Annotated in this window: 159 protein-coding genes, 2 tRNA genes, 1 other RNA gene, 4 pseudogenes and 1 riboswitch (1 of these 167 only partly in view); of the genes and pseudogenes, 64 read left to right on the top strand and 102 right to left on the bottom strand. The window is 70.3% G+C overall.

The window, feature by feature from the left end; genetic code table 11:
- The 3 genes from AB0I54_RS09610 to AB0I54_RS09620 form a co-directional block, all read left to right on the top strand.
- Positions 1 to 411 carry the 3' portion of a FadR/GntR family transcriptional regulator gene (locus AB0I54_RS09610; protein WP_363295353.1) on the top strand. The gene continues 312 nt to the left of window position 1, outside the view, so only the last 411 of its 723 coding nucleotides appear in the window; its start codon lies beyond the left edge, outside the window; the stop codon is at positions 409 to 411.
- 306 nt (positions 412 to 717) lie between these two features.
- Positions 718 to 2,682 (top strand): glycosyltransferase family 2 protein, encoded by a 1,965-nt coding sequence (locus AB0I54_RS09615; protein WP_363295354.1) that lies wholly within the window; start codon positions 718 to 720, stop codon positions 2,680 to 2,682.
- Entirely contained in the window at positions 2,679 to 4,616 is a 1,938-nt protein-coding gene (locus AB0I54_RS09620; RefSeq protein WP_363295355.1) for a kelch motif-containing protein, read from the top strand. The genes AB0I54_RS09615 and AB0I54_RS09620 overlap by 4 nt, the downstream gene beginning before the upstream one ends.
- Positions 4,617 to 4,705: 89 nt before the next feature.
- Here the strand turns inward: AB0I54_RS09620 and AB0I54_RS09625 are convergent, their stop codons facing one another.
- The 11 genes and pseudogenes from AB0I54_RS09625 to AB0I54_RS09675 all read right to left on the bottom strand — a co-directional run bounded on the left by AB0I54_RS09625 (position 4,706) and on the right by AB0I54_RS09675 (position 13,784).
- The gene (locus AB0I54_RS09625; RefSeq protein WP_363295356.1) at positions 4,706 to 5,707 is read right to left on the bottom strand and encodes a glycoside hydrolase family 6 protein; all 1,002 of its coding nucleotides are present in this window, start codon (positions 5,705 to 5,707) and stop codon (positions 4,706 to 4,708) included.
- A gap of 374 nt (positions 5,708 to 6,081) precedes the next feature.
- Entirely contained in the window at positions 6,082 to 6,747 is a 666-nt protein-coding gene (locus AB0I54_RS09630) for a class F sortase (RefSeq protein WP_363295357.1), read from the bottom strand.
- Positions 6,748 to 6,761: 14 nt separating this feature from the next.
- Positions 6,762 to 7,307, bottom strand: coding sequence for a hypothetical protein (locus AB0I54_RS09635; RefSeq protein ID WP_363295358.1), 546 nt, complete (start codon positions 7,305 to 7,307; stop codon positions 6,762 to 6,764).
- Positions 7,308 to 7,414: 107 nt separating this feature from the next.
- Entirely contained in the window at positions 7,415 to 8,194 is a 780-nt protein-coding gene (locus AB0I54_RS09640) for an HAD-IIA family hydrolase (protein WP_363295359.1), read from the bottom strand.
- 143 nt (positions 8,195 to 8,337) lie between these two features.
- Positions 8,338 to 8,593: pseudogene (locus AB0I54_RS09645) on the bottom strand (2-aminoethylphosphonate ABC transporter substrate-binding protein); the annotation flags it as partial.
- Positions 8,593 to 8,718 (bottom strand): annotated as a pseudogene (locus AB0I54_RS09650) (2-aminoethylphosphonate ABC transport system ATP-binding subunit PhnT); the annotation flags it as partial. The pseudogenes AB0I54_RS09650 and AB0I54_RS09645, both read right to left, overlap by 1 nt.
- A complete protein-coding gene (locus AB0I54_RS09655) occupies positions 8,715 to 9,392 on the bottom strand; it encodes a phosphonatase-like hydrolase (protein ID WP_363295360.1) in 678 nt (225 codons plus the stop codon). The gene AB0I54_RS09655 and the pseudogene AB0I54_RS09650, both read right to left, overlap by 4 nt.
- An 11-nt stretch (positions 9,393 to 9,403) precedes the next feature.
- Positions 9,404 to 10,528, bottom strand: a complete 1,125-nt coding sequence (locus tag AB0I54_RS09660; protein ID WP_363295361.1) for a TIGR03364 family FAD-dependent oxidoreductase — start codon at positions 10,526 to 10,528, stop codon at positions 9,404 to 9,406.
- 132 nt (positions 10,529 to 10,660) lie between these two features.
- The gene (locus AB0I54_RS09665; protein ID WP_363295362.1) at positions 10,661 to 11,416 is read right to left on the bottom strand and encodes a GntR family transcriptional regulator; all 756 of its coding nucleotides are present in this window, start codon (positions 11,414 to 11,416) and stop codon (positions 10,661 to 10,663) included.
- Positions 11,417 to 11,477: 61 nt separating this feature from the next.
- Positions 11,478 to 12,464, bottom strand: coding sequence for a hypothetical protein (locus AB0I54_RS09670; RefSeq protein WP_363295363.1), 987 nt, complete (start codon positions 12,462 to 12,464; stop codon positions 11,478 to 11,480).
- Between the two features lie 222 nt (positions 12,465 to 12,686).
- Entirely contained in the window at positions 12,687 to 13,784 is a 1,098-nt protein-coding gene (locus AB0I54_RS09675) for an ROK family transcriptional regulator (RefSeq protein WP_363295364.1), read from the bottom strand.
- Positions 13,785 to 13,841: 57 nt separating this feature from the next.
- Between AB0I54_RS09675 and AB0I54_RS09680 the strand changes: the two genes are divergently transcribed.
- From AB0I54_RS09680 to AB0I54_RS09690, 3 genes are all read left to right on the top strand, one after another.
- Complete coding sequence (locus tag AB0I54_RS09680) at positions 13,842 to 14,912, top strand: Gfo/Idh/MocA family oxidoreductase (RefSeq protein ID WP_363295365.1); 1,071 nt, start codon at positions 13,842 to 13,844, stop codon at positions 14,910 to 14,912.
- The gene (locus tag AB0I54_RS09685; RefSeq protein WP_363295366.1) at positions 14,912 to 15,421 is read left to right on the top strand and encodes a heme-degrading domain-containing protein; all 510 of its coding nucleotides are present in this window, start codon (positions 14,912 to 14,914) and stop codon (positions 15,419 to 15,421) included. Before AB0I54_RS09680 ends, AB0I54_RS09685 begins: the two co-directional genes overlap by 1 nt.
- 76 nt (positions 15,422 to 15,497) lie before the next feature.
- On the top strand, positions 15,498 to 16,364 hold the full coding sequence (locus tag AB0I54_RS09690; protein ID WP_363295367.1) for an LLM class F420-dependent oxidoreductase: 867 nt from the start codon (positions 15,498 to 15,500) through the stop codon (positions 16,362 to 16,364).
- Between the two features lie 111 nt (positions 16,365 to 16,475).
- Here AB0I54_RS09690 and AB0I54_RS09695 read toward each other — a convergent pair whose 3' ends face one another.
- From AB0I54_RS09695 to AB0I54_RS09710, 4 genes are all read right to left on the bottom strand, one after another.
- Positions 16,476 to 17,333 (bottom strand): fumarylacetoacetate hydrolase family protein, encoded by an 858-nt coding sequence (locus tag AB0I54_RS09695; protein ID WP_363295368.1) that lies wholly within the window; start codon positions 17,331 to 17,333, stop codon positions 16,476 to 16,478.
- A gap of 146 nt (positions 17,334 to 17,479) precedes the next feature.
- A complete protein-coding gene (yidC, locus tag AB0I54_RS09700) occupies positions 17,480 to 18,202 on the bottom strand; it encodes a membrane protein insertase YidC (protein ID WP_363295369.1) in 723 nt (240 codons plus the stop codon).
- Between the two features lie 116 nt (positions 18,203 to 18,318).
- Positions 18,319 to 18,630 carry a DUF6412 domain-containing protein gene (locus AB0I54_RS09705; RefSeq protein WP_363295370.1) on the bottom strand — a complete coding sequence of 104 codons (312 nt, stop codon included), beginning with the start codon at positions 18,628 to 18,630 and terminating at the stop codon, positions 18,319 to 18,321.
- Between the two features lie 63 nt (positions 18,631 to 18,693).
- A complete protein-coding gene (locus tag AB0I54_RS09710) occupies positions 18,694 to 19,221 on the bottom strand; it encodes a helix-turn-helix domain-containing protein (protein WP_363295371.1) in 528 nt (175 codons plus the stop codon).
- A 68-nt stretch (positions 19,222 to 19,289) separates the two neighbouring features.
- Here AB0I54_RS09710 and AB0I54_RS09715 point away from each other — a divergent pair, with 68 nt between their 5' ends.
- Positions 19,290 to 20,741: an MFS transporter gene (locus AB0I54_RS09715; RefSeq protein ID WP_363295372.1), complete on the top strand. Its 1,452-nt coding sequence runs from the start codon at positions 19,290 to 19,292 to the stop codon at positions 20,739 to 20,741.
- 31 nt (positions 20,742 to 20,772) lie between these two features.
- Here AB0I54_RS09715 and AB0I54_RS09720 read toward each other — a convergent pair whose 3' ends face one another.
- Entirely contained in the window at positions 20,773 to 21,267 is a 495-nt protein-coding gene (locus tag AB0I54_RS09720) for a hypothetical protein (RefSeq protein ID WP_363295373.1), read from the bottom strand.
- Positions 21,268 to 21,282: 15 nt separating this feature from the next.
- Positions 21,283 to 22,083, bottom strand: a complete 801-nt coding sequence (locus tag AB0I54_RS09725) for a class E sortase (RefSeq protein ID WP_363295374.1) — start codon at positions 22,081 to 22,083, stop codon at positions 21,283 to 21,285.
- A gap of 272 nt (positions 22,084 to 22,355) precedes the next feature.
- Between AB0I54_RS09725 and AB0I54_RS09730 the strand changes: the two genes are divergently transcribed.
- From AB0I54_RS09730 to AB0I54_RS09740, 3 genes are all read left to right on the top strand, one after another.
- Positions 22,356 to 23,831, top strand: a complete 1,476-nt coding sequence (locus tag AB0I54_RS09730) for a glycoside hydrolase (RefSeq protein ID WP_363295375.1) — start codon at positions 22,356 to 22,358, stop codon at positions 23,829 to 23,831.
- Between the two features lie 119 nt (positions 23,832 to 23,950).
- On the top strand, positions 23,951 to 24,961 hold the full coding sequence (locus tag AB0I54_RS09735; protein WP_363295376.1) for an SEC-C domain-containing protein: 1,011 nt from the start codon (positions 23,951 to 23,953) through the stop codon (positions 24,959 to 24,961).
- A gap of 208 nt (positions 24,962 to 25,169) precedes the next feature.
- Complete coding sequence (locus AB0I54_RS09740; protein WP_363295377.1) at positions 25,170 to 25,631, top strand: very short patch repair endonuclease; 462 nt, start codon at positions 25,170 to 25,172, stop codon at positions 25,629 to 25,631.
- Here the strand turns inward: AB0I54_RS09740 and dcm are convergent.
- The 4 genes from dcm to AB0I54_RS09760 form a co-directional block, all read right to left on the bottom strand.
- Positions 25,563 to 26,912, bottom strand: a complete 1,350-nt coding sequence (gene dcm, locus AB0I54_RS09745; RefSeq protein ID WP_363295378.1) for a DNA (cytosine-5-)-methyltransferase — start codon at positions 26,910 to 26,912, stop codon at positions 25,563 to 25,565. The two genes, AB0I54_RS09740 and dcm, sit on opposite strands and share 69 nt — an antisense overlap.
- Positions 26,913 to 27,014: 102 nt before the next feature.
- Entirely contained in the window at positions 27,015 to 28,832 is a 1,818-nt protein-coding gene (locus AB0I54_RS09750) for a DEAD/DEAH box helicase (RefSeq protein WP_363295379.1), read from the bottom strand.
- Complete coding sequence (locus tag AB0I54_RS09755) at positions 28,829 to 30,265, bottom strand: hypothetical protein (RefSeq protein ID WP_363295380.1); 1,437 nt, start codon at positions 30,263 to 30,265, stop codon at positions 28,829 to 28,831. The genes AB0I54_RS09750 and AB0I54_RS09755 overlap by 4 nt, the downstream gene beginning before the upstream one ends.
- Before the next feature lie 19 nt (positions 30,266 to 30,284).
- Complete coding sequence (locus AB0I54_RS09760) at positions 30,285 to 30,983, bottom strand: hypothetical protein (RefSeq protein WP_363295381.1); 699 nt, start codon at positions 30,981 to 30,983, stop codon at positions 30,285 to 30,287.
- Positions 30,984 to 31,256: 273 nt separating this feature from the next.
- Here AB0I54_RS09760 and AB0I54_RS09765 point away from each other — a divergent pair, with 273 nt between their 5' ends.
- Positions 31,257 to 32,177, top strand: a complete 921-nt coding sequence (locus AB0I54_RS09765) for a helix-turn-helix domain-containing protein (RefSeq protein ID WP_363295382.1) — start codon at positions 31,257 to 31,259, stop codon at positions 32,175 to 32,177.
- 22 nt (positions 32,178 to 32,199) lie between these two features.
- On the opposite strand, the gene AB0I54_RS09770 is transcribed toward AB0I54_RS09765, so the two are convergent.
- Positions 32,200 to 32,892 (bottom strand): ATP-binding protein, encoded by a 693-nt coding sequence (locus AB0I54_RS09770; RefSeq protein WP_363295516.1) that lies wholly within the window; start codon positions 32,890 to 32,892, stop codon positions 32,200 to 32,202.
- A 158-nt stretch (positions 32,893 to 33,050) separates the two neighbouring features.
- Between AB0I54_RS09770 and AB0I54_RS09775 the strand changes: the two genes are divergently transcribed.
- From AB0I54_RS09775 to AB0I54_RS09815, 9 genes are all read left to right on the top strand, one after another.
- A complete protein-coding gene (locus AB0I54_RS09775) occupies positions 33,051 to 33,899 on the top strand; it encodes a helix-turn-helix transcriptional regulator (protein WP_363295383.1) in 849 nt (282 codons plus the stop codon).
- Position 33,900: 1 nt separating this feature from the next.
- On the top strand, positions 33,901 to 34,107 hold the full coding sequence (locus AB0I54_RS09780) for a DUF397 domain-containing protein (RefSeq protein WP_363295384.1): 207 nt from the start codon (positions 33,901 to 33,903) through the stop codon (positions 34,105 to 34,107).
- On the top strand, positions 34,065 to 34,355 hold the full coding sequence (locus tag AB0I54_RS09785) for a DUF397 domain-containing protein (protein ID WP_363295385.1): 291 nt from the start codon (positions 34,065 to 34,067) through the stop codon (positions 34,353 to 34,355). Before AB0I54_RS09780 ends, AB0I54_RS09785 begins: the two co-directional genes overlap by 43 nt.
- Before the next feature lie 582 nt (positions 34,356 to 34,937).
- The gene (locus AB0I54_RS09790; protein ID WP_363295386.1) at positions 34,938 to 35,075 is read left to right on the top strand and encodes a hypothetical protein; all 138 of its coding nucleotides are present in this window, start codon (positions 34,938 to 34,940) and stop codon (positions 35,073 to 35,075) included.
- Positions 35,056 to 35,592, top strand: coding sequence for a DUF6879 family protein (locus AB0I54_RS09795; protein WP_363295387.1), 537 nt, complete (start codon positions 35,056 to 35,058; stop codon positions 35,590 to 35,592). The genes AB0I54_RS09790 and AB0I54_RS09795 overlap by 20 nt, the downstream gene beginning before the upstream one ends.
- Positions 35,576 to 36,433, top strand: coding sequence for a helix-turn-helix transcriptional regulator (locus AB0I54_RS09800; RefSeq protein WP_363295388.1), 858 nt, complete (start codon positions 35,576 to 35,578; stop codon positions 36,431 to 36,433). The genes AB0I54_RS09795 and AB0I54_RS09800 overlap by 17 nt, the downstream gene beginning before the upstream one ends.
- 352 nt (positions 36,434 to 36,785) lie before the next feature.
- Positions 36,786 to 37,010, top strand: coding sequence for a DUF397 domain-containing protein (locus AB0I54_RS09805; RefSeq protein ID WP_363295389.1), 225 nt, complete (start codon positions 36,786 to 36,788; stop codon positions 37,008 to 37,010).
- Positions 37,011 to 37,288: 278 nt separating this feature from the next.
- Positions 37,289 to 37,756 (top strand): hypothetical protein, encoded by a 468-nt coding sequence (locus AB0I54_RS09810; protein WP_363295390.1) that lies wholly within the window; start codon positions 37,289 to 37,291, stop codon positions 37,754 to 37,756.
- 9 nt (positions 37,757 to 37,765) lie between these two features.
- Positions 37,766 to 38,386, top strand: coding sequence for a DUF5753 domain-containing protein (locus AB0I54_RS09815; RefSeq protein WP_363295391.1), 621 nt, complete (start codon positions 37,766 to 37,768; stop codon positions 38,384 to 38,386).
- A 31-nt stretch (positions 38,387 to 38,417) separates the two neighbouring features.
- On the opposite strand, the gene AB0I54_RS09820 is transcribed toward AB0I54_RS09815, so the two are convergent.
- Positions 38,418 to 39,257: an inositol monophosphatase gene (locus tag AB0I54_RS09820; RefSeq protein WP_363295392.1), complete on the bottom strand. Its 840-nt coding sequence runs from the start codon at positions 39,255 to 39,257 to the stop codon at positions 38,418 to 38,420.
- Positions 39,258 to 39,427: 170 nt separating this feature from the next.
- Here AB0I54_RS09820 and AB0I54_RS09825 point away from each other — a divergent pair, with 170 nt between their 5' ends.
- The 3 genes from AB0I54_RS09825 to AB0I54_RS09835 are packed head-to-tail and all read left to right on the top strand — an operon-like array spanning position 39,428 to position 41,562.
- Positions 39,428 to 40,171 (top strand): SDR family oxidoreductase, encoded by a 744-nt coding sequence (locus AB0I54_RS09825; RefSeq protein WP_363295393.1) that lies wholly within the window; start codon positions 39,428 to 39,430, stop codon positions 40,169 to 40,171.
- A gap of 44 nt (positions 40,172 to 40,215) precedes the next feature.
- On the top strand, positions 40,216 to 41,223 hold the full coding sequence (locus AB0I54_RS09830; RefSeq protein ID WP_363295394.1) for a sigma-70 family RNA polymerase sigma factor: 1,008 nt from the start codon (positions 40,216 to 40,218) through the stop codon (positions 41,221 to 41,223).
- A gap of 36 nt (positions 41,224 to 41,259) precedes the next feature.
- A complete protein-coding gene (locus AB0I54_RS09835) occupies positions 41,260 to 41,562 on the top strand; it encodes a hypothetical protein (protein ID WP_363295395.1) in 303 nt (100 codons plus the stop codon).
- A gap of 24 nt (positions 41,563 to 41,586) precedes the next feature.
- On the opposite strand, the gene AB0I54_RS09840 is transcribed toward AB0I54_RS09835, so the two are convergent.
- A complete protein-coding gene (locus AB0I54_RS09840) occupies positions 41,587 to 42,561 on the bottom strand; it encodes a helix-turn-helix domain-containing protein (RefSeq protein WP_363295396.1) in 975 nt (324 codons plus the stop codon).
- 154 nt (positions 42,562 to 42,715) lie between these two features.
- On the opposite strand from AB0I54_RS09840, the gene AB0I54_RS09845 reads away from it, so the two are divergent.
- Both AB0I54_RS09845 and AB0I54_RS09850 read left to right on the top strand, forming a co-directional pair.
- Complete coding sequence (locus AB0I54_RS09845) at positions 42,716 to 43,165, top strand: hypothetical protein (RefSeq protein WP_363295397.1); 450 nt, start codon at positions 42,716 to 42,718, stop codon at positions 43,163 to 43,165.
- A gap of 40 nt (positions 43,166 to 43,205) precedes the next feature.
- On the top strand, positions 43,206 to 44,684 hold the full coding sequence (locus tag AB0I54_RS09850; protein WP_363295398.1) for a Tat pathway signal sequence domain protein: 1,479 nt from the start codon (positions 43,206 to 43,208) through the stop codon (positions 44,682 to 44,684).
- Positions 44,685 to 44,837: 153 nt separating this feature from the next.
- On the opposite strand, the gene AB0I54_RS09855 is transcribed toward AB0I54_RS09850, so the two are convergent.
- Positions 44,838 to 46,100 (bottom strand): DUF445 domain-containing protein, encoded by a 1,263-nt coding sequence (locus tag AB0I54_RS09855; protein WP_363295399.1) that lies wholly within the window; start codon positions 46,098 to 46,100, stop codon positions 44,838 to 44,840.
- Between the two features lie 266 nt (positions 46,101 to 46,366).
- Here AB0I54_RS09855 and AB0I54_RS09860 point away from each other — a divergent pair, with 266 nt between their 5' ends.
- Positions 46,367 to 47,704, top strand: coding sequence for an SGNH/GDSL hydrolase family protein (locus tag AB0I54_RS09860; RefSeq protein ID WP_363295400.1), 1,338 nt, complete (start codon positions 46,367 to 46,369; stop codon positions 47,702 to 47,704).
- Positions 47,705 to 47,784: 80 nt separating this feature from the next.
- On the opposite strand, the gene AB0I54_RS09865 is transcribed toward AB0I54_RS09860, so the two are convergent.
- From AB0I54_RS09865 to AB0I54_RS09880, 4 genes are read right to left on the bottom strand one after another with little or no spacing between them, the layout of a single operon-like run.
- Positions 47,785 to 48,639: a DUF1707 domain-containing protein gene (locus AB0I54_RS09865; protein ID WP_363295401.1), complete on the bottom strand. Its 855-nt coding sequence runs from the start codon at positions 48,637 to 48,639 to the stop codon at positions 47,785 to 47,787.
- Positions 48,640 to 48,672: 33 nt separating this feature from the next.
- On the bottom strand, positions 48,673 to 49,674 hold the full coding sequence (locus AB0I54_RS09870; RefSeq protein WP_363295402.1) for an ATP-binding cassette domain-containing protein: 1,002 nt from the start codon (positions 49,672 to 49,674) through the stop codon (positions 48,673 to 48,675).
- A gap of 6 nt (positions 49,675 to 49,680) precedes the next feature.
- A complete protein-coding gene (locus tag AB0I54_RS09875; RefSeq protein WP_363295517.1) occupies positions 49,681 to 50,472 on the bottom strand; it encodes an ABC transporter permease in 792 nt (263 codons plus the stop codon).
- 22 nt (positions 50,473 to 50,494) lie between these two features.
- On the bottom strand, positions 50,495 to 51,295 hold the full coding sequence (locus AB0I54_RS09880; RefSeq protein ID WP_363295403.1) for an ABC-2 family transporter protein: 801 nt from the start codon (positions 51,293 to 51,295) through the stop codon (positions 50,495 to 50,497).
- 1,309 nt (positions 51,296 to 52,604) lie between these two features.
- Between AB0I54_RS09880 and AB0I54_RS09885 the strand changes: the two genes are divergently transcribed.
- Positions 52,605 to 54,863 carry a transglycosylase domain-containing protein gene (locus AB0I54_RS09885; protein WP_363295518.1) on the top strand — a complete coding sequence of 753 codons (2,259 nt, stop codon included), beginning with the start codon at positions 52,605 to 52,607 and terminating at the stop codon, positions 54,861 to 54,863.
- 51 nt (positions 54,864 to 54,914) lie between these two features.
- On the opposite strand, the gene AB0I54_RS09890 is transcribed toward AB0I54_RS09885, so the two are convergent.
- The 3 genes from AB0I54_RS09890 to AB0I54_RS09900 form a co-directional block, all read right to left on the bottom strand.
- A complete protein-coding gene (locus AB0I54_RS09890) occupies positions 54,915 to 55,235 on the bottom strand; it encodes a multidrug efflux SMR transporter (protein WP_363295404.1) in 321 nt (106 codons plus the stop codon).
- 36 nt (positions 55,236 to 55,271) lie between these two features.
- A riboswitch (guanidine-III (ykkC-III) riboswitch) is annotated at positions 55,272 to 55,346 on the bottom strand.
- Positions 55,347 to 55,393: 47 nt separating this feature from the next.
- On the bottom strand, positions 55,394 to 55,750 hold the full coding sequence (locus AB0I54_RS09895) for a co-chaperone GroES (protein WP_363295405.1): 357 nt from the start codon (positions 55,748 to 55,750) through the stop codon (positions 55,394 to 55,396).
- Between the two features lie 44 nt (positions 55,751 to 55,794).
- Complete coding sequence (locus AB0I54_RS09900; protein ID WP_263209192.1) at positions 55,795 to 56,124, bottom strand: DUF3618 domain-containing protein; 330 nt, start codon at positions 56,122 to 56,124, stop codon at positions 55,795 to 55,797.
- 92 nt (positions 56,125 to 56,216) lie between these two features.
- Here AB0I54_RS09900 and bcp point away from each other — a divergent pair, with 92 nt between their 5' ends.
- Positions 56,217 to 56,684 (top strand): thioredoxin-dependent thiol peroxidase, encoded by a 468-nt coding sequence (bcp, locus tag AB0I54_RS09905; RefSeq protein ID WP_363295406.1) that lies wholly within the window; start codon positions 56,217 to 56,219, stop codon positions 56,682 to 56,684.
- Positions 56,685 to 56,723: 39 nt separating this feature from the next.
- Positions 56,724 to 56,810 (top strand) — tRNA-Leu (locus AB0I54_RS09910).
- A 5-nt stretch (positions 56,811 to 56,815) separates the two neighbouring features.
- On the opposite strand, the gene rdgB is transcribed toward AB0I54_RS09910, so the two are convergent.
- The 4 genes from rdgB to AB0I54_RS09930 all read right to left on the bottom strand — a co-directional run bounded on the left by rdgB (position 56,816) and on the right by AB0I54_RS09930 (position 59,088).
- Positions 56,816 to 57,421 (bottom strand): RdgB/HAM1 family non-canonical purine NTP pyrophosphatase, encoded by a 606-nt coding sequence (rdgB, locus tag AB0I54_RS09915; protein WP_363295407.1) that lies wholly within the window; start codon positions 57,419 to 57,421, stop codon positions 56,816 to 56,818.
- 42 nt (positions 57,422 to 57,463) lie between these two features.
- Positions 57,464 to 57,871 carry a hypothetical protein gene (locus tag AB0I54_RS09920; RefSeq protein ID WP_363295408.1) on the bottom strand — a complete coding sequence of 136 codons (408 nt, stop codon included), beginning with the start codon at positions 57,869 to 57,871 and terminating at the stop codon, positions 57,464 to 57,466.
- Positions 57,872 to 58,035: 164 nt separating this feature from the next.
- Positions 58,036 to 58,776, bottom strand: a complete 741-nt coding sequence (rph, locus tag AB0I54_RS09925) for a ribonuclease PH (protein WP_363295409.1) — start codon at positions 58,774 to 58,776, stop codon at positions 58,036 to 58,038.
- Between the two features lie 78 nt (positions 58,777 to 58,854).
- Complete coding sequence (locus tag AB0I54_RS09930) at positions 58,855 to 59,088, bottom strand: PTS glucose/sucrose transporter subunit IIB (RefSeq protein WP_067243776.1); 234 nt, start codon at positions 59,086 to 59,088, stop codon at positions 58,855 to 58,857.
- A 186-nt stretch (positions 59,089 to 59,274) separates the two neighbouring features.
- Between AB0I54_RS09930 and AB0I54_RS09935 the strand changes: the two genes are divergently transcribed.
- Both AB0I54_RS09935 and AB0I54_RS09940 read left to right on the top strand, forming a co-directional pair.
- Positions 59,275 to 60,585 carry a PTS transporter subunit EIIC gene (locus tag AB0I54_RS09935; protein ID WP_363295410.1) on the top strand — a complete coding sequence of 437 codons (1,311 nt, stop codon included), beginning with the start codon at positions 59,275 to 59,277 and terminating at the stop codon, positions 60,583 to 60,585.
- A gap of 126 nt (positions 60,586 to 60,711) precedes the next feature.
- Positions 60,712 to 61,965, top strand: coding sequence for a PTS transporter subunit EIIC (locus AB0I54_RS09940; protein ID WP_363295411.1), 1,254 nt, complete (start codon positions 60,712 to 60,714; stop codon positions 61,963 to 61,965).
- Between the two features lie 70 nt (positions 61,966 to 62,035).
- Here the strand turns inward: AB0I54_RS09940 and AB0I54_RS09945 are convergent, their stop codons facing one another.
- Positions 62,036 to 62,788, bottom strand: coding sequence for an MBL fold metallo-hydrolase (locus tag AB0I54_RS09945; protein ID WP_363295412.1), 753 nt, complete (start codon positions 62,786 to 62,788; stop codon positions 62,036 to 62,038).
- 284 nt (positions 62,789 to 63,072) lie between these two features.
- Between AB0I54_RS09945 and AB0I54_RS09950 the strand changes: the two genes are divergently transcribed.
- Positions 63,073 to 63,531, top strand: a complete 459-nt coding sequence (locus tag AB0I54_RS09950) for a type II toxin-antitoxin system PemK/MazF family toxin (RefSeq protein WP_363295413.1) — start codon at positions 63,073 to 63,075, stop codon at positions 63,529 to 63,531.
- A gap of 8 nt (positions 63,532 to 63,539) precedes the next feature.
- On the opposite strand, the gene AB0I54_RS09955 is transcribed toward AB0I54_RS09950, so the two are convergent.
- The 9 genes from AB0I54_RS09955 to clpS form a co-directional block, all read right to left on the bottom strand.
- The gene (locus AB0I54_RS09955; RefSeq protein WP_363295414.1) at positions 63,540 to 64,058 is read right to left on the bottom strand and encodes a hypothetical protein; all 519 of its coding nucleotides are present in this window, start codon (positions 64,056 to 64,058) and stop codon (positions 63,540 to 63,542) included.
- Between the two features lie 123 nt (positions 64,059 to 64,181).
- A complete protein-coding gene (locus AB0I54_RS09960; protein WP_363295415.1) occupies positions 64,182 to 66,239 on the bottom strand; it encodes a putative Ig domain-containing protein in 2,058 nt (685 codons plus the stop codon).
- Positions 66,240 to 66,456: 217 nt separating this feature from the next.
- A complete protein-coding gene (locus AB0I54_RS09965) occupies positions 66,457 to 67,407 on the bottom strand; it encodes a cysteine synthase (RefSeq protein WP_363295416.1) in 951 nt (316 codons plus the stop codon).
- 17 nt (positions 67,408 to 67,424) lie between these two features.
- Positions 67,425 to 67,703, bottom strand: a complete 279-nt coding sequence (locus AB0I54_RS09970; protein ID WP_363295417.1) for a MoaD/ThiS family protein — start codon at positions 67,701 to 67,703, stop codon at positions 67,425 to 67,427.
- A gap of 159 nt (positions 67,704 to 67,862) precedes the next feature.
- On the bottom strand, positions 67,863 to 67,958 hold the full coding sequence (locus AB0I54_RS09975) for a putative leader peptide (protein ID WP_312025360.1): 96 nt from the start codon (positions 67,956 to 67,958) through the stop codon (positions 67,863 to 67,865).
- 114 nt (positions 67,959 to 68,072) lie between these two features.
- Positions 68,073 to 68,495, bottom strand: coding sequence for a M67 family metallopeptidase (locus AB0I54_RS09980; protein ID WP_363295418.1), 423 nt, complete (start codon positions 68,493 to 68,495; stop codon positions 68,073 to 68,075).
- Between the two features lie 132 nt (positions 68,496 to 68,627).
- Positions 68,628 to 70,052 carry an amino acid permease gene (locus tag AB0I54_RS09985; protein WP_363295419.1) on the bottom strand — a complete coding sequence of 475 codons (1,425 nt, stop codon included), beginning with the start codon at positions 70,050 to 70,052 and terminating at the stop codon, positions 68,628 to 68,630.
- A gap of 320 nt (positions 70,053 to 70,372) precedes the next feature.
- Positions 70,373 to 70,978 (bottom strand): DUF2017 domain-containing protein, encoded by a 606-nt coding sequence (locus AB0I54_RS09990; RefSeq protein WP_363295420.1) that lies wholly within the window; start codon positions 70,976 to 70,978, stop codon positions 70,373 to 70,375.
- Between the two features lie 12 nt (positions 70,979 to 70,990).
- The gene (gene clpS, locus AB0I54_RS09995) at positions 70,991 to 71,308 is read right to left on the bottom strand and encodes an ATP-dependent Clp protease adapter ClpS (RefSeq protein WP_363295421.1); all 318 of its coding nucleotides are present in this window, start codon (positions 71,306 to 71,308) and stop codon (positions 70,991 to 70,993) included.
- Between the two features lie 57 nt (positions 71,309 to 71,365).
- On the opposite strand from clpS, the gene AB0I54_RS10000 reads away from it, so the two are divergent.
- Entirely contained in the window at positions 71,366 to 72,712 is a 1,347-nt protein-coding gene (locus tag AB0I54_RS10000) for a nicotinate phosphoribosyltransferase (RefSeq protein ID WP_363295422.1), read from the top strand.
- Between the two features lie 102 nt (positions 72,713 to 72,814).
- Positions 72,815 to 73,399: an isochorismatase family protein gene (locus AB0I54_RS10005; protein ID WP_363295423.1), complete on the top strand. Its 585-nt coding sequence runs from the start codon at positions 72,815 to 72,817 to the stop codon at positions 73,397 to 73,399.
- A gap of 58 nt (positions 73,400 to 73,457) precedes the next feature.
- Here AB0I54_RS10005 and AB0I54_RS10010 read toward each other — a convergent pair whose 3' ends face one another.
- Both AB0I54_RS10010 and AB0I54_RS10015 read right to left on the bottom strand, forming a co-directional pair.
- A complete protein-coding gene (locus AB0I54_RS10010; RefSeq protein ID WP_363295424.1) occupies positions 73,458 to 73,808 on the bottom strand; it encodes a hypothetical protein in 351 nt (116 codons plus the stop codon).
- A 121-nt stretch (positions 73,809 to 73,929) separates the two neighbouring features.
- The gene (locus AB0I54_RS10015) at positions 73,930 to 76,281 is read right to left on the bottom strand and encodes an immune inhibitor A domain-containing protein (protein WP_363295425.1); all 2,352 of its coding nucleotides are present in this window, start codon (positions 76,279 to 76,281) and stop codon (positions 73,930 to 73,932) included.
- A gap of 400 nt (positions 76,282 to 76,681) precedes the next feature.
- Between AB0I54_RS10015 and AB0I54_RS10020 the strand changes: the two genes are divergently transcribed.
- Positions 76,682 to 76,966 (top strand): hypothetical protein, encoded by a 285-nt coding sequence (locus AB0I54_RS10020; protein WP_363295426.1) that lies wholly within the window; start codon positions 76,682 to 76,684, stop codon positions 76,964 to 76,966.
- 60 nt (positions 76,967 to 77,026) lie between these two features.
- On the opposite strand, the gene AB0I54_RS10025 is transcribed toward AB0I54_RS10020, so the two are convergent.
- Together AB0I54_RS10025 and AB0I54_RS10030 are read right to left on the bottom strand one after the other, a co-directional pair.
- On the bottom strand, positions 77,027 to 77,785 hold the full coding sequence (locus AB0I54_RS10025; RefSeq protein WP_363295427.1) for an RDD family protein: 759 nt from the start codon (positions 77,783 to 77,785) through the stop codon (positions 77,027 to 77,029).
- 63 nt (positions 77,786 to 77,848) lie between these two features.
- Complete coding sequence (locus AB0I54_RS10030; RefSeq protein ID WP_363295428.1) at positions 77,849 to 79,195, bottom strand: RDD family protein; 1,347 nt, start codon at positions 79,193 to 79,195, stop codon at positions 77,849 to 77,851.
- 240 nt (positions 79,196 to 79,435) lie between these two features.
- On the opposite strand from AB0I54_RS10030, the gene AB0I54_RS10035 reads away from it, so the two are divergent.
- Positions 79,436 to 79,849 carry an SsgA family sporulation/cell division regulator gene (locus AB0I54_RS10035; RefSeq protein ID WP_363295429.1) on the top strand — a complete coding sequence of 138 codons (414 nt, stop codon included), beginning with the start codon at positions 79,436 to 79,438 and terminating at the stop codon, positions 79,847 to 79,849.
- Positions 79,850 to 79,865: 16 nt separating this feature from the next.
- Here the strand turns inward: AB0I54_RS10035 and AB0I54_RS10040 are convergent, their stop codons facing one another.
- Positions 79,866 to 81,272, bottom strand: coding sequence for an FAD-linked oxidase C-terminal domain-containing protein (locus AB0I54_RS10040; protein WP_363295430.1), 1,407 nt, complete (start codon positions 81,270 to 81,272; stop codon positions 79,866 to 79,868).
- 92 nt (positions 81,273 to 81,364) lie between these two features.
- On the opposite strand from AB0I54_RS10040, the gene AB0I54_RS10045 reads away from it, so the two are divergent.
- Positions 81,365 to 82,849: a tetratricopeptide repeat protein gene (locus tag AB0I54_RS10045; protein WP_363295431.1), complete on the top strand. Its 1,485-nt coding sequence runs from the start codon at positions 81,365 to 81,367 to the stop codon at positions 82,847 to 82,849.
- 57 nt (positions 82,850 to 82,906) lie between these two features.
- Here AB0I54_RS10045 and hppD read toward each other — a convergent pair whose 3' ends face one another.
- Complete coding sequence (hppD, locus tag AB0I54_RS10050; RefSeq protein ID WP_363295432.1) at positions 82,907 to 84,052, bottom strand: 4-hydroxyphenylpyruvate dioxygenase; 1,146 nt, start codon at positions 84,050 to 84,052, stop codon at positions 82,907 to 82,909.
- Between the two features lie 122 nt (positions 84,053 to 84,174).
- Here hppD and AB0I54_RS10055 point away from each other — a divergent pair, with 122 nt between their 5' ends.
- The 7 genes and pseudogenes from AB0I54_RS10055 (at position 84,175) to AB0I54_RS10085 (ending at position 89,046) form a co-directional block, all read left to right on the top strand.
- Positions 84,175 to 84,654 carry an Lrp/AsnC family transcriptional regulator gene (locus AB0I54_RS10055; protein ID WP_316754041.1) on the top strand — a complete coding sequence of 160 codons (480 nt, stop codon included), beginning with the start codon at positions 84,175 to 84,177 and terminating at the stop codon, positions 84,652 to 84,654.
- A gap of 27 nt (positions 84,655 to 84,681) precedes the next feature.
- Positions 84,682 to 85,329 (top strand): ABC transporter permease, encoded by a 648-nt coding sequence (locus AB0I54_RS10060; RefSeq protein WP_363295433.1) that lies wholly within the window; start codon positions 84,682 to 84,684, stop codon positions 85,327 to 85,329.
- Complete coding sequence (locus tag AB0I54_RS10065; protein ID WP_363295434.1) at positions 85,322 to 86,533, top strand: betaine/proline/choline family ABC transporter ATP-binding protein; 1,212 nt, start codon at positions 85,322 to 85,324, stop codon at positions 86,531 to 86,533. Before AB0I54_RS10060 ends, AB0I54_RS10065 begins: the two co-directional genes overlap by 8 nt.
- A gap of 80 nt (positions 86,534 to 86,613) precedes the next feature.
- Positions 86,614 to 87,393, top strand: a complete 780-nt coding sequence (locus AB0I54_RS10070) for an ABC transporter permease (RefSeq protein WP_363295519.1) — start codon at positions 86,614 to 86,616, stop codon at positions 87,391 to 87,393.
- A gap of 332 nt (positions 87,394 to 87,725) precedes the next feature.
- A pseudogene (locus AB0I54_RS10075) lies at positions 87,726 to 87,887 on the top strand (ABC transporter permease); the annotation flags it as partial.
- An 11-nt stretch (positions 87,888 to 87,898) separates the two neighbouring features.
- Positions 87,899 to 88,090, top strand: coding sequence for a hypothetical protein (locus AB0I54_RS10080; RefSeq protein ID WP_363295435.1), 192 nt, complete (start codon positions 87,899 to 87,901; stop codon positions 88,088 to 88,090).
- Between the two features lie 74 nt (positions 88,091 to 88,164).
- Positions 88,165 to 89,046 carry a glycine betaine ABC transporter substrate-binding protein gene (locus tag AB0I54_RS10085; RefSeq protein ID WP_363295520.1) on the top strand — a complete coding sequence of 294 codons (882 nt, stop codon included), beginning with the start codon at positions 88,165 to 88,167 and terminating at the stop codon, positions 89,044 to 89,046.
- A 4-nt stretch (positions 89,047 to 89,050) separates the two neighbouring features.
- Here AB0I54_RS10085 and AB0I54_RS10090 read toward each other — a convergent pair whose 3' ends face one another.
- From AB0I54_RS10090 to AB0I54_RS10100, 3 genes are read right to left on the bottom strand one after another with little or no spacing between them, the layout of a single operon-like run.
- Positions 89,051 to 89,842: a S16 family serine protease gene (locus tag AB0I54_RS10090; protein ID WP_363295436.1), complete on the bottom strand. Its 792-nt coding sequence runs from the start codon at positions 89,840 to 89,842 to the stop codon at positions 89,051 to 89,053.
- A 53-nt stretch (positions 89,843 to 89,895) separates the two neighbouring features.
- A complete protein-coding gene (menC, locus tag AB0I54_RS10095; protein ID WP_363295437.1) occupies positions 89,896 to 91,032 on the bottom strand; it encodes an o-succinylbenzoate synthase in 1,137 nt (378 codons plus the stop codon).
- Entirely contained in the window at positions 91,029 to 91,790 is a 762-nt protein-coding gene (locus tag AB0I54_RS10100) for a chorismate synthase (RefSeq protein ID WP_363295438.1), read from the bottom strand. The genes menC and AB0I54_RS10100 overlap by 4 nt, the downstream gene beginning before the upstream one ends.
- Before the next feature lie 192 nt (positions 91,791 to 91,982).
- Between AB0I54_RS10100 and AB0I54_RS10105 the strand changes: the two genes are divergently transcribed.
- Entirely contained in the window at positions 91,983 to 93,644 is a 1,662-nt protein-coding gene (locus tag AB0I54_RS10105) for a helix-turn-helix domain-containing protein (RefSeq protein ID WP_363295439.1), read from the top strand.
- On the opposite strand, the gene dapE is transcribed toward AB0I54_RS10105, so the two are convergent.
- The 7 genes from dapE to AB0I54_RS10140 form a co-directional block, all read right to left on the bottom strand.
- A complete protein-coding gene (gene dapE, locus AB0I54_RS10110; protein ID WP_363295440.1) occupies positions 93,625 to 94,680 on the bottom strand; it encodes a succinyl-diaminopimelate desuccinylase in 1,056 nt (351 codons plus the stop codon). The two genes, AB0I54_RS10105 and dapE, sit on opposite strands and share 20 nt — an antisense overlap.
- Positions 94,677 to 96,149 carry an amino acid permease gene (locus AB0I54_RS10115; RefSeq protein WP_363295441.1) on the bottom strand — a complete coding sequence of 491 codons (1,473 nt, stop codon included), beginning with the start codon at positions 96,147 to 96,149 and terminating at the stop codon, positions 94,677 to 94,679. The genes dapE and AB0I54_RS10115 overlap by 4 nt, the downstream gene beginning before the upstream one ends.
- A 147-nt stretch (positions 96,150 to 96,296) precedes the next feature.
- A complete protein-coding gene (locus tag AB0I54_RS10120; protein ID WP_363295442.1) occupies positions 96,297 to 96,938 on the bottom strand; it encodes a helix-turn-helix domain-containing protein in 642 nt (213 codons plus the stop codon).
- A 330-nt stretch (positions 96,939 to 97,268) separates the two neighbouring features.
- The gene (locus AB0I54_RS10125; RefSeq protein WP_363295443.1) at positions 97,269 to 99,062 is read right to left on the bottom strand and encodes a DEAD/DEAH box helicase; all 1,794 of its coding nucleotides are present in this window, start codon (positions 99,060 to 99,062) and stop codon (positions 97,269 to 97,271) included.
- Positions 99,063 to 99,177: 115 nt separating this feature from the next.
- Complete coding sequence (locus AB0I54_RS10130; RefSeq protein WP_363295444.1) at positions 99,178 to 99,552, bottom strand: type II toxin-antitoxin system death-on-curing family toxin; 375 nt, start codon at positions 99,550 to 99,552, stop codon at positions 99,178 to 99,180.
- Positions 99,549 to 99,755: a hypothetical protein gene (locus tag AB0I54_RS10135; protein ID WP_363295445.1), complete on the bottom strand. Its 207-nt coding sequence runs from the start codon at positions 99,753 to 99,755 to the stop codon at positions 99,549 to 99,551. Before AB0I54_RS10135 ends, AB0I54_RS10130 begins: the two co-directional genes overlap by 4 nt.
- Positions 99,756 to 99,902: 147 nt before the next feature.
- Entirely contained in the window at positions 99,903 to 101,360 is a 1,458-nt protein-coding gene (locus AB0I54_RS10140; RefSeq protein ID WP_363295446.1) for an MFS transporter, read from the bottom strand.
- Between the two features lie 173 nt (positions 101,361 to 101,533).
- Here AB0I54_RS10140 and AB0I54_RS10145 point away from each other — a divergent pair.
- Positions 101,534 to 101,605 (top strand) — tRNA-Cys (locus tag AB0I54_RS10145).
- Between the two features lie 110 nt (positions 101,606 to 101,715).
- On the opposite strand, the gene AB0I54_RS10150 is transcribed toward AB0I54_RS10145, so the two are convergent.
- The 8 genes from AB0I54_RS10150 to AB0I54_RS10185 form a co-directional block, all read right to left on the bottom strand.
- Positions 101,716 to 102,876 (bottom strand): SUKH-4 family immunity protein, encoded by a 1,161-nt coding sequence (locus AB0I54_RS10150; protein WP_363295447.1) that lies wholly within the window; start codon positions 102,874 to 102,876, stop codon positions 101,716 to 101,718.
- Between the two features lie 140 nt (positions 102,877 to 103,016).
- Complete coding sequence (locus AB0I54_RS10155) at positions 103,017 to 103,142, bottom strand: hypothetical protein (protein WP_363295448.1); 126 nt, start codon at positions 103,140 to 103,142, stop codon at positions 103,017 to 103,019.
- Positions 103,139 to 105,448, bottom strand: a complete 2,310-nt coding sequence (locus tag AB0I54_RS10160) for a molybdopterin cofactor-binding domain-containing protein (protein ID WP_363295449.1) — start codon at positions 105,446 to 105,448, stop codon at positions 103,139 to 103,141. The genes AB0I54_RS10155 and AB0I54_RS10160 overlap by 4 nt, the downstream gene beginning before the upstream one ends.
- Positions 105,445 to 107,154 carry a 2Fe-2S iron-sulfur cluster-binding protein gene (locus AB0I54_RS10165; protein WP_363295450.1) on the bottom strand — a complete coding sequence of 570 codons (1,710 nt, stop codon included), beginning with the start codon at positions 107,152 to 107,154 and terminating at the stop codon, positions 105,445 to 105,447. The genes AB0I54_RS10160 and AB0I54_RS10165 overlap by 4 nt, the downstream gene beginning before the upstream one ends.
- Complete coding sequence (locus AB0I54_RS10170; RefSeq protein WP_363295451.1) at positions 107,151 to 108,044, bottom strand: FAD binding domain-containing protein; 894 nt, start codon at positions 108,042 to 108,044, stop codon at positions 107,151 to 107,153. Before AB0I54_RS10170 ends, AB0I54_RS10165 begins: the two co-directional genes overlap by 4 nt.
- Positions 108,045 to 108,266: 222 nt before the next feature.
- Positions 108,267 to 109,934 (bottom strand): beta-N-acetylhexosaminidase, encoded by a 1,668-nt coding sequence (locus tag AB0I54_RS10175; RefSeq protein ID WP_363295452.1) that lies wholly within the window; start codon positions 109,932 to 109,934, stop codon positions 108,267 to 108,269.
- A gap of 158 nt (positions 109,935 to 110,092) precedes the next feature.
- Positions 110,093 to 110,374, bottom strand: coding sequence for a DUF3039 domain-containing protein (locus tag AB0I54_RS10180; protein WP_103841003.1), 282 nt, complete (start codon positions 110,372 to 110,374; stop codon positions 110,093 to 110,095).
- A 29-nt stretch (positions 110,375 to 110,403) separates the two neighbouring features.
- Positions 110,404 to 110,976: a YqgE/AlgH family protein gene (locus tag AB0I54_RS10185; protein WP_363295453.1), complete on the bottom strand. Its 573-nt coding sequence runs from the start codon at positions 110,974 to 110,976 to the stop codon at positions 110,404 to 110,406.
- Between the two features lie 251 nt (positions 110,977 to 111,227).
- Here AB0I54_RS10185 and murA point away from each other — a divergent pair, with 251 nt between their 5' ends.
- Complete coding sequence (gene murA / locus AB0I54_RS10190; protein WP_363295454.1) at positions 111,228 to 112,568, top strand: UDP-N-acetylglucosamine 1-carboxyvinyltransferase; 1,341 nt, start codon at positions 111,228 to 111,230, stop codon at positions 112,566 to 112,568.
- Between the two features lie 168 nt (positions 112,569 to 112,736).
- Here murA and AB0I54_RS10195 read toward each other — a convergent pair whose 3' ends face one another.
- From AB0I54_RS10195 to AB0I54_RS10220, 6 genes are all read right to left on the bottom strand, one after another.
- Entirely contained in the window at positions 112,737 to 113,018 is a 282-nt protein-coding gene (locus AB0I54_RS10195; RefSeq protein ID WP_263209294.1) for an HU family DNA-binding protein, read from the bottom strand.
- Between the two features lie 276 nt (positions 113,019 to 113,294).
- Positions 113,295 to 114,725: an NAD-dependent malic enzyme gene (locus tag AB0I54_RS10200; RefSeq protein ID WP_363295455.1), complete on the bottom strand. Its 1,431-nt coding sequence runs from the start codon at positions 114,723 to 114,725 to the stop codon at positions 113,295 to 113,297.
- Between the two features lie 343 nt (positions 114,726 to 115,068).
- Positions 115,069 to 117,477 (bottom strand): UvrD-helicase domain-containing protein, encoded by a 2,409-nt coding sequence (locus AB0I54_RS10205; RefSeq protein WP_363295456.1) that lies wholly within the window; start codon positions 117,475 to 117,477, stop codon positions 115,069 to 115,071.
- A gap of 60 nt (positions 117,478 to 117,537) precedes the next feature.
- Entirely contained in the window at positions 117,538 to 118,371 is an 834-nt protein-coding gene (locus tag AB0I54_RS10210; RefSeq protein ID WP_363295457.1) for a zf-HC2 domain-containing protein, read from the bottom strand.
- Entirely contained in the window at positions 118,371 to 118,892 is a 522-nt protein-coding gene (locus tag AB0I54_RS10215; protein ID WP_010039908.1) for a sigma-70 family RNA polymerase sigma factor, read from the bottom strand. The genes AB0I54_RS10210 and AB0I54_RS10215 overlap by 1 nt, the downstream gene beginning before the upstream one ends.
- Positions 118,893 to 119,221: 329 nt before the next feature.
- Entirely contained in the window at positions 119,222 to 119,818 is a 597-nt protein-coding gene (locus AB0I54_RS10220) for a CGNR zinc finger domain-containing protein (protein WP_363295458.1), read from the bottom strand.
- A gap of 157 nt (positions 119,819 to 119,975) precedes the next feature.
- On the opposite strand from AB0I54_RS10220, the gene AB0I54_RS10225 reads away from it, so the two are divergent.
- A complete protein-coding gene (locus AB0I54_RS10225) occupies positions 119,976 to 120,467 on the top strand; it encodes an anthrone oxygenase family protein (protein ID WP_363295459.1) in 492 nt (163 codons plus the stop codon).
- A gap of 54 nt (positions 120,468 to 120,521) precedes the next feature.
- Here the strand turns inward: AB0I54_RS10225 and AB0I54_RS10230 are convergent, their stop codons facing one another.
- From AB0I54_RS10230 to AB0I54_RS10240, 3 genes are all read right to left on the bottom strand, one after another.
- On the bottom strand, positions 120,522 to 121,673 hold the full coding sequence (locus AB0I54_RS10230) for a uroporphyrinogen-III synthase (protein ID WP_363295460.1): 1,152 nt from the start codon (positions 121,671 to 121,673) through the stop codon (positions 120,522 to 120,524).
- Between the two features lie 90 nt (positions 121,674 to 121,763).
- Complete coding sequence (locus tag AB0I54_RS10235; protein ID WP_363295461.1) at positions 121,764 to 123,146, bottom strand: nitrate/nitrite transporter; 1,383 nt, start codon at positions 123,144 to 123,146, stop codon at positions 121,764 to 121,766.
- Between the two features lie 168 nt (positions 123,147 to 123,314).
- On the bottom strand, positions 123,315 to 124,193 hold the full coding sequence (locus AB0I54_RS10240; RefSeq protein WP_363295462.1) for a hypothetical protein: 879 nt from the start codon (positions 124,191 to 124,193) through the stop codon (positions 123,315 to 123,317).
- Positions 124,194 to 124,375: 182 nt separating this feature from the next.
- Here AB0I54_RS10240 and AB0I54_RS10245 point away from each other — a divergent pair, with 182 nt between their 5' ends.
- Positions 124,376 to 124,690, top strand: a complete 315-nt coding sequence (locus tag AB0I54_RS10245; protein WP_363295463.1) for a hypothetical protein — start codon at positions 124,376 to 124,378, stop codon at positions 124,688 to 124,690.
- A 278-nt stretch (positions 124,691 to 124,968) separates the two neighbouring features.
- Here the strand turns inward: AB0I54_RS10245 and AB0I54_RS10250 are convergent, their stop codons facing one another.
- From AB0I54_RS10250 to AB0I54_RS10295, 10 genes are all read right to left on the bottom strand, one after another.
- Complete coding sequence (locus AB0I54_RS10250) at positions 124,969 to 125,646, bottom strand: hypothetical protein (RefSeq protein ID WP_363295464.1); 678 nt, start codon at positions 125,644 to 125,646, stop codon at positions 124,969 to 124,971.
- A complete protein-coding gene (locus AB0I54_RS10255; protein WP_363295465.1) occupies positions 125,639 to 126,250 on the bottom strand; it encodes a hypothetical protein in 612 nt (203 codons plus the stop codon). The genes AB0I54_RS10250 and AB0I54_RS10255 overlap by 8 nt, the downstream gene beginning before the upstream one ends.
- A 108-nt stretch (positions 126,251 to 126,358) precedes the next feature.
- Positions 126,359 to 127,627, bottom strand: a complete 1,269-nt coding sequence (locus AB0I54_RS10260; RefSeq protein WP_363295466.1) for a hypothetical protein — start codon at positions 127,625 to 127,627, stop codon at positions 126,359 to 126,361.
- Complete coding sequence (locus tag AB0I54_RS10265) at positions 127,624 to 127,941, bottom strand: hypothetical protein (RefSeq protein ID WP_363295467.1); 318 nt, start codon at positions 127,939 to 127,941, stop codon at positions 127,624 to 127,626. Before AB0I54_RS10265 ends, AB0I54_RS10260 begins: the two co-directional genes overlap by 4 nt.
- A gap of 95 nt (positions 127,942 to 128,036) precedes the next feature.
- Positions 128,037 to 129,032: a hypothetical protein gene (locus AB0I54_RS10270; protein WP_363295521.1), complete on the bottom strand. Its 996-nt coding sequence runs from the start codon at positions 129,030 to 129,032 to the stop codon at positions 128,037 to 128,039.
- Positions 129,033 to 129,067: 35 nt separating this feature from the next.
- Positions 129,068 to 129,613: a hypothetical protein gene (locus AB0I54_RS10275; protein WP_363295522.1), complete on the bottom strand. Its 546-nt coding sequence runs from the start codon at positions 129,611 to 129,613 to the stop codon at positions 129,068 to 129,070.
- 355 nt (positions 129,614 to 129,968) lie between these two features.
- Positions 129,969 to 131,156 (bottom strand): acyltransferase, encoded by a 1,188-nt coding sequence (locus AB0I54_RS10280; protein WP_363295468.1) that lies wholly within the window; start codon positions 131,154 to 131,156, stop codon positions 129,969 to 129,971.
- Between the two features lie 41 nt (positions 131,157 to 131,197).
- Positions 131,198 to 133,387, bottom strand: coding sequence for a glycosyltransferase (locus AB0I54_RS10285; protein ID WP_363295469.1), 2,190 nt, complete (start codon positions 133,385 to 133,387; stop codon positions 131,198 to 131,200).
- Positions 133,387 to 134,175 (bottom strand): hypothetical protein, encoded by a 789-nt coding sequence (locus AB0I54_RS10290; protein ID WP_363295470.1) that lies wholly within the window; start codon positions 134,173 to 134,175, stop codon positions 133,387 to 133,389. Before AB0I54_RS10290 ends, AB0I54_RS10285 begins: the two co-directional genes overlap by 1 nt.
- Positions 134,176 to 134,445: 270 nt before the next feature.
- Positions 134,446 to 135,417: a LysR family transcriptional regulator gene (locus tag AB0I54_RS10295; protein WP_363295471.1), complete on the bottom strand. Its 972-nt coding sequence runs from the start codon at positions 135,415 to 135,417 to the stop codon at positions 134,446 to 134,448.
- 83 nt (positions 135,418 to 135,500) lie between these two features.
- On the opposite strand from AB0I54_RS10295, the gene AB0I54_RS10300 reads away from it, so the two are divergent.
- Positions 135,501 to 136,739, top strand: a complete 1,239-nt coding sequence (locus tag AB0I54_RS10300; protein ID WP_363295472.1) for an MFS transporter — start codon at positions 135,501 to 135,503, stop codon at positions 136,737 to 136,739.
- On the opposite strand, the gene AB0I54_RS10305 is transcribed toward AB0I54_RS10300, so the two are convergent.
- The 7 genes from AB0I54_RS10305 to ftsE all read right to left on the bottom strand — a co-directional run bounded on the left by AB0I54_RS10305 (position 136,669) and on the right by ftsE (position 141,798).
- Entirely contained in the window at positions 136,669 to 136,860 is a 192-nt protein-coding gene (locus AB0I54_RS10305) for a DUF397 domain-containing protein (protein WP_363295473.1), read from the bottom strand. The genes AB0I54_RS10300 and AB0I54_RS10305 overlap by 71 nt on opposite strands.
- Positions 136,861 to 136,952: 92 nt before the next feature.
- Positions 136,953 to 137,696 (bottom strand): hypothetical protein, encoded by a 744-nt coding sequence (locus tag AB0I54_RS10310; RefSeq protein WP_363295474.1) that lies wholly within the window; start codon positions 137,694 to 137,696, stop codon positions 136,953 to 136,955.
- Between the two features lie 86 nt (positions 137,697 to 137,782).
- Positions 137,783 to 138,179: a transfer-messenger RNA gene (gene ssrA, locus AB0I54_RS10315) on the bottom strand.
- Between the two features lie 119 nt (positions 138,180 to 138,298).
- Entirely contained in the window at positions 138,299 to 138,838 is a 540-nt protein-coding gene (gene smpB / locus AB0I54_RS10320) for an SsrA-binding protein SmpB (RefSeq protein ID WP_363295523.1), read from the bottom strand.
- Between the two features lie 77 nt (positions 138,839 to 138,915).
- A complete protein-coding gene (locus AB0I54_RS10325; RefSeq protein ID WP_363295475.1) occupies positions 138,916 to 140,082 on the bottom strand; it encodes a S41 family peptidase in 1,167 nt (388 codons plus the stop codon).
- A 67-nt stretch (positions 140,083 to 140,149) separates the two neighbouring features.
- Positions 140,150 to 141,067: a permease-like cell division protein FtsX gene (gene ftsX / locus AB0I54_RS10330; protein ID WP_363295476.1), complete on the bottom strand. Its 918-nt coding sequence runs from the start codon at positions 141,065 to 141,067 to the stop codon at positions 140,150 to 140,152.
- Between the two features lie 41 nt (positions 141,068 to 141,108).
- Complete coding sequence (gene ftsE, locus AB0I54_RS10335) at positions 141,109 to 141,798, bottom strand: cell division ATP-binding protein FtsE (RefSeq protein WP_194045450.1); 690 nt, start codon at positions 141,796 to 141,798, stop codon at positions 141,109 to 141,111.
- A 225-nt stretch (positions 141,799 to 142,023) separates the two neighbouring features.
- On the opposite strand from ftsE, the gene AB0I54_RS10340 reads away from it, so the two are divergent.
- Positions 142,024 to 142,215 (top strand): hypothetical protein, encoded by a 192-nt coding sequence (locus AB0I54_RS10340; RefSeq protein WP_316753993.1) that lies wholly within the window; start codon positions 142,024 to 142,026, stop codon positions 142,213 to 142,215.
- Between the two features lie 94 nt (positions 142,216 to 142,309).
- On the opposite strand, the gene AB0I54_RS10345 is transcribed toward AB0I54_RS10340, so the two are convergent.
- The 4 genes from AB0I54_RS10345 to AB0I54_RS10360 all read right to left on the bottom strand — a co-directional run bounded on the left by AB0I54_RS10345 (position 142,310) and on the right by AB0I54_RS10360 (position 148,100).
- Positions 142,310 to 142,912 (bottom strand): hypothetical protein, encoded by a 603-nt coding sequence (locus tag AB0I54_RS10345; RefSeq protein ID WP_363295477.1) that lies wholly within the window; start codon positions 142,910 to 142,912, stop codon positions 142,310 to 142,312.
- Positions 142,913 to 143,227: 315 nt separating this feature from the next.
- Positions 143,228 to 144,334, bottom strand: coding sequence for a peptide chain release factor 2 (gene prfB / locus AB0I54_RS10350; RefSeq protein WP_263209344.1), 1,107 nt, complete (start codon positions 144,332 to 144,334; stop codon positions 143,228 to 143,230).
- A gap of 760 nt (positions 144,335 to 145,094) precedes the next feature.
- Complete coding sequence (locus AB0I54_RS10355; RefSeq protein ID WP_363295478.1) at positions 145,095 to 146,327, bottom strand: serine/threonine-protein kinase; 1,233 nt, start codon at positions 146,325 to 146,327, stop codon at positions 145,095 to 145,097.
- 111 nt (positions 146,328 to 146,438) lie between these two features.
- Positions 146,439 to 148,100: a protein kinase gene (locus tag AB0I54_RS10360; protein ID WP_363295524.1), complete on the bottom strand. Its 1,662-nt coding sequence runs from the start codon at positions 148,098 to 148,100 to the stop codon at positions 146,439 to 146,441.
- A gap of 327 nt (positions 148,101 to 148,427) precedes the next feature.
- On the opposite strand from AB0I54_RS10360, the gene AB0I54_RS10365 reads away from it, so the two are divergent.
- From AB0I54_RS10365 to AB0I54_RS10400, 8 genes are all read left to right on the top strand, one after another.
- Positions 148,428 to 151,805 (top strand): FHA domain-containing protein, encoded by a 3,378-nt coding sequence (locus tag AB0I54_RS10365; RefSeq protein ID WP_363295525.1) that lies wholly within the window; start codon positions 148,428 to 148,430, stop codon positions 151,803 to 151,805.
- A gap of 175 nt (positions 151,806 to 151,980) precedes the next feature.
- Complete coding sequence (locus tag AB0I54_RS10370; RefSeq protein WP_363295479.1) at positions 151,981 to 153,357, top strand: ABC transporter substrate-binding protein; 1,377 nt, start codon at positions 151,981 to 151,983, stop codon at positions 153,355 to 153,357.
- Between the two features lie 7 nt (positions 153,358 to 153,364).
- On the top strand, positions 153,365 to 154,708 hold the full coding sequence (locus tag AB0I54_RS10375; RefSeq protein ID WP_363295480.1) for a sugar ABC transporter permease: 1,344 nt from the start codon (positions 153,365 to 153,367) through the stop codon (positions 154,706 to 154,708).
- Positions 154,705 to 155,613 carry a carbohydrate ABC transporter permease gene (locus AB0I54_RS10380; RefSeq protein ID WP_363295481.1) on the top strand — a complete coding sequence of 303 codons (909 nt, stop codon included), beginning with the start codon at positions 154,705 to 154,707 and terminating at the stop codon, positions 155,611 to 155,613. Before AB0I54_RS10375 ends, AB0I54_RS10380 begins: the two co-directional genes overlap by 4 nt.
- Before the next feature lie 165 nt (positions 155,614 to 155,778).
- Positions 155,779 to 158,043: a bifunctional glycosyltransferase family 2 protein/CDP-glycerol:glycerophosphate glycerophosphotransferase gene (locus AB0I54_RS10385; protein WP_363295482.1), complete on the top strand. Its 2,265-nt coding sequence runs from the start codon at positions 155,779 to 155,781 to the stop codon at positions 158,041 to 158,043.
- Between the two features lie 125 nt (positions 158,044 to 158,168).
- Positions 158,169 to 160,370 (top strand): CDP-glycerol glycerophosphotransferase family protein, encoded by a 2,202-nt coding sequence (locus tag AB0I54_RS10390; protein WP_363295483.1) that lies wholly within the window; start codon positions 158,169 to 158,171, stop codon positions 160,368 to 160,370.
- A 7-nt stretch (positions 160,371 to 160,377) separates the two neighbouring features.
- Positions 160,378 to 162,594 carry a bifunctional glycosyltransferase family 2 protein/CDP-glycerol:glycerophosphate glycerophosphotransferase gene (locus AB0I54_RS10395; RefSeq protein ID WP_363295484.1) on the top strand — a complete coding sequence of 739 codons (2,217 nt, stop codon included), beginning with the start codon at positions 160,378 to 160,380 and terminating at the stop codon, positions 162,592 to 162,594.
- An 11-nt stretch (positions 162,595 to 162,605) separates the two neighbouring features.
- Positions 162,606 to 163,880 (top strand): hypothetical protein, encoded by a 1,275-nt coding sequence (locus AB0I54_RS10400; protein ID WP_363295485.1) that lies wholly within the window; start codon positions 162,606 to 162,608, stop codon positions 163,878 to 163,880.
- 670 nt (positions 163,881 to 164,550) lie between these two features.
- Here AB0I54_RS10400 and AB0I54_RS10405 read toward each other — a convergent pair.
- Complete coding sequence (locus AB0I54_RS10405) at positions 164,551 to 164,964, bottom strand: organic hydroperoxide resistance protein (RefSeq protein WP_363295486.1); 414 nt, start codon at positions 164,962 to 164,964, stop codon at positions 164,551 to 164,553.
- 123 nt (positions 164,965 to 165,087) lie between these two features.
- Here AB0I54_RS10405 and AB0I54_RS10410 point away from each other — a divergent pair, with 123 nt between their 5' ends.
- Positions 165,088 to 165,573, top strand: a complete 486-nt coding sequence (locus tag AB0I54_RS10410) for a MarR family transcriptional regulator (protein WP_363295487.1) — start codon at positions 165,088 to 165,090, stop codon at positions 165,571 to 165,573.
- Here the strand turns inward: AB0I54_RS10410 and AB0I54_RS10415 are convergent.
- A complete protein-coding gene (locus AB0I54_RS10415; protein WP_363295488.1) occupies positions 165,521 to 167,017 on the bottom strand; it encodes a glycosyltransferase family 39 protein in 1,497 nt (498 codons plus the stop codon). The two genes, AB0I54_RS10410 and AB0I54_RS10415, sit on opposite strands and share 53 nt — an antisense overlap.
- Before the next feature lie 241 nt (positions 167,018 to 167,258).
- Here AB0I54_RS10415 and AB0I54_RS10420 point away from each other — a divergent pair, with 241 nt between their 5' ends.
- The 4 genes and pseudogenes from AB0I54_RS10420 (at position 167,259) to AB0I54_RS10435 (ending at position 172,134) form a co-directional block, all read left to right on the top strand.
- A complete protein-coding gene (locus AB0I54_RS10420; RefSeq protein ID WP_363295489.1) occupies positions 167,259 to 168,521 on the top strand; it encodes a glycosyltransferase family 87 protein in 1,263 nt (420 codons plus the stop codon).
- 15 nt (positions 168,522 to 168,536) lie between these two features.
- Positions 168,537 to 170,147 carry a glycosyltransferase family A protein gene (locus tag AB0I54_RS10425; protein ID WP_363295490.1) on the top strand — a complete coding sequence of 537 codons (1,611 nt, stop codon included), beginning with the start codon at positions 168,537 to 168,539 and terminating at the stop codon, positions 170,145 to 170,147.
- Positions 170,148 to 170,184: 37 nt separating this feature from the next.
- A pseudogene (galE, locus tag AB0I54_RS10430) lies at positions 170,185 to 171,166 on the top strand (UDP-glucose 4-epimerase GalE).
- Positions 171,167 to 171,195: 29 nt separating this feature from the next.
- Positions 171,196 to 172,134: an ADP-ribosylglycohydrolase family protein gene (locus AB0I54_RS10435; RefSeq protein WP_363295491.1), complete on the top strand. Its 939-nt coding sequence runs from the start codon at positions 171,196 to 171,198 to the stop codon at positions 172,132 to 172,134.
- Positions 172,135 to 172,280: the final 146 nt, after the last annotated feature.

Raw genomic sequence — 172,280 nt, forward strand, 5'->3', positions numbered from 1 at the left:
GGACTGGTCGCCCGGCTGGCCGGACGACTGCCGGAAACCGACCTGATTGAACTGGAAGGTCTTGTCGTCCGTATGGAACAGGAGGCCGCACAGGGAGCCGGCCTCGCCGAGACCGACCGAGCGTTTCACGCCACCCTCTACCGAGGGCTGGACAACGTGTTGCTGAGCGAGGTGCTGGAGGCGTTCTGGGACGCCTTCCACCGTGTTCAGCGGGATCTGCTGGACGTGCCGCAGGACCCGAGGGTCACCTGCCGCCAGCACCGGGAGATCCTGGACGCGGTCCGGTCCGGTGATTCCATACGTGCCGAGGAGGCCATAAGGGACCACTTCGGCAACATCCGTGCCCGCCTGTCAACGACCGACACGACTGATCCACAAGATCCCCACACGCGCCACAATGAACGCGTATGACCGGTAAACACCGCGTTTCGCATCTTGCGATCATGCTGAACACCGTAGAACCCTGGTTGTTCAAGCTGCGGCGATTTCGCGGCACTTGGGGGGTAGGTAAACGGTTGCCAGGTCTGCGGGGAGAAGGGGCCCCGTTCATGAACGGATGCCGAGGGGGGCATCATGCAACCGGAGGGTCGCAGTCCATGTCTATAAGGTGTGGAGAGCCTGTGGCCCATTTGACGCGGCCGTGCGGGTCGAGGGGGACCTGACGGCCGATCGGAACCGACACAGACACGCGGTGAACTGCGTGTGGGGGGATGACTCATGACGTCGACGCCGTCCGGCGCCCGGCGGGAATTCGACCCGTCACAGACCACCCAGCTGAGGATGCCTTCGCACCGGACCGGGCAGTTCCGCCGGATAAAGAAGACCCTGCCGAGATACGACTACGAGCATTACAGCCGGCTTGCGGGCCCCCTCACCCAGCCGGACCCCGGCAAGCCGTACAAGGTGCAGTACCGCTCCCTGCTCTCACAGGAACCGCACCGGGTACGGGCCGCGCTGATGCTGGGCGCGGCGCCGCTGCTCTCGCTGGTCCTGCTCGCCTGGCTGCTCCAGCCGGAGCACTGGACCGAACGCGACTACCCGGCCTACGACTTCCTGCCGGCCCTCGACGTCGTCATGCTCGTCTCGATCGGTCTGATCGAGTTCTTCCGCTGCATGAACGTGCTGTCGAACGCGCACGCCACCCTGGTCGCCCGCGACCCGGTCCCGGTCGTGCCCGAGACCGGCACCCGTGTCGCCTTCCTCACCTCCTTCGTGCCCGGCAAGGAGCCGCTGGAGATGGTGACGAAGACCCTGGAAGCGGCCGTGAGGCTGCGTCACCGGGGCCTGCTGCACGTCTGGTTGCTGGACGAGGGCGACGACCCGGCCGTCAAGGAGGTCTGCGCCCGCCTCGGCGTGCACCACTTCACCCGCAAGGGTGTCGCGCACTGGAACCAGCCCAAGGGCCCGCACCGCGCCAAGACCAAGCACGGCAACTACAACGCCTGGCTGGAGGCGCACGGCGACGAGTACGACTTCTTCGCCTCCGTCGACACCGACCATGTGCCGCTGCCCAACTACCTGGAGCGGATGCTCGGTTACTTCCGCGACCCGGACGTCGGCTTCGTCATCGGCCCGCAGGTGTACGGCAATTACGACACGTTTGTCACCAAGGCCGCCGAGTCGCAGCAGTTCCTCTTCCACGCGCTGATCCAGCGGGCCGGCAACCGCTACGGCGCCCCGATGTTCGTCGGCACCTCCAACGCCGTGCGCATCAAGGCCATCAAGCAGATCGGCGGCCTGTACGACTCGATCACCGAGGACATGGCCACCGGCTTCGAGATGCACCGCGCCAAGAACCCTGCGACGGGCAGGAAGTGGCGCTCCGTGTACACGCCGGACGTGCTGGCCGTCGGCGAGGGCCCGAACGCCTGGACGGACTTCTTCACCCAGCAGATGCGCTGGTCGCGCGGGACGTACGAGACGATCCTCAAGCAGTACTGGAAGGGCTTCTTCTCGCTGCCGCCCGGCAAGCTGTTCAACTACACGATGATGATCATCTTCTACCCGATGTCCGCCCTCAACTGGATCCTGGCGGCGCTGAGTTGCGCGCTGTTCCTGGGCCTGGGCGCCTCGGGTGTGAACATCGACCCGACCGTGTGGCTGATGCTCTACGGCAACGCGTCCGCGCTGCAGATCGGCCTGTACATCTGGAACCGGCGCCACAACGTCTCACCGCACGAGCCGGAGGGCTCCGGCGGTGTCGCGGGCATGGTGATGTCGGCGCTGTCGGCGCCGATCTACGCCCGGTCGCTGATGGACGCCGTACTGCGCCGCAAGAGCAAGTTCGTGGTGACGCCCAAGGGCGACTCGGCCAGCCCCGACACGCTGTTCGGGACCTTCAGGATCCACTGGTTCTTCATCCTGGTCTTCGGTGGTTCGCTCGCCGCCGGCTTCGTGTACGGGCACTCCCACCCCGCGATGATCACCTGGGCGGTCTTCGCCATGCTGATCACCGCCTCTCCGATCTTCGCCTGGCGCCACGCACTGCGCCAGGACAGGAAGAAGCCCGCCGATCCTGTGGTCACCGAGCCACAGGACGCGGTTCCGCCCCCGGCCCCGGCGGCCCCGCCGCCGCACGCTCCGCACGCGCCGCAGCAACGGCCGAGCTGGGCCGCCTCGAACGGGGGCAACGACCAGAACATGCAGATCGCGCTCGGTGGACTTGGGGGACGTAAGGAATGAACGACAGTGCCGGTCGCCGCCGCGCCCGCAGACTTGCGATAGGCACGGCGGTGGTACTCGCGCTGGCCGGGATGAACGGTCCCTGGCTGTACCGCTTCGGAACCGAGCAGTACCACCAGTACAAGATCAACAGACCCGAGTACAAGGCCGAGAACGGCCACTGGGACATCATCGAGTTCCCCAAGGAGTACCGCCAGGACACCATCCACGCGGCGCTCCTGCACACGGGCAAGGTGCTGTTGATCGCGGGGTCGGGCAACAACCAGGACAACTTCGACGCGAAGAAGTTCGACACCCGCATCTGGGACCCGGTCAAGGGCACCATCAAGAAGGTGCCGACACCCGCCGACCTGTTCTGCACCGGCCACACCCAACTGGCCAACGGCAATCTGCTGATCGCCGGCGGCACCAAGCGGTACGAGAAGCTCAAGGGCGACGTCACCAAGGCCGGCGGCCTGATGGTGGTGCACAACGAGAACCCGGACAAGCCGATCACGCTGCCCGCGGGGACCAAGTTCACCGGCAAGGAGAACGGCAAGACCTTCGTGTCGAAGGATCCGGTCCTCGTGCCGCGCGCGAAGAAGGTCTTCGACCCGGGCACCGGCGCGTTCCTGCGCAACGACCCGGGTCTGGGCCGTATCTACGTCGAGGCGAGGCAGAGCGGCTCCAAGTACGAGACCGGCACCCAGGACAACTACCGGGTGCAGGGCCTGACCGGCGCCGACGCGCGCAACACGTACGGCATCGCGCAGAAGCTCGCCCTCGACAAGAAGGACTTCCAGGGGATCCGGGACGCCTACGAGTTCGACCCGGTCGCCGAGAAGTACATCAAGGTCGACCCGATGAACGAGGCCCGCTGGTACCCGACGCTCACCACTCTGAGCGACGGCAAGATCCTCAGCGTCTCCGGCCTCGACGACATCGGCCAGCTGGTCCCGGGCAAGAACGAGATCTTCGACCCGAAGACCAGGAAGTGGACGTACACGCCGAAGATCCGGCAGTTCCCGACCTACCCGGCGCTGTTCCTGATGCAGAACGGGAAGATCTTCTACTCCGGTTCCAACGCGGGCTACGGCCCCGACAACGTGGGCCGCGACCCGGGCATCTGGGACGTGACCACCAACAAGTTCAGCAAGCTGCCGGGGCTGAGCGACGCCAATGAGATGGAGACGTCCGGGACCGTGCTGCTGCCTCCGGCGCAGAACGAGAAGTACATGGTCATCGGCGGCGGTGGCGTCGGCGAGTCCAAGCTGTCCAGCAACCGGACCCGGCTGATCGATCTGAAGTCCGCCAACCCCAGGTTTGTGAACGGGCCGACGCTGGAGAAGGGCACGCGCTACCCGCAGTCCTCGATCCTGCCCGACGACAGCGTGCTGGTGTCGGGCGGCTCGGAGGACTACCGGGGCCGCGGCGACTCCAACATCCTCCAGGCGCGGCTCTACCACCCGGACAGCAACAGCTTCACCAGGGTGGCCGACCCGCTGGTGGGCCGGAACTACCACTCCGGGTCGATCCTGCTGCCCGACGGGCGGATCATGTTCTTCGGGTCCGACTCGCTGTACGGGGACAAGGCCAACACCAAGCCGGGCAAGTTCGAGCAGCGCATCGAGATCTACACGCCGCCGTATCTGTACCGGGACTCACGGCCGTCCCTGTCGGGCGGACCGCAGACGATCGCGCGCGGCGCGTCGGGGACGTTCACCTCGCAGCACGCGTCGACGATCAAGAAGGTCCGGCTGATCCGCCCGAGCGCGTCCACCCATGTGACGGACGTCGATCAGCGCTCCATCGCGCTGGACTTCAAGACGTCCGGAAACAAGATCACGGTGACGGTGCCGAAGAGCCGGAATCTGGTGCAGTCCGGTTGGTACATGCTGTTCGTCGACGACGACCAGGGCACGCCGAGCAAGGCGCAGTGGGTGAAGGTGCCGTAGCGCTCCCGCCTTTGGGTTGTCGGGCGCGGGAGCGCTGTGGCTTGTCGCGCACACGCGGCGGGGCCGCATGTTGATGCGGCCCCGCGCCCCTAAGGAGTTGACGCCTGCGCCAGTTTCAAAGCGTAGGTCGGCCACCATTGGCCCGCTTTGGGGCCGCCCTTGCATTCGCCGTCCGACTCTCCTGGGCGCTTGACCCAGAGGTAGGCGTCCACAAGGGGGTCCGAGGTCTTTGTCGTCGGCGCCTCCCCCAGCGCCCGGCCCGGCGGATTGCACCAGCGCTCGTCCGGGTTGCCCGCCGTGTAGGGGCCGTTGCCGTTGCGGCTGGTGTCGATGACGAAGTGCTTGTTGCCGACCTTCGCCGAGAGCTGCTTGCCGTAGGCGATGGAGTCCTGGGTGGAGTAGAAGTTGGAGACGTTGAGGGCGAAGCCGTCGGCCTGGTCGATGCCCGCCGACTGGAGGGGCTGGAAGATCTGGTCCGGGTGGCCCCAGCCCGCGTTCCCGGCGTCCAGGTACACCTTGGTGTTCTTCAGGGACTTCAGCTTGGCGATGGCACCCTTGAGGAGGTCGTAGCGCTCCTCGTGGAACTCGTCCGGGGTGCAGCCGTTCACCAGGTGCAATATGGCGTCCGGCTCCAGGACGACCATCGCGGAGCGGTCGCCGATGCCCTTGGCCACGCCGTCGATCCAGGCGCGGTAGGCGTTGCCGTCGGCCGCGCCGCCCTGCGAGTACTGGCCGCAGTCGCGGTGCGGGATGTTGTAGAGGACGAGCAGCGCCGTACGGTCGGACTTCTCGGCGGCCTCGGTGAAGCCCTGGGCCTCCTGCTCGGGATTCTCAGGGCCGATCCACTCCCCCGTCGGCTGCTCGGCGATCTTTCTGATCTGCTCGGCGTCGTCCTTCTTGCCGTCCTTCTCGTAGGCGGCGACCTGCCGGGCCGCGTTGCCGTCCGGGTTCACCCAGAACGGGTCCACGCCCTTGGGCTGTTGGGTGATCTTCGCACCCTGACCGGCGTCGTCCCCTCCGTCCCCGGAGGAGCATCCCGCGATCAGCAGTCCCGCCCCGAGCACCACTGCGGCCGCCCTGCTGCCGTACATCCAACTCCCCCTTGGGTGCACCGTTCCAGGGGTCAATCGTGACATACCCACCGCACCGGTCACGAGACCGCACGGCGCTTGTCGGAGACCTGTTACCTGGACGGCCGGGGCACAGTGTCACCTGCGGGGATGACGGAGAGCCACCAGGTTGGGGCTTTGCGTCAACTTCCTCTAGGCCCAGGGGTGTCATCCGTTCTAGAGTCGTTCCATCCGGTCCCGGCCACCGGCCGGATGTGCACCCACCGTGGTTTTCGGACCTCCCGCGCCGGTCGCCGGGTTACTCCCGCAGCCCGCGCGAGCGCGGTCGAGGACCTGCCCGGTCGGTGGCTTCGGGGGGAGCGAGCCGCCGGCCGGGCCAGGTGCCCCGTCAGGGTCTACGGTCCCGTGCCGGTGAGGTACGCCGACACCACCACGTTGGCCGTGTAGTGGTTGGCCGCCCGGTCGAAGCTGCCGCCGCAGGTGATCAGTCGCAGCTCGGCGCGGCCCGCCTGCCGTGGTCCGTAGGCCTGGCGGGCGTCGAAGTCGTCGCGGGGCAGGACCTGTACGTCCTCCACGGTGAAGTCGGCGACCTTGCCGTCGGCGCGGACCACCCGGACCGTCTCGCCGGGCTGCATCGTGCTGATCTTGTAGAAGACGGCGGGCCGGGTCGTGGTGTCCACGTGCCCCACCATCAGCGCGGTGCCGGCCGCCCCGGGTTTCACCCCGGCCGCGTACCAGCCCACCACTCCCGGCTGGTCGAAGGGCGGCGGTTCGATCGCCCCCTGCCGGTCCAGGCCGCGGCCGACGACCGGCGCCTGCACACCCAGCTCGGGGATGTCGATGCGCTGCGGCAGCGCATCCGCCAACGGCTCGGCCGCGGGCGGGAGTTCCGCCCCGGCCGGGCGGCCCACTCCGGCCACGTCGCCCGTCGCGGCACCGGAGGTCCCCGACGGAATGCCGGTCACCTCGCGGCCCCACAGCCACAGGCCGAACAGCAGCACGGCCCAGGCCGCACAGGTCACGAGCCGCCCGGTCCCGGTGGAACCCGCACCGTCGGACATGGTGACCGGCGCCCTCAGCCCGCCTCGCGGCTCCGGCGGGCACTGCGCAGCCCGACGGCGACCGCGGCGAGTCCGGCGAGGACGAGACCGACGACCGCGTGGGCGGTGCCGGGACCTTCCGCGTGGGCGTCCACGGAGGCGAAGTGCGCGGTGCCGCCGCCGCCCGCGTCGACGGGGGCGACGGGCGAGGCCGCGGCGGAGAGCGGATCCGGCTGGGACGCGTCCTGCGACGACGCCCCGGCGACGGTGAGCCTGCCGTTGACCACGGACCCGGAGCAGGTGACCTTCACGTCGTACGAGCCGGGCTGGGCCGCCGAGCGGACCTGTGTCTCGCCGGCCATGGCGCCGCCGACGCCGACCAGCCGTGCGTCGGACACGAACGCCGGCGAGGCGGCGGTGCCGGACGTCCCGCCGCAGCCGCTCACCCGCAGCGCCACCGCGGCGCCGGGGGCCGGGGTCGACGGGGTCACGGAGACTCCGCCCTCCGCCGCGTGGGCCGTCGGAACGAGTGCGGCGGCGGCCAGGAGTCCTGTACAGAGAGTGAGGCGTAGTGAGCCCATCGTGAAACCTCCAGATATCTGGAGACTCCCCCCACGGGCCCACCGACGCATCTCCCAGGGGCCTTCTACTACTCCGAACGGGTTGGTCCAGGTTTCGAACCCACGTCTCAGACCCGGTCGACCAGCTCCGCGATCGAGTCCACGATCTCGGACGGCCGGAACGGGAAGCGGTCGACCTCCGCCGGCTGGGTGACGCCGGTCAGCACCAGGAAGGTCCGCATCCCGGCCTCCAGGCCGGCGAGGACATCGGTGTCCATACGGTCGCCGATCATGGCGGAGGTCTCCGAGTGGGCGCCGATCGCGTTCAGCCCGGCCCGCATCATCAGCGGGTTGGGCTTGCCGACGAAGTACGGCTTCTTGCCGGTCGCCGCGGTGATCAGAGCCGCGACCGAGCCGGTGGCGGGCAGGGCGCCCTCGACGGAGGGGCCGACGTTGTCGGGGTTGGTGGCGATGAACCGGGCGCCGTCGTTGATGAGCCGCACGGCCTTCGTCATGGCCTCGAAGGAGTACGTCCGGGTCTCGCCGAGGATCACGAAGTCGGGCTCGTGGTCGGTCAGGATGTAGCCGACGTCGTGCAGAGCGGTGGTCAGACCCGCCTCGCCGATGACGTACGCACTGCCGCCGGGCCGCTGGTCGGCGAGGAACTGGGCGGTGGCCAGCGCGGACGTCCAGATGTTCCCCTCCGGTACGTCCAGACCCATGCGGCGCAGCCGGGCGTGCAGGTCGCGCGGGGTGTAGATGGAGTTGTTGGTGAGCACGAGGAACGGCCTGCCGGACTCACGCAGCTTCTTCAGGAAGGAGTCGGCGCCGGGAATGGGGACACCCTCGTGGATGAGCACCCCGTCCATGTCGGTGAGCCACGACTCGATGGGCTTGCGGTCTGCCATGTCTTGCGTCTCCTGGCGTGCGTACGGTCATGAGCTGGGGGCGCCGGAACCACGGCGTACCGACGCCCCCAGCCTAATCAGCCCTGCCTGATACGGACCCCGTCGATCACGCGGTACCAGTGAGGCAGCCGCGGTGGAGCCGGTCAGCTGCCGGTGGCCGACTTCCAGCCCTCGACGTACGACGCGAGGTTCTTGTCGATGTCGTTCCAGTCCGGGGTGAAGATGTCCACGCAGTCCATCAGCCGGGCGAGCGCGACGGCGTTGGCGTCGGCGGCCTTGACGTCCGAGCGGGCGCCGAAGCCACCGCCCGCCCTGCTTCGCCGGGAACCAGATGCCGGGGCCGGGCATGTCCTTGGACTGGGCATAGTTCATCTGCACGTCGCCGTTGGCGACCAGAAGCCGGAGCCGGACGGCCCGAGCAGGGCCATCACCTCGCCGGGCTCGACGGTGAGGTCGAGGGAGTCGAGGACGACGTTGCCGTCGTAGGCGACCGTGACGGAGTCGAAGCGGATGCCGCTGCTCATGTGAGTACTCCCGGCAATCCGCCCACGGAGTCCAGCACATGGGTCGCTCCGGCCGTGCGCAGCGCGTCCGCGTCGTGCGCCCCGGTCAGGACACCGGCGACCACGCCCGCGCCCGCGCGGACACCGCTGAGCATGTCGTACGAGGTGTCGCCCACGACGGCGATCTGCCGCACGTCGTCCGCGGCCGCCGTACGCAGGAACGCGGTGAGGACCATGTCGGGATACGGACGCCCCCGGCTCCCGGCGTCGGCGGGGCACAACGTGAGCGGCACCAGGTCCTGCCAGCCGAGCGCGGCCAGGATCGCGTCCTGCGTGGTGCGCGCGAAGCCGGTGGTCAGCACGACCGTACGGCCCTGCGACCTGAGCTCCTCGATGGTCTCGCGCGCACCGGGCAGGGCCGCGACCCGGCCCGCGTCGACGAGTGCCGCGTACGCCGCCTCGAAGGCCTTGTTGGCCTCCTGTGCCCGCGTCTCCTGCCCGAACAGATGCCGGAAGACGGAGATCTTGGACTCGCCCATGGTGGCGCGGACGTAGTCCACCATCGAGTCGGGGTCCGCGCCGAGGTGCCGCGCGGCGGCCGCGAAGGCCTCCTCGACGAGCCCGTCGTCGGCGACGGTGGTGCCGGCCATGTCCAGGACGACGAGCCGGATGTCGTTGTTGTCGGTGTTCTGCATGGTCGACTTCCTCACCAGCCCAGTTCGTTCGCGGTCGTCTCGGCTATCGCGGGCGAGCAGGTCATACCGCGCCCGCCGGGCCCGGTGACCAGCCACACCCCGTCGCTCACCTGCTGCCGGTGCACCACCCGGCTGGTGTCGGTGCACTGCGCGTACACCCCGGCCCAGCGGCGCCGGATCTTCGGGAGCGGCCGGCCGAGGAGGGATTCGACGACCTCGGTGAGGTGGTCGTAGGGGTCCTCAAGGGTGTCGAAGGCGAAGGGGTGCTCGTACTCGTGGGTGTCGCCGATGGTCAGACCGCCGTCGGCGCGCTGCACCATGAGCAGCTGCATCCCGTGCTCGGCGGCGGTGCGCGCCTGCGGCTGCCGGGCGTCGAGCTCGTCCAGGGCCGGGGAGGCGTAGGCGGGGTAGTAGCGGAAGCTGTCCGCGTCGGCGACCGAGGTGGTGAGCGGTTCGCCCAGCGGGTCGGTCTGCATCATCTGGAGCCGCACGCGGCGGACCGGCAGGTCGGGACCCGCCAGCTCACGGACGAGCCCGCCCAGCCAGGCGCCGGTGCACAGCACGACCACGTCGGCGTGGTGCACATCGCCGTGGTCGTCGCGGACGGCACCCGTGCCGACCACCTCGCGCACCTCGCGTCCCGGCAGGAAGGTGTAGTTCGGGGACTTCGACAGCTCTGCGCGCAGGGCGCGCTGAGCGGTGCGCGGCTCGACGGCGGCGTCGCGCTCGCAGTACAGGGCGGCGGTGAAGTCGCCGCGCAGCGCGCGGTTCAGGGCGCGCGCCTCGCCGGGCGTCAGCAGCTTGTAGCCACGGGCGGCGGCGTCCGCACGTGCCACGGCGGCCTCGGCGACGGCGAGTTCGAGGGGGCCGCGCACGGGGGTGAGGGATCCGATGGCCCGGAACCCGAGGCCGGGCACGCGCCCGCCGATCCCCTCCCACAACTCCCGGGCCCGGAGGGCGGTTTCGAGCTCTTCCCCGCCCGCGCGTCCACTGACCCAGATCTGCCCGAAGTTGCGCAGCGAGGCGCCGCGCGCCTCCGCTTCCCGCTCGATCTGTACGACCTGATGGCCGCGTTCCACTGCTTGCCAGGCGTGCATGGTGCCCACCACGCCTGCTCCGACGACTGTCACTCTCACGGCGGCAACGCTCCTCGCGATCGGGGAACCGGAAAGGTCCGGCTGACAAGGAGAGCGTGAACGAGCCATCGCGTTTGGGCTAGACCTGTTATCTTTTCGTGATATTCGGAGAGAGTGCCGTGCGGGTCGTTCTCAGCCCGTGAGGTGGGCCGTGAAGGAGAACCGGTCCCCTCGGTACAGGCCCCGCACCCGCTCCAGCGGGCGTCCCTCGGTGTCCCTGGAGACCCGGTGGATCAGCAGCATCGGCAGGGCGGGCGGGGTGCCGATCAGAAGGGCCTCGCGCGGGGTGGCGAGCACGGTCTCGACGCGCTCGTCGGCGTCGCCGAAGCCGATGCCCTGCTCCTGGAGGTAGAGGTAGAAGGAGGAGTCGGGCTCGAAGTCGGTGTCGAGGCGCGGGACGCGGGAGACGGCGACGTAGGTGCTCTCCAGGCCGACCCGCTCGTCGTCGGCGAGCAGCACACGCTCCAGGTGCCAGACGGGTTCGCCGCGGGTGAGGCCGATCTCGGCGGCGAGCGCCTCCGGGCAGGGGAAGCGGTCGAGGCCGACGAGGTGACGACCGGGCCTGCGCCCCTGCCGCCGTACGCCCTCCGTGTAGCTGGCGAGGGACAGCGGCTGCTCCAGCTTGGGCCCGGCGACGACGGTGCCCCGCCCCTGCCGTCTGAGCCGCCCCTCCAGCACCAGCTCGCGCACGGCCTGGCGCACGGTCTCGCGGGCGACGTCGTACCGCTCGGAGAGGTCGCGCTCGGTGGGGATGAGGCTGCCCTCCCCCAGCTCCTCCAGGAGGGCGGCGATCCGCGCCTTCACGGCGTAGTACTTGGGGATGCGCCCGTGCTCGGGGATGCCGGCGCGGACGGGGGCGCCGGGGGCCTGGTCGTTCGGGTAGTCCACGGGAGGGATCGTCGCAGACGGGGCGACCGGTGGTGATCGCGGACCCCCGCGCCCGCGCGGCTCAGCGCCGCCTGCGCGCCATCAGATACGCGCCCCCTCCGGCGACCAACAGGACGGTGGCGCCGGCGAGAGCACCGTGCCCGGCCCCGAGCCCGGTCCGCGCAAGCTCCCAGGCCCGCGAACCGGCACCTTCACGGGCACCTTCACCGGCCCAGATGTCGTCCCGGCCCTCTCTCCCTCCTCCCCCGCCTTCGTCTCCGTCGCCTCCTTCATCCGCGCCGTCCCCACCGCCTCCGCCGTCGCCCGCGCTCTCCTCGGCCACCGGGGTCTGTTCCGGCTCCTTCGTCGGCGTGGATTCCTCGGCCGTGGGGAGCGGGGTGCCCGAGCCGCTGGGTGTGGCGGACCGGGGAACCGCGGTGGGGGTGGGGACGGGGATGGGCCCGGGTTCGACGCCGATCCCGAACCGGTAGTCGTTGGACTGCCCGATCCAGTCGCCGTCCTGGTTGTGGCGCTGTACGAGGGCCGCATTGGCGGTGACCGCGTTCGTCACGGCGTCGGAGGTGAGGGAGAGCCGGACCTTGACGCTGACGGTCTTGCCGGGACCCACGGTGAACCCGGGGAAGCCGTCCGCGTCGAACACGCCGATGAGCTCGTGCGCGTCGGTGGTCTCGAAGCGGACGCCGCGGGCCGTCGCCCCGTCGTAGAACTCCAGCTTGGGCTGCGAGGCCTTGAGGGCACGTTTGTCGTCGACGAGTACGAGGACGGGGTGTACGGCGGCGCAGGTCTGGCGGGTGGTGTTGGTCAGGTCGATGTACCAGGTGCCGTAACCGCCGCCGGCCTCGTAGGAGGTGGGACCGCCATGGATCCGGCTGGTGAGCGGAAAACGCTGGTCGTCGGCGCCCGCGCAGGGCGCAGCGGAGTCCGCCCACGCGACCGCCGACGGCAGGGGGGCGAGAACGGCGGCTGCGGCGAGGCAGAGGGACAGGGGCGTGCACAGTCGCATGAACACATGACCATCCCGGGCGAGGCGGCCGACGGACGGCGCCATACCGAACGGGCACCTCGAACGGCGGCGCGAATCCGCCCGATCGGCGCAGACGCGCACGCCGCTCCAGAGGCCGCTCCGGAGGCCCGGACGCCTACGCCCCGCAGGCCCAGACGTCTACGCCCCGCGGCCACAGACCCGTACGCCGTCCCAGGGGCCCAGCCCCGTACGCCCCGCACACATCCGCACCTCCACCCCCACCCCCACCCCCACCCCAGGCAGACGTCAGCCGTCCGCCCGTCCGAACACCGGTGCAAGCATCAGCTGCGCCGCCCCCTCCGCCACCCCGCCGGAGGCGACCCGCACGGGAACCGCCCCGCCGAGCGCCCCCTCCCGCCGAGCCCGCTCCGCCAGCACCCCGGCGACGCCCCGCACGAAGACCTCCGGCGCCGCGGCGACCGTACGACCGCCGAGGAGCACCTGATCGATGTCCAGCAGCCCGACGAGATTCGCCGCCCCGGCCCCCAGCACCCGAGCCGCCTCCGCCAAGTCCCCCCGTCCCACCGCCGCCAGGCACAACGCCTCGATGCATCCGCGCCCCCCGCATCCGCACACCGGCCCGTCGAGCTGGATGACCTGGTGGCCGAACTCCCCCGCCCCGGTCCGCGCCCCCCGGTGCACGCTGCCGCCGATCACCAGACCGGCACCGAGCCCCGTACCGAGATGCAGATACGCGAACGACCCGCCCTCGCCCGCGACGGCCAGCCCGAGCGCCGCCGCGTTGGTGTCCTTGTCGACCACGACGGGAATCCCGAGCCGCCCGGCCAGCGCGTCCCGCAGCGCGAAGCCGTCCCACTCCGGGAATCCGGTGACGCGGTGCAGGACGCCGTTGGTGTGGTCGAGAGGGCCCGGAGAGGCGACGCCCATTCCCAGGAGGGACGCCCGCGCCCCGGACACCAGCACCTCCACCTCCCGTGCCGCGGCCTCGACCACCGCCTCGGCCCCGGCCCCGAAGTCCAGGCCGGCCCGGACCTCGCCGACGACCGCCCCGGTGAGATCGCAGAGCACCGCCCGCAGCTCGTCGCGGTCCAGATGCACCCCCACCGCGTGCCCCGCCTGAGGCACCAGCCGCAGCACGGTCCGCGGCTTGCCCCCGGTGGACGCCCGCCGCCCCGCCTCCGCCGCGAATCCCTGCTCCCGCAGCCGGGCGGTGATCTTGCTGACGGCCTGCGGGGTGAGCCCGGTCCGCTCGGCGAGTTCGAGCCGGCTGATGCCCTCCGCACCGGCCGTACGCAGCAGATCCAGCACCAGCGCGGTGTTGTGACTGCGTACGGCGAGCAGATTCGCTCCCGTGGGGCCGCTGCCGCTCTTCGTCCTGTTCACGCCGCCCATTCTCCCCACAACTTGCACTTTGGCAACAGCGTTGCGAAAGTGGGACGCATGACTGCTGGTACACCCCTCCGCGTGGGCCTGGTCGGCTACGGCCTCGCCGGTTCCGTCTTCCACGCCCCACTGATCGCCGCCACCGAGGGCCTCGCCCTCGACACGGTGGTCACCTCGCACCCCGAGCGGCAGGAGCAGGCCCGCGCCGAGTTCCCGGACGTCCGGCTCGCCACCGCCCCGGACGAGTTGTTCGACCGTGCCGACGAGCTGGACCTGATCGTCATCGCGTCCCCGAACAAGACGCACGTCCCGCTGGCCACCGCCGCCCTGAAGGCGGGCCTCCCGGTCGTGGTGGACAAGCCGATCGCCGGCACGGCCGCCGAGGCCCGCGGTCTCGCGGCGCTCGCCGAGGAGCGCGGACTGCTGCTGTCGGTCTTCCAGAACCGCCGCTGGGACAACGACTTCCTGACCGTCCGCAGGCTGATCAGCCATGGCGAGCTGGGTGACGTATGGCGGTTCGAGTCCCGCTTCGAGCGGTGGCGGCCGCAGCCCAAGGGCGGCTGGCGCGAGTCCGGCGACCCCGCAGAGATCGGAGGTCTGCTCTACGATCTCGGCAGCCATGTCGTCGACCAGGCCCTGGTCCTCTTCGGCCCCGCCACGCAGGTGTACGCCGAGACCGACATCCGCCGTCCGGGCGCGGAGACCGACGACGACACCTTCATCGCCGTCACCCACACGAGCGGTGTCCGCTCCCATCTCTACGTCTCCGCGACGACCGCCCAACTCGGCCCCCGCTTCCGGGTCCTCGGCTCGCGCGCGGGCTATGTGAAGTACGGCCTGGACCCGCAGGAGGCGGCGCTGCGGGAGGGGCTGCGCCCGGGCCCGCAGTGGGGCGCGGAGCCCGAGCCGCTGTGGGGCCGTCTCGGCTCCGGCCAGTCCCCGCTGACCGGCGGCGGCGATCCCGTACCGACCCTGCCCGGCGACTACCCCGCCTACTACGCCGCCGTGGCCGCGGCCCTCACCGGCGCCGGGCCCAACCCGGTGACCGCGCTGGAGGCGGCCGCCGCCCTCGACGTGCTGGAGGCGGCCCGGCGCTCCGCCCGTGACGGTGTGGCGGTGAACCTCTGATGCACCACCCGAAGATCACCCCCAAGTACACCCCCGAGATCACCCCGTCCGTGGAGGAGCTGGAGACCCAGGAACGACGCCTGGTCTTCCCGCGGTTCACCCACGACGACGCCTGGGCCCTCGGCACCCTCCTCGTCGAACTGGCCCGCGAGCGCCAGGCCCCCGTGGCCATCGACATCCACCGCTCCGGCCAGCAGCTCTTCCACGCGGCGCTGCCCGGCTCCACCCCCGACAACGACGCCTGGATCGCCCGCAAGCGCCGGGTGGTGGAGCGCTACGGCGCCTCCTCCTACCTGGTCGGCGCCCGCTTCCGGGCCAAGGGCACGACGTTCGAGGAGGCCTCCCGCCTCGATCCCGACAGGTACGCGGCGCACGGCGGGTCGTTCCCGGTCAACGTGGAGAACGTGGGCATCATCGGTGCGGTCACCGTCTCCGGTCTGCCCCAACTCCAGGACCACCGCTTCGTGGTGGAGGCGCTGGAGCAGTTCCTGGGCCGGCCGCCCCAGTAGTCACCGGCGGGATTAACCCGAGGCTCCCTCCGGTTGGCACTGTCCATACGTCTGACAGCCGGAGGGAACGGAACCGATGAGCGGCACCCTGAAGGAAACGGTCGGCCGGTACGGCATCTGGAGCGTCGGGCTCCGCGCGGAGGACCCGGCCCGCCGCGCCGAGATCGCCGAGGCGGCCGCCGAACTGGAGGAACTCGGCTACGGCGCGGCCTGGCTGGGCGGCAGCAGCGCGGCCCAGCACGCCGTACCACTACTGGCGGCCACCTCCCGGCTCGCCGTCGGCACCAGCATCCAGAGCATCTGGCAGTACGAGGCCGACGCGAGCGCCGCCGCCTTCGCCGAGGTGGAGACGGCCCACCCCGGCCGCTTCGTGCTCGGCCTCGGGGTGAGCCACGCCAAGTTCGCGGACCAGTACCGGCGCCCGTACTCGGCCCTGGTCGCCTACCTGGACGCCCTGGACGCGGCCGGGGTCCCCGCAAACCGCCGGGTCCTCGCTGCCCTCGGCCCGAAGACCCTGGAGCTGAGCCGGGACCGGGCGGCGGGCGCGGTGCCGTACCTGGTCACTCCCGAGCACACCGCCCAGGCCCGCGAGATCCTCGGTGAAGCGCCGTTGCTGGCACCGGAGTTCAAGGTCGTCCTGGAGACCGACCCGGCCCGCGCCCGAGCTCTGGCCCGCGACAGCCTCGCGATGTACCTCACCCTGCCCAACTACACCAACAGCTTCCTGCGCCTGGGCTTCACCGAGGACGACCTGGCCTCCGGCGGCAGCGACCGCCTCATCGACGCCCTGTACGCATGGGGCGACGAGGACCGGATCAGGGACCGCGTGACCGCCTTCCACGAGGCGGGCGCGGACCACGTGGCACTCCAGGTGGTCAACGGCGGCACGAGGGACGCCCTGCCGAGGGAGGCGTGGCGCAGGCTGGCGTCACTGCTGGCGTAAGCGGAAACGCCCTCAGGGGCGCGGGGCTGTATCGATATGCGGCTCCGCCGCGTGGGCGCGATCAGCCAAATGACGACCCGCACCCGCCGGATTCGCGCAGCCCCCACCCCATCAGGCGTTCTTGAACTCTTGCCTTTGCCGCCCGAGCCCATCGATCTCCAGCTCGACAACATCCCCGCCCCGCAGGAACGGCTTCGGCTCGGGCTGCCCGAGCGCAACCCCCGCCGGCGTACCGGTGTTGATGACGTCACCGGGGTAAAGCGTCATGAACTGGCTGACGTACCGCACGACTTCCGCGACCGGAAAGATCTGCTCGGCCGTGGTCCCGTCCTGCTTCAGCTCACCGTTGACCCACAGCTTCAGCGACAGACTCTGCGGATCCGGGACTTCGTCCGCCGTCACGAGCCAAGGCCCCAGCGGATTGAACGTCTCGCAGTTCTTCCCCTTGTCCCAGGTGCCGCCCCGCTCGATCTGGAACTCCCGCTCGGACACGTCGTGCGCGACCGCGTACCCCGCGACATGCGCGAGCGCCTCCTCGGCCGACTCGACGTAGCGGGCCGTACGCCCGATGACGACCGCCAGCTCCACCTCCCAGTCGGTCTTCTCGGACCCGCGCGGCACGAGCACGGTGTCGTTCGGGCCGACGACGGTGTCCGCGGCCTTGAAGAAGATGACCGGCTCGGCGGGCGGCTCGGCCCCCGTCTCCCGGGCGTGGTCGTGGTAGTTCAGCCCGATGCACACGATCTTCCCGATCCGGCCCAGCGGCGCTCCGACCCGCAGCCCGGTCGCGTCGAGCGCGGGCAGTTCCCCGGACTCGGCGGCGGCCCGGACCCGGCCGAGCGCGGCGTCGTCGGCGAGCAGCGCCCCGTCGATGTCGCCCACGATCCCCGACAGGTCCCGCAGGGTCCCCTCGGCGTCGAGCAGCGCGGGCCGCTCCGCCCCCGCCGTACCGACTCGCAGCAGCTTCATGGTCACAATCTCCCTCGATCGCGAACGCCCCGCCGATGTGTGCAGCCATCGGAGGACTGGTCGATCCTCCAAGGTCGAGGTCCAGTCCGCAATACCCGGTTCACGTACTGGACCGTAACCGGGCCCTCCCAGTGATCCAGACCCTCTCAGCGATAGAGCACCGCGCGCTCCACGGCACTCCAGGTCGTACTGGTGACGACGTACAGCGCGGCGGCCAGCGGCACCACGGCGACGGTGATGATCGTCAGGTACGACATGAACGGCATGATCCTGCCGACGGCGGCGAGCCCCGGCACCTGCTCGCCGCCGCCCTCGTCCCCCACCGGCAGCGCGCCGCCGGCGGCAGCCGTCCGCTTCGTACGGACGTAGTTGAAGGTGGCGACGGCGGCGACAACGGCGAAGAGGGCGAGGTAGACCAGCCCGGCGCCCCCGAAGACCCCGCCGTCACCGAGGGCGTCGGCCCATCGCCCGCCCAGCGGCGCCGCGTACAGCTGATGGGTCAGCAGCCCGTTGCCCTCCCCGCCGATCGTCGAGTTCGAGAACAGGTGGTAGAGGAGGAAGAAGGCGGGCAACTGGAGGAGGCTGGGCAGACACCCGGACAGCGGCGAGACCTTCTCCTCGGCATGCAGCTCCAGCACCGCCTTCTGGAGCTTCTCCGGATTCTTCGCGTGCTTCTTCCGCAGCTCGGCGACCTTCGGCTGGAGCGCGGCCCGGGCGCGCTGACCGCGGGCGGCGGCCCGGGACAGCGGATGCACGAGGAGCCGTACGAGCGCGGTGAACACAACGATCGCGGCGGCGGCCGCGGACGTGTGGAAGAGCGGCTGGAGCAACTCGGCGAGCTGCTCGACCAGGTTGGCGAAAACGGACATGGGTGAGCCCTCCGTGGGTCTCGTCGTGCCGGAGTGATGCGGGATGGCGGCATGACGACCCGCGCTGGGGTCACCTGTGTGTTGCGGTGCTTCGGTGTTTCGGGGAGGTGATCGCCCTACGCGGTGGTCGCCGGGAGGGCGCGTCCGGGCGCTCGGGGACGTGGCCGCCCCGAGGCGTCGGGATCGCGTTGCGGCAGGAAGGCCGTACGGCGGTCGCGGTCGCGGATGGCCGTACGCACCCGGGTGGGCGGCACGGCGGGCGCGCAGCGCGCGGCGATCAGGGAGCAGAGGGCGAGTGCGGACCCGGCCGCGGCGGTCGCGGCGAGCGCGACGGTGGCGGAGAGGGTGCCGGTGTCGAGGAGCGCGATGTCGAGCAGCAGGAGCAGCAGTACGGCGGCGGGACGCGGGGATGCCCAGCGGCGAACCATTGCCTGCTGCTCCTTTCGACCACCTGTTGGACGCGCGTTGTAAGCGCGTTGTACTCGCCCTGCTTATGCGTGCCCGGTCTCCAGGGGCTCCAACAACCGCTTGGGCTTGAGGAGCGCCCGGCTGACCGGATCGGCCGGGTCGGGATCGAGTCCCGGTCCCGGCGTAATGAGGACGTCCGCGGGGGGTACGAAGGTTCCACAGGCGGGGCATTCGCCGTACGGCCCGAGTTCCGTACCGCACTCCGCGTGCCGGAAGTAACGCAGCTGGGTCTCGCTGAAGTGCTCGCGCCCCCAGACCGCGAGCGCCCGCAGCGCCGGCCACAGGGCGACGGCGCGGTCGGTCACGACGTACTCGTCCCGTGGCGGCGACTCCTGGTACCGGCGCTTTTCGAGGATCCCCTCCTCGGTGAGCGTCTTCAGGCGGGCCGAGAGGACGGCGCGCGGGATGCCGAGGTGGACGAGGAAGTCGTTGTAGCGCCGGACGCCGTAGAGCGCGTCGCGGACGACCAGGAGCGTCCACCGCTCGCCGACGATCTCCAGCGCGCGGGCGATCGAGCATTCCTGCGTCGCGTAGTCCTTGCCCAGTGCCATGGCGTCCACCTTAGCCACTTTCCCAAATATTGGTTCAATGACCGAACCGACGGTGTTACGGTACACCCATGACAAGGTTCAATGAAAGAACTCTCCAGGGTGCGGAGGCAGCGGAGCCCACCGCAAAGCAGAGCGCACCGCGCACGACCCCGAACACGGGACCGAACACGGTCCCGAAGGCGGAAGCGCCCCCGCACCCCCGAGCCACGCTGGCCCTGACCAGCGCCGCGACGGCGGTGGCCCTGATGACGTACACGGCCCCGGTGGTCACGCTCCCCGGCACGGTGGCCGCCCTGCACACCCCCGTCTCGGCCCAGGCCTGGCTCCTGAACGGCACCCCGCTGGGCCTCGCCGCCCTGCTCCTGGTGGCGGGCAGCCTGGCCGACGACTACGGACGCCGCCGCATCTTCCTGCTCGGCACGCTGGCCCTGGGCGTGACGACGGCTCTCAGCGCCCTGTCCACAACGACCTGGATGTTCACCCTGACCCGCATAGCCCAGGGCGCGGCCAGCGCGGCGATCCTGGCGAGCAGCCTCGGCCTGCTGGTGGCCGCCTTCCCGAGCCCGCGGGGCAGGCTGCACGCGACGGGCGTGTGGGGAGCCTTCGTGAGCGGCGGCATCGCGATCGGCCCGCTGGTGGCCGGATCACTGCCGGACTGGCGGGTGGCGTACGGCGTCCTGGGCGCGGCGACGCTGGTCGTGGCAGGGCTGGCCGTCCGCCCCCTGACCGAATCCCGCTCACCCAGGGGCGGCCGTCCGGACCTGCTGGGCGCACTGACCTTCGGCCCGGCGCTGGTGGCACTGGTCGCGGCACTGACCCTGGGCCGGGACGGCTGGCTGCGGGCACCGGTAGAGCTGCTGTTCGCGGCGGCCGTCCTGCTGCTCGCACTGTTCGCGCTGGTGGAACGACGCGTGCGGACCCCCATGATCGACCTGGGCCTGCTGCGCCACCGCCGTTTCCTCGCGTCGTCGGCGGCCGGCCTGTTCACGGGCCTGACGGTCATCGGCCTGTTCAGCTTCCTCCCCGCGGTGCTGCAGCAGGCGCTGCACATGACGGCGATGAACACGGCCTGGCTGTTCCTCCTGTGGTCCGGCCTGTCCTTCGGGGTGGCCCTGCAGGCCAAGCGCCTGGCGGGCCGCGTGCCCCCGCGCCTGCAACTGGCCATCGGCTTCCTCCTGCACGCAGCCGGCGCCCTGACGATGCTGGGCGCGATAGCCGCGGATTCCTGGCCCCGCCTGATCCCCGGCCTGATCCTGGGCGGCATCGGCAGCGGCCTGCTGAACGCCGCGCTGCCACTGCTGGCGGTGGAGTCGGTACCGGTCGCGCGAGCGGCAATGGGCTCGGGCGCCCAGCAGACGTTCCGCTACATCGGCTCCTGCGCGGGCGTGGCCCTGACGATCGCCCTGGTGACGTCCTCCCCCGGCGGCTTCGGCCAGGGCACGAACGTGGCCATCGTGGTGTCGGCGGCGCTGGCCGTGGTGGGGGCGGGGAGTGTCTTGGCACTGCGGGAGCGGAGCTGAACGACGCTCGCCGGATTGCGCCAGGAACACCTCAGAAAGGAACGCCCGCCGCCCAGTCGCCGGCACGCACAAGGACGGGCCCACTGACCTCCTCGGCACCGGCGGCACGGGCGAGCCAGCGGAAGTCGTCGCAGCCGAAGAAGTACTCACCCCAGGAGTCCACCCACACACGAGCCGTGCGCTCACCCGACTCCCTGAGATCCCACCAGGCCCAGCCCCGAGACTCGTCCCCGGGTTCGAACTGCCAGAGCCAGCCCTGCACGTCCCACGCCTCACCCCGCCCCGTACTCGCCGCGACGAACCAGTCGGGGACGAGGTCGACGGGAATGTCTCCTCCGTCGAACGACCGGGAGAGCGCGACCCGAAGAGCGGCGCCGAGTACGGCACGCACCCGGCCCTCGAACTCCGCGACCGGAATACCCGTACGCACGTCGAAGGCGGACAGCACTGGCGGCACGTCCTGCACCGCGGGCCGCCCCACGACCCGCGACAACTCCCGCTCGATGTCCTCGACCTCGTGAATCATGCAAGCAAAGACTGACTACGACCGGGGCCGCATCGAAGTCAGCTTCCCCCACACCACCATCCGGTACTTGGAGGTGAACTCCGGGGTACAGGTGGTCAGGGTGATGTAGTAGCCGGGGTCGTCGTAGCCGTACGCGGGTCGCACAACGGAGCGCGGTACGGGCCGTATCACGCCCGAGTCCCGGGACGAAGTCTGCGGAAGGATCTTGTCGACGCTGTACGTGTACGTCGCCGACCTGGTCTCGACCTCCACGAGGTCCTTCGCCCGCAGCCGCGGCAGATACCGGAACGGCTCGCCATGGGTGTTCCGATGCCCGGCGACCGCGAAGTTGCCTGCCTGGCCCGGCTGTTGGGTGCCGGGGTAGTGACCGACGTACCCCTTGTTGAGGACGTCCGGCTTGCTCACGCCCTCGGCGACCGGCACGCGCAGGTGAAGTCTGGGGATGGTCAGGATGGCGTACGCCTGGGAGCTTCGCGGAAGCGACGAGCCGACGGTGACGTACGACGGCTGCCGCCGGGCCGCTCCCGTACCCGTTCCCGTTCCCGTTCCCGACGACGGAGCGGAGGACTCCCCGGAGGAACCAGCGGGACCGGAAGCGCCACCCCCCGCCCCCCACTCCCGCTCCAACGCCTCCACCTTCCGCTCGGCCCCCCGCCGGGCCTCCCGATTGGTCCACCACAACTGATGCACGACCAGCAGCAGGAGTACGACCCCGACGGTCACGAGGACCTCACCCCCGGCCCACACCGCCCGCCGGCGCCGCGCACGCCTCCGCCGGCTGCTGTGCTGCACCACGCGAACGACGGAAGCCCGCATAAGAACGCCTCCCTCACCGGCCCGGGACGCCGCCCGCACGATAAGGCGCACACCGTCAACTCACCAGAGCCGTAAGCCTCCCTGACGCACACCGGCTGGACACCGGCCGTACAGCTGCTTCGTACACGGGTTTTAGAAAGGGCTGTCGCAACCCTCGACAACCTCACACACCACACCTGATGCTTCCTGTTGGCATGCGGGGGGACGAGTCAACGCCGGTCCATGGGAGACCGGTGCTTGAGCCGCACGCACGGAGAGGCAGAGAAGAAGCCATGATCCGACGCAGAACACTGCTGGCGGCCGCGGGAGGCGGCCTGCTCGGCAGCGCCCTGGCCACGGGCACCGCCCGCGCCGACGCGACCATCGCCGTCAACCCGTCGACGACGTACGGCACTTGGGAAGGCTGGGGCACCTCCCTGGCCTGGTGGGCCAACGTCTTCGGCGCCCGGGACGACTTCGCCGACATCTTCTTCACCACCAAGTCGACGACGTACAACGGCACTTCGCTCCCCGGCCTCGGCCTGAACATCGCCCGCTACAACCTGGGCGCGTGCAGCGGGAACAGCGTCAACGGCGAGAGCATGGTGGCCTCGCCCAACATCCCCGCCTTCAAGCAGATCGAGGGCTACTGGCAGGACTGGAACAACGAGGACCCCACCTCCTCGGCCTGGAAGTGGACGGCGGACGCCACCCAGCGAGCGATGCTGCTGAAGGCGACGGCACGCGGCACGACGACCGAACTCTTCGCCAACTCCCCCATGTGGTGGATGTGTCTCAACCACAACCCCTCCGGCGCCTCCGGCGGCGGCAACAACCTCCAGTCCTGGAACTACCGCCAGCACGCCTCGCACCTGGCGGCGGTAGCCCTCTACGCGAAGCAGAACTGGGGCGTGAACTTCGCGACGGTGGAGCCCTTCAACGAGCCCTCCTCCAGCTGGTGGACGGCGACGGGCACGCAGGAGGGCTGCCACATGGACGCGAGCGTCCAGTCGGCCGTACTGCCGTACATGCGAAGCGAGTTGGACAAGCGCGGCCTGACGAGCACGAAGATCTCGGCATCGGACGAGACGAGCTACGACCTGGCGCGCACGACGTGGAACTCCTTCAGCTCGACCACCAAGGGGTACGTCAACCGGGTCAACGTCCACGGCTACCAGGGCTCGGGCGGCCGCCGCGACCTGCTCTACACGGATGTGGTGACGACGTCCGGCAAGGCCCTGTGGAACTCGGAGACGGGCGACATCGACGGCACCGGCATGACCTTGGCGAGCAACCTGCTCTACGACTTCCGCTGGCTGCACCCCACCGCCTGGGTCTACTGGCAGGTGATGGACCCCAGCTCGGGCTGGGCGATGATCGCGTACGACGCGAGCACGCTCCAGCCCGGCGCCGTCCAGACGAAGTACTACGTAATGGCGCAGTTCAGCCGCCACATCCGCCCCGGTATGACGATCCTCGACACGGGAGTGAGCTACGCGGCCGCCGCGCTGGACAAGTCAGCGAAGCGTCTGGTGATCGTCGCCGCGAACACCTCCTCCTCGGCCCAGACCCTGACCTTCGACCTCTCCCGCTTCACGACGGTGACGGGCGGCACGAACGGCCTGGTCCCGCGCTGGAACACCCTCACGACGGGAGGCGGCGACCTCTACACGTCCCACTCGGACATCCGCCTGTCCGGCAAGACGGTGGCCGTACCCTTCGCGGCGAAGTCGGTGCAGACGCTCCAGGTGGACGGCGTCACGATATGAGCCGCCGCCCCGGCCCCGCTCCCGACCCCACAGGAATCCGGAAATCCTGACGCCTCCGTAGCTCTGCCGACCAGCGCATACCTCTCCCTATGTCGTTGGTCGGCAGTACGGTGTCCCCCATGCGCCCCGACACGCCTGCCGAGAACGTCGACCACACCGCCGAAGCGGCACGCCTGGAGCGGACCGCCGGCCTGTACCCCGCGGACGCCGAGGCCCTGCTGCTGCAGTCCGCGGCCCACCTGGAACTGGCCGGCGACCGCCCCGCCGCGACCACGCTCTACGACCGTCTGCTGTCCACCCCGGACACGCTGGAGAACCCCCACCTGGTACGGGCCCTGAAGGCCTCGAACCTCTGGGAGTACGGCCATGAGGCCGAGGCCCGCGCGATCATCGACGGAGTCCGCGCGTCCGCCCCGAGGGACGCGGCACCCTGGGTGATCGTCGCCGAGGCACTGGAGTCCCACGACGAGCTGGAGGCGGCGCAGGCCACGTTCACGGAGGGGACGACCCTGCTCCTGACGGATGTGACGGAGCCCCCGTACTCGACCCGCCCCCTCCTGTTCGGCCGCCACCGGGTACGCCGCATGCTGGGCCTGCCCCACGACGCCTGGGACGCCCTGGCCGACACCCTGCACTCCTCCCCCGTGTCCCTGGACGAGCTGCACGACCCCAAGCGGGTGTGGTCCCTGGGCTCGGACAACCCGGCGGAACTGGAAGCGGAGATCTCCCGCCTCCGAGCGGAACTCGGCGCATACCGCGAGGCCCTGTCCCGCCCCTTCCCGGTGGCCGTCCTGCACTGGGCCCAGGGCGAGCTGGCGGAACTGCTGGAGGCGTACCCCTCCCTCGCGACGGAGTACCCGTCCCGCGACGAACACCTCACGACGATAGAAGCCTCACTGCGGGAACTGGCATCCTCCGGGACGCCGAACCTGGGGATCGTCACGGGCACGGTGCCTTCGTATGAGGCGTTCGCCGCGTCGGAGGGGTCGTCGCCGGGGGATGCGACGTTGCTACCGCAGTATGCGACGACGCTGGCGGCCCGGGGGCGAGCTGTGGCTTGGCCTCCGCAGAGGGGGACGGAGTGTTGGTGCGGCTCCGCCCAGCCCTACGGGGCATGCCACGGCGCGTAGATCAGAGCGAAGGAACACGCCCCGGAGCCGCCCGCTCTCTTCTCCCCCATGAACGGAAGCGGGCGGCCCCAACAGGCCTCAGAAACTCGGCTCGGACAGCCAAACCCCAAGCTCACGAACTAGCATCGACCGGCTGCGGTGCGAGGCGAGCAGCCGCCCAACCATCGGTCCGTGCCCATCAGCCGCACGTGCGGCTACCCTCTGCTGTGTGTCTGAAGTTCCCCCGTGGGAAGCACCAGAAGGCTCCTGGGCTTCGTCCGCAGCACGCCGCCGCAACATGCAGGCGATCCGTAGTCGTGACACAAAGCCTGAAAGGCTGATCCGACGGCTTGTCCATGCTCAGGGACTGCGCTACCGCGTGGCTGCCCGACCGTTGCCCGGTCTTCGCCGGACAGCCGACATGGTTTTCCGCCCGGCGAAAGTAGCCGTATTCATCGATGGCTGCTATTGGCACGGCTGCCCAGAACACTATGTCCCACCGAAGACCAACTCCGGATACTGGTCGGAGAAGGTCCTGCGGAACATGACACGTGACCGGGACACCGACCAACGGCTCCAGGAAGCAGGCTGGCTTGTGCTCCGATTCTGGGAGCACGAGCCATCAGACGCCTGCGCCGATAAAATCGCCGCGACGGTCATTTCCCGCCGAGGCGGTTCGCGGAAGATCTGACACGGAAAAAAGCATCTCCTCGGATTCAGCCTGAACGGAGGGGCCGTCACCGGAGTCCATAACATATCCCTTGAGCAACTTTTCTCGCTGCTCCGGTCGCAGCACTGCCGCGATGGCCCGGCCGACCGCTTCCGCAACAGGCGGAGGAAAGGCGTTACCAACCTGACGGTACTTTGCGGTCTTCCGCCCCTGGAATTTCCATTCTTCCGGGAATCCCTGGATGATGGCAGCCTGATCCACGGTCAGCATAGGCCCGGCCGCGCGGAAGAGATCTCGTTCTGGATCGCACTCGTGAGGATCATTCGCAACCCCCATGGCGTCAACCCCCAAGTCAGCCCAGGCGCGCTTGGCCCTGGTCGGCCCAAGGTCCGCGCCGCCGTGCTTCTTGGATCCGCCAACGAGCGTTGGAGCGATTCCCTTACCCGCGTTCAGGGCAGCTGTAGCATCGCGATGCCACTTTTCGTACACATCCCTTCCAGTCCGGTCCTCCGGAGCCGCCGGCTGGCCCTTGAGGTTTTTATCCCAGAACGCATGGCAGCGCTCCTTCATACTCTCTTCGAGCTTCTCAAAAACCGACGCCTTGGTGCCCTCCAGACGGACAGGCCACTGGAAATCTACGCCACTTTTCTCGGCGATGTCACTGCGGATAGCCACGAGAATCGCTCGCGGACGGAGTTGCGGAACACCAAAGTCGCTCGCATCCATCCTTCGCCAAACACTTCGCATCACTAGATCCTGCTTCTCGGGAAGCCAGTGATCCTCAATGTCCGGGACCGCGTAGCCGAATTTACGCAGTTTACCCAGAATATAGCTGCGATACTCGATAAAGACCTCAGGAGGCTCAAGAATCCCTCGGACGTTCTCAATCATGACGGCCTTAGGCCTGAGAGCGTCGACAATGTCTAGAGCGTCCGGAAAGAGATCACGCTCGTCATCCTTCCCGAGCCTCTTCCCGGCGAGGGAGAAGGGGGGGCACGGAACTCCCCCCGCTAGGAGATCGAGATCCCCCTCCTCAAGCCCGAGTTTCGTGCGCACGTCGGAGTCAAGGAAATTCTTCACATCCATTGGTTCAAGATCGTTCGCACGCTTCTCGCTCCACCCGGGCCAGCCAGCCACGTTCGCGCTGAGGGTTTGCACCGCGTGCGGGTCCCACTCCACGAGAGCCAGGTGGTCAAAGCCGGCATTGTGGAGTCCAACGGCTTGCCCGCCAGCCCCCGCACAGATCTCGATCGAGGTCAGTGGCGGGGTGAACTGCGGGCGCTTCCGGCCGCTGGCGCGCATGGGCGCTCCTCCTGGTATGACTAAGCGTGCGTCGGTTCCCGAGAGACGGTGATCAGGCCCGTCTCTCGGCACCAGGAGTCTCCCAAATTGAAACTCAGGAGGCTAGCGGCTGCCCATGTGCCTCAGCAAGGCGTCTATGTCGCCCGGCGCCAGCCCAGCCGCAACCGACGGTTCTTCTTGCAGGTCAGCGAGCTGCTGGACCGTCGGATCATCGAGGATCCTTCCCATGAACTCAAGCTTCTGATCCAAACGTGCCGCTACGACCTCATCGATCGTGTTCCGGACAGCCAGGACAGTGACCCTGGTGTCCGTTCCCGGAGCAAGCCCCAACCGATGGATCCGGTCAAGGCTCTGCAGGAAGCGCCCCGCCATGAAGTCGCGGTCGACATACACAGCGTCATGGCAGACGTGATGGAGGCTGATGCCCTCGCCGAGGGTCGCCGGGTTAGAGATCAGCACCATGCAGCTTGGGTCCTCGCGAAACCGCCTCAGCTGCTCGTCACGGTCAGGCGTTCCGCCAAAGACAACCGCGGGGCTGAACTTCTCCAGCATCTGCTCCAGCGTCGTCAAACTCCGGACAAAGGTCGTCCAGACCAGCGTCTTGCGCCCCTGTGCCGCGTTCTCCGCGATGATCGTCGCCGCTTCCTTGTACTTGGGCGACAGCTCGTAGTCCGGCAGATTCTGCATGAGTGAGTAGAGCGAGCTGCCCTCTGGGATCTCCAAGGGGGGCAGCTGGTAAGCCAGAGGCTCATACCGGCTTCCGCCTTCGAGAAGCAGTGCCGGACTAGTGGCCGCCATCAGCAGACGCAAGGCCGTCTTACCGAGCGAGCTGAGATCGTCCCTGGCGGCGCCGCTGTTCATGCCACCCACCAGAGAGCCGTAGATCTCGTCGTGCAACGGCGGCATATCGACGTACCGCATCCTCAGCCAGATCGGCGGAAGGCCGAGCTCCTGCTTCGTGGTCCGGGTGAACAGAGGCCGGAGGACCGAACTTGCGTAAGCAAGATCACCTCCCGCCACCGCTTGGACCACCGTACGCTGCCCGTGGCCAGGCCAGACGAAGCCCATCAGGTTCTCAAGGTCCTTCGAGCCATTGGGCGCCGGGGTCCCGGTGAGAATCAGCCGCCGCTCGGCAAGAGGTCCGAGAGCCATGCACGCAGCGCCGTAGGTGCCCCGGGCGCCCAGCTTCATCCTGTGCGCTTCATCAAGGATGATCATGGAGGGGCCTGCCTTCAGCCAGCTGGCCAGCGTTGGCAAGGAGCGATCCAGGCGCTCGTAGTTGGTAATCAGCACTTCCGCCCACTGGTCCATCGACCCGTCGAGGACATGAGTCCGCAGGGGATAGCTGAAACACACCGCGGTCTCGTAACGCCACGACTCGTATGCCGACTTAGGGCACACCACCAGAACTCGGCTCACGCGTCCCCGAGCCTTCTGGGCGGCATAGACAGCCAGGGCTACACGCGTCTTCCCTGCTCCAGGAACACTGAAGTTGGCGCCGTGCTGAAGCGACAGCAGTTTCGCGATGTCCCGAAGCTGGAACTCGCTCAGCTCCGCCTCCCAGGTGTCCCCAAGGAGCCCGAGCACCTCGTCCCTCGCGACCTCACCCCGAGGTTGCGTGCCGGCCAGGCGCTCCTTGACTGTATTCGCGTCCCGGACAACTCCGGCCACAAGGTTCCGCAGTTCAGGAGCCCACTCCACCCCTTCGTGGTGCGGCCATCCGCTGAGAACGCTAAGGTCCGCGAGGAGCTCATCAAGGGCAAGCGAGGCAGTCAGCGGGCCGAGCTGGCCACCCGTACGGAAACGGGCGGCCAGCCGGACGAGGTCTTGCTGGTGCTGATCGGTTGTCCTCAGGACCACTCGGGTACGCGTCTCGTCGAATCCCAGGTGAAGAGACGTCTCAGCCGGGGTACCGGTCACTGCGAACCCTCCGCTGCCGCGGCGTCAAGCAGCCAGGCCACTCCGTCACCAGGGTTGGGCAGACCCCGGCCAGCCTGCTGGGCCAGCTTGCGAAGACTGGAGCGCAGCTTCAGTACGGCCTCGTCGAAGGCCTCCTCATCCAGGCTCCGGGAGGTACGGGCCTGCACGAGGTCCATCACACACTGATCGATGCTCGCGCAGGCCTCTGCGAGACGAGCCGGGGCGAGCTGCTTGCGCTTGCGCAGGCGTGCACTGCGGCCGGCAGCTTCGATCGCCTCGTCGAAAGCCCTCTTGGCGTCGTCGAGCAGCGCCTGGTCCTTTGCTTTGTCACTGTCAGGCCGTTCCGGAGTTCCGCTCCGGACAGCAGCGCTGGCCCGCAAGATCCGGTCGCTCAGAGCCCGCGCCTCGGATACGGCGGAAGAAGCCGCCGGCACCGCGAGGCCCAAGCCGGGGATGGAGACCTCGTCCTGTCCCGCCGCACCGGAGTTGCCCGTGGAAAGCGACTGCGGCAGCGTACGGCCGAGCTGGCCTTCCTTCAGGAATTCCTCGTCGATGTGACGTACGTCCGTCTTCGAGAAGTCAAGGAGGATCGCCGCGAGCCGCCACTCCTTCAGGACCTCTGCCTGATCACGGTCAACCGACTCCAGCTTCACATACAGACGGTGGAGCTCCTTGAGACGCTCTTGCGCCCCCTCCCAGTCCACCAGCCGAAGGGCCACTCCGCCGCCGCTCTTACTGCGGTCGATGAGTTCCCTGATCGTGGCGAGAATCCAGCGCTCCTGGTGATACGTCTTGACCTGGATCCGGAATTCCTTGGCGATCTGCTCCGGCGTACGTCCGAGCGAGGCCTGCTCCTCCATAGCCAGAAGCCGGTTGATGTACGAGTAGTCGCGTCGGTGGTCCTTGCGCAACTGGAGAGACAGCTCAACGGCGTTAATGTCCGCCCAGGAGAACGACTCGGGCAGCACCCCGACACGCATCGACTGGGCACGCAGTTCACGCAGTGCCGCGGCACGCGTGTTGCCGTTCACGAGGATGCCGTGATGGGTTACGAGCCCCGGATCGTTCTGTCCGAACTGATCGAGGCTTTCCTTTAGCTTGTCGAAGTCCGTGTCTCGGATGTTCGGATCGGTCGGTGAGGCCTGCAGCAGGAACCTCAGATAGTCCTGGCTTTCGGCGCTCCACGGGTCCTTTTCCAGCAACTCATCGCGGGTCGGGTCGTGGCTGCGCTGTGCCCGGATCCGGTGCGTGCTGGGATTGAAATACAGGCCGCTGAGCGGCAGGTCGATGACCTCCACATGCGCCTGCTGCTCATTCCAGTCGACCGTGACCGTCTCCCTGGTACCGCCGGCCGCCCTGACCTCCTCGACCTTCTTCTTGATCAGTTCACTGAACTCAGCCGCACGAGGCGGCTGCGGGAGCTCCCGCAGCATCACTGTTCCCCGTCCTGTCCTAGTCGTCCTGGTCTTCCATGTCACTGAGCGCCTCGGTGACGGCCTTACGGGACCCCTCCGGCAGAGTCCGGAAAATGCCCCACATCTTCTCCATCGGGCTCAGGGGCCGCTGGTCGGCCGCGATCCACGCCAAGAAGATCTGCCGTTCCATGGAAGACAGGGCCTCGGCGAGGTCCAGGATCACTCCGAGGTCGACCTCGCGGTCCCCGCCCCCAGCCCCACAGCGCTTGCACTCCGTGACCAGTTGGTGCTCGACCTCACCGCTGGTCAAGAGCACCCTCCGACGGGCCACGTTCAAGACCGCCAGCGTGATGCCATCCTCGTACGCCTCGCCACCCGCGATCCCGCAGGACCGGCAGAGGTGGTTGTCCGCTTGAAAGATCTTCATGCGCTGCGCCGTGGTAAGGCTGTTCTTGTGCTTCGGCGCCTTCGCCTTACCCGGAATCCAGACATCGGCTCCACGGGCGACAAAGCGCTGCTCCTGCTGCTGCAACGAAACGTCGTCACGGCTGGTGTCGATCCGCCAGTCGTGATCCCGCAGGTCACGGATGCGCCTGTCAATCTGTGCCACGTCAGGAAAGGCGGCACGCAGCTGCGCCTTCGTGAAGACGTTTTCCTCCCCCACGACCTGCAGAAGCCACAGCGCAGCCCGCACCTTGCTTCCCAGCTTCTTGTCCTGCCAAGACGGCAGCGTCATCCAGCGCCTCCGGTGAAGTTGTATGACTGGCATACCGCAATAAGTCACGCATACAGGAGGAACCCCCGCATGGCTGGCTTATGCCCCCCGCTCCTCAAGCGGTTGCAGGCCTCAAGTCTGGCATCACGACCCAAACGGATGTCCAGCGAAAGAACACTTGCTCGCGAAATAGCAAGCGCCGGCTCCGAGTTACTCAGGCACAATTGCGGGACCTGGCAGAGGGGATCCGGCAGGCCGAAGGGCTGCCGCAGCGACCTGGGGAGGCTGAACGGCATGACACGAGGCGGAGTCGTCGCGCGCACGTGCGGCTGGCTTGACAAGGAGTTCCGCAGTGACGTTCCTCCGGGCAAGCGCGCCTTGGCTCTGGCCATGCAGAGGCTGTGCCATCACATCGCCGCCGCCGTTCCGGGCAAATCGGTAGAAGCCGGACCAACACAGGCAGAAGTGGCTAAGCACTTGAACTGCAGTGAAACATCACTGTCCAGGTTTCTGAGTGGGCAGTCCGTACCACGAGATCGGGACCTTGAGTACTTCTACAAGTCCGCCTGCACCGATGCAGGCGGAGAGGACATCCTCGGAATTAGCTTCGATGAGCTGGAGAAGCTCCGCGAACAGGCGTGGGCAGAGCGGTGTCAGAGCTGTGTAGCACTACGAGCTGAGCGCGATGCGTTGACCAAGCAAGCCGAAGGCGCACAGGCCGAGGTAGCGAGCCTGCGGAATGCGGCCACTCGCGACGCGGCCGAACTGGCGGCCCTCCGGCAGGAGGTGCGGTCGCTCAGGGATTCGGTAGCGGAACTGCGGGCAACCCGGGCCGGCTTGCAAGCCCGTCTCGCCGCCCAGGCTTCAGTCGCTCCGCTGCCGGTCCCTCGCCGCAAAGGGGACCGGCAGCGGAGCAGAACCGATGCGTCGGCGGCACGGCGAGTCGCGCAGCAGGCCACGGAACTGCACAGGGATGGCCGACGACAGGCCGCACTCGACCTGTTGCGCCACACCACGGACGTTCTCAGCCCACTCGAAACAGCCTCGCTGCTCCAGGCGCTCCGACATCAGCAGCAGAACGAGCTCGCCGACAACGTGATCCATATCTACGGGCGCGATCACCACGATCAAGACATCCTGCAGGTGACCTTGGAACTCCACAGGCAGGGCGCTCCCGATGACGCCGGCGCGCTGCTACGAGCAGCACTGGGATGACTGTCGGCGCACATTCACACCCTCAGGCCACGCCTGCTTCCGCCTCATAGTGCATATGGGCGCGGTCGAGGAAGTCATCCGGGTCGTAGCCCTGGGCGGCCGTCCAGTGCAGAAGGTCCGCGATCAGCTCCACCGCCGACACTTCAAGGCCGGACTCCCAACCCCTGCCACGCAGAGGAACGCCCCCACGTGCCACCTCGTACTTCTCAAGCACTTCGGCAGCTCGCTCAAGACGCTGACACGCGCTTCGCGCGCTCAAGCCGATCTCGCACCAGACCGTCTTGCCGGCAGCCGTGAGCACTGTGCCCCAGTCCACTGCCAGTGCCGCGAGTAAGTGCAGGCCTCGGCCGCACTCCTCACCGCAGCCTGACTTCTTGAGAGACGGCACCTCAGAGCTCTTGTCGTGAACTTCAAGCCGCAGCCGCTCGCCACTCCACTCAAGGATCAAGGCAGCCGGTGCGCCCTCCCCGACGTGTTTGACAACGTTCGTCACCAGTTCCGTGACGAGCAGCTCTGCCTCATCTGACGCTACGGGCGTCCCCCATCGGTTCAGCTGTTTCATGGCAGCTCTCCGGAGCAGGGGCACTTCCGCCGGTGCCGCCTCGAACGGCAGGACACAACGGAGTCGAGGTTCGGTGACTTCGCAGCCAGACACAGCCGCGCCTCCCTCCCTAGCCACGCGTGTGCTGCGCCTGCCGTATCCGTACGGCTGCACTACGTAGCGGTCTGGGAGGCGAGCATGGCACAGAGAAGTCTCGCCATGTAACTTCTCACAGAAACCTATCGAGTGAATCCGGTAGTAGGCCTGGTTCACCGCTACCTAGCCTTATGACATCTCCGGGCCCTCACCCCGGCGCACGGCGAAGGAGTCGAATGTCCGAACGGACCACAACACGTCGCCGCCAACTAGGCGCCATGATGCGTAAGTTGCGCGCTCGCAAGGGGCTGACGCTTGAGGAGGCCGGGCGACTCGTCGACGTCTCGAAGGCGACGGTCAGCCGCTACGAAACCCAGGCAGGGCCAGTCAAGTGGATCGTGGTCGATGCGCTGTGCCGTGAGTACGGAGCAACTGAAGCCGAACGGAAGACCATTGTCGGTTTAGCGAAGGATGCCAAGCAGCAAGGCTGGTGGAACTCCTTCGCAGACTCCATTCCCGAAAGCATGAACCTGCTGCTCACTCTTGAGGACGAAGCGGTACGCGAGAGCCACTTCTCCTGCGTCTACGTCCCTGGCCTCCTCCAGACACGTGCCTACAGCACTGCACTGCAGAAGGCCAACGAAGTACCGCTGGAAGAGGAGGAAATCGAGCGGCTGGTCGACATCCGCATGAAGCGGCAGGAGATCCTCACCCGCCTGAAGCCACCGCGCCTGTGGGCGATCCTCGACGAGTCCGTGATCCGCCGCGTCGTCGGGTCACCTCAGACCATGAAGGAGCAGCTCACACGGCTGCTCGAAGCGAACGGCAACTCCTCTCACATCACGCTCCAAGTGCTGCCCTTCTCCAAGGGAGCCCATGCGGCCGCGCTGGGAAGCTTCGTCATCATCGGCGGCCCGGAGCCGGCACTCGACGTGGTGTACGTCGACTTCCATGCAGGCTCCCTCTTCCTGGAGAAGGACGAGGAACTGGACCGATACAGACTTGCGTTCGAGTACCTCCAGGCACAAGCGTTGGACATGGAGGCTTCCTCCACCCTGATCCATCGCGCCCTCAAGGAGCTGTGAAATGCCCGGGAGTCCTCAGCCTTCGGCCGAGCCTAGGTGGTTCAAGTCGTCGTACAGCGGCGGCAATACGACCGAGTGCATAGAGGCAGCGGTCATCCCGTTTGGTGTGCTCGTAAGGGACTCCAAACAGCCAGAGCGGGCTCAGGTGACGATCTCAGCAAGGGCATGGGGCGACTTCCTGGCGGGCGCACGCAGGGCTTCCTGGTAACAGAGCCCGATGCGTGTCCGTGGTTCGAGTCCTCCCACAGCGCCGACGGCGGAACAGCGTGCGTCGAGTGTGCGCATGCCGGTGACTGCACACTCGTGCGTGACTCCAAGCGTGCCTATGGGCCGGTCATAGCTGTTCGAGGTAGCGCCTGGGGAGCCTTTCTAGGTGCGCTGGCTCGAGGTGAACTGGAAGGGTTCTGGTGGAGGGCGTCAGCCGCCGTAAGCCTCTGCCCGCGCCTCCAGCCCTGACCACAACAGAGGCGATCCCACGGTGGCGCAATCCGATCGCCGAAGCCAACGCGAGAGCGAGTGAAGCGGAGCGAACCAGTCAGCGATCACCGGAATATGCGCGCATCGCCCGCTCGATCACCGGGGACTGATGGCGCCAAGACTGCCGCGTTGCGCCGCCACGGAACCCGAATAGGTCTCGCGAGTCAGGACCTCGGGCCCAATGCCGAGTTCGGCGAGGACGGAGCGGATGTCGTCCAGGGCCGCACTCACCTCCTGCCGGGGCCCAGGAACAGGGGGGCGTGCGGCTTCGTCATCACCCCGTCTGTCGCAGACTCGTGCTCCGCAGCCCGCTCCATCGATCATGCGCTAGCTACGTGATCTCACTTTAATCATCCCTGTTCGGAGCACACCTGACGGTAGCTCACCCTCGTTCTATGCGACTTCGTGACTAGACGGGGGGCCGCCCTTGTCGCTCGGGTACAACGGTGCGTAGCTTGCTCATGACTGGAAGGGGTCTCAGTGGACGGACTGCGGATCATCGCTGGCGGAACGTGCAAGAGCGACGATGACGACAGGTGCGAAAACGGTGACTGTCCGACCGTGTACGCCACGCCAGAGCCCAACATGCTGGCCATCCAGGGCTACGACGTGGCCCACTCGACACCGGACGGTGAGTCGGTCGTCCTGATTCCGGAAATCATCCTGAAGGAGGCTGCCCGTGTCCGAGGCTGGCTCTAGCCCCATCTACCTGGACGGCGAGGAGTGGAAGGCGTATTTCCGCAACTTCAAGCGTTCCGCGTTCCGGCTCGAAGTGCACCAGACGTACACAATGCCCGCCGAGGCCAAGACCTTCAGCGCATTCCTGGCCGGAGAGCCGAAGCCGGAGGGCTTCAACGAGTCCTGGCACCAGACCATCCGGGATCACCTGGCGGCGGGGCGCACAATGACCCGCGCCAAGATCGTTCGCCGACCGCTCACGCCGTACAGCCGCTATCTCTTCGGTTGGGGAATTCCCGGAAACGTCGCAGCCGGAGAGAACTACCAAATCGTTGATGTGACGGATGGGTCGGATCTTGGGCTTCCTGAGCAGGACTTCTGGATGTTCGACGAGACGACCGTCGTTCACCTCAACTACCGTCCCGACGGAACACAGATCAATCGGGAGCTGATTCAGGACCCGGACATCACCAAGTATCTCTCGTGGCGGGATCTCGCTCTGGAAAGCGCCGTACCGTTCAGTGCCTATCGAGCCTGAGGCGCAAGGACGAGACCGGAGAGATCTGGCGGAGGCTCTTCGGAGTCTCCGCCGCGCTTCCGGCCTCAGCGGTGAGCGTCTGGCTCTCCGCTGCAACATGAGCCAAACAAAGATCAGCCGAATCGAAACCGGCAGGGCACTCCCGTCGGTCATTGACGTTGAACGTATCCTCAAGGCACTTTCGGTCCCGGCCGAAGTTGCCGATGAGCTGCTCAGCCTGGCGCGGCGTGCCAACGTCGACTATGCGTCTTGGCGTGCCTACGCACGCGTCGGCCTCTACCACAAGCAGGCCGAGCTGAAGGCGCTTGAGTCTTCCTCGCACATGATGCGGCACTTTCTTCCGGCGATTCCCACCGGACTCTTGCATGTCCGCGAGTACGCCATCGAGACACTGTCCCCCACGTTGGCCACCGACCCCGCTAGGGACGTCGCGCGGGCGGTGCAAGCCCGGATGGACCGGCAGGCGATCTTGGACGATAGATCACGGTCGTTCTGGTTCCTGCTGACCGAGCAGGCTGTCAGGTGGCAGCGTGCGAGCGCCCGAACCATGGCCGCCCAGTGTGCGCACATGGCTCAGGTCAACACAAAACCCAACGTCGAGATTGGGATAGTTCCGCAGGGAGTGCACGTTCCCGGCACCCCTATGAATATCTTTGTGGTCTACGACGACCGTCTAGTGACAGTCGAACTCTTCTCTGGAGAAGTCGTTTTGCGCGACCCCAGGGACATATCCCAGCATCTCAATTTGTTCGACCTGTTCTGGTCGCACGCACTCACCGGTGATGACGCTTCCGCATTCCTGGAAGAAGCATCCAACGGGTTTATGCGTCAACGTAACTAGCGCTCCACAAGCTTGAGTTGAGGCGCGATGCTGATTCCATGGAGAGCGAGCAGAGGAATTCAAGGCCTCGAATTTTTGCTGCGAGAGCGGACTACCACGAGCGCCCGCTCATGACCATGCGCGTCTCACAGGACTCCGGGAAATCGTGGGGAGCCGAGCGGGCTGTCTTCACCACGGATGATCTCCCACCCCTGATGACGACCGAATGGCCTCCGTGTGAGTGCTGGCGCTGCTCCGGGCGCTGCAGGGGCTCGGATCGCTGAGGCCTCTGCCTCTCCTCCCATGGACTCCCGCCCACCACGGGCGGCGGCGGTCAGTCTCGGCCGCGACAGCTGAGCAGGAAGGTGCAGTGATGCTGGACGGAACCAAGCTGTACGGGCTCGACATCAGCAGGGCCTCCTTCGTGAAGGCATGCGGAGGGCCCTGCACCGAGGGATGCGTGACCCTGGCGCGGATCGGCGACGACGCCTGGGCTCTGGGTGACAGCAAGCGGCCGGAGGCGGAGCCGCTGCGGTTCACCACGGAAGAACTCGACGCGGCCGGCATCGACCCGGCGAGGTTCGGGCTCTCGGTCTGAGCGCTCCCCCGGCCGGTCCCGGTTCCTGGTTGGAGCCAGGACCGGTTCCCCATCGATCTTCGACATCCAAGACACCAATCGGGGTCTTCGAAGTTGGGCGGTGGTCCACGGTCAGCAAGTGGCAGCTCTGGGCCATCAGCGGCCGCAGTGCGGCGTGGCAGACGCCATCGGTTCTGGCCCAGATCCGCCAATCGACGACCGGCATGACGGCCGCGGCTGGCTCGCCGTTGGCCCCCGCACCTCCCAACTTCGAAGGCCCACCAATCGAGGAACGACCGGTGCACCACCACGGCTATCTCTGGGTCGGGACGAAAGAGCGTTTCGATGACGAAGCCCTACGGCGACCTCCGTATCCGGAGCCACCTCCAGCCGGAAGCAGGCCTGAGCTGATCCAGCGCTACCGCGAGGTCGCGGCGGAGTTCCCGATCGTGGATCTACCACCACTGGAAACGGCGTACTGGCTCGTCAAACCGCCGTCCATGGTTCGCGGCACGTGGGATGAGGGCAAGGAGGCGGCCGTCTGGCTCGGGGAGCGCGTGACCGAATACGCGCCTCGATTCGCCTCCAGTCGGGACCGCGACACCACCGAGGTGGCGTTGCTGGTCAACTCCGCGGCTGAGAGGCTGGGTTCTGGGGTCGATGTGTCACTCGGCTTCTACCTTGAGCGGCCCTCGTATCTGTCACTGGCGGTCGTGACGTGCTCTCCGAACCGTGCGGAGCCTGCATTGGCGTGTCCCGTCGAGTAAGGAGAAGGAGTGACCAGCTTGATCCCATGGCAGCAGCGGCTGTCCACCGGCACGGAAGATATCCAGGACGAGGTGATCTCCTGGTACCAGCAGACGCGGCACGGCAGGGCTTATATCCCCACCATGATCTGGGGGACGCTTCAGACCGAGGCCTACGCGACAGTCATCCTCCGCCAGGTCGTCGATTTTCTCGGGGTTCCGGACGATGTGCCCGCGGGCGTGGCCAAGCGGATGGAGCGGCAGAAGGTGCTGTACGACGGGGCGCATCACTACGAGTTGATCCTCGGCGAGCAAGCCCTGTACACGAACATCGGAGGGCCTGAGGTCATGCGGGGCCAGTTGGAACGGCTCCTTCGCGACGGCGACCTTCCCTCGCTCTCTCTCGGCGTCCTCTCCGCCACCGCAGAGGTGGGTGTCGTTCCCATACCTGCCTTCAACATGCGTGGCGAGGACCAAGTGCACTACGAACTCGTCTCCTGCGGCGTGGACATCACCGACTTCGCCGAAATCGCCCTCCATGACAAAGCCTTCGGCGCCCTACGCGGTGCCGCGTCCTACGGGGACGAGGCGCGGAACCTGATCACCAAAGCGCTCGATTTCTGGAGCCGCGGCGGTTCTGCTTCGAAGTAGATTCAGTCGTGTCGTGAGCGTCCGTTCGCGGTCATGCCTCGGCGCCCTGGGCAGCGCGCCACAGCTCCGCCATCTCCTCCGCCACCCCAGGCGCCGACAACAGCAACGGCTCGTCGTACGCGGGTACGGGCGGGAGTGCTACCGCTCCCGCCTCCGTTCCGATCAGGTATGCCGGTAGCCCGTCCACCGCGTGGAATTCGCCGATCGCCGCGGCGGTGGCTCGGCCTGCGGCTACCTGGGACAGGGAGAGTGCCGTCGAGCCCATCACCCTTGTCGTGCAGTGGCGGTGTGACAGGGCCGCCAGAAGGGAGTCCAGGCCCGGCCAGTGGGCGTGGGCTGCCCATTCCGTGAGGAAGATGTGGCCCGTGAGGGTGGTGTGGGTGGCTGCCTGGATGGGGGTGCCGTTCAGGTGGGCGCCTCTGCCTCGGATCGCCGTGAACGTCTCTCCGCGCCAGGGGTCTGCTACCACGCCGAGCAAGGGTGTGCCGTCGGGGGCTGCCAGGCCCAGGGAGAAGGAGCACCAGCCGATGCCGTGGGCGTAGTTCGTGGTGCCGTCCACCGGGTCCACCACCCAGTACGGGGCGTTCGGGGTGGCCGGCGCGTGGGTGCCGTACTCCTCGCCCTCTATGCCGTGGGTCGGGAAGGCCGATCGTAGGACCGTGCGGACGTGGGTCTCGATCGTCTCGTCCGTCTGCGTGACGATGTCCGCCGGGCCTGCCTTCTCTCGTACTCCGCCGGCACGCGGGTGGCGGATCGTCTCCGATGCCCAGGCGGCGAGGTCCGTCGCGATCGTCAGGGCTCGGTCCAGGTCCAGGGCGTCGTCAGTCGGGTACTGAGCGGGGTCGTCGTGGTCGCAGTCGAGGTCGTTCACCGTGCCACGGTCTTGTAGAGGTGCGTCTGCTGTCCAGCCGTGGGTTGCGGTCCGGGCCGCCCAGCGGCTTGCGGGTGGGTGGCGGAGGTTTTTTTGCGTTCGGCGACGGATTTTGCGGTGGTCCCTGGTCTTGATGTGGAACGCACGCTGCTACCCACTGGGAGTGCCTGATGTCCGAGACAACCTTTGAGACCGCCGTCGTCACCGGTGCCAGCCGTGGCTTCGGGCGGGCCATTGCCGCCGCCCTCGTCGCCGGGGGGACCCGTGTCGTTGGCGTCGCCCGTGATGAAGGGGAGCTGCGTTCCGTGCGGGACGTGCTCGGTGAGGGGTTTACGGCCGTCGTCGGCGATGCCACCGATGAGGGTCTGGTGCGGGACGTGATCCGTGAGTACCGGCCCGGGCTGCTCGTGCTCAACGCCGGGGCCACCCCGCACATGGCTCCCCTGGAGGAGCAGACCTGGGAGACGTTCAGTCGGAACTGGCACGTCGATGCCCGGCACGCGTTCCTCTGGATGCGGGCCGCGCTGCTGGAGCCGCTGGCGCCGGGGAGTGTCGTCGTCGCCATGTCGAGTGGGGCCGCTCTGGCCGGGTCCCCGCTGAGTGGTGGGTACGCCAGTGCCAAGCAGGCCATCCGGTACATGCGGGGGTATGCGGCGGAGGAGTCGGAGCGGGGTGGGCTCGGTATTCGGTTCGTTGCGCTGCTTCCACAGCTGACGCCAGCCACCGGGCTCGGCTCCGTCGGGGTCGCGGGGTATGCCGCCCGGCAGGGGGTCGACCCGGACACCTTTGTGGAAGGGCTCGAGTCGATTCTCAGTCCTGAGCAGGTCGCCAAGGCCGTCGTCCACGTCGCCGGAGACTCCGGCAGCGCGGCGGAGTACCGGGTCAGCGGTGCCGGGCTGCGCCCGCTCGACTGAATCGCGTGACAATGGAATTCGCCGCACCACGGGGAGTGGCCGCGATGCCGTCCCATGCCTCCTATACCTCCCATACCGACTTCGCCGCTCTGGCCGAGCCCTATCGGCCCGAGTTGCTCGCGCACTGCTACCGGATTCTCGGGTCGATTCACGACGCCGAGGACCTGGTGCAGGAGACCTATCTGCGGGCCTGGCGGGGGTACGGGCGGTTCGAGGGGCGCTCCTCGGTGCGGCGGTGGCTATACAAGATCGCGACCATGGCCTGTCTCACCGCCCTGGAAACGCGGTCCCGGCGACCGCTCCCGTCAGGGCTGGGCGCACCCTCGGACGATCACCGGGTTGCCGTGGCCGACCGTGATCCTTCGGTGCCATGGCTCCAGCCGGCGCCCGACTCGCTGTTCGGCGCCGGAGACCCGGCTGCCGTCGTGGCCGGGCGGAGCGGAGTGCGGCTCGCCTTCATCGCCGCGCTACAGCTGCTGAGCGCGCGGCAGCGGGCCGTGCTGACCCTGCGCGACGTGCTGGCCTTCCGGACGGTCGAGGTCGCCGAGATCCTCGATACGACGACCGCCGCCGTCGACAGTGCGCTGCGTCGGGCTCGGGTCCGGCTGGCCGAGGCCGGGCCGGTCGAGGACGACTTGGGCGAGCCGGACGAGGCGGCGCTACGGGAGCTGCTCGACCGTTATGTCGACGCGTTCACCCGCGCCGATGCCGACGCGCTGGTGGAGCTGTTGCGGGCCGACGTCGAGATGGAGATGCCGCCGATCCCCACCTGGTTCACCGGGCGGCAGGCCGTCATCGGCTTCCTGAGCGGTCGGGTCCTGCGCGGGGGCCGGTGGCGGATGGTGCCCACCCGGGCCAACGGGCAGCCCGCCCTCGTCGTCCACAAGCATGTGGGTGGCGGTCTGTACGAGGCTTACGGCGTCCAGGTTCTGACCCTGATCGGGGCGCGGATCGCTCGTATCACGGCCTTCAACGATCCAAGCCTGGTGCGCGTCTTTGCCCGGTCCGGTCCGTCCGCGCCCGTGGACGGTACGGCCCCGCGTCGGCGTTAGCCTCAAGGCACCGGACAAGGACAGAAGGAGGCAGGTATGGCTAGGGTTCCCAGCTCGGTGATTGCCGCGGGCGGGCTCGTCGGGGGGTACGGCGTTGCCCGTTGGACCAAGAAGCGGCCGCTGGGCGGGGTCGTGCTGGCCGTCGCCGGGGCGGCCGCCGCTCAGCAGTGGCGGGCGCAGGCCGGTGCGAAGGCCGCGGGGGCGCTGAGCGCCGCGTATGTCGCCGCCTTCGCCGGGTCGCACCCGCTGGCCAAGAAGGTCGGCGCCTGGCCGTCCGTCCTCGGCGTCGCGAGCGCCGTCGCCGTGGCCTCCTGGGCCGTCGCCGACCGCCGGGGCTGATGGCGAGGCGTGACAGCAGGGGGCTCAGGCGGTCGGTGGCGGCTGTCCCTCCGTCCGCTTGAACGCCCGTCGGTACGCCTGCGGGCTCGTCCCCACCACCCGCCGGAACCGTTCCCGGAAGGCCGTCGGGGAGCCGAAGCCCGCCTGGGTGGCGATGCGTTCGACGGGGTGCGCGGTGTTCTCCAGCAGGTACTGCGCACGCCGTACCCGCGTCCGGTGCAGCCACTGCAAGGGCGTCGTGCCGGTCTGTTCGCGGAAGCGGCGGTTGAGGGTACGGGTGCTCATGCCCGCCCGAGCGGCGATCTCGTCCAGGGTGAAGTCCCGGTCGCAGTTGTCCTCCAGCCAGCCCAGCAGCGGCTCCAGGGTCGCGCCGGCCGGGGCCGGGGGCTGATCGTGGACGATGAACTGGGCCTGCCCGCCCTCCCGTTCGAGGGGCATGACGCACATGCGGGCGGCGTGCGCGGCGACCGCCGAACCGTGGTCCGTACGGATCATGTGCAGACACATGTCCATCGCGGCGGCCGCACCCGCCGAGGTGAGGAACTGTCCGTTGTCGACGTACAGGACGTTCGGGTCGACGGTCACCTCCGGGTGCATCGCGGCCAGGTCCCGGGCCGCGGCCCAGTGCGTCGTGGCGCGCAGCCCGTCCAGCAGGCCCGTCGCCGCGAAGACGAACGCGCCCACACAGATCGAGGCGATGCGCGTGCCGTTCGCCGCCGCGGCGCGCACCGCCTGCGCGACCTCCGGCGTCGGCGGGACCGTGGGGTCGGCGACCCCGGGCAGGATGATCGTGTCGGCCTCGGCCAGCTCCTCCAGCCCGTACGGCGCCCGCACCGTGAACGCCCCGGCCGCCACGCTCACCTCCTCCACGGGCGAGCACACCCGCACCCGGTAGGCGGGCCGGCCGTCCGGCAGCCGGGCCCAGCCGAAGGCGTCGATCGCGGCGGTGAGGTCGAACGGGATGACCTGGTCCAGCGCCAGTACGGCCACGGTGTGCATGGCAAGAAGATAGCTCTACGACGGATTGTCGCCAAGCGGGACTGCCCAGGGGTGGCCTCTGCCTGGGGCCGCGACCGTCAAGGTGGCTGGAATCCGTTGGCTCCTGGCAGTACTGCCACTTCTGCAAGATCCACATGCCGTCTAGCGTCACCCCGTGACCAAGTTCCTCCTCGCCGTGCACGTGCTCGCGGCCATCGTCGCCGTCGGACCCGTCACCGTCGCGGCCAGCATGTTCCCGCCCGCCGCCCGCCGCGCCCTGGAGTCCCCGGACGATCCGCGGGCGACGGAGACCGTCGGGCTGCTGCACCGGATATGCCGGGTGTACGGCGTCGTCGGCGTCGTCGTTCCCGTCTTCGGGTTCGCCACCGCGAGCAATATGGGTGTGCTCGGCGATGCCTGGCTGATCGTGTCGATCGCGCTGACGGCCCTCGCCGCGCTCGTACTGGTGGCGCTGGTGCTGCCCCGGCAGAGCGCGCTCGTCGAGGGCGGCGGCACCCTGGAGGCGACCGTGCGGCTCGCTATGTTCACGGGGCTGTTCAACCTGCTGTGGGCCACGGTCACGATCCTGATGATCGTGCGGCCGGGGTCGACCACGGGCGCCTGAGTTTCCGTTATCGGCTCCCGCCCCGGCCCGTCTCCCCGGCATGCACGTGACTCTAGAGATCAGCCGCCGGAACATGCTGAAGGCCATGGGAGCCGGGGCCGCCGTCGTGGGTGCCGCCGCCGGTGCGGCCGGTGTCACAGCCACCCCCGCCGCTGCCGCGAACGCCTTCGCACACCCCGGCCTGCTGCACACCCGTACCGATCTGGACCGCATGACCGCCAAGGTGAAGGCGGGAGCCGCGCCCTGCACGGCGGGCTTCGCCAAGCTGACCGCCAACCGGCATGCGCAGAGCGGCTGGCGGGCCAATCCGCAGGCGACGGTGTACCGGGGAGCGGGCAGCCCACAGAACTACGCGATCCTCTACAACGACATCCACGCCGCGTACCAGAACGCCCTCCGCCACCACGTCAGCGGAGGCAGCGGAGACAGCGGAGGCAGCGCGCACGCCGACACCGCCGTGGCGATCCTCAACGCCTGGTCGGCGAAGCTGACTTCGATCGGCGGGTCCGCGGACCGGTTCCTCGCGGCGGGGCTGTACGGCTACCAGTTCGCCAATGCCGCCGAACTCGTCCGCGACCACCCGGACTTCGACCTGGACGGGGTGAGGAGGGTGCTGCTCGATGTCTTCCATCCCCTCAGTGAGTCCTTCCTCGCCCGGCACAACGACGCCGTCGTCACCAATTACTGGCCCAACTGGGATCTCGCAGACCTCGCTTGTGTTCTGGCCGTCGGCATCTTCTGCGACGACCACGCCAAGGTGGAGCGGGCGGTGGAGTACTTCAAGCACGGTGCGGGGATGGGGTCCGTCCGCAACGCCATTCCGGTCGTGTACGACGACGGGCTCGCCGAGTGGGTGGAGGCCGGGCGTGACCAGGGGCATGCGCTGCTGGGTGTCGGGCTGATGGGCACCGTGTGCGAGATGGCCTGGAATCAGGGGATCGATCTGTACGGCTATGACGACAGCCGGTTCCTCAAGGGGGCGCAGTACGTGGCCAAGTGGAGTCTTGGTGGCGATGTGCCGTACACGCCCAACACGCGTAAGAAGGGGGCGCTGCACGGGTGGTCGGGGACGGAGAGCGCCAGCGCGGCGGCGGGTGTGGATCCGGCGATGACCCGGCCGATCTGGGCGATGATCGCCAACCATTACGCGAAGCGGCGGGGGTTGTCCGCGTCGTATGTCACCCGGATCGCGGCCAAGGCTTCGCCCGAGGGTGGGGGTGGGGACTATGGGCCCAACAGTGGGGGGTACGACCAGCTTGGGTTTGGGACGTTGGCGTTCACTCGGGATCGCGGGGTTGTGGGGGTGGGGGAGGCTTCGGGGGGTGGCTCGGGGGGCGGTACTCGGGCGCAGTCGGGGGGTACTCCGTCGGCTGCCGCGGCCGGGAACGGCGGTGGGCGTGACCTTGCCGCCACCGGGGCCGGAGGCGTCGTGGGCCTGACCGCTGCTGCGGGGGTCACTGCCGTTGCTGGAGGGCTGCTTCTGCTGCGGCGGCGAGGGCATGGGGGCTCGGCTGAGTAGGTGCCCTGTGCTGGTGCCGGGCGGGGGTGGGTCGCGCAGCCCGGCGCTATCGGGGTGCCGCTGCGCCCACCTGTGCCGCCTGGGGGTCCCCCCTGCTCGAAGAGCTTGGGGGAGGCACGACTGCCCGCAGTTAGGCAGCCCCCATCGCCGGAGTTACGCCCCCAACCCCCGCGAGATCGTGTAGATCAGCAGGCCCGCCAGTGAGCCGACCACCGTGCCGTTGATTCGGATGAACTGGAGGTCGCGGCCGATGTGGGCCTCGATCTTGCGGGTGGTGTGTTCGGGGTCCCAGCTGGCCACCGTGTCGGTGATCAGGGAGGTGATCTCCTTGCGGTAGGTCGTCACGACGTGCACCGCGGCGCCCTCGACCCAGCTGTCGACCTTGTTCTGGACCTTGGGTTCGGTGGCCATCCGGGCTCCCAGGGACAGGAGGGAGGCGCGGACTCGTAGGCGCAGCTCGCTGCGCTCGTCCTCGGCCGCGGAGACGATCATGGATCGTACGGCCGTCCAGGCGGACGCGATCAGGTCCTGGACCTCGCCACGGCCCAGCACCTCGCCCTTGAGCCGCTCGACGCGCGCGCGGGTGTCGGTGTCGGACTGGAGGTCGGAGGCGAAGTCGGTGAGGAAGCGGTCGAGGGCGCCGCGGGCGGGGTGGGAGGGCATGTCGCGCATCTCGGCGCAGAAGCGGAGCAGCTCCTTGTAGACGCGTTCGCCGACCTTCTTGTCGACGAAGCGCGGGGTCCAGCCGGGGGCGCCGCCCTGGACGGCGTCCATGACCTGGTCGTCGTGCAGGACGAGCCAGTCGTGGGCCCGGGCGACGACGAGATCGACGAACCGTTTGTGGCCGCCGTCTGCGACGACCTTCTCCAGCATCTTCCCTATGCCGGGCGCGATCTCCTGGGCGTCGGCGCGGCGGGTGATCGCCTCGCCGACCACCGCCTGGACGTCGGAGTCGCGCATGACCGTGAGGGCGCCGCGCAGGGCCGTGGCCAGCTCGGCCGTCACCCGGTCGGCGTGCTCCGGCTCCGCCAGCCAGGCGCCCAGGCGGCTGCCGATGCCGACGGCGCGCAACCGCTGCCGTACGACGTCCTCGGAGAGGAAGTTCTCGCCGACGAATTCGCCCAGGGAGACGCCCAGCTGATCCTTCTTGTTGGGGATGATCGCGGTGTGCGGAATGGGCACGCCGAGGGGGTGGCGGAAGAGCGCGGTGACCGCGAACCAGTCCGCCAGGGCGCCGACCATGCCGGCCTCGGCGGCCGCGGCCACGTAGTCCGACCAGGGGCCGGCGCCCTGGCCGGAAGCCCATTTGGCGAGGGCGTACACCACCGCCACGAACAGCAGCATCCCGGTCGCCGTGAGTTTCATGCGCCGTACTCCGCGCTGCCGCTCCTCGTCGGCGGGGGTGAAGGCGCTCATGGACTTGTAGGACGGGGCGCTGGTCCGTGGTGCCGTTGCCACTTCCGTATCAGTCGTTTCCGTACGTTCCATCTGCTCCACCCGCTCGGTGATCCCTCACACATTGTCCCTTCCTGACCGACTCCTGGAACGGAACAGGAGTTCCCGGCGTCTGTCAGAAAGGGGGTTTGGACAGGGTCCTGTCAGTTCTCCCGGACCCATGTCGCATCATGGACACAACAGATCGGAGCCCCGGGCTCCCAGTGCCCGAGGAGAACAACACCAGCATGACCAGGCGTCATGGCTATGCCCTGCTCAGTGCCGTGCTCGCGCTGGTCGTGGCCCTGTGCGCCGCCATCTTCGTCACGGTCGCGGCCGACGACGGCGTCCCGCCCGACGGCACCGGCGCGGGCCGCCCGCACCACGACGCCGCGGCCGCTCCCGCCTCGACCGGCACCTGGGTCGGCTCCTGGTCGACCTCCCCGGTGGGCGCCGAGCCGGGCACCGAGACCGACGGGCTGGTGGGGCGTTCGGTGCGCAACGTCGTGCACGCGAGCACCGGGGGTACGAGTGCCCGGATCACGCTGTCCAATCTCTACGGCCAGGCGCCGCTGACCATCAGCCACGCCTCGATCGCGGTCGCGGCCGGCGACGGCACCGCGGCGGCCGCGGCACAGACGATGCGCCGGCTCACCTTCGGCGGCCGCCCCGACGTGGTCATACCGGCGAGCGGGCAGGTGCTGAGCGACGCCGTGCGCATCGCGCTGCCGCGCGAGACGGACGTGCTGGTCACCACGTATTCCCCCGTCCCGTCGGGACCGGTCACCTACCACCCGCACGCTCGGCAGGTGTCGTACGTCGCGCAGGGCGACCACACGGAGGACCCGGCCGCCGCCGCGTACACCGAACAGACGCCGTACTGGCGCTATCTGACGGCCCTCGACGTGCTGAGCAACGAGTCCGACGGCACGGTCGTCGTGTTCGGCGACTCGATCACCGACGGGATCACCTCCACCGAGGGCGCCAACCACCGCTGGACGGACGTCCTTTCGGAGCGGCTGCGCACGGCGCTCGCCGACGGCCGCCGGGACGTGCCCCGCTACAGCGTCGTCAACCAGGGCATCAGCGGCAACCAGGTGCTCGCGAACGGACTCGGGCGGCCCGCCGACAACCAGAGCGGGCTCGGCCGCTTCGGCCGGGACGTGCTCTCCCGTACGAACGTCAAGGTCGTCGTCATCGAGCTGGGCGTCAACGACATCCTCAGGAACCCGCGCCTCGCCGACCCCGACCGGATCACCGACGGCCTGCGCACCCTCGTCCGCCAGGCCCACGCCCGCGGGCTCAAGGTCGTCGGCGCCACCCTGATGCCCTTCCAGGGCCACCGCGGGTACTCGCCCGCCCGGGAGGCGGTACGGCAGCAGGTCAACGCCCGGATCCGGGCCGGGCAGGTCTACGACGCGGTGGTCGACTTCGACCACGCACTGCGTGACCCGTACAACCCACGCAGGCTCCGCCCCGACTACGACTCGGGCGACCATCTCCACCCCAGCGACGAGGGCTTCCGGAAGATGGCGGACGTCTTCGACCTGCGGGAGCTGAAGGGCGCAGGGCAGGCGGAGCTGTAGCCGGTACGGCGGCCCCGCTCAGCGGTCCCTCAGCGGTCCCTTCGCGGCTGCGGCGCCTCAGTGGTCCCCGCGCCCGCCACTCACCAGTCCCCGCGCCTGCGCCGCCGCTCCTCCCGGCGCTCCCGCTGGCGCTCGCGGCGCTCCTCGTGCCGCTCGCGGCGCTCTTCGTGGCGCTCCCGCAGCAGGTCGCGGTGGCCTTCGAGCATCCTGCGGTGGGCATCCTGGATGTCGTCCCGGAAGGAGCTCTCCAGTTCCTTGCGCGCCGTCTTGCGGTCCAGCTTCTCCTGGCGGCGCTCCTCCTTCAGCCGCTGCCGCTCGGCCCGCGTCACCTTGCGCTCCACCCCGACCCCGCCCCAGAAGGCGAAGCCGCTCACGATCACCCGCGGGGCGCCCGGCTCGGCCCCCACGCCCTCCTCGCGATGGTCGAAGCCGCCCATGATGCCGATGCCCCGCACGACGACCTCGACCCCGGGCGGCACGATGACCTGCACCCCGCCCATGATCGCGACGCAGTTGATCTCCACCTCGCGGTCCGCGAAGTCCGCCTCCCGCAGATCGATCTCGCCGCCGCCCCAGAAGGTGAAGCAGTTGAGCCGCTTCGGCATGGTCCAGCGGCCCTTGCGCTGGAAACCGGACATGATCGCGACCGCCCAGGCGGGCGAGCCCTCGCTGCCGGTGATCCGGCCCGCCCAACTCCCGCTCTCCACGGGGTCCTTGCGCAGGGAGACGACGGGAGGGGCCGCCACGTCGGGTCCCGGCAGGTCCCGGGTGATGGGCGCCAGCTCGCGGTAGGTACGCGCCTTGTACGTCTCCTCCAGCCGCTCCTCGAACTCCTCCATGTCGAGCCGCCCTTCCGCGAGGGCGTCCCGCAGGACCTCGGCGACTCGTTCACGATCGGCGTCGGAGGCACGCAGTTCCGGGGCATCGTCGGTCATGGAGGGCAGCCTACGAGTTCCCCGCGCCGGGCACTATGCGGTGGCCTTGTCGGCGTACATCTTCGCGATCACCGCCTCGATGTCGGGCTCCCGCACCGACAGATCCACCAGCGGATACTCCGCCGCCACCCGCGCCACCAGCGGCGCCGCCGACTCGGACGCCGGGAAGGCCAGCCACTGCCGCGGGCCCTCCACCTTCACCACGCGGGCCGGCGGCACCTCCACGGGCGGCAGCTCCCGCTCCAGGTCCACCACCAGCGTCCGCTCGCTCGCCCCCACCTCGTGCAGCCCGGCGAGCGGGCCGTCGTACATCAGCCGGCCGTGGTCGATGACCATCACCCGGGAGCAGAGCTGCTCGATGTCCTGGAGGTCGTGCGTGGTCAGCAGCACCGTGGTGCCGCGCTCGGTGTTCAACTCCCGCAGGAAACCACGGACCTTGGCCTTGGAGATGACGTCCAGGCCGATCGTCGGCTCGTCGAGGTAGAGCACCTCGGGGTCGTGCAGCAGCGCCGCCGCGATGTCGCCGCGCATGCGCTGGCCGAGGGAGAGCTGGCGGACGGGGACGTCCAACAGGTCGGCGAGTTCGAGGAGTTCGACACAGCGGTCCAGGTTCTCGCGGTAACGCCGGTCCGGGATCCGGTACATGCGGTGCACCAGCCGGTAGGAGTCGATCAGCGGAAGGTCCCACCACAGCGTGGTCCGCTGCCCGAACACCACGCCGATGCGGTGTGCCAGGCGGGCGCGTTCGCGGGAGGGGTCGATGCCGGCCACGCGCAGGCGGCCGCCGCTCGGGGTCAGGATGCCCGTGAGCATCTTGATCGTCGTCGACTTGCCCGCGCCGTTGGGGCCGATGTAGCCGACCATCTCGCCGCGCGCCACGGTGAAGGAGATCGAGTCCACCGCCCGTACCTCCCGGCGCTCCCGCTTGAGGAAGCCGGTCTTCTTGCGCACGTCGAAGATCTTCTCGACGCGGTCGAGTTCGATGAAGTCCTCGGTCGCGTCCTGGGTCAATTCCTCGATGACGTCACTGTCCATGGGTCCTCAGCTCCCCGTACTCCGATACGACCGAAGTCCCGCCCGCCATGCCGCTCCCGCCAGCGCGCAGCACCCCACCGCCACGAGCGGCGGCGCGAAGGCCGTCCACTGCGGCAGGTGCAGTGGAGACGGCAGCCCCAGGACGTAGGTTGCGGGCAGCCAGTTGACGAAGGCCAGCGGCAGCACGAAGGTCACCCCGCGCACCAGGTCCTTCGCGAAGACGGTGGGCGGGTACTGCAGCAGCGTGGTGCCGCCGTAGGTGAACGCGTTCTGCACCTCGGACGCGTCCTGCGCCGCGAACTGGAAGGCCGCGCCGGCCACGAACACAGCGCTGAAGATCGCGGCACCGCTGATCACCGTCACCGGCATCAGCAGCAGCTTCAGCGGGGTCCACTCGATGTCGACGGCCGTCAGTGCGTAGCCGAGCACCAGCGAGCCCTGCGTCACCCGGCCCAGGCGGCGCAGCGCGAACCGGTCGGCGGCCAGTTGCGCCAGCACCGGCGCAGGACGGACCAGGAGGGTGTCGAAGGTGCCGTCGCGCACCCGGCGCCCCAGCCGTTCCATCGAGCCGATCACCAGATCGGCCAGCCCGAAGGCCGTACTGGACAGGCCGTACAGGAAGGCGACCTCGGGCAGCGCGTAGCCGCCGAGCGCGTCCACGCGGGAGAACATCAGCAGGATCGCCACGAAGTCGAGGGCGGTCGCGGTGAAGTTGGCGACCGTCGTCATCACGAAGGACGTCCGGTACGCCATCGTGGAGCGGATCCACATCGCGGCGATCATCCGGTAGGCGCGCATCCCGTCGGCGACCCGGTTGATCTCAGCCACCCTGCACCACCACCCGCCGCGTCGCCCTCGACTGCACGAGCCGCCCCAGCGCGAGCAGCGCCGCCGCCCAGGCCGCCTGGAAGAGGAAGACGCCCCAGGGATCGGCCTGCCCGAGCAGTACGTCGGCCGGGGCCTGCAGCAGCGAGGACCAGGGCAGGGTCCGTACGACCTCGCCGATCGCGCCCGGGAAGACGTTCAGCGGCAGCACCATCCCGGAGCAGAAGAAGCCCGTGATCCACGCCGCCTGCGCCACCCCGGTGCCGTCCAGCAGCCAGAACGCGCTCAGCCCCACCAGGAAGCGGATCCCGAAGCCGACCAGCATCGCCAGCAGGACGGCGACGAGGAAGGCGGCCCAGGTTCCCGCGTCCGAGGGCAGCGCCACCGGGAAGAACAGCGCGCCGAAGACGAAGGGGATCACTCCCCTGCCCATGAGTTGGAACAGGGCCCTGCCCAAGTCCGCGGACAGCCACCACAGTTGCAGGTCGGCGGGGCGGTACAGGTCGATCGCGATGTCACCCGTACGAATGCGTTCCATGAGCTCGTCCTCGACGCCGCCACCCCCGATCGCCAGGGTCGACAGCAGCGCTTGCCCCAACCACACGTAAGTGATCGCCTGCGCCTGGTCATAGCCTCCCAGGTGCGGTTTCTCGTCCCACAGGGCGAGATAGGTGTAGACGAGGATCAGGCCGAAGACCGTGTTGGTGAACACCCCTGCCGCCGTGGCCGCCCGATACGTCGCGTACCGTCTGAAACCCCCCGCAGCGACGGCCCCGTACAACCGTCCCGCGCCCACGCCAGTCAACCTCCCCGACCGCACGACACCGAAGCGCAGGAGCCTAGTCCGGGACCGACGCGGCGTGCCACGCATTTTCTGTCCGGGACGCGTGCCGGAATCCGGGAACGGAACGCTTGGTGCGAGAGTCTTCATCCGGGGGGCGCAGATGGCGTATGAGGGCGTACGGCAACGTACGAGGCGATAACAGGAGTCCGTGCACGACATGAGCGACGAGCCGCAGCCGCAGCCGCAACAGCCGAACGAAGGCGGTGCGACGACGCAGCCGACGGCGGCCGAAGAGCCCGCCGAGCAGGGGGGCAGACCGGCCGAGAAGGCCGGTACGGTCCCGAAGGCACGGGCCGCGGAGCCCTCCGGGCCGGGCAACGTCGACACCAGCCGCCTCGCGAGGATCAAGGAGAACGCCCCGACGGCCCAGCCCCCACTGACGGACGAGACGACCCGACTGACGCCGATCAAGGACGACCTGCCGACCGGCAAGGCCCCTGGGGCTGCGGGCAACGCGGCGCGCGCCGCGGGCTCGGCCGGCGCGGCGGGTGTTGCGGGCTCGGCGGGTGCTGCGGGCTCGGCCGACGCGGCAGGCGCAGCGCGCGGCCCGGGCGCGGCGGGCGCGGCACGCGGCGCTGGCGCGGCGGGCAGCGCTGGCGCGGCGGGCAGCGCTGGCACGGCGGGCAGCGCTGGCGCGGCGGGCAGCGCTGGCGCGGCAGGGACAGCTGGCGCGGCAGGCGCGGCGGGCGGCGCAGGTGCACCCCGCGGCCCGGGTGCCGCAGGTGCGGCCGGCGCGGCAAGCCCCGGCGCCGACGACACCACCCAGCTCGCGCGGATCAAGGAGAGCGCCCCGACGGCCAAGCCGCCGCTGACGGACGAAACCACCCGGCTCACGCCGATCAAGGACAACCCGCCGATCGGCAAGGCCCCCGGGGCTGCGGGCAACGCCGGCAACGCAGCGCGCGGCGCGGGTGCAGTCGGCGCGGTAGGCGCTGCCGGCGGGGCAGGCATCGCGGGCGCGGCAGGCGCTGCCGGCGTTGCGCGTGGTGCGGGCGCCGTCAATCCACGGACTGGCGCCAACCCCGCGACCGCCGCAGGCGCACGGACCACCGCCAACCCCGCGACCGCGGCAAACGCACGGACCACCGCCAACCCCGCGACCGCGGCAAACCCGGCGAACGCGCGGAGCGCCGTCGCCCCCGTTCGCCCCGCGGACGCCGGCACCCCCGCCGGCCCGGTGGCCCCGGGGGCCCCCGGCAAGGGCAAGAAGCCCAAGCGGCCCAAGCGCACCGGGTGGCGGCGGATCATCCCCACCTGGCGGATGGTGCTCGGTACCTTCCTCATCGGTGTGCTGCTGATCATCGGGCTGTTCTTCCTCGGCTACTCGATGGTGAAGATCCCGCCCGCCAACGCGCTCGCCACCAAGCAGAGCAACGTCTACCTGTACGCGGACGGCTCCCAACTGGCCCGTGACGGCGAGATCAACCGGGAGAACGTCACCCTCGCGCAGATCTCCAAGGACGCCCAGCACGCCGTACTGGCCGCCGAGGACCGGGACTTCTACACCGAGTCGGCCATCGACCCCAAGGCGATGATCCGCGCGGCCTGGAACACCGCGACCGGCAAGGGCAAGCAGTCCGGCTCGACGATCACCCAGCAGTACGTGAAGAACTACTACCTGGCCCAGGAACAGACGGTCACCCGTAAGGCCAAGGAGTTCTTCATCTCGATCAAGCTGGACCGCAACAAGTCGAAGGACGACATCCTGGAGGGCTACCTCAACACGAGCTACTTCGGCCGCAACGCCTACGGCATCCAGGCCGCCGCCCAGGCCTACTACGGCGTGGACGCCACCGACCTGGACCCGGCCCGCGCCGCCTACCTCGCCGCGCTGGTCAACGCGCCCAGCGAGTACGACGTCGTCGCGCACCCGGAGAACAAGTCCGCGGCCGTGGCCCGCTGGAACTACGTCCTGGACGGCATGGTCACCAAGGGCTGGCTCGGCAAGTCCGAGCGGGCCGGCATGAAGTTCCCGATGCCGAAGGAGCAGACCGTCTCCACCGGCCTGTCGGGCCAGCGCGGCTACATCGTGGACGCGATCAAGCACTACCTCACCACGAACAAGGTCATCGACGCGGACGCCCTGGAGGGCGGCGGCTACCGCATCACCACGACCCTGCAGAAGGACAAGCAGAACGCCTTCGTCAAGGCGGTCAACGACCAGCTGATGGACAAGCTGGACAAGAAGAACCGCAAGGTCGACAACTACGTCCGCGCGGGCGGCGCCTCCGTCGACCCGAAGACCGGCAAGGTCGTCGCGATGTACGGCGGCGTCGACTACGTGAAGCAGTACACGAACGGCGCGACCCGGGGCGACTTCCAGGTCGGCTCCACGTTCAAGCCCTTCGTGTTCACCTCGGCGGTGCAGAACGCCTCCACGACCCAGGACGGCCAGCCGATCTCGCCGAACACCTACTACGACGGCACCAACCAGCGGCCCGTACAGGGCTGGAGCGGTGGCGCGTACGCCCCCGAGAACGAGGACTCCAAGTCGTACGGGCAGATCACGGTGCGGCAGGCCACCAACCTCTCGGTCAACTCGGTGTACGCGCAGATGGCCGTCGACGTGGGCCCCGCCAAGGTCAAGCAGACCGCGGTCGACCTCGGCATCCCGTCCGACACCAAGGACCTGAACCCGTACCCGTCCATCGCCCTGGGCACCGCCACCGCGAGCGTGCTGGACATGGCGGAGGCGTACGCCACGCTCGCCAACCATGGCAAGCACGGCACGTACACGATGATCGAGAAGATCACCAAGGACGGCAAGGACGAGGTCGAGCTGCCCGGCGGGCAGACCGAGCAGGGCGTCAGCCGTGAGGCCGCCGACACCACGACGTCGATCCTGCAGAGCGTGGTGCAGACGGGCACCGCGACCGCCGCGCAGAACGCCGGCCGCCCCGCGGCGGGCAAGACCGGCACCGCGGAGGAGGACACGGCGGCCTGGTTCGCGGGCTACACGCCCGATCTGGCCACGGTCGTCTCCGTGATGGGCCAGGACCCGGTGACGGCCGCCCACAGGTCGCTGTACGGCGTGATGGGGCTGCCGCGCATCAACGGCGGCGGGGCGCCCACCGACATCTGGGCCCAGTACACGAAGGCCGCCCTGGAGGGGAAGCCCGCCACCGAGTTCGACCTCGAACTGCAGCAGGGCGCCGAGGTCCAGGCCCCGAGCTCGCAGGCGCCGACCCAGCCGGGCACCACCGGCAGCCAGGACAACGGCGGCACCACCGACGGCGGCCAGGACCAGGGGCAGACCCAGGGCCAGGACAACGGCGGCACGACCGCGACCCCGACGGACGGCACGGCCACCGGCGGCACCCCCACGACCGGCGGCGACACGACGGGAGGCACGACCGACGGCGGGACGACCACCGACGGCACGACCGGAGGCACGACCGACGGCGGCACCACCACCGGTGGAACCACCGGCGGCACGGACGGGGGCACGACCGGGGGCACCCCGGGAGGCACCACGGGAGGCACCGTCGCGGGCCCGCAGGCCGCGACGAGGAGGCAGTGACGAGCAGGCGGTGACCGGTCGCCGACCGGTCAGCCTCCGGTCACTGACCCGTCAGTGACCGGAGGTCGCCTTCAGCCCCACCACGGCGACCAGCAGCAGACACACGAAGAAGATCCGGGCGGCGGTCGCCGGCTCCCCCAGCACCACCATGCCGAGCACCGCCGCACCGGCGGCCCCGATGCCCACCCACACGCCGTAGGCGGTACCGATGGGCAGTGACCGGGCGGCGTAGGACAGCAGCAGCATGCTGGCGACGATGCCGGCGCCGGTGAGGACGCTGGGGACGGGCCGGGTGAAGCCGTCGGTGTACTTCATTCCGATCGACCAGCCGACCTCCAGCAGACCGGCGACGACGAGCAGGACCCAGGCCATGGGGCACCTCCGGGGCGTACGTAATGACGGACAGGGGGTGCGTCGTCTTTGCGTACATCCATCCCGGTACGGCGCGTCTCGTCGGGCTTCTTTCGACCTTAGCAAGGCAATGAGAAGAGGGCTGGTGACCATGGTCACCAGCCCTCTTCGCCGTTGATTCAGAGGTACAGGCCCGTGGAGTCCTCCGACCCTTCGAACCGGTCCGCCGCCACGGCGTGCAGATCGCGTTCCCGCATGAGCACGTACGCGGTGCCGCGGACCTCGACCTCGGCCCGGTCCTCCGGGTCGTACAGGACGCGGTCGCCCGGCTCCACCGTCCGCACGTTCTGCCCGACCGCCACCACCTCGGCCCAGGCCAGCCGCCGCCCGACCGCCGCCGTGGCGGGGATCAGGATGCCGCCGCCCGAACGCCGCTCGCCCTCACTGGTGTCCTGCCGCACGAGCACGCGGTCGTGCAGCATGCGGATGGGCAGCTTGTCGTGGTGGGTGCTGGGGTCATTTCTCTTGGCGCTCACGCCTTCGAACCTACCTGCCTTTTACGCCTGCGTACGCGACCGGGTCAGCTCTTGCGGCGCCGGGTGCCGAACGCGAGCAGCCCCACGACCCCGACGGCAAGGAGCGCGACGGGCACGATGCGCTCGACCCGGGGGGCGCCCTCCTCGTCCACGAACTGCGCCCGCACCTCGCTCACCACGCGGTTGACCTGGACGTAGGCGCGGCCGAGGGTGTGGTCGACGTTGGCGACGACCTTCGCCTTGGCGTCGCCCACGATCGTCTTCGGATGCACCCGCACCCCGATCTCGTCCAGCGTCTCCGCCAGCACCTCGCGACGGCGCTTGATGTCCGCCTCGATCTGCGCCGGGGTTCTGGTGTCCGACGTCTCCGCCACCGTACGGCCTCCGAAGTCCTCGATGCTGTTCTGGACAGTCTGTCAGCTTCACACGCCGCCGCACTGTCAGGACCCCCCGTTACTCTGGTCCGATGAGCGAGCGACTCCAGCCCGGGGACGTGGCCCCCGACTTCACCCTGCCCGACGCCGACGGCAACGAGGTGTCCCTGGCCGACCACAAGGGCCGCAAGGTCATCGTGTACTTCTACCCCGCGGCCCTCACCCCCGGCTGCACCAAGCAGGCCTGCGACTTCACGGACAACCTGGAGGTCCTGGCGGGCGCGGGTTACGACGTGATCGGCATCTCCCCCGACAAGCCGGAGAAGCTGGCCAAGTTCCGCGAGAAGGAGTCCCTGAAGGTGACCCTCCTCGCCGACCCCGACAAGCAGGTCCTGGAGACCTACGGCGCCTTCGGCGAGAAGAAGCTGTACGGCAAGACGGTCGTCGGTGTCATCCGCTCCACGGTCGTCGTCGACGAGGAGGGCAAGGTCGAACGCGCCCTCTACAACGTGAAGGCGACGGGCCACGTGGCAAAGATCATCAAGGATCTGGGCGTCTGACCACGCTGCCCGGCCGCTAGCATGGCCGGGCAGCACCGGGCGGCCGTGGTGGAATTGGCAGTCACGCTGGGTTTAGGTCCCAGTGGGGTAACTCCCGTGAGGGTTCGAGTCCCTCCGGCCGCACCAGCTCCTTACCGACCGAGCAACTCCGTCACGACGGGCACCAGGGCGCGGAACGCCTTGCCCCGGTGGCTGATCGCGTTCTTCTCCTCGGGGCTCAGCTCGGCGCACGTCCGCGACTCCCCCTCCGGCTGGAGGATCGGGTCGTATCCGAAGCCGTTGGTGCCGCTCGGAGTGTGCCGCAGGGTCCCGGTCAACCGGCCCTCGACCACCCGCTCCGTCCCGTCCGGCAGGGCGAGAGCCGCGGCGCAGGCGAAGTGGGCGCCCCGGTGTTCGTCGGCGATGTCCGAGAGCTGGGCCAGCAGGAGGTCCAGATTGGCCTTGTCGTCGCCGTGGTTGCCGGCCCAGCGGGCGGAGAAGATGCCGGGGGCGCCGCCCAGGACGTCCACGCAGAGGCCGGAGTCGTCGGCCACCGCCGGCAGACCGGTGGCCCGGGCCAGGGCGTGGGCCTTGAGGAGGGCGTTCTCGGCGAACGTCACTCCCGTTTCCGGGACATCGGGGATGTCGGGGAACGCGTCGGCTCCGACCAGCTCGTGCGGCAGGCCTGCCGCGGCGAGGATCGAGCGGAGCTCGGTGATCTTTCCGGCGTTGCGGGTGGCGAGGATCAGGCGGGTCATGGGGTTCAGTATCCCTGGCCCCACGACCTGCCCCGGCGCTCGCTACGGGGTGCAGACCTTGGTCAGTTCGCCCGCCGCGTCCGTGACCGGGCCGATGTCCGGGGTCTCGTCGCCGTTCTTGATCGCCTGACGGACGTTGTCGACCGCCTTGCGGAGGTCGTCGACCGCCTTGTTGACATCGGCGTTGTCCGTCTTGTCGCCGATCTTGTCGAGGTTCTTCTGGATCGAGTTGAGGGACTCGTCGGTCTGCGTCGGATCGTTGGCCGCGTTCTCCACCGCCTGCTGGAGGTCGGTCACGCTGTCCGCGATGGAGTCGGCGGTCTGGACGCAGTCCAGGGCCTTGTTGACGGCGTCGCAGCCGGTGGTGAGGCCCGCGGTGAGCGCTACGGCGGCCACGGTGGCGGCGATGGCGGTGATACGGCCTCGACGTCGGTGTCGGCTCGCGCCCATGGTGTTGGTCCCTCTCCCTCGTAGGCCGAGCGCACGGCGGTGTGCCGTGCGCCCGTACCCATAGGGACGCCGGGGAGGCCGACCGGGTTGCCGTCCACCGCCTCGTCTTTTGGGGCTCCCTTTACTTCTTATCCAGGGCCGCTTACTTCCTTATCCAGGGCCGCTTACTTCTTCTCCAGGGTTGCTTCCAGTGCCGCGCGCTGGAGGCGGGAGAGCTCCGTGCAGCCGGTCACGGCCAGGTCGAGCAGGGCGTCGAGCTCCTCGCGGGCGAAGGGCTCGGCCTCGGCGGTGCCCTGGACCTCGACGAAGCGGCCGTCGCCGGTGCAGACGACGTTCATGTCGGTCTCGGCCTTCACGTCCTCGTCGTAGCAGAGGTCGAGGAGGGGGATCCCGCCGACGATGCCGACCGAGACCGCGGAGACCGTGCCGGTCAGCGGCTGGCGACCGGCCTTGATCAGCTTCTTGCCCTGGGCCCAGGTGACCGCGTCGGCCAGGGCCACATAGGCGCCGGTGATGGCCGCCGTACGCGTGCCGCCGTCGGCCTGGAGGACGTCGCAGTCCAGGACGATGGTGTTCTCGCCGAGCGCCTTGTAGTCGATGACCGCCCGCAGGGAGCGGCCGATGAGGCGGGAGATCTCATGCGTACGGCCGCCGATCCGGCCCTTGACCGACTCGCGGTCGCCGCGGGTGTTCGTGGCGCGGGGCAGCATGGCGTACTCCGCGGTGACCCAGCCCTCGCCGCTGCCCTTGCGCCAGCGCGGGACGCCTTCGGTGACCGAGGCGGTGCAGAAGACCTTGGTGTCGCCGAAGGAGACGAGGACGGAGCCCTCGGCATGCTTGCTCCAGCCACGTTCGATGGTGATCGGGCGGAGCTGGTCGGGGGTGCGGCCGTCGATTCGAGACATGGCGACGAGCCTAGCCGCACATGAGGAAGGGGCCCCTCCCCCTGTCGGAAAGAGCCCCTTCGGGGTGAGCGGCGGGGCTCACATCATGTCTTCGATCTCCGCGGCGATCGGGTCGGCGTCGGTGCCGATGACGACCTGGATGGCCGTGCCCATCTTGACGACGCCATGGGCGCCGGCGGCCTTCAGGGCGGCGTCGTCGACCAGCGAGGGGTCGGAGACCTCGGTCCGCAGGCGGGTGATGCAGCCCTCGATCTCCTCGATGTTGTCGATGCCGCCGAGCCCGGCGACGATCTTCTCAGCCTTGGTGGCCATGATCCTTCTCCCTGATCCGAACCGCTTTGTCGCAGTAACCCACAGTTGGCCCATCTTCGCGAGCGGTCATGTCGTACGTCCCGAATGATGGCGTTCACGACAGCGGAACCGTCCGCCAACTGGTCTACACCACCCCGGGGACGGTCGCCAAACCCGCCTCTTCGCCGAGCGGCCCGGAGGACGCGCATGAGCGCCGACAGCAGCGCAGACAGCGGCGCCGAAGGTACGGTCAGCTCCGCCCGCGCACGCTGGAACACCCTGTTCCAGGGCCTGCAGAAGATGGGCCGCAGTCTCCAGCTGCCGATCGCCGTACTGCCGGCCGCGGGCCTCCTCATCGCGCTGAGCCAGCCCGGACTGCTGGGCAAGGACGGGCTCGGCTGGACACAGGTCGCGAAGGTGATGGGTGGCGCGGGCGGCGCGCTGCTGGACGGGTCACTCGGTCTTCCGCTGCTGTTCTGCGTGGGTGTGGCGATCGGCATGGCCAAGAAGGCGGACGGCTCGACGGCACTCGCGGCGGTGGCGGGCTTCCTCGTCTACTACGGCGTGCTGCGCCAGTTCCCGCAGGACTGCGCCGAGGGATCGAGGCCGGTGGCGACCGGCTGCCTGGTGAAGGACGGCACGGTGACGGCCTTCACGTATCAGAACCCGGGGGTCTTCGGCGGCATCGTCCTCGGTCTGATGGCGGCCTTCCTCTGGGCCCGCTTCCACCGCACCCGGCTCGTGGACTGGCTCGGCTTCTTCAACGGCCGGCGGCTCGTCCCGATCATGATGGCGTTCACCGCCGTCGTCTTCGCGGTGCTGTGCCTGTGGGTCTGGCCGCCGGTCGGCGGCGCGCTGGAGAGCTTCAGCGACTGGCTGAGCGGGCTGGGCGCATGGGGCGCGGGGGTCTTCGGGGTCGCCAACCGCGGGCTGCTGGTGATCGGGCTCCACCAGTTCCTCAACGTGCCCACCTGGTTCCAGTTCGGCAGCTACACCAAGCCCGACGGGACGGTCGTGCACGGCGACATCAACATGTTCCTGGCGGGCGACCCGAACGCGGGCCAGTTCACCTCGGGCTTCTTCCCCATCATGATGTTCGCGCTGCCGGCCGCCGCGCTGGCGATCACCCACTGCGCCAAGCCGCACCGCCGCAAGGAGATCGGCGGGCTGATGCTCTCGGTGGCGCTGACCTCGTTCGTCACCGGCATCACCGAGCCCCTCGAGTACTCGTTCCTCTTCGTGGCGCCCCTTCTGTATGTGATGCACGCGCTGCTCACCGGCGCCTCGATGGCGGTGACCTGGGGGCTCGGGGTGCACGACGGCTTCAGTTTCTCCGCGGGCCTCATCGACTACGTCCTCAACTGGCACCTCGCGACCAAGCCGTGGGCCATCATCCCGATCGGCCTGTGCTTCGCCGCGGTGTACTACGTCCTCTTCCGCTTTGCGATCACGAAGTTCGACCTGAAAACACCGGGCCGGGAGCCGGAGGAAGAACGCGAGGACGTCACCAAGGTCTAGACCTGACCTGACCCGCCCGGGCAACCCAAATCGTTACGGGAATCGCGGGTTCCTTACGCCGCCTTCATCGTGCTACAACAGGTCTACACCACTGAGTGGTGTAGACCACCACCCGATGGAGGAACCATGAGCACCGCCACCGCGTCCTCGGCGGCTCCCGCAAAGAAGCGGGGATCAGGTCTGTTCCAGGGCCTGCAGAAGGTCGGCCGCAGTCTGCAGCTTCCGATCGCCGTACTTCCGGCGGCGGGCATTCTGCTCCGGCTGGGCCAGCCCGATGTGTTCGGCAAGGACGGCCTCGGCTGGAACAAGGTCGCGGCGGTGTTCGCCACCGCCGGCGACGCCGTCTTCAGCAACCTGCCCCTGCTGTTCTGCGTGGGCATCGCCATCGGCTTCGCCAAGAAGGCCGACGGCTCCACGGCGCTGGCGGCGCTGGTCGGCTTCCTGGTCTACAAGAACGTGCTGACCGCGTTCCCGATCACCGAAGCAAAGATCACCAAGGGTGCGGACGTCGCCGCCACCTACAACGACCCCAAGGTCCTCGGCGGCATCGTGATGGGCCTGATAGCCGCGGTCACCTGGCAGCGCTTCCACCGCACCAAGCTCCCCGACTGGCTGGGCTTCTTCAACGGCCGCCGGCTGGTCCCGATCCTGATGGCCTTCATCGGCACCGGCGTCGGCGTGGTCTTCGGTCTGGTCTGGGAGCCCATCGGCAACGTCATCACCGACTTCGGCCAGTGGATGACCGGCCTCGGTGCCGTCGGCGCGGGCATCTTCGGCGCCATCAACCGTGCCCTGCTGCCGGTCGGTATGCACCAGTTCGTCAACACGGTGGCCTGGCAGGAGATCGGCTCCTTCAAGGACTCCTCCGGCACCGTCTGGCACGGTGACCTGCCGCGCTTCTTCCACGGCGACCCGACCGCCGGTCAGTTCATGACGGGCTTCTTCCCGATCATGATGTTCGCCCTCCCGGCCGCCGCGCTGGCGATCACCCACTGCGCCCGCCCCGAGCGCCGCAAGGCCGTCGGCGGCATGATGGTGTCGCTCGCGCTGACCTCGTTCGTCACCGGCATCACCGAGCCGATCGAGTTCGCGTTCATGTTCATCGCCCCGGTGCTCTACGTCATCCACGCACTGCTCACCGCCCTCTCGATGGCGGTCACCTGGTCGCTGGGCGTGCACCACGGCTTCAGCTTCTCGGCCGGCGCGATCGACTACTTCCTCAACTGGGGCATGGCCACCAAGCCCTGGATGATCATCCCGATCGGCCTGGTCTTCGCCGCCATCTACTACTCGGTCTTCCGCTTCGCCATCACCAAGTGGAACCTCCCCACCCCGGGCCGCGAGCCCGAGGAGGAGCTCGAGGACCTCACGAAGGCGTGAGTCTCCGTACGGCATGACGAAGGCCCCGGAACCGAGCAGATTCCGGGGCCTTCGTGCATGTATGGGGGGTTCAGATCTGGTACGTCACCCTGGGCACCGCCAGTTCCACCGGGCCGTCGAAGACCTCGCGGGCGTCGGCGAGGTTGACCATGGGGTCGGTCCACGGGGGGATGTGGGTGAGGACCAGGCGGCGGGCGCCGGCCCGACTCGCCGTCTCGCCCGCCTCGCGGCCGTTGAGGTGCAGATCGGGGATGTTCTCCTTGCCGTGCGTGAACGCGGCCTCGCACAGGAACAGGTCGGTGTCCCGGGCCAGCGCGTCGAGCACCTCGGTGACACCCGTGTCGCCGGAGTACGTCAGCGAAGTCCCGCCGTGCTCGATCCGGATGGCGTACGCCTCCACGGGATGGCGGACCCGCTCGGTGTGCACCGTGAACGGGCCGATGTCGAACGTCGACGGCTTGACCGTGTGGAAGTCGAAGACCTCGCTCATCGACGAAGCGGTGGGGGTGTCGGCGTAGGCGGTGGTCAGCCGGTGCTCCGTGCCCTCGGGTCCGTAGACGGGGATCGGGTCGCAGCGGCCGCCCTCGTGGCGGTAGTAGCGGGCCACGAAGTACCCGAGCATGTCGATGCAGTGATCGGCGTGCAGATGGCTCAGGAAGATCGCGTCGAGGTCGTAAAGACCGCAGTGGCGCTGCAGCTCGCCCAGGGCGCCGTTGCCCATGTCGAGGAGCAGCCGGAAGCCGTCGGCCTCGACGAGGTAGCTCGAACAGGCCGATTCCGCGGACGGGAACGACCCCGAGCAGCCGACGACGGTGAGCTTCATGAAGCAGAAACCTCCGTTGGCGGGAGATCCGGAAGTCCGGTGGATCACAACGAGTGGACCGGAAGGAAACGAGTGGACCGGAAGGAGGGGAAGGAGTCGGGAAAGGGGGCAGACGGGGGTCGTGCGGTTCGTTGAGCGTAAGGCGCAAAAGGGCCGGTCGCTCCTCCGCCAGGGGCCGTTGTGGGCGAACTCACCTGTGCTGTCACCGGTTCGGCTGGACCCGGGGTGCAATGGGCTTGGGAGAGGGCGCGCAATGGGGATCGCACGCCGGTAACGTCGTTCGTATGGACACGTCGTGGTGGCTTGCGCTGGTGGCGGTGGTGCTGCTCGCGCTGGTCGCCACGCTCGTCGACGGCTGGGGACGGGGACACCGTCCGGAGGGACGCAGGAAGCGGCCGCCGGGCCGTCCGGAAGGACCCCGGGGCCGTGCGGAGCGACCGCGGCCCGGCGACATCTGGTGGGCGAACGTGCCGTTCGAGAGCGGTCCGGGCACCAAGGACCGGCCATGTCTGGTTCTCGCCGTGCGCGGCAAGCGGGCGACGGTCGCGAAGATCACCAGCAAGTACCACGACGAGCGCTCCGGGGTCATCCCGCTGCCGCCCGGCTCCGTCGGCGACGCCCACGGCCGCCCGAGCTTCCTGGAGACCGACGAACTGCGCCAGGTCCCGGTGTGGGACTTCCGCCGCCGGGTGGGCGTGGTCGACCCGGTCCTGTGGGACCAGGTACGGCATCTGGCGGGCTGAGGCCGGCCTCAGCGCACCTGGACGGTGACCGTCCACTCCTCGATGGCCTTGCAGGACACCCGGCCCGGGCTCGGGCTCTCGGCGCACAGCGGGCGGGACGAGGAGAGCTTCGCGGTTCCGGGGGCCACCGCGTCGTAGGCGGCGACGGCGTCACCCGGCAGGATGACGATGCCCGGGTTCGCGGCCTTCAGCGTGTCACCGGTGACGGTGACCGGCTTCCAGGGCCGCTCCTTCGTTCCGTCCAGGGTGAGCCGGACCTGGCCGCCCTTCGGCATGCAGATGGTGCGGCCGTTGTCGGCGGCGGAGAGCTGGAAGTGGCGCGCGCAGCCCGCTGCGGTCGTGGTCGGGGACGGCGTACCGCTGGGGGACGGCGAGCCGCTCGGGGACGCCGTCGTGGTCGGGGACGGTGAGACCGTGCCGCCATGGCCCGCGGTCGTCCCCCCGCCCTGCGAGCCGCAGCCCATGAGGAGGAGCGTCGCTGCCGCGACGGTGGTGACCGTCGTGCGGTGGAGCGTCGTACGGCGCATGGGGGACCGCCTTTCCGCCGGGACCGGACCTGATGCAGATGTGACGTTCCACCTGCGCCCGCGGATCCCGGAAGGACCCCGGCCGACTCGCACGGCCGGGGTCCCCCGCTCAGGGGAACGTGATCAGCTGGTCGTCACGGCGGTGTCGTCCACGACGAAGCTGGTCTGCAGCGAGGAGTCCTCGACCCCGCTGAACTTGATCGTGACCGTCGAGCCCGCGAACGAGGACAGGTCGAAGGTCTTCTGGGAGTAGCCGGAGGCGGCGTTGAGGTTCGAGTACGTCGCCAGGGTCGTCGAACCGGCGGTCACCGTCAGCTTGTCGTACTGGGTGCTGCTGGTGGTCTCCGCGGTGTCGACGTGCAGATAGAAGGTGAAGGACGCCTTGCAGCCGGACGGAATCGTCACCGACTGGGAGAGCGTGTCGGTGTGCGACGAGCCGTAGCCGTCGAGCCAGGCCTTGTAGGAGCCGGCGTGCGCGGCCTCACCGGTGTCGTTGGTGATGACACCGCTGCTCGCGGTCCAGGTGGTGTTGCCCGACTCGAAGCCCGGGTTGCCGAGCAGCTGCGCGGACGAGCAGGTGCCGCCGGAGGAGCCGACGGTCCAGGTGAAGGACGCCGAGCCGGAGGCGCCGGTGGAGTCGGTCGCGGTGACGGTCACGCTGTACGTCCCCGCGGTGGACGCCGTACCGGAGATCAGGCCCGTCGAGCTGTTGACGGACAGGCCGGTCGGCAGTCCGGACGCGCTGTAGGTGAGGCTTGCGCCCGCGCTGTCGCTCGCCGATATCTGCAGGCTGACCGAGCCGCCGGTGGTGGTCGACTGGCTGCCGGGGTTGGTCACGGTCACCGTGTTGCCGCTGCTGCTGCCGGAGGTGAAGGCGGCGGTGCCGTTCGGGGTGCCCCAGCCGGTCGGACCGTCGTAGCCGGTGCCGGCGGTGCAGAAGTACGAGGTCGAGCAGGAGCCGTTGTTGCCGCTGGTCACGTCGTACAGGCTGGAGGTGTGGGAGTAGGGGTACTTCGCCGGGTAGTCGCTGGAGCCCGGGGTGCCCGCGAGGGCGTAGACGCCGGCGATGATCGGGGCGGAGGCGCTGGTGCCGCCGTAGACCGCCCAGCCGGAGCCGCCGTAGGTGTCGTAGACCGCCACGCCGGTGGCCGGGTCGGCGACCGCGGAGACGTCGGCCTCCATGCGCTTGGAGCAGCCGCTGTCGGTCTGCCAGCTGGGCTTCGGGTCGTAGGCGGAGCAGCCGGAGCCGGTGCCCTCGGTGGAGCTGGTCTTCCAGACGGACTCGGTCCAGCCGCGCGAGTTCGACGACGTGGACAGCGCGGTGCCGCCGACGGCGGTCACGTACTGGGAGGTCGCCGGGTACTCGGCGCCGTAGGCGGAGTCACCCGAGGAGACGGTGATCGCGACGCCCGGGTGCTTGAAGTACTGGGTGTCCTCGCTGGTCTGGGAGGAGGACTCGGAGCCGCCCCAGCTGTTGGAGACGAACTTGGCGCCGAGCGCGACGGCCTCGTTCTCGGCGATGCCGAGGTCGGTGTCGTTCGCGGAGGCGGCCTCGACCAGGATGATGTTGCAGTTGGGGCAGACCGCGCTGACCATGTCGATGTCGAGCGCCTCTTCACCGGCCCAGCCGGTGTCGTTCGTGGGCAGCGAGGTGGTCGAACCGGTCTGGCTGACCTGCTTGAAGCAGCCGTTGGCCTTGGTGCAGGCGGACAGGCCGTACGTCGAGCGGTAAGTGGCCAGGTCCGCCTCGGCGTTGGGGTCGTTGTAGGCGTCGACGACGGCGACGGTCAGGCCGGAACCACCGGTCGAGGGCAGGTTGTAGGCGCTGTGCAGGTTGGCCGGGCTGAGGCCGGAGGGGGCGGCGGCGAGGGCCGCGGCCAGACTCTGCTTGATGTCGGTGCGGCGCTGGGCGAAGCAGGACGCGTGGCCCGGCTTCGCGGTGGCGCACAGGTGCTTGGTCGGCACCTTCTGACCGGCCTTGCCGGTGGTGTGGAAGGTCTGGCGCTTCGGGTCGTTCAGTGCCTTCGCGTTCTGGGTGGCCCGAGTGGTGTGGGTGGGGGTCTGTGCCCCGGCCGTCGGTGCCGCGACGAGTCCGGCGACGGTGAGGGCAAGGGCGGGAACGGCAACAGCCAGGAGTCTTCGCAGACTTCGGCGATGCCTGCTCGGGCGTGAATCACGCATGGGGTACTGCCTCCATCGGTGGGGTCGAACTGGATGGGCAGGCCCGTGACGCGCGTAGCGGCGGGAACCGCGCAGCCATGAGCATGACACCAGGGGAGTGCGCGAGGACCTTAGCCCCGGCGCGGGGACCCCGGCAGTACCGCAGAAAGATCTTTGCCGCTCCATAGGCAGCGTTTAGCCCCCTCGTGAGAGGGGGCTGGCGGCTGCTTGATGAGCCCTATGCCCAGAGCTGACCCTGGAGCGCCTCGATGGCCTCCTCCGTCGTGGCGGCCGTGTAGACGCCCGTCGAGAGGTACTTCCAGCCACCGTCGGCCACGATGAAGACGATGTCGGCGCTTTCGCCCGCCTTGACGGCCTTCTTGCCGACGCCGATCGCGGCGTGCAGCGCGGCGCCCGTCGAGACGCCCGCGAAGATGCCCTCCTGCTGGAGGAGTTCACGGGTGCGGGTGACCGCGTCGGCCGAGCCGACCGAGAAGCGGGTGGTGAGGACGGAGGCGTCGTAGAGCTCCGGTACGAAGCCCTCGTCGAGGTTGCGCAGGCCGTAGACCAGGTCGTCGTAGCGCGGTTCGGCGGCGACGATCTTCACGTCCGGCTTGTGCTCGCGCAGATAGCGGCCGACGCCCATCAGGGTGCCGGTGGTGCCGAGGCCCGCCACGAAGTGGGTGATCGACGGCAGGTCGGCGAGGATCTCCGGGCCGGTCGTCGCGTAGTGGGCGCCCGCGTTGTCCGGGTTGCCGTACTGGTAGAGCATCACCCAGTCGGGGTGCTCGGCGGCCAGTTCCTTGGCCACGCGCACGGCGGTGTTGGAGCCGCCCGCGGCCGGCGAGGAGATGATCTCGGCGCCCCACATGCCGAGCAGGTCCCGGCGCTCCTGCGAGGTGTTCTCCGGCATCACGCACACCATGCGGTATCCCTTGAGCTTGGCCGCCATGGCCAGCGAGATGCCGGTGTTGCCGGAGGTGGGCTCCAGGATGGTGCACCCGGGGGTCAGACGGCCGTCCTTCTCCGCCTGCTCGATCATGTGCAGCGCGGGACGGTCCTTGACCGAGCCCGTGGGGTTGCGGTCCTCCAGCTTGGCCCAGATCCGGACCTCGGGGGACGGCGACAGCCGCGGCAGGCGCACCAGAGGGGTGTTGCCCACCGCTGCCAGCGGGGAGTCGTAGCGCATCGTTGATCAGCGGCCGATCAGGCCATGCCGCCGGCGACAGCGGGGAGGATCGTCACCGCGTCACCGTCGGACAGCTTGGTGTTGATGTTGTCGAGGAAGCGGACGTCCTCGTCGTTCAGGTAGACGTTGACGAAGCGGCGCAGCTTGCCTTCGTCGACGATGCGGGCCTGGATGCCCGCGTGCCGGGTCTCGAGGTCGGCGAGCAGCTCGGCGAGGGTCTCGCCACTGCCCTCCACCGCCTTCTGACCGTCGGTGTACGTGCGGAGGATGGTGGGGATGCGGACCTCGATGGCCATGGGTGCGGGCTCCTGTCGGAAGTAGTCAGGTCGGTGGGGCGCGCGGCGGCGCTGGGGGGCGTACTCGTACGCGGTTGAACGCTCCCCCAAGCTCTCGGCTTCGCTCGAGCAGGGAGGTGCCCCCATCGGCTCACGGCCGTACGGCGGCAGTGTTCGGCGTCAACAGATGGCGCTGGCGAGCCTGCACAGGTCGACGTGCAGCCGCGCCACGAGCAGCATGCCCGGCGTCTTTTCGCTCACGTCGTGAAGAACCATGGGCTCATCGTATCGATTCCCGTTCCGGATCCTGGAGTGTGATCTCGCATCGTGGATGAATTCTGACCGAACTGCGGGATCCTCCGAGTACGAAGGCACTCAGCACGCCTCCACTCAGTACGCCTCCACGACCTTGACCTCCTCCTCCTTGACCTCGCCGTCCTGGATGCGGAAGGAGCGGAACTGGAACTCGCCGAGGCTGTCGGTGTCGGCCGTGGAGACCAGCACGTAGTGGGCGCCGGGCTCGTTGGCGTAGGAGATGTCGGTGCGGGACGGGTACGCCTCGGTCGCCGTGTGGGAGTGGTAGATCACCACCGGCTCCTCGTCCCGGTCGTCCAGCTCCCGGTAGAGCTTGAGCAGGTCGCCCGAGTCGAACTCGTAGAAGGTGGGTGACATGGCCGCGTTCAGCATCGGGACGAAGCGCTCGGGGCGGTCCGAGCCCGCCGGGCCCGCGACGACGCCGCACGCCTCGTCGGGGTGGTCCTTGCGGGCGTGCGCGACGATCTGGTCGTGCAGGGCCTGGGTGATGGTCAGCATGTCGGTCAGGATAAGCAGAGGGCCGCCCCGTACCGAAGGCTGGTACGGGACGGCCCATATGCCGGACGCCCTGAGCGGCTGCCGCAGGGGGCGCCACGAGTGCTCCCCGCGACGGGACGTCCTTCGGTGAGGTCAGCCGACCTTTTCGAGCACCGGCTCGCGGCGCTCGGTGACCTGCGGGTTGCGGGCCTTGAGCACGACCCAGCCGACACCGAGGGCGGCGGCCCAGCCGGCCATCACGTACAGGCAGACGCGGGAGTCGGCGTCGTACGCGATCAGGCCCGTGACGAAGAGCAGGAACACGATGGCGATCCAGCTGCACACCGCGCCACCCGGCGCCGGGAAGGCGGAGGCGGGCAGCCGGCCCGCGACGACCGCGCGGCGGTACAGCACATGGCTGATCAGGATCATCAGCCAGGTCCAGATGCCGGCCGCGGTGGCGACGGAGGTGACGTAGCCGAACGCCTTCTCCGGGACGATGTAGTTGAGGACCACGCCGATGCCCATGAAGAGCACCGAGACGGTGATGCCGAAGGCGGGCGTCTTGGTGGACGACAGCTTGCTGAAGCCGCGCGGGGCCTCGCCGTTGTCGGCCAGGGTGCGCAGCATGCGGCCCGTCGAGTACATGCCGGAGTTGCAGGACGACAGGGCCGCGGTCAGCACCACGAAGTTGACGATGCCGGCGCCGGCCGGGATGCCGATCTTGGCGAAGGCCGCGACGAAGGGGCTCACACCGGGCGCGAACTCGGTCCACTTCACCACGCACAGGATGACCGTGAGGGCACCCACGTAGAACAGGGCGATGCGCCAGGGCAGGGTGTTGATCGCCTTGGGAAGGGTCTTCTCCGGGTCCTCGGACTCGCCGGCCGTGACACCGACCAGCTCGACGGCGAGGTAGGCGAACATGACGCCCTGGAGGGTCATCAGGGACGAGCCGATGCCCTTGGGGAAGAAGCCGTCGAACTGCCAGAGGTTGGACACCGCGGCCGTGTCACCTGCGGAGCTGAAGCCGAAGGTCAGCACGCCCAGGCCGATCACGATCATGCCGATCAGGGCGGTGACCTTGACCATGGAGAACCAGAACTCCAGCTCGCCGAAGAGCTTCACGGAGATCAGGTTGACCCCGAAGAGGACCACCAGGAAGACGAGGGCGGTCACCCACTGCGGGATGTGCGGGAACCAGTAGTGGACGTAGATCGCGGCGGCCGTCAGCTCGGCCATGCCGGTCACGACCCACATCAGCCAGTACGTCCAGCCGGTGAAGTAACCGAAGAAGGGGCCGAGGAACTCGCGGGAGTACTCCGCGAAGGAGCCCGAGACCGGGCGGTACAGCAGGAGCTCGCCGAGTGCCCGCATGATGAAGAAGACGATCGCGCCTGCGAGGGCGTACATCAGGATGAGGCTGGGACCGGCCTTGGCGATGTTCGCCCCGGCTCCCAGGAACAGACCGACGCCGATGGCGCCGCCGATGGCGATCATCTGGACCTGACGGCTGCCGAGTCCGCGCTCGTAACCCTCTTCGGAGGTCTTCTCCGTGTCGACCTGAGCGGAGGTCATGTGTCGTGTGCGCCTTTCTCCATGCCGACCCGGGCCTCTCGTCGGCCTCGGATCGGGTTTCGATCCCCCCGGATGATGGAGCGGTTGCCTGGCCGGCGGTCGCCGGCTCGGTGGCGCACCCGGCCGAACATGGGTGGTGTTCGCCGGGCGGTCGTGAAGATTTATCACGGCCGCAACACTGATCAACTGTGCCCACTGTGGCGCACGGCACAGGAAGAAGCGGACAAAGAGCACCCGTAGGGCGCATAACAGGCCGCAGCGGTGACGCGATCGTTATCCGGATTTGAGCGTCCTCTGAGCGAACGCGGAACCGGTGCGAATCAGGCCATAAGGGTGGCGACCAGAGTCTCCTGGAGCCCGCCCAGCCACAGATACGCCATCACCATCGGCTTGCGCGGGTCCTCGTCGGGGAGCCGGTAGAGCAGATCGGTGTCGTCCTCGTCCGTGATCTCCAGCCGGGAGCCGATCGCCAGACGCAGGTCGTTGAGCGCGCCCAGCCACTGCCGGGACTCCTCGGGGGAGAGCTTGAGGACCGCCCCCTCCTCCCCCACCGGGGCGAGCGCGTCCAGCGAGCCGATCACCGCGAGCGCGCTCTCGCGCTTGCCGGCCCGCAGGTCGTTCTCGGTGTAGCGGCGGAACTCCGCGGAGTGGGCCCGATGCTCCTCGGCGTCCTTCGGCGAGTCCGGGGCCAGCTCCGGGTCGCAGTAGGCGTCCGGGAAGAGCCGGCGCAGCACCGGGTCGGCGGGCGGCTCGCTCGGGCCCTCGGCGAACAGTTCGGCGAGCGGGTCTGCGGGGGCCTCCTCGCCGGGGCCGGGGCCGATGAGCTCCAGGAGCTGGACGGCCAGCGACCGGATGATGGAGATCTCGACGTCGTCGAGCGCGACGGCCGCGCCGCCGCCGGGGAGCGGTTCGAAGGTTCCGGGCATGGAGGAGATTCGCTACTTCCGGTCCTGCTGGAGGGTGGCCCACAGGCCGTAACCGTGCATCGCCTGCACGTCGCGTTCCATCTCCTCGCGACTGCCGCTGGAGACGACCGCCCGGCCCTTGTGGTGAACGTCGAGCATGAGCTTGGTTGCCTTGTCCTTCGTGTACCCGAAATACGCCTGGAAGACATAGGTCACGTAGCTCATGAGGTTGACCGGGTCGTTGTGGACGATCGTGACCCAGGGGACGTCGGGCTCGGGTACGGCGAAGGCCTCTTCCGCCGATTCGGTGCGTTCGATCTCTACGGGAGCGGGTGACGTCACAGGGCCCATGCTGCCACGCACACCATAAATCGTCACACTGACGAAATGGGGGTACCATCGGTTGCCATGAACACAGCGGACCTTGGGCTGCCGGTGGAAGTCCCCTCGACGGCGCTCTTCACGGACCAGTACGAGCTGACGATGCTGCGGGCCGCCCTGAAGGCGGGTACCGCCGAACGGCGCAGCGTGTTCGAGGTCTTCACCCGGCGGCTGCCCGAGGGCCGCCGCTACGGCGTCGTGGCGGGCACCGGGCGCGTCCTGGACGCGGTCGAGAACTTCCGGTTCGACGCGGGCGTCCTCGGCTTCCTGCGCGAGCGGCAGATCGTCGACGAGGAGACCTTGGAGTGGCTGGCCGGCTACCGGTTCAGCGGTGACATCTGGGGCTACCCCGAGGGCGAGGTGTACTTCCCGGGCTCGCCGGTCATGCGGGTGGAGGGCACCTTCGCCGAGTGCGTGCTCCTGGAGACCGTGATCCTGTCCATCCTCAACCACGACTCCGCGATCGCGGCCGCGGCCTCCCGTATGTCCTCGGCCGCCGGGAGCCGGCCGCTGATCGAGATGGGCGCCCGCCGCACCCACGAGCTGGCCGCCGTCGCCGCCTCACGGGCCGCCTACCTCGGCGGCTTCGCGAGCACCTCGGACCTGGCGGCCGGCTTCCGCTACGGCATTCCGACCGTCGGCACCTCCGCGCACGCCTTCACCCTGCTGCACGACCGCGAGCGGGACGCCTTCCGGGCCCAGGTCGACTCCCTGGGCCAGGGCACCACGCTGCTCGTGGACACGTACGACGTCGCGGAAGCCGTCCGCATGGCCGTCGAGGTGGCCGGACCCGAGCTGGGCGCGGTCCGCATCGACTCCGGCGACCTGCTCCTGGTCGCGCACCGGGTGCGCCAGCAGCTGGACGAGCTGGGCGCCACCGGCACGAAGATCGTCGTGACCTCGGACCTCGACGAGTACGCCATCGCCTCGCTCGCCGCCGCGCCCGTGGACGCGTACGGCGTCGGTACGCAGCTGGTGACCGGTTCCGGGCATCCGACCTGCTCGATGGTCTACAAGCTGGTCGCCCGCGCCGAGTCCGCCGACCCCGGGGCACCGCTGGTGCCGGTGGCGAAGAAGTCCACCGGCGGCAAGACCTCCATCGGCGGCCGCAAGTGGGCCGCGCGGCGGCTGGACGCGGACGGGGTGGCGGAGGCCGAGGTCGTCGGCACCGGGCCGACGCCCGCCGACCTGGTCGACCGGCAGCTGCTCGTCGAGCTCGTAAAGGGGGGCGAGGTCGTCGCCCGCGAGCCGCTGGACGTGGTCCGCGACCGGCACACGGCCGCCCGCGCCAACCTTCCGCTGTCCGCGACCCAGCTGTCCCGAGGGGAACCCGTCCTTCCGACGGAGTACGTCCACGGCGACTCGGGTAACTAGAGCAGGTGCCCCTCCCACACCGTCGCCGAAGTCTCTAGGCTCGTAAGTTCACTCTCCCCCGCGCTCCACGAGCGGGGGGACTCCAGTCGAAGGACACCGACCATGCGCCGCGCCTTGATCGTCGTTGACGTGCAGAACGACTTCTGTGAAGGGGGCAGCCTCGCGGTGGCCGGGGGTGCCGATGTGGCCGCCGCGATCACCGAGCTGATCGGGCAGGCCCCCGCCGGCTACCGGCACGTCGTGGCCACCCGCGACCACCACATCGCGCCCGGCGGCCACTTCGCCGACAACCCCGACTACGTCCGCTCCTGGCCGGCGCACTGCGTCGCGGGGACGGAGGGCGTGGGCTTCCATCCGAACTTCGCCCCCGCGGTCGCCTCCGGCGCGGTCGAGGCCGTCTTCGACAAGGGGGCGTACGCGGCCGCGTACAGCGGTTTCGAGGGCGTGGACGAGAACGGCGTCCCGCTGGCCGACTGGCTGCGGGCCCGGGAGATCGACGAGGTGGACGTGGTCGGCATCGCCACGGACCACTGCGTACGCGCCACCGCGCTGGACGCCGTGCGGGAGGGGTTCCGCACGAACGTCCTGCTCGACCTCACCGCGGGGGTGGCCGAGGACACGACCGAGCGGGCCCTGGAGGAGCTGCGGGAGGCGGGCGTGGAGCTGTCGGGCAAGCCGGTCGTCTGAGCCCTCGGGTCCGTCGTCCGAGCCCTCCCCCGGCCCGTCGTCGCCCAGGACACAGGTCCTAGGTCTGCGCCGGCGTCTGCCGTCTCAGCAGGGCTCTGATCGGGCGCCACAGCTCGGTCACCGGTTCGAGTTCGAGTGCCGGGACACCGTTGTCGGGAGCCGTGCGCCATATCAGGCCGTCCGGGTGGTGCAGGACCGCGGTGATCTCGTCCGGGGTCGGCGGGGCCGCGTTGCCCCGCAGGTAGACCGCGCGCATGCCCAGATTGCGCAGTCGTGTCAGGGCCCGGGCGCGGTTGTGGGCATGGACGAGAACGCGCACGCTGCCGGAGCCGTCGGCGGTGGGACGGGGCAGGTTCAGTGCCACGACCACCGTTCCGTTCGGCAGCTTGCAGAAACCTCCTGCGGCCATGCGGTCACACCCCCGTGTGCGTCGGTGTCAATAAGAGGGCCACAGGACGCACCTAAACACGATCGGCGGCGACCCGCCAGGGGGTCACCGCCGATACGCTTCTGACCTGCGAAAACGCGGACTACTTCACCGCGGGTCCGACCTGGAGCAAGATCGTGGAGCCGTTCTTGGCCTCCTTGACGATCTTGATCTTGGTGTTGGTGTCAGTGATCTTGACGCCACCGGTCGGGTTCGACTCGTCGTAGTAGGTGCTCATGTGGTCGTTGAAGACCGGCACGCCCTTCGACGACTTGATCTTGGTCGCGACGTCCGCCTTGTGCAGCGTGATGCCGTCCGTGCCGTACAGGCTGAACGGCGAATCGTAGGCCTGCATGCGGTTGCGCATCAGCGTGCCGTCGGCCCACTTCAGCGCCTTCGGGTGCGCGTCGATCGGCAGGACCAGGCCGACACCCGGGTGCTGGCTGGTGTTGTTGTCCGCCTGGGAGGTGTCCCACTTCCAGATCAGCAGACCGTTCTGGTACGGGTAGTGCTCCACCCAGTCCGGACGGGTCGTCGAGAAGCCGAAGTTGTACGGGCCGACCTTGAGGGTCTTGTCGTACGACACGTACTGGCGGTTCTCCGCGATGTAGTACTGCGCGTAGTCCTTGGTGAAGGACGCGCCGATGCGGGAGAAGCCGTTCGCGGTCCAAGCGGCGTCCGCGGACTCGGCGTTGTCGGAGAACACCGTCGCGCCGTCGGCGGTCAGCGTGATCTCGTCGGCCGCGAAGCCCTTCTGGGCCACGCCGCCGTCGGTCGCGTAGCGGAAGCGGACGTCGATCTTCTTGCCCGCGTAGGCGTCCAGCGAGTACGACAGCTTCTTGTAGCCGTCGACCGTGCCGGTCAGCGCCGGGGCGCCGCTGGCGTCACGCGGGATGGCCTGGCCGTCCACCGTGCCGTCGAGCGCGGTCCAGTTGGCGCCGCCGTCGGTCGACACCTCGGTGTAGAGGTAGTCGTAGTTGGCCTCGATGTCGTACCAGCCGTCCATGCTCAGCGTGGCCGAGGACTTGCCGGTGAGGTCGACGGAACGGGTCAGCGTGTTCTTGAGGTTGTCACCGCTTCCGCTCCACCACTGGGTCGAGCCCTCGGCCGGGGTCACGATGGTGGTGGTGACCGCCTTGTCGGGCAGGGAGACCACGAGGGCCTGCTTGTCCCAGGTGTTGTACTCGGCGACGCCCAGCTTGTGGGTGGACTGCTTGCCGGCCTTGGCGGTGTCGTAGTTCAGCCAGCCGAGCTGCAGCTTGTCCCAGGCGCTGAAGTCGCCCGGCAGGTCGCCGATGGAGTCCTTGCCCCGGCCGAGCCAGGAACCGGAGGACATCAGGGTCCAGAAACCGGTGGAGTTGTCGCCGCCGGCGGTGTCGTAGTGGTCCGGCAGACCGAGGTCGTGGCCGTACTCGTGGGCGAAGACGCCGAGTCCGCCGTTCTCCGGCTGGATGGTGTAGTCGCCGACCCAGATGCCGGTGCCGCCGATCTGCGCGCCGCCCAGCTTGTTGCCCGTGGGGCCGGTGGCGCCGGCGTCGGTGCCGAAGGCGTACCAGCGGTGGGCCCAGATCGCGTCCTTGCCCTGGACGCCGCCGCCCGCGGACTCGTCCTCACCGGCGTGCACGATCTGGAAGTGGTCGATGTAGCCGTCGGGCTCGTTGAAGTTGCCGTCGCCGTCGTAGTCGTAGCGGTCCCACTGGTCGAACTTCGCCACGTCCGTCTTGATCTGGGCGTCGGTGCGGCCGGCCGCCTTCTGCTGGGCGACCCAGGCGTTCAGGCCGTCGCTGACGACGTTCCACACGCTCGGGCAGTTGGTGGAGCCGCAGGCGTTGTTGCCGTAACGGGCCTCGTTGTAGGGGACCTTGACCCAGTCGGCGACCTCGCCGTCGACCGAGTAGCGGCCCGAGGACGCCTTCTCGTAGAACTTCTTCATCGACTCGGTCTTCTTGCCGGTGCCGAAGTAGAGGTCCTGGAAGTGCTTCTGGTTGTAGTCCTTCTGCCAGGCCGTCGAGTTGTCCTTGGCCCGGTCCGGCGCGGCTATCTTGTTGTGCAGCGGGCCTGCCGTGCCGCCGTACTTCGGGTCGGTCTGGTCGCCGAACTCCACCAGGATCGTGAAGATCTTGTCGGTCTTCTCGCGGCCGAGCTCGACGTACTTGCTGTCGCCCTTCTTGCTCTTGAGCTGGACGACCTGCGAACCGCCCCGGTTCTTGACCTTGGCCTCGCCGGATATGACCTGGTTCAGGGCCTCCTGGCGCTGGGCCTCCTGGGTCTTGCTGAGCGGACCGTCGAGGTTGTGCTCCTGCTGCTTCACCGGCGCCGGGTCGTGCCGGTTCGCGGCAGCGGACTTGGCCGTCGTGCCGGCCTCCGCAACGGCGAACGTCGAGAACGTGGCGGTGGCCGCCGCGAGTGCCACACCGATCGCGGCCGCTCTGAACGTCCAGGGTTTGCTGATCACTTGCTTCCTCCCCCGCGTCCGGGCACACGGAAGGGGGTCCTGGTCATGGAGGTCCGTGCGCGCCTGATCAACGCGTGTAGTCAAGTGACGACATTTGACTAGACGTTTAAAAGAAAAGACAGACCTTGACTTGAGCAGGACAAGTGCACTATGCGGAGCGGGAGTTCGCTTTACGAACGCCTCGCATACGACTTGACGGGCGCGCGAGTCCGTCCACTTGGCGGACCCCATGACTCCGTGCGCCCCCTGTGCACCGGTACCGTGGGTTAGGTCACGCTTACCGGCCGTTCCACTCGGGCATGCACGCGATTAGAGTCGAATGGTGGAACGCCCGGAAGTCGGCGGAAAGCCAGGCCGGTTACCCGTCTCACCCCCAATATCTTCCGAGGACACGATTGCCATGCCTCGTCCGACTGCCGCACAGCTCGCCTACGGTTCCTGCACCGTGATCTTCTCGACCCTCGCCATGCTGCTGCTGTCACAGACGAGTTCGGGTCTGGGGATCGCGGTCATCGCGTTCTCGGCCCTCGCCCTCGGGCTGCTGGTCGCCATGACGGTGCCACTGCCCAGGACGCGTACGGTCGCGACTCCGCAGCCCACCCCGGTCGTCCAGCAGCGGATGCCCGCGCCGCGGGAGCCCGTGGCCGCCACGGTCGAGCCGATACGGGAGCCGAGCACTCCCTGACAGCCGAGGACGGCGGGTCCGTGAGACGTACGGGCCCGCCGCCTGCTGTGTGGCGCCTGCTCAGCCGGTGCTGACCACCACGGTCTTGGCGGCCTTGTCGTGCAGGCCCTGCTTGTAGGGCTTGTCGAAGAAGCTCCAGCCGCCGGCGATCGCGGTCCAGATGCAGGCGCAGCAGAAGGCGAACGGGATCCACAGGACCAGCGCGCGGGTCAGCGACGTCTGGGTGGAGGGCGTGGAGCCGTCCTCCAGGTTGGCCACCCGCATGCCCAGCCACTTCTTGCCGAGGGTCTGTCCCGTCTTGGCGATCAGGAGCGTGTCGTAGGCCACGTAGAGCACCGCGACGATGATCGACTGCGCGAACCCCTTGCCCACCTCGATCCGGTCGCTGCTCATCTGGAGCTCGTTCACCCGGAAGACCAGGGTGACCAGCCAGACGACGATGCCCACCAGGACCATGTCGATGATGCGGGCGAGCGTGCGCTTGCCGCTGTCGGCGAGCGGGGGCATGCCGGCCAGCGGGTCGGCGGGGGTGCCGCCGCTTCCGTAGGGGCCACCGCCGTAGGGCGGGGGCTGGCCGCCGGGCGGGACGTCGTACGGCGAACCCGGACCCGGCGGTCCCTGACCTGGCGGGGTGTCATAGGGCGAACCCGAACCGGGTCCCGGACCTGGACCCGGGCCCTCGCCCTCGCCCTGGCCCTCGCCCTCGCCCGGTGGGGTGTCGTACGGCGAGCCCGCCTCCTGGCCCGGTGAGGGCCGCTTCCTGAACGGGTCGTCTTCCGGTGGCTGCTGTCCTGAGCCGGGGGGCGGTTCGGTGCTCATGGCCCGAGTGGACCGCGAAGAACCCGGCACCGCATCCGGCGGGCCGCCGTACGGGGGACCGGCTCAGCCCGCGACGAAGGTGTGCGCCGCCTTGTCGTGCCAGCACTGGCGCCACGGGCGGTCGAACACGCACCAGGCGAGGCCGACGAGTCCGATGCCGAGCAGGCCGGGGACGGTGCAGACGAGCCAGCGGCGCAGGGCGAGGCCGAAGGTGGGCGGCTCGTGCGCCTCGATGTCCCGGACCTCCAGACCGCACACCTTCTTGCCCAGGGTGCGGCCCCACTTGGCGGTGGGCAGCACCTCGTAGAGGAGTCCGGAGACGAGGAAGGCGGCGAGGACGATGCCGAGATACGTCCCTGTCGTGCCGTCGAGCAGCCAGACGGTGACGGTGCGGCCGGAGAGCCGGGCCTCGTCGATCTTCCCCTGGATGTGGTCGACCGCCTTGCCGCCGAACGGCACGGCGGCCGCGGCGGTCAGGGTGGCGACGACCAGGCTGTCGATGAGCCGGGCCGCCAGCCGTCTGCCGAGTCCCGCGGGCCGCGCCGCCGCCTGCCGCCGGACGACCGCCTGGAACGGGTCCTCCACCGGCGGCTTCCACGGCACCACGGGCTGGTCGTCCCCGGCCCCGGCGAGCCGGTGCACCTGCTGGGCCCAGGAGGACTGCCCGCCACCGGCGCCGCTGGCCATGGGAGTCGCCCCGCCCGACTGCTGGGGTACGGAGGGAGCGGTAGCGGACGCCTGGGCGACCGGCGCAGCTGCCGCCGCCCGGGCCGCCTCGGCCTGCGCCGCGGCAGCACGGTCCGCGGCGGCCTTGCCGGCACCGAACCCGGGGCGAGGGGAGCCCGGCGTGCTTCCGCCCGGCGTGCTTCCGGCCTGCGCCCCCGGCGCCCCGTCCTGCTGACCCGTGCGCGGGGAGTGCGCGCGGAACGGGGGGTTGGCGTCGGAGGAAGAAGAGGAGGAGGAAGCGGTCGGCCTGCGGAAGACGAAGGTGCCGTCGGACGGCACGTCGGACGAGTCCGCCGGAGGGATCGTCGCCGTCCCGTCGGTGTGGACGGAGGCGCCGTCCGGCTGGGACGGGGGGTCCGCGGGGACCCTGGGATCGGCGCCCCAGGACACGCGCCGGTCCTGGTCGCCGCCGAACCCGGACTGCTGGGCCCGGTCGGCTCCCCAGCCGGGCTCCGGCTGCGGATCCTCGTCGAAGAAGTGCGGGCCGGTCGCCTCCACGGCGGGAGCGGCCGGGCGCCCGCCGGACGGTGAGATGAGCGGTTCGCCGTCCTGCGGCGCCGGCCGGCTGGTGCCCGGCACCCAGGCGGCACCGTTCCAGTACCGGACATATCCAGGAATGGACGGGTCCGGGTAATACCCTTCGCGGGGCCGGTCGTCGCCGGGGGCCGGGGTTGGGGCGCTCATGTCCGTCGTCCCGTATCTGCTCGGGGGTCGTATAGGGGCTCCACATCTATCAGACGTGCGCAACTCCCACCGCCAGTCCCGCCGGACCCGCCCCTTTCCGGGCAACGACGTGCACCCGCTTCACAGAGTCGGAAAAAAATTCTCCGAACCCGCGTAATGATCGTGCCCTTGCGTCCTCTCCCCTCGTGCGAGGCCGGCCACACGGCCCCGCACACCCGACCGAGAGAGGAAACCGACGCCATGCACTCCACCGTGGTGGAACGCGAACTGGAGCTGAGGCTCGTCCTGTCGCCGGAGCGCAGCATCCCGGTCCCGGCCCGGCTCGGCTACCGCACCGCCGACCCGTACGCCGTCCACATCACCTTCCACATCAACTCCGAGCACCCGGTGCACTGGACCTTCGCCCGCGAGCTCCTCGTGGAGGGGGTGTTCCGGGCGTGCGGGCAGGGGGACGTACGGGTGTGGCCGACGAGGACGCAGGGCCGCGGCGTCGTCCTCGTCGCGCTCAGCTCGCCCGACGGCGACGCGCTCCTCGAAGCGCCCGCCGCGCAGGTGTCCGCGTGGCTGGAGCGGACGCTGCGCATGGTGCCCCCGGGGACCGAGGGCGGGCAGCTCGGGATCGACGACGCGCTCGACCAGCTGCTCGCCCGGTGACGGCGGGAGGGCGGGCTCAGAACAGCTTGCCCGGGTTGAGGATGCCCAGCGGGTCGAAGACCTGCTTCACCGCGCGCTGCATCTCGACCCCGACCGGGCCGATCTCCCGTGCCAGCCACTCCTTCTTCAGGACGCCCACGCCGTGTTCGCCGGTGATGGTCCCGCCGAGTTCCAGGCCGAGGGCCATGATCTCGTCGAAGGACTCCCGGGCCCGTCGGGACTCGTCGGGGTCCTGCGCGTCGAAGCACACGGTGGGGTGCGTGTTGCCGTCCCCGGCGTGGGCGCAGACGCCGATGGTCAGCCCGAACTTCCCGGCGATCCGCTCGATGCCTTCGAGCATCTCGCCCAGCCGCGAGCGGGGCACGCACACGTCGTCGATCATCGTCGTGCCCTTGACCGCCTCCAGGGCGGTGAGGGACAGCCGGCGCCCCTGGAGGAGGAGTTCGGACTCGGCGGCGTCCTCGGCCGGGACCACCTGCGTGGCACCGGCGGCCTCGCACAGCGCGCCGACGGCGGCGAGGTCGGCGGACGGGTCCGGGGTGTCGAAGGCGGCGAGGAGGAGGGCCTCGGTCGACTCGGGCAGGCCCATGTGGGCGAGGTCGTTGACCGCCTTCACCGTCGTACGGTCCATGAGTTCGAGCAGGGAGGGCACATGGCCGCCCGCCATGATCCGGCACACGGCGTCGCAGGCGGCGGCCGCGGAGGCGAACTCGGCGGCGAGCACCAGCTGCTGCGGCGGCTTGGGCTTCAGCGCCAGGACGGCCCGTACGACGATGCCGAGCGAGCCCTCGGAGCCGACGAACAGCCGGGTCAGGTCGTAGCCCGCGACGCCCTTCGCCGTGCGGCGGCCCGTGGACATCAGACGGCCGTCGGCCAGCACGACGTCAAGACCGAGGACGTACTCGGCCGTCACCCCGTACTTCACACAGCACAGTCCGCCGGAACCCGTCCCGATGTTGCCGCCGATGGTGCACATCTCCCAGCTGGAGGGGTCCGGCGGGTAGTACAGACCGTGCTCCTCGACCGCGCGGGAGAGGGTGGCGTTGATGACGCCCGGCTCGACCACGGCGATCCGGTCGACCGGGCTGATCTCCACGATGCGGTCCATCTTGGTGAGGGACAGCACGATGCAGCCCTCGGAGGCGTTGGCGCCGCCGGACAGACCGGAGCGGGCGCCCTGCGGAACGACCGGGACGCGCAGTTCGGTGGCGATCCGCATGACGTGCTGGACCTGTTCGACCGTGCGCGGCAGGACGACCACGGCCGGTGCGCCCGCCGGGCAGAAGCTCGCCATGTCATTGGCGTACGAGGCGGTGACGTCGGGATCGGTGAGGACCGCCTCGGCCGGCAGGCCCGCGAGGAGCCGGTCGCCGAGGTTTCCCTGGGCTTCGTCGGGTGCGGCTTGGATACGGCTCATGATCACAGCGTCGCACTCGCGGCCATCGGTGTGAACCCCGTCCGTGACGCGCCTTGAGCTGACCGAATGGCTTGTCGTATTAGCGCACAGTGAGCGGCATGGAGAACGAACAGTCCCGCCCGGGTACGTCCCTGCTGGCGGAGCAGCCGCCCCGCCGCTCCCGAAGGCTGCGGCGCGCACTGATCGTCTCGGTCGCGGCGGGCGTCGCGGCCGGTGCCGCGGTCGGCGGAGTCCTGATGCTGCTCCCCTCGTCGCCCCGGGCCAGGCCGCCGGTGCCGGGGTCCGGGCCGCAGGCGCTGACCGCGGTCAACGCGGGGGTGCCGGCCGCGCTGCCCGACCTGGCCGCGCTGATCGGGCAGCAGGAGAGGCATCTGCGGAGCCATCCACAGGACGCCCCTGCCTGGGCCGTGCTGGGCACGTCCTATGTGGAACAGGGGCGGCGGACAGCCGACGCCGCGGACTTCCCGAGGGCCGAGCGGGCGCTGCGGACCTCGCTCAGGGTGCTGGGCGAGGACAGTCCGCAGAGCGCGCCGGCGCTCGGCGGAATGGCCGCGCTGGCGAACGCGCGCCGGGACTTCGCCGAGGCCAAGCGCTGGGGTGAGCAGGCGCTGGACGTGGATTCGAAGCGGTGGTCGACGTATCCGCTGCTGATCGACGCGTACACCGGCCTCGGCGACTACAAGGCGGCCCGGGAGACCCTGGAGAAGCTGGTGGGGCTCAAGGTCGATGCCGCCCGGCGGCCGGCCGTGATGGCGCAGGCGGCCGCCGTCTACCGCGACCGGGGCTGGCGCGAGGACGCGGCGGCGCAGCTCGCGGACGCCTCGGCGGCCGCGCGGACGCCCACCGAACAGGCGGTCTATCTGGAGCAGGCGGGACAGCTGGCCTGGGAGCGCGGCGACCGCGAGGACGCGCTGCGGCACTTCGATGCGGCGCTGCGTCTCGACCCCGGCCAGGCGACCGCCCTGGCCGGGCGGGGGCGGGCGCTCGCCGCGCTGGGCCGCACACAGGAGGCCCTCAACGCCTACCAGGAGGCGCTCGCCAACCAGCCCAGTCCCCAGTACGCCCTGGAACTGGGCGAGTTGTACGAGTCGCTGGGGCAGCGGCCGGAGGCCCGGGTGCAGTACGACCTGCTGCGGGTGCGGGTGGCCCAGGACACGGCGGGCGGGGTCGACGACGAGCTGGTGCTCGGGCAGTTCGAGGCGGACCACGGCAACCCGCAGGATGCCGTGCAGCGGCTGGAGGCCGAGTGGGAGCGGCAGCCGGGGATCGAGGTGGCGGACGCGCTGGGGTGGGCGCTGTACCGGGCGGGGGACGCCGAGAAGGCGCTGGACTACGCCGAGATCGCCACGGACAAGGTCAACGGCGGCGGAGTGCGCAGCGCCCTGTACGCGTTCCACCGGGGCATGATCGAGCGGGAGCTGGAGCTGGAGGGGCCGGCCCGGCGGGACCTGGAGGAGGCGCTGCGGATCAGTCCGTACTTCTCGCCCCTGCAGGCGCCCGCGGCCAGGACGGCGTTGCGGGAACTGGGCGAGCCGTCGGCCGAGGAGCCCGTGTTCGACGACGCGAAGGCACCGCGACGGTGAGTCGGCGGGTGTCGGGTCCTGCGGGTGCCCCCGAGGCACTCGCAGGACCCGGGCGGGTCACAGGTTTCCGCGTCGCTCCTGCTCGCGCTCGATCGCCTCGAACAGGGCCTTGAAGTTGCCCTTGCCGAAGCCCATCGAGCCGTGCCGCTCGATGATCTCGAAGAAGACGGTCGGGCGGTCCTGGACCGGCTTGGTGAAGATCTGCAGGAGGTAGCCGTCCTCGTCGCGGTCGGCGAGGATCTTCAGCTCGCGCAGGGTGTCGATCGGGACACGGGTGTCGCCGACCCACTCGCCGAGGGTGTCGTAGTACGAGCCGGGGGTGTCCAGGAACTCGACTCCGGCCGCGCGCATGGTCCGTACCGTCTCGACGATGTCGTTCGTGTTGAGCGCGATGTGCTGGACGCCCGCGCCGCCGTAGAACTCCAGGTACTCGTCGATCTGGGACTTCTTCTTGGCGATGGCCGGCTCGTTGATCGGGAACTTGACCTTCAGGGTCCCGTCCGCGACGACCTTCGACATCAGCGCGCTGTACTCGGTCGCGATGTCGTCGCCCACGAACTCCTTCATGTTCGTGAAGCCCATGACCTTGTTGTAGAAGCCGACCCACTCGTTCATCCGGCCGAGTTCGACGTTGCCGACGCAGTGGTCGATGGCCTGGAAGGTGCGGCGGGCGGGCGGCTCGACGATCGGGGCGGCCGCGATGTAGCCGGGGAGGTAGGGGCCGTCGTAGCCGGAGCGGTCGACGAGGGTGTGGCGGGTCTCGCCGTAGGTGGCGATCACGGCGAGGACGACCGTGCCGTGCTCGTCCTTCAGCTCGTACGGCTCGGCCACGGAGCGGGCGCCGTGCTCGATCGCGTAGGCGTAGGCACGGCGCGCGTCCGGGACCTCGATGGCCAGGTCGATGACGCCGTCGCCGTGCTCGGCCACGTGCCGGGCGAGGAAGGCGCCCCAGTCGGTGCTCGGCTTGACGACCGAGGTGAACACGAAGCGGGCGGAGCCGTTCTCCAGGACATAGCTCGCGGTCTCGCGGCTGCCCGTCTCCGGTCCGGAGTAGGCGGCCAGCTGCATGCCGAAGGCGGTGGAGTAGTAGTGCGCCGCCTGCTTGGCGTTGCCCACGGCGAAGACGACCGCGTCCATTCCCTTGACCGGGAAGGGATCGGCCTGCCGGGCGGTGTCGGGAGTGTGGTGTGTGGTCTGCGTCATGGCGGAAGACTGGCTCCGCTCTGCAAGGTGCGCAATAGTTTCCGTATCGACTGGGCAATATGTTCAGTACTACGGCCGTATCGGCGGACCTTCTGTACAGGATGACCAACCCGGGAGACGACGTGGCGATCGATCATCTGGACGGGCGCATCATCCTGCTGCTGGCCCGGGAACCACGGCTCGGCGTCCTGGAGATGTCACGCCGGCTCGGAGTCGCCCGGGGGACCGTGCAGGCACGCCTCGACCGGCTTCAGTCGAACGGAGTCATCCGCGGATTCGGACCGCAGGTCGATCCGGCGGCCCTCGGCTATCCGGTCACCGCGTTCGCCACGCTCCAGATCCGGCAGGGACAAGGCCCCGACGTCCGGGCCCACTTGGCGACCGTGCCGGAGGTGCTGGAGCTGCACACCACCACGGGCACCGGGGACATGCTGTGCCGGCTGGTGGCCCGCTCGAACGCCGATCTCCAGCGGGTGATCGACCGGGTTGTCGGTTTTGATGGCATCGTCCGGGCCTCCACGGCGATCGTCATGGAGAACCCCGTCCCGCTGCGGATCATCCCGCTGGTGGAGCAGGCGGCGGAGGACCGGGACGGAACCTGACCCGACCGACCCGGGGGTGAGCAGGGCGTGGGCTTCTGGGAGTACCTGGGCGAGCGGCACCAACAGCTGCTCACGGACGCCTACCAGCACGCCAGTGTCGTCTTCCAGTGCATGGTCGTGGCGACCCTCCTCGGAGTGCTGATCGGGGTCCTCACCCACCGCAGCGAATGGGCCGGGAACCTCGCCACCACGACCACCGCCACCGTCCTGACCATTCCGTCCCTCGCCCTGATCGGCCTGCTGATCCCGGCCGTGGGCCTTGGCGTACCACCGACGGTGATCGCGCTGACGCTGTACGGGCTGCTGCCGATCGTGCGGAACTCGGTCGTGGGCCTGCGCGAAGTCGATCCCGTGCTGCTGGACGCGGCGCGCGGCATCGGCATGTCCCGCCGCGCCCGGCTGCTGCGGGTGGAGCTGCCGCTGGCCTGGCCGTCGATCCTGACCGGCATCCGGATCTCCACCCAGATGCTGATGGGCATCGCGGCCGTCGCCGCCTATGCCTCCGGGCCCGGTCTGGGCAACGAGATCTTCCGCGGGATCGCCTCCCTGGGCAGCAGGAACGCGCTCAACCAGGTACTCGCGGGCACGCTCGGGATCGTCGTCCTCGCGTTGCTGTTCGACGCCGCGTACGTGCTGGTCGGACGGCTGACGATTTCCAGGGGGATCCGTGGTTGAGCTTCCAGGGCGATCCGCGGCCGAACCCGGCGGCAGCACCGGCACCCACGGCGCCTCGATCGAGCTGGAGCACCTCACCAAGCGCTATCCGGGCAGCACGGACCCCTCCGTGGACGACGTGACCATGCGGATCGGGGCGGGCGAGACCGTCGTACTCGTCGGCCCGTCCGGCTGCGGAAAGTCGACCACCCTGAAGATGATCAACCGGCTGATCGAGCCGACCGGGGGCCGTGTCCGGATCGACGGCGCGGACGTCACCGCCATGGACCCGGTGCGGCTGCGCCGGAACGTCGGGTACGCGATCCAGTCGTCCGGGCTGTTCCCGCACCTGACCGCCGCCCAGAACATCGCGCTCGTACCGCGGATGCTCGGCTGGCCGAAGCCACGGATCAGGCGGCGGGTGGAGGAGATGCTCGTCCTGGTCGGTCTCGACCCCGGCGAGTTCCACGACCGCTATCCGCGCGGGCTCTCCGGTGGCCAGCAGCAGCGCGTCGGGGTGGCCCGGGCCCTGGCCGCCGATCCGCCGGTCCTGCTGATGGACGAGCCGTTCGGCGCGCTGGACCCGATCACCCGCGACCGGCTCCAGGACGAGCTGATCCGGCTCCAGCGCGAGCTGCACAAGACGATCGTCTTCGTCACCCACGACTTCGACGAGGCGATCAAACTGGGTGACCGGATCGCGGTGCTGCGCGAGCGCTCGCGCATCGCCCAGTTCGACACCCCGGAGGCGATCCTCACCGGCCCAGCGGACGACTTCGTGTCCGGGTTCGTGGGCGCGGGGGCGGCGCTCAAGCGGCTCAATCTGACCCGCGTACGGGATGTGGGGATCGCCGGCTGTCCCACGGCCACCGAGGACACCCCGCCGCACGAGATCCTCGACCGGCTGCGGGGAAGCGGTACGGACGAGATCCTCCTCCTCGACCGGCAGCGCCGCCCCGGCAGCTGGCTCAGGCGCGGCGACCTCGCGCGGTCGGGGGACTCGCCGGCGCGCACGGGCACACCGGTGCGGCGCACCGTGCCCCGGGACGCGACGCTGCGGGACGCGCTGGAGGCGCTGCTGACGGACAGCGCGGGCCGGGTCGCGGTGACCGGGGCCGACGGGGAGTACGCGGGTGTCGTCGACGTGGGCACGCTGATGCACTCCGTGCACGAACTGCTGGCGGCCGACCGGCCGGCGGACGCCGGAGGGAGGAGCACGCCGTGACGACCCCGGGGCGCCTGGATGAGCTGGAGGGGCCGACCGGACCGGAAGATCCGGCGGCCGGGGCCGGGTCCACGGATGCCATCGGCCCGAAAGGGGCCCGGACCCCGCCGCCTCGGCCACACCGCCGGCTCACCTGGCAGAAGCTGACCGTCATGCCGGCCATGCTGACGACGGTCCTGCTGGCGACCCTGGTGTGGTTCCGGCGGGCCGACCTGGACGCGGTGTCCCGGAACGCGCTGTCGGGCGGCCAGGTGTCCAAGGCCCTGTGGCAGCACGTCGAACTCACCGTGATCTCGACCTTCTTCGTGCTGGTCATCGCGATCCCGCTGGGCATCCTGCTGACCCGCGCGGCATTCCGGCGGGCCACCCCGGTCGTGATGGCGCTGGCCAACACGGGCCAGGCGACACCGGCGATCGGGCTGCTCGCCCTGCTGGTGATCTGGCTCGGCACCGGCATGAAGGCGGCCCTGATCGGCATCACCGCCTACGCCCTGCTGCCGGTGCTCGCGAACACCGTCACGGGCCTGAAGGCGAACGACCCGACCCTGCTCGAAGCAGCCCGCGGCATCGGCATGTCCTCGCCGGGCGTGCTGGCCCGCGTGGAACTCCCCCTCGCCGTCCCGCTGATCCTGGCCGGGGTACGCACGGCGCTGGTCCTCAACGTCGGCACGGCCACGCTCGCGGCCTTCGGCGGAGGCGGCGGCCTCGGCGTGCTGATCACCGCCGGAATCACCACCCGCCGCATGCCGGTACTGATCCTGGGCTCCATCCTCACGGTCACCCTCGCCCTGCTGGTCGACTGGCTGGCCTCACTGGCCGAACTGCTGCTGCGACCACGCGGACTGGCGGTGGAGACGTGAACCACGGCGCCCGCCTACGGCCGACCAGCGACACCGGCATGTCCTCACCGGGCGTGCCGACCCGCGTGGAACTCCCCCTCACGGCCTTCGGCGGAGGCGGCGGTCGGCATACTGATCACCACCAGGGTCACGGCGGTGAAGACGTGAGCCGCCGCACCCGCCTACGGCCGACCAGCGACACCGGCATGTCCTCACCGGGCGTGCCGACCCGCGTGGAACTCCCCCTCACGGCCTTCGGCGAAGGCGGCGGTCGGCATACTGATCACCACCAGGGTCACGACGGTGAAGACGTGAGCCGCCGCACCCGCCTACGGCCGACCAGCGACACCAGCATGTCCTCACCGGGCGTACCGACCCGCGTGGAACTCCCCCTCGCCACCCCGCCGATCCTGGCCGGCGTACGCACCGCGCTGGTCCTCAACGCCGGCACGGCCACCCTGGCCGCGTTCGGCGGAAGCGGCCGCCTCGGCGTGCTGAGCAGCGCCGGGAGCACGGCGGTGAAGAGGTGAACCGCCGCGCCCATCCGCCGTCGGCCCGCGACATCGCCACGTCCTCGCCCGGCGTGCCGCCCCGCGTGCAACTCCCCCTCGCCATCCCGCTGGTCCTCAACGCCGACACGGCCACCCTCACCCCATTCGGCGGAAGCGGCCGCCTCGGCGTGCTGAGCAGCGCCGGGAGCACGGCGGTGGAGACGTGAGTCGCCGCGTGCGTCTGCTGTTGGCCGGGGTGCTGGTGGTGGTGTCCGGGTGTGGGCTGAGCAGCGGGTCACCGATGGTCGACGACGTCCGGCCGGGCTCCGTCGGGCAGGGGCGGCCGCTCAAGGGTGCCCATCTGACGGTGACGTCGAAGGCGGACACCGAGAGCCTCATCCTCGGCGCGATGATGGGCATCGCCTTCCAGGCGGCGGGTGCGGACGTCCTCGACCGGACCGGTATCCAGGGCTCTATCGGGGCGCGGGAGGCGGTCAGGAGCGGGGACGCGGACGCCATGTACGACTACACGGGCACCGCCTGGATCACGTACCAGGGCAACAGCGAACCGATCCCCGACCCGCACCAGCAGTGGCAGGCGGTGCGCGACGCGGACCTCGCCAACGGGCTGACCTGGCTGGCGCCGTCGCGGCTGGACAACACCTACGCCCTCGCCGTGAACCGGGCCGCCGCCAGGCGGTACGGCACCCGGACCCTGTCGGACGTGGCCGCGCTGACCAGGTCGCGTCCCGGGGCCGTGACGCTGTGCGTGGAGGGCGAGTTCGCCAACCGGGCGGACGGGCTGCGGGGGATGCAGAAGGCGTACGGGATGAAGGTCCCGGCGTCGGACATCACACAGATGGACACCGGGATCATCTACACCGAGACGGCGAAGGGGAGTTGCACCTACGGGGAGGTCTACACGACCGACGGGCGGATCCGTGCCATGGGCCTGGAGGTGATGGCGGACGACCGGAAGTTCTTCCCCAACTACAACGCGGCCCCCGAGATCAACTCCCGCACCCTGAAGGAGTGGCCGGCCATCGCCGACGTACTCGACCCCGTCACGGCGAAGCTCGACAACGCCGTGGCACAGACGCTCAACGCGAAGGTGGACGTCGACGGGGAGGATCCGCACCAGGTGGCTCTGGACTGGATGAAGGCGCAGGGGTTCGTGAAGTAGGCGGCTAGCAGCTCGGTACCGAGCCCTGCCCCTTCTGAAGTGCCACCAGGGAGTCCACCGCCCCCTTCAGGGTGGTCACCGGAACCAGTCGCAGCCCCTTCGGGAGCTCCGACTTCGCCTCGCGGCACTCTTCCTTCGGCACCAGGAAGACGGTCGCCCCGTCCCGCCGCGCGGCCTGTGTCTTCAAGGCCACGCCACCGACCGCGCCGACGGTGCCGTTCGTGTCGATGGTCCCCGTGCCGGCGACGGTGCGGCCGCCCGTGAGGTCGCCGCCGCTGCCGTTGCCGCTCAGCTTGTCGATGATCCCGAGCGAGAACAGCAGCCCCGCGCTGGGCCCGCCGACGTCGGCCAGCTTCAGCGAGACCTTGACGTCCTTGTCGCTCAGCTTCAGGTACTTCAGCGCCGCCTGGGTCGCCGCGTCCTGGGACTGCCGCATCTGCTCGGCGTTGTGCTGCTCGATCTCCTTGACGCTGTTGCCGCTCGGGTAGACCGCGTCGCGCGGCATCACCGCCCGGTCCGTGCGGAACCAGCCGTCGACCACGTCACCGAGCGGCACCTGTGTGTCCGGGCCGGTCGCCTCGATGGTCGTCATCCGCAGCTGCCCGTTCGTGGCCCGGGTCGGCGCCCCGGAGATCGTGATCACCTCGGTGTCCCGGTTCTTGCCCAGCACGTTCGCCGTCATCCCCGGCTGCGCCACCGAGAACGGCAGCGGCGCGAACGCCGCCGTGGCGAGCAGGGCCACGACGGGCAGGGCGCAGACGGCGACGGCCTGGAGGCGCGTGAGACGAGAGAGCACGAGGTCAATCTAACGTGGCGAGCACTTCCGGCCACCGGCACGGGGCGGCCGGTTCAGCACGGGCCGGCGGGTCGGCCCGTGCCGGCCCGGTACAGGTCCCGGCGCTCCCGGGTGAAGCGGCGCAGCGCCTCCGGGAGCGGCTCGATGCCGATGCCCGGCGCGGTCGGGACGGGCAGATGGCCGTCCTGGAGCACGAAGGGCTCGGTGATGTCCTCGGCGAAGTAGCGGGAGGACGCCGAGGTGTCACCGGGGAGGGTGAAGCCGGGCAGGGCGGCCAGGGCCAGGTTCGGGGCGCGGCCGATGCCCGTCTCCAGCATGCCGCCGCACCACACCGGGACGCCGTGGGCGTGGGCCACGTCGTGGATGCGACGGGCCTCCAGATAGCCGCCGACCCGGGCGGGCTTGACGTTCACGACCCGGCAGGCGTCCAGGGAGATCGCGGAGGCGGTGTCGGCGGCGTTGTGCAGGGACTCGTCCAGGCAGACGGGGGTGCTGATGCGCTGCTGGAGGCGCGCGTGGGCGTACAGGTTGTTCTCCTCCAGCGGCTCCTCGATCAGCAGCAGCCCGAAGTCGTCGAGACGGCGCAGATGCTCGGCGTCGGCGAGGGTGTAGGCCGTGTTGGCGTCGACCTGGAGGGGCAGCGCCGTGCCGAAGCGCTCGCGCACGGCACGTACCGGCTCGACGTCCCAGCCGGGCTCTATCTTCAGCTTGATGCGGACGTACCCCTCGGCGAGATAGCGCTCGACGTCGTCCAGCAGCTCGGCCAGGGAGTCCTTGATGCCGACCGAGACACCGGCGGGGACCCGGTCCCGCACCGCGCCCAGATAGGTCGCCAGCGGCATGCCGTGCGCGCGCAGCTCCGCGTCCAGGACCGCCGTCTCCAGGGCGGCCTTCGCCAGCTCGTGCCCCTTGATCTTCGCCATCGCGGGGGCCAGGGCGGCCGTGGTGAGGTGCGGGAGGGCGGCGACGCGCGGCAGCAGGAAGTCGCGCAGGACGATCTCGGCGCCGGCGGTGAACTCCGAGCAGTACAGCGGCTCGGGGTCGGCGGCGAACTCCGACCAGCCCTCGGCCGCGTCGGTGACGACGTGCAGCAGGAAGGTGTCCTTCGTCGTCATGGTCCCGAAGGAGGTGCGGAAGGGGGTGACGAGCGGGATCGCGACGTGGACGATCTCTACGCGCTCCAGCTTCATGCCGCTTCCTCCGTCCGGGTGAGCGTGTACCAGCCGTCGCGGGACATTCCGGTGGCGGTGAATCCCTCGGCGAAGGCCTCGGTGAAGACCTCGCGCACGGCGTGCCGCCAGCGCAGCGCCAGCACGGGGTCGGCGGTGCGCAGCTTCACGATGTCGTCCGGGACGCGGCAGTGCACCTGCCGGCCGGCGAGGTCGCGGCGGGCGAGGACGTCGCCGTCGGGGGCCGTGTGCGTGGACGGTGCCGCCTCGCGGTCGTCCGCCGTGGTGTACGACGGGGTCGGCGCCGTCAGGTCCCAGGTCACCGTCAGCCGGTCGCTCTCGTCGCCGTCGTTCACGCCGTCCGCCATCGGGCCGTAGAAATCGACCAGGTACTCGGTGCCGACCGCGCCCAGCTTGGCCAGGTTGAAGCGGGCGTTGCGGCCCACCAGGGGGTCGAAGGTCCAGCGCATGGTGCGGGCGCCGAGGTCCAGTGCCCAGGCGCGCTGGGCCTGCTTCACCGCGTACCCGAGGCCCCGGTCGGCGGCCGCCACCAGCGAGTAGGTCTCCTGGCCCGGGCCGAACACGGCCACGGACGCCCCCGCCAGCCGCTCCCCGTCGTAGGCGGCGTGCACGGCACCGCCCGCGTGGACGAGGCTGTGCAGCACCTCGGCCGGATAGGGGGGCGCGCTGCGGGGTGTCTGCCAGACGTCGCTGAAGTAGTCGCTCACGGCCGCGAGCCCGATGACGTCGTGGACGGTACGGATGGTGACTCCTGTCATGGTCAGAGTCTCGGAGGCGATGCGCGGGCGCGTGTTGTGCGAGTGGACAACACATGCGTACGTTCGTTTGGAGATCGGCCAATACCGCGGCCGGTACCGTCAGCCAACCCTGTTGGCCAACCCTGTCGGCCAACCGTGTCGGCCGACGCCCTCGGCCGACGCCCTCGGCCGGTACCGGAAGGTGAGGACCCCATGGACGCCTGCACGCTCGGCGACCTCCTGGACGTCATCGGCGGTCCCTCCGTACGCCTGCACACCGCCCCCGCCGGACTGACCGTGCCGGTCACCGAGGCGGTGCTGTACGACGCCCACGCCCCGCTCCCCCAGCTGCCCTGCGCGCTGCTCCTCGCGGTCGGGGTGCGCGCGGCGGCGGCCGGGCCGCTGGTGCGGGCGGCCGCCGAGGCCGGGATGACCGGGATCGTGGTGCGGGGGACGGACGGCCCGGCCGACGAGGCGGAGGCGCGGGGCGTGGCGCTGCTGTCGGTCGACGAGGACGCGGCCTGGCACCACATCCACCTGCTGCTGGCGTCCGCGATCGGCGCCCGGCCCGCCGCTTCCGGCAGCGGGCTCGGCGATCTGTTCGCGCTGGCCGACGCGATCGCCGCGGCGGCGGGCGGGGCCACCGCCATCGAGGACACCCGGCAGCGGATCCTGGCCTACTCGACCGTCCCCGGCCAGGTCGTCGACGAGGACCGCCGGCAGGGCATCCTGGGCCTCCAGGTGCCGCCCAGCTCGGAGAACACCGAGCAGTACCGGGTGCTGTTCGCGGCCGACCGGCCGGTGCGGCTGCCCGCGCTGCGGGACGCGGACCTGCCCCGGCTGGCGATGCCCGTCCGGGCGGGCGGCGAGACGCTCGGATCGGTGTGGGTGGTCGACGACGGCACGCTCGCGCCCGACGCCGAGGAGACCCTCGCGCAGGGCGCCTCCACGGCCGCGCTGCTCCTGCTGCGCGCCCGGGCCGCGCAGGAACTGGCCCGGCACCAGAACAGCGATCTGCTGCGCAGGCTGCTGGAGGGCACCGCCGACGCGTCGACGGCAGGCCACCGGCTGGGGCTGGAGGGCGCCGTGCGGGTGGCCGCGTTCGTCCTCGACGCGACGGCGAGCGTGCCGGACTCCGAGCGGACCGCCCTGCGTCTGCTGGACGTCGTACGCCTGCAGTGCGAGGCGCGCTACGGGCGGCACGCGTGCGTGCTGGCCGACGGGGTGGTGTACGCGCTGCTTCCGGCGCCCGGCGCCCGTGAGCCGCAGGGGCGCGCCGGTGTCGAGGGGCCGAGCGCGCGCAGGCCCGAAGGGCTGAGCACGGTCGGTCACTCGACACCGGCTGGAGCGCCTCTGCGGCGAACAAATAGACACAGCCACAAGAGGCTGGCGGAGGACATCGTGCTGCGGGCCGGGCAGGCACTGCGGGTGCCGGTGCGGGCGGCGCTGGGCGAGGTGGTGCCGGATGTCGGCGGGGCGGCCGACTCGCGGGCGGACGCGGACCTGGTGCTGCGGGTGCTGGGCCCCGAACTGCCCGTGGCGACGGTGGACGAGGTGCGCCCGCGCATCACCCTGCTGCGGCTGGCGGAACTGCTCGGCGAGCGGCGGGAGTTGAGCGCGGGCGCCTGGCGGCGGGTACTGGCGTACGACGCGGAACAGGGCACGGACTACGCCCGCACCCTGGTCTGCTGGCTGGACGCGGGCTGCGACATGGCGGGCGCGGCCAAGCTGCTCGCCGTGCACCCCAACACCTGCCGCTACCGGCTGAAGCAGGCCCAGCAGCACATCGGGATCGACCTGGACGATCCCGACGAACGGCTGGTGCTGTGGCTCCAGTTGAGGGTCCTCGCGGGCCTCAGAGGAGCCACTTCCTGAGGCGGTCCTCGCACTCGCGCAGCTGCGCCACGGGGACGTACTCCCCCGCCGTGTGCGCGAGCGACGGGTCCCCGGGGCCGTAGTTGAGCGCGGGCACGCCCAGTGCGGCGAACCGGGCCACGTCGGTCCAGCCGAGCTTGGGCCGGGGCTCGGCGCCGAGCACGGCGACGAGGTCACCGACCTGCTCCAGGCCGGGCAGCGCCCCCGGCACGACCTCGGTGACCCACACCTCGTACCCGGGGAACAGCCCGCGGACGTACGCCTCCGCCTCCTCGGCCGAACGGCTCGGTGCGAAGCGGGAGTTGACCGTGACGACACACTCGTCGGGCACGACGTTCCCGGCTACCCCGGCCCGTACGGCGACCGCGCCGAGCCCCTCCCGGTACTCCAGCCCGTCGATGACGACGCGCTCCGGCGTGTGGTCGTCGAGCCGCTGGAGGACACGGGCGGCCTTGTGGGCGGCGTTGACGCCCTTCCAGGCGCGGGCGGTGTGGGCGCGTTCGCCCCGTACGACGATGTCGGCGCTGAGGATGCCCTGGCAGCCCGCCTCGACCCCGGCGTCGGAGGGCTCCATGAGGATGGCGAGGTCGGCCTGTTCGAGGAGGCCGGGCCGTTCGGCGGCGATCCGGCCGAGCCCGTTGCGCTCGCCCACGACCTCCTCGCACTCGTAGAAGACGTAGGTGAGGTCGAGCGCCGGGTCCGGGACGGTGGCCGCGAGCCGCAGCGCCACGGCCACCCCGCCCTTCATGTCGCAGGCGCCGAGTCCGTGGACGCGGTCGTCGGCGAGCCGGGAGGGGAGGTTGCCGGCGGCCGGGACGGTGTCCAGGTGCCCGGCGATCACGGCCCGTCGGGGGCGGCCGAGCGCGGTGCGGGCGACGACCGAGTTCCCGACGCGTTCCACGGTGAGGTGGGGCAGGGCGGCCAGGGCCGCCTGGACGGCATCCGCGATCGCGGCCTCCCCGCCGCTCTCGGAGGGGAGGTCGACGAGAGCCCGGGTGAGGTCGACGACGTCGGCGGTGAGGTCCAGGGAGGTCATGCGAGGTCCTGCGGGAGCTGGTCGAGACGGTCGAGCCGGTTGAGCTTGGAGTGCCGGATGCCGTAGCAGCCGTAGAGGACGAGGCCCACCGCCATCCACACCCCGAAGGCGATCCAGGTGTCGGCGCCGAGGCTGAACAGCATGTAGGCGCAGAAGCCCACGCCGAGCAGGGGCGTGACCGGGGAGAAGGGGACGCGGAAGGAGCGGGAGGCCCCGGGACTGCGCCGGCGCAGGATGACGACCGCCAGGTTGACCAGCATGAAGGCGAAGAGGGTGCCGATGCTGGTGGCGTCGGCGAGGCTGCCGAGCGGAACGAGCGCGGCGAGCACCGCGATGAAGCCGGAGACGATGACCGTGCTGGCGCGCGGCACCCCGGTGCGCGGATGCACCTTGGCGAACAGCGGCGGCACGAGACCGTCCCGGGCCATCGCGAACAGGATGCGGATCTGCCCGTACTGCACGGTCAGCACGACGCTGGTGGTGGCGACGACGGCACCGATGGAGAGCAGGATCGGCCAGACGTTCCCGCCGCCGACGGCGTGTACCAGCACCTGGCTCAGTGTGGCCTCGGTGCCCTCGAACTTCGTCCACGGCATGGCGCCGAGCGCGGCGACGGCGACGAGGACGTACAGGGCGGTGACCAGGACGAGGGACAGGATGATGGCGCGCGGCAGGTCCCGCTGCGGGTTCTTGGCCTCCTCGCCCGCGGTGGAGGCGGCGTCGAAGCCGATGTAGGAGAAGAACAGGGAGGCGGCACCGGCGCTCATGCCCGCGGCGCCGAGCGGGAACAGGGGCTGGAAGTTCCCGGCGTGAAACGCGGTGAAGGCGACGGCGCAGAACATCACCAGCGCGGCGATCTTCACCGCGACCATGATCGTGTTGGCGACTGCGCTCTCCTTAGCGCCGCGCAGCAGCACGACCATGGCGAGGACGACGATGAGGGCGGCCGGGATGTTGAGCGTGCCGCCGAGTCCGGGCGGGGCGCTGAGCGACTCGGGCAGGGTGACGCCGAGGGTGAGGTCGAGCAGTTCGTTGACGTACTGGCCCCAGCCCACCGCCACGGCGGCCACGGACACCCCGTACTCCAGGATCAGACACCAGCCGCACACCCAGGCGACGAGCTCCCCGAGGGTGGCGTAGGCGTAGCTGTACGACGAGCCCGAGCCCGGGATCATGCCGGCCAGCTCGGCGTAGGAGAGGGCCGAGAAGAGCGCGGTCACCCCGGCGAGCACGAAGGAGACGACGATGGCCGGGCCCGCTTCGGGGACGGCCTGCCCGAGCACGACGAAGATGCCCGTGCCGAGGGTCGCGCCCACGCTCAGCAGCGTGAGCTGTGCGACCCCCATGGTCCGCTTGAGCGGGCTGCCCTCGGCCTCGCCGACGAGCGAGCCGACGGCCTGCCGCCGGGTGAGGCGGCCTGCCGGCCTCGTTTCCTGTCCGGCTCCGGGCCGTGTTCCGACTGTCTCCACCGTGTCGTTCCCTCCGCCGTGGGGCTGTTATGGCCCCTGATGATGCGGAGGGACGACGAAGCCGGGGTGAGGGAATCGACCAAAGGTGGGACGGTCCGATTTACGGATCGGCCAAAGAATTCAGGCTCACGGTGCCGGGAGGATCCACTAGCGCAACGCTTCGGCGACCTCCCGGGCCGCGTCCACGACCCGCGGCCCCACCCGCTCGGGCACGGAGTCCGCCAGCATCACGACCCCGACGCTGCCCTCCACGCCCGTGACACCGAGCAGGGGCGCCGCCGCCCCGCTGGCACCCGCTTCCAGCTCACCGTGCGTCAGGGTGTATCCGGGCTCCGCCAGCGGCGACTGCCGTGCCGAGAGGATCGCCCGGCCCGCGGCTCCCCGGTCCAGTGGATGCCGGAAGCCCGCGCGGTAGGCGACGTGATAGTCCGTCCAGGTCGGTTCGACCACCGCGACGGCCAATGCCTCCGTGCCGTCGACGAGCGTGAGATGGGCCGTCGCCCCGATGTCCTCGGCCAGTGCCCGCAGTGCGGGCAGTGCCGCCTCGCGTACCAGCGGATGCACCTGCCGGCCCAGGCGCAGCACTCCCAGCCCGACCCGGGCTCGCCCGCCCAGGTCGCGCCGTACCAGCGCATGCTGTTCGAGCGTGGCCAGCAACCGGTACACGACGGTCCGGTTCACGCCCAGTTTGTTGGAAAGCTCGGTGACGGTCAGCCCGTGGTCCGTGTCGGCCAGCAGCTTGAGGACGCGCAGTCCCCGGTCGAGCGTCTGAGAGGTCTCCGCGGTCACGACGCCCACTCCTTAAGTGGTGAGGTCGGCAACCTCTTCGCGGCGGATGCGTCGCAGAGTCCCGTCGGCGACGCGCTTCAGAGGCCGCCGATCGGCATGGCGGCCCGGAGGCTCCGGGCCAAGTCGCTTCACGGCTGCGCTCCGCGGCGGCGCTGCCACGGGGCGTGTGCGTAGCGGGACATTAGCGAAGCCGGTTCGCTGAGCGGAAGCCTCCGTCCAGAATCCGGGCAAGACCAGATCCGGCCTGCCTACATTCGTCCGGATACGCACACCGCCCGCCGTAGCGGCGGGCGGACGAGCGGGAAAGAAATCGGCGAACCCTGCCGAGCGTCACCGCATACGGGTGGCCCACTCCTGCACCTTGGCGATCCGCTGCCTCAGCTGCCCGGCCGTAGCCTCGGCGCTCGGCGGCCCCCCGCACACCCGGCGCAGCTCGGTGTGGATCACCCCGTGGGGCTTGCCGCTCTGGTGGACGTAGGCGCTCACCATCGTGTTGAGCTGCTTGCGCAGCTCCATCATCTCCTTGTGGCTGACCACCGGCCGCCGCTCGGCGGGCAGTTCGAGCAGGTCGGCGTCGGCGTCGGGCTTCTTGCGGCTGTGCGCGATCTGCCGGGCCTGCCGCTTCTGGAGCAGCAGCTGCACCTGGTCGGGTTCGAGGAGCCCCGGAATGCCCAGATAGTCCTGCTCCTCCTCGCTCCCCGGGTGGGCCTGCATACCGAACTCGGCGCCGTCGTAGAGCACCCGGTCGAAGACGGCATCGGATTCGAGGGCCTCGAAGGGGAGCATGTCCTGCTCGCCGGTGTCCTCGTCCTGCTCCTTGTTCGCCTCCTCCATCTCCATCTCGGACTCGGCGTACGGGTCCTCCTCGCCCTCCTTCTTCGGCTTGTCGAGGGCGTGGTCCCGCTCCACCTCCATCTCGTTGGCGAAGGTGAGCAGGTCGGGAATGGTCGGCAGGAAGACGGAGGCGGTCTCGCCGCGCCGCCGGGACCGTACGAAACGGCCGACGGCCTGCGCGAAGAACAGCGGCGTGGAGATGGTGGTGGCGTAGACCCCGACGGCGAGCCGGGGCACGTCGACGCCCTCGGACACCATGCGGACGGCGACCATCCAGCGGTCGTCGCTCTGGCTGAACTCGTCGATCCGTTTCGAGGCGCCGGTGTCGTCGGAGAGGACCAGCGTGGCCTTCGAGCCCGTGATCTCGCGGATCAGCTTGGCGTAGGCGCGGGCCGAGTCCTGGTCGGAGGCGATGACGAGGGCGCCCGCGTCCGGGATGCCCTTTCTGACCTCGGTCAGCCGCTGGTCGGCGGCGCGCAGCACGCTGGGCATCCACTCGCCGCGCGGGTCGAGGGCGGTGCGCCAGGCCTGGCTGACGGCGTCCTTGGTCATGGGCTCGCCGAGCCGGGCGGCGATCTCGTCACCGGCCTTGGTCCGCCAGCGCATGTTGCCGCTGTAGGAGAGGAAGATCACCGGCCGGACGACATGGTCGGCGAGCGCGTTGCCGTACCCGTAGGTGTAGTCGGCCGCCGACCGCCGGATCCCGTCCGTCCCCTCCTCGTACGTCACGAAGGGGATGGGGTTGGTGTCGGACCTGAAGGGCGTACCGGTGAGCGCGAGCCGTCGCGTGGCCGGCTCGAAGGCCTCCAGACAGGCCTCGCCCCAGGACTTGGAGTCACCGGCGTGGTGGATCTCGTCGAGGATCACGAGGGTCTTGCGCTGCTCGACGCGGTTGCGGTGCAGCATCGGGCGCACGCCGACCCCGGCGTAGGTGACCGCGACCCCGTCGTAGTCCTTGCCGAGCGGTCCGGCGCTGTACTCGGGGTCGAGCTTGATCCCGATCCGCGCGGCCGCCTCCGCCCACTGCTTCTTCAGGTGCTCGGTCGGCGCGACCACGGTCACCTGCTGCACGACGTGGTGGTGCAGCAGCCAGGAGGCGAGCGTGAGGGCGAAGGTCGTCTTGCCCGCGCCCGGGGTCGCGACCGCGAGGAAGTCACGCGGCTGCTCCTGGACGTACCTCTCCATCGCCCCCTGCTGCCAGGCACGCAGCTTGCTGGCGGTGCCCCAGGGAGCGCGGCCCGGGAAGGCCGGGGAGAGGTGGTGGGAGTGGGAAGCGGCGGTGGTAGTCACGGTCTCCGTGGGAGGTCGGGCGGGTCGGCTACGTATGACAACCGGGCCACCCTACCGGCGGCCCCGCGGTGTCAACGCCCGGACGAGGCCCGGTCCCCCGTGGGTGGGATCCACGTCACAGGGCACGCAACCGCCGCGCGATCACGACGACATCGCTCTCCTCACCGGAGGCCACGTCGACGACCAGCTCGTACGCCGTGTCCTGGTCCACGTCGTCGAGGTCGACCCCGTTGACGGCGAGGAAGGTGGCCGCGGCCAGCCAGGCGGTGCGCTTGTTGCCGTCGACGAGGGGGTGGTTGGTGGCGATGGCGTGGAGCAGGGCGGCGGCCTGTTCGTACCGGTCGCGGTAGGCCGCCGTACCGAACATCCGGGCGCGGGGCCGGTGTACGGCCGAGGCGAGCAGCCCCGGCTCCCGGGCCTCGGGCGCCCGTCCCCCGAAGGCGATCTCGGCGAGCGCGGTGACCTCGGCGACGGTGAGGTGGCGGGTCATTCGCCGAGCCTCCTCAACAACTCGGCGTGCGCCCCGGCCAGCCGCTCGGCGACGGCGCGCACGGCGTTCTCCTCGTCGTGGAGATGCCTGCGTACGGCGTCCAGGGCGACATCCTCCGGCGTGCGCCCCTGGGCGTCCGCGAGGTCGTCGATGGCCTGCCGGGTGGCGGGGCCGAGGGGGAGGGTCAGCTCGGGCCGGTGCATGCGGGGAGGGTAGGCCGGGAGGCCGGGGCCGGGCGATCGGTTTACGGGTGCTTCCGGGCGATCGGTTTAGGGGTGCTGCCGGGCGATCGGATTACGGCTGCTGCCGGGCCGCTCACCGCGTAGGGCCGTAGGGCCGTAGGGCCCACCTCACCGCTCCCGCAGCCGTGTGGTCACCCACGCCCCGATCAGGGCCACCCCGGCCATGGGCAGGAACACGGCGGCGAAGGCGGCCGGATGCGACCCGGAGCCGTCGCCCGCCGCCGTGGCCGTGGCGTGTGCCGCACTGCCGCCGCCCAGCGTCGCGAAGGCCGCGCCGGCCACCGCGAGGAGGACGACGTTGGAGAGGGCGTCGGAGATCTGCAGGGCGGCGGAGTTGGCGCCGGCCTCCTCGGGGGCGGAGAGCTGCAGCAGGAGCACCCCGGCGGAGGCGATCACCAGCCCCATGCCGAAGCAGCCGAAGGCCCAGGCGACGGCGAGGGTCCACACGGGCACGGTGTGGATCAGCACACTGGGCGCCGCGACGATCGCGGCCGCGACCAGCACCATCCCCACAGCCATCAGCCGCTCCCGGTACGGCTCCACCCGCGGCCGCGACTGCACCCACGACCCGAGCGCCCAGGTCACCCCGCCCGCCGCGAGCGAGAACCCGGCCAGCGTCGGCGACAGCCCCCGCTGGGTCACCAGCATCAGCGGCACGAACGACTCCGCTGCGATGAAGGACCCCGCGGCCACCCCGCGCAGCAGCACGACGGACGGCAGCCCGCGCGCGGCCCGGTAGGTACCGCGCGGCAGAAGCCCGAGCACGGCCGGCACGAGAAGGGCGGCGCCCGCGAGCGCGGGGAGCACGGAGAGCCACCGCAGATCCTGCGCGGCGTACTGGAGCAGCCCGGCGCCGAGCGAGATCCCGAGGGCGAGCCGGATGCGCCGCCGGTCGAACGAGGGACCGCCGGCTTCCGCCGCGCCCGCATCGACCGGCCCTGCGGCCCGCTGCCGTATCTGCGGTGTGGCGAGCGCCAGCGGGAACACGACGAGCACCGGTATCCCGATGAACACCCACCGCCACCCGAGATGCTCGGTCACGGCCCCCGCCGCGAGCGGCCCGACGATGGACGGTACGACCCACCCGGCGGCGAACGCGGCCAGGATCGCGGGGCGCAGCCGCTCCGGGTAGGCACGCCCCACGACGACGTACAGCGCGACGATCACCAGCCCGCCGCCGAGCCCCTGCACGGCCCGCCCCAGGATGAACAGCCACATCGCACCGGCGGTGCCGGCCACGACCAGCCCGGCGGCGAAGGCCGCGATGCCGGTGGTCAGTGGCCCCAGCGGGCCCCGCCGGTCCGACCACTGCCCCGAGAGCACCATCCCGAACAGACTGGTGGTGAAGTACCCGGAGAAGGCGAACGCGTACAGCGCCAGCCCGTCCAGTTCCCGCGCCGCGACGGGCATCGCCGTCCCCACGGCGGTCGCCTCGAAGGCGATCAGCAGGACGACGGACACGATCCCGATACTGAGCGCACGGTACGACCGCCCCAGCACACTCTCGTCGGCTCTGTCTACGGGTTCCTCGGCGACTTCGGCGTCGCGCGGCTCAAGGGCGGTCATGGTCGCCAGGGTAAGCCGCACAGCCCCGCTTTGCCCCTGTCGCGAGCCGCCCCCGACCTCGGACCTTGGTCCTAGACCCCCCGTTCATGAACGGCGTATGGCAATCCCATTGCACCCCCGGCACTTCCCTTGAGCCGCCCACCGACCCCGCCCTACGTTCATTCCACGCACACGGCCGTGTGCCCGAGTGGTTCAGGGACTCGCCTGCAAAGCGAGTTACGCGGGTTCGATTCCCGCCACGGCCTCTGATCTCCGTTTCGTGTGGCATGCCCACGGCCAGGGCGCCAGTTGTCGTACCAAGCGCTCGCGCGTACGAGGCGCGGACAGGCGGGGTGGGACTGCGGGCGGCCGACGGTCAGAGGACGCCGCCCGCCTCGTCCTGGAACAGTTCCGTCCAGTAGTGCCAGTCGGCGTCGGACGCCGTGACCGTCGGGTCGACCACCGACAGCACCTGGATCATCGTCGCGGCCAGCTGGTCGTAGGCGTCGGTGGTCAGTTCGCCGCCCAGGTCCGCGTCGATCGCCCGCTCGCGGTGCAGCAGCCAGAGGGTGAAGGCGAGGGTGGAGACGTCCGTGTTGAGCGGGTGGAGGGTCGCCTCGGGCTCGCTGAAGTTCAGCACCGCGCCCGTCGTGCCGTCCACCACCAGGCTGTTGTCCTCGACCAGATAGCCGAGGCGTATCAAGTGGTCCGAGTGGGCGGGGAGTTCGTCGAGCGGGTACTCGTCGGCGCGCTCGTCCGTGTAGTACTCCGTCAGCGTCGGCAGCGGCACGTCCGTGTCGAGGTGGAAGAGGACCGCGGCCTCGGGCAGGCCCGTCTCGCGCAGGAAGCGGCGGGTCGGCTCGTGGGTGAGCGTGGCGGGGAAGTCGACCTCCTCGAAGCGGGCCACGCGGCCGTGGCCGAACTCCTGGTCCAGCAGACGCGCGGGGACGTCCAGGGTGAGGCCGGAGTCCTTGCCGGGGCCCGCCGCGAGCGCCAGGGGGCGGATCAGCGCGGCCGCCTTCCAGTACGGCGGTACGTCGCCGTCGGTGTCCTCCTCGAAGAGGGCGAGGAGCCGGCGGGACGCCTCGGTCGCCGTCTTGGTGCCGTAGTGGCCCGCGAAGGAGGCGAACCGGCCGCGCAGACCGGCCAGTTCCTCGGTGACCGCGGCGAACCGCAGCAGCGTCGTCAGCGAGGGCGCGAGCGGGCGGCTGTCCGACGGGTCGACGAGGTACGTGGTGGTGATCTCGCCGGTGCCGCCGTCGAGCAGGATCGACTCCGTCTCCATGCCCACCGGGCCGAGCAGTTCCCCTATCACCAGCCGGTCCCGCAGTTCCTCCGCCAGACGGGCCGGGCCGTCCGTGGCGTCGGCGAGCGTGCGCAGACCGGCCGTGCGCAGCGGCGCGAACGTCAACAGGTCCCCGTCGTACGGCAGTCCGGGACCGGTCAGCAGGCCGCGCGTCGGGACGTGCGTGACGTAAGGACCGAGCTCGTGCTCGGTCAAGGTGATCGCCGCGACACCGGCGTCGGTCGTGCTCATCGCTCCCCCGCGATTTTTGTAGTACAGCGTCGTACGGCGGTGTGTCCGCCCGACAGCCCCCACTGCCCAGAACACTACGCCGCACCACTGACAACGGCCCGCGGATAAAGGACGTAGGACGCCGCCGGCCCGTTCCACCCTCAGGTGAAGTACACGCCGCCCAGCACGACGAGCAGCGCCGCGAACACGAACAGCAGGATCCAGATCAGCAACTTGCCGACGCTGGGCGGCGGTTCGTAGCGCGGCTCGTTCTCGGGCTCGCTCACTGTCCCGTCACCACCGCGGCCTGCGGGCGGATCGGGAGGCGGTTCACGGGGCGGCCGGTCGCGGCCCGTACGGCGGAGGCGATCGCCGCCGGTGAGGTCACCACCGGCACCGCGCTGACGGCCTTCGCCCCGAAGGGGGCGACCACATCGCGCTCCTCGACCAGCTTGACGATCCGGATGTCCGGCACGTCCAGGGCGGTGGACAGGGCGTATCCGGTGAGGTCGGGATGGCGGATCAGGCCGCGCGGGGTGCGCAGGTTCTCGGTGAGGGCGATGCCGACGCCCTGGGTGACGCCCGCCTCGATACGGGCGGCGAGCTGCGCCGGATTGAGGATCCGGCCCACGTCCTGGGCGACGGCCAGCTCCACGACCCGTACCGAGCCGAGTTCGATGTCGACGTCCACCACCGCGCGGATCGCGCAGAAGGCGAGGCCGACGAAGGCGTCGCCCTGGCCCTCGGCGTTCAGCGGCTCGGTGGGGTGCGGGCGGCACTGTGCGGTTGCCCACAGTTCCTTGCCGTCCAACGCCTCGGTGACGGTGGTCGACAGCACGCCGTCGTACGAGGTGATCTTGCCGTCGGTGATCTGCAGCAGCTCGGTGGACATGCCGAACTTGTGCGCCAGGGGCTGGAGCAGCTGGGTGCGGACCATCTTGGCCGCCCGTTCCACCGCACCGCCCGAGACCCAGGTGTGCCGGCCCCGGCAGCCCGCGCCGGCCGGGGGCTGGTCGGTGTCGACGGGCGCGACGTGCACCTCGTCGATGCCCAGGGTCTCCTGGACGATCTGGCGGGCCAGCGTGGTGAAGCCCTGGCCCGTCTCCACCGCCGCGCACAGCACGGTCGCGACGCCGTCGTGGACCTTGACCGTCGCCGTGGAGACCTCGTCGGCGCCCTCCGCGCCGAGCATGTGCACCATGCCCAGGCCGTAGCCGACGCCCCGGCGCACCGCGCCCGGCTCGCCCGCGCCCTCGGGGCCGCCGGGCAGCAGCCACTCGTCCTCGGGGGTGTCCTTGGGCAGCGGCGGAAGGGGGAAGTCCCGTACCGCCTGGAGGAGTTCGGCCACGGGGGCCGGGCAGGTCACCGTCTGGCCGATCGGGAGTACGTCCCCGGTGGCGAGCGCGTTGCGCAGGCGCAGCTCCGCCGGGTCCAGGCCGAGCTTCTTGGCGAGCTTGTCCATCTGCGCCTCGTAGGCGGCGCACACCTGCATGGCGCCCTCGCCGCGCACATGGCCGGAGGGCGGGTTGTTGGTGCGGACGGCCCAGCCCTCGATGAAGGCGTTCGGGACGACGTAGGGGCCGCAGGCGAAGGAGACCGCGGCGGCCAGGGCCTCCGAGGAGGTGTCGGCGTACGCGCCCGCGTCGAGCAGGATCTGCGCCTCGACCTTGACCAGATTGCCCTCGGCGTCGGCGTGGTGGCGGTAGCGCAGGAGGGTGGGGTGCCGGTGGACGTGGCCGAGGAAGGATTCCTCCCGGGTCGCCGTCAGCTTCACCGGGCAGCCGGTCTTCAGCGCCAGCAGACCGAGCGGGAGCTGGAAGCCCTGGTCCTCGCGGTCGGCGGTGGCGCCGGGGACACCGGTGACGACGATCTTCACTCGGTCGGGGGTCAGGCCGTAGACCGCGGCGGCGGTGTTGCGGTCGGTGTGCGGGTCGGTGGAGGCCAGATAGAGCTCGACGCCGCCGTCCGGGCGGGGCACGGCGAGGCCGGCCTCGGCGCCGATGGGGGCGGGGTCCTGGCGGCCGATGCGGTACAGGCCCTCGACGACGATCTCACCGGCCGCGTCGGGGTCGCCGTGGCGCAGCGGGATGTGCCGGATCAGATTGCCGTCGGGGTGCAGCGGCTCGGCCTCGAAGGCCTGCTCCGGGTCGGTCACCGGATCGAGTACTTCGTACTCGACGATGACGGCCGCCGCGGCCATCCGCGCGGTGTCGGGGTGGTCGGCGGCGACGGCCGCGATGGGCTCGCCGTGGTGGCGTACGACCTCGGAGGCGAACACCGGGCGGTCGGGCGTGCCCCGGCCGTACCGGGGGGTGCCGGGCACGTCCTCGTGGGTGACGACGGCCCGTACGCCGGGCATCTCGCGCGCGTGGGTGGTGTCGATGGACAGGATGCGCGCGTGCGGGTGCGGGGAGCGCAGTACGGCCGCCCACAGCAGGCCCTCGGCCCACAGGTCGGCCGCGTACGGGAAGGTGCCCTCGGTCTTGGCGTGGGCGTCGGCCGGGAGCAGGGAGGCACCGAGGCCGTGCGGCAACGGCTCGGGGGCGGGGGCGGCCTCCGCGGCGCCGGCCGCGGTGGCGGCTTCGTTGCTCACGCCTGGCCTCCGTCCTGTCCGTAGGACTGGTCGTGCCCGTAGGACTGGTCGTGCGGGACCGGCGGTCCGGACGCCTCGAACGCCGACGGGTTGACCCCGCCGGCACCCGGGCCCGCCTGGTGCGGAATACGTGCCTCGTCCGCGTCCGTCTCGGCCTCCGCCGTGGCGTGCGCCTCCCGTTCGGCGACGACGTCCTGGACGGCGTCCAGGACGCCCCGGTAGCCGGAGCAGCGGCACAGGTTGCCGCACAGCGCCTGGCGCGCCTCCAGCTCGGTCGGCGCCGGGTTGCCCTCGAGGAGGTCGTGCACGGTCATGGCCATGCCGGGCACGCAGAAACCGCACTGCACCGCACCGCACTTGGCGAGCGCGCGCTGTACGTCGGAGGGCTGACCGTCGACGGCGAGCCCTTCGACCGTACGGACCTCGCTGCCGGCCGCGGTGACCGCGGGCACCAGACAGGAGGCGACGAGCCGGCCGTCCACCTGAACGTTGCACGCCCCGCACTCGCCCTGCGAGCAGCCGTCCTTGGCGCCCGCGAGGCCGAGCCGCTCCCGCAGGACGTACAGCAGGGACTCGCCGATCCAGGCGTCGGTGACCGGGCGGTCGACGCCGTTGACGCGGAGGACGAAGGAGGCGAGGGGGTGGTCGTCGTGCGCGGGCGCCCGGTTCTGCGGGGCCGCGTCGTCGTCGCCTGTGGCGGCCGTTTCCCGGGCTTCCGGGGCCGGTTCGGCATCGGCGGTGGCGTCGTGGTCCGCGGGGCTGCCGGTGGGCCCTTCAGGGGCCTCCACGGCCCCGTGGGCGTCCTCGGCCCCGATCCCCTCGGCCGGTTCGGCGTCCTCGGCCGGCTCCGACGTCCCGTCCGCCTCGTGCGCGGCGTACGCGGACGCGGGCCGGGACGCGTGGTCGGCGTCGGGTTCCTCGCCGCGTGCCGCCGGGCTGTCGGCGTCACGTCCGGCCCGGGTCCCGGTGCCGTGGTCGGTCGGCGGCTCGGGGTATCCGGCGCCGGGCGCGCCGTCTTCCGGGACGGACCGGCCCGGGGCGCCCGGGTAGCCGCCGACGGGCGCGCGGTCCGGGTGCTCCACGACGGCGTGTCCGGTGCCCGCCCGGGTCTCGCCCGCCTGCGGGTCCGCCGCCTGCTGCCCCCAGGCCTGCCCGGCGCCCTCCGTCGCCCACGGCGCGGGCGCGCCGCCAGGGAGGGTGGCCGGCGGGGTGCCGCCCCACTGCTCGACCAGGGAGGACGTGGTGAACTCGCCCGATTCGTCCGGAAGGTCGCCACCGGCGACGGGGATGGACCACTGGCCGGTCACGTCATGGCCGGCACCGGGACCGGACGCGGCAGGCGCGGCGGGGTCGTCGAAGGTCCACTGCTGCGTGGACATGGGGTTGTACGTGAACCGGTCGTCCGCGCCCGCCTCGTGGGGCACGGCGTTCGGGTCGGGCCACTGCGCGCCGTCGGCCGGCATGGACCAGGTGCCCGTCGCCCCCGGGTCGGTCACGGCGTCCGGGCCGGGGGCCACCGCTATCTGCGGCGGTACGTAGCCGTGACCGGGCGCGGCGAGCGGAGTGTCGCCGGCCAGGAGGGCTTCGATGCCCCCTTCGGGGAGTTTCACGAAGGCGGTGGCGCCGTCGTCGTAGTCGCCCTGGGGCAGCGGGTCCCAGCGGCTACGGCCCCGGGACGCGCCCTCTCCGTGCTGGTCGTCGGTCACGACAGCGCCCTCCCCAGTGCTCGTCGGGCCAGTGCGGCGACGGTGCGCCGCAGGTGCAGTACGGCGGGCGGAAGCGGTGGTACGGAGCCGTCCTCCTCCGGGGCCGGGTCGGGGATGCAGGCCGCGGCGACGTACTCCCCGAAGGCGTTCAGCGCGTCGGGGACGATCGCGCGGTCGTTGTCCCAGTCGATGAGCCGGGAGACCCACTGCTCGGCGTCCAGGGGCCGGAGCGGCATCGGCGCTATGGCCCCGACGGCGCAGCGCACCCCGCGCCGGGCGGGGTCGAGGACCAGGGCCACGGAGGCCGTCGCACGGCCCGGTCCGGTCCGTCCGGTCGCCTTCAGGAAGACCTGCGGAGCGTGCAGCAGCGGCACGCGCACGTAGCCGATCAGCTCACCGGCGCGCAGCATCTCCATGCCCGCCAGCAGGTGCGACACCGGGATCTCCCGCCGGGACCCGCCCGGACCCGCGACGATCAGCGCCGCCTCCAGGGCGGCGAGGACCGGGAGCGCGTCCCCGGTGGGCGCGGCGGAGGCGATGTTGCCGCCCAGGGTGCCCGCGTTGCGGATGTGCGGCGGGCCCGCGGCGCGCGCGGCGGCGGCGAGCGCGGGGATCAGGGCGGCGAAGTCGGGGCGGCCCATGCGCGCGTGTGTGAGGCCGGCGCCGAGCAGCGCGTGGCCGTCCTGGTACTGCCAGCCGCGGATCTCGCTGATCCGGCCGAGGCCCACCAGGGCTGCGGGCCTGAGCTGTCCGGAGTTCACGGCCGCCATGAGGTCGGTGCCGCCCGCCACGGGAACGGCCGCGGGCATGGCGGAGAGCGCCGCCACGGCCTCGTCCAGAGTCGCGGGCAGCGTGACGGCCTGCGCCGCCTGCGGTGCGTGCGTGGTCAAACCGGCTGCCCCTTCCCGCTGCCCCCTGGTCCCACCTGTGTGGCCGTACGGTACGTGCTCACAGGGCGGACGTGGCAACTCTGGCACATCATCGCAACACTCGAGCGCGGGGGTCCGCTAGGAGCCGTTCGCCCACTTCATCGGGTAGATGGTCCGTTTTCATACCTCATCGCCACCGAGGGCCGATTGACACTCTTCGGTGACGCTTGAGGCCTTTTTCCATCACTTGTTCGGAGGCGGCCCGTCGACGGGGCGGCCGGGCACACCGGGGCGCCGCTGCCAGGGCCGGGGCCCGGCGGGCGGGCGGTAGGCGACACCGAGGGCGTCAAGTCGCGGGTAGTGGGCGGCCATCCGGTGTTCGAAGGCGGCGAAGTCCCGTTCCCCGGGGGCGGGCAGACGACTCCAGGCCACCTCGGCGAAGGCGGCGAGGCGGGGAAACGTCTGGTAGTCCACGCGTGCGTGATCCTCCATCACCTCGGTCCACACATTGGCCTGGGCCCCCAGGATCCGGCCTCTGTGCTGTTCGTCCAGTTCCGGCGGAACCGGCTCGAACCGGTAGACGTCCTCCAGGGTGCGCACGTACCCGATCGGTACGGGCTCGTCCGCGCCGGCCGCCTGCCGGTGGTCCAGATAGACCTGCTGCTCGGGGCACATCACCACGTCGTGCCCGGCCCGCGCGGCGGCGACCCCGCCCTCGTAGCCGCGCCAGGACGACACGGCCGCGCCGTCCGGAAGCCCGCCCTCCAGGATCTCGTCCCAGCCGATGAGCCTGCGCCCGCGCGCGGAAAGCCACTTGGCGAAGTGGCCGATGAACCAGGACTGCAGTTCGTCCTCGTCGGCGAGACCGAGTTCCTCGATGCGGGACTGTGCCGTGGGCGACTGCTTCCACTGGTCCTTCAGGCATTCGTCACCGCCGATGTGAAAGAACGCCGAGAACTCGGCGGCATCCGCGGGGAAGAGGCCGAGGAGTTCCTCGAAGACCCCCTCGTAGAAGCGCAGGGTGTTGTCAGTGGGGGCGAGTACGTTCGGAGAGATCCCCCAGTTGTCCCAGACGGAGAGGGCGGTGGTGCCGATGACATCGGTGTTGCCGAGTTCCGGATACGCGGCGATGGCCGCCTGCGAGTGGCCCGGTACGTCGATTTCGGGGACGACGGTGATATGCCGCTCGGCGGCGTAGGCGACGATCTCCCGGATGTCGTCCTGGGTGTAGTGACCCCCGTGCGGCTTCTCCTCCCAGAGCGGCGAGGCACGGTGTCCGAATTTCGTACGAGCCCGCCAGGAGCCGGTCTCGGTCAGCTTCGGGTACCGCTCGATCTCGACGCGCCAGCCCTGGTCGTCCGTCAGATGGAAGTGGAAGACGTTCAGTTTGTGCGCGGCCATCAGGTCGAGGTACCGCAGGACGCCTTCCTTGGGCATGAAGTGCCGGGCGACGTCGAGCATCAGTCCACGCCAGCGGAATCGGGGCGAGTCCTGGACATGGGTCAGCGGCAGCCGCCAGGGGCCGGAAATCGGGGCCCGCCGGAATGCGCCGGGGCCGAGCAGTTGACGCAGCGTCTGGGCGCCCCAGAAAAGCCCGGCGGGACCGCCGCCGGCCAGATGCACGCCGGTCGGCATGACGGCGAGCCGATAGCCCTCGGCGCCGAGATCCTCGGTGACCAGCGGATCGATGGACAGCCGAATGACATCGTCCCCACTCGACTCCTTCGACGCGAGCGGCAGCCCTGTGGCCGCCCCCAACGTCGCCCGCAGCCAGCGTTCCGTCCGCTCCGCACCCTCTCCGGCCGCCAGTCCGGTTCCGGGGCCCAACGCGAACCAGTCGGCGCCGTGGGAAGTCACATGACGGGGCTCGGGAATCAGATCCACCACGCCAGTAAACACGTTCGAGGCCATTCACGAGCCCCGCACTCGTGAACCGTCGCCCCCGCCCGGCCGAGCCCTTCGCCCGCGTACGGCATCGGCCGCGGCCCCCCGGAGGGGCACCGCGGCCACGCTTCGGACCCGTGGCGCGCTAGGCGCGCCGACGCATCGTGCCGGACCGGGTCGGCACGCTACTTGTCGCCGCCCTTGCCTTCGTCGCCGCCGCTGCCCATGGAGTCGTAGATCTCCTTGCACATGGGACACACGGGGTACTTCTTCGGGTCGCGGCCCGGCACCCACACCTTGCCGCACAGCGCCACGACGGGCGTGCCGTCGAGGGCGCTCGCCATGATCTTGTCCTTCTGGACGTAGTGGGCGAAGCGCTCGTGGTCGCCGTCGCCGTGGGACACCTGCGGCGTCGGCTCTACGAGGGTTCCCGTACCAGTCCCGCGCTCGGGCTCGAGAGTGCTCATATCGCCAAGAGTACTGAAGCTCGCACGTATCAGTTGAGCGACGGGTCGTCCGGATACGTCGCCACCATCGCCAGCTCGTTCCGCTGGCGGCGCAGCACCTCGCGCCACAGTCGCTCCGGGGCCGGGGACGAGACGTCGCCCGGTTCCGATTCCACGACGTACCAGGCGCCCTCCACCAGCTCGTCCTCCAGCTGTCCCGGCCCCCAGCCGGCGTACCCGGCGAAGATCCGCAGCGACCCGAGAGCCGAGGCGAGCAGCTCCGGCGGGGCCTCCAGGTCCACCAGCCCGATCGCACCGTGCACCCGGCGCCAGCCGAGCGGGGCCCGGTCGCCCGCGGCGCCGCCGGGGATGACCGCGACGCCGAGCGCGGAGTCCAGCGACACCGGACCGCCCTGGAAGACGACACCGGGCTCATCGGCCAGCTCCGCCCAGCCCTCCAGGATGTCGCTCACGTCCACCGGGGTCGGACGATTGAGGACGACACCGAGGGAGCCCTCCTCGTCGTGGTCGAGAAGGAGCACCACCGCACGGTCGAAGTTCGGGTCCGCCAGGGCGGGCGTGGCCACGAGCAGCCGCCCTGTGAGCGAGGACACCTCGGTCATGCCAGACATGATCCCGCATCTTCCCTTCGTGTGGGGAGCCAATGCGGGTACGGGAGTGAATGCAGCTCAGGGCGCACCGGTGCGCCCCACGCGCACGCCCGCACCGGTGACCCCATGTGCCCGGGAGTGAACGGTTCGTGTTGTGACAGAGCTGTGGCGATGCTGGGTGGTACTTGGGCTTACGGCAGGGGGGCGGTGGGCGATTACCCTGTCTCTCCGGCCCCTGCCCAACTCCACGGAACGCGAGATCCATGACCGTCAACGACGATGTCCTGCTTGTCCACGGCGGAACCCCGCTGGAGGGTGAGATCCGTGTCCGCGGTGCGAAGAACCTCGTGCCGAAGGCGATGGTCGCCGCCCTGCTGGGCAGTGCGCCGAGTCGACTGCGTAACGTACCGGACATCCGTGACGTTCGTGTCGTACGCGGCCTGCTGCAGTTGCACGGGGTGACGGTCCGTCCGGGTGACGAGCCCGGTGAGCTGGTGCTCGATCCGACGCACGTGGAGAGCGCAAACGTCGCTGACATCGATGCCCACGCGGGTTCCTCGCGCATCCCGATCCTCTTCTGCGGCCCCCTGCTGCACCGCCTCGGCCACGCGTTCATCCCGGGCCTCGGCGGCTGCGACATCGGCGGCCGGCCCATCGACTTCCACTTCGACGTGCTGCGACAGTTCGGCGCGACGATCGAGAAGCGTGCCGACGGCCAGTACCTGGAGGCACCGAACCGGCTGCGCGGTACGAAGATCCGGCTGCCGTACCCGTCCGTCGGCGCGACCGAGCAGGTGCTGCTGACGGCCGTACTCGCCGAGGGCGTCACGGAGTTGTCCAACGCGGCCGTCGAGCCGGAGATCGAGGACCTGATCTGCGTTCTGCAGAAGATGGGCGCGATCATCGCGATGGACACCGACCGGACGATCCGCATCACCGGTGTGGACAAACTCGGCGGCTACACCCACCGTGCCCTCGCGGACCGTCTGGAGGCCGCGTCCTGGGCGTCGGCGGCGCTGGCGACCGAGGGCAACATCTACGTCCGCGGCGCGCAGCAGCGCTCGATGATGACGTTCCTCAACACCTACCGGAAGGTGGGCGGTGCCTTCGAGATCGACGACGAGGGCATCCGCTTCTGGCACCCCGGCGGCCAGCTGAAGTCCATCGCGCTGGAGACGGACGTGCACCCGGGCTTCCAGACCGACTGGCAGCAGCCGCTCGTCGTGGCCCTCACGCAGGCCACCGGCCTGTCGATCATCCACGAGACGGTCTACGAGTCGCGGCTGGGCTTCACCTCCGCCCTGAACCAGATGGGCGCCCACATCCAGCTCTACCGCGAGTGCCTGGGCAGCTCCGACTGCCGCTTCGGAGCGCGCAACTTCCTGCACTCCGCGGTCGTGTCGGGCCCCACCAAGCTCCAGGGCGCCGACCTGGTCATCCCGGACCTCCGGGGCGGCTTCTCGTACCTCATCGCCGCGCTGGCGGCCCAGGGCACGTCCCGGGTCCACGGCATCGACCTCATCAACCGCGGCTACGAGAACTTCATGGAGAAGCTCGTGGAACTGGGCGCGAAGGTGGAACTGCCGGGCAAGGCACTCGGCTAGTTCCGGTACGACGCAAGTTCCGGTACGACGCCGGTTCCGGTACGACGATGGGGCGGCCCCTGATGAAAGGGGGCCGCCCCGTTTGTCGTTGTCCGCACCCGCGGCGGACGCGCCCCCGAAGGGGCGCGGGATGGCCGGCGGTCACCCACCGCGCTCTGAGCGGAGCGCTTACTTGCCCTTGGCCGCTTCCTTGAGCTTCGAGCCCGCGGAGACCTTCACGCTGTAGCCGGCCGGGATGTTGATGGGCTCACCGGTCTGCGGGTTGCGCGCGGTGCGAGCGGCACGGTGGGTGCGCTCGAAGGTCAGGAAGCCGGGGATGGTGACCTTCTCATCGCCCTTGGAGACGACGTCGCCGACGACCTCGGCGAACGCGGCCAGAACGGCGTCGGCGTCCTTGCGGGTCACCTCGGCGCGGTCGGCCAGCGCGGCCACCAGCTCACTGCGGTTCATGTTGTTACTCCCGTGTTCTTCTTGCCGTTGGGGTGTGCCAGGCGGCGGTGCCGCACCCTGGCACAGCGAAGCCGATGCGCTCGCGCCCGTGGACGCATCCTGCCCCTACCTGCGGCGGGAAAGCCAATCCGGCACCCGCAGGAGTCGTGAGAACACCCTAGGGAGTCACACGAAAAGCGCCTGTCGGCCGTCACCCTAGAGGGCGCCCGGCGGTAGGGGGTTCCGCGACGCGCCGCTGTGAGGGGCCGCCGTGGCGATCCTCACAGCACTTGCACACTACGGCACGGTGGGCTGCGCCGCCGCCCCGGCCGCCTTGGCCGCGTCCCGCACCGCACCCGCCACCGCGCCCGCGACCTTGTCGTTGAAGACGCTCGGGATGATGTAGTTCGGGTTCAGCTCGTCCTCGGTCACCACGTCCGCGAGGGCCTTCGCGGCCGCGAGCATCATGTCCGTGTTGACGGTGCGGGACTGCGCGTCCAGCAGGCCGCGGAAGACACCCGGGAAGACCAGCACGTTGTTGATCTGGTTCGGGAAGTCGGAGCGGCCGGTGGCCACAACTGCGGCCGTCTGGCGGGCGATTGCCGGGTCGACCTCGGGGTCCGGGTTCGCGAGCGCGAACACGATGGCGCCCTCGGCCATGGCGGCCACGTCGTCGCCGTCGAGGACGTTCGGGGCGGAGACGCCGATGAAGACGTCGGCGCCGCGCACGGCCTCCTTGAGCGTGCCGGTCAGGCCCTCGTGGTTGGTGTTGTCGGCGATCCAGCGCAGCGGCGAGTCCGCGGCGGCGTCCACCAGGTCCTCGCGGCCGGCGTGCACGACACCGTGGATGTCGGCGACGACGGCGCTCTTGACGCCCGCCGCGAGCAGCAGCTTGAGGATGGCCGTACCGGCCGCGCCGGCGCCGGACATCACGACGCGGATGTTCTCAATTGCCTTGCCCGCGACGCGAAGTGCGTTCGTCAGGGCGGCGAGGACGACGATCGCCGTGCCGTGCTGGTCGTCGTGGAAGACGGGGATGTCGAGGGCCTCGCGCAGCCGGGCCTCGATCTCGAAGCAGCGCGGCGCGGAGATGTCCTCCAGGTTGATGCCGGCGAAGCCCGGGGCGATCGCCTTGACGATCTCGACGATCGCGTCGGTGTCCTGGGTGTCCAGGCACAGCGGCCAGGCGTCGATGCCGGCGAAGCGCTTGAAGAGGGCCGCCTTGCCCTCCATGACGGGCAGTGCGGCCTTCGGGCCGATGTTGCCGAGGCCCAGCACCGCGGAGCCGTCCGTCACGACCGCAACGGAGTTGCGCTTGATGGTGAGGCGGCGGGCGTCCTCGGGGTTCTCGGCGATCGCCATGCAGACGCGGGCCACACCCGGCGTGTAGACCATGGAGAGGTCGTCACGGTTGCGGATGGGGTGCTTGGACTGCATCTCGATCTTGCCGCCGAGGTGCATCAGGAACGTACGGTCGGAGACCTTGCCGAGCGTGACGCCCTCGATGCCGCGCAGCTCCTCGACGATCTCGTCGGCGTGCGCGGTGGAGGAGGCCGCGATGGTGACGTCGATACGGAGCTTCTCGTGGCCGGACGCGGTGACGTCGAGGCCGGTCACCGAGCCTCCGGAGGACTCCACGGCGGTGGTGAGCTGCGAGACGGCGGTTCCGCTCGCGGGCACCTCCAACCGGATGGTCATCGAGTAGGAGACGCTGGGCGCCGTTGCCATGGCCGACTTCCTCTTTCACCGTGTCGCGAAGATGTGCCGTCCGATCGTCGCACCTACCGTCGAGTAGGCGTTAGCCGGTCCTGAATTGCGAACGTATTGTTCGCGGGGCCCGCCGAAATGGCGCGGGGCACTGCCAAAAAAGGAGACCCACGTCACGGATGACGTGGGTCTCCTCACCGTTCATGACACCGACCCGCCATGCTCGCCTCGCGGCAAGTGGTCGCTCGTAGCGACAAAGGTTGGGCCCGGGGGCTTGGATCGAGCCGGTGCCACAGCCAGGCTAACAAACCGATCGCGTGGAACCATTCCCGTACGGAGAGTTCACAGGATTCACCCCGGTGATTCAGTCCCTGAGCAGATCGGGCACCCCGTCCGCGTCCGGCTCGTCCCGTTGGTCCGAGATCACCGTCAGCTGCTGCGTGGCCCGGGTCAGGGCGACGTACAGCACCCGCAGGCCCGCCGGCGACTCGTCGGCGATCTCCGCAGGTGAGACGACCACCGTGGCGTCGTACTCCAGGCCCTTGGCCTCCAGGCTGCCGAGCGCCACCACCCGGTCGCCGAGCCCGGCGAGCCAGCGCGCGGCCTCCTCGCGCCGGTTCATGGCGACGACCACGCCGACCGTGCCGTCGACCTGGTCGAGGAGCCGTTCGGCCGCCGCCCGCACGGTCTTCTCCAGCGAGCCCCGGACGACCGTGAAGCGCGGTTCGACCCCGGTGGAGCGTACGGCCGACGGGGACTTCGAGCCGGGCATGGCCAGGGCGAGCACCTTGGCGGCGAGCTCGGCGATCTCCGCCGGGTTGCGGTAGTTCACCGTGAGCTCGAAGCGGCGGCGGGGGCGGGTCCCCAGGGCCTCGTCGCGGGCCTCGGCCGCCTCGTCGGGGTCGGACCAGGAGGACTGGGCCGGGTCGCCGACGACCGTCCAGGTGGCGTGCCGGCCGCGGCGGCCCACCATGCGCCACTGCATGGGCGTGAGGTCCTGGGCCTCGTCCACGATGACGTGCGCGTACTCGGTGCGCTCCTGCGCCAGCCGCTCGGCCCGCTCCCGCTGCGACTCCTCGCGTACGGGCATCAGCTCCTCCAGGCCGGTGAGCTGGTCGAGCGGGTCCAGCTCGCGTCTCTTCCTCGGGCGGGCCGGGGAGCCGAGGACGGCCTGGAGCTCGTCGAGCATGGCGATGTCGTGCACGGAGTGGCCGTCGCGCCGCAGCGACCGGGCGACCCTGCGCACCTCGCCGGGGTTGAGGATGCGGCGGGCCCAGCGGCCGAGCCGGCGCTCGTCCGCCATGGCCGAAAGGACGGCCTTGGGGGTGAGCTCGGGCCACCAGGCGTCGAGGAACCGGATGAAGCTGTCCTCGGAGGTGACGTCCTCGTCGAAGGACGAGCGCAGCTCGGCCGCCAGCTCCGGGTCCGAGTGCCGGCCGGCCCCGCCGGACTGCGCCCACAGGGCGTCCAGGAGCAGCTTGCGGGCGCGCGGGCGGAGCAGATTGACGGGCGCGGTGCCGCCCAGGGCGTTGCGCCGGATACGTTCCAGCTCGTCCGCCGCCAGCTCCAGCCGGCGCCCGAAGGCGACGACCCGCAGCCGGGTGGGCGGCCCGGCGGGAGCGCTTTCTGCCGCGCCGGCGCCCTCGTCACCGAAGGCGAGCTGCCCGGAGCCGGCGGGACGCGGACGTGCGGCACCGGATCCGGCACCGTCCGGCCCCAGCTCCAGCGCGCCCCGGGCCGCCTTCCGCAGCACCTTCAGCATGCGGTACGACCCCTTGGCCCGGGCCACGGACGGGGAGTCGTACAAGGTGGCCCCGACGCCGTCGACCAGCGAGCCGATCGCCCGGATGGCGACCTGGCCCTCCTCGCCGAGGGAGGGCAGCACGCCCTCGGTGTACGCCACGAGCAGCGGGGTCGGCGAGACGATCAGGATGCCGCCCGAGTACCGGCGCCGGTCCTGGTAGAGGAGGTAGGCGGCCCGGTGCAGCGCCACGGCGGTCTTTCCGGTCCCGGGTCCGCCCTCGACGTAGGTCACGGAGGCGGCGGGGGCGCGGATGACCAGGTCCTGCTCGGCCTGGATGGAGGCGACGATGTCCCGCATGGTGTGGCTGCGGGCCTGGCCGAGCGCGGCCATCAGGGCGCCGTCGCCGATGGCGGGCAGTTCGTCGCCGTCGAGGAACGCCTTGAGCTCGGGGCGCATCAGGTCGTCCTCGACCCCGAGCACCCGGCGCCCCTTGGAGCGGATGACCCGGCGTCGTACGACCCGTCCCGGGTCGACCGGGGTGGAGCGGTAGAAGGGGGCGGCGGCGGGCGCCCGCCAGTCGATGACCAGCGGGGCGTAGTCCTGGTCGAGGACACCGATGCGGCCGATGTGCAGCGTCTCGGCGATGTCGGCGGTGTTGTCGGCGCGCACGGCGCCCTCGGCCGGCTCGACCGCGGTGTAGGCGCCGTCGGGCCCCTTCTTGCCGTCCTTGCCGAGCAGCAGGTCGATGCGTCCGAAGAGGAAGTCCTCGAACTCGTTGTTGAGCCGGTTGAGGTGGACGCCCGCCCTGAACACCTGGGCGTCCCGCTCGGCGAGCGCGCCGGGCGTACCGACCTGGCCGCGCTTGGCCGCGTCGTTCATCAGGAACTCGGCCTCGTGGATCTTCTCCTCGAGGCGCCGGTACACCCGGTCGAGGTGTTCCTGTTCGACGCTGATCTCTCGGTCCCGTACGGAGTCGTGTACCTCGTCGCGAACCGAGCCGACCGCAGATTGTTGAGCCTGAGCGGCCACCGGGCCCCCTTCTGACGTGCTGGGCAGCCGTCAACCGTACGCGAAGGGGGCCCGCGGAAGCTACGCAGCTACGTTCACGAGCTTCTTGCCGTCGAAGGTCATGACCTCGAAGTGGTCGATCTGGTTCGGAGTGAAGGCCGCGCCGCCGTGGACGTAGAGGGGGTTCTTGGCCTCCTCCGACTTGGCGTTCGCGATGCCGTAGCCCCAGTTCGGGACGGACCAGGACGTCACCGTCTCGCGTTCGCCGTTCTTGCCCACGGCGATGAGCGAGCACTTCTGCGGGCCGGTGACGTTCTTGAGCTGGAGGACCGCGTGGGTGCCCCAGTTCTTCTTCTCGACGGCGACGGTCGCGGTGACATGGGTCGCCGGGTCCGTGGCCGTCTTCTTGTCGGTCATGGTCTGGAAGGCCGCCTGGGCGGGTCCCATCGCCATGTTGTCGTTGCCGCCGTTGTCCGAGCCGCCGCCGGCCGCCAGCACGGCCAGCGGGCCGCCGACGATCAGCGCCGCGGATGCCGCGAGCATGAACATGGTCCGGCGGCGCTTGACCGCACGGCGCTCCGAGACCTCGACGACCAGCTTCTCCGCCAGCCGTGGGGTGGGCCTGGCGGACAGCGACTCGCCGATCGCGGGTGTGCTGCCGGAGCCCGGCAGGTCCGCGAGCGCGGCCAGCATCGGCTCCATCCCGGCGAGCTCGTCGAGCTGCTGGGCGCACCATTCGCAACCCGCGAGGTGGGCCTCGAAAGCGGTTGCTTCGGCGTCGTCCAGGATCCCGAGGGCGTAGGCGCCTACCGTCTCGTGCTCATTGGGCACCGCAGATCCCTGATTGGGGCTCATGGGTCCAGACATACCCGGACCACCCGTGCTGAATCCGCCGTGTCCCCCGTATCCACTCATCACGCCGTCACCCCCCGCTCCTCCAGTGCCAGCTTCATCGACCGAAGGGCGTAGAACACCCGAGAACGGACAGTGCCGCTGGGAATACCCAGCGTCTCGGCCGCCTCGTTGACGGTACGCCCCTTGAAGTACGTCTCGACGAGCACCTCCCGGTGGGCCGGGGTCAGGTCGTCGAGCGCGTCAGACAGCGTCATCAGCCACAGCGCCTTGTCGATCTCGTCCTCCGCGGGGATGACCTCCAGCGGCGACGGATCGACCTCCTGCGGCCGGGCCTGCCGGCTGCGGTGGCCGTCGATGACGATGCGACGTGCGACCGTCACCAGCCAGGGGCGTACCGATCCGGTCGCTCGATTGAGCTGACCGGCGTTCTTCCAGGCACGGATGAGCGTCTCTTGCACGACGTCCTCTGCTCGCTGCCGATCACCGGCGACCAGCCGAAGGACATACGCAAGGAGTGGTCCGGCGTGCTCTCGATACAGAGCACGCATCAGCTCCTCATCAGGTTCCGAGGGCTGGGACATGCGATGTCGGGCCCTCGATCCACGTTCATTGGCCACGACGGAATCCTTGCGCACGCCCACCTCCGATGTCCGGGGGTTCCCCCAGTCGGTCGCTCGCCCACACGTACGCAGGTGAGCCGTGACGTGTTCAAAGTGACGTGACACTTTTCTCAGGGGTGCCATGACGAGAGGGACATGGCCGCACATTCTCACCGCGTGATCTTTACATTTCCGACACATTGCCTGCGGCGCGCCGATTGCCCGTGCAGCACCGAAGACAAACGCGGTGTTGCCGAAATCACTTCGGCGCCGAAGCGGTCACCGACGAACACAAGCCGCCAAGCGGACACTTAGGCTCGCGCCAGGGCCGCCCTCCGGCGGTGCCGGGCCACCCGTTCACGGTTCCCGCAGACCTCACTGGAGCACCAGCGCCGCCGGCGCCCCCGGGACGTATCCAGGTACACGATGGGGCAGTTGTCCCCTTCGCACTCCCGCACGGCCGCCCACGCGACGGGATCGGTGAGCAGCTCCACGGCGTCCCGGGCGACGGCCCCGAGCAGCGCCGCGCACCCGGGCGGCCCGTCCAACTCCCGCACGAGCGTGCCGTCCTCGCCGCGCACGGCACGCGGAGCCGGGGGCGCGATGCGGGCGATCTCGTTGAGACGGCCGAGCGCCGGCCCGTACGACCGTCCGTCGGCCGCCGCGAGCTCGCCCCGCACCAACAGCTCGACGTGCCCCCGCAGTTCACGGAAGCCCACCAGCCAGCCGCTGTCGGCGTGCGCCAGCGCGGTGCCCGCCGGAACGAGTCCGCAGCCGACGATCCAGGCACACAACGGCCCGACCGAGTCCAGCCGTTCACCGGGATGGCTCGTCGCAAGGAGATCCAGGCAGATCCGCCCGGCGTCGAAGCGCAGCTCGTAGGGGGCCGTGGCCGTACCCAGTGCCATGCGCCTGTCACCGCCTAGGGCAGGGAACCATTCCCTCTCTCACAGTGCCTGCCCGCTCGCGCGTCCGGAACCCCTCGTACCGGCGCTGGACGCACGCGTATGCGGCCGCGCGTCTCGGCCATGTCCCGTCGGTGATCACGCGGGTTGACTGAAGGACATGACAGAGAGCATCAGCATGAGACGGCGGACGACCGCCGGTGCCGTCCTGGGCGCGGCCACGGTCACCATGGGTCTGATCGCCGGGGTCTTCTACGTCTTCGCGTGCGCGGTCATGCCCGCCCTGCACCGCAGCGGCGACCGCGTCTATGTCGAGGTCATGCGGAACATCAACGACGTGATCCAGAACCCCGTGTTCTTCCTGAGCTTCATGGGGGCGCTGGTACTGACGGGTGTGTCGGCGTGGCAGCTCCGGCACGCGTCCTCCGCCCGGTGGGTGTGGGCGGGGCTGGCCGCGTACGCCCTGACGTTCCTCGTCACGATCGCCTTCAACATCCCGTTGAACGACGCGCTCGCCACGTCCGGGGACGTGTCGGACCTGCGGGACCGGTTCGAGAGCGCGTGGGTGGCGTGGAACGCCGTACGGGCCCTGCTGTCGACGGTGGCGCTGGGGTGCCTGGCGAGGGCGCTCGTGCTGTACGGCCGTGACTGACGCTTACTCACACTTGCTGCCAACGCCTGCTCACGCATCTACTCACGCATCTACTCATGCATCGGCATATTTCGCATCCGCCGCCGGATCCAGCGCCAGCCGGTACCCCCGCTTGACCACGGTCTGGATCAGCTTCGGCGCCCCAAGTGCCGTACGCAACCGAGCCATCGCCGTCTCCACCGCATGCTCGTCCCGCCCGGCCCCCGGCAGCGCCCGCAGCAACTCGGCCCGCGCGACGACCCACCCCGGCCGCCGCGACAGCGCCCGCAGCAGCGACATCCCGGCCGGCGGCACCGGCTTCAGGGCCCCGTCCACCAGCACCGCATGCCCCCGGATCTCCACCCGGTGCCCGGCGATCGGCAACGACCGCGCCCGGCCGGGCAGTTCCTGGCACAGAAGCTGTACGAGGGGCCCGAGCCGGAACCGCTCCGGCTGGACCGTGTCGATGCCCCGCGCCTGCAGCGGCAGGGCGGTGACCGGTCCCACGCAGGCCGGCAGCACATCGTGGCTGAGGGCCGCGAGCAGCTCACCGACCAGCCCCCGCTCCTCGGCCCGGGACAGCAGGGACGCGGCGGCCGGGGCGCTGGTGAAGGTGATCGCGTCCAGCCCGCGCGAGACCGCCGCGTCGATCAGCCGGTCCACCGGCCCGATGTCCTCCGGCGGCATCCACCGGTACACCGGCACCGGAAGCACCTCCGCTCCCCCGACCCGCAGCGCCTCCACGAACCCCGGCAGCGGCTCGCCGTGCAGCTGTACTGCGATACGGCGCCCGTCGACCCCCTCCTCCAGCAGCCGGTCCAGCACCTCGGCCATGGACTCGCTCGACGGCGACCACTCCTCGGTGAGCCCGGCGGCCCGGATGGCGCCCTTGACCTTGGGCCCGCGGGCCAGCAGCTCCACCCCGCACAGCCGCCCGAGCAGCGCCTCGCCGAGCCCCCACCCCTCCGCGGCCTCGATCCACCCGCGGAACCCGATGGCGGTGGTGGCGACGACCACGTCCGGCACTTGGTCGATGATCTCCTTGGTCGCCGCGAGGAGTTCACCGTCGTCGGCGAGCGGCACGATGCGCAGGGCAGGCGCGTGCAGCACGGCGGCACCGCGCCGCTGGAGCAGCGCGCCCAGCTCGTCGGCCCGGCGCGCGGCGGTCACGCCCACGGTGAACCCCGCGAGGGGCCCGTGTTCTGGTCGCTGCTGTTCGTCGTACATGGCTCTCGTCCCGCTGGATACCTGGATGTCGAACGAGCCTGTCAACGGTGCGTGACAGGCTCGGTTCGACTTGATGTCACCGGTGTTACGTCACACCTCGGCGTAGCTGAGCTGCGGCTTTGCCTCGGCCGCGGCCGTGGTCTGCGTCACCGCTGCCGGGCGGCGAAGGTATACGGCCCAGGTCACCACGAAGCAGAGGCCGTAGAAGGCGAGGAAGGCGACGAAGGCACCGGTGCCGGAGCCGTAGGAGAGGTACGACTGCCGGAAGGCGAGGTTGATGCCGACGCCGCCGAGCGCGCCGACCGCCCCGATGAGCCCCATGGAGGCACCGGACAGCCGCCGCCCGTAGGAGGCCGCCTCCTCACCGGTGAGGCCCTTGGCCAGGGCCTTCGCCTGGAAGATGCCGGGGATCATCTTGTACGTCGAGCCGTTGCCGAGCCCGGTGAGCACGAACAGGACGACGAAGACGGAGACGAACAGCGGCAGCGACTTCTGCATGCTGGCGACGACGAGGCCGGCGGTTGCCGCGGCCATGGCCACGTAGTTCCAGAGGGTGATCTTCGCGCCGCCGTACCGGTCGGCGAGCCAGCCGCCCACGGGCCGGATGAGCGAGCCGAGGAGCGGGCCGATGAAGGTGAGGTACGCGGCCTGCAGCGGGGTCCGCCCGAACTGGACCTGCAGGACCTGCCCGAAGGCGAAGGCGTAGCCGATGAACGACCCGAAGGTGCCGATGTAGAGGAAGGACATGATCCAGGTGTGGGCGTCCTTGGCGGCGTCCTTGGCGGCACCGGTGTCGTTCTTCACGCTGGAGAGGTTGTCCATGAAGAGGGCGGCGAGGACGGCGGCGATCAGGATCAGCGGGACGTAGATGCCGAGCAGCACGCGCGGACCGCCACTGGCTCCGATGATGGCGAGGGCGACCAGCTGGATGACGGGCACACCGATGTTGCCGCCGCCGGCGTTCAGCCCGAGCGCCCACCCCTTCTTCCGCAGCGGGAAGAAGGCGTTGATGTTGGTCATGCTCGACGCGAAGTTCCCGCCGCCGATGCCCGCCAGCAGGCCGACCAGCAGGAAGGTGTCGAAGGAGGTCCCCGGCTTCATCACGGCGAAGGCGGCCGCGGTCGGGAGGAGCAGCAGCCCGGCCGAGATGATCGTCCAGTTCCGCCCGCCGAAGACCGCCACGGCGAAGGTGTAGGGGACGCGGACGACGGCGCCGACCAGTGTGACCATCGAGGTCAGCAGGAACTTGTCGGCCGGGGTCAGCCCGTACTCCGGGCCCATGAAGAGCACGAGTACGGACCACATGGTCCAGATCGAGAACCCGATGTGCTCGGACAGCACCGAGAAGACGAGATTCCGCCGGGCGACCTTCTCGCCGGTCGCGTTCCAGAATGCCTCGTCCTCCGGATCCCAGTGCTCGATCCAGCGGCCTCCCCTGCTGTTGGGGGCGGGGGCTGTACTAGGGGCTGTCATGACGCCTCCACGGTGCTCCGGGGCTCGGTCTTTCCACGAGTGACTGAGCCCGAAGGTAGGGAGGACGCGTTTCCGCACTGTGGCTGTGGGTGACCGGAAGGGAACGTTGCTCTCACTCGGCGGGAGGGGCGTCGGTGAGGGCGATTGCGTGGGGGCGTGGGGGTGGGATCAGCGCTGGGGAGGCTGGGGGAACTGGGGGGACTGCTGCTGCTGCCAGTTCGGGTACTGCTGGGGGCTGTACGGCCCGGGGGCGGTGGCTTGGCCGTAACCGCCGGGGTTGCCGTAGTTGCCGGGGTTGCCGTAGTTGCCGGGGTTGCCGTAGGGACCGCCGGGGTAGGCCCCTGCTTGCCCGTATTGCGGCTGGGGATGCTGCGGCGGCTGAGGCTGCTGCCATTGCTGTGGCAGGTACTGCTGCGGTTGCTGGGGCTGCTGCCATTGCTGGAGTCCCGGAACCTGGGTGCCGGGCGGCAGATAACGCAACCGCCCGCCCTCATCGGTCACCGGCATGAACCCGGCGGCCTGGAGCCGGCCGGCGAACTTGGCGTTGCGGCGCCGGGTGACGAGGAACCCGATGCCCATGATGCCCGTGAGAATGACCCAAACAACACCGGCGGCAATGAAGTTGAAGGCGCCGCCACCCTTCCGCAGCGTGTAGAGAATCAGGCCGAGGGTGATGCCACCGGCGCCGTACAGCATCCGCTTCTCGGCGTTCTTGCCGGTGAGGTCGAACTGGATGCGGGCCTTGAGGAGTTCGAGGGCGTCGGGCACGACGGGCGGCAGCGAGACGCCGTCCGCGGCGTTCGGATACTGCGCCCAGTTCTGCGCGGCGCGGGCGCGGGCCTGGGGGCTGTGGTCCGGCACGATCAGCATCTTCAGCACGTTGTTGCGCGACCCGGTGTACTGGGCGTCGGCGTACTCGTACCCGAACTGCTGGGCGATGAAGGCGAGTCGGGCGATCTTCTTCACAGAAGCCATCGAGTTGGTGAGCGCCACGGGCTCACCTCCCGCCATCAGCTGCAACATCTTCCGCACTTGCCGCTTGCTCACTGTGCCCACTCCCCCGCCGACAGCTTCACTCTCTTCACTTGCGCAACGAGGGTAGTTTTCCACGCCGTTACGGGTCGAGGCGGCCGAGGGGCCGCGGTTGACGGGAACTTGGCCGACCCTTGGAACAGTCACTGCTCACGGCACGATCACCGCATGGGAACCGACATCCACGGCCTGATCGAATGCCACGCCTGGGCCCCGGCCTCGACACCGGCGAAACGTCCTGGCACGCGGCGATCGACCTCACGATGCTCGGCACGGTGACCAGGGACTACGAGGCCTTCGCCTACCTCTTCGGCGCACGCAATTTCAGCGGCCCGTGGCACCCGATCGCGCCCGATCGCGGCCTCCCACCGGACGCGTCAACCACGCCCCACACCGAACTGTCCTCCTGGGGCACTGCGGCCTTCGGCACCACTTGGCTGACCTGGACGGAGATATCAGCCATCGACTGGAACGAGCCGGCACCCCCCGGAGCCACCCGAATAGCCCGCTAACACCGCGCCCCCGACGGACCCCTCCAGCATCCCCGACCTCTGCCCCGAGGGCACGGAATGGAACACCGGCACAACCCTCTTCCGAGCAGAACACGACTACCGCCGCGACGCGTTCCCCGAGGACGGCGATTGGCACCCGGTATGGACGGTGATGCGCACACTGGCGGAGGTACATGGCACGGAGAACGTCCGCTTGGTGGTGTGGTTCGACGAGTAGCTACCACCCACGACCGACGCGAGGGTGGTGGGAGGCGAACGGACCTCAGGCGGTTTCCTGGTCATCGAGACTTCGCGTTCTCGGCTGTGCGCGTAGACGGTTCCTCAAAGGTGACCAGTTCGGAGATGCGGCGTAGCAACGTGCGATAGCTGTCGCGGTGGAGCGTGGCGGTGGTGCTCAGGGTGAGCAGCGCCAAGCCGGTGCCATGCGGGTGTGGCAGGTGGGCGTAGAACTGGAGCAGCGGCGCTGCAGGGATCCCCGACTCCGGGATCGGTGTGCGCAATGCCTCACTGAATGCTGCTGGGCCGCAGGAAAGTTCGGCGTATGACATATGCGTGTGCCCCGGAGAGGTTGCAAGGGCCCGCGCAGCAATGACGGCTCTTGGGGCCCAGCAGGTACCCACCCAGGTGATGGTGAACAGGGAGAGCAGAACATCTGCATCACCACGCCCGCTGTCATCGCGGTGTAAGCCCAACGAGCAGTGGACCGTACCACTCACTCGCAACGCGCGAATCATCCGCTGAGCCACAGCCAGGTTTACGACAAATCGTTCACGGGTTGCCTCGTCGGGCGCCGAGGCAAGGATGGACGCCACTGCCGTATTCAACTGTTCCGCCTCAGGAGAGCCCGGGCGGGCAAGGAGGCTATCGATCGGCAGCGGGGTGAACCCGGGAGGGATGGCAAACCGGATGCCGTCTTCCTCGGACCAGGAATCCGCGAAGGTCCCGGTGCTACGCATGGGACGGCGGAACCGTCTCGACATATGCGGCCCCGGCTCGGCGAGCACGCTCAACGTCAGCGGCACTGGCAGCCCAACTCGCGGGCGCATAACGGCTATCCAAAACAGAGCGCTGGTAGAGAAGGTGAAGGCGTTTCGGTGCCTTGCCCCCTGCAGCAGGCGCGGCAACGACGGCGAGGTAGCGCGGGTCGCCTGCAAACCAGAGGGGTTCAATCTGCGCTCTGCGCTCGGGTTTGGTACGAGGTCCGTCCAGGCGCCTCAGCCACCAGTAGGATCGCTGATGCTTGATGAAGATCAAGGGAATCTTATGGTCGCAGTCGACCGGATTTCGGAACTCGAACCACATTCCATTGTCTTGGGCCCCAGGATACTTACCAAGACCACTGGGAACCTTCTCGAGTAGTTGCCAGGGGTATTCGCGCAGGACGCGGCGCATACGGAAGGCCGCAGGGAAGTAGGTGAGCTGATTGAAGAAACGATAGAAGCCATAAAGGAAGTAGGGCATGAAGATCCACACGGCCCAGTTCGGTGTGACCGTCGAGAAATCGAGCAGTACAATCCAGCCTACGGGCCAGGCGACGAGCCCGACCACGTTCATCAACATGTGCCGCATCCAGGCGCCTCGGGTCCTTGAATGGTCCCACGCCGCGGTGTGGCCGGTGGAATACATTGGCGGTTTCCTCGTTCTCGATCGGCAAATCAGAGCGGCTGATCATTGACGGAATACACGGCAGGCAAGATCGATGGTTTCTCCCACATCGACTGGCCCGAGAAAATAACCGTCCAGGGCAGTGCCGATGTTCGCTACGGTGTCGCTGTCCATCGCGTCGAACTCGCTCGTGGCCAGCCCGTAGGAGGCAGTGGCGAAGCCGGCCCACGGGGCTGCGGTCTCGGTGGCCTCGAAGGTCGACCTCAATCGGGGCACCCTCTCCACCACCCACGTCCCGATGGGGTTGTGCAGATCGGTGAACTCCCTGGCACTCGTCATTGTCTCGCCGCCGGCAGCAGCAAGTCTTTGTCCGGCCGTGAGCGCCTCGCCCGCCTCTCCAACTCCCCTCAGGAGAGCAGGCGCACCCTTCACGACGGCTCCCAACCCGGGCAGCGTGCCCAGCCCATCTGCCGCCAAGCCGACCGCGTTGCTCCAGAAGTCCGCATCGAACTCTCCACGGCGGAACCCGTCCCGCAGGGATGCGCGCACCACCGGATCAGCCAGCCTTCCTACGACGGCGCCCGTGCTCAATGCGGCGGCGGCCAGCAGTAGAGCCGCTGCGGCGGTTCCACCGGTGGACACGAACAGGGCGATGATGCCGATGAGGGCCGCGGTCCAGCTGAGGATGTCAGGCAGGTTGTCGCCCACCCAGTCCAGGAACTTGTCCCAAGCGCCAGGCTCGTGTGGTGCCAGTTTCCTGGTGGTGTCGTGGATCTTTGCGGCCCGGTATTGAGCCTTCTCGCTGTGCTCCTCGGCCAGTGTCTTCGCCTTGCCGATGATCTCGTCCAGGTCGGCCTGGGCGTTCTCTGTCGCTGTGTTCAGCTGGGTCAGGGCCTTCTGGTCCGGGTCGGGAGTGTGCTTCGCCTTCGTTGCCTGGCCCTTGGCCTTGTCCAGGGTGACCTGGGCGTGCTTCGCTTCCTCGTTCAGGCGTTTGGCGCGGCGCTGGAAGTCGTCGAGTTCGGCCTCCCAGCGGGCGAGTTGCCCGGCCGCCTTGCTGACCGAGTGCACGGCGTTCTTGAGGTTGAGGGCCAGTGGTCCGCCCTGGAGTTCCTCCCGGAAGGCCACGGCGGCGTCGCCCTTCCAGTAGCTGCCGTCCATCAGCTTGGCGACCAGGCCGTGCGTCTCGTCCAAGACCTTGGCGCAGGAGGCGAGCTTCTTGTGCAGGGCCCGTACCGTCTCGGTGCTTCCCGGGGCGGGGTTGAAGCCGAGGTGGGGGTAGGGGTTGTGGGTGTCCGAGCCGGGATCGGCCCCGACACCTGCGGTGGTCGTCACCTTCCCGACCCGCCCTTGCCGTGGCCGCCCTTCCTCAGCGCCTCTTCCAGCGCCTTGTCGACCTCTTGGTAGCTGTCCTTGCACTGACCGATGATCTTCGCAAGGTTCTCGGTCTGCTCGCCGATCTGTTCGGTGCCGTACTTCCAGTCGTCCTGGAAGTCCTCGCAGGCTGCGTCCAGGTCATCCGTGCCGAGACCGGTGACCGTCGCTTCGCTGAGCGCCTTGCGAAGGCCCTTCAGTGAGTCGCTCGACTTGTTCAGCAACTTCATGAAGTGCTTCAGCTCGTCGTCGTCGACGGTCAGTCGGTCTGCCACGTGTTCCGCTCCCCTGGGTCGTCAGCCCTTGCCCGAAAGCGGAATCACGCTATCCATGTTTTCGTCCGGCTATACCTCGGCTGTGCTGCGGGCTGTCATCGGTTGACGGCCTGGATCTCCTGCACGACCACGTTCTGAGTCGCTCCGAACGTGCCGTCAGGCAGGTCATCGCCTACCCCGCCAGTGCCCGTCCAGTGGATCTTCCAAGTGATGGTGGCTTTCAGGGGGTACGAGTCGCTCCCCGAAGAGCGCAGGTATTTCACTCCACAGGGTGGCGTCTCGTCGGCCTTGCCCTTGGCGTACGGCTCGCCGATGCTGCCGTTGTCGATCTGGCAGACGCCCGAGGCCGGGTAGGTCTCCGCATCCGACGTGCCAGGGTCGATCTTGAGGGACACCGGTTCGGCGGTGGTCGTTGCCGCGATGCCGAGCACCGGGACGGAGGCGGTGACCGAGACGGGCTTGAACGCGGCACCGTCCAGCCAGGCCCAAGTGGGCAGGTTGACCTTGGTCCCGTTGGCAGGCGCCAGGGTCACCTTCGTGGTTGGAACCCGGATCTCGTTGTAGGCGAGTTCAGCCAGGATCTTCGGCGTCACCGCGTTTTCGATGTCCGGCGGCGGGGGGTCACCCTTGTCCACCCAGAAAATGGGCTTGCCGCACTTGTCCCAGCCTGGCGGGAACGACTTGTTGACGAACGAGTCCCACCAATAGCCCTTGTCGGCCTTGTCCTTGTTGAAGTCCTTGTAAGGGTGGCCGTTGACGTAGCGATCGCGCTGCTCAGCGTCCCACTGAGGGCCTGTGGAGCCTGCCTCCCAGATGGGTTCCAGGTATGCCTTGAGTTGGTCGGGGGTGAACTTCGGGGCATACCAGCAGGCCGGTGGGGTCCAGGAGGTGGTTGAGGTGACGGGGCCGACCGAACTGCCGGAGCCGTTCTTCGACCGGTCGAAAACTATGCCTGAGGCGCTGGCCGCGATAGTGCCGTCAGGGCTGCTGTCGCCCTTCGGACCGGGCTCGGAATTCTGGGTGCCGCCGGGCAGCGTGTCGTCGGCATGGGCTACGCCGGGAAGAGAAAGCAGCGACAGGCACGTCCCCATGGTGACCAGAAGCGGGAGAGTCTTCAGTTGGCGCATCAGGGCTGACACTCGGCACTCCCACTCTGCGAAATGATCTTCTGGATCACCCAGACACCCTTGCTGTTCTTCTTGAGCGACGTGTGGTAGCTGACGTAGCTCTTTGCGGTGACCTCGGTCTTCTTGATCTTATTGGGCAGGTACTTGACGTACGCCTTGCCCTGGTCCTCGCAGTAGCTGAGGGAGGCCGTCCCGTCCTTGGAGACAGCTACCGCAGGAGAGTAGAAGCGGTATGCACCGGTGATGCTGGCCTTGTGGTCCACATAGTTCTGGATGAACTTCTGCGTGCCGGCCGCAGCTTCACCTTCGTAGTAGTAGAGGTACGGCTTGTCGAGCGCGTTCTGGTGAACGATTGCAAGGTCCACCGCCTTGATGGACTGCTCGCTGTCCGACAGGACCGCATCCTTGTCCGTGTCGCCCGTCTTGGGCCAGTCAAAGGTGTACGACAAGTCGGACGGCATCTCGATCTTCGGGCGGTCGCCGTTCGCGGAGGCCGAAGCGCTGGGAGAAGCAGACGCTTTGCCCCCCGTGTCCGCCCCCGGAATCTTGTCATTCGACTTCCCCCCGCCCCCACCCCCACCGCAACCGGCAAGCAGGAGTACGGCCGTCACACCGGCGGTGGCAGTCGTGAGCAGGCGGGGGCGGCGGGTCACGGTGGGCTCCTGGTGGGGCGGTTGGGGTCTGTGAAGCAGCGTTATACGGTATCGGGCCCGACTGGCGCTGTACCAGAGCGAATTGCTCTGCGGCCGGTGTGACGAATGGGGCAGAGAAGGGCAGAGGGTGGGTAACTTGCCCTTCAGTAAAGGGGGATGATTACCCATCTGTGACAATGCGGCAGTCCGGCGCCGCCCGGCCGTTGACCGCTGCAAAGGTTCTGTGAAGGCGCGCCACGTAAGGGCGTCACGCCCTGTGGTGTGCGCGGCTTCTCGGGCCGTTCGGCCACAGCCTCGGGCTTCGTTTTGCCGCCATGTCCTCGATCCAGCCGACTGCCGCGATCGTCAGGCCGATCAGGGGCCAGACCAGGACGAACATCCAGATCATGTACGTCGAGTCCAGGGCCGACGCCGCGCGGTCGCTCTGCAGGAACGGGAGGTTGTACGCCTGGTCGATGATCGGAACCGTCGCCATGATGAGCATGTTGTGCCACAGATAGATCGTGACCGCACGGTTGTTGGACAGGGTGACCAGTCTGTCCCAGCGGCGCAGGCGGCCCGGGAGTTCCTGCCAGGACGGGGAGTACTGGAGCAGGATGACCACGAAGCCGAACGACCAAGCCGCCTGGGCGAGCGGGATGTCGTTCAGGTCCCAGCCGTCGGGGCCCCGGTGGCCCGACGCCCACCACAGGCCGAAGGCCATCAGCAGGGCCGAGCAGGAGACCGCGGCGTAGCGGGGGATGCGGGCCAGCAGGCCGTCGTGGTGGGCGAAGCCCAGGACCCAGCAGCCGCCGTACACCGCGAAGTCGGTGACCGCGTTGCCCGTCTCGCCGGGGATCGATATCAGGCCCGTGCCGATCGTCGCCGTCAGGCACAGGGGTGCGAGCAGCGTTGGCCATGGTGCTCTGCGGAACGCCCTGAGCAGCAAGGGGGATGCCAGCACGAACCAGAGGTAGGCGCGGAGGTACCACAGCGGGCCGGCCGCCTGTACCGCCCAAGTGTCCTCCAACAGGCCCGACTTCGAGCCGATGTGCCAGGGGTACGGCGGGGCGCCGACGGGGATCACGTAGTCGATCAGCTTCAGTACGCCCCAGGTGCCGCCGTTGTCCGGGTCCTTCACCGGGTTCCAGCCGCCCGCGAACATCAGCGCCAGCGCCACCGCGCCGAACGCCCACAGCGGCGGCAGCAGACGGCGGAACCGGCTGCGGATCACGCTCGGTGCCGGGCGGTTCAGGGACCGCGCCATCAGGGAGCCGGCCAGCGCGAACATCACGCCCATGGACGGGAACAGGACCGTCAGCCAGGCCCAGCCGAACAAGTGGTAGACCACCACGCGGACCAGGGCGATCGAGCGGAGGAGGTCCAGGTAGCGGTCCCTGCCGCCCGGCTGCTTCCGCGTGGCAGGGGGGACCTCGGGGGCGTCGAGCGTGGGCATGGACGTGGGTTCCGGGGGTGTGCCCCTCGTTTGTCCGTGGGTCATGCCACGGGCCTCCGATCAGTGCTGCTGCGTGGCACCGGGCCGCCCGGGGTCTCCACGACACCGGTGCGGCGCAGCTTCTGCCAGCGCAGGCGGCCGCCGGTGAGTGCCGTGATCCAGGACTGGAGCAGCACGACGTACATGAGTTGGCGGTACAGGATCTGCTGCAGGGGCAGCGAGATGAGGTGGGTCATGCGTTCGCGGTCCAGGCGGAAGGCGTACGCCGCGCAGACGGCCTGGATCGCCAGGACGCCGAGCCAGGCCACGATCGTCTTCCGCGTCGGGCCGAAGACGACCCCGTAGAGGAGGAACACGTCGATCAGGGGGGCCAGGAGCGGGGCCACGACCATGAACAGGGAGACCAGGGGCAGGCCGACGCGGCCGAAGCGGCCCGAGGGGCCCCTCTCGACGAGCGCGCGGCGGTGCTTCCAGATCGCCTGCATCGTGCCGTACGACCAGCGGTACCGCTGGGACCAGAGCTGCTGGACGGACTCCGGGGCCTCGGTCCAGGCCCGCGCCTTCTCGGCGTAGACCACGCGCCAGCCGTCCCGGTGCATGGCCATCGTGATGTCCGTGTCCTCGGCCAGCGTGTCGTCGCTCATGCCGCCGACCCGTTCCAGGGCCGAGCGCCGGAACGCGCCCACCGCGCCGGGGATCGTGGGCATGCAGCGCAGGACGTCGTACATACGGCGGTCGAGGTTGAAGCCCATCACGTACTCGATGTGCTGCCAGGCGCCGATGAGCGAGTCGCGGTTGCCGACCTTGGCGTTGCCGGCGACCGCGCCGACCCGGGGGTCGCCGAACGGCTGCACCAGTTCGCGGACCGTGGCCGGTTCGAAGACCGTGTCGCCGTCCATCATCACGATCAGGTCGTGACGGGCGTTCGCCAGACCGCGGTTGAGCGCCGCCGGCTTGCCCGCGTTCAGCTGGCGTACGACGCGGACGTTGGGCACGCCCATCGCCTCCACGATGCGGGCCGTGCCGTCCGTCGAGCCGTCGTCGACGACGACGATCTCGATGGGGTGCTCGCTCGCCATCAGCGAACGGACCGTGTTCTCGATGCACTTCGCTTCGTTGTACGCGGGGACGAGCACCGACACCGGTTCGGTGACCGGCGGTCCCCAGCCGAAGCCGGGCCTGCGGACCCGGCGGGCGTGGGCTCCCGAAAGCACCAGCATCAGGACGAAGCGGCTGATGACCAGGAACCCGATCACCGCCAGTCCGACCACCAGCACGCCGGTGATGTGGTCCGAGGCCTGGACCAGGAAGATCCACGCCCTGCCCTGCCACAGGTCGGCTCCCTCGACCGGGGTGTGCGCGCTGGGCGCGTCCAGGGCCTCGGTGAGGTTGTCGAACTCGTAGCCCTGTTTCTGCAGCGTCGGCAGGAACGTGTCGAGGGCCTGCACGGTCTGGTGGCGGTCGCCGCCGGAGTCGTGCATCAGGACGACGGCGCCCTTGCCGCCGTGCGGGGTGGCGCGGCGGACGATCTCGTCGACGCCGGGCTTCTTCCAGTCCTCGCTGTCCGTGTTGTTGACGACGGTGATGTAGCCGCGGGTGCCGATGTACTGCGTCACCGGCCAGGACCTGTCGTCCATCGCGTCGGCGAAGGAGGAGTACGGAGGGCGGAACAGCGAAGTACGGATGCCCGCCGCGCCGGTGATCGCGAGCTGGTTCTGGGACAGCTCCCAGTCGATGCGTCTCTTGCTCTGGTACGAGAGGTCGGGGTGGCTGAAGGTGTGCAGGCCGACCTCGTGGCCCTCGGCGACCATGCGCTCGACCAGGTCCGGGTAGCGGGAGGTCATGGTCCCGGTGACGAAGAAGACCGCGTGCGCGTGGTGCTTCTTCAGCACGTCCAGGACCTTTGGGGTCCAGGTCGGGTCGGGGCCGTCGTCGAAGGTGAGGACCAGGCGGTGGTCGGGCACCTTCAGGCTGGTGGTGCGGCCGCTGCGGGTGTCGATGACCGGGCCGCCGTCGAGGATCTCCGCCGGGACCTTGCCGGTGGCTGCCTCGGGCCGGATGCGGTGGTCGGCGAGGATCTCGCTGTGGACGTAGCCGCGCAGCATCAGCATCGCCATCAGGGCGAGCAGGACGAGCAGCGGCAGCAGCAGGCGCATGGGCAGGCGGCGGCGCGGAGCGGCACCGGCACGGGCTCCGCTCGCGGCCTCGTGACGGCGGGTGCGGGATGCCATCAGAGGATGTGCTCCTGCTCCGGCGAGAGGCGGGTCGAAGAGGCCAGGGACGTCACGGAGGCCGGGGACTCCGTCGGGGTGGCGGAGCCCTCGACGGGGCTGCTCGGGGTGGACGAGGCCGGGGCCGTCGGCGTCTCGGGGCGGGTGGACGGGGCCGAGCCGCCGGCGCTGCCGCTCCCGCTCCCGCTGCCGCTGTCGCCCGCGCCGGACGTCGTCTTCGTCGCCGTCGGCTGCGGGGCGGTGGTCGTGGCCGGCTCGGCCGAGGCCTTGCCGGTGCCGGGCGCGGTGGTGCGGGCGCCGGTCGACGGGGTCGTACCGTCGCTGGGTGCCGGGCTCGCGCCGGGTGCGGCGCTGCCGTCGCCGGTCGACGGCTCGGCGGACTCGGCGGGCAGCGGGGGGCTGTCGACCTGACTGGCCGGCTTGTCCTCGTTCTGGCCGGGCACGGGCAGCCAGGGTGCGTCGGAGCTGCCGGACAGGAGCGTGGCGACGATGACGACGGCGTAGACGGCGCAGGCGATGCCGACGAGCATGCCGAGCCGTCGGAACGTACGGCCGCGGCGGCCGGACTCGTCGACGAAGACCGGCCCTTCGGAGCCGTCACCGCCACCGCGGGCGGAGTTCTCGGCCGGGCTCGGATGTACGTCCCCGCCCTGCAGGGCGTCGAGTTGGACCGTGACCTCGTGGGGGTCGTGGGCCGCGGCGGCGCCGGGTCCGGGGCGGGTCTCCCCTGTGGACTCGTCCCAGGGGTCGGGCAGTAAGAGATCTGGATCTGGCCGAAAGGTGTCCACCCTTCCGGTTTTCGGTAACCCCTGGGTCTCTCCCCGCTTCACCGGCATGTTCCGGGTCGCGAATGATAATTGAGACCATTCCGGTTGGGCGTCTTCTCGCCACTTCTTCACGCGCGTACATCCCCCCATGGGACGGTTCCGGGTGCGCCGACGACCCTGAGCACACGTCGACAGAACCAGGCCCCCACCTGGTCAGAAGCGCCCCCTCGTACCACAGCGTGCTCAGGCCGCGAATGTAGCGCACACCTGAGGACCGATGTTCGTGGTGTGTCATTTGTGGGCATTCATGAATGCCTCGTCCATGGCGTGAATCCATCCATCGGTCGGCCGTATCAGCCAGCCCTCGGACCGGGTGATCTCCGCCGCTGCCCGCCGAAGGGCGTCGAACCCGGGATGGACCAGCCCCTTTCGCCACACGAGTGACACGGGGGACAACGGGACGGGGTCGACGAGAGGCCTCAGCACCGTCCGAGGCATGGCCGGAAAGTCCACCACGGCAAGGATGGGGTTACGCGTCTTCGCCATGATCCGCTCGAACTCCTCGTCCCCGACGGCCAGCGGAAGGGGGGAGGCGACCCGGATGCCGCGTCCCTCGAAGAGGTGGTGGGCGAGGTCGGTCCACTCGGGCGTGCGCGGATTCCCGGCACCGGCGTACACGGTCTCCCCGGCCAGCGCGGCCAGCGGCACCGCCTCCAGCGGGGCCAGCGGATGGTCGTCGGGGAGGACGACGGCCATCGGCTCGTACCGCACGGGCTGGTGCGCGAGACCGGCCCGCAGCGCGGGGGCCAGGCCCGCGAACCGCCCGAAGGACGCGTCGAGGCGCCCGGCGAGCAGTTCGGTGGCCGCGCCCGTCAGTCCGCTCTCGTAGCGGGCCATCAGCTCGCAGTCGGGGGCGAGTTCCCGGGCCCGGTGCAGCACACGGCGGCCGGTGGCCAGGCCCGGGGAGTTCAGGTCCACCAGCAGGGGGCGGGCCTGTCCGAACGCGGCGAGCAGTTCGTCCTGGGCGGCGAGGACCCGGCGGGCGTACGGCAGCAGCCGCTCGCCGTCGGCGGTCAGCGTGACCTGCCGGGTGGTCCGTACGAACAGCTCGGCGGCCAGCTCCCGCTCCAGCCGCCGTACGTCCCGGCTGAGCGCCTGCTGGGCGACGTACAGGCGGGCCGCGGCGCGGGTGAAGTGGAGCTCCTCGGCGACGGTGACGAAGGCGCGCAGGAGGCGGGGGTCCAGGTGGGCGGGGGTGGGCATCCGGCGAATTTACAACGTGGGTGCGTCAATCGGCAGCGATCAGGTGTTGGACCCCTTGATCCACTCCGGGTGACGGTGGGGTCATGCCTCAGCTCACCGTGCCCCGGCTCCGCCTTGCCCCGTACCGGCGTCTCTTCGCCCGCCCCGGCACCCGTGCCTTCACCGCCGGGAATCTGATCGCCCGGCTCCCCATGGGCATGTTCGGGGTGAGCGCGGTCGTCATGATCGCCGGTGCGCGGGGCTCGTACGCGCTCGCCGGCGCCGTCACCGCGACGGGGCTGGCCGCAACCGCGGTGGCCGGGCCCTGGGTCGCCCGGCTCGTCGACCGGCACGGACAGGCGCGGGTCGCGGTACCGGCCACGGTCACCGCCGTGCTGGGCAGCCTCGCGCTGCTGCTCTGCGTCCGCCTCGGCGCCCCGGACTGGACCCTGTTCGCCGCGTACGCCGCCACCGCCACCACCCCCAACATCGGCGGCCTGTCCCGCGCCCGCTGGGCCCATGTGCTGCACGACGACCCGGACGCGCTGCACACCGCGAACTCCTTCGAACAGGCCGCGGACGAGCTGTGCTTCATGCTCGGCCCGGTTCTGGCGTCCTTCCTGACCGGGGCGCTCTTCCCGGAGGCGGGCACGCTCGTGGGCGCCGCGCTGCTGCTGGCCGGCATGCTGCTGTTCACCGCACAGCGCGCGACCGAGCCGCCGCCCCGGGGGCGCACCCGGGGCGCGTCGCCGCTGCGCACCCCTGGCATCGCGCCCCTGCTGGCCTGCTTCGTCGCCACGGGCGCGGTGTTCGGCGCGATGGAGGTCGTCACCATCGCGTACGCGGACGGGCAGGGCCACCGTTCGGCGGCGGGCGCGGTGCTGGCGCTCCAGGCGGCGGGTTCCTGCGCGGCGGGGCTGCTGTACGGGGCGCTGAAGCCGGCCGCCCCGCAGTTGTCGAGGTGTCTGCTCGCGATGACCGCGCTGATGTCGCTGCCGTTGCTGGCCGCGCGCACGAGCGGCTCCCTCTGGGCACTGGCCGCGGCCCTGCTCGTCGCGGGCATGGCCACCGCGCCGACCATGGTCACGGCGATGACGCTGGTCCAGCGCCTCACGCCCGCGGACCGTCTGAACGAGGGCATGAGCCTCGTCGTCACCGGCCTGCTGACCGGCATAGCCTGCGGTTCGGCGGCGGGCGGCTACCTGGCGGAACACACCTCCCCGACAACCGCGTACGCGGCACCGGTCACGGCGGCGGCCCTGGCCCTGCTGATCAACTCCTCGGCAGCATCTCGCGCGAGGCGTATTCGAGGAAGGCGGTCCAGGCGTCGCAACGGACGGTGAAGCGGGGGCTTCGGGTGCCCAGCTTGGAGTCTCGGATGTGGATGGTGCGGGGGCGGACGGCGACTTCGAGGCAGGCGCCGCCCTGCGAGTCGCTGTTACTCCCCCGAAGCCACGCGCTCACCCGCCTCCCGCTGCCACACCGTGCACAAGCACGCTGCGTACCCGTTCCGCTACTCCCGTGCGTCCTGGAGGCGGGTCTGCTTCAGCTCGCGCTCACAACTGCCGGTCTCCCTGCCAGCTGATCGATGTCAACGCGGCCAGACCGCCATGGGCCAGACCTTTGTAGGTGACCGTCCGGGCAGGGCCGAGCTCGTGGGCGATTCGTCTCGCCAGCTCCGTCCCTTCGCGGAACAGCCGCTGCCACTGGGCGTCGTACTTGCCTTCCTCCCGGTCCCGCAGTTCCCGGTTCAGCGTGCTGTCGATGCTCTCCGCCCATGTGTACAGATCGGCGACGAGGTCGTCGGACAGGGCCAGCCCGGCGGCGGGGTCGTCGGGGAAGAAGTCCCCGAATCCCTCGGAGCGCAACGGGCCGTACTTGAACTCGCCCTCGACCGTGAGGTCGACCGGGTGCGGCGGTATGCCGTGGCCGTCACGCTCCCAGTGCAGGCGGTCGCAGCCCCAGCACACCCATTTCGCCGTCCTGTGGCGCTCGTCCCAATAGCGCACCGACCACGACGGGCCGAGCCACCTGGCCAGTCGCCGGGCTGTCTCCAGCCCCTGCTTGACGTGCTTGCGCAGGTCGGGGCGAGAGGTGGATTCCGCGGGGGGACGGGCCGACGACCAGGAGCGCAGTACGTCCACGAGTTCTGCCGGGAGGGCCAGCCGGTCGTCGTACAGCGGGACGTTGCGGGTGAAGGCTCCGAGGTCGTCGTGGGCCTTGGGATCCACTGGCTCGTACAGCGGGGATGGCTCGCCCCGGGCATGTACGAGCACGCTCCGCGGTTCTTCGAACGTCATGCGATGTTCGCTCCGATCAAGGCCGAATCCGGGCATGACGAAGGCCTCGCCGCCCGAAAGCGACGAGGCCTCTGCCCACATGGGATGAGTGGAGATGGCGGGAATCGAACCCGCGTCCAACGGTGCGGAACCAGGGCTTCTCCGTGTGCAGTTCGCTGTGATTTTCTCGGCCCCGGCGATCACGCGAACAAGTCGCCGACGGGCCCAGTCACTGTTTGGTTTCCCTCTTCACCCCGTGACCGGGATCAAGGTTTAGTCCCCTAGCTGATGCCAGGATCCGGGTCGGGAACATCCCCGGGCTGACACTCCCATTAAGGAGAGTTTCGCTGGTCGCTACTTATCAGGCAGCGAGCGCGAAACGCTCGGGAGAATCGCTCTTAACAGTGGCGATTATTTTTTTCGGCCTGTGGTTTACGAGATCATGGCCGCTTTCTCGACACGCTTCCCCTGCCTCGACAGCCGCTGTCGAAACCGATCATCCCCATGTTGATTTTTCAAACCCTCCGGAGAGGGTCCCTCCGAAGAGGGCCTCACACCTGCTGTGCGGTGCAGATGTCATCGTACGTGAACAACGCCGGTCGGTGCCAGCGCATTCCCCGCCGCTAGGCGCCGCGCTGCTTGCGCTTCGCCGCCGCGATGGCGCGGTCGGACTCCCGGCGGTCCTGCTGCTCACGCAGCGTCTGCCGCTTGTCGTACTCCTTCTTGCCTCGCGCGAGGGCGATCTCGGCCTTGGCCCGGCCGTCCTTGAAGTACAGGGCGAGGGGCACGATCGTGTGGCCGGTCTCCCCGGACTTGGCCTCCAGCTTGTCGATCTCCTCCCGGTGCAGCAGCAGCTTGCGCTTGCGGCGCACCGAGTGGTTGGTCCACGTGCCCTGGCTGTACTCGGGGATGTGGGCGTTGTGCAGCCACGCCTCGTTCCCGTCGATCTGCACGAAGCCGTCGACCAGCGAGGCCCGCCCCTGACGCAGCGACTTCACCTCGGTGCCGGTCAGCACGAGACCCGCCTCGTAGGTGTCGATGATCGCGTAGTCGTGGCGCGCCTTCTTGTTCTGCGCGACGATCTTGCGCTTGCCGCCCTTCTCGCCGTCCCGGGACTTGGCGGCCGTCCCCTGCTTCTGCTGGGACTCCTTCGGTACGTACATTCCCTTGCTCATAGTGCCGTCCATTTTCGCACTACGCAGGGGGTGCGAGGGAAGTCGATTAACAACGTGCGACGCGTCTAGGAGGCGTCGCCCAGGCCGCCGAGGATGCTCTCCGCCCGCTGCAGCGGCTGCCGCCCGGCCTCCAGGTCGGGAGTGATGCCGCGGCCGTCGACGGAGTGCCCGGAGGGGGTGCGGTAGTGGCCCACGGTCAGCTCGGCCACGGAGCCGTCGGGCAGCCGGGTGGGCATCTGGACGGAGCCCTTGCCGAAGGTGCGGGAGCCCACGACGACCGCGCGGCCGCGGTCCTGCAGGGCGCCGGTGAGCATCTCGGCCGCGCTCATCGTGCCGCCGTCGACGAGCGCGACCAGGGGTCTGGTGGTGTCGCCGCCGGCGTCGGCGTGCAGGGCGCGCTGCTCGCCGTCGCTGTCGTAGGTGGCGACCAGGCCGCCGTCGAGGAAGGCGGAGGCGGTGGTGACGGCCTCGGTGACCAGGCCGCCGGAGTTGCCGCGCAGATCGAGGACGATCCCGGCGCCGGCCGGGGCCTGCCGTACGGCGGTGCGGACCGCGTCGCCGGAGCCCTTGGTGAAGGCGGCGATCCTGATGACCAGGACATCGCCGGGGAGCCTGCGGACGGTGACGGAGTCGGTGGACAGGCGGGCCCGGCGCAGCGTCCGGCTCCACGTGTGCGTGCCGCGTTCCAGGCCCAGGCGGACGGAGGTGCCCGCGGGGGCGTCGTGCGCGTCGCCGCGCAGTAATGAGACGACCTCGGTGACGGGCCGCCCGTCGACCTTCTCGCCGTCGACGCTGCGCAGCCGGTCGCCCTTGCGGATGCCGGCCTCGGCCGCGGGCGACCCGGACTGCACCCGGGTCACCTCGATCCGTCCGTCGGCCTCGCGCCGTGCCCACAGGCCGACACCGGTGTACTCGCCGTCGAGGGCCTCCTGGAACTCCTCGTACTCGCCCTCGGAGTAGACGGCGGCCCACCGGTCCCCGCTGCGGCTGACGGCACGCTCGGCGGCCTCCATGGGGGACGTGCCGTCGGCCAGGGCCGCGGCGGCCGCCTGCTGGACGGCGTCGTGCCGGGGGGCCGTACGGGCCGCGTCCGGTGCGGGTCCGCGGCCGCCATGGTCGAAGTCGAAGGCACCGGTCGCGGCGCCGGCGGCCAGCACGCCGGCGAAGACCAACGTCAGGGCCGCCCCGCGGCGGATACGGCGGGGCTGACAGAACAGGTCGCGGCCTGACATGCGGGTGAGTCTAGGACAACGCGGAGGGCCGCACGGTTCGTTGACCGTACGGCCCTCTTGGCATGCGTCACACCTTCAGGTACTTGCGCAGCGCGAAGAATGCGGCAAGGGCGGGCATCAGCACGCTGGTGGCGAGGATCAGCGGGAGCTTTGTCAACACGGCGTCCCAGCCCACGAAGTTGATCAGATTGAGCTTCGAGGACAGGGCCATGCCGTGGTCGATGGTGAAGTAGCGCCCCACGACCAGGAAGAAGCACGCGAGTCCGCCGCCGATCAGACCGGCGACCGCGGCCTCCATGATGAACGGCGCCTGGATGTAGAAGCCGGAGGCGCCGACCAGTCGCATGATCCCGGTCTCGCGCCTACGGCTGAACGCGGAGACACGCACCGTGTTGACGATCAGCAGCAGTGCGACGATCAGCATCAGCGCCATCACGCCGAGCGCGGCCCGGTTCATCAGGTTCAGCAGCCCGAAGAGGTTGTCCAGGATCCCCTTCTGGTCCTGCACGGACTGGACACCGTCACGTCCGTCGAAGGCGGTTGCGATCACCTGGTACTTCTGCGGGTTCTTGAGCTTGATCCGGTACGACTCCTGCATCTGGTCCGGCGTGAGCGAACTGGCCAGCGGGGAGTCGCCGAACTGCTCCTTGTAGTGCTTGTACGCCTCGTCCTGCGACTCGTAGCTGACCTTCTCGACGACCGACATCTTGTGCAGGTCGGAGAGGATCTGCTTCTTCTGGTCCTCGGTGACCGCGCCCTTGGCGCAGTTGGGATCGGAATCGGCGTCGCTCTTGTTGCAGAGGAAGATCGAGACGTTGACCTTGTCGTACCAGTAGCCCTTCATGGTGCTGACCTGGTCGCTCATCAGCAGCGAACCGCCGAACAGGGCCAGGGACAGGGCGACGGAGACGATGACGGCGAAGGTCATCGTCAGATTGCGGCGGAGACCGACACCGATCTCCGACAGAACGAACTGGGCGCGCATGGCGTCTGGTTAAGCCTTTCCGTCGTGGAGCGTCGGGGCGGTCAGTGCTGGTAGCCGTAGACGCCGCGGGCCTGGTCGCGGACGAGGCGGCCCTTTTCCAGCTCGATGACGCGCTTGCGCATCTGGTCCACGATGTTCTGGTCGTGCGTCGCCATCACCACGGTGGTGCCCGTCCGGTTGATCCGGTCGAGCAGTTTCATGATGCCGACGGAGGTCTGCGGGTCGAGGTTGCCGGTGGGCTCGTCGGCGATCAGCAGCTTGGGCCGGTTGACGAAGGCGCGGGCGATCGCCACCCGCTGCTGCTCACCGCCGGACAGCTCGCCGGGCATCCGGTCGTCCTTGCCGCCGAGCCCGACGAGATCGAGCACCTGCGGCACGGACTTGCGGATCTCGCCGCGGGACTTGCCGATCACCTCCTGCGCGAAGGCCACGTTCTCCGCGACCGTCTTGTTGGGCAGGAGCCGGAAGTCCTGGAACACCGTTCCCAGCTGGCGGCGCATCTGCGGCACCTTCCAGTTGGAGAGGCGGGCGAGGTCCTTGCCCAGGACGTGCACCTGACCGTGGCTGCACCGCTCCTCGCGGAGGATCAGCCGCAGGAAGGTGGACTTTCCGGAGCCGGAGGACCCCACGAGGAAGACGAACTCGCCCTTCTCCACTTCCAGGGACACATCCCTGAGCGCGGGGCGGGTCTGCTTGGGGTAGACCTTGGAGACATTGTCGAATCGGATCACGGATGCACCACGGGTCGCCGGGGGTAGGTGTGCGTGACCATACGCGAACCAGGTGCGTGAGTGCAGTCGCCGGTAGGGGTTGCGTGTGGGTTGTGTGCTTTTGTGCCAGGGGGCTCTCTCCGGACGACCGCGCCCTTTGCCTTGGAACCTGGCACAGTGGAGGGGGAACGTTCTCGTTCCGGGAAGCGTTGTGTAGGTGAAGGCCGGTGCAAGGAGGGCGAGCGCATGACGTACGACCGGTTGGTGTGCGCGAACTGCGCGGCGCCCGTGAACGAGGGCCGGTGCCCTGTGTGCCGTGCCAACCGCGAGCGGCTGCAGCAGGAGAACTTCCTCGCGGGACTGAACCCGATGGCGCTGATCGCGCTGCTGGCGGTGCTGATCGCCGCGGTGGCGCTGCTGGCGCACCAGACCGCGTAGAAAGCGGCGACAGGACGGCCGAAGGGCCCGGAGCGGCAAGCTCCGGGCCCTTCCGCGTACGACGCGCGTACGTTCCGTAATCGTGCGGCCACCGTCAGGCGGCCGCACCGCCCCGGCCGCCCACGAGGCGCGGCAGGATGCGGAAGCCGATACCACCGGCGATCATGGTGGCGGCGCCGACGATCAGGAACGCGGTCTGCCCGGCACCGGTCTCGGCGAGCTGCTTGCCGTTGCCCTGGGTCTGGGTGCCGGAGGACGTGTCGGTGAGGGCGGAGCTGCCCTCCTCCTGGGCGGAGGTGCCCGAGCCGCCGTCGGGGTCGGTGTTGCTGTTGCCGCCACCGTTGCCGTGGCCGTTGCCATTGCCGTTCCCGTTCCCGTTCCCGCCGCCGTTGCCGTGCGTCGGGCTGGAGGTGGGCTGCTCGGAGGGCTGGTCGGTGGGCGGCTCCTCGGTGGGCTCGGTGGGCTCCTCCGTGGGGTCCGTCGGCTCGTCGCTGGGGACCGCGGTCTCCGTCGGCAGCTGAGTCGGGACGGTCTCGGTCGGCTCCGGGCTCGGCGACTCGTCGGCGCACAGCACGCCGAGCACGCAGTCGTCCGACTCCGCGGCGGAGGCGGCGCCCGCGGCGGTCAGCGAGGCGCCCGCGGCGATCACGGCACCGGCGGCTATCCGCGCGATCCGGATCCGCGTCTTGTTGGTCATGTGTTGCTACCCCCAGTAGCTGAGTGTCAATGAGCGGCGCCTGGGGACGGCGGTGATCGACGGGGGCGGCTGACGAGATCCGCTACAACTCAAGTCCCCCGGTTCACATGCGCCCCAGAGATACGCATGCCACGCTTTACCCTTCCGATTTTTCAAAGCAACGTCAAGGCCGTTGCGCGCGTGATGTCCACTTGCGGGGCGTTTGCCGGTGGTTGGGACTTGTGACTGTGATGTAAAACCCAGACAAATGACAACTGCCGCCTCGGGGGCGGCAGTTGTCCGGGATTACCAAGTCGATAAATTGACTGGCCTCGTCTACTTCTCTTGCTGCTTGCGCCAGCGAATGCCGGCCTCCAGGAAGCCGTCGATCTCACCGTTGAACACGGCCTCGGGGTTGCCGACCTCGTGCTCCGTCCGCAGGTCCTTGACCATCTGGTACGGGTGGAGCACGTAGGAACGCATCTGGTTGCCCCAGGAGTTGCCGCCGTCGCCCTTGAGGGCGTCCATCTTGGCCTGCTCCTCCTGCCGGCGCCGCTCGAGGAGCTTGGCCTGCAGCACGTTCATGGCGGTGGCCTTGTTCTGGATCTGCGACCGCTCGTTCTGGCAGGAGACGACGATGCCGGTGGGGATGTGCGTGATGCGCACGGCGGAGTCGGTGGTGTTGACGCCCTGGCCGCCGGGGCCGGAGGACCGGTAGACGTCGATACGCAGGTCGGACTCGTCGATCTCGACGTGGTCGGACTGCTCGACGACGGGCAGGACCTCGACACCCGCGAAGGAGGTCTGGCGGCGGCCCTGGTTGTCGAAGGGCGAGATGCGCACGAGTCGGTGCGTGCCCTGCTCGACCGAGAGCGTTCCGTAGGCGTACGGCACCTGGACGGCGAAGGTGGTGGACTTGATGCCCGCCTCCTCCGCGTACGAGGTCTCGTACACCTCGGTCTTGTAGCCGCGCTGCTCGGCCCAGCGCAGATACATGCGCTGAAGCTTTTCGGCAAAGTCGGCGGCGTCGACGCCACCGGCTTCCGCCCGGATGTTGACGAGCGCCTCACGGGAGTCGTACTCACCGCTGAGCAGCGTCCGGACCTCCATCTCGTCCAGCGCCTTGCGGACGGCGGCGAGCTCGGACTCCGCCTCGGCGCGGGTGTCCGGGTCGTCCTCCTCCTCGGCCATCTCGAAGAGCACGGCGAGATCGTCGATCCGCCCCCGCAGCGCCTCGGCCTTCCTGACCTCGGCCTGCAGATGGCTCAGCTTGCTGGTGATCTTCTGCGCCTCGTCCGGGTTGTCCCACAGGGACGGCGCGGCCGCCTGCTCCTCGAGCACGGCGATGTCTGCCCTCAGCTTGTCGAGGTCCAGAACGGCCTCGATCGACTCCATGGTCGAGGAGAGGGACTTGAGCTCTTCGGAAACATCGAGGACTGCCACGCCTCCAGCGTAACGGCTCCGCCGCCCGACCCGGCCCGAGAGTGCCCCGGCACCCTCCCTGCCCACCCCGGGGGCTGCCGCCCCCGGCCCCCCGCATCGACCTGAACGACCTCACGGCCGCAAGCCGGAAGGGCGGGGACGGGAACTGGCGACGGGGGCTGACACAGGGGGTGGGGGTGACGTGCGGGGATGGGGCCGGGGATGGGGGCGAGGTTGCACTGGGGTGCAGGGGTGCCTCGGTGGGGTCTGGGGCAGGGGCTGCGCTGGGGTGCAGGGGGCAGGGCCCGCTGGGGTCCGGAGCAGGGCCCCGCGGGGGGCGCCGGGCGCGCGGGGGCACGGTCCCATACGGGGCGCAGGGGCGAAGCCCCGCTTGGGTTCGGGCATGGCTCCGCCAGGAAGTCCCCTCCAGGAGTGCAGGGGCGAAGCCGGCAGGGCCTGGGGCAGGTCCCCGGCTGAGTCAGGAGCGAAGCCCCATCGGGGGGTCTGGGGCACAGCCCAATGGGGCGTAGGGGCGAAGCCCCGCCAGGGTCAGGGGCGGAGCCCCAAGAGGGGACCTGTCAGCCCACCGAGACGGGCCGGGCGGGTGGGCAAGGGGGGTCTGGGGCGGAGCCCCAGGGCGGGACCCCTCAGCCCACCGAGACGGGCCGGGCGGGCGGGCGAACGGGGTCTGGGGCGGAGCCCCAGGGCGGGACCCCTCAGCCCACCGAGACGGGCCGGGCGGGTGGGCGAGCGGGGCGGGGTCCCGGGGAGGTGGGGTGGGTCAGGGGGTCGATGATGTGTGGGTGTCCTGCGGGGGCGTCTCCGTGTCGTCGTTCGATGTCGCCAGCCATGCGCCCACGCCCACCGCCGCCGCCAGCACCACCCCCGCCACCCCCAGGGTGATCCTGCGGCGCCGGGCGACGGCGCGATGGCGGGCGGAGCCGGGGCGGGGGGCTCCGGAGGCCCGCGGGACCCGGGCCGTACCCCGTGCTCCCCCGGCCAGCTCGTCGGGGCCCGGCACCCTCATCGACGTATGCGTGTCCCGGTTGGAGTCCGGCCGGGCGCCGGGGACGAGGGACACCGCTCCCCGCCGTCGTACCGGCTCGCCCGCCGACGCGGGGACCGGCTCCGCGGACTCCGTCTCCTCGGCCCCCTCCGCCTCCGGCTCGTCCACGTCCAGCGGCGGCATCCCGGCCAGCAGCGGCAGCTGCTCCCGCAGCCTCGCCGCCAGCTCGGACGCCCGCAGCCGCGACGCCGGCCCCTTGGCGAGGCACTGCACGATCAGCTGCCACAGCTCGTCCGGAATCCCCGGCAGCGGTACGACCGTCTCGGTCACGTGCCGCCGCAGCACCGCCCCGGGGTGCCCGCCGCCGAACGGCGTGAAGCCGGCCAGCAGCTCGTAGAGCACGGTCGCCAGGGCGTAGATGTCCACCGCCGCGCGCGGGGGCAGCCCCTCCACGATCTCCGGGGCCAGATAGTCAGGCGTGCCGATGATCTTCGTGGCCCGGGTCCGCTTCGGGGAGTCGATCAGCTTGGCGACGCCGAAGTCCGTCAGCAGGGCGGGGTGCGCGCCGCCGGGGCCCAGCGGCCCCTGCATATCCAGCAGCACGTTCTCCGGCTTCACGTCCCGGTGCACGACCCCCGCCGCGTGCGCCGCGGCCAGCCCGTCCGCGACGTCCGCGACGATCGCCACCGCTGCCTCGGGCGCCAGCCGCCGTTCCCGCTCCAGGCGGGTGCGCAGGTCCGTGCCCCGGACCAGGTCCATGACGAGCGCCAGGTCGTTGCCGTCCACGACCAGGTCGCGCACCGACACGACGTTCGGGTGCTCCAGTCCGAGCAGCGCCGTGCGCTCCTGCACGAAGCGTCCGACGAGCTCCTGGTCGGACGCGAGATCCTCGCGCAGCAGCTTGATGGCGACGGGACCCTCCGGTCCCTCGCCCAGCCACACCGTGCCGGCGCTGCCCCGCCCCAGGATCTGGTTGGCGGTGTACCGGCTGCCGATCTTCCGTGCCAAGACTGCTCCTACAGACGCGTGTTGTCGTTAAAAGTACGCGTCCGACGTGCCGACCTTCACCACGGAGACAGAAATCACCCGCCAGATGTCGACAAATCCACAGACTGGCGATCAGTTGCCGCTGGTGGCGTTGCCCAGATCCTTGACCCAGCCGCCCACCGTGCTCACCAGGTCACGCAGCTGGTGCCAGTAGCCCTTGCCCTCCCCGATCCAGGTGTGCAGCGGGGTCAGGTCCCAGATGAGCCAGCCCGCGACGACCAGGATGACGATCACGAACAGGCAGCCCTTCAGACAGCCGAGCCCGGGGATCTTCATCGGGTTGGCGCTGCGCTGCCGGGGCTCGCGCGCCGGGCGCCGGGGCTCCGCCGGTGCGGCCGGCGGCGCGTACCGCTGGGGCTGCTGCTGCGGGGCGTACTGCTGCGGCCGGCCGTAACCGGGCGGCGGGCCCTGCTGCTGCCGCGGCTGCGGACGCTGCTGGGGCTGTTGCCTCGGCTGCTGCTGGGGGCGGGCCACCTGCCGCTGGGGCCGGCGGCGCAGCGGGTCCTCGTTCGGGTCGAGGTACTGGATCTGCGTCTGCTCGTTGCGGTCGCGGGCCGCGCGCAGCTGGGTCTGCCAGGGGTGCGGCTGCTCGGGCTGTTGCCCGCCGCCCGCCTGGTGCTGCGGCACCGGCGGCATGACGGCGGTCGGGTCCGCCGCCCCGGTGTTCGGCAGTACGGCGGTGGGGTCGGCCGCGCCCGCCGGGCCACCGGTGTGCGGCAGGAAGCTGGTCGCCGCGTTCGGGTCGTACGTGCCCGGCGCCGAGCCCGTCGGCAGCACCTGGGTCGGGTCGGCGGCCCCGGGCACACCAGGTACGGCGGTCGGCGCCGGGTCGGGGGCCAGCAGGGCGCCCACGCCCTCCGCGGCGGCGATCTGCGCCGAGTTCGCGTGCACCCCGATGCCCTCGGCGACGACACGCAGCCCGCGCGCGAGGTTCTCGGCGCTGGGCCTGTCGTCCGGGTTCTTGCGCAGGCAGCGCTCTATGACCGTCCACAGCGGGTCGGGCACAGTGGACGGGCGGCGCGGCTCGGCGCTGAGGTGCTGGTGGAGCACCTCCAGGGCGCTTCCGCCGCCGAACGGCGGACGGCCCGTGACCAGCTCGTACAGCAGGATGCCGGCGCCGTAGATGTCGACCGCGGAGGTCTGCGGGCGGCCCTCGGCGGACTCCGGCGCGACGTACGCGGGCGTGCCGACGAACTCGTGGGTGCGGGTGAGGCCCGGGGAGTCGGCGAGGCGCGCGATGCCGAAGTCGGTCAGCAGCGGGTGCATCTGGCCGTCGCGCTGCTGGAGCAGCACGTTGGCGGGCTTCAGGTCGCGGTGGACGACGCCGTCGGCGTGGCTGGCGGCGAGCGCGTCGGCGATCTGAGCGGTCATCAGGGCCGCGGCGACGGGTGTGAAGGGGCCGTTCTCGCGCAGGTAGCGATGGAGGTCGGGGCCCTCGACGAGGTCCATGACCAGGGCCAGCAGTTCGCCCTCGACCACCAGGTCGCGGACCCGGACGATGTTGGGGTGGGTCAGCCGGAGCAGGACGGACCGTTCCCGCAGGAACCGCATCACGATGTCCGCGTCGCTCGCGAGCTCCTCCTTGAGGACCTTGATCGCGACGGTCTCACCGGGCTGTCCGGGCACGGCCGCCTCGGCGCCCGCGGTCTCTCGCTGGCGGGCTCGCCAGACGGTCCCGGTGGCGCCGCGTCCGAGCGGCTCCTCCAGGAGGTACTTGCTGCCTACCGGCCGCACGTCATGCGCTCCCTGCTGATGGCTGGTGTTCCGGTCCACTCTAGTGCCGCTCCATAGGGCACTACGTAAGCCTTCCCCTGCATGTTCGATGGAAAGACGCTCGCCTCGGCCGCCCGGTTGCCGGGCCCGGACGTGACCGATCTCAAGTGATCGTCGGCGAGGTACTGGTCAGGCACTTTTAGGGGCAGAGCTGACCAATCAAGATCACTTGATACCGGGTCGCGGGCGGATTGTCAGTGACAGGTGCGAGGATGCCTGCAGTACTGGCCGACGTGCTCGTGGGGTGGGGGGTAGTCCGCGCCCGTGCAGAAGGGACCGCTGACGGCGATGCAGATCCGGCTGACCGTCGTAGACCCGCTGGGCCCGGCCCCGGGGCGGGGCCGCGTCGCGAGCCGCGACGTGCTGGTCACGGCGCCCGCCGGCACGGACCTGGCGGCGGTGGCGTCGGGCCTGGCCTCGGCGGTCCTGGGAGACGGCAGCCTGGGCCGCGAGTCCGCGGCCGCCGCGGTCGTGCTGTACGCGGGGGCGGAGCGGCTGGACGCCCGGCGCCGCACCCTCGGTGAGCCCCCGCTGGTCGACGGCGCCGTGCTGTCCCTGGGCGCACCGGCCGAGCCCGAGGCGCATCCTGAGCTGGACGACGCCCCGACCCAGCTGCACGTGGTGGCGGGCCCGGACGCGGGCGGGGTCCATCTGCTGCACGGCGGGCAGATCACCATCGGCCGCTCCGCCGACGCCGACGTCCCGCTCGACGACCCGGACGTCTCCCGGCTGCACTGTGCGGTGACCGTGGCCGCCGACGGCCGTGTCTCGGTCGCCGACCTCGACTCCACGAACGGCACGGCCCTGGACGGCACCCGGGTGGACAACCGCCCGGTGCGCTTCCCTCCGGGGGCCCTGCTCAGGATCGGCGAATCGGCTCTGCGGCTGACTCCGTCCGGGGGGCCGGGGGCGCGGGTGGAGACCGTGCCCGACGGGGAGGGGTGCGTCCGGGTGACCCCGGGCGAACCGGGGACCGCTCCCGACGGTCCGGCACCCCACGCGCGCGAGGACGGCACCGCGACTGGCGACGCTCCCGGCGCGCGCACGCATCACGCGTACGGCCCGGCCGGCTGGGACTCCCCGGGCGGCGGTCCGGGCGCCCAGGAGCACCTCCCCGTGGCGCCGCCTGCCGTACCGGAACAGGGCGGCGCGCCCAGGATCGAGAGCCGGGGCGGGGACACCCACGCCGGCCGCTTCGGAGCGGGCGGCGCGGGCGCCGCCTTCTCCGGTACGACGGGACACGACACGGCACCGGACGGCCTCCACTCCGACGCACGCGCGCGTGAGGACGGACTTCCCGCCGGGCGCAAGGGCACTCCCCTGCGTGGCACCGAGGTGCCCCAGGGCCTGCGCAGGCGCGGCGGCATAGGAGCGTGGGCGCGGCGGCTGACCGGCGGCCGCGGGGAGCAGCCGGCCACCGGGCGGGAGGCGTACGGCGTGGAGGGTGCCGGTGACGCCACCGCACCGGCGGCCGACGTCCCCCAGCAGCCCGATACCTGGCCGGACCCGGCCGCGCTGCTGCTGACGGCGCTGGGCCCCGGGCCGCGGCTGTGGGAGCGAGGGCCGGGACACCCCGAGACCCTCACGGTCCGGCTGGGCACGGCCGACCGGGCGACCCCGGACGGCGCGGGCCTGCTGCCCGGCGTGCCGGTGACCGCCGATCTGCGCGAGGCGGGCGCGCTGGGCCTGGCCGGACCGCGCGCGCGGCTGTCCGGGCTGGCCCGCGCGGTGCTGGCGCAGCTCGCCGCGCTGCACTCCCCCGACTCGCTGGAGATCGTGCTGATCAGCGCGGACCGCACGCGCACCCTGGAGGAGCGCACCGCCGAGTGGTCCTGGCTCGGCTGGCTCCCGCATGTGCGCCCGGGGCACGGCCAGGACTGCCGTCTGCTCCTCGCCCACGACCGCGAACAGGCCGCGGCCCGCACCGAGGAACTCCTGCACCGCCTGAAGGAGCAGGTGGCCGACGGGACGGCGGCGCGGCCCGCGGCCCGTGACGTCCCCCGGTCCGTGACCCTCGACGGTGAGCGGCGGCCGGCCCGGCGGCCCTCCTGGGCGCGGGACGACTTCGGCGCGGACGGGACGGACGGCTTCGCCGGGCCGTACACCGTGGTCGTCGTGGACGGCGACCCGGGCGGGGCCGGTCTGCGCGAGGCGGTGGCACGGCTGGCGCTGGAGGGCCCCCGGGCCGGGATACATGTCGTGTGTCTGGCCGAGACGGACCCCGCCTCGCCCGCCTCGCCGGTGACGGAGACGTACGAGGCGGCGTGCGCGGTGGCGCCGACGTTCCGTGAGTGCGGTGCCGTGGCGCTGCTCGGCGGCGACGTGGCCACGGCGCTGCATCTGATGCGAGTGGCGCGCACGGACTCCCACAGCGGCTCGGCCGTTCCCGTGGGCCCCGGCACGGTCGCCTCGGTCGACGCGGTCTCCCCGGCCTGGGCCGAGCGGTTCGCGCGGGCGCTGGCGCCGTTGCGCACGGACGGTGCCGTCGGCGAGCGGCACGCGCGCGTGGCCGCGCCGCTGCCGCTGTCGGCCCGGCTGCTCGACGAGCTGGGGCTGGCCCGGGCCACCCCGGCGTCGCTGATGGCGCGCTGGGCGGACGCGGCCGACGACACGGAGTCGCCGGCCGGCCGGGCCGTGGCCGTGCTCGGCGCCGGTCCGCGCGGCCCGCTCGGCGCGGACCTGGTGGCCGACGGGCCGCATCTGCTGATCGAGGGGCCGTCCGGCAGCGGCCGTACGGAGCTGCTGCGCGCGGTCGTCGCCTCGCTCGCCGCCGCCGAGCGCCCCGACCGGCTGGGCGTCGTCCTGATCGACGGCCGGGACGGCGTCCGCACGGCCGGCGGCCACGGCGAGGGCCTGCGCGTCTGCACGGACATCCCGCACGTCACGACCCACCTCACCGCGAACGACCCGGTGCGCATGCGGGAGTTCGCCCAGTCCCTGAGCGCCGAGCTGAAGCGGCGGGCCGAACTGCTCGGCCGGGACGGCTTCGCCGAGTGGCACGCGCACCGCGCGCTGTCGGGCCGTATGGTCACTCAGCGCACGGCGGGCGGACGCCCCGCGCCGTCCGGGGCCGGGGACCTGGACACCCCGCCCAGCTCCACGCTGCGGCTGCGGCCCGCGGCGACGTCCCGTCGACAGACCGAGGTGGCACCGCCGTTGCCCCGCCTGGTGGTGGTCGTGGACGACCTGGACGCGCTGGTCTCCCCGGCGCTGGGTTCGCCGGGGCGGCCCGCGGCGGGGTCCGTGATGCGGGCGCTGGAGGCGGTGGCCAAGGAGGGCGAGCGGCTCGGCGTCCACCTGGTGGCCGCGTCCGGGCCCGGCGGCCGTACGGCGGAGACGGAACCGGCCCGCCGGGCCACCCTGCGCGTCACCCTGGACGCGCCGGCCTCCGGGCCCGAGGAACCGGCGCCGGGGCGCGGGCGGTTGACCTCGGCGGACGGACGCGTGACCGCGTTCCAGGGGGGCCGGGTGACGGGCCGTATCCCGCGCACCGCGACCCAGCGCCCCACGGTCGTCCCCTTGGACTGGCACCGCATGGGCGACCCGCCGGCCCGCCGGCCCGTGCGCGAGCTCGGCAACGGCCCGACCGACCTGGCGCTGCTGGCCAGCGCGGTGGAGCGGGCGGCGCGGGAGGTCGCGGCGGTGGAGATACCTTCGCTCCTGTAACGGGAGGCACTCCAGCCCGTACAACGGGAGACACCCCAGCCCGCCCATCACGACGCGGTCACGATCCCCCACTTGACAGTGTTGGCGCTCTTGCCGCGTTCAAGCAGCCGGGCGTAGACCGGACCGCACGGCACAGCGCTCGGACGTTCAACGGAGAACGAAGAACGGGGCAGTGATGCGTAGCAAGAGCAACACCATCCGGACAAACAGGGCCGTCACCACACTCGCCACCCTCCTCGCTGGAGCGCTCGCGCTCACCGCCTGCTCCAGCAGCGACGACAAGAAGGGCGGCACCGAGAGCAGCAGCACCGCGACCGGCTCCGGCCTCGACCTTCCCAAGCTGGACGGCGTGAACCTGGAGGTCGCCGCCGTCTGGACCGGCCAGGAACAGAAGAACTTCAAGCAGGTCCTCGGGGAGTTCGAGAAGCGCACCGGGGCGAAGGTCACCTTCGTGCCCGCCCAGGACCCGATCATCAACTTCCTCGGTTCGAAGATCGCCGGCGGTCAGCCGCCGGACGTCGCGATGCTCCCGCAGCCCGGCGCCATCAAGCAGGCCGTCGACAAGAAGTGGGCCAAGCCGCTCGGCGCGCAGGCGCAGGCGGAGCTCGCCAAGAACTACTCGCAGGGCTGGCAGGACATCGGCAAGGTCGACGGCAAGCAGTACGGCGTCTACTACAAGGCCGCCAACAAGTCGCTGATCTGGTACAACGCCAAGGCGTTCGAGAACGCGGGCGCCAAGGAGCCGAAGACCTGGCAGGAGCTGCTGACGGCGGCCCAGGCGGTGTACGACTCCGGTGTCACCCCGTTCTCCGTCGGCGGCGCCGACGGCTGGACCCTCACGGACTGGTTCGAGAACGTCTATCTGTCCCAGGCGGGTCCGGAGAAGTACGACCAGCTCGCCCAGCACAAGATCAAGTGGACGGATCCGTCGGTGAAGCAGGCGCTCACCACACTCGCCCAGATCTGGGGCAAGAAGGACTATGTGGCGGGCGGCGCGGACGGCGCGCTGCAGACGGAGTTCCCGGCGTCGGTCACCCAGACCTTCACGGGCGGCGACCAGCCGAAGGCGGCCATGGTCTACGAGGGCGACTTCGCGCAGGTCAACATCGGTGAGACCAAGGCGAAGGTGGGCACGGACGCCAAGGTGTTCCCGTTCCCGGCGGTGGGCTCCACCGCGCCCGTGGTCTCCGGCGGCGACGCGGCCGTCATCCTGAAGGACTCCAAGGGCGCCCAGGCGCTGGCCACCTTCCTGGCCTCGCCGGAGGCGGCGACGATCCAGGCGAAGCTGGGCGGCTATCTCTCCCCGAACAAGAACGTGCCGGCCTCGGCGTATCCGAACGCGGTGCAGCAGACGATCGCCAAGGCGCTCATCGCCTCGGGCGACGACTTCCGCTTCGACATGTCCGACCAGGCCCCGCAGGCCTTCGGCGGCACGCCCGGCAAGGGCGAGTGGAAGGACCTCCAGGACTTCCTGAAGAACCCGAAGGACGTCGCGGGCACCCAGGCGAAGCTGGAGAAGGACGCGGCGGCGGCGTACGGCAGCGGAAGCTGATCCGGCGATGTCGTCGGCCGCGGCGGCAGGGGTCCCACCGGCCCCTGCCGCGCCGAAGCGTCGCAAGAGCGTGACCGGCACCCGCAGGACCGTGGCGGCACTCTTCCTGCTGCCCGCCCTGGTGCTGCTCGGCGCGCTCGTGGTCTACCCGATCGGGTACTCGCTCGTCCGCAGCTTCTACAACTCCTCGGGCGACGGCTTCACCGGAGTCGACAACTACAAGGCCCTGTTCACGGATGACGGCATCCGCACGGCCCTGAAGAACAACATCATCTGGGTGGTGTTCGCGCCCACGGTCTCCACGGCCCTCGGTCTGATCTTCGCGGTGCTGACCGAACGGGTGCGCTGGGGAACGGCGTTCAAGCTGGTCGTCTTCATGCCGATGGCGATCTCGATGCTGGCCGCCGGGATCATCTTCCGGCTGGTGTACGACCAGGATCCGGACAAGGGTGTCGCCAACGCCGTGTGGGTCGGTGTCCACGACACCTTCGCCCAGTCGTCGGCGTTCCCGAAGGCGCACCCGGGACGCCAGTCGCCGCTCAAGCCCGACGCGGGCGGTTTCCTCACCTCGGCGACCGTGCACACGGGCGAGACGGTCGCGCTGCCCCTGGTGGGCGTGGCCCCGGACCAGATGCCCGGCAGCGCGAAGAAGGCCGTGGCGGCGAAGCCCGAGCCGGGGAAGATCACCGGCACCACCTGGCAGGACTTCACGCGCGGCAAGGGCGTCGGAAGGCTCGGCGTACCCGACCCGTCCGAGCTGGGCTACGCGGGGATGAAGATCGAGGCGGTGAAGGACGGCAAGGTGGTGGCCTCGACCAAGGCGGCCGCCGACGGCACCTTCACGCTCCCGGCCGCCGCGGACGGCGCCCGGCTGCGGCTTCCGGCGAGCAACTTCAAGGCGCCGTACAACGGCGTCGACTGGCTCGGCCCGTCGCTGGTCACCCCGGCCATCATCGGGTCGTACGTCTGGATGTGGGCGGGCTTCGCGATGGTGCTGATCGCGGCCGGACTCGCGGGCGTGCCACGGGAGTTGCTGGAGGCCGCGCGCGTCGACGGGGCGAACGAGTGGCAGGTGTTCCGGAAGGTCACGGTGCCGCTGCTCGCCCCGGTCCTCGCGGTCGTCACCGTCACACTGATGATCAACGTGCTGAAGGTATTCGACCTGGTCTTCATCATCGCGCCGGGCTCCTCCCAGGACGACGCCAACGTGCTCGCCCTGGAGCTGTACCGGAAGGGCTTCGCGGAGGACCAGCCGGGCATCGCGAGCGCGATCGCGGTGTTCCTGCTGCTGCTGGTGATCCCTGTGATGTGGTTCAACATTCGCCGGCTGAGGCGGGAGGGCAGGCGATGACGACGCATGCCGGAAGCATCGGCAAGACGGCTCCCGTCGAGAGCGTGAAGGCGAGGCAGTCGCTGGGCTCGCGGATCGCCGGGCGGCTCAGCGGGGGGCTGGTGCGTGCCTTCCTGCTGGTCGTCGGCCTGTTCTGGCTGGTGCCGACGATCGGTCTGCTCATCTCCTCGCTGCGCTCGCCCGAGGACATGAGCGCGAGCGGCTGGTGGAAGGTGTTCGCCAAGCCCTCCCAGCTGACCTTCGACAGCTATCAGAGGCTGCTGGAGAACGGCGACATCACCGACTCCCTGTGGAACACGGTCCTGATCACGGTTCCGGCGACGGTCCTGGTCGTGGTCATCGGCTCCCTCGCGGGCTATGCGTTCGCGTGGATGGAGTTCCCGGGCCGCGACTGGTGGTTCCTGGGCGTGGTCAGTCTGCTGGTGGTGCCCGTACAGGTGGCGCTGATCCCGATCGCCGAACTGTTCGGAAAGATCGGACTGTTCGGGACGATCCTCGGGGTGATCCTGTTCCATGTGGGCTTCGGTCTGCCGTTCGCGGTGTTCCTGCTGCGGAACTTCTTCGCGGAGATCCCCCGGGAGCTGCTGGAGGCCGCCCGGCTCGACGGCGCGGGCGAACTGCGCCTGTTCGCACGGGTGGTGATGCCGCTGGGCGGGCCCGCGATCGCGAGCCTGGGCATCTTCCAGTTCCTGTGGGTGTGGAACGACATGCTGGTCGCCCTGGTGTTCACCAAGTCGGGCACGCAGCCGATCACGGTGGCACTGCAGACGCAGGTACGTCAGTTCGGGAACAACATCGACGTACTGGCACCCGGGGCGTTCATCTCCATGGTGATCCCGCTGGCCGTGTTCTTCGCGTTCCAGCGGCAGTTCGTGTCGGGCGTGATGGCAGGGGCGGTCAAGTAGCCGTCAAATCACAGCAAAAAGGGCATATTCGAGGGGCGGGTCGGCTATCGGCTCGCCCCTCGCGGTTCATCGGACATCCCCCACATGCCGTACCAACCGTAACCAAATCACTCCAGCGGCCGTTCCCGGGCACAACGCCCGCGCCGACCGACCCATGGATGTGTTGTGCCCAGGTTCAGTGTCATCGTCCCCGTGTACAAGGTCCAGGCCTATCTGCACGAGTGCCTGGACTCGGTGCTCTCGCAGTCCTGTGCCGATCTCGAACTGATCGCCGTCGACGACTGCTCGCCGGACGCCTGCGGGGCGATCATCAACGAGTACGCGGCCCGCGACGCGCGCGTACGAGCCGTGCACCTGGCGGAGAACCAGGGCCTCGGCGGCGCCCGCAACGTGGGCATGAAGCACGCCCAGGGCGACTACCTGATCTTCCTCGACAGCGACGACACCCTCACCCCGCACGCGCTGCGCTCCATCGCCGACCGGATCAAGGAGACCGGCGAACCGGACGTCCTGGTCTACGACTACGCGCGCACCCGGTGGACGGGCGAGGCCGCCCGCAACAAGTTCGCGCTGGAGCTGGCCGAACAGGGCCCGGCCCCCTTCCGCCTCGACGACCGCCCGGGGCTGCTGCGGGTCCTGATGGTGGCCTGGAACAAGGCCTGCCGAAGGGAGTTCGTCGAGGCGAACGGCTTCCGCTTCCCGCCGGGCTACTACGAGGACACCCCCTGGACCTACCCGGTCCTGATGGCGGCGGAGTCCATCGCGACCCTCGACCGGGTGTGCGTGCACTACCGGCAGCGCCGGCAGGGCAACATCCTGTCCACCACCAGCCGCAAGCACTTCGACATCTTCGAGCAGTACGACCGGGTGTTCGCGTTCCTCGACGAGCGGCCCGAACTCGCCCGCTGGCGGCCGGTGTTGTTCCGCCGCATGATCGACCACTTCTCGACGGTGTTCACCAAGCGCGACCGGCTGCCGCGCGGCACCCACGCCGAGTTCCTGATCAAGGCCCGCGCCCACTACGGCCGTTACCGCGCCCCCGGCGTCTCCGTCCCGCTGCGCTCACGCCTGCGCCACACCCTCGTGCGCTTCGGCCTGCACCGCACCTACCGCGCCCTGCAGTCGGCGATGTCCGCGCGCCGCCGCACCCTCCATCTCGCCGCCCGGCTCGCCCGCGTCCTGAAGGCCGCCACCCTCCAGCTGCACTACCGCATCCAGCTGCGCCTCCCGCTGCGCGCCGACCGTGCCGTCTTCGCCGCCTACTGGGGACGCGGCTACGGCTGCAACCCGGGCGCGCTGGAGGCCGCGTTCCGCACGCACGCCCCGCACATCCGCACGGCGTGGATCGCCCACCCCGAGCACCAGCACACGATCCCGCCCGGCCCGCGCCGGCTGCGCCCCGGCACGGCCGCCTACTGGACGGCGCTGGCCCGCTCCAAGTACCTGGTCAACAACGTCAACTTCGACCGACGGCTGCGCAAGCGCCCCGGCCAGGTGTTCGTCCAGACCCAGCACGGCACCCCCCTCAAGCACATGGGCCTGGACCTCCAGGAGCGCCCGGCGGCCGCCCGCGACATGGACTTCGCGGAGCTCCTGCGGGGCGTCGACAAGTGGGACTACGTCGTGTCCGCCAACCGCCACACCACCCTGACCTGGGAGCGCGTCTACCCCGGCAGCTACACCACGCTGGAGTACGGCTACCCGCGCAACGACGTCTTCCAGCGGGCCACCCCGGCGGACGTGGCCCGGCTGCGCGAGCAGCTCGGCATCCCCGACGGCTCGGTCGCGATCCTCTACGCCCCCACTCACCGCGACCACCGCCGCACCCAGCACCTCGCCCTCGACCTGGAGCACGTCCTGCGCTGCCTGGGCCCGCGCTTCGTGATCCTGACGCGCGCCCACTACTGGCACGACGGCCCGCTCGCCGAGGCCCACGACCGGATCATCGACGTCAGCGACCACCCGAGCGTCGAGTCGCTGTGCCTCGCCTCGGACGCGCTGGTCACCGACTACTCGTCGATCATGTTCGACTACGCCAACCTCGACCGGCCGATCATCGTGCACACCGCCGACTGGGATGTGTACGAGGCGGCCCGCGGCACCTACTTCGACCTGCGCGCCTTCCCGCCGGGCGCGATCGCGCGCAGCGAGGACGAGCTGATCGACATCTTCGCGTCCGGCCACTGGCGCGGCTCCAGCTCGGCCCGGCTGCGCTGCGCGTTCCGGGAGCGCTTCTGCCCGTACGACGACGGACGCGCCGCCAAGCGGATCGTCCAGCACGTCGTGCTGGGCCGGACCGAGGGACAGCCGCCGTTCACCCCGCTCGACGAGCGCCGCCCGGCGCCGTCGGCGGCCTCGGCGCTCGCCCGCACCCCGCTGGCCACCCTTCCGCAACCTTCCGGCCCCCTCCCCGTCACCGAGGGCCACTGAACGCCGTTTCCCCTACCGGGAGTTCCCATGCCCCTCAGCACTTCGCGGCCCACCCCCACCCGGCCGTCCACCTGGCGGCCGACCGGGCGGCCCGGCCGCGTCCGTATCACTACAGAAAGAGCAGAATGCCCCGCTTCAGCATCATCGTCCCGTCCCATGGGGTCGCGGGCCGGCTGTCCCAGGCACTGGACTCGGTCCTCGCACAGTCCTTCGCCGACCTCGAGCTGATCCCGGTCTGCGACGAGCCCGGGTCCCCGGCCGCCGGCGTCGCCGCCGGTTACGCCGAGCGGGACTCCCGGGTGAGCCCGGTGCACTCGCCGCCGGCCGCCGGTCTGAGCGGGGCGCGCAACACCGGGCTGCGGGCGGCGACCGGCGCGTATCTGCTCTTCCTCGACGGCGACGACGTACTGATGCCCGGGGCGCTGACGGCCCTGGCCGCGCGGCTCGGGGAGACGGGCGACGTCGATGTCCTGTACTTCGAGCACGAGCGGACGCCCTGGTGGGACGGTGAGCCGACCAACCCGGCGGAGCCAGTGCTGGCGCGGACCCCGGCCGGGGCGTTCTCCCCGGCCCAGGCACCCGGGCTCACCGGCGTCCAGCTGCCGGCCTGGAGCGCCGCCTACCGCCGCTCCTTCGTCGCCGCGCACCGACTCGCCTTCCCTGCGGGCCACTTCACCGACCTCGGCTGGGGCGGGCTGACGACGGTCGCCGCGGACCGGCTGGCGGTGCTGCGCTCGGTGCTCGTCCGGCACCGGCTGCGGCGGCAGGGCAGCAGGCTCAACCTGCCGGGCGCACACCAGGCCGAGCTGCTGGACCAGGTGGACCTGGTGCTGACCCGGGCCGCCGAGCGGGGGCTGTCCGGCGAGCGGACGCGGCCGCTGTTCGAGCAGCTCTTCGCCACCGTGCTGAAGACCGCCGCCCACCCCGAGCGGCTGCCCTCCGGGCACCGGGCCTTCTTCCGCCGCGCCCGCCATCTGCACCGCCGCCATCGCCCGGCCGGTTTCCGGATGCCGGGCGGGAGCGTGGGTGTCCAGCACCGGCTCCTTGCGGCGGGGGCGTACACCGCGTTCCACGCGCTGCGCGCCGCCAACCAGTCTGCGGCCAGGGCGGTGGAGCTGGTCCCGCGCCCCCGCATGCTGCGCACCCGCCTGCTGTACCAGATCCAGCTGCGCCGCCCCCTCGACCCCAACCTCGCCGTGTACTGCGCCTATTGGGGCCGCGGCTACGCCTGCAACCCGGCCGCGATCCACGCCAAGGCCCGTGAACTCGCCCCGCACATCCGCTCGGTGTTCCTGGTCGAGCCCGGCCAGGCGCACGCCGTGCCCGACGGCGTCGACTACGCGCTGATCGGCAGCCGTCGCTACTGGGAGGTGCTGGCCCGCGCCAAGTACCTGGTCAACAACGCCAACTTCGCCGAGGAAGTCGTCAAGCGCCCCGGCAGCGTGCACCTCCAGACCCAGCACGGCACCCCGCTGAAGAAGATGGGCGTGGACCAGTCGACGTACCCGGTGGTGGCCGCCCAGACCGGCAGCTTCGCCAAGCTGCTCGGCCGGGTCGACCGCTGGGACTTCAACCTCTCCTCCAACCGCCACTCCACCCAGATGTGGGAGCGCGCCTTCCCGGGCTCGTACGAGGCCCTGGAGTACGGCTATCCGCGCAACGACGTGTACTACACGGCGACCGCCCACGACGTGGCACGCATCCGCCGGGACCTGGGCGTGCCCGAGGGCAGCACCGCCGTGCTGTACGCCCCCACCCACCGCGACCACCACACCGGCTTCGAGACCGGACTCGATCTGGAGGCCTTCTGCGAGGCGGCCGGCGAGGACGTCGTCGTCCTGCTGCGCGCGCACTACTTCTACGACCGGGGGCTCGGCAGGAGCAGCAGCCGGATCATCGACGTCACCGGGCACCGCTCCTCGGAGGACGTCTGCCTGGCGGCGGACGCGCTGGTCACGGACTACTCGTCGATCATGTTCGACTACGCCAACCTGGACCGGCCCATCGTCGTGTACGCCGACGACTGGGAGGTCTACCGGGAGACGCGCGGCGTCTACTTCGACCTGATGGAGGCCCCGCCGGGCCCGGTCGCCCAGACCCCCGAGGAGCTGGCCCGCGTCTTCCGTGACGGCTCGTACGCGGGGCCGGAGTCCAAGGCGCTGCGGGCCGCGTTCCGCGAGCGGTTCTGCCAGTTCGACGACGGTCTGGCCGCCGAGCGCGCCGTACGGCGGGTGCTGCTCGGCCGGCCTCCGGAGGCGATCCCGCCCGTGATCCCGCTCGCGGAGCGCATCCCCGCCCCCGCCGCCGCGACCCTCGTGAGGAGCTGACCGAGCCGTGCCCCGCTTCAGTGTCATCGTCCCCTGCTTCAAGGTGCAGGGCTTCCTGCGCGAGTGCCTCGACTCGGTCCTGGAGCAGTCGTTCCACAACATCGAGCTGATCGCCGTGGACGACTGCTCGCCGGACGGCTGCGGCGCGATCCTCGACGAGTACGCGGCCCGCGACCCGCGCGTGAAGGTGCTGCACCTGCCGGAGAACGTCGGCCTCGGCCGCGCCCGCAACGCCGGACTCCCCCACGCCACCGGCGAGTACCTGCTCTTCCTCGACAGCGACGACACCCTCACGCCCGGCGCGCTGCGTGCCATGGCCGACCGGCTGGAGGAGACCGGCGACCCGGACGTGCTGGTCTTCGACTACGCACGCACCTACTGGTGGGGCGGGACCCGCCGCAACGTCCTGGCCCATGTGCTGACCGAGGCGGGCGACGGCACCTTCACGGCCGCCGAACACCCGGAGATCCTCGACCTGTTGATGGTGGTGTGGAACAAGGTCTACCGCCGGGAGTTCGTCGAACTGAACGGCTTCCGCTTCCCTCCCGGCTACTACGAGGACACGCCCTGGACCTTCCCGGTGATGCTCAGCGCCGGGCGGATCGCGGCCCTGGACCGGATCTGCCTGAACTACCGGCAGCGCCGCCAGGGCAACATCCTGTCCACCACCAGCCGCAAGCACTTCGACGTCCACGACCAGTACGCGCGGGTCTTCGCGTACGTCGACGACCATCCGGAGCTGTGGAGCTGGCGGCCCTATCTGCACCGCAAGATGGGCGAGCACTGTCTCGACATCCTCGCCAAACCGGACCGGCTGCCGCCCGGTGACCGGGCCGAGTTCTTCCGGCGTACGGCGGAGATGTTCCGCCGGCACAGGCCCGCGAACGCGCGGGTCGACGGCGAGGTCGCGCTGCTGACGGGCTCGTACCCGGCCTACGTGGTGAGGCGGCAGTCCGGACGGGCGGGGCGGGAGCTCGGGCGGCGGGGCCTCCAGGTCCGCCGCGCGGTGGCCGGCCGGGCCAAGCGGGGCTGGTCCGGACTTCACTCCCAACTCCCCCTCGACCCTCATCTCGCCGTGTATTCGGCGTTCTCGCACCTCGGGGTGCTCGGCGACCCGGCGGCCGTGTACCACAAGGCACGGGAGATCGCCCCGCACATCCGGGGGGTGTGGGTGGTGCGGGACGAGGAACAGGCGGCCCAGCTGCCCCCGGACGTCGAGCACGTGCTCCTCGACACCCCGCGCTGCCACGCCGTCGCCGCGCGGGCGAAGTTCTTCGTCAGCAACGCCAACTGGCCCGCCACCGTGCCCAAACGCCCCGGCAGCGTCGACATCCACACCCACCAGGGCACCCCGCTCAAGTACATGGGCGCCGACCTGCTGGGCAAGCCGGGCGCCAGGCACGGCGTCGACGTGCCGTTCCTGCTGCGCCGGGCGGACCGCTGGGACTACAGCCTGGTCGCCAACCGCCACTCCGAGCTGGTGTGGGAGCGGGCCTACCCCTGCCACTTCACCTCGGTGCGCACCGGCAGCCCGCGCAACGACGTACTGGTCGATCCGGCCGAGGACGCCGGGGCCGCGTTCCGCTTCCGGTACGGCATCCCGGACGACCACCGGGTCGTGCTGTACGCGCCGACCCGCCGCGACTACTGCCGGGGCGGCCACGTGGACCGGGTGGACCTGGCCCGGTTCGCGGCGGACCTGGGCGAGGGCAGCACCCTCGTCGTACGGCTGCACCCCACCCTCGCGACGGGTCCCGCGCGCGGGATGGGCCTGGCCGAACTGCACCGCCGGGGTGTGGTGGTCGACGCGACGGACGAGCCGCAGGTCGAGGAGGTCATGCTCGCCTCCGACGTGCTGGTCACCGACTACTCGGCCCTGATGTTCGACTACGCCAACCTCGACCGGCCGATCGTGGTCCACGCCGACGACTGGGACGCGTACACGGCGAGCCGGGGTGCCTATCTCGACATCACGGCGGAGGCGCCGGGCCATGTGTCGCGCTCCTACCGGGAGCTGGCGTGGCTGTTCACCTCCGGGTCGTGGCGGGACGAGGAGTCGGCGCGGCTGCGGGCTCAGTTCCGGGCGCGGTTCTGCGAGTTCGACGACGGGCGGGCGGCCGAGCGGGTGGTACGGACCCTGCTGCTCGGGGAGAGCGTGCCGGGGCCGGACGCCGCGCGGGTGCCGGGGCCGGCCGCCGGCCACGACCTGCTGGCCGCCACATGAGGCCGCGCACCATGCGGCCGCGCATCTGGGTCCTGGTCCTGGCCGCCGTCTTCGCGGTGCTCCAGCTCGCGAACGTCACCGGCCGGGACACGCCCGACTCCAGGAACTATGTGTCGTACGCGCTGAATCTGACGGGCGAGAGCAAGCGGGCGGCGGCCTCGGCCACCGTCGACTGGGTCTGCGCCGGCCGGGCGTCCCTCGCGCGCCGCAACCAGAGCGTGAACGTGGTGCGCTTCCATGGGCCGAGCCCCACCCGGCGGGTGGTCGCGCAGTGCGAGGCGGACCAGCTGGGGCTGGTGGACCGGCGGCTGCGGGCCGGGCAGACGGACGGGCACATCGCGCCGTTCAACGCCCCGCGCCTGAAGCGGATCTTCGAGGTGCGGCCCGGATATCCGCTGTTCCTGGTGCCGTTCGTCACGGTGTTCGGCGTGACCTGGGGCGTGTGGCTGGCGAGTGTGCTCGTCACGGCCGCGGGCGGGGTCCTCGCGTTCCTGATCCTGCGCACCCTGGCCGTGCCGCTACCGCTCGCGCTGAGCGGCCAGGCCCTGTACTACGTCCTGCCGTGCGGTACGACGGCCATGCGCCCGATGGCCGAGGGGCTGATGCTGGCGCTGACCCTGGGGGCGGTGTGGGGCTGCGCGCTGGCCCTGAACCGCCGGCCCCGGGCCGGGACGGCACTGGTCGCCGGCTGTCTGCTCGCGCTCTTCGCCGTGAAGCACTCGCAGTCGCTGTTCCTGGGGCTGTGCCTGGGCGCGGCGGCCACGGCGGTCGCGGTACGGCGCCGGTGGCGGGGGCGTGCCGTGGGGCGAGGGATCGTGGTGATCGCCGTGGCGGGCTGGTGCGCGGCGCTCGGCACGGTCCTGCTGGCGCGGCTGCTGCACTACCCCTCCGAGTCGGACAGCCTCCAGGACCTGCTGACCGACCACTACCGCCGGCCGGACCGCGCGCATCCGTGGCCGGAGTTCCTGCATCTGGAGTCGAGCTTCTGGATCGAGTGGGTACGGCGGCAGTTCATGGCGCCACTGCTCCTGACGACGCTGGCGGCCGGGGCGTGGGGCGCGCTGAGGCGGCCCGCGTTCGGCTGTTTCCTGCTGGCGGCCGCGTTCACCGGGATCCTCACCCAGGCCGCGCATCCCGACATCACCGTCTGGGGCGAGCGGCTGATCGTGCTGGCCTGGCTGCTGCCCGTGCTCGGGATGCCGCTGCTGCTGGAGCCCCTCACACACCACCGGCCGACGCTGCCGGCACAGGGGAAGAGCGAGCGCCAGGTTCACCCGGTGGGGTGAAGGGCAGGTGGGCTCAGCCAGGGGTACGGGGCGGCCAGGCTCGGCCGGAGTGACGGGTGCCGCAACGGGCCGGGGCCGGGTCCGTGCCTGCCGCTGCCCGCATCGGCCCGCTCCGGGCGCCTCGCTCTCGTCCGTCGGCACCGGGTGCGCCGACGTGGTGCGCCCGGGGTGGGCGAACGCCAGGTCACCCGGTGGGGTGAAGGCGGCCGGGCTCGGCCGGGGTACGGGGCGGCCGGGCTCGGCCGGGGTACGGGGCGGCCGGGCTCGGCCGGAGTGACGGGTGCCGCGACGGGCCGGGGCCGGGTCCGTGCCTGCCGCTGCCCTCGTCGGCCCGCGCCGGGCGTCTCGCTGTCGTCCGCGTCACCGGGTGCGTCGGCGCGGTGCGCCGGGGCAGGCGAGCGCCAGGTTCACCCGGTGGGGTGAAGGGCAGGTGGGCTCGGCCGGGGTACGGGGCGCCGGGCTCGGCCGGAGTGACAGGTGCCGCGGCGGGCCGGGGTCCGTGCCTGCCGCTGCCCTCGTCGGCCCGCGCCGGGCGTCTCGCTCTCGTCCGTCGGCACCGAGTGCGCCGGCGGCCGCTCACGCGCCGGCGCGGTGTGCCCGAGGAGGCGGGCGGTGTCTGGTGCCGACCGGACGGGGAGGCGCCCGGCGCGGGTCGTTCAGGGGTGAGGTGTCACTCGATGACGAGGGTGACCTCGATGTTGCCGCGGGTGGCGTTGGAGTAGGGGCAGACCTGGTGGGCCTGCTCGACGAGCTTGCGGCCGGTCGCCTCGTCCACGGTGTCGGGCAGCTCGATGCGCAGGGTGACCTTCAGCGCGAAGCCCTCGCCCTGCTTGCCGATGCCGACCTCGGCGGTGACGGCGGCGTCGCTGACGTCCACCTTGGCCGCGCGGCCGACCAGGCCCAGCGCGCTGCCGAAGCAGGCGGCGTAACCGGCGGCGAAGAGCTGCTCCGGGTTGGTGCCCTCGCCGTTGCCGCCCAGCTCCACCGGCGGGGCCAGCTTGAGGTCGACCCGGCCGTCGGAGGAGACGGCACGGCCGTCCCGGCCGTGGGTGGCGGTGGCGACAGCGGTGTAGAGCGCGTCCATGGAAGACCATCCCTCTCGAAGTCACGTTCCGGCGGCTCTGGTCCGGCCGCCCTCACGACCACAAGTAGAGCACACAATTAAGTTGTACGCAACTGAATGGCGAGGCAGAGCTACCCTGGACCCATGACCGCCACGCCCGCTCCCGCCGCCGAGGCCGACTGGCTCCGCCTGGACCGCCAGATCTGCTTCTCCCTGCACGCCGCGTCCCGCGCCTTCAACGGCGTCTACCGCGTGGTCCTCAAGGACCTCGGGCTCACCTATCCGCAGTACCTGGTGATGCTGGTGCTGTGGGAGCACGGCGACCTGCCGGTCAAGAAGCTCGGCGAACACCTGCGCCTGGACTCCGGCACGCTGTCACCGCTGGTGAAGCGGCTGGAGGGGGCCGGTCTGGTACGGCGGGAGCGCAGCGTGCGCGACGAGCGCTCGGTGGATGTGCGGCTGACCGACGAGGGCGCGGCGCTGCGCGAGCGGGCGCTGCAGGTGCCGCGTCGCATCGCCGCCTCGACCGGTTTCGGGATCGACGAGATCAACGACCTGCGGGACCGCCTCGACCGGCTCACGACCGCCCTGGACTCGGCCGCGCTGGAGGGCGCACCGGACTCCCCGTAGCGAGGTGGCGGCGGACGTACAGCCGGATCGCCACCCGGTTCCGCACCGTCTCCGCGCCGACCGCGAACTGCCCGTTCAGGACGTCGAGTTTGACCCGCTCCACGGGATTGCGCGGCCGGCGGGGCGCGTCGAGCATGTACCGCTCGGCGACCACCCACACCCGGTCGAGCCCGGCCAGCCGGCGCCGCAGGAGGTGCGCGTCCACCTCGGTGCCGTACAGCGTCCCCGACTCGGGCGCCCCCACCGCCAGCGCCACGTCCCGCGTGCCCCGGAATCCCGCCGGATACGTCAGTGCCGCGCCACGCGCGTGCGAGGGCAGGAACAACACCGGGTCTCCCGGCCGGAGTTCGTGGGAGGCGACCACGGAGACGGCGGCCAGGTCGTCGGGGCGGTGGCGCGGAAGGCGGTCGTCGCGGAGCAGGGGCAGCTGGTGGGTAAAGGCGAGGGCGATGGCGAGGACACCCGTGAGAGTGAGGAACGAGGAGCCGGATCGCACCCGAAAGGGTGAACCGGTCCACAGCCGTGCCAGCGCCACGGCCACCCGATCGGCGCCGGTCGCGATCAGCAGCGGCGCCCCCGCGAGCGCGTAGAGCACATACCGGTCGACGTAGAGCGGCGCGGACTGCGAGGCGAGCATCAGCGTCACCGGCGGCACCACCGCCAGGGGCAGCGCGATGCCCGCGCAGGTCACCTCGCCGCGCCGCCCGGCCAGCCGGGTCATCCCGATCACGGCGAACACCAGGCAGGTCCAGTACACCTGCGACGTCGGCCCGGCGAAGGCCCGCAGCAGGTCCTGTGCGCTCTCCAGCGTCGGCTCGGTGAGCCACGCGAGCTGTGCCGACTGGGCGTGCGAGACGGCCACCATGGGGAGCAGCGTCAGGGCGACGGCGCCGGCCGCGCAGCCCCAGCCCCGCCACACCCGCCCGCGCACCCGCGCGAGCGCGAGCGTCACCGCGTGGGCGAGGAGCAGCAGGACCGCGAGTTCGTGCAGCCAGCAGGTGACGCCGAGGACCGCGCCGTACGTCCACCAGGACCGGCCGCCCGCCGTGACGGCCCGTACGAGCAGCAGGGTCGCGCCCGTCGCACCGGCCGCGACCAGCGCGTACGAGCGGCCTTCCTGCGCGTAGTGGCCGGCCATCGGGGTGATGGCGTACAGCAGGCCGGCCCACAGCCCGACCCGCGGCCGGACCAGCCGGGCGCCGAGCGCGGCGACCAGGCCCGCGGTCGCCGCCGCGCCGCACACCGACGGGAGCCGGAGCAGGACCTCGCCGGGGTGCGGGGCGAGGACGGCGTGCATGAGCAGGTAGTACAGGCCGTGCACCGCGTCCACGCCGTGCAGCAGCCGCCAGATCTGCGGCACCGTGCGCCGTGCGACCTGAAAGGTGACGGCCTCGTCGCGCCACATGGCGCCGCGGTCGAGCCCCCACAGCCCGATTAGGGTCATCACGGCCACGGGGACGGCCACGGCCAGTGCCTCGGCACGGCGGACGACACGGCCCGGCGACGGATTCGCCGGCGGTGCCGACCGTGCTCTCGGCAGCCGTTTCCGCGCCGGGTCCAACGGCGGTTTGAGCGGGGGCCCCATGTTCACCACGGCCCGATCTTGTGCGATTAGCCAACCTTTGCCGGGTATTGACGGCGTATCAGCACTATTACACCATCCGCGCGGCTTACGCTCCGGGGTGATGAACCGCCGTCACTCTCCCCTCGCGTCCCTGGCCGTCTCCTGGTTCGCCACCCGCGCCCTGATGCTGTGGCTGCTCGCCCACAACACCGAGCCCGTGCTCGGCCGGGGCGCGGTGGCGCGCGAGGTGTGGCGACTGTACTTCCACTGGTACGAAACCCTGTCCCACGGCTCCTTCCCGGCGCACGACACGCTGTGGCAGTACCCGCCGGGCGCGGGCGCGGTGCTGCTGTCGCCCGGACTGCTCCCGGACCTGACGTACTTCCAGGCCTTCGTGGTCCTCACGCTGACCGCCGACGCGCTGGTCACGGCGGCGCTGGCCCGCGCGGGCACGCGGCCCGGGCGCAGCCTGCTCGGGGCCGCCCTGTGGATCGGCGGGCTGCCGCTGCTGCTGCACCTCCCGCTCGCCCGGTACGACGTGCAGGTGACCGCCCTCGCCGTCCTCTCCCTGTTGACGATGTCGCGCTCCACGCGCGTGTGCGGGGCGTTCGCGGCGCTGGGCGCCCTGGTGAAGGTGTGGCCCGCGCTGGTGCTGCTGGGGACGCCCAGAGGGCCCGCGACGCGCTCCGCGTGGACGTGGGCGGGCGTGACCGGGGCCGCTTCGCTGGGGCTCTTCGTCGTCTCGTTCAACAATCCATTGGCCTTTCTGCGGCAACAGGGCAACCGGGGCGTGCAGATCGAGTCGTTGGGCGGTACGGCACTCAGCCTGGCGCGGCACGCCGGCTGGCCGGGCAGGGCCCGCTACCAGTACGGCGCGATCGAACTCGTCGGCCCGTACGTCTCCGCCGTGGCGACCGCCTCCCTCGCACTCACGGCGGCCGCCTTCGCGCTCCTGCTGCTGTGGCGGGTGCGGGCCCGGCACTGGACCGAGGCGACACCGTTCGACGCCGCGCTGTGCGCCGTCCTGCTGTTCACGGTCACCAGCCGGGTCATCAGCCCGCAGTACATGATCTGGCTGGTCGGTCTGGCCGCCGTCTGTCTGACCTCGCGGCACACCGTCCAGCGGCCGGTCGCCGTGCTGGTGCTGGCGGCGACCGCGGTGAGCGCGGTGGCGTACCCCACGCTGTACGCCGAGGTCGTGGGCTGCACCTGGACGGGCTGTCTGCTGATGCTCGTCCGCAACGGTCTGCTGGCGGCCGCCGCCGTGCTGTCCTTCGTCCGGCTGTGGCGCTCCGCACGACCTCCGGCCGGAGGTCCCGCGCCGATGACCGAGCCACGCTCCGGCTCCGGCCGGCTCGCGCATCGAGCGCTGAGCGCGCCCTGACGGGAGTTGGCACACATGTCCGCCCCTCCGGATGCCTCGCACCGCGCCCCTCACGCGGGCGTCGTCGTCATCGGCTACAACGACGCCGCCCATGTGAGGGACGCGGTGCGCTCGGCGCTCGCGCAAGGGCCCGCCGTGCGGGAGGTCGTCGCCGTGGACGACTGCTCCACGGACGGCAGCGCCGAATTGCTTGCGGAACTGGCCGCCGGGGAGCCGCGGCTGACGGTGGTGCGCCGACGGGTCAACAGCGGGGGCTGCGGCAGCCCGCGCAACACCGGCCTCGACGCGGTGACGGCGCCGTACGTGATGTTCCTGGACAGCGACGACGTACTGCCGCCGGGCGCGGTGGACGCCCTGCTCATGGCCGCGACCGGGACGCACGCCGAGGTGACCGGCGGGCTGTGCGTGCGCCGTGAGCTCCCCTCGGGGCGCGAGCGCCCGTGGCAGCCGGCGCTGTACCGGGCGCACTCGGTCGTCGCACGCCCTTCCCTGCGCCCCCGGCTCGTCCGCGACACCCTCTGCGTCAACAAGCTCTACCGCACCGGCTTTCTGCGCGAGCACGGCATCCGCTTCCCCGAAGGCCGCTTCCTCTACGAGGACTTCGTCTTCACCGCGCGCGTGCTGGCCGCCGGGCCGCGCATCGCCCTGGTGCCGGACCCGGTGTACGTGTGGCACGTGCGCCGCACCGCCGACCGGCTCTCGCTCTCCCTGGACCGGTCCGCCGTCGACAACTGGCAGGCGCGCACGCGGGCCTGCGCGCTGGCGTACGACATCCTGCTGGGCGCCGGGCAGAAGGAGTTGGCACGGGCGGCGCGCGCCAAGTTCCTCGACCACGAACTGCGCATGTACGCGCGCGAGCTGGGGTTGCACGACGCGCACTACCGGCGCGCGTGGTGGGCGCACACCCGGGCGTATCTCGCGCGCTACGACGCGACGGACTGGGAGCTCGACAACGCCGCCCCCGGCCGGCTGCTCGCCCGGGTCGTCCTGGAGTCCGCCGAACCACGCGACCTCCCCCGTCTGAGGGACCTGGCCGCCCGCCCGGCCCGGCTGTGCCCTCCCTACGCCCGCTCCTCCGACGGCACCCCCGTCTGGTCCGACACCCTCCCCCAGGTCACCCTGGCTCCCCTTCTGACCCGCCCCGTCCACCTCCTCCCCCTGGCCGTCGACGCGGAACTGCGCCCACGCGCGCGTGCCACCCGCCTGCGGCTGCGCCTGCACGAGCTGTACGGGCGGGTGGCACAGGCGGGCCCGGAGGCGGTGGAGGTGGAGTGGCGGGGACGGGAGGACGGCCGCACGTCCCTCTCCTGCACGTCCCCACTCGTCCCGTCCCACGACGGCACATGGTCGGCGGAGGTGCCCCTCGAACTCGACGCCCTCGGCACGGGCACCTGGGATCTGCGGCTGCGGCTGCGCTTCGCCCACGGCGTGCACCGGGACGTCACGGCGCACGCGGTCGCGGGCGCCGGTCTGCTGCGCCGACGCGCCGTTCCGAGCGCCCGGCACGGTGTACTGCTCGTACAGCCGTACGCCACGCACTCGGGGGCGCTGGCACTGCGCGTGGCAGCCGGGACACGGGGGGTCGTGGCCGTGGCCCGCGGAAGGCTGCGGCGCCTGCTTCACTGAGTTCCGATCGGGTCACTCTACGAGGGGACGGCCGCACATGACCTGGCTGATCACCGGCGGCGCCGGCTACATCGGGGCACATGTCGTACGGGCGATGGCCGAGGCGGGTGAGCGGACGGTGGTGTACGACGACCTGTCCACCGGCCTCGCCGAGCGCGTGCCCGACGGAGTCCCCCTGGTGGCGGGGTCGACGCTGGACGGAGACCGGCTGGCGCGCGCCCTCGCCGAGCACTCCGTCACCGGTGTCGTGCATCTCGCGGCGAAGAAGCAGGTGGGCGAGTCGATGGACCACCCGCTGGAGTACTACCGGGAGAACGTGGAGGGTCTGCGGGTCCTCCTGGAGGCGGTGACGGCGGCGGAGGTGCCCTCGTTCGTGTTCTCGTCCTCCGCGGCCGTGTACGGCATGCCGGACGTCGACCTGGTGCGGGAGGAGACGCCGTGCGTGCCCCTGTCGCCGTACGGCGAGACGAAGCTGGCGGGTGAGTGGCTGGTCCGCGCCACCGGCCGGGCGACCGGGCTGTCCACGGCCTCGCTCCGCTACTTCAACGTGGCTGGCGCGGCCGCCCCGGAACTGGCCGACGAGGGCGTCTCCAACCTCATCCCGATGGTGTTCGAGAAGCTCACGGAGAACCTGGCCCCGCGCATCTTCGGCGACGACTACCCGACCCCGGACGGCACCTGTGTGCGGGACTACATCCACGTGGTGGACCTGGCCGAGGCCCATGTGACCGTGGCCCGCGCCCTGCAGTCCTCGGCCGGCCACGATCTGACCCTCAACATCGGCCGCGGGGACGGGGGTTTCGGTCCGGGAGATGATCGACCGCATCAACGCGGTCACCGGCTACCACCGTCCCCCGACGGTCACCCCGCGCCGCCCCGGCGATCCGGCCCGGGTCGTCGCCTCCGCCGACCGTATCGCCATTGAGCTGGGCTGGCAGGCCAAGCACGACGTCGAGGACATGATCACCTCGGCGTGGGAGGGCTGGGTCCGCACACATCCGGAGGCGGCGCGCACCTGACCGTAACCGGAGGGCCTTAGTCTGCCCGGATGACCGAGTCTCCGCGCATCGAACGCGCCATCGGCGCAGTGATCGGCTCCGCGGTCGGCGACGCCCTGGGCGCGCCCTTCGAGTTCGGCCCCGAGGGGGCCTTCTCCGCCCGCTTCCCGAAACCGGGACAGGGCGGCGAGATGTGCGGAGGCGGCGGCTGGGACCCCGGCGAGGCGACCGACGACACGCAGATGGCCGTGCTGGTCGCCGAGTCCCTGCTGGAGTGCGGCGGGCTCCGACTGCCCGACCTGTTCCGGCGCTTCCAGCGGTGGGCGGCCGCCGACCCCAAGGACATCGGGCTGCAGACCGAGGCGGTGCTGGGCAGCGGCGACCCGTGGGACACGGCGGCCGCGCTGCACTTCCAGAGCAGCCAGCGCGGCGCCGGAAACGGAGCGCTGATGCGGGCCGCGCCGTCCGCCGTGCACTTCGCGGGCCTCGGGCGGGACGGCACCATGGACGCCGCCCGGCGCATCTCCGCCCTCACGCACGGGGACCGGGCGGCATGGGAGGGGACCGCGCTCTTCCACGAGCTGGTGCGGGTCGGCCTGGACGGCGGCGACCCGCTGGACGCCGTACCGGAGGCGCTGCGGCAGGTCCACCCCGATCACCGGGTCCGGTACGCGGACGTCCTCGCACCCGACTGGCACCCCGACCTGGCCACGGAGTTCAACGGCGCCGTCTGGCCCTGCCTGGGCTCGGCCGTCTGGGCCCTGCGGACCACGTCCACGTACGAGGAAGCGATACGCACGGCCGTCGACCTCGGCGGCGACACGGACACCGTGGCGGCCGTCACCGGTGGCCTGGCCGGCGCGGTGTACGGCATCGACGCGGTCCCGACCCGCTGGACCGAAACCCTCCACGTCCCACTCCCGGGCTTCGGGGGGCGGGTACTACGGGCAGAGGAACTGACGGAACTGGCACGACGCCTGGCGGATTAGGAGCCGCAAGCCAGTAGCTGTCGTAACTGCAGGCAGTCGTGCCTCCCCCAAGCTCTTCGAGCAGGGGGGACCCCCAGGCGGCACGGGTGGGCGATGGGGGTCCCCCCTGCTCGAACGAAGTTGAGAGCTTGGGGGAGGCACCCCGC

Origin of the sequence: Streptomyces sp. NPDC050625, assembly GCF_040654755.1 — a bacterium.
In the GTDB taxonomy this organism is placed as follows: Bacteria; Actinomycetota; Actinomycetes; order Streptomycetales; family Streptomycetaceae; genus Streptomyces.

Bases quoted from the DNA above. Each gene is read 5' to 3' on its own strand.
- AB0I54_RS10010 (WP_363295424.1), bottom strand. From the start codon at position 73,808: ATGGCCGCAGGAGGTTTCTGCAAGCTGCCGAACGGAACGGTGGTCGTG.
- AB0I54_RS10285 (WP_363295469.1), bottom strand. From the start codon at position 133,387: ATGGCATCCCGCACCCGCCGTCACGAGGCCGCGAGCGGAGCCCGTGCC.
- AB0I54_RS09615 (WP_363295354.1), top strand. From the start codon at position 718: ATGACGTCGACGCCGTCCGGCGCCCGGCGGGAATTCGACCCGTCACAG.
- AB0I54_RS10020 (WP_363295426.1), top strand. From the start codon at position 76,682: ATGCCTCGTCCGACTGCCGCACAGCTCGCCTACGGTTCCTGCACCGTG.
- AB0I54_RS10280 (WP_363295468.1), bottom strand. From the start codon at position 131,156: ATGCCCACGCTCGACGCCCCCGAGGTCCCCCCTGCCACGCGGAAGCAG.
- menC (WP_363295437.1), bottom strand. From the start codon at position 91,032: ATGAAGCTGGAGCGCGTAGAGATCGTCCACGTCGCGATCCCGCTCGTC.
- AB0I54_RS09835 (WP_363295395.1), top strand. From the start codon at position 41,260: ATGGCTAGGGTTCCCAGCTCGGTGATTGCCGCGGGCGGGCTCGTCGGG.
- AB0I54_RS09705 (WP_363295370.1), bottom strand. From the start codon at position 18,630: ATGGTTCGCCGCTGGGCATCCCCGCGTCCCGCCGCCGTACTGCTGCTC.
- AB0I54_RS09965 (WP_363295416.1), bottom strand. From the start codon at position 67,407: ATGCGCTACGACTCCCCGCTGGCAGCGGTGGGCAACACCCCTCTGGTG.
- AB0I54_RS10100 (WP_363295438.1), bottom strand. From the start codon at position 91,790: ATGACAGGAGTCACCATCCGTACCGTCCACGACGTCATCGGGCTCGCG.
- AB0I54_RS09710 (WP_363295371.1), bottom strand. From the start codon at position 19,221: ATGGCACTGGGCAAGGACTACGCGACGCAGGAATGCTCGATCGCCCGC.
- AB0I54_RS10310 (WP_363295474.1), bottom strand. From the start codon at position 137,696: ATGACGTTCGAAGAACCGCGGAGCGTGCTCGTACATGCCCGGGGCGAG.
- AB0I54_RS10215 (WP_010039908.1), bottom strand. From the start codon at position 118,892: ATGTCCCAGCCCTCGGAACCTGATGAGGAGCTGATGCGTGCTCTGTAT.
- AB0I54_RS09840 (WP_363295396.1), bottom strand. From the start codon at position 42,561: ATGCACACCGTGGCCGTACTGGCGCTGGACCAGGTCATCCCGTTCGAC.
- AB0I54_RS10005 (WP_363295423.1), top strand. From the start codon at position 72,815: ATGCGCCGCGCCTTGATCGTCGTTGACGTGCAGAACGACTTCTGTGAA.
- AB0I54_RS09630 (WP_363295357.1), bottom strand. From the start codon at position 6,747: ATGTCCGACGGTGCGGGTTCCACCGGGACCGGGCGGCTCGTGACCTGT.
- AB0I54_RS09920 (WP_363295408.1), bottom strand. From the start codon at position 57,871: ATGGGCGCGAGCCGACACCGACGTCGAGGCCGTATCACCGCCATCGCC.
- AB0I54_RS09785 (WP_363295385.1), top strand. From the start codon at position 34,065: ATGGGGCGACTTCCTGGCGGGCGCACGCAGGGCTTCCTGGTAACAGAG.
- AB0I54_RS09930 (WP_067243776.1), bottom strand. From the start codon at position 59,088: ATGGCCACCAAGGCTGAGAAGATCGTCGCCGGGCTCGGCGGCATCGAC.
- AB0I54_RS10435 (WP_363295491.1), top strand. From the start codon at position 171,196: ATGACCGAGTCTCCGCGCATCGAACGCGCCATCGGCGCAGTGATCGGC.
- hppD (WP_363295432.1), bottom strand. From the start codon at position 84,052: ATGACGCAGACCACACACCACACTCCCGACACCGCCCGGCAGGCCGAT.
- AB0I54_RS09985 (WP_363295419.1), bottom strand. From the start codon at position 70,052: ATGACCTCCGCTCAGGTCGACACGGAGAAGACCTCCGAAGAGGGTTAC.
- AB0I54_RS09990 (WP_363295420.1), bottom strand. From the start codon at position 70,978: ATGCCCGGAACCTTCGAACCGCTCCCCGGCGGCGGCGCGGCCGTCGCG.
- AB0I54_RS10250 (WP_363295464.1), bottom strand. From the start codon at position 125,646: ATGCGTAGCACCGGGACCTTCGCGGATTCCTGGTCCGAGGAAGACGGC.
- AB0I54_RS09725 (WP_363295374.1), bottom strand. From the start codon at position 22,083: ATGCGGGCTTCCGTCGTTCGCGTGGTGCAGCACAGCAGCCGGCGGAGG.
- AB0I54_RS10345 (WP_363295477.1), bottom strand. From the start codon at position 142,912: ATGACCAACAAGACGCGGATCCGGATCGCGCGGATAGCCGCCGGTGCC.
- dapE (WP_363295440.1), bottom strand. From the start codon at position 94,680: ATGACCTCCCTGGACCTCACCGCCGACGTCGTCGACCTCACCCGGGCT.
- AB0I54_RS09970 (WP_363295417.1), bottom strand. From the start codon at position 67,703: ATGGCCATCGAGGTCCGCATCCCCACCATCCTCCGCACGTACACCGAC.
- AB0I54_RS09730 (WP_363295375.1), top strand. From the start codon at position 22,356: ATGATCCGACGCAGAACACTGCTGGCGGCCGCGGGAGGCGGCCTGCTC.
- AB0I54_RS09860 (WP_363295400.1), top strand. From the start codon at position 46,367: ATGACCAGGCGTCATGGCTATGCCCTGCTCAGTGCCGTGCTCGCGCTG.
- AB0I54_RS09765 (WP_363295382.1), top strand. From the start codon at position 31,257: ATGACACGAGGCGGAGTCGTCGCGCGCACGTGCGGCTGGCTTGACAAG.
- AB0I54_RS10035 (WP_363295429.1), top strand. From the start codon at position 79,436: ATGCACTCCACCGTGGTGGAACGCGAACTGGAGCTGAGGCTCGTCCTG.
- AB0I54_RS10245 (WP_363295463.1), top strand. From the start codon at position 124,376: ATGCCACGCCTGGGCCCCGGCCTCGACACCGGCGAAACGTCCTGGCAC.
- AB0I54_RS09735 (WP_363295376.1), top strand. From the start codon at position 23,951: ATGCGCCCCGACACGCCTGCCGAGAACGTCGACCACACCGCCGAAGCG.
- AB0I54_RS10150 (WP_363295447.1), bottom strand. From the start codon at position 102,876: ATGAGCACGACCGACGCCGGTGTCGCGGCGATCACCTTGACCGAGCAC.
- AB0I54_RS10030 (WP_363295428.1), bottom strand. From the start codon at position 79,195: ATGAGCGCCCCAACCCCGGCCCCCGGCGACGACCGGCCCCGCGAAGGG.
- dcm (WP_363295378.1), bottom strand. From the start codon at position 26,912: ATGCGCGCCAGCGGCCGGAAGCGCCCGCAGTTCACCCCGCCACTGACC.
- AB0I54_RS09885 (WP_363295518.1), top strand. From the start codon at position 52,605: ATGGTGCTCGGTACCTTCCTCATCGGTGTGCTGCTGATCATCGGGCTG.
- rph (WP_363295409.1), bottom strand. From the start codon at position 58,776: ATGTCTCGAATCGACGGCCGCACCCCCGACCAGCTCCGCCCGATCACC.
- murA (WP_363295454.1), top strand. From the start codon at position 111,228: ATGACCGTCAACGACGATGTCCTGCTTGTCCACGGCGGAACCCCGCTG.
- AB0I54_RS09755 (WP_363295380.1), bottom strand. From the start codon at position 30,265: ATGCTGCGGGAGCTCCCGCAGCCGCCTCGTGCGGCTGAGTTCAGTGAA.
- smpB (WP_363295523.1), bottom strand. From the start codon at position 138,838: ATGTACGTACCGAAGGAGTCCCAGCAGAAGCAGGGGACGGCCGCCAAG.
- AB0I54_RS09980 (WP_363295418.1), bottom strand. From the start codon at position 68,495: ATGCTGACCATCACCCAGGCCCTGCACGACCAGATCGTCGCGCACGCC.
- AB0I54_RS10410 (WP_363295487.1), top strand. From the start codon at position 165,088: ATGACCGCCACGCCCGCTCCCGCCGCCGAGGCCGACTGGCTCCGCCTG.
- AB0I54_RS10105 (WP_363295439.1), top strand. From the start codon at position 91,983: ATGGACGCCTGCACGCTCGGCGACCTCCTGGACGTCATCGGCGGTCCC.
- AB0I54_RS10340 (WP_316753993.1), top strand. From the start codon at position 142,024: ATGACGTACGACCGGTTGGTGTGCGCGAACTGCGCGGCGCCCGTGAAC.
- AB0I54_RS10300 (WP_363295472.1), top strand. From the start codon at position 135,501: ATGCCTCAGCTCACCGTGCCCCGGCTCCGCCTTGCCCCGTACCGGCGT.
- AB0I54_RS09825 (WP_363295393.1), top strand. From the start codon at position 39,428: ATGTCCGAGACAACCTTTGAGACCGCCGTCGTCACCGGTGCCAGCCGT.
- AB0I54_RS09870 (WP_363295402.1), bottom strand. From the start codon at position 49,674: ATGGACAGTGACGTCATCGAGGAATTGACCCAGGACGCGACCGAGGAC.
- AB0I54_RS10415 (WP_363295488.1), bottom strand. From the start codon at position 167,017: ATGACCCTAATCGGGCTGTGGGGGCTCGACCGCGGCGCCATGTGGCGC.
- AB0I54_RS10200 (WP_363295455.1), bottom strand. From the start codon at position 114,725: ATGGCAACGGCGCCCAGCGTCTCCTACTCGATGACCATCCGGTTGGAG.
- AB0I54_RS10185 (WP_363295453.1), bottom strand. From the start codon at position 110,976: ATGACCGAGGTGTCCTCGCTCACAGGGCGGCTGCTCGTGGCCACGCCC.
- AB0I54_RS09865 (WP_363295401.1), bottom strand. From the start codon at position 48,639: ATGACCGACGATGCCCCGGAACTGCGTGCCTCCGACGCCGATCGTGAA.
- AB0I54_RS09830 (WP_363295394.1), top strand. From the start codon at position 40,216: ATGCCGTCCCATGCCTCCTATACCTCCCATACCGACTTCGCCGCTCTG.
- AB0I54_RS10400 (WP_363295485.1), top strand. From the start codon at position 162,606: ATGCGGCCGCGCATCTGGGTCCTGGTCCTGGCCGCCGTCTTCGCGGTG.
- AB0I54_RS09850 (WP_363295398.1), top strand. From the start codon at position 43,206: ATGCACGTGACTCTAGAGATCAGCCGCCGGAACATGCTGAAGGCCATG.
- AB0I54_RS09760 (WP_363295381.1), bottom strand. From the start codon at position 30,983: ATGACGCTGCCGTCTTGGCAGGACAAGAAGCTGGGAAGCAAGGTGCGG.
- AB0I54_RS09940 (WP_363295411.1), top strand. From the start codon at position 60,712: ATGAGCACCGCCACCGCGTCCTCGGCGGCTCCCGCAAAGAAGCGGGGA.
- AB0I54_RS10085 (WP_363295520.1), top strand. From the start codon at position 88,165: ATGGTCGACGACGTCCGGCCGGGCTCCGTCGGGCAGGGGCGGCCGCTC.
- AB0I54_RS09695 (WP_363295368.1), bottom strand. From the start codon at position 17,333: ATGAAGCTGCTGCGAGTCGGTACGGCGGGGGCGGAGCGGCCCGCGCTG.
- AB0I54_RS10255 (WP_363295465.1), bottom strand. From the start codon at position 126,250: ATGTTGATGAACGTGGTCGGGCTCGTCGCCTGGCCCGTAGGCTGGATT.
- AB0I54_RS10000 (WP_363295422.1), top strand. From the start codon at position 71,366: ATGAACACAGCGGACCTTGGGCTGCCGGTGGAAGTCCCCTCGACGGCG.
- AB0I54_RS10295 (WP_363295471.1), bottom strand. From the start codon at position 135,417: ATGCCCACCCCCGCCCACCTGGACCCCCGCCTCCTGCGCGCCTTCGTC.
- AB0I54_RS10045 (WP_363295431.1), top strand. From the start codon at position 81,365: ATGGAGAACGAACAGTCCCGCCCGGGTACGTCCCTGCTGGCGGAGCAG.
- AB0I54_RS09690 (WP_363295367.1), top strand. From the start codon at position 15,498: ATGAGCGGCACCCTGAAGGAAACGGTCGGCCGGTACGGCATCTGGAGC.
- AB0I54_RS10225 (WP_363295459.1), top strand. From the start codon at position 119,976: ATGACAGAGAGCATCAGCATGAGACGGCGGACGACCGCCGGTGCCGTC.
- ftsX (WP_363295476.1), bottom strand. From the start codon at position 141,067: ATGCGCGCCCAGTTCGTTCTGTCGGAGATCGGTGTCGGTCTCCGCCGC.
- AB0I54_RS09960 (WP_363295415.1), bottom strand. From the start codon at position 66,239: ATGCGTGATTCACGCCCGAGCAGGCATCGCCGAAGTCTGCGAAGACTC.
- AB0I54_RS09935 (WP_363295410.1), top strand. From the start codon at position 59,275: ATGAGCGCCGACAGCAGCGCAGACAGCGGCGCCGAAGGTACGGTCAGC.
- AB0I54_RS10230 (WP_363295460.1), bottom strand. From the start codon at position 121,673: ATGTACGACGAACAGCAGCGACCAGAACACGGGCCCCTCGCGGGGTTC.
- bcp (WP_363295406.1), top strand. From the start codon at position 56,217: ATGAGCGAGCGACTCCAGCCCGGGGACGTGGCCCCCGACTTCACCCTG.
- AB0I54_RS09955 (WP_363295414.1), bottom strand. From the start codon at position 64,058: ATGCGCCGTACGACGCTCCACCGCACGACGGTCACCACCGTCGCGGCA.
- AB0I54_RS09685 (WP_363295366.1), top strand. From the start codon at position 14,912: ATGCACCACCCGAAGATCACCCCCAAGTACACCCCCGAGATCACCCCG.
- AB0I54_RS10140 (WP_363295446.1), bottom strand. From the start codon at position 101,360: ATGACCGCCCTTGAGCCGCGCGACGCCGAAGTCGCCGAGGAACCCGTA.
- AB0I54_RS09670 (WP_363295363.1), bottom strand. From the start codon at position 12,464: ATGGCGCCGTCCGTCGGCCGCCTCGCCCGGGATGGTCATGTGTTCATG.
- AB0I54_RS09945 (WP_363295412.1), bottom strand. From the start codon at position 62,788: ATGAAGCTCACCGTCGTCGGCTGCTCGGGGTCGTTCCCGTCCGCGGAA.
- AB0I54_RS10375 (WP_363295480.1), top strand. From the start codon at position 153,365: ATGTCGTCGGCCGCGGCGGCAGGGGTCCCACCGGCCCCTGCCGCGCCG.
- AB0I54_RS09620 (WP_363295355.1), top strand. From the start codon at position 2,679: ATGAACGACAGTGCCGGTCGCCGCCGCGCCCGCAGACTTGCGATAGGC.
- AB0I54_RS09875 (WP_363295517.1), bottom strand. From the start codon at position 50,472: ATGCGCGCCTACCGGATGATCGCCGCGATGTGGATCCGCTCCACGATG.
- AB0I54_RS10405 (WP_363295486.1), bottom strand. From the start codon at position 164,964: ATGGACGCGCTCTACACCGCTGTCGCCACCGCCACCCACGGCCGGGAC.
- AB0I54_RS10370 (WP_363295479.1), top strand. From the start codon at position 151,981: ATGCGTAGCAAGAGCAACACCATCCGGACAAACAGGGCCGTCACCACA.
- AB0I54_RS09975 (WP_312025360.1), bottom strand. From the start codon at position 67,958: ATGGTTCTTCACGACGTGAGCGAAAAGACGCCGGGCATGCTGCTCGTG.
- AB0I54_RS09655 (WP_363295360.1), bottom strand. From the start codon at position 9,392: ATGCAGAACACCGACAACAACGACATCCGGCTCGTCGTCCTGGACATG.
- AB0I54_RS09720 (WP_363295373.1), bottom strand. From the start codon at position 21,267: ATGATTCACGAGGTCGAGGACATCGAGCGGGAGTTGTCGCGGGTCGTG.
- AB0I54_RS09780 (WP_363295384.1), top strand. From the start codon at position 33,901: ATGCCCGGGAGTCCTCAGCCTTCGGCCGAGCCTAGGTGGTTCAAGTCG.
- AB0I54_RS10420 (WP_363295489.1), top strand. From the start codon at position 167,259: ATGAACCGCCGTCACTCTCCCCTCGCGTCCCTGGCCGTCTCCTGGTTC.
- AB0I54_RS09625 (WP_363295356.1), bottom strand. From the start codon at position 5,707: ATGTACGGCAGCAGGGCGGCCGCAGTGGTGCTCGGGGCGGGACTGCTG.
- AB0I54_RS10425 (WP_363295490.1), top strand. From the start codon at position 168,537: ATGTCCGCCCCTCCGGATGCCTCGCACCGCGCCCCTCACGCGGGCGTC.
- AB0I54_RS10175 (WP_363295452.1), bottom strand. From the start codon at position 109,934: ATGGCCTCGAACGTGTTTACTGGCGTGGTGGATCTGATTCCCGAGCCC.
- AB0I54_RS09855 (WP_363295399.1), bottom strand. From the start codon at position 46,100: ATGAGCGCCTTCACCCCCGCCGACGAGGAGCGGCAGCGCGGAGTACGG.
- AB0I54_RS09640 (WP_363295359.1), bottom strand. From the start codon at position 8,194: ATGGCAGACCGCAAGCCCATCGAGTCGTGGCTCACCGACATGGACGGG.
- AB0I54_RS10390 (WP_363295483.1), top strand. From the start codon at position 158,169: ATGCCCCGCTTCAGCATCATCGTCCCGTCCCATGGGGTCGCGGGCCGG.
- AB0I54_RS09635 (WP_363295358.1), bottom strand. From the start codon at position 7,307: ATGGGCTCACTACGCCTCACTCTCTGTACAGGACTCCTGGCCGCCGCC.
- AB0I54_RS10025 (WP_363295427.1), bottom strand. From the start codon at position 77,785: ATGAGCACCGAACCGCCCCCCGGCTCAGGACAGCAGCCACCGGAAGAC.
- AB0I54_RS10235 (WP_363295461.1), bottom strand. From the start codon at position 123,146: ATGACAGCCCCTAGTACAGCCCCCGCCCCCAACAGCAGGGGAGGCCGC.
- AB0I54_RS10195 (WP_263209294.1), bottom strand. From the start codon at position 113,018: ATGAACCGCAGTGAGCTGGTGGCCGCGCTGGCCGACCGCGCCGAGGTG.
- AB0I54_RS10380 (WP_363295481.1), top strand. From the start codon at position 154,705: ATGACGACGCATGCCGGAAGCATCGGCAAGACGGCTCCCGTCGAGAGC.
- AB0I54_RS09890 (WP_363295404.1), bottom strand. From the start codon at position 55,235: ATGGCCTGGGTCCTGCTCGTCGTCGCCGGTCTGCTGGAGGTCGGCTGG.
- AB0I54_RS10180 (WP_103841003.1), bottom strand. From the start codon at position 110,374: ATGAGCACTCTCGAGCCCGAGCGCGGGACTGGTACGGGAACCCTCGTA.
- AB0I54_RS10365 (WP_363295525.1), top strand. From the start codon at position 148,428: ATGCAGATCCGGCTGACCGTCGTAGACCCGCTGGGCCCGGCCCCGGGG.
- AB0I54_RS10130 (WP_363295444.1), bottom strand. From the start codon at position 99,552: ATGACCCGCCACCTCACCGTCGCCGAGGTCACCGCGCTCGCCGAGATC.
- AB0I54_RS10210 (WP_363295457.1), bottom strand. From the start codon at position 118,371: ATGAGTGGATACGGGGGACACGGCGGATTCAGCACGGGTGGTCCGGGT.
- rdgB (WP_363295407.1), bottom strand. From the start codon at position 57,421: ATGACCCGCCTGATCCTCGCCACCCGCAACGCCGGAAAGATCACCGAG.
- AB0I54_RS09950 (WP_363295413.1), top strand. From the start codon at position 63,073: ATGGACACGTCGTGGTGGCTTGCGCTGGTGGCGGTGGTGCTGCTCGCG.
- AB0I54_RS09775 (WP_363295383.1), top strand. From the start codon at position 33,051: ATGTCCGAACGGACCACAACACGTCGCCGCCAACTAGGCGCCATGATG.
- AB0I54_RS09715 (WP_363295372.1), top strand. From the start codon at position 19,290: ATGACAAGGTTCAATGAAAGAACTCTCCAGGGTGCGGAGGCAGCGGAG.
- AB0I54_RS10135 (WP_363295445.1), bottom strand. From the start codon at position 99,755: ATGCACCGGCCCGAGCTGACCCTCCCCCTCGGCCCCGCCACCCGGCAG.
- AB0I54_RS09680 (WP_363295365.1), top strand. From the start codon at position 13,842: ATGACTGCTGGTACACCCCTCCGCGTGGGCCTGGTCGGCTACGGCCTC.
- AB0I54_RS09805 (WP_363295389.1), top strand. From the start codon at position 36,786: ATGCTGGACGGAACCAAGCTGTACGGGCTCGACATCAGCAGGGCCTCC.
- AB0I54_RS10270 (WP_363295521.1), bottom strand. From the start codon at position 129,032: ATGGGGACGTGCCTGTCGCTGCTTTCTCTTCCCGGCGTAGCCCATGCC.
- AB0I54_RS10325 (WP_363295475.1), bottom strand. From the start codon at position 140,082: ATGTCAGGCCGCGACCTGTTCTGTCAGCCCCGCCGTATCCGCCGCGGG.
- yidC (WP_363295369.1), bottom strand. From the start codon at position 18,202: ATGTCCGTTTTCGCCAACCTGGTCGAGCAGCTCGCCGAGTTGCTCCAG.
- AB0I54_RS10220 (WP_363295458.1), bottom strand. From the start codon at position 119,818: ATGGCACTGGGTACGGCCACGGCCCCCTACGAGCTGCGCTTCGACGCC.
- clpS (WP_363295421.1), bottom strand. From the start codon at position 71,308: ATGGGCCCTGTGACGTCACCCGCTCCCGTAGAGATCGAACGCACCGAA.